We start from the raw sequence: 230,686 nt of genomic DNA on the forward strand, positions 1-230,686 counted from the left end.
GGCTGAGTAAATCTGGTCATCAATTTTCGTCCTTTTAAATTAACAAGTCTCTAAGTTTAAAGCTTTAACTTAAGTGCCTTCACAAATGTAAATAAGAGAATTGCAGTTTCGTTACTCTCTGAAACAATAAAAGTACAACCTTGTTATAAAAACTGAAAGAAAATCAAGGCAAATTCAGTGGTCCGGGGTGATTGATTTGATCCGCGTTCTTTGATTGGCCAGGCCACTCGGCATGGGGTGCTTTCACCTTATACTTTGGAGAGGGGATTATTTTGCTGTTTTTAATTTTTGGTGGGGCATGACGGTGAGGCGTAGGTTTTTTTGGGATGCTATCGCCGGTCTGTTCAGTCCATAATTGAATCATTTTTCGAGCTTGCATTAGCTGTGTTTTGTATTCGGGGTTCGAAGCGAGGTTATTTAGCTGATTAGGATCTTGACTGAGTTTAAAGAGTTCTTCCTCGGGGCAGGGATTAGCAAAAACCTGCTGCTGTTGAGCCTGAGTTTTACCAGCAGCATGGGCTTGCCAAAGTTCTAAACCCGCAGGGAATTTGGTGTCGGACTCGTAAGCTAAATTCATTTGATTTGGGTAGTTATTTTTGATATAGACAAAATCCCCAATGCGAACCATGCGTTCGTGGTTTTTATAAACGTGCCAATTATGTTCAGCAAAAATGACTTGGCGAACTTTTGTCTCTGGATTTTTTAGGATGGGTAGAAAGCTTTTGCCTTGTATGCTTTCGGGGATTTCGACCCCAGCTAATTCCAAGCAGGTAGCACTGAGATCGATTGAACTTATTAAGCTTTTGCTGACAGCGGATTTTTTGATTACTTTTGGGAAATGGATAAGCCAAGGCGTTTTAATTCCGCTATCATAGAGGCGAGATTTGTCGCGAGGGAAAGGGCGGCCATTATCGGAAGCTACAATGATCATCGTATTGTCGAGTACTCCTTGTGTTTTAAGTTCTTCCACAACTAAGCCAATGAAATGATCGAAACGACTGACTTCGTGATAGTATTGTGCTAGATCCTTACGGGTCTCAGGGCCATCATACATGTAAGGGGGGACAATGACTTCGTTTTCTTGATAAGTGGGAGCATGGTCACTGATCTGCCAATCGCGGTGAGCATCGCTTGCAGCGTACCAAAAGAAAAAGGGCTTGTCTTTGGGACGATCTTTGAGGTTTTGAACCCAATCGGCTTCATTGCCAGGCCCACCACCTTTAGTGATCTTATCAAAAGCGCGGTCTTTTTTACCAAACATATGATTCTTGCCCGAAAGTAGGGTGTAGTAACCCGCTTGGCGCAATAATTCGGGGAAGCGAATTTGGGCATTAGGTAGCTTCATATGAAGTTCTGGGGCACCAGTATTGTGGGGGTAGCGCCCGGTAATGATACTGCATCGACTGGGGCTACAACTACTGGTAGTTAAGTAGGCATTGTCAAAACGCATGCCTTTCGCTGCGAGCGCATCGACGGCTGGAGTTTTGATACTAGGGTGACCATAAGCCCCGAAGTCACTTTGGGAGATATCATCAGCAATAAAAAAGATAAAGTTGGGTTTGTCTTGTGCATGGGCAAAGAAGATAAAGCTAAAGAATAGGGTCAATCTAAGAGAAATCATAGGAGTAGTCCATAGTGTTTTTATACCATAATACACCGCGCAGAATAGGGCTATGCCAAGCTAGCTTTATAATTTCTCTAATAATTTGATTGATTTGATCAATGATTTTTATTCGGAGCGATTAAATTCGATATGCGTGAACTTATTGAGCACGGGGATACGAATTTTGAGCTGGCCATCTTTGACTTCTTGAACAGCTGTTTTGATGACTCTTTTATCAATATCGGAACCATCTTTTTTACTGATGTCTTTGGTGGTAATTGTGGCAATAAATTTTTCGCCATCCTTAAAGCCTTCTCCGCGGAAGTCCATGTTGGAACTCCCCGTATTACTATGGATTCCAGTTTGGATTGTGGCAGGAATAGTCAAATCATTCCAGAGTTTCCCAGTGGCACCAGATGCATAGAGTAGCACGGAGAAAGATTTTTTACTGCGGTTGTAGCTAGATATTCTGTAGCGTTCATTACCCGTGAAAGCAGGGCCAAGAAGGGTGATGTGATTTTGATGTTCATGCGCCATGGCATGGCGAATGACTTCATCTTTTCCAGAACTCAATTGGCTATACCATTTCCAAATGTAGTAGTGTAGGTGATTGGGATCACTAGGATTAATGTAATCATCGACAGTAAAAATATTGTTCTTAGCATCGATGATTTTGAATTTATCCTCGGGGCCAGCAAGAATGACTTTTTTAGTGATAATGTCACTGCCACCATCATTTGCGAGCACAACTAAGCCGGGGTTTAATAATTTGACACGACCACTGAAATCACGTCGCTTAGTTAAGCCCATGGACCAACCGCTGGAGTTGTCTGACCAAGGTAGGTTGACTGTGTTGAGCCCACGCTCGAGGCATTTACCTAAAATAGTAAGAGTTTTTTCATAGGCATCCACTTCATTTTTAAGGCCATCGCCATTGACGTCAAAGGCGTTGTCACCATCATCCCAAACAACCCAGGACTCAGAGGAAAGTACTTGTTTATCTTTATAGCCCGCAGCATCAAGTTTGTGGCGTACTAAATCGAAGTTTCCCCAAGTTGAGTCAAGATATTTTCCATCCATTTTACCATAACCATCAGAGTGATCTGTTACATTGAGATTGAGGGCGTCGACGAGTGACATGAGTTCTTCATTGGCAATGAGCTGATCGTAATAATCGTTGACAGCAGCGCCACCTTTGCCTTTTAAACCATTCAGTGGAGGGCAAGGTTCGCAGGGGGAACATCCACTTGTGGAAATCAGAACTTCTTCACTTGGTTCAGCTTGGTAAACGGCACGAATAGCTTTGGCACCATCGATGAAAATATCATTCATCAGGTAATCCATATCGCCCTCATTAATCATGTGCTCCAAGTTGGCTTCGTGAGAAAGTTGATAGGCGTGAACACGTCCCTTGAAATGAGTTGCAAGACGAGTGACAAACTCTTTGTAGAGTCCTGGCTTTGATCTTTGGCTACCCGCTTCGCCATTCACAGAGGCCCAAGCCGGCGTATGCCAGTGGACGAATTCGACCTTCAAACCCTTGGCAATACAAGCATCTACAGCTTGCTCAATAGTCACGAGATAGGAAGAGAGGTGATTCTTGTAATCGGTATTTTTGACATCGGGTTCTGCCGCATGCCAATTGATCCAAAATTGAGCGTAGCTACTATTTTGTGCAATGACGGGGCGCTGAGAATCTGCAGCATTATACTTGGGGAAGCCTCCAAAAGGTTGCCAACGGACACCGACGTGAATATGATCAGTGGTCCAAGTGTAATTTTCTTGTGTTTTTGTTTCTTTGTAAGTGCTTGCTTTTTCTGTAGGATTTTCAGAGCTTTCGGGACTAAGACTCTGGCAGCCCGTATTCAAAAAAATCATTGTGCTGAGGAAAGTGAGGGAAGAGAACCATTTATTCATATGTAGCCTTTATCAAAATTGTGATTAATCTTATAAGGTCTAAACAGTGATAATTTTTTTTTGTTACAAAGCAGCAATTTAAATTAGCTGTATTTACAGATGCAATGACTTAGGAGTGGATGATGATATGTGCCATAATTATAGAATGGTCATAATCATTTGCTAAACTATCTTTCGTACCTTTGGCAGGTCTGCGGGTGCATTCAAGAATATGAATAATTACATCACGGCTTATTTCACAGAAAGAGCCTTTTTGGAATAATTGCCTTTTTTGTAATCCGTCATTTGTCCCATGCGAGGATAACTGAGCATGAAGCGTTTGTCATCGACTAAGTTGAAGAGGTAATGAGTCGTGCCTTTGGGAAGGCTTGCAATCACTTTGCCATTTTTAACTTGAGCATCAATGCGGTACCATTCCTCGTATTTATCACCGCCATTATCGGTGTAAAGCAGGTAAGCTTTAGTGACTTTATTGCCATTTTCTTTAAACTCGACCCAAGCCTCAGAACCATTGAGCCCGTTCTGGGTGATCGAGCAAACTTGATCTTTACCAGGGATTTTACGCATGGTATGGGGATTGAGAAAAGGAAAACTCGCATCCATTGCTTCGAGTTTAGACTGCAATTTCTTGTTCATTTCGATGACTTTTTCAGGCATGAAATTGGCGAGATTTTTACTTTCTTCTATGTCGACACGTTTGCCATTATCATAGAGCTGATAAAGCTCAAAAGGTGGCATCTCTGGTTTGTAATTGCGAATGAATTTATAGTCGCCAATGCGTAGCGTCGAGTGCATAGAATAGGAATTGGGGAAGTGATGCATGATAGAATTGCGCACTTCGCCATTAGCCTTTTTAACGAGCTGTGGATTAGAAGCATCTTTTGCTAAAAGTTTAGAAATATCTAAGCCATCGAGCTTTAGTTTATCAGGTGTTTCGGCTCCAGACCAAGACATGATAGTAGGGAAAAAATCCAGTCCATTAATCATAACATCGGATTCTTGTCCCGCCTTGATACCTGGGCCGGTAATGATGAGAGGGACGCGAATGCCACCTTCTTTGGCATTGATTTTGCCCTTGTCGAGAGGGAAGTTATCGGTAATGATTTCTCCTGGAACTTTTTCCATGCCACCATTATCAGAAGTGAAAATAATATAAGTGTTTTCAATAAGCTTGTGACCAGGCCAGCGTGGATCGTCAGTCTCTTTTAGGTAAGTGAACATTTGTCCCATGTAATAATCGAGCATTTCGACCATGGCGGCATAGTAGGGGTTCTGCTGACCAGGTAAATCCCAGCCTTTTGGATCTTTTGGGAAATCAATGCCAAGCTTAGTGCAGTACTTTTCCAAGAGCTCACGACTACGGCTGACAATCGGGGTGTGAACGAGCCAAGTAGCGTAGTAGAGGAAAAAGGGTTGGTTCTTATTTTCGCGAATAAAGTCGAGGGCATCTTCGCTATTTTGGTGATAGGGAAAGCCATTTTTATCGAGGCGGTAGGGGTCGTTTTCTGCGCTAGTCGCAAAGCCTTCGAGGCGGTTTTTCATATTTTTAGAAACACCCAAATTACTGCGAGTAAAATCAAAGCCATGATCATTAGCTTGTGGGTAAGCATGATGGCTAATCGCAACGTGCCATTTGCCCACATGACCAGAGACATAGCCCTGGGGTTTGAGAAGTTCGGGAATGGTGATTTCGCTGACGGGAAGTCGTCCACGATACCAAGGAGAAATGACCGACCATTGCTTTTCATTGTGGGGGATGGGGGGCGCACCACCAACTACATGAGTTCTTTGCAGGCGTGCGGGGTGCTTACCAGCGAGGATCGCTCCACGCGTGGGAGCACAGGTGGGCGCAGGTGAATAGGCTTGCCAAAACTTGACGCCCTCCTTGGCGAGGCGGTCAATATTGGGCGTCTCATAGGGGGTGGGTTCATCGATATCATAACATTTGACGTCTTGCCAACCCAAATCATCAGTCAGGATAAGAATGATGTTAGGCTTGGGGCGCTCATTTGCGAAGAGCGCAAAAGGCAAAAGGAGAAAAAATAAGTATTTCATAAGGTTTCCAGAGTTTATTTGTCTAATATTAACAAATACAGACAAGTAAACGCAACAGATCGTTACAATTTTTCAGTGAAATAGTCGGGATTGATTTGATGAGTACATCGTGGAACGATGCGACTTTTATTAGGCCCACATGTTAATGTGGGTATGATGTAAATCAAAATATTCTTTGTGCCTTAAGGTACAATACCTAAAGGCATTGTGGCATGTCTCATTATACAATACCGAGGGTTGATGAGACTGTGTGAAAAAGATCTGCCTTTGTATCAAACTAGAATAATTAGTGAGTTTGTATAACTATTTCGTCTGAGGAGTAATTTCATCACTTTCATACTCAAATAAGGACTGATTAACAAGTGATTGTGAATATATTTTAGAAAAACCCCCTGTATATCCTTGAGTAAGGACATTAATTCTGAAAACTTCATAATATTAAGAACTCGGTTCAAATTATAAACAAGTTGTGCCAATGAAGTCTCGGCCTGTACAGATTCTTTTCCAGTTAGATTATACCCACCAGTAAGAATATGTTCTTTAATTGTTCCAAATGGGTGCTCAACAATTGCAGCTCGTCGTTTCATTACCCCTGGTTTGGCTTTCATCCTTTTTCGAACATTTTCTAAAACGTATTCGTGTTCCCACCGTTGAATACTTCGGCTTTTTGATGTTGTACATTTTGCTTTTAGGGAGCAGTTGATACAAGCTTCGGGCGTTTTATAGATCCAAAATTGTTTGCTTCCTCGTTTCTTGTTTTGAAATTTGGCAAGGCTTTTTCCCGCAGGACAAATGTAGCTGTCATTATGCTTATCGTAAATAAAGTCGTCTTTCCCATATAAGCCTCGACCTTCCATAGGATCTCCCTGTTCAGGAACATAACAGGTATAGCCATTATCTTCACAAGCTTTGATATCTTCATTGCTGAAATAACCTTTATCTGCCAAGACATTGCTTCCTTTTCCTTCTTCAATAACATCACTTGTTGCTTTTAAAGTTGAATAAAGTGAACCAAGATCATTAACCTGCGATGTTACTTCAGCTGCGACAATCAAGTAGTTTTTATCATCCACAGCGTGTTGAACATTATAACCGACTGTACTTTTTCGTCCTTTTTTAATCGGGCGACTTTCAGGGTCATTAAAACTAATGCTCTCTTTGCCCGTCGCTTCTAGTTGGTTTTTGATTTTTGTTAATTCTTGAGATAGTTTCTGATTTATTACCAGTGAATTTTTTAGTTTTTGTTGTTTATCTTCCTTTTTTGGAGATGGATACTTATCCAGCTCCTCTAAATCCTTTAGATATTTTTCTGCCTCTTGTTCGTACTTATTAAGAGCCGAGTTCAGTTTATTTTTTGTCCAGCTTTTACTTATATTATTTACGGCTTTGATACTCGTGCCATCAACGGCTATAAAATCACCAGAAATCAACTTAAGTTTACTACACAAAAGAGTGAATTGGGCACTGACCTTTTTAAAGGCCTTACGATTACTCAGTCTAAAATCACATATAGTTTTAAAATCAGGCTTCAGTTTACCCATGAGCCAAATCACCTCAAGGTTCACTTTACAAGACCTTTCGAGTTTACGTCCACTGCGAATTCCATAAGAATAGCCATAGATAAACAGTTTCAATAAATCGGCTGGATCATAAGCAGGTCGACCTCGTCCATCGATTCTTTCTTTGGGATAAATAAAACCACATTCTCTCAAGTCTAAACCATTAACAAACTCATCTATAAAGCGAACTTTATTGTTTTCGTCTACATAATCATCAAGACAGTCCGGCAATAATAAAACCTGATCGCGTGACACTCTTTTTATAAAGCTCATAAATTCCTCACAGCAGTTACTGAAAATTCTATATGCTATAATATATAAGCTTATTAAAATAAGTGTATGTGGATAATGTTTTTCACACAGTCTCTGACACCCTCGGCTAATAGAGTTTTATGGTTTTACCATAAATTTTTAAAGTATTATGAGATAAGCTCTAACTAAGCTTTTACTGCCATTGCTTCATGTATTCGACGATGTCGGCAACGTCTTGTTCTTTGAGGCCGAGTTGTTCAGCAGAGAGCATGAGCGAGCGTTTCATGGGGATGATTTTTTGGACTTTAGATTTTGGGATTATTTGACGTAAGCCACCAGTAGAAACGACGATGAGGGGATCGCCTTTACTCTCGAGCATACCTTGAACAATAGTGCCATCTTTAAGAACAATTTCATGACCTTTGAAACCGTGAGCTAAGCCCTGAGAAGGGTTTATGATAGCGTGAATAACGGCATCCTTGGATTGTTTTTGTGCCCAGCCTTCTAAACGAGGACCATAGTGAGGGCCTGCACCATTGATACTGTGGCACATAGTACAGATCATGATTTTTCCCTTGCCATGCTCGGCATTACCCTGCAGCTTGGAAATGGCAGGAACTTTTAGCGTGCTTGCTTTTTCTTCAGCCGCAACAGTGATGCCCTGCACTTTAATCGCTTCAGGATCATAGATATTTTTGATTTCTGCAGCAATATCGAGATCGGCCCAATCAGAAGTGGCACGTTTAAAGATCCAGTCACTCGCTTCTTTACTGACAGCTTTTTGAGTTTTGGCGATTTGTACTAAAGCGAGGGCGGATTTTTTATCTTTGATGAAAGCGAGTGACTCAATGGCAAAGAGTCGCTGCTCTTTCGAAAGTGAATCACTAGAGGCACGTAGACGCAGGGCTTCAATGGCATCGGATGGACCCAAGCGCCAAGTCACTCTCGCAAAAGCATCTGACCAAACTAGAGGACCGTTATTAGCTAAGTTATTCTTTAGGACCTGCCAGATTTCGTTTTCTTTATTTTCAGCACCGAGGCCAATAGCTTCGATGTAATTTTTGTCATAGCCCTTGATAGCTTGGACAAGCTCAATAAAGAGGAGCGCGCTTTCTTTTGCTGAATAATGACGCAAAGATAGAGCGACATCACGGCGTATGGCAATGCTAGAATCTTTGGCAAGCTTTTTGGCGTAGGGGAGCATATCCGCATTGGCACGACGTAGTGCACGATAAGCGACTAAGCGGTGATCCGCCTGTGGACTATCTAAAAGTTGCAGGCATTTAACCATGCCTTTCTTACCTGCATGAGGAAGGAGCCAGATAGCGCGAGCCGCAACAAATTTATTGGGGTGATCAAGAAGTTTGATGAGCTGGCCTGAGGCTTTACCACCCGATTTTTTGAGTGCTTCAAAACCTAGGTGACGAACATTTGGTGAAGGGTTTTTAAGGGCATCAATTTGACCTTTAATGGTAGTAAGATCAATCTTTGGAACTACAGATTTAAAGTTCTTTGGAGCAATTCTGTAAATAGTTCCTGAGCAAGAATCATCGATTGAGTTGTGGCCACCAGTTCCCGGATCATACCAATCGGCTACATAGAGAGCGCCATCGGGGCCCACGCAAACATCGGAGGGACGGAAATAGAGTCGTTTCTCTGTTTCGGCAGTTGATTCTTTGAGGCTAGCGGGCTTGTTGGTAGATACAAAATTAAAACGTTTGAGATCAAAAGCAGCGCCTTTTTCCTTAGGGAAATAACCCAAAACAGTGTTGCGAGAAGTCGCTGAGGAAAGATACATACCTTCCCATTTTTTACCGAGGGCCCCATTTTCATAGAAGGCTACGCCAGAGGGACCACCTGAGCCATAGACATCTCCCGCATCAAAAGTTCCTGGATTATCTTGTCTCCAGTGAGCTTTGGGGACTGACTGACCCGCACGGCGTTCTGGCTGCCATTTGTACTGCCCATCGAGAGAGTAGTAACCCGCCGAGCCATATTCCAGCACATATGAATTACGGCAGCTCGAGTAATCATCATTATCACTTTGGAACATATCGCCAAAAGAAGTGAGCGTCTGTTCGTAGGAATTACGGTAGCCATGACCAACAATTTCCACATTGCTACCATCGGGATCCATGCGGACGGTAAAACCAGAGGACCACACAAAGCCATCATCACTCTTAGCGCCTTTGAGTTCGTGTGTGGGGGTATAGAAGTATTCTTCAGGGGCGCCACCACGGTAATTGGTATTCATACGGAAAGTTTTTCCAGATTTATCCGTGAAGATTGCGCCGCAGTTCCCGCTATTGAAGTAAAATTTTCCATCGGGTCCAGCCGTGAGCGAGTGAAGTGAGTGGTCGTGTTGACGCCCGTTAAAACCTGTGAGCAAGGCTTGTTTCTTATCAACTTTGGGATCGAACTTTAGGTTGCGGTCAACATCGGTGTAGATAATCAGTTCTGGGGGTTGGGAGACAATGATTTTATTATCAAAAACCGCAATGCCAAGCGGGGCGGCTAAGTTCGGATCTTGGTCAAAAATTTGTGATTTATCAGCTTTACCATCACCATTTGTATCTGTGAGTACAACAATGCGGTCACCAGCTTTGCGTCGCTGTTCACGCTGCTTACGGTAGTTTACCGCCTCCGTCACCCAGATTCGCCCCTTGTGGTCGATATCCATATTAGTAGGATTATAGAGTTGAGGAGTCGTTGCCCAAATGGTGGTCTCAAGATTTTCATCTGGCACAGAAAAATACTTGAGGTCAACATTTTCCGGAGCCGTGGGTGGCCATGGAGGAGTGGGTGGGCCAGGTCTTTTAGCAAGCGGCTTTTTAGGCGCCGTTTTTTTAGCTGTTGTGGCTTTAGAGGCAGCGGGCTTAGTGGGGGGTGTTTTAATTACTGTTTTTTTTTTCGGTGCCGGTTTTTTCTTAGTTTGGCGTTTTCTCTGAATAGCTCGACCATCTTCGCCTAAATCAGGGACTTTACCCGCAGGCTGAGTAAGTAAATCTGCAGTGGGAAGTTCAATTTGAGTTGGTTCATCGGGGCGATTGAGATTGGCATTGAGCATGGCTTTTGTCACTTTCTGTGAGGGGACGCCACTTGCAGGAACTTCTACTTTTGCGACCCACGCAATCGTATTGAGGACGAGTTTTCTATAATCATCAATGGCCCAGTTATTGTGGTAGTGACCACCTACGAAACCAGCGCCTCGAGCACTGCCGTCTTTAGGATTGCGACAATAAATGATTGGCTGCTCAGTACCTAGCTTATCGTGGGCTTGTTTATTCCAGAATTTTGAACTTCCGTAGCGAACCATGTTTTGTTTAGTGGGGACTGCAGAGGCAATATTTGAACATTCATCACAATCGTGTTTCATATTCATGTTCCAATAGAGTTCGTCGAAAACTTTCAGTGGTTCATCAAGCCCTCTTGATGCAGGGTGATTTTTATTGATTTTTAAGTCGGCAATCCAGGAAGGGTTGACAGAGAAGGCATCGTCATAATAACCACCGATCCAATTCTTGTAGTACTTTTCCCCCACTTCTTTTGTGGGGTGAACGCCATAGTGCATGAACATGATGCCCATGCCCTTTTTAACATTTTCGTCAAGAACGGCATATTTTTCTCCAAAGTTACCTCCGCCATCGGCATAGATCACACAGGCGTCCACACCTTCAAAAATGCTTTCGTCTTGTGGCCAACCAAACCATTGAACTTGAGCATCGATGTTGAGGCCACTTTTATTGAGGGCATCAGCAAGCAGCATTGAGCCGGCTTTGAATTCGTGAATCCCATGGCGGTGCTTGGTATCACCTGCAATGAAGAGGATCTTGGTTTTTTCAGATGCGAGTAAACTGAGTGTGGGTAAAAGGAAGATTGCGGATAAAGCAATTAATAATTTATTTCTCATATAGTTTCCTATGCTTGATTTTTTATATCTCTGTAAGAGCTAAACAAGGACAAATCTTGAACGTATCTAGAGATGGATAATTATTTGCGTTTTTCTTTGATAGTTAATAAATATTGTGATTGAAGCTTCTTAATTTGACCGCGAGAAAATTGATTATGATGGATCGTAAGATTTTTCAAATTGGGTAAGTTTTTGAGGTCAGAAACTTTGTTAACAGGGGTCCAACTAATATCCAATTCTTCGATGAGGCGATTTTTTATAGGCATCAAACTGCGGATATTGGTATTAGAGATATTGAGCTTACGCAATGATTTATGGGCGCTATTCAGTGAATGCAATGTACCGATTTCTGTGGAGCTGACATCCAAGGCCGTGATATCTTGATTTCTAACGGCACTAAAGTCACTGATATTAGTTTTGGATAAATCAGTGCTGAGACAGGGGAAATTTTGAAAGGAAATAGCGCTACTTAGATTGGCGTTATTAGAGAGGTCCAAATGTTTACTTATGGGATCAAAATTAAAGTTGATTTTATCCGTTTGGTTCATAATTAGAGTTGCTTGGAGGGCAAATTGTAAGCGTGTCTCTAGATCCATTTCGGTATTGGCCTTATGGCGAATAAAGCGAATGTTGAGTTGTGTGAACTTCATCTCTTTTGTGATGCGAATTAATTCAATGAGGTCCTGGATTTTTAATTTTTGAGTATCATCGGCTTTGATTTGAGCAAACCTTTCGCAGAGGGAGAGGAATTTTTGATTTGGGGTATGACTGACCGCCTTTAGTGCTTGAAGAAATTCTTCTTTAATAAAATGCAGTTCGGCTTTGAGTTGCCAGGCTTCGGTTAGTTCAGGATTGAGGTCAACGGCACTATCGGAAAAATTGATGGCATCATCTAATTCAAAGGAGGAATAAGCCATTTGGGCTCTTTCCAAGAATCGCGGTGCGGAATCGCGCCCCATTTTGCGATGAAATTCATTTTCTAAGCTGACATTCTTGGCTAATTGCAGGGCGTTTTCTTTTTCAAGATTGACTTTTTCCAGGTAAATATAGGTAAAAATAATTATGAGAAGTGCGGTGAAACCAGAGAAGGCACTGATCATTTTATTGCGATAGATCCATAATTTCATTAGTTTAATGAAACTGGCATTTTCTGCGTCAGTCGCAAAACCTTGTCGATAGTTGAGCACCTCGTTCTGAAGTTCGATAACTGCAGCATAGCGATCTTCAACTTTGACTTGCATTGCTTTTTGGCAAATGGCTTCTAGAGCTTTTGGAACGGAGGCTTCGATTTTACTCGGCAGTAGATAATCGCCTTCACAAGTTCGCTTCATGACTTCTTTAACATCATGCCCTTTGAAAGGTTTTTCATAACATAAGATATTGTAGAGAATCGCCCCCAAAGAAAAAATATCGGTGCCGACATTTTTTTTAGCTTTTTTGAAGGAGGCTTGCTCCGGTGCCATATAACCTGGCGTACCTTTAATCATGCCATCAATTGTGACGGACTCTTTGTCAAAGGGGTTAAAGGTGTAGAATTGTAGCATATTTTCATCGCAATTTTCCGCGAGAATATTAGCCAAGCCCCAATCACAGACAACTAAGTCACCATACTCACCTATTTGAATATTATCGGGCTTGAGATCCAAATGCAAAACACTCTTGGAGTGGGCATAGGCAATGGCATCACAGACTTTTAAAAAATAATCGAGATTTCGCTTGAGACTATTCATATAGGAAATATCACTCTTACGATCATCTTCCAATACTTTATGAAGCGAACGTCCAGAAATTAATTTCATGGTGAACCAAGGATTTTTATCTTCTAGTCCTAGGTCATAAACGGGGACAATATTTGGGTGCTGCAGTGATGAAGTGAGTTGGGCTTCTTGCAAAAAGCGTTCCTGCCGAAAAGGGCTCGAATTATCTTTGAGCTTGGCCATAGCGACTTCTCTACCAGTGAAGTTATCGTGGCAGCAGTAGAGAACTTTTGCACCACCTTCATTGAGAAAGTCGAGCTCGGTATAACGTTCCTCAGATTCTTCAATATTATTGATAATAGGCGTTTCTGAAAAGTTTGAAATTTCGTCACAGAAATGAGCAAATTTCTTGCTATAATTTTCTTCTTTGCGCTCTTGAGCCATAAATAAATTTAGCCACCCAATTCAAAATTTAGGCGCGTGATCTCTTTGAGAAGCACACTGCGAATACGTGATTTATAAACGCGAACGACATTGGTGCTTATACCAAATTTTTCCGAGAGGACTTTGTTATCATCTTCCTCTAGTGAGGCTTCAAATACTTGCACTGCCTTGGGAGAAAAGTCATCTTTTATACTATCCCAAGCCTTGTTGGAGAGAAAGCTCTTCCATTCGACTTCGGCAATTTTGTCAATTTCGGGCTGAGTGATGAGTTTGATAGATTCAGCGACTTCATCGTAGTTTACATTTTGTTGTTTATTGCGATTGGCCTTGGATTGAAAATAATTATAGACCGTGTTGCGAATAATAACGCAGAGCCAAGTTCGGAAACGGCATTTTTCCTGTTCATATTTAAAGCTAGAGAGTGATTTCCACAGCTTCACCAATACATCTTGGAGCAAGTCTTCACAGGTGCTGGGGTCGACGCCCATATTGCGAATAACTAAGTAAATATAACCTTCATATGAGCTGACAAATTCGTCCCAATACTCATCGCCTTCAGAGAGCTGAAGTTTTTGCAAAAGGGTGTGACGAGTATTATTGGATTCTTTCATGTTGAGATCTTTATATGAAGGATTAACAAAGCTTTTGAAACCTAATCTTTTTAGCCATGAATTTCCAGTTTTGCGACAAGTAGTGTTCATAAATGTAAGACATTAGTTGAATTATATTTTGACATTAGCCTGTCGTCTTGTCGAGGGGCGTGATTTATAAGTGTTGAGAATTTTATGGAGTGCCTCACCCCAGGCTTTGTAGCCATTACTATTTAAATGCAGCCCGTCTCTGTTATAAAGTGCCTTGTTAATTTCACCGTTTTTAGCTAAAAAAATCTTACTTATATCATGATGAAAAATCATTTTATTATCGGCAATGCTAGGAATGAATTTGTTTAGTTCCTTTACTCTCTGATTTTCCGGTTCACGTCGTGGGAAGACTGAAAACAGGATGACTTTTGCATTGGGAAGTCGAGTACGGATTTCTTTAAGGACTGCTTTTATCCCACTAATAACATCTGCTGAGGAGTCAGGCGTATAGCCTTTTTTGGGATTGTGTAAATGATTGGTTCCAATCATTAAAGTAATGAGTTTAGGGTCTATGTTGTCCAAGGCACCATGTTGAATTCGCCAAAGTACGTTCTGGGTGCGGTCACCAGCAAAACCCAAGTTGAGCATATTGAATCCCGCAAAAGTTTGTTCGTAATTCTTTTCCGATTCCCAGTTGTGGGTGATGGAATCACCAATCATCACAAAATCAATTTGGCGACTTTTGGCTTCTGCCAGTTTCGCAATGTGGCGCTTTGGCATGAATTTTTTAAGTTTTGATGGGACTGGCGTGAGAGTGGAGAGTTGGGTAGACTGATTTGTGTTTTTGAGTATAAAATCAGCAACGCGCTCAGGATCGGGGTGATCGAAATGGTGGCCTTTGGCACGAGCTGCCTTTTGGACTTCAATCAGCTCGATTGATCCACCTAGTTTGCGGTAGCGTTCGGCGAGTATAAAGGTGTTTTCATCGGCGGGAACGACTTGATCATTGAGGCTGATGAGGTGTAAAAGGGGAATGTCTTCTTTTGCGATGGGCGCAAGTACGTCGATGGGGTTTTGCTTGTATTCCATGGCTTCTTGTTCGCTTATTTGATATTGCTTTAATACATTTTGCCAAGCTTTTTTATTACCCACGCCATTAGCTTTGCCTCCTGGCCAGCTCTTAAAATCACAAACGGGAACTTCCGCATAAATTGCATTGATTTTACCGGGATTTTGTGAGGCCCAGCGGTAAGCAAAGAGACCACCACGACTGACGGCTTCTAAGGTGACTTTTTTAGATAAGCCTTTTTCTTTGGTTATGTGCTGATAGAAAGCATCCCAATGCTTGAGTGCTTTAGGACTGCCAAGCATGTCGTCAGTATTGATGTAGGCAATATGGAAGCCTTTTTTTAATAAAATCAGATCAACTTCCGGGTGATAAGTGGGAAAGCGTGCACGCCAAACCCAAGGCTTGTTCGGAGCAACTTGATGGGGCTTGATGATAAAAGCATCTCGTCCATCGACTGTGAACTTAATTTGTTGAAAGTCCTGCCAGGGATTTTTTTTACTTTTTGCCTGAAGCGCAAAAAAAGATAAGAGGATTAGAAGAGTAAAACGGAGTGATTTTTTCATAGTGTTGAGATTTACTTGATATTAAAATTGATCGGGAGCCCATTCAGGAATCCCTTTTTCTTTGAGCTGCTTATTGTATAGAATATGGAGATGGTGTTCTTCGGGTTTTAACCTGGGTAAGCCTTCGTTGATAAGCAAGGGCTCAGTTGAATCCCACCATTGATTAAATTGGGCGTTCATTTGTTCAGCAATTTCGGGGAATTGTTCAATGACGTTTTTAGTCTCTCCAGGATCGTTAGAGATATCACTTAACCAGGGGCCATCCCCATCCATAATATTAACCAAACGCCAGCGCGAATTGCGAACAGCCATGCCATAGTATTTGGCGAGCTCACGAGTTTTCTTGCCTCTTCCGCCTCCGCCCCAGCGACCACGGTGAAAAAATAAAGTTCTGTCATCCCACTTTGCTTTTGGGTTTTCCAACAATGGAAGCAAAGAGCGTCCTTTAGGCATTAATTCACTTTTGGGGATTTGAGTTCCTGCCAGTTCACAAAAAGTGCGATATAAATCGATGTGTGCACATAGCGCTTTGATATCTACACCTTCTCCGAGCACGCCCTTCCAGTACCAAAACGATGGCACATGTGATCCGCCTTCCCAAGCGCTATCTTTGTGACCTTTCATACCCGCATTCCAGGCCTCAATTCTTCCTTTCGTTCCTTTTTTCCCGATTGATTTCATTGCCATGCCATTATCGGTCATGAAAATGATAAGTGTATTTTCTAAGGCCTGCCATTCTTTAAGTTTTGTCATCATTAAACCGAAATTATCGTCGATGTTTTCGATCATGCCATAACGTGCCGCAGTGGGCTGATTATAACCTTCATCTAAGAAACGCTTTTTGTATTTTTCAGGTGCAATGAGTGGGCCATGGGGGGCGTTGAGAGAAATGTAGGCAAAGAATTTTTGTTTGCTTTGATGCTGTTTCTTAATCCAGCTCAGAGCGGCATTAAAAAATACGTCAGTACAAAAACCCTTGGTTTGGACAATGGTATCATTATGCAGTAAAACATTATCAAAATATTTGTCCTTGGCATTGGGCTTAAAGTCACCAAAACTGTACTGACCGATGCCACCAGCTCCATGCATCAGAACTTCGTCGAAGCCGCGATTTTGAGGGCGATATTCTTCGCCGTCACCCAAATGCCACTTGCCAAAGAGCCCTGTTTTGTAACCGGCTTTTTGCAGTGCTTGTGGAAAAGTGATTACGGTGGGAGCTAAACGGTCGCGTTGCATGAGTGTATGACTTATTCCAACTTCAAAGGGGGGGCGCCCACTCATGATGGCAGCTCTTGTGGGTGTGCATGTTGCACTAACCTGAAAATCACTAAAGCGTGTCGACTTTTGATACATTTGATCAATATGCGGAGTTCGCAAAATGGGGTTGCCCATGCAAGATAAGTCACCCATGCCCTGATCGTCGGTTAAAACAAAAATGATATTCGGTTTAGAATCCTTTAGATCTGTCTGTGTAGCAAATAAACCTTGGCAGCATGTAATAAATACGAGAATTCCTTTACAATAAAATTTTCTTTTCATAAAATCATTTCCTATTCAGCATGAAGCTTTTAATTTTGAAAATCTTTTTTGGATATATTTAATTTTTCGCCAGCTTTCAGTTTAAATGACCTTGTGACTTTCCCATAGCGAATACGAAATTGATTTCCTTTAAGAGAGTGTACTGTACAATTGAGTAAGTCGCCATTTTTCCAACTTATATCAACTTCAAATCCACCTCTTGCCCGAAGACCACTAACTTTGCCGTCTGACCATTCTTTGGGCAATGCAGGGAGCAAGTTAATTATTGGCTCAGCATCGACTGATGGACTTTCAGGGTGACTCTGCATGAGCATTTCGGCGATGCCGGCTGTGAGGCCGAAGTTGGCTTCAATTTGGAAGAGCTTTTTACCCTTGCCATTTTTTAGGGGACGAAAGAGGCTCATCATATTATCAAAGCAGTTATCATTGAGCATTTGCTGAACAAAAGCATGAGACATTTTACTGTCATGTAACCGTGCCCATAGGCTGATTTTCCAAGCATTGGCCCAACCCGTACTTTGACCTACGCCACGGCGTTCGAGGAGTTTGCGAGAAGCTTCCGCCATTTCGGGAGTACCCTCTGGTGTAATCTCATAGTAAGGATAAAGACCATAAAGAGGAGAGACATGTCGGTGGGTGGGTTCACGCTCTACATAGGGCTTGAGCCATTCTTGCAAGACGCCATCGGGAGCAATTTGATTGGGAGCGAGGCGAGGGCGTTTAGTAGCAAGTTCTTTTTGGAGTTCGGCATCAATACCGAGGATCTTTGCAGCGCGTATGGTATTGCCAAAGAGTTCGCGCAGTTGCTGCATATCAATTGTTGGGCCGGCACAAATTCCAGATCCCCCCTTTTTGTCCCCTGGGAGTTTAAAGCCATTTTCAGGTGAGGCCGAGGGACCAGTTACGAGCCATTTATTTTCGGGTTCTTCCCAGAGGTTATGGAGATAGAATTCAATCGAGCTTTTCATGATGGGGTAGACGGATTTTAAAAACTCACGATCTAGGGTGTAGGCATACTGCTCCCAGAGGTGTTCACAAAGCCAAGCAGGACCACCGATATCCATACCCGCTGGCGCTGTGTACCCCCAAATATTGGTGAGGCGGTGAGCAATCCAGCCGGGTGAATCGTAGTAAGCCTTAGCAGTTTTTGAACCGGGTTCAACGAGAGATTCAATGAAATTATTCATTGGTTCCTGCATTTCGACCATGTTACAACTTAATGCCGGCCAGTAATTCATTTGTGTATTGATATTGAAGTGATAGTCGCCGTTCCACATGGTGTGAACCTCTTCGGCCCAAATTCCCTGGAGGTTGGCAGGGAGGCCACCCGGACGTGAAGAACTGATGAGGAAGTAACGTCCCACATTAAAAAATAGGGCAGCTAGGGCAGGGTCAGCTTTTCCTTTGCGGTAAGCGGCCAAGCGTTGATCCGTAGGGAGCGCACTATTATGACTCTCTGCGAGATTGAGTTTGACGCGCTTATAGTATTTTTCATGATCAGCTTTTTGCGCTTGGCGCAATTGAGTAAATGATTGTTTTTCGGCCTTGTCGAGGTCTTCACTTGTGGCTTTGAAAGGGTCAGAGAGTTGGCGACCCGCAATGCCTTGATAATCCGTAGCAGCGGCTAAGAGCAGCATCACCTCTTCTTGTGATTCAACAATGAGTTTATTGCCTTCTGCTTTGATTTTTGCGTTGGGAGCAATGATGCGTAGACGGGCAACATAAGTAAGACCATCTTTGCCAAAACCATCGTTGAGGGCACCCGTCATGAGTAATTCACGATTGTTGACCACGCTGGTTTTAAAGCGTTCGGGGCGGTTCATGGAAATGGAGAATGAAATAGGACCGGAAAAACGGGAAACAAAAACTTCATCGGGAGCGGAAACAAAATGCTCACGAGTGAACTGTTGTTTACCACGTTGGTAATTGACTTTAGCTAGAGCCGAATTTAAATCGAGCTCACGCTTATACTGACTAACTTTTGCCTTGTTGCCAATGAATTTAAGATGGACATTGCCTAATACTTGGTAGCGTCCAAAAGCACTGATTTTATTAGAATATTTAGGTGCATTATTGACCTTAAAAGCCTGCTTCATGAGCTTATTGGCCTCAGTGAATTTTTCTTCACCAAGAAGCTGACGGATTTTTGATAGGTGTTTGTAGCCTCCGGGAATATTGTTTTCAACTTTTGAGCCGGACCAAACTGATTCCTCGTTAATGACAATGCGTTCTTCGTCAGCGTCGCCAAAGACCATGGCGCCAAGGCGCCCATTGCCCAAGGGCAGGGATTGCTCAAAGCCTCTAGCCGCCTGTTTATACCAAAGTTTACCAGAACTGTCCTGCGCAATGATAGGGAGTGTTAAAGAGAGAAAAATGAAGTAATGGATACTTATTTTTAAGAGTTTCACGGACTTGTTCCTTTTGATAAATAATGATAATTTGAGATAGAGCTATCGTTCTTCCACTTCTAATCAGCGGAAGGAGATCGTTTAAAGAGGATGATGTTGCTATACGAAGGACTTAGTCTAAGTCCCACATGTCTTCGGAGCCTGCAGCAGCAGTCGAGGTGCTGGCTTCATGTAAGTTGCGCACACTTCCATCTGCAGTAGCTAATACTAGAAAACTTGTTTTCTGATGGTAAGAGTGAAAATCTCCGACACCAGAATAATCATAACGGGCACCTGCTTTCCAGCCCTGAGCCCAGGCACCCGCATGCTCATAAACCATAATGGTATTAGAGTGGTTGGCGACTTCGCTTTGTCTTACGGAAACTTTACGCCCCATCAGAGTGTTGTTGACGCTGTAGGTTCTTATTGGTCGTCCATTTGAATCGAAATAATCAATTCCAGACGAAGGGCAGTAATAAATTTGGGATCCATTGGCGGGATCTTCGATTCTATTTGCCTCTGCAACTGCCGTAGTGATGTTGCGGCCATCGTATCTGCCTTCTCCCAAAAGGTCATCCCATGTGGTATTGTTGCTAGTACGACTGTCTCCATGGGGATAATAATCATTATTGTCATCTGGGTACATGAGAATAGCCGTCGAGATATTTTTGAGGTTATTGACACAGACTGATCTCTGGGCATTTCCACGTGCTTTAGAAAGCGAGGGCAAAAGTAGAGAGGCCAAGATGCCGATGATGGCAACAACGACTAAAACTTCTATGAGGGTAAAGTTCTTTAATTTAATTGCGCTTTTGTAAGCTGATTTGAGTGTAACTGATTTAGGATCTTGTCTCATTTTTCACCTGCTTGTCTTTAGAAATAAAGTCTCTTATAAAGAGTCAAACAAGGTGAAAAGTTCAGCGCATCTAAGAAAATGAAAAAAAGTTAAATATTATTCATAGCTTACGCGGGAATGAATAATATTTAACTTTTTATGGAAGTCTAAAACGCCTTCTCTTGGAAGGGTTTTATTTTTTGGGAGCTTTGCGTTTCACTGCACGGATGCGTTTGCCATTTTCATCAAATTTTTGGCGTGCCATCGGTTTTTGTTTATAGAGCTCAGAAGTCGGGAGCGCAATATGCTTAATGTTTTTCTTCTTATCTAGATTTTTGTTTAAATCAGCTTCGGATACTGTACCTGCGGGGACGCCTCCTTTGGGAACTTCCATGCGAGTAGTCCAAACAATGGCATTGAGGACTAGTTGACGGAATTCATCGATGGCCCAATTACGGTGATAGTGACCACCAACGAAACCAATTCCACGGCCACCTTCTTCGGGTTTTGCATCGCGGCACCACATCAGAGCCTGTTCTTTACCAAAGCACTTTTCACCATGCATGTTCCACATATTGATATAGCGAACGATACGCTCGGGACTTGGAGTGGCGACAGCCACGGGACGGCAAGAAGCACATTCATCTTTTGTCGGCCAAACCATGTTAAAGTAAAATTCATCATAGGCAGTGAAAGGCGTAATGCCTCGCGAAATGTCTTCACTTGTTAGGGCTTTGACATCGGCAATCCAGTGAGGGTTCACTGAAATATGGTCATCCATGTAGGCACCAATCCAGTTTTTAAAGTATTTTTCGCCGATCTGTTTACTAGGGTGAACACCGTAATGCATGAACATAATGCCCATGCCATCTTTTTTAACTTTCTTGTCGAGGAATTCGTATTTATCACCAAAACGACCCCCTGCATCAGCGTAAATGACACAGGCATCGACGCCATCAAAAATACTCTCATCTTCGGGCCAACCATAATAATGGACTTTGGCTTCGATTGGCAAACCCGAATTATTGAGTTTATCAGCTAGGATCATGCAACCGGCGCGAAATTCGTGATCGCCACTGCCATGACTAGGCTTGCCCGCAAGGAAAAGGATTTTTTTGTTCTCAGCTTGTAGAAAGCTAGTAAAAATGAATAGGGTGATGAGGAATTTGAACGCGTGCTTTTTCAATGGTAATCTCCGTGATACTGGTTGTTTTAAACTTAATTCGCATTTTTTGTAAAATCTTACATCGATTTTAGCAAAAAAATGCAATTAAATAAAGTCTCAGTCGGATTTTATTAGAAAGCTTTTATCAAGATGAGCAACTGTAGTGCGAGACTCCGCCAGCGTGAAAAAACTCTTTGGGCCTTAAGCGGTAATACTTATCTTCGATCTCTTTAGATTGTTCTTCATAAGGATCGTTGAGTACGTTTTGAAGCTCTTTTACCAATGTGTAATCACCCTGCATAGCTTGTTCGTAAGCGGGAACGATTAACCATTCACGCCAGGTATATTTGGGATTAGTTTCTAGCATTTCCTTGGAGATTTCACTTAAGTCCCCGCTGCGACTTAGGAGCTCGCGCCACTTATCTAACCAGTTTTGCCACTTAGCATCGACTTCAGCTGAGCTCACTTCATAAAAGCTCTTTTTGAGAGTAGAAATATTATCGGGAATATGAGATAACTCACGGAAGAAAATGGTGTAATCCACTTTGGATTCAGTCATGAGCTGCATTAGCTCTTGAAAGAGTTCTAGATTAAATTCACTGAGGCCAAGTTTCTGCGCCCACATCTGCTCCACTTGTACTTTCATTTCAGAGGCGAAATGATGGCGAACTTGATCCAGTTTCTCCAAGGCCTGCTGATCATCTGCCAGAAGAAGTCGAATTGCAGTCCAAAACATATGAAAGTTAGTTTCTGCAGCGACGGGCTGATTGAAGAATTCAAAGTGATTTCCGCCACCCGTCCAAGGCTGGAATTCGGGATCAAAAACTTCACTAAAACCAAAGGGACCGTAATCAAGTGTATAGCCCCCTGCGGGGCAGTTGTCGCTATTAAAATTACCCTGACAAAAACCAACTCGAATCCAGTCGGCAATTAAGCGCGTTAGACGAGATTTAAATAGCTTTGCCAATTCAATGACTTGATCTGTGAAAGGAAGATTTTTATCAATTTCGTCTAAGTATTCTCTCTCAATCAAATGCTCAACGATCATACGCAGTTCTTCAAGAGCTTGGGGATGAGCATTGCTGCGGGCTCGACGGGCAAATAATTCTATCTGACCAACTCGTAAAAAGGATGGAGCGACTCGAGTGGAGATGGCTGCTGGATTATCGACGTAGGTATCCGGATTTAAGGAATTGGAATCTCCAGAATACCAAGGGCGACTGACAGTTTCAGATTTTGATACATAGAGGGTGAGTGATCGCGAAGTCGGAATTCCTAAGGCATGCATGAATTCTTGAGCAAGAAATTCTCGTACACTTGAACGAAGCACGGCACGACCATCTCCACCTCGACAATAAGGAGTGGGACCGCCACCCTTGAGTTGCATTTCCCAACGCTTGCCCTTCGTCACGACTTCAATGATAGAAATGGCGCGGCCATCGCCATAGCCATTTCCCGTTCTAAAAGGACATTGATGAGTGTATTCATTACCATAAATTGATAGGGCATAACCTGTGGCCCAACCATAAGGACGCATGGCTTCTGGTGTAGAGGAGCTATCCCCAGAGAAGAGCTTGATGAAATCTGCATCGTGTGCCAGTTCATCACTTAAAGCAAGTTCTTGAAAAAGACTAGGACTGTGACTGATATATTCAGGGTCAGGTATGGGTGTCGGTTTTACTGGCACAAAATGCCCAGAGAACACTTCTCTAGAATGGTGGTCAATACCATCGCTGCTAGCCTTAGGGTCAGCGTTTAATTTATCCATCAAAGAGTAGTCTGCTAAACGTGCAAACTCATCGAAGCTGTTTATGTAATTGTCGGTCGAAGGTTGAGATGGATTTGGCATGCTAGTGAAACCTTTGCTTACTATTGAATTAATTGTGTTTTAAATATCTGCTAAACACAGGAAATTCAAATTATAATGGCAGTTTATAAGCAGGGTGTGTTATGCAGCGTTCCTTCAGAACGCGTGTGCTTATTAACATATTCCCTAGGGTTGAAGAGACTGTGTGAAAAATAAAGAAATATCTATATTGTCAGGGCTCACCTGTGAGTCCGCTAGAATGTAGCCTGCCCCGTGAGGGGCATGGAAATGGGGTTGGAATTAAGCCAGGGCCCAAACTTGGGTCCGACACACTATGCCGGACTCACATCCGCGAGCCCTCCATTCATTTTATTATCACCTACGTGTGGCTGCACCATACGCTATTGTCTATCGGTGCGCTGCACCTAAAAGAGTATTTTTCACACAGTCTCTAAATCGTGGACTACAGACTTTTTCTCATGTTTGAATGCTCTAGCTGTTATGAAGGCAAGGGAACCTCTACTTATATTATTAGTCCAGTGACGTATCAGTACTTTTGTACTGATCTTATCTCTGGGACCTGTAACAATTGCCGAATTCTTACTGTCTTATATCCACAGTAAATACTAAAATTTTGTTGCGATTCGCAAGCCACCTTGTTTATACAATCAAATTCAATTAAATAGGACCTTTAAATGAAATACTTAATTTTCTTCTTATCATTCATAACGGCACAAACTTTGACTGCCGCGGATAAGCCAAATATTCTCTTTATCTTCACAGATGATTGGGGCTGGGAAGATCTCAGTTGTCATGGTCATCCCTACGTTAAAACACCCCATATTGACCGCCTCGCAGCTGAAGGCACCGATTTTTATCGCTTCACTGTCGCAAGTGGTGTTTGCTCACCAAGTCGCACGGCAGTCGTCACGGGTCATTTCCCCGCACGCTATAGTATTGATGGCCACTTTGCATGGGTTCCTAGCAATGCTAAACGTGGTATGCCTGACTGGCTTTCTCCCAAAGCTCCCATGTTGCAACGCATGCTACAAAAAGCCGGCTATCGAACGGCGCATTTCGGCAAATGGCACTTAGCTAATAATATGATCCCCGATTCTCCACTTCCCTCCGAGTATGGCTACGATGAGTACGGCGCTTTCAACTGTGCTGGTGAACAAATGCCCTATCATGAAGATGCGATGCACACGATCAAGTTCATCGAAAAATCGGTAGCAGAAAACAAGCCTTTCTTTGTCAATCTTTGGATTCACGAACCTCACACTCCCTTTCATACTCAGCCTAAATATGAATGGCGCTTTCAAGATTTATCTGAAAAAGATCGCATCTATGCTTCAGTTCTTTCTCATGCCGATGACCGCATTGGAGAAATCCTCGATGCCCTCGATCGCTTGAAAATCACTGATAATACTCTCGTCATCTTCAGTTCTGATAATGGTCCTGCTCGTGCTAAAAATGATAGTCAGCACAAACTCATGTACGACACTGCCACTGGCGCAGGATGGGACGTGGGGGCTGCCATGGGTATCACGGGTGGTCGTAAGGGCTGGAAAGCTTGCGTTTACGAAGGTGGCATTGGTGTGCCCTTTATTGCTCGCTGGCCCAAAAATATTGCCGCGGGAAAAATCAATAAAGTCTCACCTATTTCCGCCGTTGATTTACTCCCTACTTTTTGTGAACTTGCCGGTGCAGAACTTCCAAAGGGCTACACGCCTGATGGTGTTTCACAAGTCCAGGCACTCATGGGCAACAATAAAGAAACTACTCGCACTAAGCCCCTCTTTTGGAAAATGCCGAACAAAGTTCCTGCGGATAAAGTCGGTGGTTTTCACTGGGTCACTTACGCGGTCATGGATAAAGATTTTAAACTGCTCGCAAATCACGACCTGAAATACTTTGAGCTTTATAACATCGTCAATGATCCCATGGAAAAACAGGATCTTAAAGAAACGAAAACTGAAGTGGCGCAAAAACTACTTAAACAAATTCAAGCTTGGCAAGCAACGCTACCAACAGAACCACAGGGCGATGTTTTCTCTTCATTGAGAAATCAAAAGTAATCACCCTTCGTTTCAAAGAAAAACCTTTAGTCATCCTAAAGGTTTTTCTCTATCAGCCCTCTAGTTTTTAGACAGAGTCTTTTGGGGCTAAAGAGCTTTTAAACAAAGGGCAAGTGAAAAAATTAAAACTTTATTTAGCTCAATTTGATACGCTCGTGTTTTTTCTTTGTTAGTTTTAGTAACAATCCAATAAAAACATTGTCTAAATATTTTATAAGCATGATCATAGACAGGGGCACTTTGAATAAATGATTAAATTTTACTGTCAGCATTGTGAACAAAAATTAAGTGCCACTGAGGAAATTTTTGGTACTAACATTCATTGCCCGGCCTGTAATAATTTAATTTTAGTTCCCGAAGGTCCTAAAGCCCTTTTAAATGAAGATGTGGCCTTAAATCTTCTCAATGAAACTGAAGAAAAAAGTGAATCCAAGGTAAATAAAACCCTGCCTAAATCACAAGAACTTGAAAATGAGACTCCACGAGAAGACCTTGCCAGGATAAGAAAAAAGACTAACAAGTCATTCGCTGCAAAAAACAGCTCTCGTAGCCCGAGAGCAAAATCGCGAGTTTCGCAAACTAAACAAAAAAAGCGACTCTCCCCCATCATCAGCTGCTTGGCTCTTGGGGGATTGATTCTTGGTGGCTTCTTTTTTAAAGATTCCATTTTCAAAAACCCCTCAAAAGATGCGCTAACGAATGCTGAAAATGATCTACAAGTCCTAGCGAACAAATTCAACTCCACACATTTTTCAAAAGATGAACTCTTAGCGCAAAAAGATATCATCATGAAAATCAAACCCTTCATGGAGGCCTACTGCTTTGAGTGCCACAATGAAGAAAAACAAAAGGGTGAAATACGTCTCGATAATATCGATTTCAAAATGACCCAACACGATTCTATTTACATGTGGCAGGATATCCTCGATGTCCTCAATGTCGGCGAAATGCCTCCCAAAAAGAGTACTCAACCTCATACAAATGAGCTCTCCAATAGCATATCTTTAATTACCGAGCAACTTCTCTTGGCTCGTAAAAGACTCTCTTCGACAGGTGGAGTCATTGCCATGCGTCACCTCAACAAAAGAGAGTATTATGGCAGTGTCGAAGATTTAATCGGATTCAAATTATTAGATCATTACTTAGATGATGACCTTAGTCCACGTTTCGATACCAATGGCTCCGACCAATTTTTTTCCTCGCGGAACTACGAAACTTATATGAACGTGGGGAAAAGCATCATGAAAGAGGCTTTGAAAGTTTATGCGAGTAGTAACAAAGCTACAAAATCTAGATTTCAACCAGCTAAGCGCGCCTACGATCGCCAGAAAAAATCTTTGCAGAAACTAGAAAAGACCATGGCACTCATTGAGTCTGGGGCTTCCATAGAAAAAATAGGTCTTGGTGATGCGGGCCAAGTCAAGTTATTTACAAAACGTTATAAAAATGCTGTTGCAGGACCGACAAAATACCTTGCTCTAGATCAACATAAAACTGGTGTCACGAGTGAATTTACCCCTCGTTTTGGACGCTCTTTCCCCCTCAAGCCTGGGGCAAAATATATTTATCGCATTCACGCGAGTAGCAAAAACGACGCCTCCTTAAAAGTGTATGCCAAAGATAAAATGATTGGCACTTTAGATCTGAAAGCCTCAACTAAACCGCAAACATATGAATTCTCATTTAGTACGGATATACTCGATCCAAGGCCTCGTGTGGGATTTGATATGGGCCATTTCAAAGGGATTTATGTTGAATACGAAGAAATTGAAGGCCCTTTTGAAAGCCAAACTTCTTTTGCCGAAAACTTACTTCGTCCCCTAGTCAAAAAGAAAACAATCAATGACTTTGAGCTACGCCAAACCTTAACTAGCTTTGCCCAACGCGCCTTCCGCTACCAAGAGTATGATGAGGAGTTTATCAATGCTCTTGTTGCCATCTATCAATCTGGAATTGTTGCAAAAAAAAGTCAAATAGACGCCCTCGCCACACCACTTGCGATGATTCTTTCATCACCTTCTTTTCTCTACATCAAAGAATCGGGCTCAAGTCAAAGAACTGAACTTAAGCAAAATGAATTTGCCATCCGCATGGCCTACTTTTTATGGGGTGCACCTCCTGACGAAGAACTCTACCAACTCGCCCACAGCAACAAACTCTACAATGCCAACATTTTGAAAGCTCAATTTAATCGCATGATTCAATCGCCAAAAGCTCACGGTTTCTTGGAAAGTTTTATCAATCAATGGATAGGTATGAGCCGTTACGATGAAGTCGATTTACCCAATAAACTTCTTGGTGATTTTCAAAAATCTGCACGGCGTGAGCTCGGTGAATTCTTTAAAGTTCTCGTGCAAGAAAACTTGCCCTTAGACAACTTGATTGATTCTGATTTTATCGTCGTTAATAAAACCTTGGCCGATTACTACAAGATCAAAGGAGATATATCCGACTTTCAAAAAGTTGCGCTCCCCGCAAATAACCCTCGCGGAGGCCTTCTAGGTCAAGCTGCCTTCCATATTATGGGAAGTGCGGCGGAACGTACATCCCCCTCCATCCGTGGCACTCTGATTCGCGAAACCTTACTCCACAATCCACCGCCACCGCCACCGGCAAATGTCCCCGAAATTGATAATACTCGAAAAGGCGATTTCACTGTTCGAGACTTAGTCAAACACCATCAATCCCTTGCTCAATGTGCTTCCTGTCATGCAAAAATTGACCCCGTGGGCCTCGCTTTGGAGAACTTTGATTATTTGGGAAAATGGCGAGATCATGAAATCATTGGGCAAGAAAAAAGAGGCCGTAAGAAAAGCAAAGGCAAAAAATTAGCCATTGATGCTAGCGGCTACATTTCCAAAAATGAACAATTCCAAGACTTAAATGGCTTCAAAAACGCACTCATGAATAATAAAAATAAACTCGCCGAGTCACTTTACTCCGCCATGCTTGCCTATGGAATTGGCCGTGAAATCGAGTTCATTGATGAAGATGAAATCGATAAAAACCTCAACTCCCTTAGCGCGACTAACTACCCCGCACGCGACATGATTTTTCAGCTCATTAATTCACAGACTTTTAGGACTAAATAGGAGAAATATAAATGAATCAGATCACACAATTTTCTAGACGTTCTTTTCTTCAGTCCGCAACGGCCTTGCTCGCGCTACCCCAGCTCGAGACCTTTGCTAACAAGAGTTCTTCCAAAGAAATCAAACGCATGATCTTTCTGGGTCAGGGCTATGGCTTTGTGGGCAAATCCTTTTTCCCTAGTACAGCAGGAAAATTTTCCGAAATTGGTCTAACTGAAGGTATGGCACCCCTAAAAAAACATCAAAATGATATCTCCATCTTAGGGAACCTAGAAAACATAGGGGCGACTAATCCCCATCAAGGAAGTCTCACTTTTTTGACTGGTGCATCCTATGCCAACCCCAGAGGCTTTAAAAACACCGTTTCCTGCGATCAGATAGCTGCGAGTCAGCTCTGTCAGGACACGCGTTATAGCAGCCTAACTTTGTCCACCAAAGAACGCGCCAGCGGACATGGTTCTGGTGTGCGTTCCATGGCTTGGAACTTCCATGGCAAACCCATCAGTGGACTCGAAAGCTCGCTGGAATTATACAATAAACTCTTTTCTGCTAACGAAACTAAAGAGCAAATTTTAGCACGCATCAAAGAAGAGCGCAGTATTCTTGATGCCATGAAAGTCAATATCACTTCAATGAATCGCAATTTAGCAAAAAATGATCAAGAAAAACTCGATGAATACTTCCAATCCATCCGCCATATCGAACTCGGATTAAAAAAACAGATTGAATGGTCCAGTGTCCCCAAACCCAAAGCTAATTTCAAGCACCCCAAAGAACTGGATGGTGAAGCGGAAGTCAAACTGATGTTTGATATGATCTGTCTGGCTCTACAAAGCGACCAAACTCGCGTTATCACATACATGATGCCCTCGCAGTCAGTACTTAGCAGCATGGGCCTCAGCGTTCCCGTCCATAGTTTATCTCACTACAATATCTCGCCTGAAAGAGAAGTTTGGGCAAAACAAAGAGATCACAAATGCATGGAGTTGCTCGGCTATTTCATCGACAAACTCAAAAGCACCAAAGATAAAAACGGCCTCAATCTCTACGACACGAGTGTGCTTGCTTACGGATCTAATATTCGCAATACTCATACAATCAAAGATTTTCCCGTCATTCTTTCTGGTGGAGGCATTAAAAAATTACGCCTTGGCGAAAGTTTAAAACTCCCCAAAGCCACCCCTCTACAAAACGTCTGGCTGACTTTACTTCAAGAAACGGGACTCCCCGTCAAGAGCTTTAGTTCCAGCACAGGAACTGTTAAAGAGATTCTTTCATAAAGAGGGAATAAGTTAAGGACTTTTTTCTATCCCATAGATGCGCAGAGTATTTCATCTTGTTTAATTCCCTAAATAACCCGAGTTCACAGATCTGATTTAAGGAAAAACACCAGATGTTTACTTCTGCAAATATAAACAGAAAACTATTGACCCGAAAGCCTTCCAAAGTATTCACTTTGATTGAACTTCTCGTTGTCATTGCCATAATTGGCATCCTCGCTTCTTTGCTCCTTCCCAGCTTATCTAAGGCCAGAAAGAAAGCAGTTCAAACCTCATGTCTAAATAACCTCAAGCAAAATGGCATTGGTATAAGTTTATACTCCGAAGATAACGATGGGCATTCACCTGCGACAATAATTGCCGGCAAACGATGGTCATCCTATCTTTTTGAGGATAATTACCTTCCAACACCTACAGCTGGTAATTCTAGCTTTTTCTTATGTCCATCAGCTACTCCAGATACATGGCAAAGTACGAATGGCAATGCCTACACTTACGGCATGAAAGATTGGCAAAACAGAACCGCAGGTTCTAGTGTAAGTGGGCTCGTCGTAGATCAAGGTTGGACGGGTGCTGAAAGAACATGGATTCTCAATGAAATAGTAGATCCCGTAAATTTTCAATTTGTTTCAGATAGTTATCACACGACTCAACAAAAACAATTTTATGCCACCATTCCCTTTTCAACTACTTTAGTTATTCCCACTTGGTATCATACGCAAAATAAAGTGAATGGCCTATTTGTCGATGGCCACGCAGCAGCTTCCACTCGAGCACAAATCATAAATAATTATAATTTCCACGAAGACTCAGTTCTCGTCGGTCCTTAAATCTCTCACTAACATACATATATGAAATTCACTTATACCGTTTCTAGCCTTTTACTCCTCCTGATTTTATCTGCTCAAACTTTTGCTAATTCCGCAGAATCTATCGTTCGCCTCTGGCCCATCGAAAAAGTTGGTGGTGAAGAAAATCGTCTCAAGTTAGAGTTTCGCGATCGCCGGGGAAATCCGCAACTCTGTGGAGTTAAAGACCCCTACCTCACTGTTTATCCAACTAAAAAAACAGACAAGCCAGCAGTAGCACTCATCTACAACCCTGGTGGAGCTTACAAAATCCTAGGTATTCCCACAAAAGAACATATTCAAAAATGGAATGACCTGGGCATCACTGTATTTGTTCATCGCTACTCCATTCCCGATCAGCCTGATAAGGCTTTCCAAGATCTTCAAAGAGCGGTTCGCCTCGTGCGCTTCAATGCCAAAAAGTGGAATATTGACCCCAATAAGATCGGAGTGCTTGGGAATTCCGCTGGTGGCCACCTCTCCGCTCGACTCAGTCAAAATTACGATCAGAAAAGTTATGAAGATATCGATGAAGCCGACCAGCTTTCCTGCGAGCCCAATTTCCTTATCCTCCAGTGTGCCGCCTATTTTCACGGTCGCCCCTTCGGCAAAGAAATGGATACAAAAACCTTTCCCTTTAAAAATAAAATTACACCCACTTTCCTCACTTATTCCAAAGACGATAAATTCTATGCTGGTGGTGCGGATTACGCTGAGCGTCTATCTGCAGCTGGTACATCTGTGCATATGAAAACCTTCGAAAAAGGTGGTCATGGCATGAAAAATTGCGATTGGATCACTCAAGCACAAAAATGGCTTAAAGATCAAAAAATCATTGAGGGGAAATAATTAAGTATTTTCTTCCTGTGCGACTTCATTCTTAATTATTCATGCTGAGGTCGCTATAACCCCAAGACTTTAGCATTCCTTATCTCCGTTTAGATAAGGAACATATAAAGCTTAATTAAAACTTCATCTGAATAAGCTGATTTAAGTTCCCTTAAACTCGGCTTAAAGCACCTTTATAGCCAGCGAACTCATCGGTCGGGACACCAAGTTTTTGAAGAACTGTAACAAAGAGATGAGCTAAAGGCTCTTCTTCAACAGAAACCTCAGATTTAAATGCTGCATCAGAAGTCTGCCCTGCACCAGCCTGATTATCTTCATTCCCCTTACCAAATTTTAGGTAACGTCCATTCTTAAAACCAAGCTTTGCGCCCCCCGCAGAAATAATCGGGTAATTGCGGGAGAGGTGGAAACTACTAGATGCGGAACCATGCATAGCAAGAGTATTGTCCAGCATATTTCCCTCACCATTAACTTCGGGCGTATCTTTTAATTTTTGCACAAAGCGACCAAACTCTTCCTGTTGGAAGCGATTATAAAGGCCTAAATTTTTCCAACCACCTGGTTTTTTCACATCATGCGTCAATGAGTGAGCATTTTTAAAACCCACTGCCTGAGCTAATAAGTCATGAGGTCCTTCACCGTTTTCACGGCCCATTTGATAAGTAATGACTCGCGTCGAATCATTTAAGAAGGCCAAGTACATGAGCTCATACATAGTTTGCAAATAAAGACGCGGCCCCTTAACGGGATCAATATCTAAATTTAAATGACTCCCGTCTACTTTTGGCATCGGTTTATCAATCCACTTCTGCGCTTTCAAAAGTTTGACTTCAGTGTCGCGCACAGCATCCAAATACTGATCGAGAGTCTGACGATCATGTTTAGAAAGTTTTTTCTCCATGGACTTAGTACTCGCGATCAAGTAGTCTAAAGAACTTTTACTACGCGCCAGTTTATCACGAGCTTCTTTGCCCTGAGTAATAAATAGTGAATCAAAAATCTGCTTGGGTTTATTCATCGCCGGAATAGCTCGTCCCTGCTGATTATAGGATTGAGTATGACTGCCACGTGGTGCACCCGTGCCGCCATTAGTCGACAATACTAAAGAGGAATGGCGTGTTTGTTCACCAATAAAGTTGGCATAGACCTGATCGACAGAAATTGAATTTTTATAAGGCCCAAAGCCACCAACTGGAGCGCCAGTTAAATACTGATCGGCGTTTGAGTGACCATGAACATTTCGGGCTGCAGGATGTGACAAGCCTGAATAAATAGTTATATCCTGTCGAAGCGGTTCTAAAACATCTAAAACTTTACTCAATCGAAAATCTTTTTCTCCACCTTGCGGAAACCAACTCCAGTCTTCCCAGGCAGGATCGGTTTTTAAGGGCAAGCCCACACCATCTGGATGGTACACACTCAAAAAGCGCTTGGGAGCACTGATATTTGTCTTCGCTGCAAAAGTCTCGAACCAAGGAAGCGACAGAGCTATACCTGCCCCTTGTAAAAACGTTCTACGATTCAATCCATGAAATTTTTTATCCATTTTCAACTCCAATTCAATTCTTATAAAATAGTTTACTGTTGGCGATTATATAAATCATATCTCGCAGGCCATCACCTTGTTGACGAAGATTACGGCTAATTTTTTCAAGTTCTGTTTTGTCACTAAAGCTTAAGGGGCGCCCCAAAGCATAAGAAGCCATTTTGTGCACCATGGCCTTCGTAAATTGATCCTGGCGATCCGATAACAAATAAGCCTTGAGTCCCTTAATGCCGTCAAGTTTTTGTTTATTAAAGAGGTATGCACTGGCATCGACAGCTTTGTTCTGCTCCTTGTAAACAGTGCGAAATTGACCTAGGGCATCATAGTTTTCAAGGGCTATACCCCAAGGGTCGATTTTGGCGTGACAAGAACGGCAAGCATCATTATTACGATGATCCTCCATGCGCTCTTTTAAGGTCATTTGCAAAATCTTAGGATCCGTAAGATCCACTTCCGGTACATTTGGTGGAGCTGGTGGCGGCGGATCATGCAAAACATTTTCCAAAAGCCAGATGCCGCGCTTCAGTGGGTTGGAGTCTTTACCATTGCCATTCATCGTCAATAGTCCCGAAGCCGTCAACAGGCCTCCTCGTAAGGGATTATTAGCCAATGAAACTCGGCGAAAATGCTCACCATAGACATTTTGAATTCCATAGTGCTTAGCTAAACGTTCATTGAGCATGAGGTAATCAGAATGTAAAAAATCCATGATGCTGGAATTCGTCTGAAGTACTTCTTTGAAAAACTCAATCACTTCACTGCTCATGTCTTCTTTTAAATCATCCTTATAAGATGGATAGACTTTTTTATCAATGACAAGGTTATTTAAACCCTCTAAGCCCAACCATTCCTCAGTAAAAGTATTGACAAAGCGCTCTGCTCGAGGATCTTTGAGCATACGTTCAATTTGAGTATTAAGGTTTTTATTCTCTTTAAGTTTCCCGGATTTCCCTAGTTCAATTAACTCTTTATCCGGTAGACTTAACCAAAGGAAATGAGCTAAACGATGCGCAAGAGCGATACCATCTAACTCCCCATCATTTTCCCCAGCTAATTGGCTTTGGCTAATGTACAAAAATTCAGGTGAAGCCAAAACTGTTGCTAATACTTCTAGAACCGCGTCTTCAAAATCACCCGATTGAGGGCGGAAAGTCTTGAACAGTCCCATTAAATCCGATAGTTCATCGTCATTAAGGCTGCGAACCCAGGCTTTTTCGGCAAAGTTCTTAATCACTTCGCTAGCGTAAATTAGTTCCTCTCCCTTATGATCACTAGCAATAAAAATATCCTGATGCGATTGTGGTGGCCATTGTTCGTAAACGGGTGCTTGTATCTCGATATAATCGATGTAGAGCTGCGCAGGACTATTGCCCATATGTTTCAGTGTCAAAACTTCCGAGGGCGTTGGTGTCTCTCCCAGTTTTGCCGTTCTCAAAAAGGGATTTCTGGGCATTTCACTTAAAGCAATATCATACTCAATAAACTTGGGTTTATCCTTGGATCCATGGACGAGCAAATTGTCTTTAGTCGCACGCTTAAGGAAGCTGGCATTATTACTGGTCTGGCCACCAAACAAAAGCTGTAAACTGGAGTACTGATTTTCTTTAATCTCACTGCGACCAACACTAACTTTCACCCGCATATTTCCTTTATCCGGTAAAAAATTGCCAATATCCAACTTCATTTCGTGCCCCCAGGGAATGATCGCACGAATATCTGTTGGCTTTAGCTCTGGCTTCGTTTCACTAGGACGCAATAACCATCTGGCTTTGGTGTAACCATAACGATAAGCCCAGCCTTTGCCTGTTTCTGTATCTAAGACATGCACGCCCCTTGCATCATTGACTTTATTTTTACTAAGGTCAATTCCCACAACTTCCTCTTTTAATAAATCTTCTGCAGCCTTGACTTTGCCTTCTTTCTTCAGCTTATCAGCTTGCTTGTTGATCTGCTTTTTGGCCGAGCCCATCATATTCTTTTTACTTAAGGCCATCAACTCAGGCATGCTTATGTAATAGCTTACTGCTTCTGGACGATCACCTTTTACAGTCACTTTCTTCAAAGCACGAAGTCCCAGCTCATGATAAGTTTGAAACTGCATTGCCGTCATTTTTAAATGTTCAGAGCTATTGGAAAAACCATCTTCGGAAAGTGTTTCTGGTGGTAAATCATCGGCAAAATCAAAGTCCACACCAAATAAATCCTGCAAAGCATAATTGTATTCCACTTTCGTCATACGGCGAAAGGAGCTGTGATCTTGCCCCGATTTTTTAAGTTGCGAAGCCTTATTCATCTCCTCGCCAAGCCAATCAACGATGAGGCTTCTTTTTTTTCCATCTAAATGATAATCAGGCTCATCTTCCGGGGGCATTTCTTCGTTAGTTAAAACATCGAAAACTTCTAGCCATTCATTGATGTGCTTTCCCTTCAGTAAATCTGGGTCCAAAGTATCAACTCTAAAGCGACCTTTAGACTTTTTGGGACCATGGCAATCCAAGCAGTTTTCTTGAAGAATGGGATAAACACTCTTTTTATACCCTTTTGTATCAGCCGAGATTGTTTTATTTTGATAATTGATTTTCTTAACATCGCTCTCAAGTAGCTTGGAATGCTTTCTACCTTGTGCCCTCAATTCTTGAAGATTAACAAGCAGATCGCTTGCCTGTGTGGCAAAACTCAACGTTACGAATATTAAACAAATCTGTATTTTATTAAAAATCATTTTCTACCTAATTGTTGATCTACTTGATAGTTAACATATAAAAATCTTGAACGCATCATGCTAAGCAAAAAAAACTAAGGAATTCCTAAAAAACACAAAAATATGCTTAAATAGCACAACAGACTATATTACAAAACCTAGTAAAGATCTTCATCTTTTTCAATAAAAAAAGTGCTCACCATAAAAGCTTATAAAATCAGCTCACGAACTCATCACCACCTTCATTTAACAAGAAAACACCACAAGTTTTTTCATTTCCTTAGATGCACTCCGTAAATTGATTTGTTTATCTCTAAAAAGAATCGCTTTCAATAGCCTTAGTTGAATTGAAGAATTTGAGGAGAATACAGATGAAAAAAGATCTTAAGATTTTAGCATTTAGGAAGGGATTCACTTTAATTGAAGTCCTTGTCGTCGTAGCCATCATTGGCATATTAGCAAGCTTACTTTTACCTGTATTAAGTAGTGCTAGAGCAAAGTCAAAACAAGCTGTTTGTATGAGTCAATTAAAACAACTGGGAATTGCTCTCTATAATTATCTTGATGATAATGATGCTTACTTCCCTTATACACGGAAGGTTAGCAACAATGATATTGTAACTTGGGATGACCTGATCTCAGGTTATGATGGCCGTGATCCAATGACTTTTAGTGAAATGAAGTTAGCCGTTATCACCGCCGATCAAGATAGTGAATTATATCGCTGCCCTGCCGATGATATCGCAGGGCATAATGGCAATATAAAACGCTCATATGCTATCTCCATGCTGAGAAATAATGATAATATCAGACCTGGTATTTCCGGTGGTCAAAACCAAGCCTACGAGGTCTCCCGTCAAATCACTGCGATAAGTGCGCCCTCAGAAACTATCCTTCTTAGTGAAAATTTTAATAAAATTAATCGCATTGGATCACACTACGGCTCAATAGATGGCGCTGGTCATTATGGTATAGCATCAAATAATACTGCCAATAGTCCCATACCCCATTTACAGAAATTTAACTATTTGTTTACTGATGGCCATGTGGCTATTTTAACGTATTATAACACCCTTCTTGGTGAATCTCCTATCACTTCTGATGCACGCAACACCATGTGGGATGCAGGTAGATAAAGCTCGCGTTCAATCCCTTGACATACTCACATTTCACCGCCCATTTACTGTAAAAAAACCTCCTGTAATTATTCATAATGGATACTAATGAAATACTTCACCTTAATTTTCATCTTTCTTTTTAGCCTCAATATTTTTGCGACTGATAAACCTAATTTTCTTTTCATTCTCGTGGATGACCTCGGTCGACAAGACTTAAATTGCTATGGCAGTGAATTTCACGAGACGCCTCATATCAATAAGTTGGCAAAAGAAGGTGTACTATTTAGCGATGCCTATGCCGCTAGTCCCGTTTGCTCCCCCACTCGTGCCAGTATTCAAACGGGAAAATATCCTTCTCGCATCAATTTCACTCGTGCCACACCGACTCATAACTTGCCCTACGAAGAAACGACTCTGGCCGAAGCATTGAAAGAAGCCGGCTACAAAACGGCCCATATGGGTAAATGGCACCTGCGCCTCTACAAAGAAAAAGGCGATACACACCTCCCTCAGGAACATGGTTTTGATATCAATATTGCGGGTCATTCTGCAGGCCAGCCCGCTTCCTTTTTCTACCCCTATAAAGCCAAAGCTACAAAGTACGAAAAAAATAATGTCCCCCACATGGAAGATGGCAAAGAAGGTGATTACCTCACCGATGTGCTAACGACAAAAGCCATTGATTTCATGAATGATCACAAAGATCAGCCCTTTTATCTCAACCTCTGTTACTACACCGTTCATACTCCCGTAACAGGCAAAAAAGACAAAATTAAAAAGTACGAGAACAAACTTAAAGCTATGGGAACACAGCAATCTGCTGGTGCCGTCCAGGACTATGCGACCTTCGCAAGAAAAAAACAAGATAACGCCGAATACGCCGCCATGGTGGAAAGCATGGACGAAAACATTGGCCGCCTCAATGATTTCCTTAAAGAATCTGGACTCGATCAAAATACTGTAGTGATTTTTACTTCCGATAATGGCGGACTTTCCACTCACAAAAGTAATAAAGGCGGAGTCACTTCCAGCTTCCCCTTCCGCGGTGGCAAAGCCTGGGTTTACGAAGGAGGTATTCGCGAGCCCCTTATCATCAAATGGCCTGGAATTACAAAGGCAAGAAGCGAAATCACCACTCCCGTTATTAGTACGGATTTTTATCCCACCATGCTCGAAATGGCTGGCCTCCCACTCAGACCTAAGCAACACTTGGATGGTTTAAGCCTGGTATCACTTCTCAAGGGCCAAAGCAAAAGCCTCGATCGCGAAGATCTGCACTTCCATTTTCCCCACGATCATACCGTCAATGGCATGGGGGCTTCTGCAGCCATTCGCTCAGGCAATTACAAACTCGTCGAACGCTTTGCCGATGGCAAACTCGAGCTCTTTAATTTAAAAAATGACCCTGCTGAGAGCAAAGACTTATCATCTCAACTCCCTGAAATCACTAAAGAACTTCACAAAAAAATGAGGCTATGGCGCCAAGAAACAAATTCCATGATGCCGAAAGCGAAAAAGAAATAAGCTTGAGTTTTACTCCCACACGGTAAACCGTGAACTACATGCCTTTCTTCCTAATAGAGGCTTTAGACTGTTCTCTCACACGGTAAACGGAACTACATGCCTTTGTTCGTAGTACAGGCTTTAGAGGCTGTGTGAAAAACAAACACAACTTTAATACTAATATATACATGGTATTTTATATTAGTATTAATTAGGAGAACAAAATGAACTTGATACAAGGTGATGATCGGAGAGAAAGTATTTTCTTTCCTCAATGCCTAGATGATTACATTGACTCGGATAGTGAAGTACGGATAATTGATCATTTTGTTGACTCTCTCAATTTAAGGGAGTGTGGTTTTAAATTTCCCAAAGAAGATCCGCAGGGACGTGGTCGCGCGGCTTATAATCCTGCGGATTTACTGAAACTTTTTATTTACGGATATTTCAATGGTGTTCGTTCAGGGCGCAAACTGGAAAAAAACTGTCACATTAATCTCGAATTGATATGGCTGTTAAAGCGCTTGAAACCTGATTTTAAAACTATTTGCGACTTTCGCAAAAACAATCGAAAAGCTTTTAAACAAGCAACAGCTCAATTCACATTATTATGCCGTGAATTAAAGCTCATTGCAGGGGAAACAATTGCTGTCGACGGAACAATAATAAAAGCCTCAAATAATATTTCTAAAAGCTGGAGCTCAAATAAGCTTGAGAAGAACTTGAAGGAAAATGAAGATCTAGTCGAACGCTACCTTAAAGAACTTGAGAAGTTGGATGATGATCCCGCACCAGATAAAAACCAACGTAAGGAAGATATAGAGCACAAGTTGGAATATAGACAGCGGGAAAAAGAAAGACTCAGTGCACTTAAAAAGTCTTTGGATGAATCCCCTAATAATCATCTTTCTTTAACTGACACAGATAGTAAATCAATCCATAAAAGAGGCAGGTCCTCTGTAGGATATAATGTTCAAACGTCTGTTGATAGTCTTCATAAGCTCATAGTATGCTGTGAAGTCACGGACAAAGTCAATGATTTAGGACTTCTTGCTCCAATGGCTAAAAAAACAAAAAAATTACTGAACCTAAAAGAACCATGTAATCTTCCTGCGGATTCTGGTTACTATGTCTTAGATGATCTGAAGGATTGCGAAGATATGGGGATGATCCCCTACTTACCGACAGTTAATAAGTCATCAAATGTACAACAAGGAATGTATGGGAAAGAAGCCTTTATTTATGATCCTCAAAAAGATACTTATCTGTGCCCCAATAAAAGTACTTTAAAGAAAATTAGAACTACATCCCAAAGAGGCCGATTATTTAATCAATATGCTAACAAAAGTGCATGTGAAACCTGTTCGATAAAGCACCGTTGTACGAAAGCAAAAAAAACGCATTTTATCACGTTGGGAGCATGAGCAATATCAAGAACGAGCAACACAAAGGATTCTCGAAAACAAAGAGATGATGGCAACACGTAAAGGAACTGTTGAGCACCCATATGGGACAATTAAAACTCAGTTTCTTACCAATGGTTTTTTAGTTCGCGGTAAGGAAATGGTCCAGGCTGAATGCTCGCTTGCACATTTGGCCTATAATTTGAAACGAGTTCTAAACATTATGAAATTTGATGACTTGATGAAAATCCTTGACGAAAAGATGAGTACATATTGCAAATTAATGGCCTTATCAAAGTATAATAAATACATTACCTTCGCTTTGGAGATTATTTTTGATAAATGTACAACACAATTCATGTGCTCTACAAAATTTAGCCGGGATGAAGTACGGCGCTTGTTTTTCACACAGCCTCTTTATCGTGTGAGGGGCCAAGCTAAAGCTTAAATCTATGACTTTAAATACTATTTCTCGCGAAGGCGCCAAGTCGCGAAGTTAACGGTAAAAATTATTAAGGGTGTTTTATATGGGTTTAGAGCACTTGTTACTTTATTAAGTCCTAGAGCTATTGAGGAGGATAAAAAACTTATATATCTTAGCGCCTTGGCGAGAGCCTGCTTTTCTAGCTCGGCCCCGAAGTGATTGATGAAAAATTAATGAATTTCCCCAGGTAATATTTCTCGCGAAGGCGCCAAGCCGCGAAGTTAGAGGTGATATAATTAATGGGGTTTGATATGGATTTAGAACTGTTAGGTAAAGAACTTGTTGATTCGGCTTATAAAGTTCACACAGAGTTGGGGCCAGGTCTATTAGAATCAGTTTATGAAGTGAGTTTAAGTTACGAATTGGCTAGGCGTGGTTTCAAGGTGCAGAGGCAAGTACCCATGAAAATCAAATACGAAGATATATATTTTGATGAGGGCTTCAGAGCAGATATTATTATCAATGATTTAGTGATTATTGAACTAAAATCAGTTGAGAAGCTTCATCCAGTACATAAAAAACAACTCTTAACATATTTAAAGTTGACTGGCAGGAATTTAGGTTTTTTGATCAATTTTGGGGAGGTTCTTATTAAAAATGGAATTATTCGAATTGTAAATAATTACCAAGAATAATACGGGGACTAGAATTCCCATACATATCCTGATCTGAGACTAGTGAATTTGGGGTGATAATATTTCTCGCGAAGGCGCCAAGTCGCGAAGTTAACGGTGAAATTATTAATTGAGTTTGATATGGGTTTAGAGTACTTGTTGTTTTATTGAGTCCTAGAGGTATTTAGGAAGATAAAAAACTTAGATATCTTAGCGCCTTGGCGAGAACCTATTCTTTTTACCAGCACCAACGAAGTGATTAAAAAAAGAACAGCTCTTAGTGATTAGGATGGGAGTTTGAACTATTTTACAGGGAGAGCTTTAGTGGAGTAATTGCCGCGTTTGAAGTCTCCCACTTGGCCCATGCGTGGATAGGAAACTAGGAAGTTTTTATCATCAACTAAATTGAAGATATAATGCGTACTTCCTTCTGGCAGTTCGGCAAAGACTTTACCATCGCCGACAGTTGCATCCATACGATTCCATTCCTCAGAACCTTGGCCACCATTAGTCGTATACATTAGATAAGCTTTATCTATTTTGTTGCCCCTAGTTTTATATTCCACCCAAACCTTGCGACCTTTACGTCCTTCAGATTTCACAATTGGAGTGTTTTTGATGCCTGGTAAAGGATTTTTAAAGTAGGGGTTTTTGTAGGGGTAATCAGCATCCATTTCATCGAGTCTTTCCTGAAGAAGACGATTCATTTCTTGTGCTCTTTCGGGGAATCGAGTCGCTAAATTTTTACTTTCTTCTATATCAACTCGTTCACCCTTTTTATCATAGAGTTGGTAGAGTTCGAGAGGCGGCTTGTTGGGTTGATAATTGCGAATGATTTTCCAGCCATCAAGACGAAAAGTTGAGTGCATGGAGGCACTATTTGGGAAGTGATGCATAACGGAATTGCGGACTTCGCCATTAGCGTCTGTGACTAAAGCAGGCTCGGTAGGATCTTTTGTGAGCAGGGTAGAAAGATCAATGCCATCGAAGTGTAAATTTGCGGGCTTCGCAGTTTCCGTCCAACTGAGAATAGTAGGAAAAAGGTCCATGCCATTGGCGATAACGTCGGTTTGAACATCGGCAGGGATCTTTGGGCCGCTGATAAGCAATGGTACACGGGTTCCACCTTCTTGAGCATTGATCTTGCCTTTGTCGAGAGGATAGTTGTCGGTAATCACTTCACCTGGGTGACCTTCCATGCCGCCATTATCAGAAGTGAAAATGATGTAGGTGTTTTCAATGAGTTTGTGGCCGGGCCAGCGAGGATCATCGGTTTCTTTTAGGTAAGTAAAGATTTGTCCGACATAATAATCGAGCATTTCAATCATTGCCGCGTAATAGGGGTTTTGCTGACCAGGTAGATCCCAACCCTTGGGGTCTTTTGGAAATTCGATACCGAGTTTTTTGCAGTACTTTTCCAAAAGAGGAAGGCTACGTGTATGAATGGGAGTGTGAACGAGCCAAGTAGCGTAATAGAGGAAAAAGGGCTTGTCTTTATTATCTTTTATAAAGTTGAGGGCATCGACATTATTTTGATGGAAGGGAAAGTTATTTTCGTCGAGGCGGAAGGGGTCATCTTTTGCGTGAGTCGCAAAACCTTCGAGTCGATTTTTTCTGCCTCCAGTGGCACCACGTGAACTGCGAGTGAAATCAAAGCCGTGATCTTTGGGTTGGGGGTAGGCGTGGTGATCAATGGCAATATGCCACTTACCTACATGACCCGTGTAATAACCATTAGTCTTGAGTACTTCGGGGATGATAGTATTTGAAATAGGGAGACGGCCACGGTACCAAGGAGCAATCATGGACCAAGCTTTTTCATGATTGGGAATGGGGGGAGCGCCACCGACAACATGGGGGCGTTTGAGACGGGCGGGGTGTTGTCCCGCTAGAATGGCGCCGCGGCTTGGTGCACAAGTTGGGGCAGGGGAATAAGCTTGCCAAAACATGACCCCCTCAGTGGCGAGTCGGTCAAGGTTGGGAGTTTCGTAGGGTGAGGGTTCGTCGATGTCGTAACATTTTACATCTTGCCAACCCAAATCATCTGTAAGGATGAGGAGGACATTGGGTTTGGGACGTTCGTTTGCAAATAGTGAGCAAGTTAAAATTAAACTTGTGAGTAAAAATGCTTTCATAAATAGCTTCCAAATTGTTTTACTTAACTAACAACTGGAAATCTTTTTTGAAACAAAATTATGAAAATATGAAGCAATTTGTATGTGCAGTAGCTACACTTTTTATAAAGGTAGCCTGTGTAGTTCAACACTTATTCTAGTAAAGGCTCTTGATGAACATGTAAGCTGAACCATCGTGAGGATTTAAACTATTTTCAGGCCAAGGAATCATATCACCCCTTTTAATATATAGCTTATCCATAATCACTGAGATTTTATTTTGTTCTTTATCAAGAATTTTAGATCCGCGATTATCCCAAGAAACCCAGGTGTTGGCTAAGCAAGGGGCCTTATCAAGAAAAGGATCAAAAAGCAAGGATCTATTCAGTTATTAACGTTTTTTAAATTTCCATATATTCATTATTTTTTATTGAGTTCTTCGAGTGTCCAAGGAGTTTTACGTTTGGCATGCTTTTTTCTGACATTACGGATCTCACGATCCGTAATCAGTTCTGCAGAATTACCCCATGAGTTACGTATGTAAGTCAAGACTTGTGCGAGGTACTGATCTTTGTGAGACGCGAGGGATTCCATTGCACCTGGGTAGGTTTTACCATCCACGGGACCAGCTAAGCCATGCAGAGCAATTTTGATGAGTGTATCTTTTTTACCGAGAACGCGTGCCGAAGCTTTAAGTGGAGGGGCAAGAGTCGTTTGTGTGCCGGCCATTGGTGTTCCTTCTCCATTGGCGCCGTGACATGCAAAACAGAGGGATTTGTAATGTTTTTCGCCTTGCGTCATGATCTTTTTAAAGACGGGGCCTTTGCCTTTGAGTGCATCCATTTTTTCACGGTGCTTGCGATAGGCTTCTTTCTCTCTATCCCATTGTGCAAAGTGATGCTTAAGCTCAATGTCTTCTTTATGACTTAGCATCATTTTCTGTAATTCAGGATTTAAATGATGTTGAGCATATTTTTTGGTACTTAAGAATGCTTGTGATAAAACTGTACTAGACTTTGAGCTTTTAAAAAGGTCTTTGTAGACAGCTAAAATTTGGGGATTCCCAGCTTTTAATAAAGGATCAGCCGTACGCAATACATGAGTCACATAACGCTCATCATTAGATTTTAACTGCTGTAAAATAAAGGGAGTATCCAGTGCTTGGAGTCCATCGAGGGTCCATAGGAGCTCGATTTTTTCTTGAGTATTTTGCGAAGCTTGTAAAGCTGATTTCAGTTGTGGAACAATGGCTTTGTCATTCCTAAGGATTAATACTTTCCTTGCGGTACTTCTCATCCATCCATTTTTATGAGCAAGGATTTTAATAATTTCATTGGAACTCTTGCTTAGCATTTCCGGACGAGCATTTTTTACTGAATAGTTCTCGGGAATGAGGCGGTAAATACGCCCGCGTTGTATGGTTTTTGCTAAACCATATTGGTCGATAATTCCCCGTAAATAGGATCCCTTTTTAGTCCAGTTACCTTCTTGGATAATGCCGCGATACATATCGACGATATAGAGTGCACCGTCAGGTCCGGTTTTTAAATTGACGGGGCGAAAATTGGGATCAGTCGAACGAATGAATTCTGAGTTTGGAGCGACATTACGCATCTGTTTAAAGCCGAGAGAAGTATCGACTTTCGCCATGCGAATAAGGCGGCCTACGGGCTCCGCCACAAGGTAGTTACCATAAAATTCGGGCATGAGTTCACCTCTATAAACGGTGTGGCCACAGGCGGCGGTCATATGATTTAAGGTGTCATTATCACGTAGTCTGCGTCTGCCACCTTGGGTATCGGGAATATTATCGATGGGCCAGACAGTATTGAAATCTTTTTCGAGCTCATCCGGGAATTTTGATGCGCCATAGATGATGGGGTACTGGAAGAATTCAAAACTTTTTTCTGCTCCAGAAAAACCCACAGCAAAATTGCCGTCGTCATCGTGGTGCAGTCCCCATTGGCCATTGAGGTAGCCATAATTCGATTTTTCGACTTTGCCATCGATCATTCTAAAGCGCTCACCTGCTTTGGTCATGTATATCCAGTTATCAACATTCCAAATAAGACCACTGGGTTGGTGCTCCAGGTTACCGCCTCTTGGGCCACCTTTAAACCAAAGCTTCTTTTCGTCTGCAGTTCCATCGCCATTAGTGTCGCGGTAGGAGTAGATATCTAAAGTATTCGTTTCGCAAACGAGGATGCGATCGTCGAGCGGGAGGATCATTCGCGGCAACATGAGGCCGTCGATAAATACTGACGATTTATCCATAGTTCCATCACCATCTGTATCGGTAAGTTTCATGACGCGGCTCGTTTTTTCAAACTGGCCCGTAGCATCGGCATCCTGCATATATGTTTTCATCTCAATGACATACATATCCCCATTAGCGTCCCAGACACAATCGACGGGTTCGCTAATCATTGGTTCAGAGGCCACTACTTGGAGCTTATAACCTTTGGGGACTTGAATCGTTTTGATGGCTTCTTCAGGTGAGAGGGGTTTAACCTGATCATAAAGAGCATTGCCATCTTGGGCGAAAAGAGGGGAGCATAGGAAGCTAAGAGTAAGAAGTTTTTTGAGCATGAATTAACCGAATTTAAAATTTTGAGATCTATTTACTATTATACTATAAACCGATAAAATGACATATATGTTACAATTTATGATATTTTATTTACATCATAGCGATGATATGATTTACTTAGTGGTATCCCATTTACTTCCAAGTACCTTGGACTCATTGGCAATTGAGCCATCATTCTTCACAAGAGATTTATATGTTAAAAAAAATGCCGCCTCTACAAATAGAGTGACGGCATTAGTAAAGACTAAAAAATGGACTACTGAGTCATGACTCGGACTTTACTTATTTTGCCAAATAGGGCTGCTCCTTTAGAGGCTTGTTCTGAGATCTCACCCTTGGGGTCACAGTGAATAATGCGATGACCATAAGTACCTTTCAGGTAATCGAAGCTATTGGCATCATCTTCATAGAGTGCATAAGTCGCGGCTTTTTTACCGTAGAGGCGAAGTTCTAAATCATGGCCGAAAGCTTCGCGACTATTGTTAATATTATCACTGAGCATGGGGATGATGGAACCCTCTTTCACAAAGAGTGGGATGCGGTTTTTGAGTTCTTCTGCAGTAACTTTGATCGTTTTATTATTGCCCATGAATTTTCCCGTGTAGAAACAATACCAGTTACCAGCGGGTAAACGCACACTACGCACTGAATGTTGCTCTTCATAAAAAGGCGCGACCATGATTGAAGGACCACACATGTATTGATCGTTTTTCTCGATGATTTGCCCCATTGCGTAGGGGTTGGTTTCGCTATCGAGTTTGCCCGCAATGACTTTACTCTTTGCTTCACCAAAGCCATTCTCAAGAATCATGGCTCTAAAGGGTGGAATACCCTTTAAATGATAATCGGCGAAGGAAGTATAGAGATAGGGTAGGAGGCGCATACGTAAGTTGATGACATCTCGCACGGGTTCAGTTACGTCTTTGTGAGTCCAGGGCTTAGCTCCCGTTGCCCAGGCATTGAGCATGGCCATGGGGGAGAAGCAAACCGTTTGAATGCGATTGAGCCATTCTCTACCATTGCGAGCTCCGCGAGCTTCAGGTGACCATAGGATGCCTCCGAGACTTGCCGCAGAGATTCCCGTGATGTATTCAGCGTGATTGTAGGAATCTGAGTAGAGCACATAGGGAAGGGCCGAAGCGGCACCATTACTGGAGCGGACGAGGCCGTATGTACGGGTATTATGTTTTTTAAAGAGGTCAGTATAAAACATTTTTTGCATGAGCATGCCGTAAGTTTGACGCATGGACTCTGCGGACACTCCCGACGGGAAGGTGGCATGATCGGGCCATAGCCAATGATCGTAACCATCGACTTCATCAATTTTGTAGCCACTGACGCCAATGCTGACGTGGTCGCGATAATGCTGTTCTGTAATAAGCTCGCGAGCTTCTTTTTGATTATAATCAGGAACAATACCTAACCACACTAAATGAGAGCCGGCATGAGGGTACATATCTTTGTATATTTTTGCATCTTTTGACATGTAAGGATTTTCCCAAAGGTTGAGGCGAACCCCTTTGCTGAGCATGTCTTGGGTGAACTTTTTGGGATCGGGGAAACGTTCAGTTTGCCATTCAAAAGTACAGGGGTAGGACTTGGTCATCCAGCCTGGCTCAAGGCCGAGTACATCGAGGGGGATATTATGCTTTTCAAAATCAGCCACTTCCTGACGGCATTCTTCTTCATTGAAGGCAGCAGGAACGCGATGCCAAAAGCCCAGGCCCCAGAGTGGTGGTAAAGTCCCGCCACCGCAGTAGAGATTATAACGTTGGACAACTTCAAGCATGGTTTTGCCCGAAAAAATTAAGACTTCTAAACCTTCGGCATCAACGAGGGCTTCAACCGCATCGGCGGAAGGAAGTGCTTGCCAAGGACCAGGCTGTTTATCTTTTTGACTCGGGGGAGGATTGCGATCAACTTCTGGCGGATTAGTCAAGGCATCCTTGCGATTGCCTAATTGATTATAAACCTTGAGGTAACGCGCGGTATTAAAGAAAACGCCATAACCTTTGCTAGAGATGTAAAAAGGAACCGGAGCATGAGTTCTTCCGCCACCGAGTTTCCAGTGATCGACTTTGAGTTCAAGAACTTTCTTGGATGATTTAATATTTTTCATCTGCAGACCAAAGCCATAGATTTTTTCATCTGCGGAGCAAGGAATGCGCACCATGATTTTGCCATCAGCGCTTTTCAAAGTTTTGATTGCGGACTCCGCAAAAGGGAACTTGCTTTGACCGATTTGATTAATGGCTTTGATACGTGGTTTTTCAGCTGCTAAATCAGTGTAGCGAAGTTCCGCATCGGCATTTCCGAGCTCAAGCTTCCAGGTACCGGCAGCAGGTTGTTGCCATTTTGAGGCACTACTGAGGTCGCTTTTATCACCATTTAGAGCCATGAGTGATAGGCCAAAGCCAGTGAGCAAAGTGAATAATTTCATAAAGATTCCTGTTGTTTTGAAATATAAGTACCTAAATCAACAGGATCTTTCACGAAAGTGATACAAAAAAATGAATTTTTTAAGCTTTTTAACGAAGATAAGGGGCTGATGATTTCAGAATGATCTTTAAGGAGATTTTTTTCTCGGCATCATCCTCAAGGATTAAGAGCAGAAGTTTCTTAATATTATTCATTGGATCCCGATATTAGCTATGCTTATAAATGAGTCTAAGAATTATTTAGTCGCTTTAGGGTCGCTGTAAACGATATAGTTATTTTGGTCGATAAGCATAAAGCGATAGGCCTCTACAGAAGTAGGAATTTTAGCCTTGATGGAAGTCGCATCGGGAGTCAATTCGAGTGCAATTTTGATTCCAATTTTAGGCACATTTTCCGATACTGGCTTAGAGTTACCTCTATGTTTAACTTTTGCAGAACCAATCTTGGGAAGGTAAATGATATAAGCTTCTTGCAGTTTAGTACCAGAAGCTTTTATGCTAAGAGAAGCACTACCTGCGGCTGAATTAAAGGTTTCATTTTCAATGACCACGGGCTGAGTTTCTTTTTGAGAATACTTTGGGTTCAGATAAGGTCCCTTTGCATTATTTTCTGCGAGTTGACGATCTAGTTTTTTAGATAGCTTTTCAACTATGGAAGCGTATTCTGGATCATCAGCCAAGTTAATATTTTCTTCAATATCTGCGTAATCGCCATTTTTATACAGTCGATAAAGAGCGTAGTCATTAGTTTGGTATTGCTTGTAAAGTTTAAAATCACCTTCGCGGATGGCTGATTTCATACTCTCTCCATTATGTGGAAAATGCCAGAAAAGGTTTTCTCGCTCAATGCCATCTTGATCGAGAATTTTTTCGCTTTCACCCATTAAAACGGGAGTAAGATCAAGACCACTTAATTCATTTTTATCTTTAGTGGAGATTTCTGATTTTGTAAGAGTTAGAATAGAGGGGAAGAAATCCAATTGATTTACTAAATCATTGACGACACGGTTGCCTTTAATGCCTGGGCCAGAAATTAAAGTAGTGACGCGAATACCACCTTCTTCGGTATATTTCTTGCCGTTTTTTAGGGGGAAGTTATCAGAAATAATTTCTTTAGCTTTCTTTTCAGCACCACCATTATCAGAAGAAAGAAAAATATAGGTGGTCTCGACGAGCTTTTTTCCTGGGTGACGAGGATCATCGGTTTGTTCAAGGAACTTGACAACACGGCCCAGACTCCAGTCTACTGTGGTAACCATAGCACCAAAGTAGGGATTGTTTTGCCCTGGAATTTTCATATCGCCCTTTTTAGGAGGGAAGGGCTGTCCCATTTTATCACAGTAGTACTCGAGTAGTTCACCATTGCGAGTTAAAACGGGCCAGTGACACATCCAGTGACAGAGGTTCAAAAAGAAGGGGTCTTGCTTATTATCATCCATGAATTTTATGGCTGATTCAGTTACTTGGTCGTAGGGGTAAGAGATGCCCTTTGGTTTCTTGGTACTGAAAGGAGGATACTTTGTTTTGCTGAGGGGGTATTTTTTATCCTTTGCAGTAGCAAAATCCTTGGTGCGATCGTCCATGCCACGGTGAATTCCACGGTCTTGATCTACGAAATCAAAACCATAACTAGCCGATGTTAAACCCGTGTGCCACTTACCAGAGTGACCCGTACGGTAACCATTAGCTTTGAGGACATCGGCAATCGTCAGTAACTTGATATCTAAATGCGAATCCAGGTAGGGTGAGCTTAATTTAGTATTCTTATCGGGTATAAGGACTTTACCTAAGTCGACATGGGTCATGCCGTTTTTGGCGGGATGGAGTCCAGTGATAATGGCGGCGCGAGAAGCGGAGCAAGTGGGAGCAGGGGAATAAGCTTGAGGAAAATTAATCCCAGCTTCGGCTAGTTTGACAATGTTGGGAGTATCGTAGGGGCAGGGTTCGCCGATGTCATTGAGTTGAACATCTTGCCAGCCGAGGTCATCGACATAGAATATAATGATATTCGGTTTTTCGATAGCGTAACTATTAGCGGAGAATAATAGAGCAAGGCTAGCGGTCTGGATGAATTTTTTAATCATAATGGGGAAGCCCTTCAATCTTAAGTTGAATTAAAAATGTTTATAATATCAATTAACAATTTTTTTCTTTCGAGCGAAACAATTATAGATTTTATATAGCAAGAAATGTATATAATTTATTAAGCCTCCCTTAACAAAATCATTCATGTTTTGAGCCTAAATAAAGAGCTCGCACTTGTTATCAGTGTGTTTTCTAACTTTTTCTAAAAGGCTTTAATTCCCGCTGTTATTTTCAATGCAAATGACTTCTTTCATGGTGTGTGTATAAAGTCGTCCCTTGGAGTGTGAAAAAGTACTTAAAGTCCAAGTTTTGTTGGCTTCACCTAAATCATTAACCGCAACTAAAGCTTCGCCATTATTAAAACCTTTTGTGGTGTCAATCACATAAACAGTACCAGTAACCACAGGGATGATGAGGTGTTTGCCCACTAAAATTGGACTCGCTGAGCATAGATGACCAAAACCTGCTCCATCGTGACCTTTAGCGCCGATTTTTAAACCCTTTTGATTAACAGGAACATTTTTCACTTTTTTAATAGAGTTAATGAAGACATTTTCCTGAGCACTTTTGGGACTTGCGATGAGCTGAGCTGGAAGTTCTAAATACTCCATCGAGCCAGTTTCTAGGTTTACTTTGCCTAAGTAAGGAGCGCTAAAAGATAAGAAGTAATAATCATTTCCCACCAGAATTTCGGTGTTGTAAGTAAGTTTTCTTGGGCCTTTTGACGATATACTTTCTTTCGTGCTTTCCTTTCCTTTACGATGAACGGTAACATCATCAATGATACTCACTTTACGCAAGATCTCACCAGAATCTGTGCTAAGCACCTGACAATCAGTACCGATAATGAGTGGGATAAAGTCTTTATTCCAATGAACGTTCGCCATGGTGAAAAGCCCTTTTATTGGCTTGGACCAAATTTCTTCTCCTTCCTTGCCCTCGTCTAAGCTCATTAGTGTGATTCCAGCTGGGTTTTCAACAGGAGCATGGGGGCCACCGCGTTGTTGGACGAGTGCTTGGGTACCATCTTTAAGGGTGTTTAATACGGGGTTGCAGTGAACCACGGTACCAGTTTTTTCGCGCCATAAGACTTTGCCGGTATTTTTATCAATGCCATGAACATAAGTCCAGAAGCCCTTGTCTTTAGCCGCTTCAGCTTTTTTCTTATTGTCTTTTCGTGGAATACTGGTGAACTCTTCTTTTTTATCTGCCATTTCAACATAGAGAATCGTATCACCTACAAAAAAGGGTTCTGCTTGACGGTTTTTGTGCATGTAACGAGGTTTGAAATCGCGCACCCACTGCTCATTACCATCCATGTCATAGCAGGCCATACGTCCACAGCGGTTAAAAAACCAAACTTTTTCACCATCACATAAGGGCGCAAAAACGGTTGCATCTGAAAAGCCATTGGCGATATCAATGATTACGGAACCAGGTAGATCCTTGGTCCAAAGAACTTCGCCAGTTTCCGCATCCATGCAGTAAGCAATGATATCAGTAACTGAAGTTTTTTCTTCTATGGAATTAATGGGCTTGTGAACAGTGGTGAAGACCTTATTGCCCCATACGGTAACAGCAGCTTGGCCAGCCTCGGGCATTGGCGTGCGCCACTTAATATTTTCATTGCGCACAACACTCCATTTTTTGGGAGCGTTTCCCTCAACTTGGTAATTCGCATTAGGGCCAGACGCTTGAGGCCAATTTTGTCCAAAAGTACTTAAACTCAAACCAGCAAGAAGAAACAGCTTAGTGAAACTCGTGATTTTATTCCCATGACTAAATAATGATTTTCTATATGGTACTCGGTATAACACTTGAATCTTGCACTTACTAAAAAAATAATCGCGAATAAAAGTGATTAAGTTGGAAAAATGCTGCTAAATGATTACTTAGACCCAGTAGGTGCCCAAACGGGGCGATAGAAAGTCTATCTTTAAGACCTCAGTTGCATGCGCATGAAAAGCTCGGCGCATTTACTGAAAGTGGGGCGGTCTTCGGCTTTGTAAGCAAGTAAGGATTTAAGGAAAGCAGGAAGCTTATAGCTATCGAAATTTGCGATAAATTTATTGCGTTCAAAATTAATTTGATGGGGATCTTTTTCTGAGAAGGGGTTTTCACCGAGTAAAAAAGTGGCGGCAAGAATCCCCAGTGAATAAACGGCAGAGGCTTCATTATGGGTTTTATTAAAAATCACTTCAGGGGCTAAATAACAAATGGGGATGTAATTATAGCGCGGGTTTAAAGCATGAAGTTTTTCGCGTAGTGCATAATCACATACATAAACTTCACCATCTTTACTGAGCATAATATCTGCCGGTTGAAAAGAGCCAAACAAGCCATGTTCTGCCATGTTTTCCGCAAGCTTACAAATGTGACTTAGTGTGTGAGATGTACGACCTTTTGCTAGGGAACCAAAGGCATCTAAATAAAAATTCATGCGATAAGGAGCATTCGCTCTAGAAAAATAATAAGTAGCGTCATCAAGTGCCACATGTAGTGGAGCTAAGTAATTAGCTACGGTGAATTTTTGGAATTCATCGGCCATTCCCTGTAGGTCTGTAAGGCTAGCATCGGACTGAAGTTTTTCATAGACCGCTACATCACCATAAAAATCATTCTCTTTATCGTAGGCTCTAAAAATGTGAATAAAAAGACTCTCAAAAACCTGCTTATCATAAATGAACAAATTGGTCTCTATGGGTATCCTAAACTTGACTTTACAAGTGGGGCATTGGACCTTTTCGAATAATTCTGTCGACTGGAAATCGGCTGTAGCACCACAGGTCGAGCAGGTGATACTCGTTTGGAATTTTGTTTTCTCCATATACTCGATACGCTGAAGATTATCGTAAGTTTCCTGGGGCGCTAAATTAGATGCTTGAGGTTCAGCCACCTCACTAAGTTCAATTTCGATTTTATCGACTTTTGTTTTGAGGATACTTTTAGGTAGGGTTACGGTGTCGTCGTCAGGCATAATAAGTTAAGTGAAGAAATTAATATTAACAAAATATTAACATTTGTACTTGTGGGTGTCTAGTCCATGACGGTGATAAAATACATGTTTTATTGTAAATTTTAGTTTAATCAAGTTAGTTTTAAACTTGATTAAACATACTTTTTGAGTTATAAGGCGTAGCTCACTCTCTGTCAATACAGACGTGTATATTTAATTACTATTGAGAAAATAAAGAGTGGTCAAAATCACTTCTAAACAAGAGATGTGGAGTATTTAGGGTGGAGATATTCAGGTTATATTATTGGCTGTCTTCCTCGAGGTGACTGATCACAATATTATCTAAAAAGAGCTCGCCAGTTTTTTTACCGCCTAGCATGAGTCCTAACCAGCTAAGGGTATTGATAGGATTAGATTTTATTTCTATCTTTTGCGGATCGTGATCTTTTTGGCGTACTTTAAGAAGAATCGCTTTTTTACTTTGATTGACGGGGATAGTAAGTTCTAAATGGAGCCATTGATCTGGCCTTATATTAAGAGTTTGCTTAGCACAAGTAATAGTACTTGAGGTGATCGCTAAAGACAAAAGCTGAGTTTGTGGTGTCGTGGTATAATCGCGTGCATGAATACTGAGTGCATTGCCATTGGAACTAGGAATAAGTAAGGCACAGTTGAGAATAATGGAACCATTTTTAATTGTTGCGGGACCGCGAAACCATTGATTAAGAGAGGGCATGAATGCGTGTTGAACTGAAGCGGAGTTTTTTACTTTTAAGGATTTTCCTCCAGAGGCTTTTTGGTCGTACCATTCCTGAATACCAGCGACTCCTTTGGGGTCATCGATCTTGAAAGATTTTTCGATTGCGGAAGAGATGCCATTTTCAAAATTATCGGCAAGAAAAATACGCTTGCTTGGTGCTGGACTTATGGCTGCGGAATAAAGGTCGGCAAAATTGAGTTCTGTACTTTCATTCACTTGTGCTAAACCCGCAACTTGGTGCTCCAAATAGCGACTACTAGACATCAGACCTCGAGAGTCTTTGGCAGTAAAAAGGAAAGCTTGTGTTCCAGGGGGGAGCTCTGCTTGAAGTTCATTCTTAATAATTTTTGCGGGAGTAGCAAACCATTTCTTCTCGGGCCAAGTTTTATTGGGATCCAGTGTGTAGAGCAATTCGACCGAGGCAATTTTTGCGGGAGCCGCAAATTTAACTGAGGCTTGATTCGCGTCAGCTTGTGGCTTTTCAAAAGTAATGAGTCCCGGCTTGTTTTTGATGACGGAATCAGCAAAAGCATAACACTCGGGCAAATTCCACACGGGACCATGTCCATGTCCCATCTCTAATTCAAAACGCAGTTGGCCTTTGACCGCATTTGCCGATGCTTGGAAAGCGGGCATATCAAAGTGAAAGTCATTCGTTCCATTCACCCAAAGGGTGGGGTAGTTTACATTTTTGAAATAGGCTGAGCCATCGTAGTATTGATTAACAACGTCGGAATGCTTACCATCATTAATGGCGCGTCCTTGATGCCCCGATGATGAAGGCAGGAAACCACATCCATAACCGGGAATGGCAAATTTAAAGCGCGTGTCCACTCCCATGACTGAAGAAGTTAGATTACCGCCCCAACTGATTCCTGTGAGACCCGTTTGCTCTGGATTAACTTCAGGGAAAGAGCGGATAAGAGAATGGCCGATCATGATTTGTGCCATGGCGTGGTAGTACCATTGTTCTTTGAGTTCTTTATCAAAATCGTGAAAGACACCCACGCGTGAAGGGCCTGGATTAGGAGTCGATTGGCGACCTTTTTTGTCAGGACGATTAAGCGGTATATGTCCTTCTAGATCCATTGAAATAGCGGCGTAGCCGGCATCATTCCACTTTTGAACCCAAGTAGGGAAAGCAGTTCCGCCACCACCGTGAACACAAACTACCGCGGGCCATCCACCTTCGGGAATGGGGCCATTAGGAGCTGAGTAATAGGCAAAGACATCAACGGGCTTTTGCTTATAGGGGATGCTTTGATAAATAATTGACTTCATGCCTTTGGCGGCGGCTAAATCAGTTTCACTCCATTGAGGCTTTGAAAAAAGTTTTTTCATATCCCAAGGGACATCCTGGGCCAGAAGACAAAAATTGAGGGTCAAATATAAGAAAAAGTAAAGAGATTGTTTTGCCGAAATCATAAATTATCCTGTTGAAATACGCTTGTATAAGTAAACAAAATAAAATGGCATGTGCTACATAATTACAAGTGATAATGAGCTTATTATTGCACGATAAATTACTTAAGGATGAATTTGACTCTATGCATCGTTCCTGTAGAACATGCATGAAGCTGACAAAGCAAATTCTTATGCTTCAAGAGGCTGTGTAAATAACAGACATATAGCTCACTTAGGGCTGAAAGTCCGACAGATTGTAGCATGCTACCGTGAGGAGCATGTGCCATGTTCCTAGCAATCAAAAAGGGCCCGATTTTGGGTCCGACACTTTATGCCGGACTCACTAGTGAGCCCTTATTAAGGTTTTTACTAATACCCTGTGGCTCACGCCACAGACTAATCCATGTCGGTGCTTTGCACCTGAAAAAGTATTTTTCACGCAAGCTTTGAAACCATATGCTAAGTGCCTGTGGCACTGTACTCTTTCTATACCACAATATAGCGATACATCCTTACGTGCGTACCGTGTATTATTTACTCATTTTTAAGAGTGGGGGACCCTGGAGGTAATTGAGCGAAACTAAAAATTCATCCACGCGAAGCATGGTCTCTACAAGATCATTGCGGTTAACCCAAATATTAAAGAAGCCATGTTCTTTGTTTTGGTAAATATGTAAATCACATCGTCTGCCTAGTTGAGTCATGATCTGCTCATAACGCTTGGCAGTGGAGACCGGAATGTAAATGTCTTTAGTTCCCAAAATGACAATGCTTGGGGGAGCGTTTTTATCTATATTATCGATGGGAGAAAAGTCTTTCCAGTACTTTTTGACAAGGTCATGAGCAAAGCCTTTCGGACCATTATCAAAGACGGGATTGTAAAGAACAAGTGCATTGGGGATACAGCTGATTTCTTTGTTGTCATCAGCTTCTTCAAAACCTTTGCTAAAAGCAGTTGCCGAAGCAATGTGGCCACCTGCAGAACCTCCACCAGCCGCCAACATATTTGGATCAATACCTAAGTTTGAGGCATTTTCACGTAACCAGCGCATGGCGGACTTTCCATCTTTCACACATTCTTGTGGGCCGGTTTTGTAGGTGTTTATACACCGATACTCTGCCGAAAAGGTGACCATGCCGCGCATGGCTAAATAACGGCATTGGGGATAGAACTGATCGGGAGTTCCACCATACCAACCGCCACCATGAAAAAAGAGAATGGCGGGGCTTTGATTCTCGGGCTTGTGATCTTTTGGAAAAAAGGCATGGATTTTCAGTTGAGTTGCCTGGCCGAGCTTGTTGACTAATTTGTAGTAAAAAGTTTTGTCGGGCTTGAGGCTGAAATCAGCTTGGCCAATTTCATTGGCAGTCCATAGCTTATTATCTAATGGCGGATCATTTTTAGTATCTGCCAACAAAGCATAAGCTAAGAATACTTGGAGGATAAGCCCAGCTTTGATGATGGTATATTTCATATGTTTTCCAAGAATTAGCAAGGCTGGACTAGGCAATGATATCGTGAATCACTTTACGAGGTTCGACGCCAGTGAGTCGCATGTCTAAGCCCTGGTGTTTAATCGAGAATTTTTCGTGATCAATACCAAGTAGGTGTAAAACAGTCGCATTGAAATCATTGATATGAACGGGGTTCTCCACGATGTTGTAAGCGTATTCATCGGTTTTACCATATTCAAAACCTTGCTTGACGCCACCGCCAGCCATCCAGTAAGTAAAGCAACGGCCATGGTGATCTCGACCATGATTATTTTTGCTGAGTTTACCCTGAGAGTAAATCGTACGTCCAAATTCACCGCCCCAGACAACAAGGGTGTCTTCTAATAGTCCGCGACTCTCAAGGTCTTTGAGGAGCCCCATGGATGGTTGGTCAATGAGATTACATTGGCCTTTGAATGATTTTGGTAAATTGCCATGGTGATCCCAGTTTCTGTGGAAGAGTTGAATGAAGCGCACGCCATTCTCACTGAGTTTTCTCGCTTTGATACAGTTATTGGCAAAACTACCTGGCTTCATCACATCGGGACCATAAAGATCGAGTGTCGCTTTTGATTCTTTAGATAAATCTAAAGTGTCAGGCACTTCGGTTTGCATGCGATAAGCCATTTCGTATTGGGCAATACGTGCATCAATTTCAGGGTCGCGAATTTTATCATGATGGTTTTTATTAAAGTTCTTGAGGACATTGAGGAGGTCGCGTCTTGAACCACGTGAAACACCTTGGGGATTATCGAGGTATAAGACCGCTTCTTTACCACTACGGAATTTGACGCCGGCGTGTTTTGATGGAAGTACACCACTGCCCCAGAGTCGAGAATAGAGTGCTTGTGGATTACCGATGCCCTTCGAAATCATAGTGATGTAAGAAGGTAAATTATTGTTTTCGCTACCGATACCATAACTCAACCATGCACCTAAACTGGGGTGACCTACAATTTGACTACCTGTGTTAATATAAGTAATCGCTGGGTCGTGATTTACCGCTTCGGTATTCATTGATTTTACAATGGTGAGTTTATCGACCATTTTAGCGGTATGAGGAAGGTGTTCACAAACCCAAGTACCCATTTGGCCATGACGCTTAAATTCGTGCATGGGAGCCACGACGGGGAATGATTTCTGACCACTCGTCATGCCCGTGATACGCTGGCCATTGCGAACTGAATCGGGGAGTTCAGTGCCGTGGAGTTTTCTCATTTCTGGGTGGAAATCAAAGGAGTCCATATGTGAAGGGCCACCCGACATGAAGAGGTAAATGACTCTTTTTGCCTTGGCGGGGACTTTGGTTCTGAAATCGTGAGTGATGCCACCGGAACTTGCAAATACATTGTTTTGTAAACCACCTAGAGCCATGGCTCCAAGACCAATGCCACTTTTGAGGGCCTGACGTCTATCCATGCGTATATCCATGATAATTACTCCTTGTTAAGGTTTTCGTCTAAATTTAAAACTAGTTGCGCAATGAGCGTCCAGCTCGCGTGTTCACTTAAATCGAGTTGCTCGTTGCGTTTTGTATCGCCCATGTTCAATAGCGATTCAGCAGCTTTAGGATTTTTGCTAAAATCATCAAAACGGCGCTTATAAAATTCTTCGAGAAGTTTGATCTGCTCTTTGTCCAAGGGACGTGCGAGAGCGGTTTCAGCAGCGTAATTCACTTTGTCGGCGAACTTGGGCCCACCTTCTTGTATGATCTTTTCCGCAAAGAAGCGTGCGGCTTCCACAAAGATGGGGTCATTGAGTGTGACCAAGGCCTGTAGAGGTGTGTTGGTTCGCGAACGTTCGATGGTGCATTTCTCACGACTTGGGGCATCAAAAGTCGTCATATTTGGAATGGGTGCAGAACGCTTGTAATAAGTGTAAATACTCTTGCGGTAATTTTTCTCACCCTCATCCTGGACGAAACGTACATTACCCAATAGAGAAACTTCATTCCAAAGTCCTTCTGGCTGATAAGGCTTCACGGATTCTCCGCCAATTTGCGGACTTAGCAAACCCGCCATTTGTAAAGCTGAGTCACGGATATGTTCACCTGCGAGACGGAAGCGGGGTCCACGAGCGTACAGTTTATTATCTTTATCAAGTTCTAAGAGTTCTGCTGAGATGGCGGAATCCTGACGATAAGTTTTTGACATGACGATTTGTTTGAGGGTTCTTTTTACGTCCCAGCCATTATCGCGGAAATCGCTTGCTAACCAATCTAATAAGTCTGGGTGAGTGGGCCAGGAGCCCTGATTACCAAAGTCAGAGGGAGTGACCACTAAACCTTTGCCAAAAAGCATCATCCAGTAGCGGTTGACCGTAACTCGTGCGGTTAAAGGATTTTCAGGATCCATGATCCATTGAGCAAAGGCTAAACGGTTTTTCTCTGAATCAGCTTTTAAAGGAGGAAGAACTTTTGGAACATTAGGAAAGATTTCTTTATCCTTCTTAGGGGAATCATAGGCACCACGATCTAAGATATAAGTTTTTCTCGCTTGGGCTTTAGGCTGGTCTTGCATGATCATGACATTGAGATTCTTAAAGTCATTAAGTGGCTTTATGTAGCCATGTCTAGCCGCTAAAACAGGAGTGAAATTGAGTTTCTTCTCTGTATAGAAAGCCTTCTTTAAATTCATTTCAAAATTCTCATTGGCATTCTTGCTAAATGCGAGGTCCGCATAAGTCAGTTGACTCACTGCGCTAATTTCATTTTCTTGAAGAACGCGATCATAGATCTGCAGTAGGGTAATGGGATTATTAGTATTTTTACCTGCGTCTCGTCTACCGATATTAAAGGTTTGATTATTAACGAACTTGGTCGGGAACTTATCGTGAATCACTTTCTGCGGGAGCAATTTTCCATTGAGGTACATTTTGACCCCAGCAGCTTTTTGACTACCATCGTATGTGACGCTGATATGTTGCCATTTGTTATGCTCTAGTTCTTTTTCAGCATCGACAAAAATGTGTTCTCTGTTGTGATGTCTAATATAGCTAAAGCCGAGCTTGTGGTCTTTGACATAGATTTCCACGCCTTGGGCGTTGTGCTGTTGCGCCTGGCCTACAATGGTATGCTTCTCTTTTTGTGGGGCATATTTCAAATAGAAAGATAATGTGACAGCACTATCTGAATCGAAGAGTTTGGGAATGCTGTTGTAGATGCCATGTCGAATGACCACTGCTTTAGTCTTAGCTACTGGTTTCTTAGTTTTCTCATCGATCTTTTCATCAGGGCCATTCACTACTTGAATGTGTAAGTTTTTGGGAGTTTGTAAGTAGTCATCTTGGGCAAAATCGTAGGCTTCTTCTTTAGATCTAAGTGGGAAGAAATGTTTGAGGCCATTGGGAATAGCTTGTAGTTTTGCCGATTTTTGTACCTGCCATTGTTTGAAGGCCGCCGCATGTTGTTGATGGAATTTTTGAATGTTTGCATCGGCACTAGCAAGCTGAGCTTGGAGTTGTCCGATCATTTTCTTTTGATAGGGATTATTATCAATTTTAATTGTCGGTGCGGCATTACCATTACGGCTTTGCATGCCCGCATCAGCAGCCACATTAAAGAAGGCATACATCTCAAAAAACTCTTCTTGAGAAATGGGATCGTACTTGTGGTCGTGACATTGTGCACACTCAGTTGTTAAGCCGAGCCAGACTTTAGACACCGTGCTCAGGCGGTCAACAGTGTACTCCACACGGTATTCTTCTGGGAAGGCGCCGCCCTCGTCAGTTGTACCATTATTTCTTAAGAAAGCAGTTGCGACTTTTTGATCTAAAGTGGCGTTAGGGATTTGATCACCCGCAATCTGTTCGATGGAGAATTGATCAAAAGCTTTATTATTATTATAGGCATCAATTACCCAATCTCGCCATGGCCACATAGTACGAGGACCATCGGCATGGTATACAGAGGAATCACCATAGCGTGCCATGTCGAGCCAAGGTAGAGCCATACGTTCGCCGTATGCGGGCTTCGCAAGAATCCGATCCACAAGTTTTTCGTAGGCATCATCAGATTTATCATTGATAAATTGATCGATTTCTTTTTGGCTTGGTGGGAGGCCATTGAGGTCATAGGAGAGGCGACGTATGAGTTTGCGCTTAGGTGCCTCAGGACTGGGCTTTAAACCTTTCTCATTAAGTTTCGCCACAATAAAATTATCGATGGGGTTATTGGTCTGGGACTTTTTGACTTTAGGGACCATTGGCTTTCTGATGGGTTCAAAAGCCCAGTGCTTAGACCAAGTGGCGCCTTCTTCGATCCAACGTTTGAAAAGGGCAATCTCATCTTTTGTGAGGGCCGCTTTATGAGACTTGGGTGGAGGCATAATGTCGTCACTATCATCGGTGCTAATGCGGTAGTAGAGTTCGCTTTCTTCAGGATTGCCAGGGATAATCGATGCGATGCCATCGAGGACGCGAAAAGCTCCTTCGGGGCCGTCGGGAATATCGAGGCGTAAGTCGCCTTTGCGTTCCTCTTCATCAGGACCATGACAATGGAAGCAACGATCTGATAAAATGGGTCTAATATCTTTATTGAAATTAACTTTTTTTACGGTTGCTTTCGATTCTGATTTCTCGCTCATCAGCTCGCAGCTTGTTCCTGCTACAAGAAAGCTAATAAGTAAGGCTAGCTTTGTTTTTAACATGAGAATTCACCTTTTTTAATAAATTATATAAAGCGCCATAAAGCCCAAAGGAATTCTGGATGAGTAAAACTCATCAAATAATTGCTTTATGGAGTAAGCTTTGAGTTCTTACTCTGATTATACTCCAAAATGATTGTGGCGTTACAAGATTTGAGCGAAGTCTTTAAAAGACTTGCTTATTCTTTGACTCCGCCAGAAAGCAAGTAAGCAATTAGGTCGCGAACTTCATCAGCATTCATTGAGTTCATCAACATGGGGGGCATCTGTGATACAGGATAGTCTTCGATGGTTTCCACATCATCAAAAGGAATTTGACGAGGCTTAACTTCTTTGTTGCTCTTAGTTGTGGGATAGACATCGTAGTATGCTTCACGGGGCATCACTAAGCCATTGATTTGAGTTTTATCTTTGAGGGTAATGATTTTTGAGCTGTATTGATCGGAGACATTTTTACTTGGCTCAATAATTGATTCGAGTAAATAACGATCATCAAATTTAGTTCTCACCATGCTCAAATCGGGACCGATATCTCCGCCTAAACCATCAAATCGGTGGCAGCTAGCACAGGCAGCGGCATGGAAGAGATTGCGGCCATTTTTCAAATCAGCTTTTTTGAGTGCCCCACGATGGGTATAACGACTCGCTTCTTTTACAGTCCACATTCTTCCAGGCCCTTTCGGAGCCGTAATTTTGAACTTTGGTTTATTGCCGAATTCTTCGCCAGTAATATCTTTTAAAGCCATGCGATCTTCACTGTTCAATTGAGCCAGAACTTGACCACGAATGTTAATTAAGAATTTTGCGTAGCTATTGCCACCTGGATGCTTCGCTGCAGAATTCAAAAAGGAGATATATGTTCGGCGTTGTTCTAGAGTCCAGCCCGTCTTGAGGTTGCGCAAGATGAAAGCATAGCCAAGTTTTTGGACTGGAGGATAATCGTTAATCAATTTGTTGATTGTTCGGGCATAGCCTTTATTTCTGCTAATGATATCATTCTGCCATTGTGGTAGTTTGGTCGGTGAATCCTGTTCAATAAGTGCCATGCCTTTTGTGATGATTCCAGGGGCTTTTAAATAGACTAAGACACGGAGGAGTTCGGTGTTTAGATCATCATTTTGAGCAGGGAGTTTGGGATCCAATTGAGCAATAACTAGCTTACGATCTTTAGCATTGGGTTCACCCATGCGGATAAAAGTGAGTGCATAAGCACGCAATAAACCGAGTTTTTCTTGAGTTTTTAGCTTATCAAAATCTAGTTTTAGTAGGCTAGAAATTATTTTTTCTTGATGATCTTTTGTTCCCATACGAGCTAGTGCCACAGCGCCGGTGATTGTCGCTTGGGGATTCTTGCTTTCAAAAACTTTATGGGCCCATTGCTCAGTAGGCTGAGATTCGATAGCTACCCTTGCTGCATGTCGCAACCAACGGTCAGAACTCGATAAATGTGGCCAGGCATCAGCGACGGCCTTAGCATTAACCACGCCATGATAAGCTTCGAGCTGACGGCGGATTTTGTGCATTTTTGGGAGTGTGAAATCGCTAGGAGAGATCGCTTCAGTAGATTCAGAACCTTCGTAGCTGAGACGATATAATCTAGAGTCTGTACCGCGACCGCCAGTTAAGAAATACATAGAGCCATCTTTAGCAATGAGTCCATCAGTTAGCGGCATCGGTTCACCATAAGCAAAACTTTCTTTTTCGGCTTTGTAACCAGCGCCATCAGCATTGATGTGTAAGGCGTGAATTGTTCCGTAAGTCCAGTCAAAAGCGTAAACAGCTTTTTGGTATTTAGCAGGAAATTTGGCTCCTAAACCAGAGACCATGCCTGTGGGAGAACCAGGGCCGATATCTAAGACAGAAGGTAAGCTATCTTCGTAATAGGCAGGCCATTTACCTGAGCCAGATCTCCAGCCATAATCAGCACCACTAGCGACAAAGTTAATACGTGTGGGACGATACCAAGGTGTGCCCATGTCCCATTCCATGTCAGCATCATAAGTGAAGAGGTCGCCAAAGACATTGTAGGCCACGTCAAATTGATTACGGAAACCGATGGCAAAAATTTCATTCTTCTTGGTGTCGGGATTATAGCGAGTCACATGTCCACCTGGAGCATAGACGCCTCGAGCATGGTTATTGCCATCCCACTCACGCTCGAGCAAGAGGTCTTCATCCCATGATTGAACTCGTGAGAAAGAGACAATATCTTTTTTTGGTTTTGGCGTGTGATTACCACCGACTAAGTAAAAATCCTTATTATCTTGTGCGAGAACAACACTATGGCTACCATGCTCTGATCCATTATAAGCTGTGGGGAAGAGTTCACTTGCGTCAAGAGCGCCATCGCCAGTGCTATCAGTCAAACGCATGAGACCGCCATTTTTGAAGTAGTAATAAAGGGATCCATCATGCCATGTCATGCCGCGAGTTCCCTTGAGTTCTATAGGCATTTTTTCAATGGCAATTTGTTCGCTATCGAGATTGAGTTGAAGGCGATAAAGTCCTTCCATTTTTTGTCCAGAGACAAATAAACGACCTTGATCATCTTCTGCGATGGCAACTTGAGAGCCATATTCTTTGGGGAATTTATAGATTTCTTGAAGTTTAAAACCGTCTAAGGCCGAAGTATTACTAGTCTTTCCTCCACTCTCTTTTAAACCGAAATCACCCCAAGGGGCAATACCTAAACCGCCGACAGAAAAGAGTTTATCTGACCAGTTTGCCGAGATTGATGCTTGAGTATTCCATTTATTTTGAAGTTTTTCACTAGCATTCCAGCTCGTATCACTAATGATTTCCTCCGTGCTACCATCTTCCATTTTAAGAATGATTTTAAAGATAAGTGCAGCTAAGCCACCAGCATTTTTGGCTTCGATAGCGATTAGGTTATTTCCCTGTTTAATCTTTTTTGACAAATCTTCAGACATAAAAGCTTTTTCCCAAGCCTTGCTATCTGAGAGCTGTTCACCATTGAGCCAAAGTTTCATTTCATTATCGCAAGTACTGAAAATATGAGCACTGGCAATTTTGCCTTTGGACGAGAAAGTTTTGGTTAAATAGAGGGGCTCATCATCAGTTTTATCTTTCTTCCAGATCCATTGAGCTTCTTTGTTTGCTTTGAAATTTGGGGTGTCATTTGTTTTGGAGAATGAGTAAACTTTTTTATCTTGATCGCGCTCTTTCTCAGCAAGAGTATTTTTAAGTAATTCTTCTGCCTCTTGACCAGAAACTTTGCGTAATTCAATATCTTTAAACTCAGCGGTCATTGGGGCGCCACCGTGAAGCTGCAGGCCTAGTATACCACTGCGAGCCGCATTTGGGTGATTATCAGTTACATCGACTGTCGTAATTCCATTGACCTGATGGATCATGCGATTGCCAACCGCAACAACGCGGATTTCGTTCCATTGATTAGCATCCCATTTGATTGATTTATCGCCAAATTCTTTGATCACGGTCTTTTTGCCGTCTTTATCGACTGCAACTTCTTGGAAGCGCTGAGCGACAATTCCACGACCTTCACCTTGGTGATACATCATACCTAAGAGATGGTTGGCATGGATAATGTCAGCTTGATAACCATTGACGGTGAAACGCGTGGGGTTAGCTAACTTACTTCTGTATTGCAAGCCAGAATTATTGCCGCGAACACGTGCTTTGAGAGTGATTTCAAAATCGGCAACTTCATCATCCCAAACTAAAAAGTTCCCACCAGTAGGATGTTCTTTAGTGGATTGACCAAAAATCACTCCATCTTTAACTGACCAATAAGATAAATCGCCTTTCCAACCATCGAGAGTTTTGCCATTAAATAGGCTTTGTGCTTTTTCGGCGAGTGCACTTTGTTGGGTGAGCACGAGTGCTAGGCAGAGGCTTAGGAGTTTAAAGGTCATAAGTTATCCTGGTTTAAAATTCTAGTTTTATAATGTATAAATATAAGTTTTTTGAGTGAAAGTCTTGTGTGGCTCTTTTTAAAAATATAACATTTTCGTCATACTCTTTTTAGTGCCGTAATTAATTAAACCCCGCAAAAAATGAGATGCTACAAAATTAAGTGAACTTATGTGATTTTTTTTAAGCTATCTTTTTAGTATGATGAATCATATAAGATAATCGATACAGTCCTCCTCCTACAAAACTTAGATGCGAGAGGACAAATTTGAGAATTTGGGATAAAGCTAAGCTATCGAACGGCCTTAAGGAAATGATTACTTAATCAATTAGTTTGATCACTTTGATCATGCCGAGGCCTTCAGCTGTGCTGAAATCAATTTTCTTCTTTGTTTTTTGATTGATGAGCGCGAGACTGAATTTAGAGATGCGTGACCACTGCACTGTTTTCGGCTTTTTGTCATGACTCTTAAAATCACTAGTTTTGATGATAATGTCTTTACTGGCGCCGGCAGGCACAGGAACGCTATAATGAAAACGACCAATATCGCGGTGAGCACCTAGGAAGCGACTATCAATACCGATTTGTAGGTAGTAGTCGTCTTGTTTGGGGTCGATAGTAATACTTAATTTTTTATGATCGAATTTGAAACTTGGATCCTGAAATTTGTAGGTGTTGAGATTGCCATGACGCCAAGTCCAGCCTTGTATTCCGTGACTGAAATCTTCAAAAATCAATTGATCTTTTGCAAGGGTTTTCAGGTCTTCTATTTTAAAACCTTTTGGGACGTAAGAATGCTCTTCGGAGAAAATGCTATAGGTCGAGGTGTTGCCATTCAAAGTCTCTTCTTCTTTATCCAGTTTGTAGCGACATAGAGCAAAAGTGTAGATGGGGATTTTATTGTCATGCGTAATCTTAGCTTGCCAGCTGTCTCCCTGACGTTCTGCCTGAGCACGATTCCAAAAACGTGTGATTGAATTGGGATTATGAGAATAGTAAATTTCGACTTCTAATAAATCGTCTTTACGATTATCTGGAGTGACAGTGAAAGTCGCCTCATTGGCAGTTAAGTCAAAGCTAGATAAAGCAGTTGCGGGCATGCGTTCATCCTCGCCTTTTAAGTAGAGATTGAACCATTTGTTGAGTGTGATCCATTGCTCGGCACCGGGGCCATGGTTTTCGTGCATATTCATACTGACTCGCCAATTACTGTGCTTGAGTAAATCCATAGTCTGATAGACGCGGTCAAAGACGGCGTGAAAATCGTTACTGGAGTTAATGAACATGACGGGAATTTTGACATGCGGCCAATAGGCAGAGGGATCAATGGTGTTAACATACATCTCAAGATGCCCAGGCTTGGCGTAATGAGCCGCAAGGCCAGTTCCGGAAAGTCCGGGGAAATCCTCATGCAGAAAACCAGTGCCACCAACAAAAGGCGCGACCGCTTTAAGGCGTGGATCCATAGCAGTCATGGAAGTAATGGTTCCGCCCATTGAGAAGCCTGAGAAACCAAGTTTATTGGCATCGACTTCCGCTTGCTGTTCAAGAAAAGTGAGGGCTCTTTTGGCGGCCACAACGAGCAGAAACCAATTGTTATTACGGGGACTATCAATAGGATCAATTGAAAATTCATCGGCTTCAAGTCCGCGTTTCCAGCCTTTGCGCAAAGCCTTAGAATAAAAGCGTGGGCCTTGGCTTGGGTCGACTTTGCCCCAATCAGTGTTTTCGTCGATATCCTGTTCCATGGGGCGCCCGAGCCAGTTGATATCGACGCTCGCAAAACCACACTTGGCAAAGTAAATGCCGCGAGTTTTATCGGCGCGTTGACCTCCACCATGACTCCATACGAAAGCAGGATTTTTCTGACCGTTTTTTGGGAAGCAGTAGTAGGCAGCAATACGGGCGTCTTGCCCTTTGAAAGTACCGACTTTGAAAGTGATATAGCGTGCGACCACACCATCCTCTTGCCACTCTTTGATAATTTTCGTTTCTAGTGCTTCTTTGCGAGGGTCGTAATCTTTCCATAAATCAAGAACATTATTGGGGACTTCGCCAGCTTGATAAGGGGTGAAAGTATCTTGAGCTAGCGCACTTAGGCAAAAGCTTATTGTCATCAAAGTGAAGAGAAATGTTTTCATTGCGGTCCTTAGGTGATTTTGTATAAATTAATGAAACAGCATAAAACTTTGTTTGTTACAAAACAAACTTTAATCAAGTGACAAATCTTTATTTTAATTGAGACTAGTCAATTGCATCATTCGTCAATGCACAAGAGTAGAATGGACTTTGAGATAAAAATTACTTTGTGATCGCGGGTAGTTTTTTACCATGCTTTTTTAGTAAAGGAGCTATTTGATCGACCATGATTCTTGCGCCCTCCGCATTGGGGTGAACTTTATCAGGGAAACACTCAGGGCGATTTTTTAGGGGCGTGTAGAGGTCAATGACTGGGAGTCCCATTTCTTTTGCGACAGCCTCAACAAGTGGATTGATTTCCTTTTGAACAATTTGGTTACTAATGCCCCAGCGCTCTGGAAAAACAGGTACAGCTTTACATAGCCAAATCGCTGGTTGGCTCTCTAGCTTTTGGAAAGATTGAATGAGTTTTTTATAATCAGAGGCGTAATCTTTTTTATGTTGCCAGTTTTGAGGTTTTGTATCATTAGTGCCAAGCTTAATGATGACGACATCGGGCTGAAAGGCGAGAGCTGCTTTGTATTGGGGAGAGTTGACATAGGGGGCGTTGCCTTTAGTCAGTAAAGTACGACCACTAATACCGAAGTTTTTAACTTCCCATTGCTCGCCGAGTTTCTTTCCAAGTTGAGCCGGGTAGCTATTGTTCACACGATCTTTAATTGCTGCACCAAAAGTAATGCTATCGCCAACACAGGCGACTTTGATTTTATCTTGTGCCGAGAGGCTTATAAAAAAGCATAGGGCAATGAGTATTTGTATGAATTTCATTGGGTTCCTTAGTTAGCAGTAAAATAGAGGGCGCGGAATGCGGAACCTCCAGGTTTGATACGACCTTTCTTATTTGGGAGGGTTTCTAATTCGAGGGTGTGCTCACCATCGCTTAGTTCATTAAAGAACATGAGGGTCATGGGGTAATTGAAGCCACTATGCTTATGCAGGGTATCGATAATTTTTGTTTCTTTACCATCGATGGTGCATTTGATGATGCCGGCATCGGGTCCGCTGAGCATATAGGCTCCAATCGCTGTTCCTGTAAATTGGATTTTGAGTTTGGCCCCAGCAGTTTTGGTGTAGATCATCGGGCTTTTTTGGAAGCGAGTTCTGACATTGCCTTTATTTTCTTGTTTCCAATTAGGAGCCCCCTTTTTCCAGTGTTGATCGATTTCAATATCTTCATAAACAAGGAAACGTCCCTTGGAATAAGATTTGGGATCAAGCAATTCTTTTTGCTGATGGGCAGTGATTTTTGCGTCTTTCGCAAGAGGCTTAGACCACTGTTTTTCTAAGGCCTGTTGAATCATGCTAGCCGCCATGGTGTTGCCATATTTATTGGGATGAACGCCACCAAATTTTTTCCAAGTCATTTTCTTAGCGTTGATTAAGTCGGCGAGCTCTTGAGCAAGGTTGTTGACGGAAATGCTGTAGTGCTTCGCTACTTTGTTATGCGCAGAAGTGGAGGGGTTCATTTCGCCTTTTTGAGCTAGCTGTAAAATATTTTGATTGACGAAAAAAGTCATGATGATATCGACATTTAGATTGTGACGACGAGCTTGGGCAACGATGCCCTCCATGCCGCGTATTGCGTCATTGTAGTTGTAGACACCATCTTGGTCATCATTAACGGCAAACTCCACAAATAGCATATCGAGAGGGCCTTGGCTGAGGATGTCTCTTTGTAAACGAAAAGCCCCCGTATCGGAGCAAGTCGAGCTAATGCCTGCATCGGTGAACTTGAATTTGGTTTCAGGAAAACGCTCTTGGAGGTAAGTCATCATCATGGGGCGATAGCCATTCATCTCAGTAATTGAGCCGCCGAGGAAGGCAACGTGGCCCTTTTTATTTCTTTCAAAAGTGATGCGAGAGTTTTGGAAATTGCTGCGACTAATGAAGTTTTTGTCGCCGACGATATCCTCTGCGGCAATGGAAGTCTTCTTTTCGGTGTGTTTGATCATGAAGTCGACGATGGCTTTGGGGTCCTTGAGAGAATGAGGATGGTGACCGACATCTTTTTTGTGAATGACTTCAAAAATACCGCCGAGCTGTTTGTAGCGTTGTTGGGCGATAGCGGTGTTTTCTGATACGGGAACGACTTTGTCGACATCACCCACGACGTGAAGGATGGGGATTTTTGCCTTTGCTAAAGCCTGTAAATTATCAATGGGGTTGGACTTGTAAGCCAAAGCTTGTTCTTCGGAAAAACCATAAGCTTTTAAGCAAGCTTTCCATGCGCCAGGACTCCCAGGACCAGAGCCTTTGCCACCGGGCCAACTCTTAAAATCCATCACCGGAGCATCGCCATATATAGCCGCGACTTTGTCGGGATTTTTAGCGGCCCAATTATAGATGATGAGACCGCCACGTGACATGCCCTCTAAAATGGCGCGATCCGCAAAGAGGTGTTCAAAGCGGAGGTAATTATAAAAGTCGTCCCATTTTTTCAGGGCTTTCGGACTGCCAAACCAATTGCTAACATCGCAATAGACGACATGATAACCCCGTTGAAGCATGGCTAGATCAAATTGAGGCTCATGTCCCCAAAAGCGAGCCCGCCAAACCCAGGGCTTTCCATCGGCGATTTTTTTTGGTACGACGATTTTAGTGCCTTGGTGACTATACATTGTGTAGCCATGCCAATCAGAAGCTTTACCTGGAAAGCTTTGTGTATTGGCACTTAGAGTAAATGAGCTTAGAAATAAGAGTATGGCGCTAAAAATTGTTATTCGATATGCTTGCATTTGTTTCCCTGAAATTGTTAAGTTTTAGATCTAACCAGTTCAAAATAAATTTGTTTCAAATTTTGTGTTCAAATGTTTTATTATTTTAGTGTAAGCTGTCTTTTTTAAGCTTTTCCTTAGATAAGGTATGCACAGATAGCTATTTGTTAACAGCTAGAGGTATATTAATTCGAAATATCTATGAGTAAGTGTAACGATCTTGCTTCTTTTTGGTTTACTGTGAGTAATGATATTTTAGTATAGGCGTAGCATTAATGATCCAAATCAAACCTTTAATTTCTTTCACTTTCAAGAGTCGACTTTTCTTGGGGCTCACTGCAGCTCAAGCAGATGATACAAAGAAGTCCAAAATAGAACAACTAGTGTCGGGGAGTGAGTTCACTTATGGCTATCCCCATTGTGAAAGTCACTAGCTTTGAGTGCAAAAGTTTGTCATTGAGATGCCCCTTTGAGATTAAGTTCAGTGACGTACTTATCTATGCCGATGATTAATGTGTTTGGCTTTTCACAAGGCAGGTCAATGAGCAATTTTGCATCAGCAGTGAGAGGCTGATATTCATCAAGCATAAAGAGGGGTTTGCGGCAGCGATGAAAGTTGCCATCTTGGGTCCAAGTCTTCCAGCCATTTGCAAAGCTTTCTAGCACTGCTGGTCGTTTTAGAGAACTCATAATTCCCGCTTTTTTGAGTGTATCAGGATTAATCATCTGAAGTACAGAAGCTAGGTGAAAATGATCCGTGGTGAAAGGGCTGCCACTATAGCTGACACCACTGATTTCTTTATCGAGCGGATAGGTGACATCCCCATAGGCCCACAAAGGTTTATCTAAAGCGCCCAAAGGAAGTGGAGCTGTCCACGTTCCGTTCTTCTCGCTTGCTTTTGCCTGGCGCCAAAATTTATCGGCAGCTTTTCCTTGGCCATTAGTGGTGTAATAGATATCAACTGCAAGGATCTTTTTTGTATAAAATCAGGCACTTAGGGTTTTGTGATATTCTTTATTCCCTCCAGCGCTATTTCTGCGAACTGATAGTGCCCATCGCCTTGATTAGCTAGCAGTGTGAGGCGATAAAAGGTATAGGCTTGGGTGTTCTCAAAGCTGTAGCTTCTTTTGAAGAGCCGCTTGGGAAATGGAGATTCATTTTTGCGGTGGTCCAGAAGAGTCCATTCCGCACCATCCATGGAGCCTTGCCATTTCCATTCTGTAGGGTCGCGCTTCGGCATGTCATTTGCGGAGGTGAAGGAGTAGGAACTGACCACACGCGGCGTAGGTAATTGCACTTGCCATTGTAAGGGGCGACCATGATGAACGTAACACCATTTTGTTTTTAGATCGCCATCTACGGACTTATCGATATGTGCCTCTGAGAGGTTTTTCCAAGGCAAATGACCGCTGGGGCAAGTTAAGATGGCTTGAGCGGGCTCGCGAGTTTGAGCAGTAAGAGTCTCCTGTGGCCAACGCTTACTTAGCGCTTTTATCCATTGTCGAGCCATAAGTTCATGGCCTTGGGGTAAGGGGTGAATTCCATCCCACATCCAGTAATCTGGAGACGATGATTTAGCTGCCGAATCGAAAAGGTCTTGGGTCTTGATGTGAACGGCATCAAATTCCTTTGCTAGTTTGGCGACAATGGTGCGCAATTGATCAGTTGCCGAGCGACGTGCTTTCCAGACCTGCTCGTTCTTCAGGCCACCCGATTGCAAAATGAAAGGATCGAGGAGTACGATTTTTAGTTTCGGATTAGCTTTGCGACTGGCGCTAAGAATTGCACGGTAGTCATTTTCAAATGCTTGTGGTTTAACCTTTTTTCCTACATCATTGGTTCCGATCAGGATGGTCAAAAGATCCGGACGCATATCGATCGCATCCTTTTGCCAACGGGCTTTAAGCTGTGCAACTGTATTGCCACTGATTCCGCGATTATAAAAATCCAATTGCGCGTGGGGCTGATCCATGCCCAAGCGCCCAGCAATCATAAAGACAAAACTATGTCCAAGGTAGTGATTGCGATCGCGCTCATTACGGCCACGGTTCATATCCGTAATAGAGTCGCCGATGAATAGCAAGCGGCTACCTTTTTTAAAAGCGGGAAGAGCGTGATTATTTGTATTAAGCTTCTCGGAAGTGTTTTTAGGTGCTGGTCCCTTTAGGGTTTTGATCAAATAACGCGTTGCTTCATATTGTCGATAACCATTGAATTCTGCATAGCGGACTTCGCAAAATAAATCCAATTCACGGCATCGTTTCTGGAGCTGAAAGGCAAATTGCGGGCTATGAGCACCAAGGTCATTTTTAAGGTTATTATCGTAATAGATGGCGACGGGAGGGTCGTCTGCACTCACATGGGCATAAGGCGAATATTTTTTAATCCAAGGAAGAAGTTTAGGGCGCGATTGTAAAAAGTCCTGATTGCTAACATTGAAGGCATGGCCCCCGTAGGTGATGCGGCTTAGCCAGTCCTTCATATGCTGTGGGTCCAGTGATGTTTGCGGAACTCGCACAGATGCACAAAAAAGGCGGGTCGATTGACGCGCAATAGGATCAAGGCTGGCTGGGTCGGCCATGTCATCGTGATAAGCTAACCAAAGAGAAGAACATCCGCCGGCCGAGGCTCCCGTTGCTCCGATGCGGGTGGTATCGATGTGCCATTCTGAGGCTTTGCTACGGACAAACTGTAGAGCACGTGCAGCATCGTTTAAAGGAGCTTTGACTGGTGGTACAATTCCCGCTTCCTTCGCCTGACTAACATAACGGTAGTTAATTGCGACTACTGAAAGACCTGCCTCTAGCAAGGCCTTTACATCCACGCACCCCCGGATGATTTCCTTACTACCCGTCTGCCAAGAGCCTCCATGGATATAGAAGACTAAGGGTGCGGGATGAGCGTTTGATGCCTGTGGCGCCATCCAGAAATCGAGTACCTGTCGTTGATGTGTCCCGTAAGCGACATTTGTCTGTGTTGGCTTGGGTACCGAGTCGGGGTAGCTTGATGGAGCTGCGTGAACGAGTGTATTCATGAGGCAGACGATCGCAATAATTATGCCTGTTTTCATCTTTTTATATCCCTTTTTCATTATGGTTTTTTTAAATCGGCCGCCATTACCACATCTTTCATGCGTGATTTGGGTGATACCTTCAGTTCAACGAGCTTGCCGTTTTCAACACGGCCCTGAATAGTGGTCTTATAAGGTGCGTGAAGTTTAAACTCCGCATTCCAATCCTTCGGCCAAGCTGGACTTATAAATACTTTTTTACCCTCTGTCTGAAGGATCATTGACTGGAATGCCTTGAGTAGAACTCCACCGTGAGTCTGGTCAGGGATCCAGTCCATATTGGGTCCCCAAAATGCAGGGAAACGAGAACCATCGTGTTTGACAGAAGCTCGGTTAACGAGGAACTCCTGGGCCTGAGCCGTCAGCCCGAGGTAGGTCATGAAAATATCGTCCTGGCGCCACCCTTGATAGCCTTTCGGTCGACGGTGTGTTAAGGCCTCAATGGCGAGTTGCGCATTCGGGTTTTCAAAGGAACTCAGTCGGAATGGGTAGACGCAGTAGAGCTCTGGGACCTCGCTATTTCGGTAATTTGCGAAAGAAGCGGCGGGCGCGAACATTTTCACACCATTAAGCATACGTGTAGGTATTGGCGGGAGTTGTCTTTTTAGCTGGGTCCAGTAGGTACGTTGTTTTAGGGAAGTTAATTTTTCTGGTAGAGCCAGTAGTTCCTCGGTCACCGCATGTAGCCCAGCGACTTCTGGCATGGGATTAGTACACTCCCACCAAGTCTCAAGTGCCTGGGAGGGATGCATGATTAGTTTTCCGTCCGCTCCCGTTTTGTATTGCAGGTCGAAAAAGGTCAAAACCTCATGGGCAAAGGGAATGATCGTTTCTTGCAAAAATTTTTCGTCGAGTGTGTGTTTGTAACGATCGAGCATCATGTAGCTCAGTTCGAGTCCAGAGACCCATTCCCATTTGTGCCAGGGGCTTTCCTGCAGCTTGTCTGTTCTCTCGTGAAAAGGCCTTGATCCGTAATCACTGACGCGATGATTTCCATAAAAATGCATGGTTTCCGGAACATAGAGTCCCTTGTGTCCTGTATGCTTTAGTGTGCGATGTTTATGATATTCAAGGAGCTCCTTGCAGTACATGTTGTACAGCGAATCGGTCATCTCAAAATCACCGGAAGTGCACATGCTCATGTAGGGCATGCGGGTGTTCTGCCACCAGTAGCCAGGTCCCCATTGACGATAATCTGGATTTCCCGAATCTGCGCGTGGATTTGTTGGGTGTCCCACCGTAAAGATTGATCCGTTAAATTTGATGGGGTAAGCCCCTCGCGCGGCACAGGCATTGATGTAGCGTTGCAATGCATAGGCGCGACTCACAATATAGGCATCCGTTAGCGAGCGTTTAGGATTTTCTTCAGCAATTTTTCTTCCATTGTGGTAGAGGGCAATCCTTCCCGTCTGGGAATCTATCACGACAGCAATGTGGTTCCATTCATTGGGGGTGAGGCAGTCCTTTACCATTAAGATTTTTTTACCTACGATGAGGCGCAAGCTATTACCTGGGTGTGTATCCAGTAGAAAACCCTCATTACTACCCACTAAAATTTTATTTAAAATACGAACGCTGCCCGCATGAGCGTCGGGCCGAATCCAGGTCTCTATCGTTAGAGCTGGGGAGTTGGTCCATTGATCCGAGTTGGGAAGTTCCGTATGTAAGTTCGGCGTCGCAGAAAAAAGAAGTTCTTTTGGATCAATACCACTAAGTGACTCTTGATCTTGAGCGAGTTTGTGGATAAGATCTTCATCCAACGCCACTTTCAGCAAGGAAGAACGCCCCATTTTACCTTTAAATCGACTGTTGCCATTGGAATCGACACCGAAGCTAAAATTGAGCTTATTTGGGGGGATAAGGTTTTGGCTAAGCTCATTTTTTGAGCTTTTTGTGGCGTGAATCCAACTGCGTTGCCAGAAGGATTTCCACCAGGCTTCATGGGCGAAACGGCGAACTTCAAATTCAATGGCCTCGACTTTAGAAATAGTTTGATCCATCTTTGCCAGCCATTGGTTTTCAGTAGCGGGGTGTTGAGCTACCACATAGAGATCAAAGCGGTGCTTGTTGGATCTTGGTGAGCGCAAATGAGTGCGATCCACACGTTTTGCACCCTTGGCTTTAATAAGCGCCCCAAAGGTACGATGGAGCAATGGATCGATTCGTTTGAACGTGCTTAGGCCTTGAGTCTCAGCCAATTGCTTTGGTTTTTTAGAATAAAGGTTGCGATGATACCAGGCCAAATGATCGGTCTGATTCTCAAGTACGGTGTCCGCATCCTCAGCCTTGCGCCAGAGTTCCACCGAGGCCGTCGCGGTACTTGATTCGGAGCCATTGATTTCAGCATGAATGACTGGGTGATTGGCATCGACCCAGAGGCGAATATCTGTCTCGCCGCAGCGAGCCTCTAGAGTGCCGTCCACTAAACTAAGTGTTTGCAGGAAATCATCAGTAGAAGGCGCGGGGTTTAGCCTAATTCTCACTCGACCTATTTTCAGTAAAGTTCCGTCTCCACCCCACGAATCGGTTCGGGAGATATAGAAGATCAGGTCACCGTTGGGCTCAATCCAGGCATTGATGCCGGTGGAACCATTGCCTAGTGGCATGGAACCATTCTGATCCTTACCTGGGCTATTCCAAATCACATTATAGCGCTCGGGCGAAAACGTGGAATCCGCCGCATGCGCGATGGGTAATAAAAGTACTAGGCTGATGACTACCAATAAAGCGCTTTTTGTTTTACTTATCATAAGGGATTCCGTTTTATATTTAAAATTATTCTACAAGAAAAGGGCCTACCCACATGTATTCATGGGTCATTTCATTCACTTTTTGGATGGTGAAAGTGGCTTACTAGTGATCAGACCGATGCCTCGCCCTTTATTACCGACGGCATTATAAAATAGGTAGTAGGTTTCGTTTTTTGGATTCCAGACGAGTGATATTTTATGGGCATGATTGCGGTCAAGTCCGGAGGGATGGCCACCCGCTTTGTAGAGTGGTTCAGGGTCGGCAACCCAATGATGGAGATCACGGGAAAAGGCGACCATGATGTGAGCGTGACCACGACCGACACCAAAGTAGAACATGACCCAGTGGTCACCATCTCGAAAGACTTTTCCATCGGCACAGAATTTTTCATCGAAGCCTTTCGGTCGTACGCGAAGGACGGGGTTATTTGGGTAGCGCTTCCAATTTAGGAGGTCAGTAGATTTGGCCAAACCAATTTGTTCGATCCATTGGGGCATTTTTTTGGCATTGTAGAAATTATAAAAGAGACCCTCGTGCTCCACCAGCCAAGGCATATAGATACAGTCCTTTTCCCAGTCGCCGACATCCGGTTCATGAATTGAGAGAATGTATTGATTCTTTGCCCGCTGCCAGCTTATCCCATCTTTACTGGATGCGACGCCTTCATAGCCTGGGTCAATTTCATAGCCACCTTGCTTAGCGTAGGCGCCATAAAGTGACCAATATTTTCCATCTTTCTTTTTAAGTGTGCGTCTAGCGTTAATCCCATAGTCCTCATACAGGTAGGCACCAAGAACGCGACCTCCATAATCAAACTCGCCCTTTTTACCGTAGCCCATAGCAAGACGCATCTGGGTCCAGTTTAGTAGATCATCGCTCTCGGCAATAAAAGATTGATAACCTTTGCCATCGAAGCCAATGAAACTCATATACCATTTGGGATCATCCGGGAGTTGAAAAACAGTGGGTACATCGGTTTTGTTGACCTTTTTAAAGCCCTTGATATTGGGTTCGGGAGGGATCACATGATGTGGATGATAATGCCACCCTCTGTAAGGAGCGGACCATTTTTTGACGGTTTCTAGGCTAATTTCCTGACTTCCGTCAATTCGTTGTGCTGATGCTATGTTGGTGAAACATAAGCTTATGAAGATCGAGCACAGTAATTGAATTCGTGACTTTGAGGTTTTCATCTAGTACTTACCTAATTTTATAATATTCATGAAAAAGATATTGAGTGAAGAATAAGTCTTTACCACTCATTATATGAAAGTTATTTTAATCTTAAACAGGGATATATTTTCGCTGCGACATGAAAATGACAAAAACTTGATATGTTTATCATGATTTAACAAGAGACGAGTCTTTTTAAAGGGGGGACTATGTATCTCTTTGGTCATGTGGTAAGCGTAGGCTTTATACTACAAACTTCGGAAGTAATTGTCAAAGTATGTGATGTAACAGCTTCCGTGTGGGATGCGACAAGATAAAGCTGAATCCGTGAACCACATTATTGACTTCTCGTGATCTTTCACCTTCATTGACGTACAAATTTTCAAAGGACTACGGGTGTTCCTGCAAAAAGCTATATAAAATATCTACGAAATTTAAGTAAAGCCAGCTCACGGATCCAGGATTAAGTAAAGTCAGATTAATTAATATCTTGGCTATGTAACATTTTAAGGTGAAGGGTGTTTATTGTGAGTAATACCATAATTTATATCAGGATGATTAATAATGTTCCAAAGGAAATTCCTAGCTCGTCACGTTTTAAATAGTCTACTATTGTTTTGTGCAATTTTTGCGACTGCCGCAGAGGTAAACACCTGCAATATCGAAGCCTTGCAGGTGGGGAGTGAGTTCACTTATGGCCATCATCACTTAAAATGGCTTGCGGATAGTAATGGCAATGGCTTGATGGATCGCAATGAAGTTGAGCTTAAGAAAAAAGACCAATGGCAAGCAATAAATGATGCTGAATTTAAGCAGATTATTATTCGTCGTCGCGATCAGCTCTATATGAAAAATGCCTATGTTTACAAAAAAACGCCGACCCGTGATTTAGAACTCTATGTGGATTTCCCTAAAGACTGGAAAGTAAATGATAAACGTCCAGCAATAGTATGGTTTTTTGGTGGTGCTTGGAACACGGGGACGCCCTTTGCTTTTAAACCCCAATCCGATTATTTTGCTCGTCGAGGTTTGGTGAGTATTTGTGTGGATTATCGCATCCGCACGGTGGATGGAATTCATACAGATGGTTTCATTTCGGGTTTAGATGCCAAAACAGCGATTCGCTGGGTTCGCAAAAATGCTTCGTCTCTGGGGATCGATCCCACAAGAATTATGGCTGGCGGAGGCTCGGCAGGTGGCCACCTCGCCATTGCAACGCAGATTCCAAGTCTTAATGATCCGGCAGACGACTTAAGTATTTCCAGTAAAGTGAGTGCTTTACTTTTACATAACCCTTACGTGGTTCACATCAATCCCAAGAGTTGGATTTTTCAAATTGATTTCAAAACTTTGCCACCCGTTTGGGTCGGTTATGGCCTAAAGGATAAAGCCGCCTACAATGATGATCCTTCGACGAAAAGAACCGAGCGCAATGGCCAGAGTTTTGTCAAAGAATTAGGCCAAGCGGGAATTCCCTTGCGCACTTATATCAAGGCAGATGGCGGTCACGGCTTTTGTTCGAGCCCACTGCATTTAGAAACTAGTACTCTTGATATGGATGATTTTCTACAAGAATGTGGTCTCATAGAAAAGGCAAGTATCCTAGGGACGGGTATGAAAACTTCAGGTGCTTGGGCAAATCAGCATCGACGTGATATTTTGCAGGGCAAAGCAAGCCTGAGTCAGCCCGAAGTTCTCGAATTTGTCACTGAATGATCAAGGTCTTTTGATGCGTATTAACTCAAGCGAATTTTATTTGAAAGTGAGTTCCTCAAAGGGGATAGTATGTTGAATGAGGGGCTTGCCATTGATATCAAAACTTCCGACTCGCAAAGATTTTTTACTCCAATCAATTTCCACCATGCCGGCGTTTCTTTCCCAGGAAGGCTTGCCAATGCGGAATGAATTAGGAGCCACAGCCCAGTTTTTGGAGGTGTTGGTGATACCGCTACTCGTCATATCGTAGAAGGGGTAGCCGCCAATATCTTTTTTCGAGAGCTCAGAGAAGTGAACATCACCGGAAATCGCGACGGTATTTTGGCAATTATATTTTTTAAGTAAGTCAAAAAATCTTTTTTGTTCGTGGGGGACATTTCCCCAGTTCTCCATACCTTTCTCATATGAGAGCATTTGAATACTGCTGGCAATAATGCGTACGTCGGCGGGAACTTGGAGTTCTTGTTCAAGCCATTTCCATTGAGCATCACCCAAAAGCGTTTTACTCGTATCTTTAGTGGGTTCATACCAACCAACGGTGCCTTCTTTCTTGGGGCCTTTTGCGCGTGGGAGCATATCGCGAAAATAACGCGTGTCGAGGACGATGATTTGGCAACGTTGGCCTAGTTTGCCAAAGGTATAAGAAGTGTAGATACCGGGGCGTTGACGTCGAGGTGAATCGGCGGGGTCTTTAAAGAAATCGAGAAAGAGTTGTTGCGATTCTTTGCGTTTCGGGTAGGTGTTGCCACCATCATTTACGCCAAAATCATGATCATCCCAGGTGGCAATGATTTGAGTATTATCGCGCATGTGACGAAAACTTTTTATATCTTCTAGGGCTTGATATTTCTTCTTAAAAACAAGCATATCTTCGGTATCGCCATAAATGTTGTCGCCGAGGAAAACGAAGACATCTGCTTGTTTATCGACCACTGTGTTAAAAAGGGCATGACTCTGACCTTTTGATCTTTTATAAGCTCTAGGGTTGCTACAAGAACCGAAAGCAATTTTTGTTATGACCTTGTCTTCATGGAACTCTGATGTGGCCTCACTTTTAGAAGCTTGGCTTGAGCTACATGAAAAGAAAATTAGGCAAGATAATAATATACTGAATGGTTTGTAGTTCTTCATTTTGTTTCCTTGTGCTGCTGATGAATCATTTTTATGCAATAAATATGGGACTTGAGTATATTTAACCCGCTTAATGAGGCTTTGATACCTTAGACTTGAGAACGCAGCAATTATTGAGCGGTTTTTTTTGCTAAGTCATCTAAGTACTTGAGCAGGCTTGCCATTTCGTGAATGGTAAAAGCATTCATGAGTCCCGCGGGCATGAGTGATGTCGGCAATTTTTGGCGGCTGGCAATATCACTTTTCTTGAAACTATGTTCTTTACTAGCGATATCGCGCATAGAAACGCTGTCGCCACTTTCATCAGTGACAAAACCCATAAGACTCTGACCATTCTTTAGCGTGATCATTTGTGTACTGAATCCCTGAGAAATTGATTTGTTGGGCAAGAGAATGGACTCGGCTAAATCATGTGGTCTTAAAATGCTAGCTATATTACCGAGATAAGGTCCTTTGGGCGCTTCGTCTTGGCTTACTGTATGGCAAGCATTACAACTAGCGCGAGTGAAGATTGCTTCTCCCAGAGCGCTATCAGCTTTTTTATAGGCGAGAACTTGAATAATGGCTTCTTCGCTTTTGAGGCTAGCAATTTTTGCTGTCTTATCTGTACCAGGCATTTGGATGCGCAAACTGCGAATAGCGGCCTTAGCCCAAGCTTGGACGCCTTGATTGGGATGTTGACTGACGAGGCGGATACGATTGTTGAGGTAGGGGTTACTAGAACGATGCGCCGCCTGAATGAGATTGGCTTTTTGATTATCATCTTGCCAAGCTTTATCAATAGCCAAGCGACTCTTGTTTTGAGCTTCTTTACCAATGCCTTTGGCGTTCGCTAAGTGAAGTAAGGCTTGAGCTGCCCATTGCGCCTCGAGGCTATTGGGCTTGCTTTGCAGGCTATGAATAAATGGATCAACATAATTCTCTAATTTTGGAGAGTTGAATAGTTTTTTGCGCATATCGCCACGGACTTTTACCGCCTTATTATCTTTGATCAAAGAACTTAAAGCGATCATGAGTGAGGGGTAAACTTTAGGATGGTCAATTTTTATGAGTAATTGAACTGCTTGCGCCAGGCTCGTCGCGTTTGAATTTTTATCCTGAGCCGCTGCAATAATCAGTGGGATAGCATCCACGGGGATATTTTCTTTGTCAGCAAGTTGGCTTAAAACTGTCGGTAAAAGGCTCGTATCATTCGCTGCTAATTTGATGATTTGTGTAAGACCACGATCATTTTGTATTCTATTTTTTCCGAGTGCACTGACAATAGATGCATTGAGAGCTTTTGGGGTGTGATCGTCTTCTAAAAATTGATTGAGAGTTTCTAAGATGGCCTCAGAAGCTTGCCAAGTTGCTAGTTGGTAATAAGGACCACGAGTGTCGGGGCGAGTCGACCAACTATCCCCTTGCCATTGGGCTTCACAGTGGTAGAGACGAGCCAGGATCGAGATGATAGCCTTTTGAGTGTCAAGATTCTTTTCTTTGCTTACATGGGTGATGAGTTTATTGACAAGCTTGGGGTCATGCATGCGCATCAGGGCATAAGCGGCTCCTTTTCTAGTCGAGGGGGATCCCAGATTAAAGAGGGCAGCTTTGTGGGCATTTAATTTGGCTAAGGCTTGAAATGCGGTATGAAAAATGAGCTTATCATCACTAGAAAGGTGATTGGCAATGGCGAAGCTAAGATCTTGTTTCTCTTGACGTGTGGAGGCAATTATGGCTTCAAGGATGACTTTTGGCTGAGTGGAATGGAGAGCTTTTTTGAGGAACTCAGATGGGACGGGGCTCGCTTCTTGTGAATTTCTTTTGTCAATGGCCATGTCACCGCAAGCACGAATAAGGTAAGCCAGTATGGTAGAGTCATTTTGTAGTGCCGGTACAAGAGTTTTTAAAACGCGATCACTATATTGACTATCGACTCCGTATTGACTGATGGTGTAAAGGGCAAGGACACGACGCTCCAAAGAGGTATTTTTATCTTGAGCTACTTTTAGGAGTTTGGTGTTGCGATCTTCGCTAAAGGCTCGTCTTAGGATCATTCTTTGGGCATTGAGACGTCGAATATGGCTAGGTGATTTTGCGATGACCGCAATGAGTTCATCATCACTTAATTGAGCAAAATTTTCTAAGGGCGTAGCTGAGAAATGACTCGGTGAGATTTTGGCAATGTAACCTTGATTGACATCTTTCCAGAAGTAACTAGCCGGTCCCTTCCACGAAGCCTGATAGATATTGCTTAGTCCATCAACATCGGCATCAGTTGGACGAGTCATTTTGATGAAGATATCGGGCTTATTTGCCTCTTTTAAAGTGGCACCTTCGGAACTAAGGATATGACGATAAGAACCTTGGCGGCCCCAATCACAGGTATAAGGGCGTTGATTCCAGACTGCGGGTATTCCCGGTTCGCCGAGGTAGAAAGCACCAACACCAGAGCCACCACCATAATCTGCGAGAGGCGCAATGATTTCATCCTTAAAATTCATATACAGACGTGGGTAACCATGATCTTCTAAACCACTGTGCTGATGCAGGCGAACGTCCCAACCACCACCATCGTTGGTATTATCTCTAGAAATCATGTCGAGTGTGGGTGTGATCGCGAGGCCGTAAATATTTCTAGTTCCCGAAGAAAAGAGCTCCATTCCTGAACCATCGGGACGGAAGCGCACCACACCACCGCCACGGAGCTGCAGTTCACGCCCATCTGTTCCAGTCGCTTTCATAAAGCCAAAATCACCCACGGCAATGTAGAGCCAGCCATCGATGCCCATTTCTAAGCCATTGGTGGTGTGATCTGCTGAACGGTCCTTGAAATCGAAGGCAATATTTGAGATGAGCCTCTTTGAAGAATCGGCAACGCCGTCGCCATCTTGATCGTGAAAAACGGTGATGTGTGGTGGGTGTAAAACATAGAGTCGATCATGATCCCAAACGATACCACGAGGAGAGTCAATATCTCGAACAAATTCGCTAACTTCATCGGCGCGACCGTCGCCATCGACGTCACGTAAGCGGAGGATGCGTCCACGCCCAGCTTGACGTCCGCCCGAGGCGTTGCCATCGGAAGAAACATAAAGGTCACCACTGGGGGAAGCTGCAACATAAGTGGGGTAGTTGGCCATTTGCCAGGGGGCGAAAATTGATTTGCTAAAGCCTTCTGGTACAGTGATATCTTTGAGTAATTCAGCTTCTTCTTGAGCAGATAAGCGATGTGGGTGGGGCTTGTAATTCCCTTCCTTTTTAAAAAGATTGAGCTCTACAGGAGCCGAGGTAATTTTGGAGCGTTCATGAAGCTTCAATTTTTTGTTTTGGGCATCAAATAGGCTGAGTTCCCAAAAGCTAGGCCACATCCCTTTTTCTTGCCCGAGAAAAACGACGCGTAAGAATTTAATATTCTGAGCCGTGAACTGATCTTTGCGAGTGCCCGCTTGGGTATTTTTTGAAGCATCAAAACTCGTGGTCCAATTCTTGCCATCGGCGGAAGTCTCGATGCGGTACTTAGTCCACTGAGTGCGCATTTCCCAGTCAATTTGAGCGGCAGAGATGGTGAGAGCTTTTTCGAATTGTACTTGCAACCAAGCTGGAGGTGTTCCCGAGTTTGCGCACCAACGCGTTTTATCATTCCCATCAATGGCATTCCAAGTATAATTTTTGTTGGACGTTTGAGTTGAGCTCGCACTAAGTTTAACAAAGGTCGCATCTGCTGGCGCAACTTTGATCTTTTTGCTGGGAGTCTTACTCGCATCAGCAGGGAGAATCGTGACTAGATTGCTTCCAGTATAGGGCTGGAGGTAGTTTTTATCATCTAGTTTGTCACAGGCCCAAAGAGCACCGCGGCTGACGAGCTCGAGGTATTCATTGCTGGCGACCACTTCGTTATAGTGTCCCAGAGAAGTTGAAAACGAACGTGCCCCATATTTTGTATTGACCCAAGCCACTGTAGCCGTGTCGACGATATCTTTGCCATGTTTTTTATATTTTTGCGTACCTTTGAGTAAGGGCTCAGCCGTATAGATTTCTGTGTTATTATAGAGCTCCTCTTTGCCTGTGACCCAATTATTAAAGTTCTGAGTAATGGGGTGATTTTTGTTGGTGACTTCCACCGCGACGGGGAGGTGAGGTCCATGACGGGTTGATTTGAGGCCAATTTGTTTACACCACTCGGTATTTTTACTGCCACGGAATGAGTGCATTGCACAATGCAGGTAAACCGCTGGGATAGTTTGGTGAACTTTGAGGATATTATCGACGACGGAATTATCCTTATTGGCCGCGGCACATTCATCGTGAATGATTAAGTCGTAACCCTTGGCCCAATTGGGATCGTCGTAGAGTGGCAGGGGTGGGTTTGGCGATTTACTTAAGCTGACATAAGCATCGACGCGAATATTGGCGCGTTTTTGTATACCTTCAGAAAGGATTTTATGTTGAGCTTCATAATCGTGGCAACATCCTCCGGCAATGAGTAATGCTTTGAGTGGTTTAGTTGTGGGGTCTAAATTTTTGGCGAGCCCAGTACTTTGGCTATGCACGCTAAAGTACGAAAGTAATAGAAGGAGGAGTAGGGTTCTTTTTATTTTTATCGATAATTGCATGGTTTTAGAGTCTTAAATACGTTTTTATTTATTTTCGAGAGTGAGTTGAGTTCCGGTGTAGTCGTAAAAGCGAATCTCGCGGATACTGGGCCACATGTTATTTTCTTGGCCGAGGACATTGATCCGCATGTAACGCATGTACTGAGCCTTGAACTTATCACGACGTGTACCTGCTTGGGTGTTTTTCGACGCATCAAAAACTTGGTTCCATTTTTTGCCATCACGTGAGGTCTCAATAGTGTACTGGGTCCATTGATTTTTAATCTCCCAATCAATCTCCATCCCACTCAGAGAAGTCATTCTAAGGAATTGGATTTGAAACCAGCTAGGTTTTGTTGCGGAGTTCGCACACCAGCGCGTTTCGGGATTTCCATCGATTGCTAATGCAGGCTTGTTATTATCTTGGGTGCTTTGTGCAGAAGTTCTTAGAAAAGTCGTAAAAGGCATTTCGATGACGGTATTGGTCCCCTCGTAGGCTTGATGATAAGCGGGTTCATCTAATTTGCCGCAAGCCCAGAGAGAACCACGAGTGACGAGCTTGAGGTAGCGTGGATCTTCGACATTATGGGTGAAGTGTCCCATGGAAGTGGAGAATGATGGGGCGCCATGTTTGGTGTTGACCCAAGCGACAATGGCTTTGTCAGTAATGTCTTTGCCATTTCTTTTATATTTTTGTGTGCCCATGGCGAGGGGAGTGGCACCGTAGATTTCGGCGTTATTATAGAGTTCTTCTTTATCGGTAATCCAATTATCCATATTGGCGACAATGGGGTGCTTGGGTTCGACGAGTTCAACTGCAATGGGAACATGAGGACCGTGCTTAGTTGATGATAAACCGATGTGCTCGTGCCATTGATTATCGCCAGCACGAAATGAGTGTATCGCGCAATGAAGGTGCACCGCGGGTACGGTTTCGTGGACTTTGAGGATGTTCTTCAGAATCTCTTCATCCTTTGTCATGGCGGCACATTCATCGTGAATGATCAGGTCATAGCCTTTGGCCCAATCGGGATTTTTGAAAATGGGTAGTTCGGTATCGTGATCCTGATCGCGGGTCCAGGCCACATCGACGCGAATATTCGCGCGTTCTTGAATACCTTTGGATAAGATTTTTGTTTGTGCCGCGTAATCATGGCAACAACCACCTGCAATGAGCAGGGCTTTGAGTGGTCTGGTTTCCTCTGGCGCGGGACTCGCTAGATTTTCTTGCTTGTCCTTTTTAAGAAATTCTTCTTCATCTAGAGTGTTGACAACGCCGTCGTTAATGCGACTGCCGCAACAATCTTGATAGGCAAATAAAGTTTGTGAAGAGAGGTTTAGTAAGACAAATAGAGTCATTTGTCTGATAAGTTGTGTTATTTTGAACTGTGACATTTGGATCCTTTAGAAAGTTTAATGAAAACTATTAGTTTAAACTCCCTAAAATAGATCTTGTAACATGAAGCTCAAAAAAAGCTTATTCTATTATATAAAATAGGCAATAAGTACAAAAAATTAGCAAGATTTCATGAGATGAATCTGTGAACGGAAGTGTTGCCTGTTTTTCTCCGCTATCTGTCATTAATTAAATGTTTTTTAGATATGAATATTTTTTTTGTTTCGCCAATTCAAAAAATGTGTTTCTTAATAAAAAGATCATATAGTATTGCAGAGGAGATGAATATGAAAAAATTCACATTGATAGAAATTTTAGTTGTCGTAGCTATTATCGGAATACTGGCTTCCTTACTTTTGCCAAGTCTTGGTAAAGCGAGAGAAAAAGCTATTTCTGTGGATTGTCAGAATAGACAGAGACAAATTCATATTGCGGAAACAATGTGGGGAGATGATAACGATCAACTTATGATGTATGTCACTGGTAATGGTGACGACCTTGGTACTTGGCCGGGACAACTTTCGACATACTTGGCTTATCCAAGTGGTTTTCATGGTCCAAGTATTTCTCAAGATGTAAAAGATACAAGTGCCAACACGTTCAGATGCCCAAAGGCTGACTTGAGTGCAGCAAGTTCTTGGTTATGGACACATTATGGCTACAGTCTTTATGCGGGTGCCCATAATCGTGAAGGAGATCGTTATGCCCCTGTAAAGCGCACGAATGTCTCTGACCCAAACGGAGCCGTAATGTTTATAGACTCAGTTAGTTTTTATACGAGGAGTGATCAATACTTTAGAGATATGGATAGCAATAATTTACATAATGGTACGGACAGAAACCTTATTTACGTTGATGGACATATACGAGCCAATGTCACAATTCAACAACAGATTGTCGACCCAAGTAAGCCTACTTACTTTTATTCCTGGGCGTTCGAAAGTGGCGAGTAAGCGCTAATTAAGTAATCACATATTCCAAAATTACTAGAGCTTGCCTTTTGAATAAGTTTTAATACGCTTTCTCAATCATTTAAAGCAACTGTAAACACTTGATGAGTATGTATAAAATTGCATTTTTACTGGCATTAATAAATCGGACAGTTAACCTTTATAGCATAAAAAGAATTTTATGAGGACTCTATGAGTCAAGAGTATCACACAAGGCAGACACTTCTGTATAAACTGATTGATTCTAATGATGAAAAGTCATGGGATGATTTTGTTAAATATTATGAAGGCTACATTTATGTGGTGATTCGCAGTCTTGGAGTGAAGCAAGATGTGGCGGAGGATTTACTACAGGATGTGTTAGTTAAAGTCTGGAAATCATTGCCAAATTATGAGTATCGTGAAGGCGTGTGTACTTTTCGAACTTGGCTGTGTTTGGTGATTAAGAGTACGGTTTATAATTTCTTTCGAAAAAAGTCGACTCGCAATGATAATAAGAATGTGGATTATGACGCAACGCTGCATTCTTTAGATAATATAACTGAACCTGAAATCAATAAAATTGCCGAGCTCGAGTGGAAAAGTTATATATCGAATATGGCTTGGGAAAACGTTAAAGATGAGTTTTCGGAACAATCGAGAAAAATCTTTGAAGCCTCAGTTCACGAAGAGAGTAACCAAGCTCTTGCGGATAAATTTGATGTGAGCACCGGAGCCGTACGAGTTTATAAATCTAGAGTTAAAAAAGTACTTCTTAGAGAAATATCTCGACTCAATTCTGAGTTGGGTGGTTAGGTCAGGACGGACGTATGTCGAGAATAGAAGAGGGCTTCGATAAAAAATTTGCAGATTTCTTTGATGAACTCGACGAACTCGATGAAATGCCCCTTCTGGATACAATTGCTTCTATCAAGACTCGCTATTGTGATTTTGAGTACGTCGATGAAGGTGGCATAAAAGTCATTAAAACTTGCCGTGACCTTAAGACGGGACGGGTCGTTGCGATGGCGAGTTTAAAAAAGGATGCCAGCGATCAGGAAAAAGAAGCTTTTCTCAAAGAAGCTCGATTAACGGCGGCGCTACAACACCCTAATATTATTCCTTTACACGACTTAGGCCTTAAAGGACGTCACCCTTGGTTTACGATGAAGTTTATTTCTGGTTCTTCCTTGGAGAAAATTTTGGGAGAAATTCAAAAAGGGAACTCCATCTATCAAAGTGATTTGAGTGACCGCTTGGATGTATTTATTAAAGTTTGTGACGCGATTGCATATGCTCACTCGAGAGGTGTACTGCATTTAGATATAAAGCCAGATAATATTCAAATTAGTGAATATGGCGACGTCCTTGTCTGTGATTGGGGCTTAGCTCGAGTCATGGCAGCGGAATGTGATGAAGAATTATTGGAGTGTTTTACTTTTAACCCGAAAGATACCAATCTCACTTTAGACGGAGTCGTCAAAGGAACGCCGGGTTACATGGCTCCAGAACAGACGAGCTTGGTAAAAGTGAAGAAAGGAGTTCATACCGATATTTTTTCGCTAGGTTGCGTTTTGTACAAAATCTTATGCTTTAGAAAACCTTTTGTCGGTGATGATATACTTAGGCTCATGGAGAAAACGGCTACATGTGACTTTCGTAAACCTACGGAAATTGAGCCCTCCATTCCTTTGTCCTTAGAGGCGGTTTGTTTAAAAGCGATGTCACTTGACCCCAAGGATCGCTACGAGAGCGTAGTAAAACTACAAAAGGAAATTTTAAATTACCGCAAGGGCTTTGCCACCAACGCTGAAAATGCCACTTTACTAAAAATAATGGGATTGTGGATCAAGCGCCACCGAGCCATTAGTATTGCGACAATAATGCTTGTGTTCATTAGTTTATTTGCCGCTTCATTTGCCATTAATAATCTTAAGCTCGAAAAAATTAATGCTTTGCAGCTAGCAGAGAAAATGAGTATAGAAAAAGAATTTCATATAAAAATTAATAAAGAGGCTGCACCACGTTTTTATGAGCGAGCACAAATTGCTTTCAACTCCTATAATTTTGATGATGCAGTGAACTTTTCGGACAGTGCCGTAGAACTTGATCCTACACTGAAGGAAGCGTGGCGCTTAAAGGGTATACTCCACCTGATTTATCAGCAATTTGGAGCCGCTATTCAAGCTTTGGAAGAAAACGGCGATTCACCAAAACAAAAGAAAATAGCCGAAGATTTTTATAAGATCAAAAGTGATGATGACATACCATTGTCTTTACCGCAATTCTTGGAACTATTTAATCGCGGGATAAAAGACAAGCAATATGCCATAGTAGGTGGTTTAATTCATTACAAAGCCTATGCCGACATTACGCTTAAGGAAAGAATTGATTTTTGCAAGGGGGTCATTGTAGCCCATAATAACTACGTACGACTTATAAATCATAAAGATAAGCAATTAAATTTCTCCTATGATAAAAGTACTAGGGATTTAAATGTGTCTAATAACCCTTGGGTTCAAACAGCTTTGATTTTACAAAACTTTCCAGCGAGATCAGCAAATTTATCTCATACTGGGATTAGCAATTTTATATGTTTTAGAAATCAGCCGCTAAGGTCACTGGATGTCAGTAATACAGAAATCATTGAGCTTAACACTTTAGAAAATTATGATTTGCTTAGGTTAAATCTCGCACATACTTCAGTGTCAAACTTGACCAGGCTTAGAGATATGTCTTTAAGAGTACTCGACATTAGTCATTCATCGGTGAGGAGCAAAGGCGTTTTGAAAGACCTTAAGAGTCTGGAGAGACTCACGATTCACAAGGGTCAATTCGATGTGGAAGAGCTTAGAAAGTATCTCCCCGACACTAAAATAATCGTAGTTCCTTAGCTAAAACTTGATCACTAAAACCTAAAATTGTCACTAGCCACTTTGGCGTCTGTTATTTAAGTAAATGACGCAAAGAGGACAAATGATCAAACTTTTTTTATACACACTCAGTTTTAGCCTAAGTTTATATGTGCAGGCAAATAGCCAGCCTAACCTAATTGTTATTATGGCCGATGATTTAGGTTATGGTGATGTGGGTTTCAATGGGAGTGAAGAGATTCCAACTCCAGGTATTGATTCCATCGCAAAAAATGGTGTGAAATTTACAAGTGGCTACACATCTTACTCAGTCTGCGGTCCCAGTCGAGCCGGTTTTATGACGGGTAGGTATCAGCAACGCTTCGGTTTTGAGCGTAATCCACAATGGAATTTGACTGATCCAAAGTCTGCTTTACCCAAAAGTGAAATGACGATTGCGGAATCTTTAAGCCAAGTGGGATATCATTGCGGGATTATCGGTAAATGGCATTTGGGTGCCGAGCCGAGCTTACGCCCCAATAAACGTGGTTTTCATGAGTTTTTTGGACATTTAGGTGGTGGACATGCTTATTTTCCAGAGAAACTACGCATAGTCAAAACAGAGGATGTTAAAAATGAAAATGATTCATATGTCAGTTATATAACTCGCAATGATACACCAGTAAAAACCACAAAGTATTTAACCGATGAATTTAGTGATGAAGCCCTAAGTTTTGTGGAGAGAAATCAAGAGAAGCCCTTTTTTCTTTTCCTTTCTTATAATGCGCCACATACACCTTTGCAGGCTACGCAAAAATACCTCGATCGCTTTGCTCATGTGAAAGATGAGAATCGTAGGACTTATTGCGCCATGGTGAGTGCGATGGATGATGGTATTTTGCGTTTGATGCAAAAACTCGAAGAACTCAACTTAGATGATAATACCATCGTTTTCTTTTTGTCGGATAACGGTGGTCCTGAGAGCAAGAATTCTTCAAATAACGCAGCGTTAAGAGGGGCAAAAGGAGACGTCTTTGAAGGTGGTTTTCGAGTTCCTTTTGCAATGAAGTTTCCCAAACAAATTAAGGCAGGTCAAGTTTATGATCACCCAGTGAGTGCGCTAGATATTTTTGCGACTATCGCAGACTTAAGTCAATCTCCTTTAAATCAGGATAAGCCCTTAGACGGAGTTAATCTTATACCCTATTTGACTGGCGAGAAAAAAGGTATTCCACATCAACAAATTTACTTACGCAAATTCGACGGTAATCGCTATGCCATTAGACAGGGGACATATAAATTGATTATACCCTGGCGTGGTGCACCTCCCCAGTTGTATAATTTAGAGAATGATATTGGAGAAAAAGATAACATAGCCTCAAAATACCCCGAGCGAGTTAGGGAACTCAATGACTTGCGCAAACAATGGGATAGCGAATTAATTGACCCCATTTTCTTAGGTTTAATTCATACGGAAGCCTGGAAAAACAGAAAGAAAAAAAAGAAATGAATAAGAGTCTTCAAATGATTTACCCTAAGCTCATAAGTTTAGTGGTCTGCCTTTATGGAAGTGTTGCTTTTACCGCTACTTCACAGCCTTTGCACCCAGAGAATGACTCAGCACCAGTAATTTTTGATGCTTCTAAAATGGACTTATCCTCTAAGTTGGGCTCATCAAAATTGACCTTCCCCCAGCATAATGGAGTATGGAGCGTTGAAAATCAAAATAAGAAAGTTTTAAAACTCAATTTGCAGGTGAAAGGAGCGAAAGGCTTAGATTTTCGATCCAAAGTTTGGCTAGCTTTAGACCTATATAATAAGGGATCCGAATCACTTGTGATCAAGGGTCGAGCCTATGAGTCATGGAAAGAAACCACGGGTGGAGTGTCTGTCGAAGCGGGAGAGCGAGCCACGCTTTACATTCATTTGCCGAGGGAAGTGGAAGATGTCGAAAATAAATCCTATCTCTATGGAAATATAAAGGGTTTTCCCAATGGAACATACGGGAGTAAATGGAGGCAGATAAATTTGGAAAGCGTGCGCAAGCTAGATTTAGATATCTACTCCCCATCAGGGCAAGTTAAGCTTGAACTCAGTAAGTTGAGGGGGATGGCCGATTATGTGGCGATTAAGGATTATAAATTCTCTCCTCTGCAGAGACCCTATGTGGACGTGTTTGGTCAGAATACTTTGGAAAATTGGAGTAATAAAGTAAAAAGTAGTGATGAATTAAAAGTACATTTAAGGAATGAATTACAGGAAATCAAAAATCATCCAAGAGCCCTAAACCTCAGTGAGTATGGTGGTGATGTTTCCGCGCCTAAACAAGCTGCGACGGGGCATTTTTATACCAAAAAAATAGATGGAAAATGGTGGTTTGTTGATCCTCAGGGCTACTTGTTTTGGTCTTTCGGCTTAACGTCGATTGGCTATGGAGGTGATACTTCGGAGCCAGAGATCAATAAACTCCAAGCGAGTTCCTCTGAGGTAGGAGAGCTCATTAAAGGGAGAAAAGCTGGGACTTGGAATCCCTCTCAAAGTAATTTACAGAAAAAGTATGGCATGAATTGGCGTGAACTTTATCCAAAAATGATAAATCAACGCCTGCGCTCTTGGGGTTTTAACACTCTAGGGAACTGGACGAAAAAAGAATTCTACGAACTCAAAAAAATGCCTTACACTCAAGCCGTGCATTTTTGGCGTCCCGAAATAAAAGAGGGAGAACAACTCAAATCATTGCCGGATGCTTTCCACCCTCATTTTGAACAGAGCTTGGCGAAGTCTTTACAACGCTACTCCACACAAGCGAATGACCCTTGGTGCATAGGCTTCTTCATTGATAATGAGCTCGATTTTGGTCAGAAATCAATACAAACGGCAGAGATCATTTTTAGAGGGAAAAAACAATCGCACACACGTCGAATCATGTTAAAACACTTGGAAAATAAGTATGGAGATATTTTTAGCTTAAATCGTGCTTGGGCAAGAGGTTTTAGTTCTTGGGATGCCATTGGCGATGCCTTGCCAGTGAATAATAATAACTGTAAAAAAGACTTATTAGAAGTTAGTGCCCGATACTTAGATCACTATTTTGCGGTATGCGCAAAAATGATGAAACAGTATGCTCCCAAGAAGCTTTACCTCGGTAGTCGTATTCACTTTAAAGAGAATACTTATGCTTTGATTGCTTCGTCACGTCACTGCGATGTCGTGAGTGTGAATTACTATGATTTTAGTCCGCTAACAATTACATGGCCTAAAGAAATTAATAAACCCATGATTATTGGGGAGTATCATTTCGGAACCATTAATGAGAAAGGTGTATGGGGTGGTGGATTATGTACTTCAGTTGATGTGAAACATGCGGCAGCCCAATTTAAAGCCTATACTGAACATGCTTACAAAGATCCTCGTTACGTGGGAGCGCATTACTTTCAACTTCAAGACCAAGCAGTTACGGGACGCCCAGATGGAGAGAATTATCGTATTGGTTTTGTCGATATCACTGACCAACCCTACGAAGAAATGCGTCAGCGAGCTCGTGAAGTGGGCGCATCGATGTATTCAGAGCGCCTAGGGGATAAACTTGAGAAAGTGAATTTTGCGCATAGCGCAAAATAGGAAATATTAATAGTTAAAAGGAGCCTTTTGCAAAAGTCATAAAACAAGCTGAATAAAAGTAGAAACATGTTATCTCAATAGTTACCAAAACAAAAAGAGAAAAAACATGAATCTACCCGGCTTATGGGATACCATAGAAAAGTATTTATTTCCAGGCTTAGAAGAACTTTTAGGCGGAGAATTAACTAAGAAAGAGAAAGAGTTTGTTCGCATCTGCACAATAACTGAGCTTGATCAGTTCAGCCATGAATTTGAATGGTGTGGATTTGGGCGACCTCCGAAAGATCATTTTAATATAGTGAAAGCTTACATAGCCAAATCCGTTTATAACTTCGATACAACAAGATCTTTTATAGACTTTCTCAAATCAAGTACAAAGATACGTCGTTTATGTGGTTGGGAATTTGCAAAACAGCTTCCTCATGAAAGTACTTTTTCTAGAGTATTTGCAGAAATCACCGCCTCTCAGCTCTGCCAAAGAATCCATGAATTCTTAGTGGTAAAACATTGTGGAGACACCTTAGTACCGCACATTAGTAGAGATTCTTCAGCAATTGAAGCTAGAGAAAAAGTCATGTCTGAACCAGGGGCTGAGCCTAAAGCCCCTAAGAAACGAGGGCGGCCTAAAAAAGGTGAGATCCGAATTAAAGAAAAAACCGTAGTGGAAAAGCAGGTCGACCGGTCACTTGAAGAAAACTTAAAAGAGCTCCCAACGCACTGTAATAAAGGGACAAAGAAAAACAGTAATGGTTATAAAGTTTCATGGAAAGGCTACAAGCTTCACTTAGATTGTATTGATGGAGATATACCAGTCGCAGGCCTATTGAGTTCAGCGTCTTTACACGACAGCCAAGCGGCAATCCCTTTAGCACAGATTAGCGCACAACGCATAACTAATTTATATGATTTAATGGATGCAGCCTATGATTCACCTTCTATCCATAAATTCAGCCATCTTTTAGGACATAAATCTATTATTGATCACAATCCTAGAAAAACTGGGGAGAAAAAGATTTTTGACCCGCCTGAAAAAGAACGGTACAAACAGCGGTCATCTGTTGAAAGAGTCTTTTCGAACTTAAAAGACAACTATGGTGGTAGGATGATCAGAGTACGAGGACATGCAAAAGTCATGACTCATCTAATGTTTGGCATTATTGCAATAACAGCAAACCAACTCTTCAAGACTATTTAGCAACTAACATAAAACTATACGTCATGATCAACTTGCGTCCATTTTTGGCTTGTTTATACTCACATGTATCCAATTTCGAGATACATGTGAGCGAGATCTTAAGATTTATCCTGGATGAACTTTTTAATCACTCTAATTCAGGACTTTTGCAAAAGGATCAAAAGGTGTAATTATTTGAAACTTAAACGGTATTCATGTTAATACTCTTTGGTTGAGTTTATCACAGTATAGATTTTATTTCTTATTTCCTCACTCCACCTAAAATCAGCTATCTCTATAAGTCTCTGGTTCATTACTTTCTGAAATTGTTTAAAATATTTACTATATTAAGTCAGTCTAACTCCTGAAAAACAGCCAAAAACTTATAATACGCATTCCCTCCCCATCAAAATCATCTGTTCCTTATTCTCGTTTAATTTTTTGACAAAACGTAAACTATATTTACAATATCTGCCAATTTTGGCAGATATTTATTTTTTATGGTTTAAACTAATTAAACTAATTAAACTAATTAAACTAATTAAACTAATAAAATGAGATCATTATGATACTAAGATTTGGTGGAGAAAATATTTACAGCTACAAAGAAGGCTTTGATATAAACTTCAGATTAAACGGCAATTGTCCTGAAAACATATCTAAAGGAATGGATGTCAGTTCGGTGATGTGCCTTAAAGGTGGGAATGCGTCAGGTAAAACTAATTGTTTAAAAGCTCTAACTTTTTTATTTAGTTTTATAACCGACTCTTTTTCTAATAAACCAGAATCAAAATTAGGTTTTGAGAGTTACTTTTATAATACAAATCCAACATACCTTTTTATTGAATTACGCATCAATAACAATGACTACTTATATGAAGTAGAACTCACAAAAGACAAAGTGATTTTTGAAAAATTATTTCTACTCAATAAAAAAGGTGATATTTCTGGCCTCCCTTTAATTGAGCGTGAAGGTAATGTTATTATGCAAGTGAACGGTGCATTTACAGACTTAGAAAAAATCCCTTCATTAAGAAATAATGCTTCCATTATTAGTACAGCACACCAACACTCTATGGAATGTGTGGAAAAACTTCATAGATTCTGTAATTACAGCATATCAAATGTAACTTCTTCAGGTTTCAATCACAATTTCTTATCTAAAAAAGACGCATCTAAATTTTACTATGACATGCCTGAGTTTTTAGATTTTGTTGTACACCAACTGAAAAATTTTGATACTGGAATAGATGACATAAAAATAGAAAAAAAAGAATCTGTTAATGGCGAAGTTTCATACGAACCTTTATTTATTCACAATCTTGATGATGGTTCTGTAAAAGGCACCACATTTTCACAGGAGTCTAGTGGAACACAAATGCTTTATACTCATCTAGGGATGTATAAAATAGCTATAACAGATTTTACACTTATGATGATGGATGAACTCGATCTCCATCTTCACCCCATGATTATTCCAGTAATTATTCGACTGTTTACAGAAGATGAGCACAAGGAAGGAACTCCACAATTAATTTTCACTTGTCAAAATAGTGAAATCTTAAATGAACTTGGTAAGTACAGAGTTTCTGTAATAGATAAAGTAGCCAAAGAAAGCTGCACTAGAAGGCTAGATGAGCTTCCTAGCGACATGTTAAGGAATGGTCGTCCCATTCGTCCTCATTATGAAAAAGGTCAACTTGGCGGAGTTCCTGAAATTGGGTAGAAGAGAACTTAGAAATAAATCGAAAGATAAAAAGAATGCTGATCATCAAGAGAAAGATAGACAGTACAACAGCTCTGTAAACAACCTCTACCCAAAATTCTCACTTGAATTTAATACTGCATCGGGAAGAAAGATATCAGATATAAAAGATAAAAAAGATCGTGTTCTCGTCTTAGATAAATTCGTGTACTTAAACACTTTAACCTGGAAAGACATAAAAAAATTACCCAGAGAACAAGGATTTGAGAAGATTCCATTCAGTCAATTAAAAAAAGCTGGTAATAAACCTCATAGGTTTAAAGATGAAACTGACGTAGTTGTTTTTAGAATGCCTTCAGCAAAAGGTCGATTAATAGGTTTCATTGATAGTGAGGTGTTTTACCTTGTTTGGGTTGACACTAAATTTGATATGTATAATCACTAAATCCTTAGCCACTCGAATGAGTGGCTTTTACTTTTACGAAATTAATGGGGAAATAGCGGGAGGGGAATAGAGGGACAGGTGTTTTTAAACGTCCGTGGGCTTCACACCCCATGCTATTTAAAGTGCAATGGCCTTGCCATAAGGTTTTTGTAATCGCGCAACGATGTGTATTAATTCGGGCAACATGTGAGAGAAAAATGTCGTGAAGAAGCACAAAAAAGCCCCAAAGCTGGTGAGCTTTGGGGCAAGAGAAAAATGATTTAAATATTGCGATCACCCACAATAGTGGGCATGATGTGACCGAGAGGGACGCTGTCCCCTCGAACTCCCCTGCAAGGAAATGCCTTTCCTTGACCAGGCGATCAGGGCTTAACCCGCTTTATGGGTAATTATATCAAATATTATTAGTTTGATTCTTCTTTTTGTGTTGATTAAACTCTGGCCAACTGAGTTTACCATCTTTATTGGTATCGGCCTCAGGATGTTTTTGGAAGTAAGTGTCCTTCCATTTTTCACCATCGTTTTTTTCAGCTTTATCATTTGCTGGAGCGGGCTTTTTTGCAGCATTTTTATGCGTTTTGTACTCCGGCCAACTGAGTTCACCATCTTTGTTGGTATCTGCTTCGGGATGTTTTTCAAAGTATGTATCTTTCCACTTGTCGGCGCCAGTTTTTTCATTGGCAAAAACAGTGCTAGAGAAGCCGAAGATGAGGCAGGTGATTATAAGTATTTTTTTCATATCTGATCCCTTATTATTTATTATTCTTTTTGTGTTGATGAAATTCTGGCCAGCTCAGTTCACCATCCTTGTTGGAGTCCGCCCCAGGGTGTTTTTTGAAATAAGTATCTTTCCACTTTTCACCAGAGGATTTTTCTGAGCTTGTATTAGTTGGAACATTATTTGCGGGGGTATGTGCCTTGGATAGTTGAAGCTTGATTTGCTCTTGCATCTGGCTCTTTACAGAGGCATACTCGGGGTTTGATGCGAGGTTTTTCCACTCATGGGGATCACGGCGGTGATCATAGAGTTCCTCTACACCATTAGCGTAACGTATGTAACGAAAGTTTTTTGCGCGAACCGCAATATTTTGACGTTCAGGAAGTTTGGATGTGTAGCTATCTAGCATGGTCATGGCCACGTCAGGACCTTCCCATTTACTCGAATTAGGATTTGCTAAGAAAGTTTTGAGGCTGTGGCCATCAAGAGGGGCGCCATTTGGGTTTTGTCGAGTATCACCAGTCAGTTGACAAAAATCTTTAATACTTGGAAAAACATCAACTAAGCTGATGGGATGGTTCACTATTTTTCCGGCATTATGTTGGTAATCGGGGTGCTTAATCATAAAGGGAACACGAGTGCTATCTTCCCATAAAGTGTATTTCCAGACATTATTTTTTTCTCCAATGTGATAGCCGTGATCACTAAATAGGATGACGATGGTGTTGTCTCTAAATTTACTCTTGTTGAGTGCTTCCATTGTCTGGCCAAGCATATCATCGGCAAACGCAACTGAAGCTAAATAAGCTTGGGTATAGCGCTTCATGGAATCTTCTTCTGTTTGTAGCGCTTCATATATTTTAATGCCCCTTGAACTATTGCCACTTTTTGCATGATAGTTCGTGTCTTCTAAATCCTGGTCTTTTCTAGTCGGCAGTTTGATTTGATCGAGGGGGAACATGTCAAAGTATTTATCGGGAACAACTAGGGGTGTGTGTGGGCGGATATAACCGAGAGCCATGAAAAAGGCTTGATCCTGTCCTTCTTGTTCCATAGATTTGATTTTGTTCTTAAACCATTGCAGAGTCTTTTCATCGTTGAGAAGGTCACGATCATCATCTGAATTGTATTTAAAGGCGCTTTCTTGTCCCCATTTGGCATTGACCCAGCCCGCATGTCCAGGAGCATCTGCTGAGGCAGGTACATTGGGCACATCTGAGAGGGGCGCATAAGTCGAATCAAGAGCACCAAAAGGCATGAGCGCCTTCGGATTGGATGGGTGCAGAGTCGTTTTTTTACCATTGTAGGCCAAGGGTCCATAGTCGACTTCGACACCGACTTCATCCCAAACACCCCTTACCTTGCCATGGAAGATTTTTCCTGCTGAATAGGTTTTATAATTATTCTCCTGCATGTACTGCGGCAGAGTTTTAGAGTTTTTAATAACGCTATTGGCGAAGGCGTTTTTAAAGCCGTAATTACGTGAGCTATAGGGGTGAACACCCGTCATAAAACTTGCACGTGAAGGTGAGCAAACGGGTGCATTGCTATGAGCATTATTAAAAACAACACTCGATTTAGCAAGAGCTTTGAAATGAGGAGTTTTACTTTGCTGATTCCCGCCCATGGGACTGATGAAGTCGTTTAAATCATCGAAGACAATCATTAAAACATTGGGTTTTTCTGTTTGCGCCAAGCTGACTAAACTAAAGAGGCAGGTGAGAAGTAAACTAACTTTCATTCAATAATCCTTTTGGGGTTTTAATAGTAAACCGAATACGGAAGGGGGAAGTGACAAATATTATTCCATTTTCTAAATGAGAGCTCTTTAGTCATCACTTTTATTAGACTTCATTATCCATAGATAAAGAGATAAATTTATGACTTAAACTGGATTAATGGAAAGGTGGTCATATACATTAAAGGCAAGTTCGTCTTCTCAAATGTTTTTAAGATGTTTAATTCTATCGTCGTTAATCAATAGGTTCTTTATGCCACGTAATAAGCAAGAAAGCTTGTCTCAGTCAGTGTCGGAAATTGACACGCGCTTAGGGGATTTGTATGAGGAATTAAATCATCAAGAAGAATACATTGAGCCCGATGAACGTTATCAAGTTGAAGAAATGATAGCGCAGGGTGGCCTTAAAAATATTCATAAGGCATTTGATTGTAAGGCCTCGCGTTACGTTGCGATGGCCTTCCCTAAAGATGAATCCAAAGAGAGTGAAGAGGCCTTCCGCCGCGAAGCCCAGATTAGTGCTTTACTTGAACATTCTAACATCATTCCTGTCTATGACATGGGGTGGTTGAAGCAAGCTTTTTTCACGATGAAATTGGTACAAGGCGAGTCCCTTAATCAAGCTATTTATCATCAAGCCTTGAATAAATTACTGCAGATCTTTATGAAGATCTGCGATGCGATTTCCTACGCTCATTCACGGGGAGTTGTCCATCTCGATTTGAAGCCAGATAATGTATGCATCGATTCATTTGGGGAGGTGTTTGTCTATGATTGGGGCATGGCCTTGCGCCTCTATATTCCAGAAGAAGATATGAATTTTTTAAGCCCCGATATTCAAGGAGTTTCAAATGAATGCAAGGGGACACCCGCCTTTATGGCTCCCGAGCAGTTGGACCCCAATAATAAAGTCGTTGATGAACGAACTGATATCTTTTCCTTAGGGGGATTGCTTTACAGTATTCTCACTAAAGAAGTTCCCTTTGATGTTAAGTCATTTAATTCAAAAAGAGAGCTGATTCCGCCAAGTAAACGCAGCCCCGCTCTGCATATTGATAAAGGTCTTGCTTCAGTATGTATGAAGGCGATGAATGAAGATCCTGATCAACGTTACCAAAGTGTGGATGAACTGAGACATGAAATTGATCTTTATCTCGATGGCTTTGCGCCCAGTGCAGAAAATGCGTCTTTCCTAAAAACTTTAAGGCTATTGATTCGACGCCATAAAAAGATTTGCGTGATTGTGATTGTGGCTTTTACAATTATTACGACTTTGACCGTGGGTTTTATTGCTCGTTTAAAAATAAGTGAGCAGCAAATTTTAGAGGCTCTAAATGTAGCGACTGAAGAACAGGCCCGAGCCGAAAAGGAGCGTTCCCGTGCTGAGAACAATCAAAATAAAGCAGAGGAGGCCTTGCGTGAATCACAAGCCAACTTCGCCAAGTATCTCGGGGAAAAAAAAGAACGTGAGCACTTAAAAGATTTATCGATTTCCAATATAAATTCGGTCTTTACAGAGAAGTGGACTTATACCCGAACCATGAACCAACTCAACCTCGCATTAGCGGCGTCACCGGGGGATGTAAAGGTGCTCTCCAATAAAATTATTTTATTGCTTTTCTACGAAAAAAATGAAGAGGCGTACCAACTCTATTTGAAGCATAATTTAGTTAAACAAAGCTACATTAAAAAAATCCTAGATGAATACATAAAATACCGTCGAGACGATACTCAATACTATCGTCAGGGTTATTTGCATGACGATGATTTTATAAAGTTTATTGCCACAATTGGGAATTCTGAGTCGGCATGGATGGCCCGACGTATCGTGCATCATCGACTCAGTAGACCTCAGCCGAGTAAACGCCGACTTGCTCTTGTACGTGAGATTTTAAAACAAACTAACCTGAAGCAGGAAAAATGGAATATTCAGTTCAGTACAGAGGAAGGCTCGGTATTCACCGAATTCGATTTAAGTGGACACAAAGAATTATCCAATCTTATTGCACTATCGGGTTTAAAAATAGGCACCTTAAATTTAAGTCATTGCGGCCAGATTAGGTTAGAAGACTTAAACTCATCTTACATACGAAAAATTATCATCAATGCTTGCGATATCAGTTCAATTGAAACGATTCAACACATTCCTGGCTTGGAAGAAGTTGTCCTTCAAAAAAGTCAGATTTCAACAGAAGAAAAAAATGCACTAAGCAAGAATTATCTTCAGATAAAGTTCACTTACGTGGATTAATGAGCCGTTTTTTCTAGCCGTTTGATTTCTTTTTGAAGAATAGCGGTGACACGACGTTTGTAGACTGATACGGTGTTGAGAGGGATCTCTAAAGCCTCGGCAATCTCGCTGCGAGATTTGCCATCTAAAGTCATTTCAAAAATGTCTTTTTGTGTTTGACTTATATCATCTTGAACATTTTTCCAAGCTAAATTTGTCACGTAAATGGCCCATTCTTTTTCAGCCATTTTTTCGATCTCAGGTTCTGTTACGGTATTGAGATAATTAGCTTGGTCATCGTAATACTTGTCGTGCTTGGCTTGTTCGCGCTTGCGTTTATCAATATGATTGAGACCAGAGTTACGTGTGATCACTGCGAGCCAACGGCGAAATTGTCCGGCATTGCCTCCATGCTCAAATGAACTCACTTTTGACCAAATTTTCACAAAAGCAGTTTGCATGATATCATAGCAATCATCATCACAGAAATTCATCTTTTTGGCGATGGTAAAAATATAGCCTTCGTATAAATCAATAAATTCATTCCAAGATTCGTCGTTGCGATCTTCTTGCAATTTTTGAATGAGGCTGATTCGTGTTAGATTTTTTTCCATGCGTGTAAGGTACAGTATATTTTATTAATAATTAAGGGCGCGTGATTTAATTTTATTTATTTTCCTTAAATTTGAAAGGCGAAAGTCATATTTATCCTGTCACTAAACTATCTAGAGTAGGTTATTTTCTGAAAAACATCTACTTAGGTTACTTATGATTCGTCTCTGCTGCTTTTTAATTACTCTTTTGTCTGCGCCGCTTTTTTCAAAGCAGCGCCCCAATGTACTCTTTATCATCTGCGATGATTTAAATGATTACGTATCGGCTTACGATAGTCATCCTCAAGTGAAAACACCAAATTTAAAAAAATTTGCACAAAGTGCCGTGACCTTTAAGCATGCCTACTCCAATAACCCCGTCTGTGCACCTTCTCGTGCGAGTTTATTCACAGGGGTTTACCCACATGATTCCGGCAATTTATTTTGGCAGAAGTGGTATGAGCAAAAGACTCTAAAGCATTGTAAAACAATGATGGAACTCTTTGTCGAAAATGCTTACAATGTCATGGGTACGGGTAAGCTCTTACATCACGAACGTCCAGCATTGTACAGTGAATTTAAAAACAAAGCTAACTACGGTCCCTACTGGCTAAAAGATGGCAAAACAGTCGCCCACCCAGATGTTCCTGAGCCCTTTGCCGATATTGGAGCCATAGATGGTTCTTTTGGTTCAATAGAGAGTGCTATTCCAAAAGAAAGTAAAACTGAGCGATGGTTTTCGGGGGACTGGAAATCCATAAAAAAACCTTTTAATTTTGAGGGGCCCGATCGAGATTTGACTCCAGATGAGCTCAATGCAAAATGGGTCGCGGAGCGTTTGAAAGCATTAGATAAAAGTGGTAGTGAACAAGCCTTTTTTATGGCGGTTGGTTTTGTTAGACCTCACACTCCCTTACACGTGCCACAAAAATATTTTGACATGTTCCCCATTGATCAAATTCAGCTTCCAGAAATTTTAGAGAACGATGCCAAGGATACTCATTATACAGATGTATTTGATAGTGATCAAAAAGGCCTCAAGTATTTTGATTTACTGAAAAAATCATACCCCAATTGGCAGGAGGGCTTGAAGGCCTTTACGCAAGCCTATTTGGCTAGTATTGCGGCAGTGGATGAAAATATAGGTCAGGTGCTGAACGCCCTTGATCAAAGTCGTTTTAAAGATAATACCATTGTCATTTTCACATCTGATCATGGTTGGAATATGGGAGAAAAAGATTATCTCTTCAAAAATTCTCCTTGGGAGGAGAGTGGCCGAGTTCCTTTCATTGTGCGAGCTCCGCAAATAGCAAAAGCGGGAAGCCAAGCTCAGCATCCGGTTTCATTAATAGATATTTATCCGACTCTTGTGGATCTTTGTGGTCTAGAAGGCGACAATCGCAAAAATGAAAGTGGTGTAAAATTAGGTGGCTTCAGTATTCGTCCCTTTTTAGAAAACCCTCAAAGCATGGAATGGCAAGGCCCCAAGGGCGCTCTGACCATGATTTATGCGGGTCCTCATACGGGAATGGATCCCGATTTACAGCATTGGACGTGGAGAACAAAAGACTTTCGTTACATTCGCTATAATAATGGTCAAGAAGAACTCTACGATCATACAAAAGATCCCCGAGAACTCACGAATCTTGCGAAAAACCCTGAATATGCTCAAATCAAAGCAGAGCTAAAAGAGGATCTCATCAGCTTTGGTCAGTTTGATTTTAGTAAGCCGATCAGTAGTCCTAAGAAAAAAACTGTAGTAGTAAAAAAGAACTCAGCTAGGGAGAAAAAGGATGGTGAGTATTGGAAAAAGAACTACTTCAAGAACAATCCCAGTGCCGATGCCAACAAAGACGGTAAACTCAGCTGGAAAGAACTCAATGACCACAAAAAAGCGAAGTAAGGCTTTTCCATGAATTATCGTGAAACGATTTAACAGTCAATAGCCTCACATGAAAACGTGGGGGTGAATGATCTCCCTAAAATAATTGTGCCTCTAGGTACAATACCTAAAGGCATTGCAAATTAATCTTGTACATTAGCTTGGGATTGACATCCCAGGCTAATTGAAGTCTAATGGCTTTACCATATCCAATGTGGAATGATCTATTTTTTGATGCGGTAATCTTTAGCAGCTTGGTAGTTGGGATTGAGTTCAGGCTTGGGACTTTGACTCTCTTTTCGCCACTCTTGGAGTTTCTTAAGCATGCGGGCAGCACGTTCGGGTTGTTCTTTGACGAGGTTATCCAACTCGCCGATATCATCTTTTAAATTGTAGAGCTCGAGTTCCCCCGTTTCATAATATTCTATGAGTTTGTAATCACCCATGCGAACGGCCCCTGCGGGTCCCATGGAATTAATATGATGATAATGAGGGTAGTGGATAAATAGGGCTTCGCGATTCAAGTCGGAAGCTTTACCGGTCATCAGAGCAGCGAGTGATAAGCCATCGAGATGTTGTCGCGGTTTAGCGGGAAGTTTCAGCATATCGAGCAGGGTAGGATAAATATCAGTTGTACAGACGGGTGCCTGCAGTTCTTTATTGCCATTTTTTCCTGGCCATTTGATGATGAAAGGAATGCGAATTCCACCTTCATAGACCCAAGCTTTCCCCGCTTTTAAGGGGAGTTGTGAAGTAGGGGCATTAGGTCCAGTCCCAGTGGAGAGTCCACCATTATCAGAGCAAAAAACAATGATGGTTTCGTCTTCAATGTTGAGTTCTTTGAGAGTGGTAAGCACACGTCCAATATTTTCATCCATGGCTTCTACCATAGCGGCATATCGGGGATTGTTTTGTTGAGCGCGCGCCATGCTTTTGAGTACTGGCGTGCCAGTGACTTTGAGATCTAAGCCGATTTTTTTAGATTTTTGTTCGTATTTCTTTTGGAGATCTTTTCTGGGGATAATGGGGGTGTGAACTGTGTAGTACCAAAAGTTGAGAAAGAATGGCGTATCTTTGTTTTCTTTGATGTATTGAATGGCCTTGTCAGTGAGCTTATCAGTCAAATAATCGCCTTCTTTACCATCTTCCATATCGGGTACGTTTGTGGAGGGGTGTTGTTTACTTTTATAGGGGAAATAAAAATCACCTGGCTGACCCATGCGATGGCCCGCAATATTAAGGTCAAAGCCATGTTTTTCGGGGAAATGATTGCGTGAAGTGTCGTAGTGGGATTGTAAGTGCCATTTGCCAATATGAGCCGTCTTATACCCCGCTTCTTTTAGAGCTTCGGCTAAAGTGATGTCCTCTAAAGGCATATTGCCTTTGACTGGGACGGGGGTGAGTTTATGTGCGGGACCTTTTGGTCCACTTGAACCACTATGATTACTGAGTCCCACTCGGCTGGGATATTTACCTAGTAGGATACTTGCGCGCGTCGGTGAGCAGACGGGATTGGCAGCGTAGGCCTCGCTAAAGCGAAAGCCTTCTTTTGCTAATTGATCGAGGTTCGGAGTCTCATAAAATTTACTTCCGTAGCAGGCGATGTCATTCCAGCCTAAATCGTCGATGAGAAAGAGGATGATATTGGGCCTTTTCGTCTTCTTTACATCACGATGCTTTGATGTAGTTGGCAAGTTATTCTCAATGAATTTGGCCACGCGCGTCGCAAGTCTAGCGGAACCTTCGGAGGTAAAATGAACGTCGGCAGTTTTTTTGAATTTCTCTGGGAGAAGTTTACTTATGGTGAAGAGGTCATTGACAATAATATCATTTTGTACCATGATTTTACGAGCTTTCGCATTGTAAGAAATATTATCTTTTTGATTGCGTCCGGCTTCCCCCTCGGGAACAAAAGTTGTGCTGCCCCAAATGAGAGTCGCATTTGTTTTTTTGAGACGTTTTATAATGAGCTCTAGATTTTGCTTATATTGCTTAATGGGAACCGAAATAGTGCCATTAATTTTATCGCGATTACCGTAAACTTTTGCATCGGGATGGCGGTAGCAGAGGTCGTGGAGGCCAAAGTTAAAATGAATCACATCCCACTCGGTATTGCCCAACCACTTATCTAAACTTTTAACACCTTTGTTAGTATCGCCACAGTTAGTTTTCGGGCGGAAGACATTGGCCTTACCAGACAAATTTTTGACGACTCCTTTGTGGTAGCCAATAGAAATAGAATCTCCAATGAGCAATACATTCGGCAAGGATTCTGTGATCTTAACTTGTGAATCAAGATTTTTTTTGTCTGTGGCAGGAGTATAAAAAGGATCTTCCGCAAAGAGAGAAAAAGAAATGAGCAATATTAAAAGGCGAAGCATGAATGATACCTAGTTGATTATTATATTATATAAACTAACAATCGCATTTGCTATTTGTAACAAAAGAAAAAACTATTTTCGTTTTTTCCCTTTCCAATGACGCATTGTATTTGTCGTTCCCACTTTGCCATTTTGTGTTATTCCAGAACTTACCAAAGGCATAAAAGGGTCGGGTTTTTCAACTAAAGCCCAAGCAATGCCGCGAAAGAGGATGAGGCGAAATTCTGGGTCGTAATAAGAGAAAGTATTGTGACCTGCGGAAGTCGCAAAAACTCGTCCTTCACCAATTTCATAAGTCCAAAAAACGGGCTGAGGTTTTTTAGTGAGCTGAGACTTCTGGATGGGCTTTTTACTATTGCCCTGAGGACCTGTTCTGACGGCACCAAGGATACGGCTGTCCTTCTCTTGGTGGAGGTTCCAGTAAAATTCATCGTGTAGAGTGAGGTTTGTTGGAAAATTTTTAAATATGGGGTGATGATTATCAATAGAAATATCCGTAAAAATAGCGCCCCATTTTGATCGCCCTTCATTCCATGCACAACCAAAACATTTTGAGAGTTTAGCCCCTTGTTCAGCTGGACGAATTATTAGGCTCTCATGAAGAGCAACAATGGCGCCACCTTGCTCAATATAATTTTGTAGTTTGATTATTTTTTGATCATCTAAGGCCTCGAAATGCAAGTACATGACAATGAGATCAGCACTGGATAATTGCGCATCTGTCGGAAATTGATAGGCCTCGTCAAGGGTGACTTTAGGTACAGACTTAAGGAGTTTAGTCATTAAATCTTTAACTTTAACATAGTCGTGTGCACCAGGGATATGGTGCTTATCATAGCCGTATAGCCATAAAATATTAATTTCTCGCGAGGGTTCAGTTTTTTCTATGGGCCCAATAAGTTTAGATAAATAAGTCTGACTGATAGGCGCTTTGGGTTTTTGCCAGAGGTGCTGAGCCTCAAGGTAAAAACTGAGGCTCAGAAAAACTAAGAGAAGCTTCATTTTAGCCAAATGAGTTCTTTGAATTGGGGCTTGGCTCCCTGCCAGGTTTTTCCAATAATACGAACTTTACCCGTTTTTGGACGTAGTGCTTCGGCTGCCACCAAACGAAATTCTTTGCTACCATCCCAAGTAGTCATGACTTCGTCATTAGCATCTTTAAAATCGCTAGGACGGAAGATGACTTCATTATTTTGACCACCCTTGATTTGCACTTCTTTAACATACTGATCAACGCCAATAATTAGAGCATTATCTTGTTCCGCAAAGACAGTAAGCTTCATGGTGGCATCGGCAGTGGGGGGCTGATATGCGGGATGGTATAGCTTATGAGTTTTACGACCCCATTTCTGAGTCTTGTAGGTAAACCATTCTTTTTCCCAATCGCTCTTAAAATCTTCAAAAAGCAAAGTTTTCTTTATACTAGTTTGGAGTTCTTCGGCCTTTAGTTCTTTGGCATCAATCAAATCAATGAGCGAGGAATTAATAAAACTATTAGCTTTGTAAGTGCCATAATAATAACCGGCTCCCGTGACTTCTTTGTCCATTTTGTAAATCACATTCGCATAAACCCAAAGTGGCTTATCTGTTGAGTAAAGATCGAGTACAGCAGCATATTTACCCTTGTGGATCTTTGGCTTACTAAAATGCCAAAATTGATTGATTTTTCTATTGCGGTCACTTCCGCTCAAACCTTGCTGAGTATAATAAACTTCAACGGATTCAATGGGCATGGAATCGTCAACATCGACGACGACAATGGGTTTTTTATGATTGTTTTTAAGCAGGATCTGAGTTCTTGGTGCCTTGGGCCAAGTGAAAGAATTTTTTAAGTATTGATCCATCCAAAGTTGAGTCGCGACTTCGGCTTTGGGTATATCCTGATGGTTATTGTGAGGTGCCGCCACAATGCGCCATTTGTCAGTTTTTATTTCTTTAATGGATTGGGGTAAGTCATCTATAGCTCCGTGAAAATCGTTGGCGGGACTGAGAAAGACAATGGGGCAAGTGATGTTTTCAAGGTTTCTTGCATCTCCAACCCCATTGTAGTGCTCGGCGTGTTTTTTAGCACGATCACTTATGCCTCCACAAGAGGGTGCCGCCGCTTTTACGCGCTTATCAGCCGCAGCCGTTAAGACAGTTAGTTTTCCGCCCATAGAATGGCCGTAAACGCCAAGCTTATCCGGGTTAACTTCTGGCTGCTGCTCTAGGAAAGTTAAGGCACGACGAGTTCCCATTGTGATGGGAAACCATGAACTATTGCGTGCTGATTTTACCGAGTCAATGCTCCATTTTGAAACAGGTAAATCCCCGAAGGCGTGAATACCACTACGAGAGGGAGCGTGATAGGCATCTAAGGCCCCCCAGTCAGTGGTGATCTTGTATTGTGGATCAGATTGATCACCTTTCCAAAAAGCTTTTACTTGATCTGGACCAACAAGGTAGCCTGGTGCATTCAGACGTCCTGCCCATGCAACTGATATGGTGGCGTAACCACGTTTGGCATTGGTGAGAATAGCTTGATACTGAGCATACTGACCACCACCGTGAATCTGGACTAAGCCAGGAAGATTCTTGGCTCCCTTTGGATAGCCATAAACCGCTGCCATCATGGATTTTTGACCTTTGAAAATACCTACTCTAAAACGAATGACTTTGATGATGACATCATCCTGCTCAGTTTCGTGGAGGACTTCTACGTCAAGGGCTTCCTTGCGAGGATCAAACCCCTGCCACATTTCTTCAAAGTTTTTTGGGACTTTGTCAGCCTGATAGGTGGAAAGTGTGTCCTTGAGGGTCTCTGCACTTAAACTAGAAGTAATTAAGAATAAGGAGAGTGAATACTTGAGGAGTTGTTGCTTGAACATAGCTGGCCTTTGAGATGTTTGAGTAAGTTGTCTTACCTAACATCGTTAGTACTGCTTATGTTACAGCTTAGGACATATTAAATTCAATAATTGTGAAAATTATCGAGCTGAATCCCATTTAGTACTCGATGTGTCTGCATTTGTGGCAATAGAGCCATCAGTACGACTCATGGATTGGAAGTAATTCATTTTCTCCACATGGCCATCTGTCATGGCAAAATTAAATTTCATGTCACTGTGATAGGGTTCATTTAACTCAAAGACCTCAGGGTTGATTCCTCCCCATTCCCAGGAGTTCCCTAGACGTAGTCTAACTAAATTATCTGCACCAACAACTGGCTTCGAGTCAAGAGGAGCGAAATTTTCGGTGTAGGCAATTACTTCGTTACTACTATTTAGATTTTCAATTTTTGTAGAAGCAGGGGGGATGTCACCAGCTCCTCTGATCCAAAACCCAGCTATGCCTCGGTGAGCTCCGAGCTGAAATGCTGGATTAATGGGACCTCCATAAATTAGGGATGATTGCCCATAAGTTCTGATAATCATAAGAGGATCAACGCGGTCGTCAAGTGGGCAACGATATATAGCGCCATGATCAGCACCTCCCGACACCTCTGTCTGCAGGGCACCCCATTTGCCAAGAGCTCCACCCATCATACTTTCCTCTAAGCCTCGGCCATCATATTTTCCTAATTGGTCATCCCAACTAATAACACCATTTGAGTCTGAAGCAGGGAAATAGCCCTCATGATCATCTGTATACATAAAATTGGCAATAGTGATTTGTTTTTGATTACTGGTGCAAACCACAATACGGCCCTTTTCTCTAGCTTTACCCAATGTGGGTAAAAGTAAGGATGCTAAGATGCCAATAATGGCAACGACGACAAGTAACTCAATAAGTGTGAATGAGAATTTTTTTTGCTGATCTTTAAGAGGTAAATCCTGAACGTAAGACACAAACGAACTCCTGTTTTATAGGTATAAAGATATCTAACTTCAAAAAAATGAGCCTGTTACAAAGTTTATTTTTTCTTACATTGACTAGACGACTTAGTTCTTACTTTAGATAGGGGTTTACATAAATAGCAGATTTTTTTGTGTTAGCCTGGGAAAAGTATTAAATTCTTGGGAAGTAGGTAAAAGACTAAATTTTGGAGCCTAATATGCTTTTAAAGAAATTATTTATTTTCACCTTACTGAGTTCATCAATACTTGTGTCGGCGGAGAAACTCCCAGACAAAATTTCATTTAATGAACATATTCGACCAATCTTTTCCAGTACCTGCTTTAACTGTCATGGACCCGATGAGCACGAAGCTAAAGCTCATTTGCAGTTGCACAGTTTTGAAGTAGCAACACAGGAACGACATTACACTTCTCGCTCAGGGAAAAAACGTAGTGTAGAACCAGCCATTATTCCCGGCAAGCCGGATGAATCTATTGTTTGGGAGCGGATCATATCCGACGACGAAGATGAAGTTATGCCACCTGCGGACTTTCACCACAGCTTAACCGAGCGAGATAAAGCACTCGTTAAAAAATGGATCGAGCAGGGCGCTGAGTATCAGGATCACTGGGCCTATGAAGCCTTACCTAAAGTTGAGGATAAAATCAATCCCAAAATGATTGACGAACTCATTATCGCGAAACTCAAGTCAAAAGGCTTTGAGAAGCGTAACGAGATGGACCGTAAGAATGTTTTACTGCGTCGCCTCAGCTTAGATATACGTGGAATGCTTCCTAGTAATGAGGAACGTATTAATTTTGAGAAGGATCAATCAGCAGATGCCTGGGAGAAACTCGTAGATAAATTGATGGCATCACCAGCCTATGGTGAGCGCTTAGCTATTCATTGGTTTGATTTGGTACGTTACTCAAATTCAGCTGGTTTTCACGGTGACCAGGAGTACAAAACGGCGCCCTATCGCGATTATGTGATTAAGGCGCTCAATGAGAATATCCCTTATGATCAATTCACACGTGAACAACTGGCAGGTGATTTGCTTCCCAATCCTACTCAAGAGCAAGTCATTGCAACGGCTTACAATCGTTTAAATAAAGCTACGAAAGAAGGGGGAGCCCAAGCGGGTGAATATTTGGCTAAATATGCGGCTGACCGAGTGAGTAATCTTTCTGCAGTTTGGTTGGGTTCTACCTTAGAATGTGCGGAGTGTCACAATCATAAATACGACCCTTTTTCAGCAAAAGATTTTTATACTATGGCGGCCTTCTTCGCAGATATTAAGCAGGATGGTGTGTACAGAGGGGGGAATAATAGTACTTTTGAACCACAGATACGGATTTTTCCTAATGCTGAAAAAGAAGAGAAATTTAATGCCTTATATATGCAGCTTAAAAAAACCAAAAAGAATTCTCAAGCGTACAAGGACCTTAATAAACAAATTTCTCGACTAAGAAATGAGGCGCAACTTTGTCTTGTTACCGAAGCACAAAAACCACGTGTGACGCGCATTTTTCCACGTGGAAATTGGATGGATGAAAGTGGAGAAGTTGTTCAGCCAGCAGTTCCCCATTTTCTCAAGCAAATCAATAAAAAAGAACGTGCCAATCGTTTGGATTTAGCCAACTGGCTCTGTTCAGAAAATAATCCCATGGCAGCGCGCGCTTTTGTGAATCGTGTATGGGAGCTTTATTTCGGGCGGGGTATTTCGGGTAATACCGATGACTTAGGCTCACAGGGTGAGTTTCCTGATAATCCTGAGCTACTCGATTATTTAGCGGGACATTTTGCAAAGGATTGGGATATCAAAAAACTCATCAAAGCTATTGTCATGAGCGAGACCTATCGCTTGTCAACTGAACGAAGTGATCAAATGAAAAGCGAAGATCCCTACAACCGTTTCTTGGCCCGCCAGTGTATCCTGCGTTTAGATGCGGAATTTATACGTGATTCGAGCTTGCAGCTCAGTGGTTTACTCAATGATAAGATGGGTGGTCGTAATGTCATGCCCTATCAGCCTCAAGGTTATTATGACTCCATGAACTTCAATCCTTTTAAATATAAATCAGAAAGAAATGATGAGCAGTACCGTAAAGCCGTATATATGCACTTCCAGAGAACATTCCTACACCCCTTCTTGGTGAACTTTGATGTCCCTAATCGCGAGATTGCCCTATGTTCTCGAACACCATCAAATACGCCCTTACAGGCACTTACGCTTCTCAATGATCCGACTTTTGTGGAGGCCGCAAAAATCCTAGCTCAGAGATTGATCAAAGAAGGGGGGCAAAGTCCCGAAGCAAAACTCAAATGGCTTTACCTCAATGCGCTAAGTCGACAGGCTGAGCAGCAAGAAATCGAAACCTTAAAAGCTTTTTATGAAGAGCAAGTCAAATTTTATCAATCGAATCCTGAACAGGCTCAAGGTCTACTTAAAGTCGGGAATAAAAAAGTCGACCCACACTTAAACGCAGCGGAGTTAGCAGCCTGGACTCAAGTAGCTCGCGGAATGATGAATACACACGAATTTATTGTAAGGAGATAATCATGGATAGAAGACGATTTTTAAGATTTAGTAGCTTGGCAGGAGCGAGCATGATCAGTTCTCCATTGGCGGCTGCTACTGCTCCAAATCCTGATTTTTTACTTAAGAACTCTAAAGCGAAACGCGTGATATTCCTAACTATGTCGGGTGGTATGTCTCAATTTGAAAGCTTTGACAATAAACCGCTTCTCAAGAAATTTGATGGCAAGGCAATGCCGATGGATTATTTGAAGGGACAGCAATTAGCTCAGCTTCAAACTCAAAAAGAAATCCTTTGTTATGGTCCTCAGTTTAAATTCAAAAAATATGGGCAATCTGGCCTAGAAATGACCGAGCTCTTTCCTCACTTGGGTTCAGTCGCAGATGAATTGGCTATTGTGAAATCGGCATACACCGAGCAGATTAATCACGACCCAGCGATAAGCATGTTGAATGCCGGGACTTTCCTCAATGGGCGCCCGAGTATGGGAGCTTGGGTGAATTATGCTTTGGGAAGTGAAACTAAAGATTTGCCGGGTTTTGTGGTTCTCGAATCTGTTAAAGGTCGCAATCCGCAACCCCTTTATGCCCGTTTGTGGAATAATGGTTTTTTGGATAGCGTTTATCAGGGCGTGAAGTTCAATTCCAAGGGTGATACCGTGCATTATGTTAATAACCCCAATGGGGTCGACCGCATTCGACAGGGGCAGCTTATCAAAACAATTAATCGCCTCAATAAATTTTCTGCGAGACATATGGATGATGATGAAATTTCAACGCGCATACAGCAATATGAAATGGCCTACAGGATGCAGAGCAGTATCCCACATCTCATGGATATGAGTAATGAGCCCTCTCATATTTTGGATATGTATGGCTGTAAACCTGGCGACGGATCCTACGCCTCAAATTGCCTTATGGCACGAAAGCTAGCAGAGCGTGGCGTACGTTTTATTCAGCTTTATCACCGCGGTTGGGATCATCACAATGGTATTCGCAAATACATGCCAATTTGTGCCGAAGCCGTGGATCAGGGAACCGCTGCACTTATCAAAGATTTGAAAGATCGCGACATGCTCAAAGATACGCTGATTGTCTTTGCAGGTGAATTTGGTCGCACGCCTATGTCTCAAACAAATAAAGGTGATGCAGGGCGCGATCACCACATGAACTCCATGTCCTACTTCATGTGTGGCGGTGGCGTCAAGGGAGGTGTTTCTATCGGTGAAACTGATGAATTGGGTTACAAACCCGTTGAAGATGCACATCATATCCGTGATATGCATGCGACCATGTTGCATCTCCTGGGCATAAATCACAAGAAGCTCACGGTACGTTTCCAAGGCTTAGATAATCGTCTGACGGGAGTTGAAGAAGCCCATCTCATTAAGAAAATTTTGGCTTAAATTTATCAGGCTCGAGTAGAATGCTTTTTTAGGTAAGTGTTAATTAAGCTTAATTCCACTTCCATACCCAATTTGAAAAGACAGAGGAAATGAAAAAGTGAAGAGGTATTTCAATGCGGTATTTTTTCAATTTGGATCTCCTTAAACGTATTGTTTAATAAGTAATTATACTAGTTAGTAAAATCTTGTACGTAAAAAGCGATGATTTTTAGTTTTGAATAAAAAATTATTTTAACTTTTTGTCGCTTGAGTAAGAATTATGAGATTTGTACTCCCGTTAATTCCCTATTTTCACTTCAATGTTTTCCTTTAAATGAGCGAATTCACGCAATGGAGGTGGAAGGATATTGTAATTGGCGCGTACTTTTGAAGTTATTTTTTTATGGAGTTCTTTGGCGATTTCGGGGTGAGATTGAATTAGGTTTTTACTTTCACTACGGTCGGTTTTGAGATCAAATAGCTCAGCCTCATAATCACCAAAAAAGAGGTGGTATTTCATGTCTTTTTTATCGAGAATTACGGTGCTAGCACGTTGTCCCCAACTAAGTCGATCTTCCGGGAAGTACCAATAAAAATCTCTTTTAGGCACTTTTTCTCCATCAATTAAGTGTGGAAGAAGTGAGACACCTTCGCCATCGTAATGGTCTTTTACATTGACCTCTGCAAGTTGGAGAACAGTGCTGAATATGTCTAAAGCCCAAATTCTTTCACCACTTACACCGGGTTTGATTTTTGCCGGCCAGCTAAAAATTGCAGGTACGCGAACACCGCCTTCGTAGAGGGAGTTTTTGTAGCCGCGGAAGGGCTCAACATTAGTAACGGCCACGGGCCCGTTATCTGAGTAAAAGATGATAAAGGTATTGTCGTAAATTTTTTGATCTTTGAGTTCTTTTATGATTTTGCCAACGCTATCGTCAATACTTTCTATCATCGCAGCATACACAGCTGATTGAGGTGAAAGGTGGTATTTTGCCTTGCTTATGGGATCGCGATTAAACTCTTTTTTGAACTTCATTTCCTTCATGATTTTTTCATACTTAGCAATTTTGTCCTGCTTAGCTTCAAAGGGGGAGTGAACGCCGTAGTGCCAGAGATTGAGGAAAAAGGGTTTTGCCGTGTCGCGTTTGCGGATGAGTTTTACCGCTTCATCAGTGAGGCGGTCAGCAAGGTATTCACCTTCGACACCACCGGTTCTTAAATCAGGAACGTTAAGTCCAGGATGGTTGGCATACTTGGCAGATGGGTGACGGTAAGGATAAAAATGACTGCCTGGATCCCAGGATTCCTCGCCAGCCATACCAACATTGAAACCAAGATCCATGTGAGTCGTTTTGTATTGCTTTTTCCCAACGTGCCATTTGCCTAAATGCCAGGTTTGGTAGCCATTGTCAGAAAGTATTTTCGGGAAGATGAGAACCTTTGATTCAAAGCGGTGAGAAGCATTCCAAATGCCCAGTTCCATATTGTGACGACCAGTTAAAACAGCCGCACGGGAAGGGGAACATACGGCGGCAGTCACATAAGCGCTTGTGAATTTTTTTCCGTCTTTTGCCAAGCTGTCGATTGCTGGAGTTTGGTAAAGTGGACTGCCGTAACAGCCTAGGTCGCGGTATCCTAGGTCATCGATAAAGAAGAAAATGATGTTGGGTCTTTCTTGAGCAAAAAGTGAAAATTGCAGGAGGAGCAGTATTATGATTGTTTTCATTAAAAAGTATGCCTGTTATGGAGATGAATATTATAGGTGATAGATCATAACAATTTCCTGAATCCGTGATCAGGTTTTGAGATTCATGAGATAATGGTTTGGTCGAGTAATTCTTAGATCGTTTTTATCCCAGATTGTGAGATGTCCTTATTTCTTAAGCCTATCGCTCGTGATCAGGTGTCTAAGGATAGTAAATATAGCAATTTCTAAGGCAATTCACCCAACTTGGACAGAGTAAAGCACAAAACTCAATAAAAGAGCTTTGCAATAAACTTCTTATTAGTGGATTAAAGGCTAAATGATATTTTTTGATACAGCTTAAACCAAGGGCTATGTCGACCAAACTTGAGAGTTTCATCTCCTGCGTGCTTTACGTGTTTACAAGCGGTTAAAATCAAGTCACGTATCACGCACCGTAGGCGGCGTCGTTGGGCTTTGATTTTAATTGGAGCCAAAGATTTATTATGGATAAGGTGATTACCAATGACTCTGAGCACATTAAAAGCGAGCATAGCGCAGTGCAAAAAGAATTGATTCGCTTTAAATTTCCCTGAGGGTAAACGCTCTACATTCATATCGCTCTTCAATTCGCTATGGAACTGCTCACTGGTTCCATGATCGTGATAAAGTTCGATCACATCCTCGGCTTCTAAAGGTAAATTCGTCCAATAGGTCTCCACTTCGATTTCTGGCATCAAAAGTCGATTGCCATCTTGATCTTCGAGTCGTTCCGTAACTTTAAAAATAACAGGAACCACTTTATGTTCTTCATTGTTTCCAGGATGTTTGTGATGGAGTTCACCGACAAAGACACTCTTACCATCTCGAGATTTAAGCTGTCGCCCTAAACGCCGTGCGTTGGATAGCCACTGTTCTTTAGATTCCTTTCTAAGGTTCCGTTTAATCAGAAAATATTGATCATCAGGAAGGTGTCCGAAATTAACCTCAGCATCGTGAGCGGAATCTAAACGAAGTAGTACGGGGTGCTTAAGCTTTAATTTTTTGATCATAGTAAAGCTGTCATCTAAGAACTCTGGCATCCCTTTTTGTGCATGCTGTGAACCTGGACGCAGCTCATTATTTAGCATAAAGCCCTCAGTTCCAAGGTAGGCAAACATGGGAGAAAATCCGTCATGATTTTTATATGTCCAACTCACATTTTCTTTATGGCTACCGGAGTTATCCATGGGTGATACATCCATATCGAGTGGAATAAAATTCATCCCCCCTTTTGATATATTACCTATACACTGTTTTTTGAGCAGGTTTGTATTCGCTGATTTTAAATGCACTTCATGCTCAGAAGACATGATTTCTAGTCGTTGACGCAAACGTTCCTCGGATGGAACTTTGTTTAATCCAAGTGATTTCATAAAGACTTCGTTTTCACGAAACTGACTAATATCTGTGAAGCGTTCACGCCCCTGAATCAGTAACCCCACCTGTGATTTGAAAATATCTAGATCTTGAAAGATATGATTGGCCTTGTGATCTGTATTGAACTCATCGTCAATTTCACTTTGTTGAAGGACTTGGCCACCTAAAAATATTCCGCCAATACTGTGAAGGGAATCATTGCCTGTGTCGAGTTTAAATGCTTTATTCATGAGAAAACCTGTTGGGTGATTTTGGTGTCGTAACTTAAATTACTATAAACCAACAGGTTTTCTTGTTTTTAAGCTGTTTTTTAAGATCAGCTCACGGATTCAGGAATTTAATTTTCAATTTGATACAAAGCATGGGATATTATTCAATATGCCATGTGGGATTTATGTACGTTGATTGATATGCGCTAGTTAAAGCAAATCCTCTGCAATTTTACAAGTTAGGGCAACAGAGCTGATTTTTCCGCCATATTGGGGGATATACACCTTGACTTCATTTTTACTTTTAATGATGTTTGGTGGAATAATAAATTCTTCGTAGCCAAAGAAATTACCACTCTTATTAGTTCTTTTTAAAGAACTTGTGTATAATTCGCCATTAAAAGTTAATGATAAGTTTTTTTGAAAACCATCTTTGCGACCAAAGCATACTCTAAGTTTCGCAGCTTGAATATCCTCTGCTGGACAGGAGATCTTGAAAGCAGAGTTTTGACCAGTGTCTTGAAGTACCTTATCGCCAAAAAAAGTTTGTTCCTTTTGACTTGATATGAATTTCGAGTCTCTGTCCAAAGTGATTTTTATTATACTGGTTTCTTCAACTGAGAGTGGGATCTTAGATAGATCTTTGAGTATGTGAGTATCGTATTTAATTTCATCTTTACTGAGCCACATTCTTTTTTGTTCTATTTTAATTATTTCAGCAGTTTCAGTGGGCAAATTTAATCTTAGTTTTACGCGTTGTGGATTCATGTTATTGACGGCGATATAAATTACTTGTCCATCTTTTACTGCATGCATAAAAATATTATGGTTTGTGGAATTTAAGGAGATAAGATCACCTTTGTAATTTTTCCAGAAATCTAAAAAGAGCGCCTGCTTTGTGGGACTCAGTGTTTTGTCCTCATTAATATCATAAATCGTGTCTTGAGCACCTTTTTCCCACCAATTGACGGGTATGAGAAAGGGGATGACCATTTTAAATTCATGGGCTCGATTCATATAACGAATCATAAGAGAGTTGTAGTTTTTGAGCTTTATCCAATGATCGATATCGTTTTGTGCCCTCATGAGGGTTCCCGTTTCAGAAATGATAAGGGGTTTCAAATTATCAGTTAGTAACATGTGATTGCGCAAAAGATCCAAATCGGCTTCTAATCTTCCTGCAAGGTAGCCCCCATAATTGTTGACACGGTTTGGATCGTTGATGATAAGTTCTTTAACTTCATAAAAATGATGCGAGTAGAAGTCCAGGTAGTCTTTAGTTAAATCCATAAAGCGCAATTGTTCTTCGGCTAGTTTAAATCCATCTTTACCTCCAGCTTCTAAATGCATCCATGCACTAGCAGGGCCACCAACTTTGATGTTTGGGAGTCGTTTTTTAATTGCTCTTGACGTTTTATTGTGAAAGTCTGCTAGTAGTTTCCAGCTATCATAGCCTTTTTCCCAATGATAAAGCCATTCACTTTTGATCGTTGATTCATTCTTGACTTCCCAATAATTTGCTATTAAGCCATTTTTACGTTTTGTTGCCTCAATATATTCAGCGGCGAGAGCTGCTGCAGAATCGAAAAGCTCAACTGCCGGGGTGCCTTTTTCATTTTTGCTTTTAATATTTTGGGGTTCCATCCAGCTAGGCCAATTATTAAGACACTGTACAAATTCAAAGTTTTTTGGGTAATTTTCATTTAAAAAACTAATTTTATTTTCATCTGGAAAATAATTTTTTTCAAAAAATGATGGGTCACTCCATCCAGGACGACTGGGATCTTCAACTAATTTTGGTGTGTTTTTGATGCCAAAACCTTTTTCAAGAAGTGGCGCAAGCTTAGTCATTTGTCTACCGGGTAAAAAACCACTTTTTTTGAGTTCGCCCAAGGCCTGAAGATGTATTTTTGGACCATCTATATTGGAATATATTCGCTTGAATTTATCTTGTTCAAGTTTGGTGATACCTTCAATGTTTCTATTAATATGAGGATAGACCGTGGCCTTAATATCTAATATGGGGGAGTTTGCACCAAGAATAGACCAGGCGCGGTCGTCGAAATTAGGAGAGATACCATTTTTACTGTAAAAAATTATTGAATCAATGGATCCTGAGCCATGAATTTCCAGAACATATTTTTCATTATATAAGATCTTGAGATCTTTAATTCTAGAGGAATGATATTTTTTATTAGATATTTTATGCTTAAGTTCAAGCTTTTTTGGACCTTTGACTCTGACTTTGAGCTTGTTTAGATCAACTCCCTTGATATTGCACTCATCAAATAAATTTAGGTTGTTAGTTATCGAGGTGGGCAGAGGGATTTGTATTGAATTTGATAATTGAATAGGCTTATCAAGAAAAATTATTGATCGTAAAAGCTTCTCACCCGTGTTGATATGGTTGAACCATTTTACTTCATATTTTTCTGAAGCGCTAAGTCTAAAAAGTGCTTCGAGAGCGTCTTTTTGAATTTGAACTTCAGTTGGTAAAGTAATAGCTTTCTGAAGTGTTTGAACTTCTGCAGATTTGTTTTTTTGAGTGTAATTGGTTGTATTATTTTTTTCTTTAGCTTTATCTGGTGACCAACTTATTAGTAAAATGAATAAGCAACAAACGGCTAAAGTATTTGTTAATCTGCTAATGTATTTTTTTAAAAGCAAAGTTATTTGTGTTTGACTTTAATATTATCAAACTGATATGAATATCCAGTTTTTGCTTGCCCTGGCCATACTGAACTGGCCATGTAGATATGCTTAAATTGCTTATTTATGGTATGCGTTCCTTGGTAGATTGGCTTTGAGCTACCTTTGTCTACTAGACTTATTTGGCATACTCCTTTTGAGCGGTTTAAAACCAGTTCAAGCGTCATCCAGGTATTTGCCTGGTAAGCACAAATTTCGGAAGCTTTTAGTTTGCCACTTTCTAAATTAGTTGCACGTAATTTAAGTTTTCCTGAAGTAGTCTCTAATCTAAAAAGTTCTTTGTTAACATCCCAGTCAGTTATTGTCAGGAGTTTTCCTGCCGGAGTGGCGGAGGTATTGACTCTAAGATCAGTAGTTAGTTTGAATGAATCTTTATTTTTAGGAGTTTTTAAAAGAATTCTGATCTTAGCGGAGTCATTTTTGCCTTCACTGAATACTTGAAGGATGTGATTATCTTTAGTATCAGCTACTATTTTGAATTTTCCTTTTACTCCAGGAACTTCAGTGCTGTTCAAGGGAGCCTTATCAAAATCTAATTCAACTGAATTTGCAAATGCCGACGTGTTAAAAAGTAATGATGTGAACAATAATAATGTGAGTCTCATATTATAACTTTTTTTTGTAATTATGGTTTTGGTATTGCCTGCCATGCAGTACCTCGGAAATCATACCCATCTGGGTTTCGACTTGATGAATTATCAAGTCTAATCATGGTGCTGTAATAATTGACTGTAGCTGCATGTCCATCGGCATATAGGTAGTTCGATTTTACTCCATGGGGAAGTACACCATTAGTCAACAAGCTTCTTGGATTGCCAATACTGGAATTATGGTTGCCTAGAACGTTATTATCTTTCATATTTTCTCGCATTACTATCGTATCTGCACTTCCGAAAATATGATCATTGTAATTTGCGGATACAGGTGTTGTGTAATTCCCACCTGTATGATATCCAGAAATGCCTAAAATGTTTCCACCCGTTATAGCATTCAGCGAATAAGTCCTAGGCACTGTTATGGTGGTAGTCCGCTCAAGTGCATCACTTGCACATGTGTACAAGCTAGTAGCTAATCCTGCATGGGGTGCATAGGTAGGCCAAATGCTTCCATTTTGAGCTGTAGTTAGGTCCATTTCTCTACCATCATAACCCATTCCTAGCATGTCATCAAAAGAAACGCTTCCATAACTTGGGTCACCAACCATAGAAACTGAGTTGTTTAAAGATGAATATGGATAATATGAGTCGTTATCACCTTGGTACATGGTTATTGCGATAGCAATTTGTTTTTGATTGTTAGTACAAGCTGATTGCTTGGCACTTTCTCTTGCTTTTTTAAGTGAAGGAAGAAGGAGACTTGCTAATATTCCAATGATTGCAATTACTACCAATAATTCAATTAATGAAAATCTTTTAGTTGAACTAGGTGTTCTTATTTTTAGACTAATCGGCATAAACATAAAATAACAATCCTAAATTGTTTAATCATAATATATTATACAGATTATATCTATCCAAATTTTCATTGGTTTTTCAGCTAATTTTTATTTTATATAAAAAAGTCTCACTTGAATTCAACTCATAAGTGCAACACCCACTTTTTTTGTTAAATCAATTCCAGTTAGTTTCTGAAATACTTCATAAGGTGTTTTAAACTTCAAGCATTTTCGAGGTCTATTATTAAGCTTGTGAACAGCAATTTCAACCTCTGAAACATTAACTTTATCAAGAGGCATATTCTTAGGGAAATATTGACGTAGCAAACCATTGGCATTTTCATTCTGCCCTCGCTCCCATGAATGATATGGTTTAGCAAAATAGCTTTTACATTCCAAGATTTCAGAAATACTTTCATGTTTAGCAAATTCTTTCCCATTATCAAATGTTAGGGTATGAACTTGTTCTTTAATGGGTTTTAACAAATTAATGATGGCTTCACTAACTAAAGAAGCCTTTTTTTGAGAAACAGGCAGTGCTAATCGTACTTTTGATTTACGGTCATCCATTGTTACTATTGCGCCTTTATGAGCTTTCCCTATGATTGTATCAAGCTCCCAATCACCAACTCGTTCTCTTTTATTAGCCGCTTCAGGGCGCTGATCTATATCAACTCTGTTGGGAATGCCATTCCTACTGTGTTGGTTACCATATCGCTTACGGTAAGGTTTACCTTGATGTCGAAGCAATTTATACAATTCGCCTCCAGACTGCTTGTCTTTGAGAATGTATTGGTAAATGGTTTCATGATGAAGAGACACTGCCTTATCATCTTTTAATCGACCTACTATTTGTTCAGGGCTCCAATCCATTTCAAGATGTTCATTGATATAAGTCTTAATCTCAACGTTTAACTTAACTGCTTTCGCTTTCTCTTTTTGTCGCCTTTGAGCTAGTTCATTAGCCTGTTTATTACGATATCCACGTTGGCCTATATTACGATTAATCTCACGTGATAACGTACTTGTTGAACGACTGAGCTTTTTTGCTATTTTATTGAGTGATTCGCCTGCCTTTCGCTCTAACTCAAGGTAATGTCTTTCTTCAAGACTCAGGTGTTTATAGGACATGATAGTCTCCTCTGTGTTTAGTTTGGTCACTAATACAGATTACATCTGAGTCTTGTTTTACTCGATATCTTACATACTAGTGACTAACAGAGGTGTTGCACTTACTACTCGAATTCAGCTCATTTGATTTTTTGAGCGGGGAAGGCGTAGACGGGCCAGCCGCTTTTTTCGCTAAGATTTGGGATGGCAATATCACTCCAGCCCATGCGAACGAACTTTGGTGCGGAAATCGCAGGGGAAGAAACTTCCACAGTTTTGCCTTTGATCACGGCTTTGGCAGCTACGAAATTTTTGCCATCAGCAGAGAGCTCAAAGTGTGAAAGGTCTTTGCCGTCGAAAGTGGTGAGTGAGCTTTTGAGATTCTTGAAGTTAACAATGACTTTTCCCTTTGCGGACTTCGCAGAGGCGAATTCGGGTGCGGAGGCATTATTGGACTTGCCATAATTTTTATTGAGTGCGAGGGCCGCAAGTCTTTCACCAACGGGACGTTTATGTTGCGGGTGAATATCTTTGATATTGATATTGGTGTCATGAATGGGAACGATGCCAATTCCGGGGACTTCTTTTGCCGCACGGTACTGAGCCTTCCAGATGGTATCGCTAAGGGTGTGATCTTTGGGGTTTTGACCACGAGTGTAATCGAATGGCGCAATTTGTACCTGGTAGAGTGGGATATCTTTAACTCTGAAGGCTTTTGACCAACCATAGGAAAGAGCTTTGAGTTTTTCAAAATACTTTTGATCACCACGGTTAGATTCACCTTGATACCAGATCGAGCCTTTGATGGCATAGGGTGTGAGGGGAGCGATCATGGCATTATAAATAAAATTCTCAGCCCAGCCATTTAGACGATCTTCAATGTAGGGAAGTTTGATGCCCTTTTTTTCAGCAACTAGAGCTTGTTTTAAGGAGTCATTCATTTTTTGCAGTCGAGTCATTCGCTGAGCTGGATTACTTACATAAGGATGTTTGCGCAAGGGAAGGTTTTGGCTTTTGTAACCCTCTTCTGAAATGAAGCAGTCAATGCGCATGCCACCCCAGTTGGAGTCCAGAATGGCTACGGGAACTTTGAGTTCGGTGTGGAGTTTAGCGGCAAAGTAAAAGCCAACCGCAGAAACCATGTGGGACTGATTAATGAATTCTGCAGGGAGTTTCCAGCGACCTAGGGTATCATCCAATGGAATACCTGATTGCAGGTGATGCTCGACATGGAAAAAACGAATCTGCTTATTATCAGCAAAAGTTTTGGCGTATTCAAATTCCTGTTTATTGCTTTGAGCAAAAGTCCATTCCATGTTAGATTGCCCTGAAGCGAGCCAGACCTCCCCGACGAGGATGTCATCTAACTTAAGAGAGTTTTTCCCACTAATAGTCATGGGACGACCGACAGAAGAAGCTTTTAGAGGATCCAATTCGATCATCCATTTACCCTTTTGGTTCGGCAGGGCAGTTTTAGTTTGGCCCGCAAATTGTACTGTTACCTTTTCGCCTTGATCGGCCCAACCCCAAACAGGAACTTTGGCGTCGCGCTGGAGTATCATGCTACTATCAATTATCTTTGGCAGAACGACGTCAGCAAATAATTGACTAGATAGTAGGAGCATGCTCAAACTGATGAGTTTATTGTAAATGGTCATGTGAATTCCTTTAGAGTTTGGTTATTATTTGTAAATAAGGATACGTGCCTTGATACAAGTTTTTGACTAGAGATAATTTTATTTGATAAGCTTAACTGTTAGAGCAAGGGCTTGTTACAAGAATTGATAATATTCGTTTATTGTCGCCGCTATTTTACTGCGGGCTCATTGAGTAATCTACTTAGAGTAGGTTCCATGGCTTTAGCCCATACTTGGTAACCCTTGGTGTTGGGGTGAAGTAAGTCGGGCATGAGAGTTCTTGAAAGTTTTCCTTGTTCATCGAGAAAAGCGTCATTGATGTCGAGGTGAAAGACCGTCTTTTCATCGGCGAGAGAGGGGAGCATTTTGTTGACTCGTTGGTTTTCTTGGCGTAGGGGATCTGAGTTGTCAGCTCCGCGCGGAAAGATGGATAAGACAAGGATTTTACTACCCGGAAGTTTCTTTTTCAGCGTTTCGACAATTTGTTCAATACCCTTAAAAGTATTTTCGGCCTTACCTTTGCGGACGTGGGTATTGTTGGTGCCGATCATGAGCACCGTTACTTTTGGAGTCTGACCATCTATTTGACCGTTCTGAAGCCTCCATAAAACATGACCAGTCGTATTACCCCCAAAGCCCAGGTTCATGGCATTGCGGTGCTTGTAGTATTTATCCCATACAGGCATGCCCCACTGACCTTCGCGATCGTAAAAGTGAGTGATGGAATCTCCAATAAAGATGAGCTCGTGATTGGAAGTGGCGGCTTCTTTCACTTTAGCTTTGTGACGATCGCCATTTTGTGGTGTCGGCAGGATGGCAGAAACAGGATTAGGATCTCGAGCTTTGTCCCCGAGCGCCTTACTTATATAACTCTCCATTGCATTGCCCCAAGAAATGTAACCTTGGTCACTAAGATGTACGCCATCTTTGTAGTAGAGTGCCATATTCAACTGACCATCTTTATTGAGGAAGCGCTGATAAATATTTAGGTAAAAGATCGATTCATTATCGGCGAACTCGGCGAGGGATTGATTGACATTACGATTCTTTTGATCGAGTTCTTGAACACCACGAGGAAGAATTGAAGTTAAGAGGATTTTGGATTGCGGGAAGCGCAAACGAAGTTCGGAAAGGGTTTTTTGAATCCCCGCCAAGGTATCTTTTGGGCTGAAATTATTGGCATTGTTGGTTCCAATTAAAAGGCTGATGATTTTAGGCTTGAGTCCCTGGAGCTCACTATGCTCTAAACGCCACAAAACATTTTGTGTCTTATCCCCACCAAAGCCGAGGTTTAAAACTTTACGGTCACCAAAAAAGTAGCCGTAACTCGGACTGCGTTCCCAGTAATGAGTTATGGAATCACCGATCAGCAATACATCCACATCAGCTTTGGCAATTTCGCGGCTCTTTTCTTGCTGACGTTCAGCCCACCACTGATGCGGCTGGGGGACAGGCACAGTCGTCTGTGGAGCAGCAATTGCGAAGTTCGCAACAAATAGCAAGTGAATCAAGCAAGTAAATTTATTGATGAGTCTCATTTTAAATAGAGATGATTTGTTTTTTATTTTTACTAGCTTTAATGGGCTGTGAAGCTTTGTCTAGAATTTTGAAATCGCTGAATTCAGCGCTGGAAGCATTTTCATCTTTTGAAGAAGTAGAGAACATGCCAATGTAGAGTTTGGAAGGTAAAACAACTGTTGCCTTATATTGCTCAGTCCAAGAATTATTATCCGCTGAATAAGATGCAGTAAAATCATTTCCTGAACGAGTGATTTTTAACCAGATTGGAAGGTGATTAGTTCCATTTTCGTGATTTCCTATACCTACCTGACCTTTACTGTGCCTAAGGAAAGCACAAGTTCTAAATAGGGTGTGTGCAAATGAAAACATGGGAGAGTTGTCTTCTAGACTTTCTCGAAACATTAAGCCATAGAAATCAAAATGGACACGACTTTCACCTATGATGGCATTGATCCTTACAACGATGCTTCCATCTCCTTCGAATTCTCTGAAGACGAAATTGAAACTATCTTTGGTTTTGCCGATCCCATCAGCGCCTGAACCACTGATAATTAACTTCCCACCCCTCATTTGAATCGTACCGGGAACGGGGGCAGCACCGATATTTTTGGATTGCCAAGGGGCGGGAAGTTGAGCGTCTGAAGATGTGCTTGAAGTGGGATTATTAATTGGAGTTGCTTTGATTTTGTTGGTAGAAGGTTTTTTGCTAGGACCAGCTTTAATTTCTTTAGCTTTTTTGAGGCCATCAACTTTTTCCTCAAGCTCAATGGAGACTTCGATCTGATCGTTGAATTGCTTTTCATAATCTGCAGAACTGAGTTCCAAGCCACCACCATTCATAAGAATAGTCTGAGGATATTGACCGCCGATCCACTGAATATTGCGCATTTGACGTCCTTTGCCGTGTTTAGAGTTGGCACGGAAGCTTTGTGTGTGGCCATTGGAATTGACTCTTAGCGTACTGTTAAAGGTAAGATGATCGAGTGTTTGCCAGTCTTTAGGTGCGCCATTATGAGTGTTTTTCAGAGGCTTTAAATCAGCAATATCAATTTCCACTCTTTGCCAATCATTAGATTTTTTTAGAGCTTTGACGACATAGAACAGACCTGCGGCGTATTCGCGGCCATATTTGGAGTAGGAATTGAATTCGAGTTCAAGTATGAGGTTTTCGGCATCGGGATCAAGAACATCTACAGAAAGTTTTGCTCCGATGGGACCACGCCACTTGGGGTCGCGAATCTTACGGGTATGAATGGCGGTCTGGGAGTAAGCATACCAATCTGGCAAATCGGCTTTTAGTATATCTTTTTCAATGATACGAGTGAATTGATCGCTCACGACCGGGTCGGCTTTTTGAACTTCTGGAATTTCAAACTTTTGGATATTAGTACTCAAAATGAAGGTATCTGCGGGCTTCGCATTCCAGCGTGGTCCCTGAAGTTTTAAGTGTTTCGGATGTTTGTAGAAGACATTGGCCATGGCAAAAAAGCCAAGATCCTTAGAAAGAATGGGAGCAGAAGCGATGTACTTATTACCGACTTTTTTTGCCTTGGCGGTGCGATTAAAACGGAACTGCCCATTGGGATCTTGAGAATAAAAAATTTGAACGTGATCTATTTCCTGTGAACCGTCGGGAATGAGGGTGATAATGGGACCATTTTTGTCGCCCTTTAAATCAACTTTGATTTCCGGAGTTTTAGGAAGTTGATAAGTTCCCTTTAGGTATTGCTCGAACATGAGTAAGTCCACATAGGAAGATTCGTGCGCGTGGCGATGGTTTAAATGAGAACTAATGGAGTAACGTACCGAGTTTGAGGAGGGAATGTTTTGCCAGTTAAAAGCCATGTTTGACATCATCCCATTAAAATCGTTTTGCGGGCCATTGTACATAATTGGAGCGCTGATGTAGGGGAGCATTTGTGCGTCATCAATGTATTTCGCGTAGAGAGCCGTGATGGGCTGAGGGCGAGCCGAATTACCTTTGCGTTTCTTGAGCTCAGCAGGAGCCGCACCAGTCCCACCACAGGAAGGGACGGCGACTTTGACTCTCTTGTCAGTACCCGCAAGCATGACGGACAATTTTCCGCCCATGGAGTGACCATGCACACCGATTTTATTTGCATCAACAAAATTGAGTTTTTGTAATAAGGTGATGGCGCGTTTATTGGCCATATTGATTAGAAACCAGTTGTTGTTACGCGGGGATTCAAAGTCATCGTAACTCACGGGGCCGGGGGCGGTTTTAGCGTACCAAGCATTATTCTTTTGGGTGGCATCTAATGGTGCCCAATCAGTTCCGATTTTACCTTCTCCGGGCTTACCTTTTTCTTGATGCTCCATGAGGCGACCACCCCAGTTTGTTGCGAGAACCGCATAACCATTTTGGGCAATGCCTTGAGCATAATCACCCATGGCGCGCTGGCCACCACCATGAATCTGAACGATGCCAGGAAGTTTGCCATTATTTTTTATGGGATAAGCCAGGTAGCCACCCATGCGAACTTTTTTACCTTTGAAAGTGCCGACCACATAGGAAATCATTTGCACCGTAACGCCATTCTTTTCATACTCATGAAGAACTTGAGTTTCCAGGGGATCTTTTTCACTGTCAAAAGTGGCCCATAGTGAAGGTATATCTGCGGGTAGAGTTTGAGGTGATAGAGGCGGCAGGCTGTCATTTGATTTGTCACTAGCATTTGCGGATAGCGCAAAAAGTAAGGCGAGAGAAGTAAAGGTTTTGAGCATGATTAATCCAGGAATTAGAATTTTTTAAATGAATCTATAATATCTAGCAGGAGTGCTTTATGATTTGATACAGCTAATAAGCTTTTTATAAGTTTTTAGTCACCTGCAGCCGTGGTCCACATGCCAGCGGGATCGGTGGGGTTACCATTGCCGACGACGACGCCAGAGTAAGGATGATGAGCTTCAACATGACCATCGGCTAAAAGGAAGTTTACTTTTTCCTTGTTGTGAAGATCTAGAGTCGTGTTGGTGGCATTTGGATTAGCCCAAAAGCCATTGCCATTAGGACCAGCTTGAAGCTCTGGGTGGAAAACCATTCCACCTGAACCTTGAGTGAGAGTGGAATCATTTCCAGTTAAATCAATTTCAGTAAGGGCAATAGTACCACTAACATCAGCGATAGTATTAATTTTGCGGTTTAATGCTTCGTTTGCATTTACTAAGTATGTTGAAAAGCGATCTTTGAGTCCCCAAGCAATCCATCCGTTATTTTCAGCTGGCATGACATAGCTATTGCGAGGGCGGTCTGGAATGTTTTGGTTATATTGCTCTTTGGCACTGGGGCAAAGTAAAACATCTAAGGCTTGAGCGGCAGTCCAAGTAGTAGCAACTAGAGTCGCATGGTCAATATTATCTCCGCTTAAATAAGTACGGAGTTGATCATCCCAACCATAAGCTCCTGGGTAATAAGCGTAAGGGATAGATCCGTCATTATCGTCGTAGTATAGAGCTAAGGCAGTCCCAATATTTTTTTGGTTATTAAGACAGGAAACTTGTCTAGCCGAGCCACGAGCCGATTTGAGTGAAGGTAGTAGGAGTGATGCTAAGATACCGATAATGGCGACAACCACGAGTAATTCGATGAGAGTGAAGCATTTTGTCTGTCTTGAACAAATCATATTAAACCCCTTAATTTTAGTTCGTTTTTTAAATAAGTTGAAAAGCAGAGCTGATTAGGCTTTGGGTTTCATGTCTTTAAGCATTAAAACGACAGGGCTTTAGGTGATCTCAACGACTTTTATGATTTATTTTAAATTTTTAGAAAAAAAAACGGAGTCACTTGGACTCCGTTTTTAATTAATTGAAAAGTGCTTACTTAATTTTTAATGAAACACTCTGCTTAGTATCGAACTTTCTACCAGTGAGACTGACTTTCCAAAGGTTCTTACCCGCTTTTGCGATACCCGCAATTTTACAGTTTTCTGCGGAACCCGCAGTGAGCTCTTTCTCTGAGTAGAAAATTAGGTCACCGTTTTGAGCACCAGCATTAGTAAGCTTGATGTTTACCATGCTCTTAGTCGTGAAGATTTCTTTCACTTCTGTAGCACCGATTGACAAGTGAAGGTTAGAACCTACGAGCTGAGGAGCGCCACCTTTTATAGGAGTGAAACGTAGAAGCTCAGAAGCATTCTTGGCGAGAGCCTTAGCCGTGTAGCTGTCTTTAGTGTATCCGGTAACTTCGTTTTTCCAGAAGTCGTAGATCGCACAGTTTGTATCAGCTGGGAGGCCAGCTTCAACAAAATCTATACTAATGTCGTGAGACTTCTCTTTGTCAGAGTTATATAAATTGTAGACCGCGAAATTTCCATAAGTACGTTGAGCGTTAAAACCAAAGACTGAGTTTTCAGCTGATTTACCAAGAGTAAGAAGGCGTGAGTTTTCAGCACTACCAGGACGCATGATTTCGTAGTTGCGCCACACAGCTTTTACATCGTCTTTATTTACTGGTTCAGAAATCATTGCTGTACCACCAGTTAAAGCGACAGTGTTGTGCCAAGTTTTCCACATGTCTTCACCTTGTGGAGTGTAACCCACGCGGCGAGAAGGAAGTTTCACGTCGAGGTAAGAAACGTCGGCATCATTATTCCACCAAACGCGGTTAAAAATCTGGAAACGGAGTACGGATTCGAGGCAGTGCGAGAAGTGAGCTGGGTGTGAGTCTGGTCCGACGCGAGCCGCATTCACAAAGCCAATAACGCCACGAGTTGGTTGTCCTAAGCATGAGAGGATGTACATATCTTCACCAGCGGCATCGCGGTAAAGCGTGTAGAGATTACGGAAAGCCTGAAGACGAGTGATTTTAGGATCAACGAATTGATTGCCAATACCATTGAAGTCGATTTTGATATAGCCGTAACCATTGTCACGAGCCGTTTCGATCACTTGACGAAGGAATTTTTTAGATTTTGGGTGAGAAGGATTGATCCAGTTGGCACCATCCGGGTGAAAGGGGTTGGGGTTCATGAAGCTGGAAATACCTTTAGCATTTGTTTGAATAGCTTCAGGATTAGCCTTCTTCCAAGGGTGCTCGGGATTAACCATAAGTGGAGCGAACCAGACGCCAGGAATCATACCAGCTTCGCGAACTTTCTTTGCAACGCGAGACATGTTGGATGGGAATTTGGCATTGCCATTCCAGTTACCGTCCATGATTTGATAGCCATCGTCAATTTGAACAATACCCTTACCAAAAGTGTTGGGGTTAGAGTCGAGGGTTTCGAGCACATCCATAACGTGAGCTTCGTCAATTTTAGTGGTGCGGTCATACCAGCTACACCAACCGTAAACGGGGCCTTTATTGCTGAGAGCTTTGTGTGTGTGAGCTACCCATTTAGTCCAAACATCTGTGTTTGTTTTTGCATCTTCAAAGATGAAGAGCATTTCTTCTGAGCGTCGGCTCTCACCTGGTTCAACAAGAACGCGATCCATTTCGGCATAGGCTTTAACTTCTTTGCCACGAATCTCAACTCTACAGTGAGCTTCTGCAGGACCAGCAGGACCCATGAGGAAACTCTTGTCGTTTTCAGTGTTGACAAAAAGAGCGACTTCTTTTGCAGAGCCATTCATTTCCGCAAGAGTTTTTGCGTGATCGTGCTGCATGAGTGGAGTGATGAGCCATTTTGCGGGATCCGCAATTTCGAACTGACCTGTGCCACCCATAGTGTCGAAAAGGTCGATTGTTGCTAGCTTTGCATTCTTGTCACTATGATTGTGAAAAATGCCTTGAACAGTAAAGGCTTTGAGGTCTTTGAGCTGCTTGATTTTCAAAGTGAATTTGTAGTCAGCGCCATCAGCTCCGTAAGTGGCTTCTGATTGAATAGCATCGCCGAAAGGAGTGCTAACTGTAGAGACAGAAACTTTGCCATTGAGCGGTAGGCTTTTTGTGCCGACGCGATGGTTTTTACCATCCACATTATATACGGCAGATGCACTGGCAGTGAAGTTGGCAGAGAAATCGCTTTTAACTGTATAAGTATCGGCTTTCGGTGTGAAAGTCGCTTCTGCCGCGGTGGCAGAGAGCATGGAAGCAATGAATAGAGAGCTAAAAAGCTTAAATCTATTTCTTTTAATCATAGGGGGTCTCCAGTTGTTATGATTATTTTAATCTATGTGATTGTTTGGGGATTGTGTCTGTGATCATTAATACGAAGGTCGTTTATTAAATCTCAACGAGTTTTGTTATTTTCTTAAGCAATAGTTTTGGGATGGTGCTACAATTAGGTTTAAAAATATGAGATTATTTTGAAAAATGAGCATCGGCCCAGTTGGCGTGATCACCACCTTTATTAGCATTAGCCTGCTCTACAATGAGGCTAAGTTTTTGATGGCCACTAACGTTGATTTGTAAGTTTTTGACTTCTTGATTAGCGCTCGAAATATTTCCACTATTAAAAACTTCTTTATCATCGACGAGGATTTTCATGCGAAGTTCGCCGCGTTGAGCATCATCCGCACCTGGGGTGACATTGAAATAGTGGCAGTTTTTGGGGATAAGAAAAGTGAGTTTGGAGTCGGCGTGTAAACCTAAGCCACGTTGATACTTCTTGCCGAGCATGGAAATAGCTGTACCCGATACAGATTTATCTTTCATAACACGCCAAAAAGAATATGATTCGATAGCCATTTCGGGACTTAGGTAGACTTTATCCTGATTCATTATGGGAGCTTTAGCGGGTTTAGGAGTCGTTTCAATCCATTCAAAATTGGCGAAAATGACTTTTGTAATGTCGGCACCTGGTTTCGGCGCAATTTGGATTTTTGTAGTCTCAGACCAAGCCTTTAATGGCGACTTGAGACTAGTACTGATGACTTGATCGGGACTGATGATCATTTCTTGCCATTCATCCGAAGCGGTGATCTCTAAATTGAATAGGTGATCTCGATTAACTCTCAAAATTAGGCTTTGAGGTTGAGTACAGTAAAATTTGAATTTCAAATGAGCCCCTTTAGGCGCGCGCCATTTGGGGTCACTAAATTGTTCATTGGTGGTGCCACGATGTTTATTAAAGGGGCGGAAACCCATGATGCCGCCGACGCCTTCGACTGGAGCCGTGTCGGACCAGATTTGTGCCGATAAATCATTAGAAGGCTCATCGGTGGCAATGGCCTTGCCGAGTTTAGCGGGGATCGCAGCTTCAAAGTCACCTGATACAACGATATTATTTTTGTAATGAATATTAGCAAAGGCAAAAACATAATCATCGATATTCATTACGGGTAGACTAGCTGACCAAGTATCTCCTTGGCGACTAGCGGTGGTATCTCGCCAAGCGCGCGTGTAGCTCACAGGGTTCTTTAGGGAATAATAAATTTTGACCGATTCAACCTCTTCTGTAGAAGAGGGGGTGATGGTGTAATGTGGGACACCTTCAGCATTTAAACCTAGTGTTGAAACAGGGCGCTGGGGCCAAAAGTGATCTTTGCCGAGTACGTGTTTTTCCAGCCAGACTTTTGCATCGTCTCCCAGCTTTTCAGTGTTGTGATGACCACGAGCCTGCAGGGCATAATCCCAGGGACTTGTTTTAGGAAGGCCTTTAAAAATATGTTCACTGCGTTCATGGCCACCGTGATGATCGTTGGTGCCATTGAGCCATAGACATGCTGCATCGATATACGGTGCGTGAGCCTGCGGTGCGATAGTGCTGAGATAGAGCTTTTCGCCTGGGGTTTGCTTTGGCGCTTTGTAGGGGTTGTTGTAGAGCCAAACACTTTTGGTTCGGTAGTATTCCAGGTAGCCAATACCGAAATAAGCCACAATGGCTTTCACTCTTTCGTCCATACCTAGGTTCCACATGATCGTGCCACCATAGGAGTAGCCTTTCGCCCCGACGCGTGATTTATCGACTTCTTTTTGAGCAAGTAGGTAGCTCAGAGCTCTACGTTGAAGTGCGTACCAAAGATAGTCGTCAGTTTGTTTGGGATCAGTGATATAAGAGCCATCGGGAAGTTTGCTCTTGATGCGGTAACCCACTTTGGCATCGATATTGCCATAGCGTAATTTTTCTGGGTATTTGGTGTAATGAGGACGATTACCTGATTTGCCACAGTAATCGTGGGCTAAAACGGCCCATCCATCATTGACATAAGACATGCTGATATTGGGGCGACCCATCCAACCGTGGACATCCATGAGGGCAGGTGCTTGTTTGGCGCCATTTTTTACAGCGTATTTACAGTAGATGCGAACTTCTTCGCCGAGAACATAGGCGGAGATATATGCTTCTTTAAAGTAAATTCCATCGCGAACTTCTTCCAAAATAATTTCTTCTTTGAAGTTCCCTTTATCGGGATCGAAGTCGGCCCAGAGTTGATGAGGGTTTTGGAATTCCCGGGCGTGAGTGAAAGTTGTTATTGCGCTGAGGGCAAAAAATACGAGTAAAATAGATTTCATAAATACGCTTTAATTTTTTATGGTTAATTTAGAGCATGAGATAGGAGTCTAAGCATTTTTTTTGAGCACTTGATACATTTTTTTCGTACTAATCTGGTGAATAGCTTCGATTTCTTGCTGAATCTGATTTTTTCTTATTTAGAAAAATTTAACTCAATTGTTTTTGGCAGAGTCTCTAAAGCTTCTTGAGGAAACTGAACTTGAGTTAAAATAATGCGCCTAAGTTCCGGTAGTTTTAAAAGAGGACTTAGGTCTTTTACTTTTGTGTGACGAATATCTAAAGTTTCTATTTGTGAGCCTGCTAAGTAGTGCAGATCTTCGAAGTCAGTATCACTTATATCAAGATGTTGAATAGGTATATATTGGAGAAGTGGGATTTGCCCAAACTGATCGTAGATGCCCAGGTTAAGAAAGTTTTTACCTTTAATACGTAGAGACTGTGCTTCACGATTATAATCAAAAACCATATTTTCCCAATGATCATTCCAAAGCTTCAGTGCTTCTTCAATGACTTGTTCGTAATTATCGAAATTATCACGTGTTTTTATATCGTATGCAATGGCGCGGTAGGCTGTGGCGACGGAAGAGTATCCAAATTCGCGAAGCCCTTTTATAACGGATATAAATACTGGGAGTGGTACGTTTTTGTGACCTTTGGAGTATTGGAAATCTGCAGCGTATTTAAGGGCGCCTTCGATGATTTTAAGTTCAGTTTGAGAGCCCATGAATTTTGGTACTTGTTCATAACGTTGTAAAATAAATAAAGTAAGCGCCATACGCATCTGAGAAGAGCTGTCGTTTGGGTTTTGCTCTAATTTATATTCCAAGCCTTTTAGGGCATTGAGCAACATAGTTTCGGGATTTTCAGTAAAGTTCTTACTATTATAAATTTGGTAATTCCATAGTAGAACATCGGCAAAATTATTTTTAACTTCAGCTCCTTGTGCCTTTTCTTTTAGGTAGAGATCTAGAGCTTGTTTTCGTTTGAGAGCACTTTCTTCAGCTTGGATTCGGGCTTCTTGTTCTGATTTCCAACTTTGTTGTAAGCTGGCGATGAAGCCCATGGTAGAAGCGACGATAAGAAAGACAAAGAAGCAGGCTTGCAGACAAATCATTTTGTTGCGGCGATAAAAAAATAGAGCTTCTTTAATCACGCTGGGATCTTCTGCTTTAGTAACATAGCCTTGTAAATATTTTGAGAGGTCATTTTGTAGTGCCAAAACCGATTGGTACCTTTCTTTGGGGTCGACTCGCAGTCCTTTCATGATGATCGAAGAAAGCCCATCGGAGATGTCGGCCAGTTCATTGGCAGCTTGGATTTTGCCCACAGCGGTATGTTCCAAGGCTTGTGTGCAGCCCTCAGTATTAATGGTGGGAGTAAGGGTGACGAGGTGGTAGAGAATGGCGGATAAACCATAAACATCTGTTAGAGGTGTAGGCGCTTGACCAGCAACTTGCTCAGGCGCCATGTAGCCTGGAGTTCCCATAATGAGAGGAGATTCATCTTCAACTAGGTCGAGTTCTAACATATCTCGATTTAGGTTAAGAGATTTACGCCCACCGATAATTTTTGCTAAGCCCCAATCGCAAACGACGACCTCACCATATTGACCAATCTGGATATTGGCTGGTTTGAGGTCGAGGTGGAGGATGTTGATTGAATGAGCGTAGGAAATGGCGTCACATATTTTAATAAAAAAATCGAGGAGTTTGGTGAGTGGAAAGCGCTCAATATATTCGGCATCTTTATTAGCTAGGCATTTTAAGATTTGTTCTAAACTATGACCATTTTTGAGGTCCATAGTAAAAAAGGGTAAGTGATCTTTGTTGACGCCAACTTCGTGGATTTTTATGATGTTGGGGTGATCCAATTGAGCCGTAAGCCAACTTTCGTGGATAAATGAATTATGGTCACTTGAGCCAGACTTTGAACGAGGAATTGCCATGGCCAAATAGCGACGAGCACGGGTATCGTAGACACGAATGATTTTCTTTGCCCCGCCATGTCCAATTTCATCTTCGATTTCATAACGATCTTTCTGAGAACTCAGGTAATCTAAAGAAGATGGTTCGGCCACATCCGATTCATCTGAGAACACGTCATCGTAAAGGTCACTTAAAGCAATTTTTTCATCACTGATCTGTTCTTCTAAGATATTGCTCATGGAGTATTTGATGGACAATTAAAATTCAAGTTCGCGAACGAGTTGCTTGAGACGGCGTGAAAATTTTTCTTTAACGCGATTTTTTAAGGTATAGACTGAGCCAGTCGTGATGTTCATTTGTGCAGCAATTTCTTCCGTAGGAAGCTGCTTTAGACTGAGCTTAAAGACTTCGATAGCAGTTTCGGATAATTGGGACTCCAAGCTATCTAGAGTGATCTCTACCATGTACGAACGCCATTCGCGGTCAATGATTTTTTCAAAATCACTTTCACTTATGTTTTCCAATAGCTCAAGAACTTCGCTAGCATTTTCTTGTCGTTTATTATAGCGTTGCTCTTTTTTTAGCGAGTCTGTGGCAGAATTGCGAATAACGCGAGTTAACCAAGAGCGGAATTTCCCTTTTTCTTTAGCATAAAGGCTTAATTTGGACCATAAATTGAGAAGGATTTCTTGTGCTAAATCATCGATTAGATTTTGTGGTACTTGCATTTGATTAAGCATGTAGAAAATAAATTTTTTGTACGAGCTGACGAACTCTTCCCAAGTATCGTTATCTGGGGAGTTTTGTGCCCTTTGAATTAAGGTGTATCTCGTATTCCACTTACTCACGCGAAGTCCTTGTCTACTACAATTAATTTCTTCTAGATGCTTAGGTAATGTCTCATTGTAAAACTAGGCAATAAAAAATGCTAGTTTCTGACTAGTAAATAATATGAAAATATTAAGCAAAGCGATTATCTATGTGATACAGGAGGAAGAAAACTTTTAATTAGCTACTTCTTATCATCGTCTATCTAAATGCCTAGTTTTTGGAACTTGTCCGTGTATAGAAATTTAAAGGGGACATCAGCGTGGCATTGAAAAACCCTTGAATTAATCTCCGGCTGTTACACTCCAGATGCCATCCCAGGCACTGCTGGGGCCAGAGGCTCCTACAACCCGGGTAGAGAGTGGGTAAAGCGACTCAACATGTCCATCAGCAAAAAGATAGTTGACATTTGATCTGTTGTGGAGGTTTAGAGTTGTGTTTGAAGAGCCATCGTTAGATGAACCATTAGCACCATCATTAGTTTGAAAGTCTGCCCTGTGTGTAAAGAAACCGCTACCTTGACGAGAGGCTCCGCTACTTGTGTCGACTTCGGTTAAAGCCATTGTGCCTACAGGATCTGGTAAATCAGAAATTTTTCGATAGGGTGAGCCTGATATGATGCGGTAGCCGTAGTGAGGAACATTGTTTGCAGTCATTGTGACATCTGCGGCATTTCCAGCTGGCATGGCATAAGTACCTGTATAGATCGTACCTATAATTTCGGGTTGTCTGGAGCTTGGGCAACGCATGGAGTCGATTTTTTCACTACTATCCCAAAAGCCACTTGCCTCTTTTCCTGATATGTAATTCCTAATGAGACTGTCCCAACCATCTGTGGAGCCATTAATATTGGCATAAGGAATCTTTTCATCATTGTCACCATGGTACATGAGAATGCCAATGCCGAGTTGTTTCATATTATTTTTGCAGGAGGCTTGTTTTGCTGATCCGCGTGCCGTTTTGAGCGAGGGCAATAATAGTGATGCTAATATTCCAATAATGGCTACGACGACGAGTAGCTCTATTAAAGTGAATATTTTTTTTTTCATGTGTGCCATCTTTGTTTTGATTCATTAATATATATAATTAATCAACAAGCTTAATGAAAATATTGATACAAAAATTTTATAAAAAAATGCACAAATTGTTATAAATATCACATCATTATAAGAATTTAAGGGACAATGATGACTTCTATGCCTTTGGTGGCCTCGTTGAGTTGGCGTTTATTGTATTGGCCTTGATGAACAGTGAGTTTTTTAAGCTGAGACATTTCTTTAATAAAGTCTAAATCTCTGACATTCGTATGACTTATGTTGAGGACTTCTAGTTCGGATCCATGAAGTCTAGAGATATTGGGGACCGATGTGTGTGAGATATCGAGTTCACGTAATTGATCCAGACTTAAACTATGCAACTCGAGTACATTAGTGTGACTCACTTTAAGTATTTCGGTTGGTTGGCTTCGGAAGCAAATAAAGTTTGAGATTGCAGTGTGTGAAAGGTCAATACTTTTACATGGGAAATTTTGTATAGCTAAAGCGGTGTCTAAGTGTGGGTTATTGGAGATATCTAGATGTTTGGTTTTTTTATTAAAATCAAAGTGGAGAGATTCTATTTTATTATGGATTTTCATAACGCCAACACAGAAAGCAATGCGTTCATCTATATCGATCTCTGAGAAGGCTTTACTGTGCAGTAATCCGGCGACTTGAGGTTTGAGTTTGTATTTGATACATTCCTCAAAAAGCATCAAGTAATTATCATTGGTTAATTTTACAGAATCTTGAGGCTTGATTTCTGAATATTTTTGGCAGATTTTGATCAGGTCGGGGTTAGCAGTGGCGTGAGAAAAAGCTTTCAATGCGGCATTAAATTCTTGAGAGTTAAAGTGGATTTCCGCTTTGATATGCCAGGCCTCTTTTAGGGAGGGGTCGAGTTCTACGGCACTACTAGAGAAGTTCATGGCATCTTTGAAATTGAAAGTTTGTAATGCAAACTTGGCTCGCTCAAGAAAGCGAGGTGCTGCATCCTTATTGATTTTCACTGCGTACTCTTTTTCAATGCGTAGTTTTTCGGCTAATTGAAGGGCATTGAGTTCTGCGAGTTTGAGATTGTTCATGCCGGCAAAGATGGCGGCGAAGCTTACAATTAAAGCAAAACTGGAGGCAATTGCGAGGGCTTTGTGGCGTTTGAACCAAAGTTTAAAAATTTTAAATAGGGAGGCATTTTCTGCGGAAGTCGCAAAACCATCACGGTAATTGAGAATTTCTTTTTGCAGCTTGGTTACTGATTGGTACCTATCCTCGGGTTTGGATGACATGGCTTTGAGGCAAACCGCTTCTAATGGAGCTGGGATCTCTAAATCAGTTCTTCTAGCGGAAGGTTTAGGGAAGTTACATTCAGCCGTGTTTTTAATAAGGTGCTCAAGGTCATTGCCAGTGAAGGGTTTTTTATCTGTGAGCAGGGTGTAGAGAATGCACCCCATAGAAAAAATGTCGGTATGTACACCTTTTTTTTCTTTGACGATACTGGTTTGTTCGGGGGCCATATATCCAGGAGTCCCTTTGATATTTCCATCGATTGTCATCGTATCAAGGTCATGAGAATTAAACGAGTAACATTCCAAGAGCTCTTCATCGCAATCGGAGGCCATGATTTGCCCAAGGCCCCAGTCGACGACAACGACATCGCCATAATCGCTGATACGTATATTATCGGGTTTGAGATCGAGGTGAATGACGCCGCGAGAATGTGCATAAGCAATGGCATCACAAATTTTTAAAAAGATGTCGAGCTTTTCAATGAGAGGCGGATTTTTCTGGAGTAATTCATCCAAAGATTGGCCAGAAATAAATTTCATTGTAAACCATGGGGATTCATCTTTGATTCCAATGTCGTACACGGGGACAATATTGGGGTGCTGTAGTGAAGCACTGAGGCGAGCTTCGCGAAAAAAGGATTCTTTACGAGCGTCACTGAGTTCATCTTTGAGTGAAGCCATGGCAACTTCACGTCCAGTTTTGCGATCTTGGCAACGGTAGATTTTCTTAAGTCCACCCTCGGTATAAAATTCGAAATCGTGATAACGTTCTTTTGAAGAAGAAATGATGTCGCTTAATGGAGTCGCATCAAGTTCACTAACTTCATCAAAAAGAGAAGCGAAGTTTTTGTTGAATGCATCTTCAGGGCGCGGCATGATTAGCCACCAAGTTCTAAGTTGAGACGAGCAATTTCTTTGATCATGACTTTACGGATGCGTGATTTATGAACTCGCACACTGCTTTCTGGGATATCGTGTTTCTCCGCAATATCCTCGTTACTCATTTCGTTCATTGAATCTTCAAAAGTTTGTCTGGCCATATCGGAAAAGCTATTTTTTACATTATTCCAAGCCATGTTGGAGATATAACTCTTCCATTCGAGTTCGGCGATTTTATCGATCTCGGGCTCATTAATCATGTCCAGTGATGAGAGGACATTATCATAGCTCACGTTTTGTTGACTTTGGCGATTAGCTTTTGATTTGAAGTGATTGTATGTAGTGTTGCGAATGAGGACGCAGAGCCAAGTACGGAAACGACATTTTTCATTTTGGTATTCAAATTTGGGGAGGGCCTTCCAAACTTTGATAAGTACATCTTGAAGTAGGTCTTCACTGGTATTCATATCGACGCCAAAGCTACGAATAACTACGTAGATGTAACCCTCGTAGTATTTGACGAATTCATCCCAAGAATTTTCGTCTTCGGCCTTTTGCAATTTCTGCAAAAGTGTTTCTCTAGTATTGTATTTTTCGCTCATGAATTATCTCGTTTTTAGAAATTACGGAGTGAAGTAATAATTTGCAATGGGAATTATCGAGATGATTGACTTAATCTTGAAGCTTAAAGCGGAAATGATGGATTAAAGGATTGGGAAGGGGCATGCTGAAACTGTATTCCCAAGATTTACTTTTGTTATTGTAATCGCTTTGGTAAAAATCTGATTGCGAGCATTTCTCCCACCCTTTCGCTGTTTTGATTTCTAAAATACCTTTGCTTTTTGAGCTGATACCTGTGAATGTTACTGGCTGGAAAGCCAAGCCTTTTTCCAGACTGAACTCAGCACTATTGTTCTCGACTGCAATGACTAGGGGGCGTTTACGGATAATTGTTCCCTTCTTCATTTTAAGAGTTTGTTTATTTTGCTCGGCTTCACGTGAAATCATGGGCCAGTCATTTTCGAATTTTTTTAAGGCAAATTGGAGGCCTTGATTCGTGCCGTAATAATCTTTGAAGAACTGAGGGATGATAACCATTTCAAAGCATGCCTTGATGGTGTCGCCGGCTTTTAGTTCTTTAAGTTCAGGATTGAGGGTGATGTCGGCAATGGAAACTTGTCGACGTCCAAGATCGACACTGCGTTCACGAGCCCAAGCGGAAATTTTTTTGCCTTGTGATTGAGCTTCCCAGGAACGAATAATAATTCCGCGACTAGCGCCAGCACCACTCTTTTGCGGAGTTGCTTTATACATGGCAACCCAAGGATGTTTTTGATCAAGTTTGATGGCCGCACTTTTGTACTGATTTCCACCAGGAGAAGCCGTCCATTTTTTGATTAGAGTGGGACCATGTCCTACCGCAAATTCTTTTTCATTCGTGTAGTTGTATCTATCGGCACCTACTTGAAAGAGCACGAGGCGGTCAAACTTGATGTCTTTGAGGACTTTATATTCAACATTATAAATCCCACGGACAATATCATCGGTTCTTGAAAGTGATGCCGTATAAGAGAGCGTCGCGGCTCCACCTAGTAATTCGCTGGAATAATTGACTTCCGTGAGGAGAGGGCAATTGCGCAGATGACTCGTTTTAACTTTAACATGAGGGATTTGCTTGCTTTGACCACTTTGGTAAACTGAGAAAAATTCTCCTCCGCCCACATTATTGGTCCAACTCCACTTAGCATTACTTCCCATAGATTTAACCATGAGGGGACGGACATCAGTGATGGAAGTGGCCAAACCATGTTCTGGATCATAACAGATTGATTCTCCCCAAGCCCCCAAGGCGGACTGTTCCCAAAGGTGATTGCGATGACCTTTGTAACCTGTGAGAGAAAGTTGATTATGTGAGGCGGCAGGGAGTCCTTTCCATAAGGCATTGACACTGAGGTATTGGAATTTACGTGTTTGACCCGTAGGGATATTGAGAACAGTGAACCCACGATACCAAGTCCCTTGGAATTTATGAGCTTTGTCGCGGTGCCAATTTTTTGAAAGTTGAATGTGCTTTCCAGAAGGCAATTGATTTTCTAATAAGACAGCCGAGATGCCTGTAATGGGGCCTGTATCAGGTTTTTTTTGAAAGACGAGGCGGATTTGCTTATCTTGATCAGACTTGTTGCTGATTTTGAAATTAATAAGTTCTTCGCGCGCATTTTTAGCTTCAATACTTTTACCCACATTAATATGTTCGATATCCATGACATAGGCATCGAGTTCTTGATCGTAGTTTATGGGCACGGTTTGCTGCTTTGGTTTTTCTTGCAGAGCAGTGATGCCGATTTGCGAACTCTGCTGATGAATAAAAGCTTTCGAACTGGGAGTGATTTTAAACGCTAGCGAACCATTGCCTTGAATGATACTGAGTTGTTTTTCCTTTAGTCGAAACTTGCCCTTTTGTACACTGATGATAAAGCTTTGTTGCTGCTGATTAGAGATTTTTATTTCTTTATCAGATAGGTTTGTGATCTTATCAAAAGCTTTTAGGTCGAGCTCCCACTCAATTTTATCACAGTCTTTGAAGTCACTGAAAAAGTTGAGGCTACTCGGCCAAGCTGAGATTTGTAGGTAATCATTAGAGGCGACAGGAATTCCATTCCATTTAAGCTCTCTTAGAGTTCTGCGCTGAAAAAAACGGCCGCTCTCAATTAGATCACAGTTGTGCATATTCTCATTATCGATAAATCCTGTGAGTAAGTGATTTTGATTCTTGAATGTTTTGGTGATTTTAAAGTCTATGCTTGAACCCTGAGTATTATTGGCTTGCAGTGAACCATCACGCCAAGCTAAGTTGCCAATACCCAGATTTTCCGTAGAGAATTCAGCTAAAAAGTAATTGCTTTCCATGACGAACGCAGGCTTATTTTGACTGAGTTTTCCTTGCCAATAAGTTATACTCGAGTCTTTGTGATCGGAGTAAGCAAGTTGTGCAGGACTTGGTGCTTGTTTCTGAGGGGGAATAATTTGTACAGAACTGACTTTGTTATCACTGCAGGATAAAAAGCTAAAAAAGAAAAGGAGAAAGGTGAACCTAAGAGTCATGGTATTCCTAAAAAGAGATTAGTATCAACACTATTATAAACAATAAATTAACATAAGTGCTACAGGGAAATAGATGTTTCTGAGGATATTTTATCTATCTCAATATTTGCTAATAGATGTATACCCATATTGTCATTTAGCAAGAACCTAAATAGACAAATTAAGCTGCTCGGTTGCAGATCAATTTAATTCCTGATTTCAAAGGAAGGTGTAGATGGTCTACAGCTTAATTATCGCGTCAGTGATGAAAGCACAGGGGATGACTTATACTGAATTTGAGTATAAAGAGATTATAAGCTTTTGAGTAAGGATCTATCTATGCTAAGCGCATATTTTGTCTATGAAGACGCGCAAAGTATTCTTTACACTGAGTGAAGTTAGGGCGGTTTGCCGGGTCTTGATCGAGCATGAGTCTGAGGAAGGCAGGTAATTTCTTATCCTTAAATTCATCGAGGAAAGTGAGGCGCTCATTGGGGATGTCATCCATCTTTGTTTCAATGAAGGGGTATTTCCCAGTAATGAAAGCAATTGCTAGAATTCCTAGGGAATAAACTGCGGAAGCTCGTGTATGAACTTTATGGTAGACAGCTTCGGGAGCGAGGAAATATGCGGGTATGCCACGACTGATTTTCATGCGACTTAAAATGTCTTCACGCAGGCCATAATCACAGAGTACGCTATTACCATTGAGTTGCAGCATCACATCCGAAGCTAAAAAAGCTCCATAGCACTTATGATCTGACAAGTGTGCCGCAATAGAAGAAATTTGGCTCAGTGTAAGGGCTACTTGATCCTTGGGAAGGGCCCCGAATTTATCTAAATAGAGATTCATGCGATAAGGCGCATTATCTCTTTGGAAATAATAGGCCGTTTCATCTTCTGTGTAATGGATGGGAGTCAGGTAGTGCTCAACTTCCAGCAAGGAATATTTCGTGAGGATATCTTTAATATCGTCAAGAGTCGATGAAGGGTTGATTTTGTCGTATACAAGTACATCGCCATAATAATCATTGGCTTTGTTTTGAGCTCGAAAAATATTGATGAAATCACTTTCATAAATATGTTTGTCGTAAATGAATTTTTCGGTTTCGATGGGAATGCGAAACTTACTTGAGCAATGCGGGCATTGAACCTTTTCAAAGAGACTTGTGGTGCGAAATAGGCTTGCACCTTCACATTGAGCGCAGATTATTTCTAACTCAAAGACCTCTTGTTCATCAGCAAATTCATCTGAATTTTCAGTGATAAGACGATCAATATTATCCTTCGTTTCTTTTCCAGGAAGATAGAAATCGTCAGGTAATTCCATTTCTAATTGTGTGTGACGCCTTTTTAAAGGAGGTAGGGACGTGTGAAGGTTAAGACGTTTGAGTAAGCCATCTTTAGTACTTTCTTGATCAGTCGTTTCATTCATAATTCCATCCTTGCCTGCATAATAGTTGAGGACGCGTCACTACAGGAATGCTCTTTAACTATAGTTAAACGTTTTTATTAATAACATCATAATATGAAATAGGTTACAAATTTTTATACGCTCTAACAAGTGAGGTTCTTTGAATTTATTTGAATTTTAATATTTGTAAGGTGTAGAGTGATAATAATCAGTGATTTATACGATTTAAAAACAAAAAAAAGCTGGCCAAATTTTAAATTTGGCCAGCCTGTCACAAAACAGAAATGAATGTTAAATCATTTCACTATAACTGAGCTATGTACTTAGTTTCTAATGGCAGAAAGTGCCGCACTTAAACGAGCTACTGGAACTCGGTAAGGAGAGCAACTTACATAATTTAGGCCTGTTCTATGGAAGAAATCGATAGAAGCCGGATCACCACCATGTTCACCACAGATTCCGATTTTAAGGTTTTCAGAAGTATCTCTTCCGCCCTTAACACCGACCTGAACTAATTGGCCAACGCCACTTTGGTCCAGAGTTTGGAAGGGGTCATCTGGATAGACTTCAAAATTACCCGTACCAGTCATTGGGTCACTAACACCATTTTTATAGGTCGGCAAGAAATGATTGGCATCATCTCTAGAAATCCCCAGAGTCGTTTGCGTTAGATCATTTGTACCGAAAGAAAAGAAGTCGGCATGTTTGGCTATTTCACCTGCTTGTAGAGCGGCACGTGGGAGTTCTATCATTGTTCCCACAGAGTAATCAACTCTAGCATTGAGTTCGGCAAAGAGTTCTTCTGCAACTTTGTCGATTAACATGCGTTGGTGAATGAGTTCATTCTCATGCATAATAATTGGCACCATGATTTCTGGCTTGCAGGGAACTAAAGCACTATTTAATTCCAAAGCAGCTTCCAAAATAGCTCTGACTTGTACTCGAGTTAGTTCAGGTTTTAGGATACCTAAACGACAACCACGAAAACCGAGCATGGGGTTGTGTTCAGCCATGTCACCTAAACTAGCTGTGAGATCGTCTTCACTAACTTTTAATGCCTTAGCCGTTTTTGCTTTATCTCCATCATTATGAGGCATGAATTCATGCATCGGTGGATCGAGTAAGCGAACAGTCGCAGGGCGGCCATCAAGTGTTTTGAAAACAGCAGTGAAATCTTCCTTGAGGAAGTGTTCAATATGACTTAAAGCAAGGTTCTTGATTTCTTCGTCTTTCGCCAGCATAACTTGGCGAAGGAGTAAAAGGCGATCGTCGCTACTGAACATGTGCTCAACGCGGGCGAGTCCAATTCCTTCTGCACCTAAACTCAAGGCAACATTAAGATCTCGAGCTGTATCGGCATTAGTACGGATCTGCAAAGTTCTGTACTTATCAGCCCAAGCCATAATTTGCTGATAATGACGGCAAACTTCAGATTGATTTGGATCAATACATTTGTCAATAAAAGCCTGACTAATTTCAGAAGGAGAGGTTTCGATTTTACAGAAGAAAACTTCGCCAGTGCTACCATCAATAGAGATGTTGTCACCTTCTTTAATAGTTTCACCTTTATAGGTAATCGTTTTCAACTCTTCGTCAACGACTAAGCCAGTTAAACCACAAACACAGGGCTTACCAAATTGTCTGGCAACTACTGCCGCGTGAGAAGTGGCACCACCTCGAACGGTGAGTACACCCTCAGCAGCCATCATACCACCAAAGTCAGAAGGAGAAGTATCAGTACGAACGAGTACGCAAGGGAAACCTTGCTTTTTGTACCATTCGGCTTTGGTAGCACTAAGAGCAACTATGCCTGACGCCGCACCAGGACCCGCATTTAAGCCAGCACCCATGAGCTTGTCTTTTGCTTTGACTTTGTCATCGGCGTTAAATATAGGAGAGAGCATTTGTTCAATAGAAGCAGGTTCGATGCGACCAAGAGCTGTTTTCTCATCGACTAAACCTTCTTTCACCATATCGACTGCAATTTTTACTTGTGCAAAACCACTGCGTTTACCATCACGAGTTTGTAAGATGTAGAGTTTTTCTTCTTCAACCGTGAATTCCACATCTTGCATGTCAGTATAATGTTTTTCTAAAGTCTCAAAAACCTGCGTTAGCTCGATATAAGTTTCAGGCATGAGCTCTTCCATAGACTGGCCTTGTAAATCCTTAGCTTTTGCGCTTTCCGCAGAGATAGGTAATGGAGTGCGAACACCAGCAACCACATCTTCACCTTGTGCATTGATTAGGTATTCACCAAAGTATTTCTTTTCACCAGTAGAAGGATTACGAGTGAAGGCAACTCCAGTTGCAGAAGTCTCACCTTTATTACCAAATGCCATAGCTTGAACATTTACGGCTGTACCCCAATCAGAAGGAATGTTTTGAATCTTTCTGTAGAGAACGGCACGATCTGTATTCCAAGAATCAAAAACGGCTTCAATAGCAGCGTAAAGTTGATCTTGTGGTTTTTGCGGGAAGGCTTCACCACTAAGTTTTGCATAGAGCTCTTTGAGTTCAAGGCAGATTTCTTTGAGTTGATCAACACTGAGCTCAGTATCTTGCTCAATACCAGCTTTAGCCTTATTGGCTTCAATGATATGTTCAAAATCTTCACCGTTTAAGCCTTTAACAACATCGGCATACATCACAATAAAGCGACGGTAAGAGTCGTAAGCCATGCGAGCATTATTTGTTTTTGCAGCTAAACCCTGAACAGCAAGATCAGTTAAACCTAAGTTGAGGACAGTGTCCATCATACCAGGCATACTTACTCTAGCGCCAGAACGGACAGAGACGAGTAGAGGATTAGCTTCAGAACCAAATTCAGTTCCCATTTGTTCTTCCATTAGGCGAACAGCTTGGTCAACTTCAGTTTTTAGATCTGTAGGGAGTACACGTCCCTGTTCGTTATAAAATGTGCACATGGTGGTTGGAATGGTAAAGCCTGGAGGTACCGGAATACCTATGGATGCCATTTCAGCAAGGTTGGCACCCTTGCCCCCCAAGAGGTTTTTCATGGATGCATTACCATCGTTGTTAATTTTTCCGAAATGGTAGACCCTGAATGGATTGATTTCAGTTTCGGCCACTGTGTTGATGTCAGTTTGGACCTGTGTTTTCATCATTTGTTCCTTGGTTGGGTGTATCGTCTGATACATTTTTCAGCGTGAGCTGAGGTTTTATAATAGGCTGGAGATCTCTTGATCACCTCTTAGCCAAAATTGCCGTAGCAAAAAGTGTATTTTAAACATGCTTATTTTGTTCCTTATGTCATAAATTTATGACACAAGACTTGTTTTGAGCATTTTGTAAAGAGCTTTTTATCACCTTAATCAAATTTTTATTGTTTTTTAGTTTATGACATAAGAAACGAGAATAAAGAAGGGGTGTTACAGTTTTTTTTGGAAAAAACTTCAAACTTTATTTTTTTCGGATAAACACCTTCTGTAAAAGGTTTCCTGAGTTAGGATTCGTGTTAAAACCAGTTATTTACAGAAAACAATGAATGATAAAAGTTAGGGCGAATTCAAAGGCAGTGCAATAACATTCTCCATGCGGGTACACATGGAGAAATTTTATTTTAATTTCATTTTATGTGGGAAAAAATAAGAATTGTGGGGAGATAGTAAAAAGGCACTTTACATTGTTTGTTTAAACATAGAAAAAATCAGAGTTTTAATGGATAATCACAATCAGGAAACATTTGTTATTCTCCTTGGTCAGGTACAACCCGACCTAAGGCGTTATATATATTCCCTTTGTCACAACATGGGTGATACGGAAGATATTTTTCAAGAGACATCTTTGGCGCTTTGGCGCAAGTTTGAGACTTATGATAAATCTCAGCCTTTCCTCAATTGGTCCTTTCGCTTTGCTTATTATGAAGTGATGAAATTTAGGGAGAAGAGTAAAAAACGTCAGCTCTTATCTGAAGAAACCTTAAAATTACTCTCCGAAGAATGCCAGAAATCTCAGGATATTAAGAAAGAGCACGAACGTTTTTTGAGTGATTGCGTGACTAAGTTGGCGAGTGATGAACAAGAATTAGTGAATATGCGTTATTCGCAAAAAATGACCGTAGTTAAAATGAATCAGCATTTTGGTGAAACAGGCAAGAAAATTTATCGTGCCCTAGAGAGGATTCGTTTTAAGCTCTATGCATGCATTGATAATAAATTGGAAAGCGAGGGCTTGAAATGAATTTGGAAACACGACTTAAACAGCTTGTTTCAGGCCTTCTGGATGACAATTTATCTAAGGAAGATGCTAAGGAATTGGATCAATTACTAAAGGACAATGAAGAAGCAAGGAAGATTTATCGTCGCATGATGGATATGGAAATGAGCCTTCATGAGAGTGCTGACTTTGAGCTTCCCTTCCAGGATTTACCTGAGCCAGAAGAAATGCCCGATAAATTTAGAAGTACTCGCTTTCAGTTACATGTCTTTCAGGCAATTGCAGCTTGCTTGGTCACAGCTTTAATTATCAGCCTCTCAGTAAAATCATCAAAAATAGAAACTCCAGCAAGAGTTCAGCTTCCTCATGTGAAAAATGAAATCGAAGCGATTTCTTTGGCAAAGATTGCTGACTTGAGTCAAGATGTGCAATGGCAAGGGACAAAGCGTAAGCTAGAAGAGATGATTTTTGAAGAAATATTAGAAATTGATTCTGGTATGGTCCTGCTTCGCTATGAAAATGGCGCTGAGATTAAGTTAGAGGGACCATGTCGATATGAATTGAAGTCATTGACTTATTCGAAGCTCGCCTATGGTTCTTTGGCCGCTAGAATTCCGCAAGCGGCACAAGGTTTTACTGTTGATTCGCCCACGGCTTCAGTGGTAGATTTGGGGACAGAATTTTCCATGTTGGTAAAAGAGGATGGTGAGACCGAAGTTTTTGTTTTTGAGGGTGAAGTTGAAACCTCATTGATTGGTGAAGATGGGAACTCCTTAAAACATGCGCGACTTTCAAAAAATGAAGGGGTCAAAATCGGCAAGGATCTCGAATTGCTTGACGAAGTGAATCACGCATCAAGTTTTATACGCATGGATGCACAGGATAATCCTCCGATAGATATTAGCCCTGCTTATGTACAAGCTGTAAGTAACGATGATCCGGTGGCTTATTGGCGTTTTGAGCAAGGCCGTGAATTTTTAAATGAAAAGAGCGAGCTCTATCCCATGAGTTTTGAAAATGGTTTGGAAGCCCTTGATGGTTTCCTGTCTTTCCAGCAAGATAATGAGCATTTTATCCAAGTTGATTCCCCGATTGAGGGGATTAATTCGAACGGCTACAGTGTGGAGTTTTGGATTAACCCTGATGAGTATAGAAGTCAGATGTCATTGCTGTCCTTTGTTCTACCCGGTAAACCAACATGGCACTTGTTGTATACATCCTTGACAGGGAAAAATGACGGTCTTCGACATTCTCCATTTAATGTACGTATGTCGAGCCGTTTTCCAGCTGCCAATGGCAGTGGGCACAACTGCTTCTCCAATCAAAAATTTGAGCTTCAAGAATGGAGTCATTATGTATTTGTCAAAGATGAAGAGAGTTTGAAGATATATATAAACGGTGACTTAGCTAACTCCGTGGCGACTAATTTGGGCTCGGATGATCAAGCCTATCAGCTTTGTTTTGGAAGAATCGATCCAGAAAGAAGTATGCGCTATTTCGTTGGCCAAATGGATGAGCTGGCGATCTATAATTATCCTTTGACAGCACAACAAATCCAATCGCATTTCCATGCGCAATCAAAAGTGCATTCGAACTAGATTCTAGTCTTATTAAAAGGCGAAGACAACTTTGATTTAGCGTAATGGTATTGAACACTAAGCTTCTGTTTGGTTTTTTTGACTAAAATAATATTTTATATCTATGCCACGGATACTTTTTTGAAAATCATTAACACTTTGTAATTGGTGGATAGATGAATTAGAAATGAAAAAAATCACAGAACAATACATCGGTTGATAGGGATTTTGATGCCCCACTGAGTTTGTGGACACGTGCTACGGATGATTAAGCTACTTGCTTTTACCCTGACTAAAAAATCCTGCTAGAGTCAAAATTCCAAAGAGACTCAACCAAATAATGTGAAAAGTCTTTGATTGTGAGACGAGGATGTTCTGCTCTAAAATATCGTGCATCGAGAGGATGAGAAAAAAGCTGTGCGTAAAAAGTGCGGCTCCATATAGCGAAGTGATGAGAACGATGACTTTGTCTTTCATCAATGCAGCAATCATTCCCAAGAATAGAGAAAGAGTTATGGTCGCCGCCATGGGTAACCAATCCGGATCATGAGGGACAAAGCCCTGAATAAAGGGGTAGAGCATGAAGGCACTCGAGGCGCCAAGGATAAAAGTCCCAGCACCATGCACAACTTTTGAAAGCCAGAGGCCGAAAATCGCTAGTAGACCTGCAATTGTACAGGGTATCCATAGAGAACTATCATTGATTTGAATTCCGATTAACCAACCCAAAAAACCTAAACTCAAAGCACAGGCAATAGCCAAAAGTGCTTTGAATAACTTTAAACCTTTAAAAATAAATAAAAGGGCAAGTAGGGGGAGGGTGTAAATGATCCAGGAATCGAGTTGATCAATGACAGTTTCCATCAGTTTATTTGTCCATTAAGCTCTCTACTTGTACGTAGAGACTTGGGAAAATAGCATCAGGGTCGAATTCATTATGTTCATCATCGACAAATTGCTGGTAAACTTCCATGGGAACAGAGAGGGTCTGTTCGGCCTTGCCAGTTTTACGAGCCATTAAAGTGAATTCCAAATGATCATTCTCTGTCGTGTTGAAATCATAATAGAGGTCTTGTAATGGCCACACGGCATCGCCATTGCGGTACATGACGAATTTGATGTACTCCATAATACGGTCATCAATATTGTTGATGTAGGCGGCAATCTTTTCAATGAATTGATTGCGATCTAAAACAAGGCGAGCTTCGGGGTCGAGTTCAGGAGGAAGCTCTGAAGCCATTTCATCGAGAACAATCTGCATTTGCTTTTCTGTTTCACGCCAATCTTCACCCTCAGCACGAGGTTTGAAAAAGATGATGAATTGACCATCTTCACTGCGGAAAGTTATGGGAGTTTGTACGTGAAATTCAATGGCACATTCATGGCAATTGACGCGGTTTAATGAACCTTCAAACAGTTCTTGGATTGCAGAGCTTTGTTCATGAATGGAATCAACGATCTCGTATTCGATGGGAGCTTCACAATTGGGACAGCTAATTTGGTTTTCCATAGAAATGGGGACTTCTTTTTAGTTTTAAAATATTGTGATTTAATATGTATAGAATCGCCAAAATTTAAAGGGGGGAGCAGGAGATTTTAATGAGTCCTTGCATGAGCTAGGAAATTATGGTATCTTAAGTAATTTTTTAATTAAAAGGAAGCGAAAATGGAAATTGAATTATTAACGGGTTTATGCATCGGCATTGGTTTGAGCGCCGCATGTGGTTTTAGAGTATTTGTTCCCATGTTGGGTGTTAGCCTTGCGTCACGTGCAGGGCATATGGAATTGGGCTCAGGTTTTGAATGGTTAGGTGGTGATCTAGCTATGATCGTTTTATTGATTGCGACTATTTGTGAAGTCGCGGCCTATTTTGTGCCATGGGTAGATAACTTACTCGACACAATTGCGGCTCCCGCAGCAGTTGTAGCAGGCACAATCCTAACTGGCGCGATGACGGGTGAAATGAGTCCAGTTCTTAAATGGTCATTGGCCTTAATTGCTGGTGGTGGCGCAGCCGCTACAGTGCAAGCTGTGACGACTGTCGTTCGCGGAACTTCCACAGTGACCACTGGTGGTATAGGAAACCCCGTGGTAGCGGCAGGTGAACTTGCCGGCGCAACTGGCGTGACACTCTTAGCCGTATTTGTTCCCATTGCCGCAGTTATCCTTGTCATGGCAGCGCTCATCTATCTCGGTTTCCGAGTGATGAAGAAAAAGCCAAAGACAGAATTAGCTCAGCAATCCCCCGCGTAGAACTTCCTACACAGATACAAAAAAAGCCTCCGAGATTGGAGGCTTTTTTATGGGCTAGAACTGAGGTCTACTCGATGATAAGTGCTATTGATACGCCTTCGCGAGCTTCGCTGAATTCTAGATCATGTGAGTCGAAACTAACTTCCTGAGAACGAGCGGCCGCTTTTAATTGGCCGGGCTCAGCTTGCAAGAGGCGCAAGTAATCACCTTCCGCTTTCACCACAATGGCTTGAACGGGAGATTTTGATTTGAGTCCATTAGCCTGCTTAATAGGAAGAATAACTTTTTTGATGTCTGCCACAAGCTCAGTTCTGAGGAGGGCATCTTCATCCATTTTTACAGCAAGCTTAAAGCGATCATTGGAACCTTCCCAAGGCTTGGCAACAGATACTTTTGCGAGCTCAGCAATTTTACAAACACCGCAAAGATCTTCGACAATGAGGTCAATGAGGTTTTTGTCTTCTTCGCTGGCTTCAACGCTGAGGGTCTCAACGGCGAGCTTCATGGAGTAATTGTTCTTAGATTTGTAAGTTCTGACTAAAGTCACGAGCTCAAGCAGTAGGGCGCCGGCTTTTTTACCAGTTTCGCAAATCGCATCGGTAGGTACGCTCGGAAGAAGTGAGATGTGAACTGACTTGTCACCTTCGCGTTCACGGAAAACATCTTGGTAGATCTCTTCACAGATGTGCGGCATGTAAGGAGCAAAGAGTTTAATAATGCCGAGTTGGATATTGTAGAGAGTCCAACGAGCAGCTTTTGCGTCTTCAGCATTTTCGTCGCCATAGAGACGGTGCTTCACCATTTCGATGTAGTTATCGCAGAAGTCAGACCAAAAGAATTGCTCTAAAGCATTACGAGCCGGGAAGAATTCGTATTTTTCGAAAGCCTTGTGGTAAGCTTTGATTACTTCGTCAAAACGAGTCAGAACCCATTTGTCCACTGCCGTTAGGGTCGGCATAGGCGCAGAAGCATCGAAGTTTTCTAGAAAACCTTCGGCAAAGCGAGTTGAGTTCCAAAGTTTTGTGAGCAGCTTGCTGGAACCTTCGATTTCATCTTCATCAAAAGCAATGTCAGTTCCAAGTGTACCAGAAGAAGCCCAGTAACGGATTTGGTCGGCACCATGATTGGCGATCATCGCAAGTGGAGAGAAGCGATCGCCATCTTTTGATTTCGAGATCTTAGATTTGCGGGCAAAGGCCTTGCCTTCGACTTTTAGAGCTTCAACCTGCTGATCTTTCTTAATGACGTGGCCAGAGATAACCGCATCTTTCCAAGGGACATCATTGAAATGGAAGTAAGACTTCACAATAGTGTAGAAAGCCCAAGTACGGATGATGTCGTGAGCCTGAGGGCGCATGGACATGGGACGGATTTGTGGGAGCTCATCTTCTTCACCCCAACGTGAATTGAGTTCAGGCGTGCTAGAGGAAGTGGCCCAAGTATCGAGTACGTCGGCTTCAGGGATCAATGTTTCAGGATCATAGCCTTTGCAATCGAGAGGCTTATCCACGAGTGGGTTGACGGGGAGCTGCTCGGGAGATGCAGGAACGACGGTGCCATCAGGGGCGTACCAAACGGGGATGGGGACACCGAAATAACGCTGACGTGAAATCGCCCAGTCCCAACCGAGGTTTTCGACCCAGTCACGGTAACGCTTGCCCATGAAAGATGGGAACCAATTGACTTTTTCCCCCTGTGCAAGGAGCTCTTCTTTGTGCTCAACAACTTTAATGAACCACTGTTTCGTGGGAAGGTATTCTACAGGAGTGCCACAGCGTTCGTGAGTATTGACAACGCGAGTTTCGGCAGCGAGGTGTTCTTGCTTGAAAATGATATTTTCTTCTTTGAGTTTCGCTATGATCGCAGTGCGCGCTTCGTCAATCGTGAGGCCTTCGAATTCACCAGCACGTTCATTCATCACTCCTTCGAGGCTAAAACAAACGTTCATGTCGAGCTCGTGTTCACGCCACCAATCGATATCGGTAACATCACCAAAAGTACAGCACATAACAATACCAGTACCTTTTTCGGGATCGGCTTTCTCGTCGGCAAGAATTTTTACTTTGTGACCAAAGAGGGGGACAATGGCATCTTGGCCAATGAGGTGTTTATATTTTTCATTCTCGGGGTGAATGAACATAGCTGCACAACCGGGAAGTAACTCGGGACGAGTTGTCGCAATCGGAATATCTTCGCCATCAGCACTCTTGAAATTGAGGTAGTTGAAAATTGTACCTTTGTTGACGTCATCAACTTCCGCTTGGGCAAAAGAAGTCTGACACTTTGTACACCAAAGCGTGGGGCTTTGATTATATTTGACTTTGTCACGCTCAAGAAGATCGAGGAATGAACGCTGAGAAATGCGCTGTGATTTTTCGCTAATAGTCGAGTACGCGCTCTCCCAAGCACAGGAAAAACCAAGGCTTTGCCAAAGTTCTTTAAATTGAGCACGGTATTTTTCGGAGACTTCTTCACAGTTTTTGACGAAGTCCGCACGTGGCATCTCTGAACCTTTGATGCCTTTTTCGCGTTCAGTGAGGATTTCGGTAGGTAAGCCATTGTCATCAAAACCAAAAGGATACATGACATTTTTTCCGAGCATGCGCTGGTAGCGCGCTACGATCTCGGCTTGTGTGTAAGAGAAGACGTGGCCGATGTGAAGTTTACCTGAAACGGTGGGTGGGGGTGTATCGATTGAAAAGGTTTCTTTATCTGATTTCTCATCAAAGGCGTAGATGCCTTCTTGATCCCAGAATTGCTGCCATTTTTTTTCACTTTCTGCAGCGCTGTAATTGTTGGACAAAGCCATGGTTATATCTCCGAATAAATTTAATCGCGCTAAAGTAATGCACTTGAACGGGATTGAAAATTATTCATTTGATTTTGTAGGTAATTCTGGCTTTTAAGTAGGTGAGTCTAAAAGAACTAGGAGTTTTCTTATGATTTATTTTACTAACTCGTGTCATTTATATCATGAGCTTACGATAATTATTAGCGACTGAAAAACTCTAGCAGAGTTTAGTTAATGATTGAAATTAAGAAGGATAGGTAAATGCGCTTCATTACTTTATTGATAACTGTTTTATTTATAGCTAATAGTTCTTTGGCTAAAGATTTAATTAAAGACCCTCAATTTAAAAAGTTTAAAGATTATTGGTGGGTTAAACCGCATAATGAATATCAGTCTTATAAGCCAGTAATTAAAAAGGGAGTTTTTGCAGTTACGACAAAGCATACATCAGAATCACATTATTACGGTCTCGTATGCCCAGTTGAAGACTTGCGTGAAGGTAAGAAGTATAAATTGACTTTCGAGATGAATTGTGAGGGTGACGGGATGGTGAACATCTGTGCACGTACCACAAAGCAAACTTCGGGTAAGAAGAATAAAGGTAAGGCAAAAACAAAGAATAAATTGGTGACCTTGGGGCTAGCCCACAAAGAGGAAGATCTCCAAAGTGGCTGGAAGAAGTATACTTGTGAGTTCACTGCGACGGAAAACCCGAACTCCGATCAAGTTCCCGCCATAAAAATCCTCATTGGTGAATTCCAGGGCACAGTAGAAATCCGCAAGATGTCCCTACAAGAGAACGCTAGTGGTGATGCTGGTGGCAAGAAGGGGAAAGTCAGCGTTAGAGATATCTAAAATTTTTTAAATATTTCCTTTTTTGAGCCCGCAAATTTGCGGGTTTTTTATTTGACTATGGGCAAGATTATTCGAGATGGATGCTCTTTGGAGAGCATAATAGTGTTATTGGCAATAGGGGAATTGTTGAAGTTCATGACGGGCTTATAAGTATTGGGATGAACTTCGTATTTGGGACTGTTACTACTGGAAATATGAACTGCGAGTTTATGTCCTTTGTTAAGGACATAAGCGGTACTCCACATATCCATAGTAAGTTTGTAGACTTTTCCTTTTTGAATTTTGGACTCTTTATCGAAACCATCGTGGAAACGCATCATGATAATTGAATCTCGCAAGATAGCTTGATAGCCATCTGGGTAGACGTCGATAAGTTTGGCCGTGAAAGTCGTGTCTTCCACATCGGTTTTGACAAAGAGTTCAGCAAAGATTTTGCCTGTGATTTCCAATGGGCTATCCAAAGTATTTGAACTGAAACGCAAAATGTCCTTGCGATCTTTGTGAACTCTTTGATCCTTAGGTCCTACACCCGTGTGAATGAAAACGTCACCCCCTTGTGAAGAAACGGGATTACGAGGATCGTACTTGAAAGTAAGAGAAGCTTTTTTTACTTGGGGTTTGGCTTGACTGAGTGAACCATCTGCATGCATGTAATACGATTCTTTGCTATGGGGAACAGGCCATACATTGGTCATTTTATACTTATTGCCGGGGGCATTAGGGTCAATGGAATCTCCCATTAGGAAATAGACCATTCTGGATTCGCCTGCGACAGCACCTTTTAAAGTTTTACTAATGTCGGGAAGTTGCCACTGCGGGGGGACGGGGCGCATGGGTGGTTTGCGACCAGTCATATTGCCGTGTCCAGAGGCATCCATTTGAATGATGATATTGCCATTTTTTCCAAAGGCTTCGAGGTAATCGAGTGCGGATTCCGCAAAAATGTCGTACCAACCGGTTTTTGCAATAAAAATAGTCTGCTTATTATTAGAGGCTTTTTTAACAGTTCTATCATAAGCTTTTTGGTCAAATAGGGTGATTGTTGGTTTTGGCCATTGTGGGATGGGAATGCTGCGTTGGCAAAGCCAGTTATACATTTCACGGCGTACACCGTTGTGGTAGGTCCAGTATTTGTAGGCATTGCCCCCGCTAACGGTTGTGTAGACGGTGCTGAGTGCGTGATGCTTGGATAAATAGGCCATGTAAGCACAGAAGCCATGACCACTTTGACCGATCACACCCACTTTGCCGTTGCTGAATTTCTGTTTCGATATCCAGTCAATAGTGTCGTAACCATCGTGGATCTCATTATCAAAGCTTCTAGCATCAAAAGTACCCTTGCCCTCGGATTCGCCATCACCTCTTGGATCTTGGCATATGAAGACGAGTTTTTGACCTGTGAAGCGATGGGCATTGTGAAAGGCGGCGCCCCAAATCCCGTAAGCTGTACGGCAGAGGACTGCTGGTGCAGGGCCTGCATTTGTGGGGATGAAAATGCCGGTAGCTAGTTTAACACCATCGCGCATGGGGATCATTTCACGCTTAAAGGTGTAATTACCCCCCAGTTGCTTGCTTATCGTCTCGATACAATATTTTTCTCTTTCTTCATAAGTTAAAATACCATCCTTATTCTGGTCCGAGTTCGGGTGCTGCTTCATGAAAATCGCCCCGCCAGGGAGAGCGTTTGGAAGTGATTCTTTTACATCCTTTGCGAAACTCGCATAAGTTAGTGTCGCTAGTAAAAACAACGTGAATATTTTAGCTGTATGAGTTGCCATTCTTGTTTATTTCCTTATTAATGCCGATGATTCTCATACTTGTTTAACTGCAATATGAGACGCGCTGTTACAGCTTTAAAGTTTTTAATGATTCTATCACTCATTCATATATGTACTGAACCGATTTGGTTTTATCGTAGTTTTCAGATTTTTAATTAGAGAGAGTACAATTAGAATCTTATTTAATATCAATATTCAATAAAACATTTGAACAGATCTCCTTTTAGGGGCTACTTTAGGTTGAATGTCATTAAACAGGAAATAGAGCTTTGCAAGAAATCACCCATCATCATATTATGATCTTTTTCTTCAGTCTCGCCTTACTTATTGGTTTGGCGCGAATCTTAGGAGAGTTTTGTAAGAAAATTGGCCAACCTTCTATTTTGGGGGAGATTGCTGCCGGGATTCTGTTAGGTCCAACTGTATTCTCTTATATTGCTCCAGACTTACAAGCAACACTTTTTCCTTCCTCGGGGCCTCTTTATGTAACTTTTGAATTTATTGGGATGCTGGCGATTACGCTATTTATGCTGATTGCCGGTATGGAAGTCGATCTTAAATGTTTGAAACGCCAAGCTAAGCCTGCAACGGTTGTGGGGATTAGCAGTATGGTATTGCCTTTTGCAGGTGGTTTCGCATTAGTTTATTTATTTCCAAAGACTTTTGATACGCAAGAAAAAACTTTTGTAACGGCATTATTTATGGCGACAGCTTTGGCCATCTCTGCCTTGCCGGTTATAACAAAAATATTAATGGACCTCAAACTCATTAAAACTGACCTCGGGGTCACTATTGTAGCTGCGGCAATTTTTAATGATTTGACCGGTTGGATGATTTTTGCGATTGTCCTAAGTTTGATGAGCGATACCTCAGGTGGCTTCCCGTGGGAAACAATTGTTGGGATAGTGGTGGCCGGAATATTTATGCTGACTATTGGTCGCAAAATTGTTTTAGCTTTAATTCCAAGAGTTCAGGCGCATGCTTCTTGGCCTGGCGGTATGATGGGCTTTGTGCTTACAGGCGCACTTCTTGCTGCAGGTGTGGCAGAATGGATAGGCGTACACGGCATTTTCGGCAGCTTTCTTTTTGGTGTAGCGCTGGGAGATAGTCCCCATTTACGTTATCAGACGGAAGAATATATGGAAAAGTTTATTTCATTTATCCTTACCCCGATTTTCTTTGCAACCATTGGCCTGAAAGTTAACTTCTTAACGCATTTTGATCTCTTTGCAGTAGTCATTTTACTCATTGTGGGTTCAATCACAAAAATCCTTGGTAGTTATATGGGTGCGAAATTTTGTGGTATGAGCCGCAGGGAATCGTGGGCTCTAGGTTGGGGTATGAATGCCCGTGGCGTTATGGAAATTATTTTGGCGATTATTGCCTTAGAAGCGGGCGTGATTAATGATACTGTTTTTGTGGCTGTAGTGATCTTGGCCTTATTTACGTCCATGACGTCGGGTGCCTTGATGAAGATCAGTTTAAAGCGCCGTTCTAAGGCTTCGGTTGCGACCAGTTTTAGTCGTGGAGTATTTGTTTCCGATCTTAAACACCCCGCACCCGCACATGTAATTAAAGATATGGTTTTGCAATTAAACTTAAAGCATGAGTCGCAAGCTGACATTATTCAAAGCACAATTAGTCGTGAGCAATTGATGTCGACTGGTTTAGAGAATGGTTTAGCTGTCCCACATTGCCGAACGGACTTGGTGAAAAAACCGATTTTATTGATTGGGATTCATGAAAATGGTGCAGATTTTGATTGTTTTGATCATGGCAAAGCTCATGTGATTGCTTTGATTATAACCCCTCTCAATGACCCTGAAAGTCAGTTGGAATTGATTAGTATTTTGGCGTCGCATTTTTCTTCCAAGGAAGAGATGGCTAAGGCAATGCAATGTAAATCCAAAGTGGATATGCAGGCCATCCTCAATGCCGCTGACGAAATGGCCGATAAACACACTTAGGTACCCAACTGTTAGATAAAAAGTGATTTTTTTTTCTCAATCACCAATAATATTTTTAATTCATGCGTTTTATCACTATAAGAACAAAAAATATAGAGTTGAACTTGAGTGAAAGAATTATTTGCCAAAGAACATTTTTATCGAGATGTAGTAATGAATGAGAGTGACTTACTAAATCAAATTAAAAATGGAGATGAAAACGCTTTATCGGAATTGATTGCTTTACATCAAGAGTCGATGATTGCTTATCTTTATTGTTTGAGTGGTGATCTTGAGTTGAGTAAGGATATCTGTCAAGAAAGTTTTCTTAAACTCATTAAACGTCCTCCTTTAATTATTCTCGGTAAGAGTTTACGCTCATGGTTATTTCGCGTATCTCGCAATAAATATATGGATCATTGTCGGCGTCAAAAAATGGCATTTTCTGACTTGAGTGAAGGTTTGGATTCCGATGAAAGATCACCTGTCGCAAATATGATTCAATTTCAACAAAAAGAAAAAATCCTTATGTGTTTAGAGGAGTTGCCTCAGACTCTAAAAGAAACTGTTGAATTACGTATCTACGAAGAAATGAACTTTCGTGAAATTGCCGAAAAGACAGGTGCTCCCTTAGGTACCGTTTTATGGCGGATGCAAAAAGCCATGAAACTCCTTAAACCAAAGTTACGTGAGGAGAGATTATGAATAAACAAGATTTTCGTTTGGATAATGCGCGCTTTTTAGAACTGAGAAATGAATTGCGAAAACCGCAAAAGCATCATCAGAAAATCATTATTCCTACTAGCGTGCTTGCATTACTTATAGCTTGTTTCGTCTTAGTATCACAATCCAATAAAACAGCATATGAGCTTGCTCCTTCAGCAGATACAGACCGAAAGTTATATAATGAATTAGCTGAATTTGAGAAAGAATTCGAACACAAGTTTAAAGAGAAGAAGCAAGAGCCTCAAGCTAGAAAAAAAAATCAACGTTGGAAAAAAAACAAGTCAATAAATTTGGCTAAAAAAATGGCAGACACTCGCCTGCGATTAAAGAAATTAAAAAATAAAATCAATAGTTAAAGGACTTAGAAATGAATAAATTATTTATCCTATTTGTATTATTTTTCTCAAGTATGGGAATGCTTTTTGGGAATGATCTGAAGCCAGATACAACTCAAACAAGACTTGTTTTTGAAGAAGAGGAAGAACATGACGAGGATGAGCATGACGACGAGGATGAGCATGAAGATGATGAAGATGAGCATGACGACGAAGATGAGCATGACGACGAAGATGAGCATGACGACGAAGAGGAATTTGATGAAGAAGAATTTCAGAAATTTTTAAAGGATCATTTTGGCTTTGCAGAGAAACTAGGCAAGCAATTGCATGAAGATGAACACGAGGAGTTCATTGAAGAAATTGAAGAGCTTTACCTGGCTTTTAAAGAAGAACGAGACGATGAGCGTGAAACCATTGAGCTCAAAATTGAGTTAATGGAAATCCAATCCTATTTAATGGGGGAGTTGATTCGTCAGTCAAATAATCAAGAAGAGAGGCAGTCACTAAGTCGTAAATTGGCGGAACACTTAAATATTCTTTTTGATTTAAAGTTAAAGTCCTACCATATGGAGATGAAAGACTTATCAGAAGAAATCAGAGAAATGCAGAAAATGATTGAGAAACGGAAACATCTCAAAGGGAAAATCATTGAAATGCAAATGTTTAAACTAACGAACGAAGACGAAGTTCTAGAGTGGTAAATTTCTTAGCCGATCACGATTTTAAAATGTGACATGACAAGGTGATAGGTGAAGCCCCATAAATTGGTTCCTTCAATATCAATACAAGGAAAGTCAAAGTTCGGATAGAGCTTTGACTTTTTCTTTTTTTGGTGAAATTGCGATTGTCGCAAGTAGGAAAGTGGCACCCAATAAAATTCGCTATGCTCACGGAGGTCTAAAGTGATTGTTGGCTTCTTCTCTAGTTCAAAGAAATAGGCTTGGACCCACATGGGCCTCCCAACTTTTCCCCCAGCAGAAAGTAAATCGAGTTCGAGAGCATCACTTGTCGACAAATGAATGGCGCATTCCTCGCGAGTTTCGCGAATAGCGGCATGCAAAGCAGATTTATCTTCGGGATCAATTTTTCCTCCAGGCAAAGAAAGATGCCCCGACCAAGGATCCTTTTCATTTTTACTTCTTTTGAGAATGAGGACTTCTTGTTGACAAAGAATTAAACTGACTGCGGCATTTGGAATCATGTTTTAGTTTAAACTTTACTAATAAATCTACAAGAGAGTCTGAAAGATAAATTTACGCGGAGTCGCAGAGCCACAGAGAATGGAGATAAAGAAACTTGATGCTAATTGGTCGATTTCTTTAAATAGAACTCAGCGTCTTAGCGCCTCTGCGTGAGATTAGAAAAGAGTTTGTACGTGCTTAGAATTATATAGGCTCTTGCTAATTTTCACTTCTTTTGAGAATGAGGACTTCTTGTTGACAAAGAATTAAACTGACTGCGGCATTTGGAATCATGTTTTAGTTTAAACTTTACTAATAAATCTACAAGAGAGTCTGAAAGATAAATTCACGCGGAGTCGCAGAGCCACAGAGAATGGAGACCAAGAAACTTGATGCTAATTGGTCGATTTCTTTAAATAGAACTCAGCGTCTTAGCGCCTCTGCGTGAGATTAGAAAAGAGTTTGTACGTGCTTAGAATTATATAGGCTCTTGATAATTTTCACTTCTTTTGAGAATGAGGACTTCTTGTTGACATAGAATTAAACTGACTGCGGTACTTGGATTCATTTTTTAGTTTAAACTTTACTAATAAATCTACAAGAAAGTCTGAAAGATAACTTCACGCAGAGCCACAGAGAATGGAGACCAAGAAACTTGATACTCAATTGTTGATCTCTTTGCATAGAACTCAGCGTCTTAGCGCCTCTGCGTGAGATTAGAAAAATGTTTGAAAGTGCTTAGAAGTATATAAGAGTAAGCTAAATTTCATTAAAAAACACTTAGAAAATTCGCGATGATCAAAGTCGATGAAATGGTGTGATTCCCCATGGAGAAGCTTAGAGTATTGTAGATAAATTGGCACTGGGGAATATGCCATAGTAATTTACCTGTAAATTTAAGGAGGAAAAACTAATGGACTTAAATACTTTAAGTGGAGAAATAATAAGTGCATCGATCTTTGTTCACAAAAATTTGGGGCCTGGCTTACTTGAATCTGTATATGAAAGTTGTCTGACTTATGAGTTGCGAGATAGAGGCTTTAAGGTCGAGACACAAATAGTAGTGCCCGTGGTTTATAGAGGTATGATTTTTGGAGATGGTTTTAGAGCCGATATGTTAGTGAATGAAGAGGTGGTGGTTGAACTTAAATCTGTAGAAAATCTAAAACCAGTTCATAAAAAACAAGTCCTAACATACCTAAAACTTATGGATAAGCGCCTTGGCTTACTTATAAATTTTGGAGAAGTATTATTGAAGGACGGTGTTTATCGTGTGGTTAATCAATATAAGGATTGATAAATGTTGGATGTGTATCACTGCAAACTTCAGTAAACACTGAGTATTTACTGAAGTTCAAGTACTCGAAATCTTAATGCTATTTAATAAAGCGTATGGACCATGGGTATTTATACAGGAGGCCTCTGTTAGCTGCATTGGCTGCTTTGACGATGCAGACGATGTCCAAAATCACAATCACAAAAAGCATAAAGTAACCGATGAGAACCAAGCATAAGATGATACTTATGAAAGAGTAGATGAGCATGGCGATTTGGAAATTAATGGCCTCTTTACCACAAGCATCTAGGAATTCGGATTCATCTTTTTTGATTACCCAAAAAATCAGTGGACCTAGAAGTCCTCCGAAAGGGACGCCCGCAAAACTTAATAAGGCTAATAGGTGGCATACCATGCCATTAGTTTTTTCTTCTTTCGCAATATCTGCGGGGTCAACAATCAGTTCATCCATCTATTATCTCCTCTTCAATAATTTCTTTCTTTTACTTGAGTCTAATTTATTTAAAGGTCAATAAATGAAACTTAAGTAAAGTTAAAGCCGAGCAAAATTTTTGATTAATGTAATGCATTAATTTTTTTGTTAAAAATTGATTTAAGTGATTTAAAAATTTGTGTGAGTTTAACAAATGGCGTAGTTTAAGTGTAGTAATATTAATTTAAAAAGAGGTAATAAGATGTCTTTTGTACAACGAGATCTCCCCTATGGTTTTGATGATTTAGCACCACACTTGGACCGTAGCGTTTTGGAGATTCATTTTACTAAACACCATGCGGGTTATGTGTCTAAACTCAATGCAGCTTTGGAGCACAGTGACTTAATTAATAAAAGTCTTTCATCGCTTGTCGCTGACCTCTCGGTAGTTCCTGAAGGACAGCGTGCGGCAGTTAAAAAACTTGCGGGCCAACACTATAACCATCAACTTTACTGGGAAAGCCTTTCTCCACGCGGTGGTGGCGAACCAGTAGGTGCTTTGGCCGATGCGATTGTTAGGGACTTTGGTTCTTACGATGAATTTCGTAAACAATTTTCTGCGGCTTCAGCCGCCCAATTTGGTAGTGGGTGGGCTTGGTTAAGTGAACGCAATGGTACATTAGAAGTCAGTTCGACGGGGAATGAAGATACTCCCCTAATGACAGGGGCTAAACCTTTGTTAACTCTGGATGTTTGGGAGCATGCGTACTACTTACAGTACCAAAACCGTCGTCCTGACTTCATTGAGGCCTTTTGGAATGTAGTTGACTGGGATGCAGTAAACTCGCGTTTTAGTTCTTAAAAGACTAAAAGGATAATGACTAAGGGAGTTCTTTCTAGAGCTCTCTTTTTTTATTTAAAGATAGTGATTTCGTCTAAGTTAGTCAATTTATCTTTTTTAACGATAGTGAGATTGGGAGCGTAGGACATACCGGAATCAAATAGATAGTTTTGTAGAGTTTCCATATAATTTGTCTGTAAATTGATCAATTGAATACGTGAATCTTCCAAGCGGTTTTGACTTCGTAGGTATTCGAGTATGGCCATTTTGCCACTTTCCCAACGGTCTTTATAAAGTTCCAATTGTTCTTCATTGAATTTAATCTCCTGAATTTGTACTTGTATGGAAGTGTTGAGTTCATTGAGTGCTCGTTCAAGACTGCGAAGGCTTTGTAAGCGATCGTTATAGAGAATCTTGTAATCGAAACCATTTTCACGGAGGTTATTCTTGGCTATTTCTAGTTGGGCAATTTCAGCACGATTTCCTAGAGTCCAATTTAAATTGACACCGACCGTCGTGTCTTCTTTACCACGTAGGTTGATGTTTTCATTAGTATCGTTTTCTAAGTTGTGACGAACGAATAAACTGACATCGACGAAGTTCTTTTCGTCTCTATCCTCGAGCTCGCGAGTGAGTTTAATTCGATTCAATTCTAGATTTAAAAAGTCTTCAGAGTTTTGTTGAGCGTACTTCATGTCTTCTACGCTATTGGGTTTGGCAAGTGAGAATTCGAAGTTGGTTTGGACTTTAAAAGCTTCTTCAGGTGCAAGTCCCATGAGTACTTGTAGGTTATCGAGTTCATTTTTTAATCTCACTCCAGCAGCAATAACTGATATCTCATCGCGAGGGACATTGATTTTTGCCGATGAAATATCCAGTGGATCTTCTCGAGCAATGGCCATCTCAAGATTCTTTTTGGAAGTTTCTAGACGACGTTTAGAAATATCGAGTGATTTCGTGGCTCTAATAAGGCGGTAAAAACTATTCATCACATCGCGAACTAAGTCGCGTTTTGTACGCTTAAGTGAGTTGAGACTAATGAGTTCATCGGTATGGGAGTTACGAATATTTTTAAGAGATGAACTTAAGCTGCCACCGCCCAGAATTTGTTTAGAGAGCGAAATCCCAAGGTCAGTATTGTCAGTGTTATTATCGCCATCTTGTGAGTGAGCACCTGTGACATTGAATTCAAAACCTGCAGGGAGTGGTTGATTAAGTCGAAAAGTTTGAGCATCCGAGCTGCCATCCGTTTTTGACGATGCAGTGGAACTTAAGGAAAGGTCATAAGCAGAGCGTGCAATAGCGGAGTTTTGGACACGGTTATTTAGACTGAGTTCGGAGTTTTTGATAATTTGTGAATTTTTGGTGGCGTATTCAATGATTTGCTCTATGGTCCAAGTCTTATCCTGAGCTTGGAGTGAGCAAGAAATAATAAAAATGAGTAATAATTTTTTCATTCGCTTCTCAAGGCCTCTACGGGGTTAAGTTCAGCTGCATTTTTTGCGGGGAAAAGACCGAAAATCAAACCGGTTGACATGGATGCAGCAAAGGAAATAAATAAAAGGGGGATTGAAAAAACAACCGGGATCTCTAGGGCAGAGCAGGTCGCAAAGACAACGAGGAAGGAGAGCAGGACACCAAAGACTCCACCAGTAGCAGAAAGGATGACGGATTCAGCTAGGAATTGCATGAGGATGTTATTTTGTGATGCACCAGTAGCTCGTCGTATACCAATTTCTCGAACTCTTTCTCGAACAGAGGCTAACATGATGTTCATGATTCCGATCCCACCTACAACCATGGAGATAGAGGAGATGATCACGGTGAGGATATCGAGGAGTTTTCCGGCTTCTTCTTTTTGTCTTAAAAGGTCAATGGGGATGACGATTTCAAAATCTTTGACGCCGCTATGTAGGCCTTGAATGACTTTGGAGATTTTAGCCCCTGATGAAATGAGCTCATCCTCATTCTTCACTTGCAGCTGAATTTCGTCGAGTTGGCTACGGAGTTTTTGTTGATTGATTCGTGTTAATGCCGTTTGAAGTGGGATTAAGATATCGGAGTTTGAGTCTTTCAGGCCAGAAGCTTCGAGCCCTTTTAAATTGATGTTTTGATTTTTGAGGACACCTACGATGGTGTAAGGAATTCCACCAAGAGTAATGCTTTTACCAATGGCAGGGTAGCCGACTTTAGAGACGACACTCGAACCAATTATGCAGACTTTAGCTGCAAAGTCTTGGTCAAATGGATCAAAGCTACGGCCCTCGCGGAGCTTTAGGTTATTTACTTTTAAGAAATCACCTGCAATGGCTCTAACTCTCGATTTTAGCGCGTGACCTTCATGAAGGACCGTCATCGGCGTTTCGCGAAGAGCGGCATGAGCTTTTAATGAAGATTGCTCTAGTAGAGTTTCGTAATCTTTTAAACTCAGTCCCTGTGAACCGCGAATACGAGCTTGATTCAATTCGACGTCTTTAAAGGGGATGTTATTAATTTTTATAAGATTAGATCCTAAAGCTCGTATTTGGTCAGCTTGTTTTTTCTTACTACCAAGAGAGAAGGATGACATGCAAATCACGGAGCTTACGCCGATGATAATCCCTAACATAGTGAGGAAGGAACGCATTTTATGGGGGAGTAAGCCTTCGCGGACGCCTGCGGCAACAAGCTGACGAAAACGGATTCCATAAGACTCTGCAGGCGCTTTGCTTTCTTTTTTGATTTTAGTTAAATCCGAGTGGCCCGTGTCGTCAATGACTTTGCCATCCTTCATAGTGATTTTACGTGTACCCGTTTCGGCGAGCTCGCGATCATGGGTGACCATGATGATGGTCTTACCTTCTTGGTTGAGTTGATAAAGAATATTCATGATTTCTTTACCAGTTTTTGAGTCCAATGCACCAGTGGGTTCATCTGCCATGAGGATGTCGGGAGTATTGACAAGTGCTCGAGCAATAGCTACACGTTGGTTTTGACCACCAGAAAGTTCTGTGGGTCTATGGCCAAGGCGTTCGCCAAGTCCCATTTTTGCCGCATAGGTCTTTGCTATCTCTAGGTTGTCTTCTTTTACCCCGCCTGCATAGGCAAGTGGTAAGGCAATGTTTTCTGTAATAGTTAGGTGAGGAAGTAAATTAAATTGCTGGAAAACAAATCCTACGGTACGATTTCTAAATGAAGAAAGTTCTTCGTCTTTCATTTGGGCGACATCGGTGCCGTTGTACTCTAAAGTCCCTCCATCGGGAGTGTCGAGCAGGCCAAGGATATGCATAAGCGTAGATTTACCGGAGCCTGAACTACCGATAATCATGACGAATTCACCAGCTTGGATGTCTATGTCAACGCCATCAAGGGCCTTTACAGTTTCTTCGCCCATGTGATAGTGACGTTGTAGATTGCGAATTTTAATCAAGTGTTCACTCATTATCTTCTCCTGGGTAGAGAAGGACTTCTTCGCCTTCACTTATGCCTTCTTCAATAATAAAATTAAAGTGATCGAAAACGCGTCCTTGGATATTTTTTTGTCCCGTACGAGTTTGAACAAATAGACCGGCGTCCGTATGGATAAGTGCTGAGCGTGGTATGCTAAGGTGAGCTTCTTTATCTGAAAGTTTAAAAGTTAGAGATGCACCCATGCCTGGGTGAAGTTTTAAGTCATTTTCTTTTAAAGCAACCTTAACGTCAAAAAGGTAGACGCGACTTTTGCCGTCAGGGCTCTTGATCCAGTTGTTGCGATCTTGACCTAAGCCCGAGATGCTGGTAACACGTCCAGTAACCTTTTGATCTGGATAAGCAATGAATTCGAGGTCCACAGGCATATTGGGTTTAATTTTATCGTAATCTGATTCGTTTACTGTACAGCTGATCTCCATTTTAGAAGGATCAATCACCTCGGCAATGATCACATTTTCACCAACGCTATTGCCGGCTTGGTAGGGGAGAAAAATACCACCTGCTCCAAAGTCGCGTTTCTTTTTGATTTTTAAGTAGCCTTCGCTGGGAGAAAGGATTTGAGTTTGTTTCGAAATCTTCTTTTTATAAGTGAGGTCGGTATTTACTGAGTTGATTTTAGCTTTGATTTCGTTTATTTGATTGTTGAGGGCTACCTCTTTTCTTTCTCTTAGTTCGATTTGTTTTTCAAGAGCAACCTTGTCGTTTTGTGTACTTTGATCAAGTACTTTTAGTTTATCCTCATCAACACCTTTCATCAGTGCCGCACTTTCAGTTTGCACTTGACGTAGATTCTCTTTGGCGAGCTTTACGTTTTTGACGTATTTATCATATGCCATAGTAGAGATGAACCCTTTATCATAAAGTTTTTTTTCTACTTGGAGAACGCGTTCTTCTTCCGCTAATTTTAGCCGTGCTAATTGTTGATTGATCTCCATAGTTTGAACTTCATGGGGATGAGGTTTGTTTTTTTCGTATTGATATATTTCTTGAGAACGTTTCAGTTTATTACGGTAAGTACGGATACTTGCATCGTAACTTTTTAGATTGAGTTCCATGGTGATTTTCTGTAATTTTAGCGCACGCTGATGATTTTCTAATTGGTCTTCAAGTCCACGGATTTCATCTAACATCCTTTTGTTGTCAATCGAAGCAATGAGTTGACCTTTTTTTACATAGGTATTATTGGGCAGGATACTCAATAAATTCCCACTACTACCCGAAGTGACAGGCTCCTTGATGGCGGGAGTAACATTGCCATTCTCAATTAGAGTTTGCTCTTGCTCAAGTATAGATGCGCTAACGTAAATCTTTGATCTTTTGCGAGGCTGGTTTATGATCAAAAAAACCGTTGTGGCTAAAGCAATGATGATAAGAATCTTTTTCATGGTATTAAGTTCAAGGGGATTTCAACCTGGGCAATTGAGCCTGGTTTAATTTTGTGTTGAGCTAAAGAGGGGAGCTTTATTTCATAAACTGCAAAAACTTTTCCACTAGGTTCCCGAGATGAGTAGGGATCTGTGCTTTGTTCGATTTCGTCTTCTTGATCAAAGTTAAAACCCGGTTTGCCAAGTTTGCCAGTGAAAGTTTTTCCTTCAATAGAAGGTATAGTTATTTTGACGGTGGAGTCTTCTTTGATCATGGGGAAAAACTTCTCAAGGACTTTAACCTTTACCGTCATGAATTCAGTCTCTGGAAGAGATAGTATGCGTTTCCATGAGCGAACTTCTGAGCCAACTTCTACTTTTTTTGTTCCATTCATCGTCCAAAGCTTTTTGTAGTGAACAGTTCCTTTGGTTTTTGCCTTAATCACTAAGCTATCGTATTCAGATTTTAAATTTTTTAAGGAAGTTTTATGATTCGCTAATAGGATTTCGGCATTGATAAGACCGTTTTTATCTTCTTCAATATCAATGGGCATGCGTTGGATGACTTTGTCAATAGAGTCTTTGGCCAGTTGGAAATCAATTTCGGCTTTTGCGAGTTCCGCAGTCGTAGCACCTTTTTCCTCTTCATCTAAAGCGATTTTAGCTTTACTCAATTTTAGGTCAGCTTCTTCGTATGCCAGTTTTGCTTTTGCCATTTCAGAGTTTGAGATTAAATGGCTTGGCTTCGCTTTTAAGCGTTCATAGAGAAATTTTTGATGATCTAATTGGAACTTGAGGGATTGCCACGAGAAGCGTTTGGTGACAAGTGTCTTACTAAGTAAAGGATTTGTAGTGATATCTTTGCTTAGTCGAGCAGATTCCAATGAGTTTTCTAAGCGTTTTTGGTCAAAGGCAAATTCATCTTTTGTTTTCTGTAGTCGTGTTTGAGCCGTTTCTAAACTTTCTTCACGATCCGCTAAAGTCGTTTCTGATTTTAGAATGGTTTCATCTAATTCAGTAGCGTCGAGTCGTGCCAAAACATCTCCAACTTCGACTCGTGATTCTTCGGGGATTAACCATGAGATAGTCGTTTTGTCAGAAAGGTAGGGGACAACCACAAGGTTTTCTTGGACAGCAGTCATTTCTCCGCTTAGAATTAGTGAATCGCCAGTGAATTCTTCGCTAATCGTGTCTTTCTTTTTAGGCCATGGTGCGGAGTTTTGGAAATGGGTGCTCACATAATCATCGGGATTAGTAAAAAAGAAAAATTCACCTTGGAATTCGCCATCAACTTGATTCATTTCGTCATTGAAAGCGATATAAGTTTTATTGTCTTTGTGGTGAATGAGCTTAGCAGGTAAAGATAAGCGGTTTTCTTCTTCGGCATCAAGACTGAGAACTCCCGTCATACCAGGACGTAACCAAGAAGGTAGTTTCTTAGATTTTATCGTAAGTTGATAAAATTTTACGCCAGTGGTTTTGACAGTTTTACCCCAACCGACTTTTGCCTGGTAGGCAATGTCTTCTGGACTTGCAGAGATTTTTGTGATAGTTACATTAAGAATTTCATTGAGACGCCCGCTAATTTGTACTGTGCCAGGACTTCCAGATTTAAAGTGTTTAATTTGATTTTCAGGGAGATATGCGGTGAAAAAAGTTGAACTTAGATCTGGGATAGAGGCAATTGTTTGTCCCCAATATATAATACTCCCCGCTTCAATCGGAGTAGAAATGTCAGCGTATTTCACATAACCATCTACTTCTGCTTTATTAACAGTATCCTCTAATCGTTCACTATATTTCTCGATGTCTCGATCTAATTTTTCTAGGTATTTTTCCTGTTTTTTAATTTTTGATTCAGCAATTTTAATAGAATCATCCAGGCTTTTACTCGAGAATTCGTATTGGAGTTCAAGGTTTTTTAGTTTTAGCTGGGATTTTTTTACTTCTCTAGGATCAGCTTTTCGCTCTGTGAGAGCAAGTAGTGCTTGTTGCTGTTTTAAAGAGTTTTCTTTTAGTTTGAATGTCAATTCAATTTGAGCGAATTCAACGGATGAAATATAGCCTTTTTCGAAACGTGTTTTGGCTTTATCTCTTTCCTCTTTAGCGGCATTGAAGTCTACTTCAGCAACGCGAAGGCTACTTTTTGCGAGTTTCACGTCTTCTTTTTTTGGGAGGTTTAGCATGGCCTCAAGGCTTACTTTCTGAGTGACAATAGCTTCTTTATGATCTTTGATTTCGTTCTTCAAGTCTTTGATTTTGTTGTTGATATCAAAGATATTATTTTTGTAAGTTATTTCAGATGAGTTTTTAATGTTAACTTTTTGATCGTAGCGATGTTTTACCTGCTCTCTATTAAAGCGGATGACGGTATCGCCAGCCTTGACGTGAGAACCATCGGGAAGAACGTAGTCAATAACAGAGCTTCCCCTGCTTGCTTTGAAACTTTGCGCGCTTTTAGCGTCAGTTTCAACTCTAAGGCTCACAGAAGGTTTGTACGATCTCATTTGAGCTTTCTCGGCAAATAGAGACAAGCTAAATAGAAGTACAATGAGTATGTTTTTTGTGGGCACTAAAAAGATCCTTGCTGAGTATTGTTACAGTGTTAAACGAGATGGATATGTAATCCTATACGAAAAAAATAATAATTTCTAACAGTTTTTTATGATTTACACAGTACAAAGTCTCTAATTATTTAGTAAAACCAATTGATCATATGATAAAATGACTAAAAATCAACTTTTTTTAGGATTTATCTTACTCTACGGGACTACACTTCAAATCTAGCTATTGTGACAATAATGAAAAAGTTTTATAATGCGCAGCTATGTATATCAAGGAGAATTAATTGAAGATAGCTCATATTATCACCCGTATGATCATTGGGGGTGCTCAAGAGAATACCCTATTGTCTTGTATGGGGCAAGTACGGGATGGCCACGAGGTGGTGTTGATCACTGGTCCCACTACTGGGCCTGAGGGGAAGCTCCTCGAAAAACATGATACAACGGGCTTGAGAATTATAGAAGTAGAAGAATTGATTCGAAGTATTAATCCACTAAAAGATTGGCGTTGTTACAATGTGTTGCGACAAATCATAAAAGATGAAAAATTTGATGTGGTTCATACTCATGCATCTAAGGCCGGCATAATCGGCAGAGCGGCGGCTTGGAAAGAAAAAGTTCCCGCAGTTATACATACGGTGCATGGCCCCCCTTTCCATCGCTATGAAAAGGCATGGAAAAATCGCATCTATATAGAGAGCGAAAAGTTTGCAGCTAAACGTTGTCATCAATTGCTATGTGTAGCAGATGCCATGACAGATCAATATGTAGAAGCTGGAGTAGCTCCGCGTGGGAAATTTAAAACTGTTCACAGTGGAATGAATTTAGAGCCTTATACAGATGAAAAAGATCCCTGCGGAGTTCGCAAAAAGGTACTTGAAGAATTGTCTTTACCAGAGGATGCCGTGCTTGTTGTAAAAGTTGCTCGTCTTTTTGAGTTGAAGGGGCATGACTTCTTGATCGATGCCGCTGAAGAAGTTTGCAAGACTCATCCAAACCTTTATTTCCTTTTAGTTGGTGATGGTTTGTTGCGAGCTGAAATTGAAGCGGATTTAAAAAAGAAAGGTTTGAGTGAGCGCTTTCGTTTTACGGGGTTAGTTCCTCCTACAGAAGTACCGCGTTATGTCTTGGCAGCAGATATTTTGTGCCACTTATCTTTACGAGAAGGTTTGCCCCGTGCAGTGGTCCAAGGCTTGGCGGCTGCGAAGCCCGCAATAGCCTTTAATCTTGATGGAGCACCAGAAGTGGTAAAAAATGATGAGACTGGTTACCTGTGCCGTGCTGAGAACTTAGAGGATGTAAAGAAGGCTTTAAATGAGCTTTGTGAATCACCTGAAAAACGTCGTAAAATGGGTGCAAGTGGTTGTGCCTTAGTGAAAAAGCTTTTTAGCACAGATCGCATGGTGGAGAGACTGGAAGAAGAGTACCAAATTCTACTTAAAAATGGCTCAAAATAAAATATTAATTTTTTTTTTGAAAGACGGTTGACTAAGTAAAGTCTCCATGTATACTCTCGTCGTCTTGAGGCGTCCCTATCGTCCAGAGGCCTAGGACTCCGGGTTTTCATCCCGGCAACAGGGGTTCGAATCCCCTTAGGGATGCCATTTTTTTTTCAAGACAAGATGCTTAAATGCGTCCCTATCGTCCAGAGGCCTAGGACTCCGGGTTTTCATCCCGGCAACAGGGGTTCGAATCCCCTTAGGGATGCCATTTTCTTCCTTTTTCGAACATCATTCATTTCAAGAAGCTTTCAACTCTGGATCAAAGCTTATACATTGTGTATATGACACAAGAATGTATGGACAAACGGCCTTATTAGTTTATTATGTTGCCTACTATTAAAAAAATGATTAAATTATTAACGGAAAATTGACGTGTTGGATTCAATTCAAAGTGCTATCGATGAGCTCAAAAAGGGCCAGATGATTGTTGTTGTCGATGATGAAAATCGAGAGAACGAAGGGGACCTTCTCATGGTGGCAGAATTTGCTGATCCAGAAGCGGTTAATTTTATGGCAATGTATGGTCGCGGACTAATTTGTGCTCCCATGAGTCAAAAACGTGCTGATGAACTGCATCTATCTTTGATGGCAGATTATAATGACTGTCCCTATGGAACGGCATTCACCGTATCAGTTGATGCAAAAAATGACACTACGACAGGTATTTCTGCTAGTGATCGTTCCATTACCCTCAAACGTTTAGCTGATCCAAAGTTCTCCACAGATGACTTTATGCGTCCGGGGCATATGTTTCCTCTTATCGCTAAATCAGGTGGCGTACTTGAGCGTGAAGGACACACAGAAGCAGCCGTCGATTTGGCTAAGCTAGCTGGTTCACAAGGGGTTGGCGTTATTTGTGAAATTTTAAATGAAGACGGCACAATGGCTCGCCTTCCAGAACTAAAAGTCTTTGCCCAAAAACACGACTTAAAGTTGATCTCCATTGAAGATCTAGTACAGTTCTTAAAAAATAATATATAAAGGAGCTCACTATGGGCCGCAAAATTGAAGGACTTCTCACAGGAGAAGGCAAAAAATTCGCTATCGTAACTGCTCGTTTCAACGAACTTATTACTTTCAAATTAGAAGAAGGTGCAATTGATTGCTTCAGACGCCATGGCGTTTCAGAAGATGATATTGATACAATTATTATCCCAGGAGCTTTTGAGATTCCCGTAGTGGCAGACAAGCTTGCGGCAACAGGTAAATATGATGCAGTGATTTGCCTAGGTGCTGTTATTCGTGGGGAAACTCCTCATTTCGACCAAGTTGTGGCAGGTGTGACTTCTGGTGTAGCTCAGATTGCCTTAAAACACTCTTTGCCGATCATCTACGGTGTTCTTACAACGGACACAGTTGAACAAGCATTGAACCGTGCTGGTGTTAAAGCTGGTAATAAAGGTTGGGATGCGGCACTTTGCGCTTTAGACACAAGTTCAGTCTTGAGCCAAATTTAAGTTTTTAGACTTTAGTAAAAAGCCCGAATCGTAATGATTCGGGCTTTTTTATTTAAACTTCTTTAGCGTTGTGAATATGAACATCTCTTTGGGGGTAGGGAATAGAGAATCCCTTTTCATCAAAGCTAGTTTTGATTTCTTCAAGTAATTCCCAGCGGACGGCCCAGTAATCTTCGCTTTTCACCCAAGGTCTTACCACAAAATTAACGGAAGAATCACCAAGTTCGGCAACGGCAATGACTGGTGCAGGATCTTTAAGGATGAGTTCTTTTGATTGAATTAAAGACTCTAAATGATTTTTAACTTCTTTTAGATTATCGTCATAACCACAGCCAATAACGAGATCAATTCTTCGAGTCGATTTAGCGGAGAAATTTGTCACATTCCCACCTATAATTGAGCTATTAGGGATAGTGATTTGCACATTATCACCCGTTTTTAAAACGGTGTTAAAGATATGGACTTCTTCAATTACACCAGTTTCTCCAGCGATATTAACAAAATCTCCAACTTTAAAGGGTTTGAAAAGTACGATCATGACTCCCGCTGCGAAATTAGAAAGTGTACCTTGTAGAGATAGACCTATAGCTAAGCCTGCTGCAGCTAAAATAGCTCCTAGTCCCATCATATTTACACCTAATTGACTAAGTGTGGCCATGATGACAATAAGCATAAGGGAGATGTTAACAAGGGTGCTTAAGAAGCTGCAGAGGACATCATCTAACTTAGCTTTTTCCATGATTTTCAAGGAAATATTAGTTAAGACTTTTGCGACTTTTTTACCGATGTAAAAAATAAGAAAGGCAAGGATTAAATTGATGATAAACTCACTAGCATTCTCTATTAAGAAGCTTTTGATTTGCTCAATTGTATCACTAAGTTTGTTTTCTTCGGGCATGTTTTAGGATCCGTATATTTTTAAGTAAGTATTCTAAATAGACGATTAAAATGAAAATCCTCAAGCTAAATATGACAATAATTTAATCGGACATTATTGATTAAATACGTATGTTTTCTATAATTAAGAGACTAAAAATTATAAATAAGGATAGAAATGAAAGTTATTAAACCCTTGATGGTACTGCTTCTAGTAAATAGCACAGTATTTGCTGATGAAGTTTTGTTGAAAGATGGCATGAAAATTGTCGGTGATATTCAACAGGTTCACAAAGATAAAATTATTATCAAAACTAAATATGCAGGTGAATTGACAGTTGAGATGATCAATGTGGATAAATTTCACACTGAAACAGAGCAGAATGTAGCGTTTGAGAAAGAACAAAAACTTGTAGGTAAGGTTACATATGAAGATGAAAAAGCTACTTTAGTTCGCAATGAAGATGAGAAAATGCCACTTAAAGGGCTTGTGAGTATTTGGGGAGTTGACAAAAATCACCCCGATTATGTGGCCCCTATTGATCCTTGGACCTATAAAGCTTATGCCGACATTACTAGTCAAGAAGGTAATACTGATAAAGATCTTTATTCTTTAGGTTTATCAGCAGAATATGATGATGCAGACCAGAAAGCTAAATTTTTCGGTACATCTAAAGAAGGTTCAACTGATGGAGTGAAAACGGACAAAGAATATAGATTAGGTGCTGATTATGAGAAATTATTTGGTGACCCAAAACATCATTCATGGTATGTTAGAGGTGGCTGGGAAAATGATGAAATCGAAGGTATAGATTACCGAGTAGGCGCTGCTGCTGGTTATGGTTATTACTGGCTGAAAAGTGATGAAACAACTCTTCGTACGCGAATTGGTTTAGGTTATTTAGTAGAAGAATATGTTGATGGATCGGACAAAAAAGATTCAGTCAGTCTGGATTTAGGCTTTAATTATAAGCAAGCCGTAGGAGATTGGGCGACTTGGGAGACCGATGTTACTTATGTCCCTGCAGTAGAAGATTTTGAAGATTATCTTCTTAGGCATGCAAGTGGAATATCGGTTCCTTTAACGGTTCAGGAAGATTGGTCTTTATTCTTAAAGCTTGGTGTTGAACATGATTATAACTCAGAACCTGCAGATGATCGTGATAATTTAGATACGACATACTTCTTAAGGTTAGCACTTAAGATTTAATGATCTAAAATTTTTTATAATGAAAAGTCCGAATCAATTACGATTCGGACTTTTTTATTTACTTGCTTATTGCTTTTGCAGCGGCCATTAGTATCCCTTTATCGAGACGTACTTTGTAATTAGGATTTACATATTGAAAACTAAGTGTGCCCTTTGAGTCAAAAAGAAAGACAGAGGGAACAGGTAGTGTTCCGCGACGACCGCTGTTAAAGGCAACGCCAAAAGCCTTAGCGGCATTGACTTGGGCATCGGAAAGAAGTGTGTAATCAATTTTGTTTTTCTCTAAACTTTTACTTAAACTTGATGCGCTATCAGGACTGATGGCAATGATTTGTATACCCATTTTTTCTAACGAGGCTTTGCTTGCGTCTAATGCTTGTAAATGGCGGTTGCAATAGGGGCACCACGAGCCTCGGTAAAAAACCACTAAAGTACTTTTTCCCTTACTCAGTTCTTCTAGATCAACACTTTTGTTGCGATAGTCTTTTAATTTTATCGAAGGTAATTGATTACCTACTAATAAAGGCGTGATTTTCTCTTCAAGAGAAGTGGATGTTGCTGAGTGTAGAGGACTTGCTATCAAAGCAATTATACTGATTAAAAATAAATAAGTTTTTTCACGTAGTCTCCTGAATTTGATTATGTCCTGAATCCGTGAGCTGATCTTAAAAAACAGCTTAAAAACAAGAAAACCTGTTGGTTTATAGTAATTTAAGTTACGACACCAAAATCACCCAACAGGTTTTCTCATGAATAAAGCATTTAAACTCGACACAGGCAATGATTCCCTTCACAGTATTGGCGGAATATTTTTAGGTGGCCAAGTCCTTCAACAAAGTGAAATTGACGATGAGTTCAATACAGATCACAAGGCCAATCATATCTTTCAAGATCTAGATATTTTCAAATCACAGGTGGGGTTACTGATTCAGGGGCGTGAACGCTTCACAGATATTAGTCAGTTTCGTGAAAACGAAGTCTTTATGAAATCACTTGGATTAAACAAAGTTCCATCCGAGGAACGTTTGCGTCAACGACTAGAAATCATGTCTTCTGAGCATGAAGTGCATTTAAAATCAGCGAATACAAACCTGCTCAAAAAACAGTGTATAGGTAATATATCAAAAGGGGGGATGAATTTTATTCCACTCGATATGGATGTATCACCCATGGATAACTCCGGTAGCCATAAAGAAAATGTGAGTTGGACATATAAAAATCATGACGGATTTTCTCCCATGTTTGCCTACCTTGGAACTGAGGGCTTTATGCTAAATAATGAGCTGCGTCCAGGTTCACAGCATGCACAAAAAGGGATGCCAGAGTTCTTAGATGACAGCTTTACTATGATCAAAAAATTAAAGCTTAAGCACCCCGTACTACTTCGTTTAGATTCCGCTCACGATGCTGAGGTTAATTTCGGACACCTTCCTGATGATCAATATTTTCTGATTAAACGGAACCTTAGAAAGGAATCTAAAGAACAGTGGCTATCCAACGCACGGCGTTTAGGGCGACAGCTTAAATCTCGAGATGGTAAGAGTGTCTTTGTCGGTGAACTCCATCACAAACATCCTGGAAACAATGAAGAACATAAAGTGGTTCCTGTTATTTTTAAAGTTACGGAACGACTCGAAGATCAAGATGGCAATCGACTTTTGATGCCAGAAATCGAAGTGGAGACCTATTGGACGAATTTACCTTTAGAAGCCGAGGATGTGATCGAACTTTATCACGATCATGGAACCAGTGAGCAGTTCCATAGCGAATTGAAGAGCGATATGAATGTAGAGCGTTTACCCTCAGGGAAATTTAAAGCGAATCAATTCTTTTTGCACTGCGCTATGCTCGCTTTTAATGTGCTCAGAGTCATTGGTAATCACCTTATCCATAATAAATCTTTGGCTCCAATTAAAATCAAAGCCCAACGACGCCGCCTACGGTGCGTGATACGTGACTTGATTTTAACCGCTTGTAAACACGTAAAGCACGCAGGAGATGAAACTCTCAAGTTTGGTCGACATAGCCCTTGGTTTAAGCTGTATCAAAAAATATCATTTAGCCTTTAATCCACTAATAAGAAGTTTATTGCAAAGCTCTTTTATTGAGTTTTGTGCTTTACTCTGTCCAAGTTGGGTGAATTGCCTTAGAAATTGCTATATTTACTATCCTTAGACACCTGATCACGAGCGATAGGCTTAAGAAATAAGGACATCTCACAATCTGGGATAAAAACGATCTAAGAATTACTCGACCAAACCATTATCTCATGAATCTCAAAACCTGATCACGGATTCAGGTATGTTCCAATAAATCCCAAATGCTCTTAAAGAAATTTTTTTGGAGTGTTTTTTTCATATGGCCTTTCCGTTATTAGAATTTAATAGAAATTCACTCAGTTTTTTAGGACTCTAATTATTGATGGATTAATTTAGTCAAAAGAGGAGATTTTTTTGAAGAAGTACATTTTAGCCATTGATCAGGGAACAAGCAGTTCGCGAGCCTTTCTATTTGATGAGAACTTACAATGCATTGCTCAAGCACAAGAGGAAGTCGCCCTTGTTTATCCTAAAAACGACTGGGTAGAACAAGATGCTGAGTTAATTTATTCTAGTGTTTGTAGGACAATAAAAAACTGTTTGAGAAATGCCCAGGTAGAGGCAAGTAAGGTAAGTGCGATTGGAATTACCAATCAACGAGAAACAACAGTGGTATGGGATAGGGAGACTTCAAAGCCCATTTACAATGCGATTTCATGGCAATCCAAACAGACTCAAAAAATATGTGATAACTTGAGCGACTTGGATGTTAAGAAAAAAACGGGGCTACTCGTCGATTGTTATTTTTCAGCACCAAAAGTACGCTGGATTTTAGATCATTGTGAAGCTCATGGGAGAGCTGAAAAAGGTGAACTGTGTTTTGGAACGATAGATACTTGGATAATTTGGAGATTGACAAGGGGGCAATCTCACGTAACAGATTTAACGAATGCCTCGCGAACTATGGCATTTGATATCCATAAGCTTAAATGGGACATGGAGATATTGGAAGCATTAAATATTCCTCTAGAAATCTTACCCGAGGTATTAGCTTCTAAAGATTGTTTTGGGTATGCGTGCACAGACGTTTTTGAGGAAGCCTCAGTTCCTATTCTTGGGGTAGCAGGTGATCAGCAAGCTGCTTTATATGGTCAAGCTTGTGATCATCCTGGTATGGTGAAAAATACCTACGGGACGGGCTGTTTCATGCTAATGAATACGGGCGCACAGGCAATAGAGTCGCAGTCGGGACTATTAACAACTTTAGCATGTTCAAGTAAACAAGAACCACAATATGCGCTAGAAGGTTCTGTGTTTATTGCGGGGGCCGCAGTGCAGTGGTTGCGAGATAATTTACAGATTATTGAGGAAGCAAAAGAGGTAGGTGATTTAGCAGAGCAAATCACCAGTAATGAAGGAGTTATTTTTGTGCCCAGTTTTAGTGGTTTGGGCACACCTTATTGGAAGTCGCATGTCAAAGGTGCTTGCTTTGGTTTGACTCGATCAAGTGATAAACGTCATTTTGCGCGCGGAGTTTTGGAAGCGGTAGCCTATCAGAGTCGAGATTTGTTGGAAGTTATGAAAAAAGATTGCGGAAGCCAAATTCATTCATTGCGGGTGGATGGAGGTGCATGCGCGAGTCAGTTTTTGATGCAGTTTCAAGCGGATTTACTGGGGATGAATTTAGAATTGCCAAAATTCACTGAGAGTTCAGTTTTGGGTGCGGCACGTTTGGCTCTGGAAAGTTTAGAAAATAAAACTTTTGATTGTGAATCAAGGGATGAAAAGGTATTTACGCCCCATGCCTGCCCCTTGCAAATGAATGATAATTATAAATTGTGGCAGAAAGCCATAAATGCGGCTATCGCATTTAGCGAGTAATTAAGTCGGATTTGTCTATTTCATTTTTTAGTTTATAGTGCGAGCCTTTTGACCAAGAGGTCTTTACATCACCAAAATGTCCCGAATTTACGATTCGGCTAACACAAGGAAATCAACATGTATACTGTATGTGCATTATATAAATTCGTGCGTCTAGAAAATTATCAAGAGATGCGTGAGCCACTCAACCAAGTTATGGAATCAAATGAAGTTCGTGGAACCCTACTTTTGGCTAATGAGGGCATAAACGGAACAATTGCGGGCCCCGCAAAAGGTATTGAAGCCGTCTTAAACTATTTGAATAAAGATTGTGGCCTCGAGCCCATCGAATATAAGAATTCTTTTAGTGAGAAAGCTCCTTTTAAGCGCACCAAAGTAAAGCTAAAAAAAGAAATCGTCACTATGGGTGTTGAGGGTATTGATCCCTTGCAATCGGTAGGGACTTATGTTAAGCCAAGTGAGTGGAATGAATTAATTTCTGATCCAGAAGTCGTTCTAGTTGATACGCGCAATGATTATGAAGTTGGTATTGGGACCTTTCAAAATGCACTTAATCCGAATACCGAGAGCTTTCGTGAGTTCCCCAAATATGTTAAAGAAAACTTAGACCCTGAGAAAAATAAGAAAGTCGCCATGTTTTGTACTGGTGGCATCCGCTGTGAAAAATCAACCGCGTACTTAAAAGAACAAGGTTTTGAAGAAGTGTATCACTTACAGGGCGGCATTCTTAAATATCTCGAAGAAGTGCCGAAAGAAGAAACTATGTGGGAAGGTGAATGCTTTGTATTTGATGACCGTGTTGCGGTTAATCACGATTTAGACAAAGGTCAATATGATATGTGTCATGCCTGTCGTTTCCCGATTACTAAAGAAGATCAAGAACATGCACTTTTTGAAATTGGGGTGAGTTGTCCTCATTGTCACGCTAAGACTTCCGAGGCGGAGAAATCTCGTTTCCGCGAACGTCAACATCAGATGCAACTTGCTGAGAAACGTGGGGAAGATCATATTGGTTCCGATGCCATTCGTTCTGCACAAGCACGACAACAAGCTAAGGCGGAAAAAAAGCGATATGACCGAGAACAAAAGTTGCGTCAAGCGCAAAAGAAGTCCTAATGAAATTTCATAATGTCGAGCTCTTAGCTCCTGCGGGTTGTTACGCTTCCTTAAATGCGGCAGTTCAAAATGGTGCAGATGCGGTATATTTTGGTTTAGCACAACTCAATATGCGAGCACGTGCAAGACGCTCCTTTCATACAGAAGATTTACCTGAGATCATTCGCATTTGTCAAGAAGCTGGAGTTAAATCCTATTTAACGCTTAATACATTGCTCTATGAGCATGATTTAAAACTCTGTCGCAAAATGTTAGAGACTGCGAAAGCTGAAGGTGTGAGTGGGGTTATTTTATCCGATATGGCAGCGGTGCAAATGGCCAATGAATTAGATATAGAAGTTCACTTATCAACGCAGTTATCTATCTCGAATTATGAATCACTTAAGTTTTACGCACCCTATTGTGATCGAGTTGTTTTAGCCCGCGAGCTAAATTTAACGATGATTTCTAGCATATATGAAAAGATTCAACGAGAAACTTTACTCGGACGCAATGGCAAAGAAATGGAAATAGAAGCTTTCGCTCATGGAGCTTTATGCATTGCGGTTTCAGGTCGTTGCGGCATGTCACTCTACACGTCAAATGCATCAGCTAATCGTGGTGCCTGTGAGCAGAATTGTCGCAAAGAATACACTGTCACGGATTCTGAGGGGAAACAACTTAAAGTTGATAATAATTTTATTATGTCGCCGAACGATATTAATACGATCGATTTTGTGGATCAGTTGCTTGAGAGTGGCGTTCGCGTCTTTAAAATTGAAGGTCGCGGTCGTTCTCCAGAGTACGTGGCGACAGTTATTAAAGCCTATCGTGCAGCAATTGACGCAGTTCAAGATGGGACTTATGGAGCAGAATTTGTCAAAAATCTGATGCCTGAATTAGAGAAAGTTTATAACCGTGGTTTTTCATCGGGCTATTACTTAGGTCGTGAACAGGGGTGGGCGGAAGCTGATGGTAATAAGTCTCCCTATCGTAAAGTTTATATAGGACCAATAAAGCATTACTTTTCAAAGGCAGGAATTGCTGAAGTGGAGAGCTGTGCAGGAAGCTTAAGAGTGGGCGACGAATATGTAGTTGTCGGTAAAACCACGGGAGCGGTTCAGGGCGTGATTAGTGAAATGCGTTCTTCGCAAAATGGTGAGATGGTGGCTACTGAAAGTGTTGTGAAAGGTGAGCTTTTTACTTTCCCTAACACAGAAAAGATTCGCCCGAGCGATAAACTTTATAAACTGGAAAAAATTGATGCCAAAGCTTAAGCATAAACGTCAAGAGTGTATTGGTTGCTGTCTCTGTGCGGAGACCGCCCCCACTTATTTTTATATGGATGATGAAGGTTTAGCTCAGTTACATGACTTTCGTCAAGAGGGTGTTTTTCAGGTAGTTGAAGCTTTTGAAATGGACAGGTCTGAGCTCGAAGAAGCTGTTCGAGGGTGTCCCGTCAATATTATTTCTCTTACCTAAATCGCAAGATTGATAAAAACTTTGTAGAGGTCGAAGCCATCACCAAATTGGTAGCCAAAGCCAACACGACCTACTTCAAGAAATTTGAACTTCCATTTTTCTTTGAGTTTAAACGATAGGCCTCCTTCATAGGTTTGTCGCACATCTACATCTTTTTCCGGATCGTCTGCTTCTAGGGAGAAATTGTCAAAGTAAACACGAGTCATAGCATAGGTGGCTAAGTTGAAGTCATAGTCAAAGAAGCTGCCTTCAAGGGGAGTTTCAAGGTCAATACCAGTTTGCCAAAAAGTAAGTGTGGACTCGGCGTTATCATCCTCCGAACGGGCTTTCGCGTAAGTAAGACGATTAACCCACCAATGCTGTAGTTGATCACCAAATTGATATTTAAATGCTGAACCAATAGCCGTTACAAGCGTATTTTCACTATTATCAAAATCATGGGCATAACCTAAGTCGAAGAAGGGTTCGACGCTAAAGCGTTCATTGACTCGGTGACGGTATTCAATACCAGGTATAAAACTACCTACATTAATTGAATCGGGAGCCTCCCCATCGGTGGCACTCCAATTGTAAATACCAATGTTTACTGGCAGTCTTAAACGCAAGCCTTCTCCATCTTCTTGAAATTTATATGCAAAAGGGAGCCGCATAAGAAAAGCTTGCTCTCCAGAGACTTCATAAACACCGCTACCTAAGTAATTGCCAAAGGCATAGTGAACTGCAGGTGGGAAGTCAGCAGAAAGTGAGTTCGAAAAAAACAGAAAAATGATTACGAGAATTTTTTTCATGTTTTCCTTTCGATTTATTCAACTTAAGTCAATCTTATGACTAAGAAAAACTATGCAAGATGAAAGCTCAGAAGTACAGGGGTATTATTTTAATAAAGTGTGTTTTTAAGCTATGATTTTATCGCAAGCTTTACCTTCTATAAACAAAGTTGAATAATTACAGAAGGCGTAAGTTTCGCTTAAAACACAGCGCTCGGGATCATTTTCATCCAAAAGGTAGATGCCACTAAGCCACTCTTTATCTTGACGAAAATCATGTATTTCTTCAATTCCTGCATAGAAACTATAGAGTTTAATGTTGTTCACCCATTGAATATCAAAAATACAGCTCTCTTCAATATAATCCTTGATTTGTTTTTTGATTTCTAGTGCTTTGAGTAACAGTGTTTGATTGGGGGCTTGCGCATCTCCTGCAATCCAGATATCCATGATTTTACTTAATTTTGAATTTTCTAAACTGTGAGTATGAAGTCGACAGTGCCAGGCATTCTTTGGTTGATTGGGGAAATAATCAGGAAAAGCTTTGCAGGGTTCATAAGTAAAATGGAAGTTTTGGATACTGTAGTGATGCATAAAAGGCTCCGATAAGTTAATTGGCATGCCTTAATTTTATGGCTCCGCATCTATTAGTTCTAAAGATAAAATAGATCTCATTCATTGATTTTATCAATAGTCTTATTTGAATAGTTTATCTTATGATCAAATGCTTAGCTTTAGTTATAGACTAAGCATTTAGTTTCACACAGGGATTAATGTCCAGATTTCTTTCTTGCTTTTTTGTCTTTTAGAGATTCGAGATAAGCAATTAAGTCACGAAGGTCATGCAGTTGTAAAGCCCGGGCAATGGGTGGCATTCCAGAACTGGGACCTTGCTTGCTTACGACATTAGTCTTCAATATTTTAACAGTTTTTGTAGCTGTTTTGATTTCATAGTGATCTACTGTCTCTTTTTGAAGTATGCCTGCGGTTGATTTGCCATCTTTAGTTGAGACGATGAAAGTACCAAAGCCCGGAGCAATTAATTTATTGGGGTGAATGAGTGATTCCATGATGGTGTGTGGATTTTGACGAGTTCCGATACCGTCAAGTGCAGGTCCTTGAACGCCTCCTTTTCTATCGATTTGATGGCATTGTAGGCATGCTCCTTGACCTTCAAATATGATTTTGCCAGCTTCAATATCTCCTCCTGTAGTGGTGAATTGATATGAATTGTCAGGCTTAGAATCAAACTGGGCGATAATGCTGCTAGCTTTAGGGGTGTTGAGTGATTTTAAAGCTAGATAGAGTTCAAGTTGAGCTTCTTTGGGTATGAGTGCATCTTTTTGGTTCCATAGCTTAATTAAGCGTATTTGTAGGCCTGTGTTGCCTTTGAGACCCTTGATGATGGCTCGTGCTTGGGGGACCTGTTTTAGATTTAAATATTTTGATTCGAGCTGTGCGTAGTTGGCTAATTTATATTCATAGGTCAGTTCGATGAGCCTTGCTTGCACGAGATCATCTTTTTCTGATAAAATCATAGCTGGGATCTCTTTAAGGTAGTTGGAGTCCTGAGCGATAAGTGTATTTAAAGATGAAATACGTATGTTTGCAGGAGCTTTTGAATTTTTGATTTGAGCTAAGAGTGTTTTGCTTGAAAGAGGTAATTTGATATCTTCAGCTAGTTTCAGTCCCATTTCCAATAGATGTCCATTAGCACTTTCTAGGAGCTGTGTCAGACCTGGACTAATGGCAGAGTTTATATCAATCACACGATTTTTAGTTGGACGGTATGTAGAGAATACTGGGTCATTTTCAGGTGGTTTAGACCACCTCTTAAGTGAGCGTAAGGCAAATTCTCGCACTTGTTTTTCAGCATGAGTATTATTAGCGATGTTGATGGTGTTTACGGCATTTTGTTTTTCTCCAATCCACATATTTGAAAGTAAAATTCGTCTTTGTAGTGGAAGTGAGTAGTTAGATATCTGGGAGCTTTCGGCAGCTATAGAAGGCATTGCAGCCATAATTTGTTTATCGTATATGGCGCGAATTGCTTCTTCTTTGACGAGCTGATTTTTATCCTGAACAAAACTTTGTAGGTGAGTAGATTCTAGTTCTCGTAAAATAAGTACAGCAATTAGTCGCAGTTCATTTTTTTCGGATTTCACCTGCTTAATAGCACCGGCTTCATCATTCAGTCTTGCTAAGGCTCGTACACCCACATGACGAATTATGTGCTCTTTTCCATTATTCATTTCTAAACATTTCCACAGAGCATTAATTGCTTGTGATGAGCCCACTTTTCCAAGCGCAATGATTGCGGTTAGCTGAACGCGAGGAGATTTATCTTGGAGTGCATTAATGAGGATATTTTCATTCTCTGAAGAAGGCTTGAAGTCACCTAAGCTGCGACAGACATGTTGGCGAATAATATAGTCGGAGTCATTAGCGAAGCTAGAAATGAATTTTGCGGTGTTCGCAATTTGATTACGTTGAAGCTGACTTAAACCCCATAGAGCATGAAGGCGTTCAACAGTACTTGTGCCTTTGGCTAGAGCGTTTTCTAAAGTAGAAACATTTTTTCTTTTAACCAGTTCGAATTGTGCATATTTACGTACGCGCATGTCGGGGTGATTGAGAAGTTTTTCTGGTTTGTCGACTTTATCGAATCCTTCTGCAAATAATTGTTGAGTTTGTTTAACCGAGGCTTTAGAACTACCCTCAGGATGTTCAATATACTGGATACTACCACGATCATTAACGGACCACCCACCACCGAAATCAGCTATATAAATTTTTCCATTGAAGCCTAAATTCACATCTGATGCCACGACTTGTGATACGGCGGGATCAGAGGATAGGGTTTTGAATGAAGCTCCGTTTTCCGCAAATTGAAAGCGCAAGATGTTTGAACGCGACGTACTAGCACGGAAGTTAGAAACGAGGAAACTATTTCTCCATTCTTCCGGGATTGCTTCGCCAGTTAAGTAGGTGATTCCAGAAGGGCCACTGCTAAAGTTGCTAATGGGTGGAAGGTACCATAGGGGTTGTTTGGCTTGTTGGGGTTTAAACATTTGATCTTCGATCCATGGGGAGCGGCCATTGAATTCAGCATGATCCAGGCGAGCGCGATATTGATGGAGGCCTTGGTGTTCCATATACCAGCCAGAATCTCCACTTTCCACTGCATAGACGGCGCGTGCACTATCGCCAATATCGCCAGTATTATCAAAAGTAAAAAGGTTGCCATGTTCATCAAAAGCTATCTCTTGCGGATTTCTGAGGCCGTAGTGAAAAACTTCTAATTGGGTGCCATCAGTATTGCAACGAAAAATAGCGCCACGACCAGGAGCAGCAAAATTAACACCTTCCTTTGAGGTGACGTTGTAGCCACGGTCGCCAATCGACCAGTACAATCGACCATCGGGCCCCATGATGACACCATGCATGTCGTGACCCATCATACTGAGACGCGGACCAAAGCCAGTTAGTAAGATCTCAGATTTGTCAGCAATTCCATCACCATTAGTGTCGGTAAATTTCCATAGGTTGGGGATGCAAGTTAAGTAGATAGATTTATCATGTTCAATCGCAGTAAAAGCAACTCCGTCTGCAGTGTTGCCCATCATTCCATCTGCAAATAGTTTGCGAGTATCAAAAACTCCATCACCATTGCTATCTGTGATCTTTGCGATCCGTTCACTATTGCGAGTAAAGTAAGCCTTTCCAGTTTTCGGATCTTGCTCTTGCATTTTGATACGTTCTTCAACAGTCTGGTTTTTGAAATCTTGTTGAGTAAATTGTTTCGCACCACGTATATCGAGGATTTGACCATGTTTTTGACGGGGGGACTCGACAATGTAAAGGCTGCCATCGTGACCAATGCCAAAGCTAGTCATGTATTCAATGCTTGGGTATTGAGCAATTTTCCCCGAGTTTGAGAATTTAGGGTTGTGAATTTTTCCAGTGAAATCTTGAACTTGAGGATTAGCGTAAAGTGGTGACAGCGCGGTGATTGAGCCAAAAACGACAAGTGCGAATGCTTTGATCATAGTTGTTATCCTTTGTGTGATTGTTGTCTAAACTACAAAGGTATACGTAAAAGCGAGTATGTTTTTTGACAATCTTTTCATTTTTCAACAAGGGGAATACAAGTATTTGTCGCTTTGATACAAATCGAAATTTATTTAAGTGAGTTTATAGACATAAAAAATGCGAGAACAAGTCTCGCATTTTTAAAGAACTGAAATGGATGTCAGGCTTTTTCGTCAATAAGTCTTTGCAGGTCATTATGATCAAAGGTGTAGCGACTTGAACAGAAGTGGCAGCTTACGGCTATTTCTTCTTTCTTATCTCTAGACTCAATGAGCTCATCCTTATTTAAAGTACGCAAAGCAGAAAAAGTCTTTTCTTTACTGCAGTTACACTGAAAAATAGGGTTTGGGCAAGAATGTATGGAATACTCTTGTTGCTCTTCACCTTCGTCAAAGAGTAATTGAATAAGTTTTTCAACATGGTTATCCAGTTCGGGGGCCGTGTCGAGTAAGGCTCTAAATTCTGGTGAGCGCATGCGTTGGCGCGCGCGATCGAGTTTTTCTAGATCACAACCAGGAAGAGCCTGAATCATGAAGCCTTGGCATAAACTTACAGGATTTTCTGGGTTAGGACGAAAATTCGTAGCGATAACGAGCTCAGTTTCAACTTGTTCAGAAGTGGAAAAGAAAAAGCCGAGATCATCACTTAGTTCTAGTAATTGTGCTTCAGTAGTTGAGGAACTGATGAGCATTTTTTCTGATGAACGAACTACGGAAATTTGACCATTTTCACCATAGGACTCACCCATACTTGTGGTGTGTACAGCTAGGTTGGTGTCACTGATTAGGCCACGTACGTCTGAGTTTGCTCCTACATCAACAACAACTTTACCTATGGGGCCATCGTACTGCCAACTTATGGTAAAGCGATGGTCATCTTGAAGTAGAGGGGATATGAGTAGTCCAGTGCCGAGGGCACGGCACAACAATAAGCCGGAAACAGGATCACAGTTATGTTTAATGATTCCTGTTTCTACAGCTTCGGAGGCATGAACGACACTGAATCGTGCGTTCAAGCCCTCAATAATGCCTCTGTAGAGGAAGTCGTTCATTTACTTGGCAGCAACCATTTCGCTAGCCGCTTCATACATTTTGTCGAAGAGGTCTGCTAAGTGAGATTCTTCGGTACATGAGAATGCTACGCGAATATTTGAAGCGCCAATAGAAATGGTGCCAATACCTTTGTTTTTGAGTAAGTATTGACGGTACTCATTGGCATCTAAACCTTGCTCAAGTTTCATAGTCATGAAATAACCTGAGTTGTAGGGGTAAGGGCTGAAATATTCTGCAAAGCGACTATCAGTAAGAACTTCTTTTACTTTTTCATAGCGCGCTTTCATGATGTCGAATTTCTCTTGCTTTTGTGATGCGTAATCGCCATTGCTGAAAGCTTTGAGGACGATGCGCTGTGAAAGATGAGAAATATTAGAAACAGTGGCACGAATAGCTCCGCCAGTTTTTTGTTCGAGAGCTTTTAAACCTTCAGACGCTAAACCTTTAGCAGCGTAAGTAATAAAGCCGCAACGGAGGCCCCATACGTAATCTTCTTTAGTTGCACCATCAACTTTTACAGCGAGGACACGCTCGTGAAGGTCAGCGAAGTAGCCAAAGAGAGATTCTTTAAGTACGTCTTCTTCAAAGAAAAGGCCAAAGTAAGCATCATCGCAAATAACTACGACGTTTGTGCCTGTGTCAGCTACAGCTTTCACGGCATCGAGAATACCATCAACATCCTGTTTAAGAACGGAGTAACCAGTGGGGTTATTAGGGAAGTTGAGGATGGTGGTGATTTGATCTTTGCCTTCAGCAGCCTTTAGAAGAGTTTCTTTGTAGCTAGCGCTGTTGAAAGTGCCATCTTCATTGAAGAGAGTGAAAAACTCCATATTAACGCCGAGTGTAGCGTTAAAGTAAAGGTTGTAGTTACCCCAGAAATGGTCAGAAAGAACAAGAGTTTCACCTGGATTCATGAAGAGTGAACCAGTGAGAGAAATACCATGAGTTAAGGCATTTGTTACAACGGGAGAAGAAACATCTTTTCCAGCCATAGAGGGGTTCTTTTCTAGTTGTAGCTCTTGCCATTTTGTACGTAGAGCTGGAAGTCCTGGTGAAGGTGCATAAGGAAGGTATTCAGCATTCTCGAGATCGTTGACTTGTTCGGTGATTGAATCAAGGCCCATGGCTTTGCCTCCTTCAGTCGCGATACCAATGGTAGCATTGTAGAGGTGAGCATCAGCTTTTGCTTCAGCACTTTGTGCTAAGATACCAGCAGATGGGAAAAAGATACGCTTACCGTAGTCGGATAACATTTCGAGTACGTGTGGGTTAGATGTAGAGATTTGCTCATTGAGTTTTTCAGCGAGATGGTTCATGCTTAAATCCTTCTTTTAGCTATGATTATAAAAATTCGCGCGCTAATCTAATACCATTTTTCAGATTTATAAGTAAAATTGAATAGCTTTTAATGCAAAGTATTCATTATTATTTTCAAAAAATTACAGCTTTGCACGTTTTTTTGTTAAATAATTGATATTCATGTGTTTGCGAGGGCTTGTATCGTTGGAGTGGAGTTTTATTTTATAAGCCCAATTGTTAATAATCTAGCAGGCTAAGCATGAGTGTAAAAACAGGAAATCATTCGGTGATAAAAGATTTTATTCGGCATCAAGTGGAAGAGATGCAGAAGCACAAATGGCTTGAATCTGAGAAAGCGGGTGCGGATTTAGGGGAAATAGCTTTTTTGGATTGGGTAGATAAATATTATGATAAGTTTTCTAAAGCATACTTTTCTGGTAAAGTGCTTTAATTATTCACTATTCTCATCGCGGTAGACAGCATCGCAATTGTCTTCAGGTTTGGGAAACCATTTCACTAAAAAATCGGAGCATTGCTGAGGCTTGACTTCTTGAATCGTACAATGATTCTTTCCCTCTAAAAAGATACATGAATGATCTTCCCTAGAAATAAGGGTAAGGCCTTTGCGATCAGGTCGAAGTTCAGTGTATTGATCTAAGAATTCCGTTTCACTTATTTCAAGGTATTTTGCGATTTCCGCAATCTCCGCATCGTTAAGTTTAACGATGCCCGGCCAACGGCAACAGTTGCCACAGCGTTGACAGTCCCAGCTTCCCATACATTCTCGTTTTTAGTAAATTGTTCTATAAAAGGCGAATCGGTTTATTTAGTGATTTTCTTTTAGCATAAAAATGCACTGACTGCAAATTCCAGCCAAAAAAAATCCCACAACTCAAAGAGTTGCGGGATTAAGAACTAGTCTTAAGGGGTGCTTAGCTGAAGAAAGATTTCATTGCTTCGCCGATATCAGATGGAGATTGAACCATCTTGATACCACAGTCCTTGAGGTACTGAACTTTTTCTGCACCAGTGCGGTCACCACCACCAACGATTGCGCCAGCGTGGCCCATGCGTTTACCGGGAGGCGCTGTCAAACCGGCGATGAAACCGACGACAGGCTTGTTGTAGTTTTCTTTGATCCAAAGAGCAGCTTGTTCTTCTGCGTCACCACCGATTTCACCGATAAGTACGATACCCTCAGTTTGTGGATCTTCAGCGAACATTTTAACAACGTCAAGGTGCTGAGTGCCGTTGATTGGGTCACCACCAATACCAACGCAAGTTGATTCGCCGAGGCCAGCTTTTGTGATTTGGTCAACAGCTTCGTAAGTAAGTGTACCAGAGCGTGAAATGATACCGATTTTACCTGGCATGTGAATGTCAGCAGGCATGATACCAATTTTGCCGATACCAGGAGTGATTACACCTGGGCAGTTAGGGCCGATGAGACGAGTCTTGCTGTCTTTCATCGCGTGCTTAACTTTCATCATATCGAGGACTGGAATACCTTCCGTAATACAAATAACGAGGTCGAGTTCTGCATCGACAGCTTCGAGGATTGCATCCGCAGCGAAGGGAGGGGGTACGAAGATAACAGAAGTGTTAACTTGCTGCTCTTTTACAGCTTCAGCAACACTGTTATAAACAGGAGTGCCGTCGAGATCTTGACCGCCTTTACCAGGAGTTACACCAGCGACAACAAAGTTGTCCATATATTCTTTCATGAGACCAGTGTGGAAAGCGCCTTGTGAGCCAGTAATACCCTGAACAACGACGCGAGTTTTTTCTGTAACTAAAATAGCCATTATATAATTTCCGCGATTATTTTTTTACTGCAGCAACAATTTTTGCAGCAGCTTCGTTGAGTGAGTCAGCAGTTTCGAAAGTCATACCAGACTCAGCGAGGAGTTTTTTACCTTCAGCAGAGTTTGTACCACTTAGGCGAATCACAATTGGTTGTTCGATATTGCCGATATTCTTAACGGCTTCGATAACACCTTCTGCAACGAGGTCACAACGAACGATACCGCCGAATACGTTGATAAGAATACCTTCAACGTTGGGGTCTTTAAGGAGGATGCGGAAAGCTTGCTCAACGCGTGCAGGAGTAGCTGTACCACCGACGTCGAGGAAGTTAGCTGGTGAACCACCAGAGATTTGGATCATGTCCATTGTTGCCATTGCAAGACCAGCACCATTTACCATACAAGCGACGTTACCGTCGAGCTTGATGTAAGCAAGGTCATGCTCAGAAGCTTCAACTTCTAGAGGCTCTTCTTCGAGTGGGTCGCGGAGTTCTACGATGTCTTTTTGACGGTAGAGAGAGTTTGAGTCGAAGTTAACTTTACCATCGATAGCGTAGATTTGGTCATCTTCAGTTACCACGAGCGGGTTGATCTCAACGATAGAGCAATCTTTTTCCATGAACATTTTGTAGAGGTTCTGAGCGATGTTAGCAACAATACGTGCTTGCTTGCCTTCGAAACCAAGTGCATCAGCTACTTTACGTCCGTGGTAAGCCCAGCAGCCAGCTGATGGGTCAACTTTGATCTTAGCGATTTTTTCAGGAGTGCTTTCAGCTACTTCTTCAATATCCATACCACCTTCAGTAGAGGCGATGATGAATGGGCATTGAGTTGCACGGTCGATAGTAAGAGCTAAGTAGTATTCTTTAGCAATATCCAAACCAGGAACAAGCATGATTTTGTTAACTTTGCAGCCTTCAGCTGTAGTTTGGTGTGTGATAAGTTGCATACCTAAAATGTTGGTAGCGTGCTCGATGGCTTTTTCTACTGTGGGGGCAAATTTAACACCGCCACCTTTACCGCGTCCACCAGCGTGAACCTGAGCTTTAACAACGCACTGACCTAATTCAGTTGCGTATTCTTCAACGCCTTCTAATGACTCGAAGACTTTTCCTTCTGTAACTGGGATTCCATATTCTCTGAATAAGTCCCTAGCTTGGTATTCGTGAATAAGCACAGTTTTTCTCCTGATTGCTTTATATTTGTAAAGTCGCAGGTGCAACATAAAGCAATGCGCTCACCTTACTAATAGGAGCGCACAAAAATTAAGTAAAATTTATGTCAGAGTTTTATTATTTTTTTAATTGAAGCTTTGGTTTTGGTTTCAAGCTTGGGTCAGTGATGAGACTCGAGCTTGAGTCGTCTGCTTCTTCTTGGGCTGGGGGAGGAGTTAAGCCGCCACCAGGAGGAGTGAGTCCACCGCCGGGAGGAGTAAGTCCACCACCGGGAGGAGTTAATCCGCCACCGGGAGGAGTGATAGGCGATTTTGATGAGTTGCCAGGGCGTGCACTGCTCATTGAAATAGCTTGGCTTCTGCCCACTGATGCCGTATCTGTAGAGACCTCTTCAGACTGTTCAATTTCTTCGGGGCTAAAAAAGTTGGAAGAATTACCAGGTTTACTTTTTGAGAAGCTGATTTTTTTCTTTTGGATTTTTGAGCCATCACCAGCATCTCGACTCGCTTCGGCTTGTTCAGTAAGACTAGGGCCTTTAGTTCCTGTACCAGCTTCTTCTTCAGGCATTTTTGTTGAGGGGGCAGGAGCGGCTTCGCCAGATATTTGATCAAGAGTGATTTTGTTACGTTTGAACTTTTTATTGATTTTGTCTTTAAAAACGACGAATGCTACGACTGCTAAGCCTAAGATAACGATGAGTGCAATTGCAATGACTTGGAAGCCAGCCATAGGACCATCTTCGTCTGAGTCTCCGCTGTCAGCTAGAGCTCTTTTTTTAGCAGCTTTAGCCGCTCGTTTAGCTGCGGCTACTTTAGCTGCTTCTGCTTCTTCCTCTTCTAGTTTTTTGAGCATTTCTGCTTGTTCTTTGAGTTTATCTTCTTCTGTGAGAAGGTCGCCTTGGAGTTCTGCAATTCGCTTAGCGTTTTCGGCTTCTGCTTTTTCTTTATCTAAACGTGCCTGTTCAAGTTTCTGAGCCTCTAGGAGCTTGGCATTATTAACGCGGTCTTCTTCAGCTTTTCTAGCGGCTTCAGCGGCATCTAGTTTTTCTTGTTCGACTTGAAGTTTTTTAGTGATGAGTTTGTTTTTGTCGTTTACTCTAGAATTGATGAGATCGCTGATGAGATGCCAAGTGCTATTGACGTAAATGAAACCATTCTTTTCATTCTGGAGGATGAGTTTGTCGGCGATCGGTTGCACGTTTTTGTTGAGTGTGACGTTGAATTGGTAGCGCTGTTTAGCGATGAGTGTATCTATGTATTTTTGACGATTAGTCTTAACTTTGTCAGGAAAGAAACTATCTCTTAGGGCGGGGTCCAGGATGTTTTTAATAGCATACTGTCCACTAAAGCCCACAAAAAGGAATTCATTACTGATTCGTTTGATTTTACCTTTGACAGCTATTTTTCTAAAAGGGTCATAAACGAATTCGACATAATCGCCTTCTTTATATATAGGGAAAGTCTCTTCGGCATTCTCTACAAGTTTCTTTTTGTCGAGAGTGGGATGCAACTTTTCAGCATTAGCACGAGCTTGCTTGTTAGCTTCTGCAGTGATGTCGGAGATTAATAGAGTTTTGTCACCGATAACAATGTCAGTATTATCAGCTAAAACGGCGTCTAAGATCTTATCACTAATAACTTTAGGGTTTTCAACATATAGCTCATTAGGAAACTTGGTTAATTGCAGAAAAATGGACTGATTGACATCGGCACTTTTTTCGGAATTAATAATGACTTCTAGTGAGAGAGCTGAATTGATGGATACAGAAATGAATAAAAGAGCTAAATAAAAACGTGTTGTCATGTAGTTCCCAGAGTATTAGAAATGTAAATAAAGTTCATAAGTATAATTTAAAATTAATCGCTTTGCCAGTCGAAAAGGCTTGGAGAGTTGTCAGTATGTGATTCCGAATTGCTTTTTTTCTTGTTTTTGACGTAATTATTCCCGTTGATATCCTCTAAATCTTGGAGGATGTTGTCGGCTCGTTTAATTACAGATTTAGGTATGCCTGCTAATTTCGCAACATATATTCCGTAACTTCTGTCGGCAGCACCTGCTTCCATGAGAAGGCATTTGCAAGTTACGGTTTGCATTAAAGTTATATTTTTCTGAGAATTGAGAAAACCAGTTTTCAAATGCCATCAAATTGTCTTGCTTCCATTCGCATTCTTTTATGGACTGCCTAGTCCGATGCATGATTGTATCCTATTTGATGCTGCAATCTTGGCAACGAACTTTCAACAAGGTCTGGCAAACCTATCATTCTGCTGGTGCTCCGCAGTCATCGCATAAGACATTTGATAAACTCTTTTCTTTTTAAATTTCTTCCTTAATTGTGATTATAAGAAATATTGGGGAGGTTGGCTGGATTGGTGGATAATCATGATGCTTTTTTTAAAGCCTGTTTGTGGAGTGGTTCATAATTATCGCCACTGACCCAAAGTCGATGCATTAAAACAGCTAGCTTCCTAGCTATGGCTACTTTTGCTTTTTTTCTCCCCGCGCCACCACCTCGTGAGGCAATTCGATGTCCGTACCTCTTCAAATCAGAATCCGGGGATCTATCGCTAAAAATATGTTGAGCACAAATAACCAGTAATGATCTCAAGTACCTATCTCCATGCTTTGTTATTCTTAGTTGTTTATCTTTTTCTCCCGATTGGTCCCGCTTTGGAGTTAGGCCTAAAAAAGCACCTATATCACGACTCTTATTAAAACGGCTTGGATCATCAATAGTTAAAACAAATGCCAAGGCAGTAACTGGTCCCACTCCAGGAATCTGCCGCAGGTGCTGAGCCTCGGGACAAGACTCTTCACTAATCAGTTCAATTCGATCATCCAACCTCTCTATTCGATCAGTCAGTTCTTGACATTCGTATAGCATCTCACCTAAAGTTGGCAATAAATCATCACTTACATATTCATACATCTTTTCACTGAAACGATTAGCTTCGCACTTAGGGAGATCACTAACTCCTAAACTCTTTAGTATACCCCTTAATGAATTCATCGTTTGGGTTCGCATCTTCACAAAATGCTCACGAGCACGCAACACTGTAAGCATTTGCTGGGAGTCCATACTTCGGTGTTGAATGCCGTACAAAAGTGATGGATCCATTCGGGCTACCCGTGCTATTTTTTCAGCGTCTTTTTCATCGCACTTATTCGTGCTGTCCCATATCATTCGGAGCTTACGAGCATTTGCTACAATTACATTGAAGCCCATACTTTTGAGTTTGCTCGATATCCATAAAGAGTTACTTCCTACTTCTAGAGCTACTCGGATTTTATGAGGGCGTTCATAATTCGAAAAATATACACTTAACGATTCCAGATTATTTTCAATTTTTGCTTGTTCGACGATTTTACCTTCAGAATTTAAAACACAAATATCGTGTTTTTGATTTCCAAGATCCATTCCAATTGTTATTTCAGGTACAGTGATAGTAGTTTTAGACATGGCAGTTCTCCGTTAATTTTGGTCGTAACTTAATTAATGTCAGGCAAGGTCTGCTAGCAAGTGGACTTTGCCGAGGGCTGCCTTCTCATACTATCTTGGATCTTGTGTAAAAAAATAATCTTGCCTTTGTTTTCATGAACAGCGACGCACCAATTCTTAACTTTTGGTAAGCTAGCGCCAAGTTTGGTTAGTTCGTGATAATGTGTGGCAAATAGAGTTAGGCAACCTGCTTCGTGTAGGTGCTCGGCAATGGCCCAAGCTAAACTGAGCCCATCGTAAGTGGAGGTTCCTCGGCCAATCTCATCTAAGATAACTAGGCTACGTGGGCCAGCGTTGTTGAGGATGTTAGCAGTTTCCACCATTTCTACCATAAAAGTACTTTGCCCTCGACTTAAATCATCGGCTGCGCCTATTCGTGTGTAAATGCTGTCAGTGATGCCAATTTCAGCACTGCTACATGGGATGAATGAGCCCATTTGAGCCATGATTGTAAGTAGGGCTACTTGGCGAATGTAGGTTGATTTACCTGCCATGTTGGGGCCAGTTACTAAGTTGATGGATGCTTGATGATCATTCATTTCAGTGTCGTTTGGAACAAATATGCCAGCATCCATTGCTGCTTCAACTACGGGGTGTCTACCATCAGAAATGTTGATTTTCTTTTCTTCACAAAGTTGAGGGCATGTGTATGAGCGTTTTAGGGCTACGTACGCCAAATTTGCTAAGCAGTCCAGTTCTGCTAAGGCAATAGCAGTGCTTTGGATGGCTTTCGTTTTTTCAGTTACTTGTAAGCGTAAATCCTGAAAGAGTTCGTATTCGAGTGCTTTAGCTTTTTCTTCTGCACCTAAAACTGAGTCTTCGATCTCTTTAAGTTCGGGAGTGATATAACGTTCGGCATTAGCTAAGGTTTGCTTACGAATATAGTCCTCAGGAGCTTGAGCTGAATTGATTTTTGAGAGTTCAATAAAATAGCCAAAGACGCGATTGTAACCAATTTTCAGTTTCTTTATCCCCGTGCGTTCTTTTTCTTGAGCTTCAAAGCGGGCGAGCCAGGCTTTGCCTTCACGACTTCCTTTGCGGAAATGATCAAGTTGCTCGTTGTAGCCGTCGCTAATGATTCCGCCATCTTTTAAAGTGACAGGAGGTTCATCTGAGAGAGCGTCAATAAGAGTGTCAGTTAATTCTGGGAAGCTATAGAGGCGGGCTTTAATATCTGATAATAAATCTGAATCCACGTAAGAAATAATGCTTTCAATATCTGGAATAGCTTTGAGTGCATAGGCAATTGTCTGTAGTTCTCGAGCATTAGCAGTTCCGAGATTAAGACGAGTTAAAATACGTTCGATATCTCGGACTGTGCGGAAACTTTCTCGTAGTTCTTCAAGGAGCATCTGGTCGGAACAGAAGGATTTTAGTGTATCTTGGCGTTGATTTATAGCTTTAATATTAGTTAGTGGACGAAGTAGCCATTCACGCAAAAGTCGACTTCCCATAGGAGTGGAGCATTCATCTAGTACAGAGATGAGTGTTGAGTTTTTTGAGTCGCGGAAAATGGGGTCTACTAATTCAAGCGTTCTCTGAGAAACGCGGTCAATAATCATACAATCAGTATTTTGGATGAGCCCAAGGCTAGTAATGTGGTTTGCAGATCGTTTAAGATTAGTTAAGACATAGTCTAAAAGAGCGCCAGCGGCAGTGATGGCCTCAGTTTGGTTGCGGCAACCAAAGCCCTCTAGTGTTTTTACGGCAAAGTGTTTCAGGAGGCTTTGTTCAGTTAAGTCGGAGTCGAATTGCCACGCGGGGATTGGGCTGATGCTGGTGTTGTCGGGTAGCGAAAAGGGGAGAGTTTGAATGTCTAGATCATCTGCAATGATGAGTTCGGACGGTGAAGCACGATGGATTTCCGCTTCGAGGCTGTGTGGATCGCAGTGCTCGATAATTCTAAAATTACCAGTAGATAGATCGAGGTAGGCAAGACCAGTTTTCTTTTTTCCTACATGCAAAGAAGCGAGGAAGTTAGCCTTTGAAGATCGTAAAACGTTATCTTCGGTGACAGTACCTGGTGTGATGACGCGTGTGACGGCGCGTTTTACAATGCCTTTAGTTGTGGCGGGATCTTCCATTTGCTCGGCTATGGCGACTTTGAGTCCATGCTCAAGTATTCTAGGTAAATAATTGTCTAAAGCATGGTAGGGTACGCCTGCCATGGGGATCGAGTTTCTGCGAGTTAGGGTGATGCCCATAATTTCAGCACCACGTTCAGCATCTTCGAAAAATATTTCGTAGAAATCACCTAAGCGGAAGAGTAGGATGGTATCATCAGTTAGCCCCTCTTTAGCGTCAAGATATTGACGCATCATGGGGGTTAACTTAACGTTTTGTGCCGAAGCTTTAGGCATTAAAGACGGCAGGTTCTTATGTCAGTTGCAATGATACCTTTGGCGCCAAGGGTCTCTAGTTGGTCCATGCTGGAGTTTATGTCTCCACTCGGGATCATGGCTTTTACACCTTTCCATTCGGGATCGTGAAGAGCTGAAATTGTAGGAGATTCTAAGCCTGGAACAATTTTGCATGCGGCTTCAACTTTTTCAGTTGGGATATCATACTCGAGCATAACATATTTACGTGCAACAATTATGCCACTTAAGCGTTTGATGAAAGCTTTGGCATCTTCATTAGCGTCTAAATTTTTGTCTGCAGAAATGAGTGTGGCTTCTGATTGAAGTATGACATCTCCAACTGTTTTGAGTCCAGCTTGTTTGATGGTTGTGCCTGTTTCTACAACGTCAGCAGCTGCGTCTGCAATGCCAAGTTGGATGGAGATTTCTACTGCACCATCAAGTTTTACGATGTCAGCGTTGATATTGTTAGCTTCTAGGTGTTTTTTGACTAAGATGGGGTATGAGCAGGCGATTTTTTTGCCTTCAAACATCTCTAGGCCAGGAAATTCATCTTGTCCCGGAATGATGTAGCGCATTTTTGATTTGCCGAAACCTAATGCTAGGCATTCGTCAATATTATCGTAATTTGTGTCTTGAACAATGTCTCTACCTGTGATGCCGAAAGTGAAAACGCCGCTTGAGACGTAAGCTGTTATATCTTTTGGTCTTAGGAAATAGAACTCTACATTATTTGTATTGTCAGTGCAGACAAGAGCTTTCGTTCCTCGTCGGATTTTATATCCAGCATTTTTGACTAAGGCAATGGCACCTTCAGAAAGTGCACCCTTGTTTGGGAGGGCTATTTTGAGCATGTTTTATCCTAAAAAATTTTGTTGAACATCATAATCCCGAAGAACATAAGTCTATTCATCAAAGTTTCTAGCAGATCTATTAAATTAGCTAAGCACTAGCTTGTGTTATTGTGGCTTTAAAATAAAAGAGCACATCTTTTTGAGATGTGCTCTTAAATCATTTTACGACTTGCTGAATATTAATCTTCGATAGAGACTTCTTCTTCAGGGGCACCGTCATTTTTGAGGATGACTTTCACTCGGTCGAGAATTGTGTTTTCGAGGCTTTCATCTGCTTTGATGGCGTCTTTTGCCTGTTCGCGACCTTGGCCAAGTTGGCGTCCTTCAAAGGAGAACCATGATCCTTTTTTATTAATTATGTCAAGTTCAACGGCGACGTCGAGGATCGATCCAGCGCGACTGATGCCTTCGTTGTACATGATATCGAATTCAGCTTTTCTGAATGGAGGTGCAATTTTGTTTTTCACGATTTTAACTTTTACGCGATTACCAAGTACGTCACCAGCGGGGTTTTGGATCGCTGCAGCACGACGGATTTCCATGCGGATAGATGCATAGAATTTAAGTGCTTTACCACCTGGAGTTACTTCGGGGTTGCCATACATGACGCCAATTTTTTCGCGGAGCTGGTTGGTAAATATGAGGCAAGTGCGAGTTTTGTTGATTGCACCTGTGAGTGAGCGTAGTGCTGATGACATGAGGCGAGCTTGTAGGCCGACGTGACTATCGCCAATTTGGCCATCAAGTTCTGCGCGAGGTGTGAGGGCCGCGACCGAGTCAATGACAAGTACGTCGATAGCGTTGCTCGAAATAAGTGTTTGGGCAATATTCAATGCATCTTCACCACAGTCAGGCTGTGAGACTAAGAGGTCTTGAGTGTTGACGCCAATCATACGAGCATACTGTGGATCGAGGGCATGTTCAGTATCGATGAATGCGCATGTCCCGCCACTTTTTTGGGCGTTTGCCACAGTGTGTAAACATACAGATGTTTTACCTGATGATTCTGGCCCGTAGATTTCTACAACTCGTCCACGTGGCATGCCGTATACGCCAAGAGCCATATCTAAAGATAGAGCGCCTGTTGAAATTACCGAGACGTCTGAGTGAGGTTTGTCGCCAAGTTTCATGATGGCGCCGTTACCGAATTCTTTGTTGATTTGACTAATCGCAAGATTTAAGTTGCGATCACGATCTGTTTTTTCTGCATCTTTCTTAGCCATGGTCTTTCTCCTCAATAAGGCTTGATTAATTACTAACTAATAAAATATAGGCATATATTTATTAGTGTCAATTATTATCTATGAATTTATTTGTTATTAATTTGAAGTCGGAGCTGATTGAGGGCATGGCTCAAGCTATGTTGCCTTATCATATCGCGATTGCCGCGAAAAATACATTTTTCTACTAAGATTTCGCTTGGTGTAAAGGTGGCAATATAGACGAGTCCCACGGGTTTGTCTTCAGATCCGCCGCCTGGGCCAGCGATGCCAGTGATAGCGACTCCACAGTCGACTTTGAACTTTTCTCGTAGACCATTAGCCATTTCGTGGGCACATTCATGGCTAACGGCTCCATGTTTATTAAGAGTGCTTTTTTTGACTTTTAGGTGTTTGTTTTTCCAATCACATGAATAGGATACAAGAGCTCCTGTTAAAACATCTGAGCTTCCGGGTATGGCTGTTAATGCTGCACTAACGAGTCCTCCTGTACATGATTCGGCTGAGGCGAAGGTCCAGTTTTTGCTGCGTGCAATATTTAAAATCTCTTCTGGTAGGCTGCCGCTTTTGAGTATTTCAATGGGAAAGCTTTCACGGCATAAGTTGTCGGCTGCTTTTGCATCAGTGTTTTGCGGAATTCGCAAAGAGAGTTTTACAATGCCGGGTTGTGCGCAGAAGCCATAGTCTATCTGCGGGAAGTTCTCCTTGAGTTCTTTGCAGCGTCGTTCAACAGATGATTCTGTTTCGCCTGCAACTATATAGTTGAGTTGGGTGAAGTTTTTCTTGCTGTTAAGTAAAGGTACTAATTCTTGTTCTAGCATGGGTTTAAATTCTGAGGGTGGCCCAGGAAGCAAGGCGATCAGTTTTGATCCATATTTAATCAATTGTCCATAGGCTAAACCGGTACTGTTGTCGAGTAGTTTGGCGGATTCGATGTGTTCAGACTGGTTTTTTAGCCACTGTTCCTGTGGTGTTCTTTGGCGTTGGGCCATAAACTCTTCGAGTTCAGATCTGATTTTATCTGAATGGTTAATTTTCAATTTGAGCGTTTCGGCAACTGCTCGCCTGGTGATGTCGTCGCTGGTAGCACCTAGGCCTCCACAAATAATTGTGAGCTCGTGGTTTTCTAGGGAGAATAATAAGGATTTCTTGATGAGTTGTGCTTCGTCGGGAATGGTGCTACTAGACTCGAGTTTCCAACCCATCTCTGTCCATTTTTGTCCGAGAGTTAAGATGTTGGAATTGAGAGTTTGGCCAGATAGTAGTTCACTACCGGTAAAAATGGCGTGGGTTTTCAAGATTGTTTCCTTATATTGTGGGGCCTTATTTAAAGGCTAAAAAAGACTTTGATCAATGATACACCCACGCTAGGCAAAGAACAATCAAAAGGAATTTCATTTAGCCTAAAAAATTACTTGAAAGAAGCCTGTAACTCCTGTACTTTGGGCGCATAATTTTTAGATTAAATCTTAAGGTAAATTAATGAAGTTCACTATTGAAAGAGATCGTTTAAACAACGCCGTTAAAAAAGCAGGTAGCGTAATTTCTTCCCGTCCAACAGTGTCTATTATGGGCCACTTTCTTTTGGATGTGCAAGCCAACCATTTAGTTATTACGGCTACAGGCCTAGATCAAATGATCACTTTAACTCTAGAAGCAAATGTAGAGCAAGAAGGTAAAGCAACTGTATCCGCAAAAATTCTCTCTCAGTTAGTGCAGCGTTTGCCGAATGGTGATGTGTCAGTGAGTTTAGATGAGCGCGGTATGGTTAATGTTGTTTGTGCTCGTAACTCTTTTAGTCTTCAGAGCCTTGATCCCTTGCAGTTCCCAATTGAGGGTCGCGAAGAGAGTCGTCGTGAATTTATGATCAGTACCTCACAGTTGTGTGGTAATATTGCTAAGTGTTCTTATGCGGTGTCAACTGAAGAAGCGAAAGCTCCCATGACAGGTCTATTGCTTACGATTACAGATGGTACTTTCACAACTGTCGCCACAGATGGTCGTCGTATGGCTTTAGTAGAGACGGTTATTGGTTCAGATAGTTCATTAGATAGTGATTCTATTTTACCTCTCAAGGCAGCTCAAGAGCTTCCAAAAGTTTTAGAAGGTAGCAGTGATGTTAAAGTTTCTTTGGGGGATACACACGCAGTGTTCAGTACTGATGATGTTGTTTTTCAGACGAAATTACTTGAAGGTAATTTCCCTAACTACCGCATGGTGATGCCTCCTGGCTTTGAGAACCATGTCACAATGCCGCGTGATGATTTTTACTCAGCACTTGACCGCGTTTCACAGATTCTCGATAAGAATCCAGCAGTGAAATTGAGTCTTACGCCTACAGAAGTTTTGATTTCTGCTATGAATAATGCGGAAGTCGCAGAAAGCCCGATCCCAGCTTCATATGAAGGTGAAAACTTAGATCTTTCTTTTAATGCATCATTCTTAATTGATCCATTAAGACATCTGGAGTGCAATAAGCTAACTTTACGTTTCAATGATCGCTTAAGTCCTACGGGTCTATATGGTGATGAGGGCTTCCTCTACGTCATTATGCCTTTGCGCCACAACTAATTCATGGGATTTATTTCCCGAATTCAGCTAAAAAATTTTCGTAACTATCCCGAGCTCGAGTTAGATCTTGAGCCCGGGATTAGTGTGTTTAGGGGGCGGAATGGCCAAGGGAAGACAGCTTTCTTAGAAGGTTTGGGTTTTTTATCATTGTTGAGGTCTATCCGTAGTTCGCATACTCGTCATCTGAAAAATTGGCAGAGTGACCATTTTGGTATTCGCGCTTGTCTTGATCGCGTCACGCGGCCTGAGTTGGATTTAAACGTGTATTATGGAGAGAAGCGTCAGCTTAGTCTAGATGGAAATAGGGTTGCGACCACCAGTGATTTTATAGGTGTGATTAAGAGTGTGGCTTTTATGCCGGAAGATATAGAAATTGTTAAAGGAAGCGCATCTTGGCGCCGACAGTATCTAGATATACTCCTGTCGCAATTATCTCCAGGGTATTTACAGTCTTTGAAACATTATCAAAAAGCTCTGAAGAGTCGAAATCAAATTTTAAAGCGCGGTGTAAATGTTGACTTAGAGCTTGATGTTTGGGATGACATTTTGATACAGCATGGTTGTGAGGTCCTTCAGGCTAGGATTGATCTTCTTCCTCGTTTATCACAGGCAGTTAGTCAATTAGTTTCTAAAATGTTGAAAGAAGATTTTGTTTTAGATCTACGCTATAATAATTCTGTTGCGAAAAATGCCGAGAGTCTCGTGAGCTCGTATCGTGAGAAATTATATGAGAATCGCGAGCGAGATAAGTTGTATAAAGTGACTCATCAGGGGCCGCACCGTGATGATTTACAGATAAATTTAAATGGTCGATCATTATCGCATTTTGGCTCAGAAGGTCAGTGTCGCTTGAGTTCGTTAATTTTGAAAGCTGCCGCGGTTGAATTGCTGTTGCCTGTTGAGAAGCCGGATTGCCTAATTTTATTGATTGATGATGTTTTGGGTGAGCTGGATGAGTTTAGTCGCCGGGCTTTTTTGAAATGTGTCAGTCGTGGAGATCAAGTTTTCATTGCTTGTACCGAGATTCCAGTAGGTTTAGAGGCCTATGATTACAAGGTCTACGAAGTGGATGAAGGTCGAGTTAGTACGGCGGTATAATTTTTAGGCACAAAAAAAGCCGCTCCTGAGAGCGGCCTTTTGAAATGCTTAAGAAAAAATTATTTCTTATTACCGAAACGGCGGTTGAAGGCATCAATACGACCTTCCACGTCGGCATTACGAGCTGTACCAGTGTAGAACGGGTGGCAGTTCGAGCAGATACCAACTTTAACTTCTTTACGAGTAGACTTGATGTTCCAAGTCGTACCGCAAGCACAGCTTACAGTTGCATCTGTATACTCGGGATGTATATCAGTTTTCATGTTTATAACCTTTAGATAGATTTAAAAGTGTAAAATTCAGACGCGTATAATAGCGCTGATTTTTTTCTTGACAAGAGGGGATAGTGAAAAAATCCGCCTCTTGCTCAAGATAGATTCTAGTCTGCCATTTCTTCGAGAGCAGCTTTGCGACTTAGGCGCATGCGGCCACGGTCGTCGATCTCGAGGATTTTAACAGAAACTTTGTCGCCTTCGTTAACTACGTCAGTTACTTTTTCAACGCGGTAGTCTGCGAGCTCAGAGATGTGAAGGAGGCCTTGGTTGCCACCGGCGATCTCAACGAAAGCACCGAACTCTTTAACAGATACAACTACACCACGGTAGATTTTACCTGCTTCTGGCTCGAAGCAATAAGATTCAACTTGTTCAATAGCTGCTTTAAGAGCTGCTTTGTCAGCAGTGAATACTTTAACTGTGCCATCGTCTTCAACGTTGATTTCAGCACCAGTTTCTTCACAGATAGCTTTAATGTGCTTGCCACCAGGTCCGATAAGAGCACCAATTTTTTCAGGATTGATTTTCATTGCGTGAACTTGTGGAGCGTGGTCAGAAATTTCTTCTTGGGCTTTAGCGAGGCAGCCGTCCATGACATCGAGGATGTCCATTCTAGCTGTTTTGTCGCGGAGCATTGCTTCGTACATCATGTCGAGGCTGATACCAGCAATTTTAAGGTCGAGTTGGAAACCAGTGATACCATCACGAGTACCAGCTACTTTAAAGTCCATGTCACCGTAGTGGTCTTCAGAACCTAAGATGTCTGTGATCATAACGTATTTATCACCTTCTTGAACGAGACCAACAGAAATGCCTGCAACGGCTTTCTTGAGTGGTACGCCAGCATCCATAAGTGCAAGTGAACCACCGCAGATTGAAGCCATTGAAGTAGAACCATTAGAACCCATAACTTCAGAGATGACACGTACAGTGTAAGGGTAATCTGCAGGCATCATTTTTGCGAGGCAGCGCTCAGCAAGATTACCGTGACCAATTTCACGGTTGCCCGCAGACATGATACGACCACATTCACCAACTGAAAAGTTAGGGAAGTTGTAGTGGAGGTAGAAAGTTTTGTCGTAACGACCGCGGATAGTTTCAGCGCTTTGAGCTGCTTTGGCATCGCCGAGAGTTACTGTAACGAGTGCTTGAGTCTCGCCGCGTGCGAAGAGTGCAGAACCATGAGTTCTTGGCATAGTGCCATGCTCAGCACTTAGTGGACGAAGATCTTCGGCACCACGACCGTCTGCACGCTTACCTTCTTCAATGATGAGGCGACGGATGTTCATTTCAATGAGGTGGCTATAAGCTTCTTTGAGTTCGCCGTGACGCTCTTCAGCAAATTGTGCTTTGAGGCCTTCTTCAACTGTTGCGTATACTGCATTGAGTGCATCGCCACGCTCAGTTCTATCGATTACGAGACATGCGTCGTCAATTTTACCTGAGATAGCAGTTGCAACAGCAGCTTTAACATCTTCAGCGATCTTATCAACTGCGTAATCTTTTTTAGCTTTACCGAATTTTTCTTGAAGTTCGAGTTGAGCTTTAGCCATGATTTCTACTTTGCTATCAGCATACTTGAGTGCTTCGAAGAGGCGCTCTTCTGAAAGCTCGTCACAGTCACCTTCAATCATGATCGTTTTACCTGGAGTACCAGAGTAGATCAATTCGAGTGAGCTATTTTCCATTTGCTCAGCAGTTGGGTTAACAACGAATTCGCCGTCAACTTGACCAACGCGCATAGCACCTAGTGGACCTTGGAAAGGAAGATCAGAAAGCATAAGAGCTGCAGATGAACCGAGCATAGCAAGTGTATCTGGGTCGTTTACTTTATCGTAAGAAAGTACGATAGCTTGAATTTGAACTTCGTTGTAAAAACCTTTAGGGAAAAGAGGGCGAAGTGGACGGTCAGTCATACGTGAAGTAAGTACTTCATGCTCAGAAGGACGGCCTTCGCGCTTCATGAAACCGCCGAGGAATTTACCTGCAGCAGAGTATTTTTCACGGTAAGCCACCATGAGTGGGAAGAAGTCGATGCCTTCGCGAGGAGCAGAAGAACATGCAGTAACGAGAACAACTGTCTCGCCTTGTGTTACAGTTACGGCAGCATTAGCTAAAAGAGCCATTTTACCAGTTTCGATTGTGATAGGGCGATTGTCGCCAAGATCAACAGTTACAGATCCAATATTAGACATGTAAATATCCTTATATAATTTATGCTCAATTGAGCGTGTTTGTTTTTTCTTAACTGGACTGTTGAACCTCTTGAAGAAGATTCCCTGTGGGAATACTCTGCAAGAGACTCAAAACATCAAGGCTTGATGTTTCTAGGGTCAGTTCCAGTTTTCGAGGCTAAAGGTAGTGCGAAAGGCGCAAAAAAAAAGGCCTGAATAATCAGGCCTTTGAGAAAAACTAGCGACGAATCTTCAATTTATCAGTAATTTCGATGTAGCCAGCGTGGTTTTCACTGTTTAGGTAACGAAGAAGTTTCTTTCTGTTGTTAACCATAGCGATTAAACCGCGGCTTGTGCTGTAATCTTTTTTATTCTGTTTCATGTGCTCAGTGAGCTCAATGATGCGACCAGTAAGGAGTGCGATTTGTACTTCAGGTGAACCTACGTCGCCTTCTTTACGCTGAAATGCAGCGATGATTTCTTGTCTTTTTTCTTTAGTCATTTTTTTATCCCTATATTATACAGGCTTTCACCCATTAGTAATAAGTTCTTGTTGTTTGTGAGGCGCATAGAATATTGCGAGCTAAATGTTTTTCAAGTCCAGTTGTCTTTTAACTATTAAGACTATCTCCCAAAGGGAAGCTTATAGAAAACGGCTGATATTTAACTTATTTATTTAAATAAGTTGCGAAATAGTCAAGCTAGGTATTAAATTACAGGGTTTTTGGGAATGTTTATTAAAGTGTCAATTTAAGGGTGATACCGTGAAAGAGTTATCAAAAGATGATCGCTTAAAAAAGAACTTGGGTTTATTTGATGTATATGCGATCTGCACAGGAGCTATGTTCTCCTCAGGTTTTTTTCTACTGCCAGGTTTAGCAGCAGCTAAAACGGGCTCTTCCGTTGCCTTAGCTTATTTAGTGGCGGGTTTTTTAATTCTGCCAGCAATGTTTAGTAAGGCAGAGCTAAGTACGGCATTGCCACGAGCGGGTGGGACCTATTATTTTTTAGATCGTAGTTTAGGCCCTATGTTTGGTACGGTAGGTGGCTTGGGTACGTATTTGTCGCTGTCCTTAAAAACAGCTTTTGCTTTGATCGGTATTGGAGCCTATGCGTCGTTCTTTGTAGCTCTTCCCATTAAACCAGTTGCCATTGCTTTGACTGTCGGCTTTGTTTTTATTAATATTACTGGAGCTAAAGAAACCGCGAGTTTACAGCGTTTTTTAGTTGTTACCTTAGTTACGATTCTTACATATTTTATAGCTCAAGGTGCTTACGAGGCTATCGCCGTGCAACCTGACGAATTAGTCGATCAACGTTACGAAGATTTCTTAACCGATGGAATGGGAGGCTTTTTTGCGACTGTAGGCTTTGTCTTTGTTTCTTATGCGGGTCTTACAAAAGTTTCTAGTGTTGCGGAAGAAGTAAAAAATCCTGAAAGAAATATTCCTTTGGGGATGATTCTCTCTTTGGTTTCAACCACTTTGTTCTATGTGCTTGGAGTCATGGTCATGGTAGCATTAATTGACCCTGCGGAGTTTCATAAAGATTTAACTCCTGTGGCAACGGCGGTGAGTAAGTTCGATACGTTCATTCCTCAAAATATTTTAGTTGGCTTTGTGGTGATAGCGGCACTATCCGCATTCTTTTCGACAGGTAATGCCGGCGTAATGGCGGCTTCGCGTTACCCCATGGCAATGGCACGAGATAAGCTGTTACCAGATGGATTAGCGAAGTTAGGAAAATTCAAAACGCCAACAATGGCGGTTGTTTTGACCGGTGTCATTATGATTTGCTTTATCCTTTTACTGGATGCTACGGGTATAGCGAAACTAGCGAGTGCTTTTCAGTTGTTGATTTTTATGTTGGTTAACTTATCCGTTATTGTTATGAGAGAAAGCCGTATCGAGTCTTATGACCCGGGATATAAATCCCCTCTTTATCCATGGATGCAAATAGGGGGTATGATTGTTTCAGTCGTCCTTATTATATATATGGGTTGGATGGCGATACTTTTTACAATTGGAATGATTGCCGTTTGTTTAACTTGGTATTTTCGCTATGCTCGTAAACGAGTGTCTCGCACTGGAGCGATATGTCATTGGTTTCAACGCTTGGGGAAAAATCAATATGATGAATTGGATCAGGAGTTTAGGGGGATACTAAAAGAAAAAGGCCTTCGTCAAGACGACCCCTTTAATGAAGTAGTGGCACGCGCGCAATTTTTGGAGATCGACAAGAGTGAAAAGTTTGAAGATCTTATCAAAGAAGCTTCAATAATGTTGGCGGAACGGTTGAAAGTTGATGCAACAAAATTAGAGGCAAGTTTCCTTGAAGGTACTCGTACAGGCAGAACTCCTGTAACAGGTGGGGTAGCATTGCCCCATATGCATTTAATGGGGATCGATAAACCAGAAATGGTGATAGCACGCTCTAAATCTGGGATGCAAGTTGATGTTTTTGATGTCATGGGCGATGAAATGGAGCAGCAAACGTTCGCTATTTTTCTCTTGGTAAGTCCAGAAGGCAATCCGGGCTTGCATTTACGAATGCTTGCGGAACTCGCAAATCGAATTGATCAAGATGAATTCCTAAGCCGTTGGAATGAAGAGCCCAACTCAGCTCACCTTAAACAGTTGTTGTTAAATGATGGGCACTACATGACTTTAACTCTAAAGACCAATAATGGCTCGCAGAAGTTTATTGGCAAAGCGATCAAAGAATTAGGCTTGCCTGAAGGTAGTCTAGTGGCGATGATTCAGCGTGGTAGTCAGCGAGTTGTACCGAGTGGTAGTACTATATTGGAGGAGGCAGATCGTCTTATTATCATAGGTGAACCCAAAATACTTACAAAACTTAGGGTACTTATTGAGTCTTAGGTGACGTAATAAAACACATATAAGCTTATTGATCAATTATAATAAAGTATTATCCTGTTTTATCATAAGCCGATTTAATGCTACTAACAAAAAAGAGACATACATGAAAAAATTTCTATTCGCCCTAATTTTTATATCCTTGAGCTCATCGTTATCAGCGAAAGACCTAGAGTGGACTATTCCCAATACATGGGAACGTTCCTCGGAGAAAAAAGCCATGAGATTAGCGACCTTATTAGTTAAAGCTGATAATTCCTTAGCTATTGCAGTGTCGCGCTTCCCAGGCGATGTGGGTGGCGAATTGGCCAACGTTAATAGATGGAGACGACAAATTGGTTTAGCTCCAGTCAACGCGGCGAATTTACAAGAAGGTTTAGAAGTGATTGAGAGCGCAGCAGGGAAAGCCAAACTTTTAGATATCTCAAATGGTGATAAGCAAATGTTGGCCGTTATGTTTCCTCACCAAGGATCGACTTATTTCTTTAAGCTTACAGGATCTAAGGATAAAGTTTCCAAGGAAAAAGAGAGTCTGATCAAACTCGTTAAAAGTTTTAAATAAATTACAGAAATTTTAAAAACGCCTCGATGTGGAGCGAGGCGTTAATTATAGAAATAATTATAACTTAAAGTTATTCCTTAATTGTACCTGTATAGAATTCTACACCTCTATAGCTGACGACGTAAGTCATGTCAGTTCTGTGTATATCAAAAGTAATTTCATCGCCATTATCAAAATCAAGATGCATTTTTGCTTCTGTTGAACTTATTTTTTCAATTTGGGCTTTGTTGATGTTAGTAAAGCCCATTTTTTCAACATGTGCGATGGGGATGTCAACTAAGGGGCTTTTACCATTGATGGGGTTTTCTCCCGACCAAAATTCTACCGAGTTGAAGATTAAAAGGTCTAGGATCATTGATATGGGGTAAATAAGTGTGATCCAGAGGCCGAGGAACCAGCCTTCGCGTCCCCAGCGATCTTCTGTTACTTCTAGGTTGAATCTAGCGACTTTTCCTGATAAGCCATTGTGGCCCATACAACCACAAAAAGTGAGTGCAGCTAGGAGTGAGTAGGTGAATTTTTTAATCATTTTACGACTCCTGCATATTGTGCTTCTTGGACATTTTGACCAATTTGGCCCTCGAAAAATTGTTTCCCCATTAAGCTTATGGTGTATTTGTCACCAGTACGAATGACATCGAAAGTAACATGGTCACCATTTGAGAAGTCAATAAAAAGCTTAGCTTCATTAGAACTGATTTTTTTGATCTGAGCGCCGTCAATATCGTTAAAACCCATTTTTTTGACTTGTTCTAAAGGGACGTCTACTAGAGGACTCTTGCCGTTGAGTGGATTGGTGCCAGACCAAAATTCAACGGAGTTGAAAATCAATAGGTCCAGTACGGCACAGATTCTATATACCCAAATTAGATGTAAGCCCAAGAACCAGCCTTCACGTCCCCAGCGGTTTTCTGTTACTTCTAAGTTAAACCTTTTTACTTTGCCGCTTAGGCCCATGGTCCCCATGCAACTCGTCAGCATCATGGATATACCAAACAAACAGAAATATTTTTTCAAAGTATAGCTCCTTTATAATTATCTAAAGATAAATTGTCAGGAGTGAAAACAGGCAGGCCAAAAGTTAATTTACAGTTAAACCAGCGCTTTTTAATCTCGCAATATTTCCAGAGAGGGTGAGCTGAAAATTTTCTTTGAGTTGATGAGTCCAATAATTAAAGTGATGATAATCAAGGCTACATTAGAAATGAGTAAGATTGACAGTTGAATTGGAGGCGAATTTTCGAATATGAATGTTCCAATTAAATGATTGATAATGTAGGCGATTAGGCAACCGACATTGGTACTGATGATCGCAAGGAAAGTAAATTCTGATAAAAGAATTAATTGCGTTTGTTTTTTACTCGCACCAAGGATTTTTAAAAGAATAGATTCCTTTTGTCGTTGATCTTGGCTAAGTTTTAAGGTAGAGATTAAGATGACAAAGCCAGTGAGAATGCTGAAGCCAGCCATAAAGCGTATGGCGATGCTCAGTTTGTCCAGTAAAGAAGTAAGAGTTTGTATGACAAGAGTTAAGTCTAGGAAAGAGATGTTAGGAAATTGGTTGTTGATCTCTGTTTGAAGTTTATTGGTGCTTTTAGGATCTTCTGATCGTGAGACAATGACTTGCATTTGAGGGGCTTCATTTAATGGCCCACTTGGAAAAACAAAGAAGAAGTTGGGTCTCATTTGCATCCACTCTACCTCGCGAACAGATGTAATAACACAAGGCAGTTCTATGCCTGACAATTCAAAATCCACGGTATCACCAATTTTCACTTTGAGTTTTTCCATCATTCCACTTTCAATAGAAACTGGGATACGTTCTTGCTCAAAATCTCCATCAAAAGACCCAATAAAATCACCTAGGATTAACTTCTCACTGTCTAGGATTTGTTCTTGATAGGTGCAGCGATAAGTTCGGCTTAGAGTCCAATGAGGAATACGTTCTTCCTTGGGTAGGGAGGAGTTGTTTTGAATGATTTTCTTAATCTCAAGTCCATTGACTTTGCGTAATCGCAAATCGATGATCGGGACCTCTTGGAGGATGGGGACTTGAGCTTTTTTGAGTAGTGCTTTTAAATCTTGGCTTTGATCATGTTGAATGTCAAAGAGGACAAAGTTTGGGTTGGTGTCCTGTGTTGTTTTACGAACTTGGTAAAGAAGGTTTTCTCTAAGTAAAAAGAGAAGAGCGATAACGAAGACGCCTGTGCCCAAAGAAATGATGAGTGTGTGAGTCTGGTTGTTTGGACGGAATAGGTTTTTTAAGCCTTGTCGAAACGTGAAAGGCATAAAGGAAATAGGTGTTTTCCTGATTATGCTAAGGAAGACTTTGGCGCAAACAGCTAGACAGAAAATAATAATGATTAAAGTGATTCCGCTATATATCCCCGTTTTCGTATTGTGAGAAGAAAGTGTGGTGAGTAATAAGGTCGAAATTATGCAGATAGGATAAAAAATAAAGTTAAACCCCCTGCTGCTATTTTGCTGGATGGTTTCAGGTCGTAAACCTTGTAGGGGGTTGAGTAAAGTTATTTTTTTGAGTGAGGGAAGAGATGAGAGGAGTGTGATGAGTGTTCCCGCAAGTAAGCCTAGAATAATACTAGAAGCATTGACTTGGCTTTGTATTTCAAAAGGGATGAAGGCTTGGATGGCTTGTGGAAGTATCAGTTGAATAGCGATACCTAGACAAACACCTAAAGAGGATCCGATAATACCTAAGAGAAAAATTTGCAGGATATAGACGGCAAATATTTGGCTCTTTTTCGCACCCATACACTTTAAAATAGCAGCACTTTTGAGTTGCTTGTTAATGTAGACATGTATGGCGCTGCCAACGCCAATAGCTCCTAAAGTGAGTGCGAGGATTGCACTAAAGTTAAGGAATGAGAAGAGGTTGGTACTCAATCGACGCACGCGTTCTTGTCGACTCATGGAGGTTTCGACGCGTATTGATTTCATTTCTGCTTGAGCTTTGATCTCTCCAATGAGTTCTTGTTGCTTAATATCTTCTGGAAAAGCGTAGTGCTCTAGGTATTGAACTCGACTTCCGAAGGAGATGAGCCCAGTGCTTTCTATATCTTGAAAAGGTATGAGAATTCGTGGGGCCAGTTCAGATAAGACACCACTTTCCCCAGGGAGTGATTCAATTTGTGCGGCAATCGTAAAGGTGCTTTGGCCGAGTTGAATTTTGTCGCCAACCTTAGCTTTGTATTGCATGAGCAGAGAGCTTTCGACTAAGCAGTGCTTACCTTGCAGTAATTCTGAGCCACCCAGTGGTGTGGTTTTGATCTCGCCATAAATTGGGTAGCCTTGGGAGATGGCTCGAACTTGTACTAAACGGGGAGCTTGTTTGGAGTTTAAGAATTTTGCCATGCCCGCAAAACGGCGTTCCGCTAAAGATGGACCCATTTTTTTTTCGATTTCGAGGAGCCATGCTTCATCCATTTTGAAGCGTGATTTTAAGCTGAGATCAGAGCCGAGTAAACTACGTGATTGTAAGTCAATGGAGCTGCGGACAGAAGACGCTAGTGAGTGAATGGATACCAGTGCGGCAATCCCTATTGAGATACAAAGTAGGTAGAGCTTTAGGTGTTTTTTTTGACTATGCCATTCGCGCTTGGCCATAATCCAAGTCCAAGGATTAAAGAGATTTGAAATGAACTGAATCATTACTCGGAAATTTGTCCGGCTTTCATTTTTAAGGTGCGATTAGCTTTGGCTGCTAAATCATTGTCATGGGTGACGATGATAAGGCTAGTAGATAATTGTTGATTGAGCTCAAATAGTAGATCTTGAATTTTGGACGCAGTATGGCTATCGAGATTTCCTGTGGGCTCGTCGGCAAATAAAATTTTTGGTTGGTTAATAAAGGCGCGTGCTATAGCGACACGCTGTTGTTCTCCACCGGATAATTGCGAGGGGAAGTGATGTTGGCGTTCTTTTAAGCCGACCTTAGAGAGTAGCTCGAGGGCGCGTTCTTTGGTTTCTTTATTGGCATTGTTTTGCAATTCTAAAGGAACCATGACGTTTTCGAGGGCAGTTAAGGTGGGCATCAGGTGGAAGGATTGAAAAATGAACGAGGTTTGTGAAAGGCGCAAAAGAGCTCGCTCATCTTCATTCATGGAGTTTATGTCTTGGTCGCAAAGAATGATTTCGCCTGAATCGGGGTTGTCCAAGCCTGCGCATAATCCCATGAGGGTTGATTTTCCACTACCAGAAGGACCAGTGATCGCAATAGATTCCGCTTTTTCTAATGAGAAACTTACAGAATCCAAGACTTTTAATTCTGTTTTATTCATGAAATAACTTTTACATAGGTTGTTGACCTTGAGTATCGTTTGCTTCATGATTATGGATCCTTTGAATTAATGATAAGCTATTATATTCGAACTTGATGGAAAAGCACAATAAAATAATGAAAAAGAGCTATCAATAAAAAATGCTAGCGCGAAGGCTAGCATTTGATTGTTTAACTGCGGTATTTTTTGGATCTTCGCCAAGCTTTTTTACGGTCTTTGGCCATTTTTTCTTTGACTTCCCCAGGCAGTGAATCGTTTTCACGAAACTTTTCTTGGAGGTGTGTGCGTTCACGGTATTCGATTTCAATTGGGATGCCTGAGAGACCAAAGGCATTACGAATAGTTTTTTCTATGAAACGTTTGTAGTGATCCTGGCAATAATTTTTCTTATTACAGAAAATGATAAAGTGCGCGGGAGGGTTCTTGACCATAGTGGCGTAATAGATTTTGAAAAAGCCTTTACCAGTTGATGGTGGGGGAGTTCGCAAAACCATATCGTGTAAAACTTGGTTGAGAAGTGCCGTAGGAATATCGATGAGTGATTGCTCAAAAATACGAAGCGTGGCAGGCAGTAGGTCACGGAAGCCATTACCGTCCACTGATGAAGTGAAGATGATAGGGCAGTAACGCATGAAGGGGAGATCGTGCTCTAAGTCATCTAAAAATTTCTGCTTAGGTGCTTCGGCTTTGACCAAATCCCATTTATTGGCAATAACGACACAAGGTTTCCCTTCTGCTTTGATAGTATTGGCGATTTTTTTATCGCCATTAGTAACGCCTTGAGACATGTCAATGACAAATAAAATAACAGTCGAACGTTTGATCGCTTCTTCTGTTCTCATCATAGAAAACTTTTCGACGAGATTATCGATCTTTCCAGCTTTCTTTACGCCAGCTGTATCGACGAGTAATCCATTGCGACTTTCGCCTTCATCGTCAAAGGCAAATGGGATGTCGACGGCATCTCTAGTTGTTCCTGCAATGTCAGAAACGATCACTCGCTCTTCGCCAAGGAGGCGGTTAGCGATAGAAGATTTACCTACATTCGGGCGACCAGCTAAAGTAATTCGCAAATCTGGACTAGTTTCATCTTCTTCTTCGCTAGGAGGGAAATAAGTGCAAATATCTTCGCGTAGCGCATCTAAGTTAGACTTATGATTACAGGAGATAGCGTGAGTTTTTTCGAAGCCTAAAGCTGAAAAAACACTAGCTTCGTCTTCTAATTCAAAATTATCACATTTGTTTACGGCAAGAATGATGGGCTTGTCGTGTTTACGTAAATAGGCGCATACTTCGCGGTCGAGTTCAGTGATTCCATCTTTCACATCAGTAAGCATAATCATGATGTCGGAGCTCTCAACCGCAACTTTTAGTTGCATACGGATTTGATCGTCCATGAATTCGACATTTTTTTCGTCGCTGAGAACGCCAAGTCCACCCGTATCAACTAATTGATAGCGGTAGCCATTCCAGCTTACGGGCTGAGCGACGCGGTCACGCGTTACACCACATTGTTCGTGAACAATAGCAATGCGCTTTCTGAGTAGTGTGTTAAAGAGGGATGATTTGCCCACGTTGGGGCGTCCCACGATAGTGACCACGGGAAGTTTACTGGCTTGAGTTTGCATTCTCATTGTAGGGCTCCTTTAAGCGAGGCAGAATTTCTCTGCGTTGTGCTTTAAACGTTTTATGCTTTCTTCTTTGCCAATGAGTGCGAGTGTGTCCATTAAATCAGCTCCGCCATTGGCAGAAGTAACGCAAAAGCGTACGGGCTGGTTGAGTTTTCCTGGGTTGAGACCGGCGTTTTCAGCAGAAGTCTTTAGGGCTTGTTCGAGTTCACTAGAATTATTGAAATCAATAGTAGCGAGAGTTTCGGCACATCCCAAAAGTGCTTCTTTCATGCCTTCTTTGCCGAGTATTTTTTTGATTAGTTTTTCATCGCTTGGCTCAACTAATTGGAAATAGTACTCCCAAGTTTCAGATTGAGTAACAAGTTTAGTTCGACTCTTCATTAGTGAGGAGACAGTTTTTAATAGTTTTTCATCGCCATTATACCAAGAGTATTCTTTAACAAAAGGGCTGACGAGTGAAAGGAATTCTTCGTCGTTTAATTCGTCTAAGTACTGGCCGTTGAGGTTGAAGAGTTTGTCCATGTCCATTTGTGCTGCAGTGCTTTTGACTTTTTCTAATTGAAAGAGTTTAATCGCATCTTCACGACTACATTTTTCTTCATCTCCAGGAGACCAACCCAATAATAAGAGGTAGTTAAATAGACATTCGGCTGTGTAGCCTTTAGTGCGGAAGTCACCGACAAAAGCATCGCCATCACGCTTAGAGTAAGGTTTGCCTTGCTTGTTGACGATCATTGGTAAGTGAGCGTATTGCGGAGTTTTTTCACCTAAGGCAGCGTAGATCAAGACATGGCGATAAGTGTTCTCTACATGGTCGTCGCCACGGATGATGTGGCTCATGTTTTGTGTGATGTCATCGCAGATATTAGCTAAGTGAAAGAGTGGAGAGCCATTGGATTTAACAATGACTAAATCTTTCATACTGTCTAAAGGTTTGCTGAGCTCGCCTTTAATGATGTCATTAAAGAAAACGCTATGGCGAGTCCAGGTGATTTTTGAGCCATCAGTAATATTAACATTTTGCTCGTCATTGATGATGGACTCATAGTTAGAGTTTAAGTCAAAAATTTCTTTGCCGTCGGCGTCGAATACTTTTAAATCTTTGTAACCAGCGTGGCAGGCTTCCATTGGGACGGCTTTGCCTTTGCGAGAAATTGTAGCAAAGCGTACCCCTCCAGCATCGACTTCAAGTGCTACGTCAGCATGAAGAGCTAACTCTTGTTGATCGATTTTGCGAATGCAGCTATAGTTCTCTAAGTCCCATGGCATGCGGAAGAGTGTCACTTCGTTTTCGCCTTTAACGAAACGGTATGCATGACCTTTATCTTGGAGTGATTTTGCAATATCGAGGTGATGCTGTTCTTGTGTGCTTTGATATAGGGGCGTTTCATCGTAATCAAGGCCGAGCCACTCCATGCATTCGAGTAGTGCGTCTACGGCTTCTTGTGTACTTCTTTCCTTGTCGGTGTCTTCAACACGCAGGAGAAATTTGCCGCCCATATTTCTTGCAAATAGGTAATTGAAAATTGCGGCACGGATGTTGCCAATGTGTACATTGCCCGTTGGTGATGGGGCAAATCGAACTCTAACTTCGCTCATTTTTAGTTCTCGTAATTCAGTTTTGAGTTGAAAATTGAAAGGGATTAAGCCCTTATTAAAATAATAATGTGCGCATACATATCACAAGAATGTTTTTTTACCACAGAAAGTAGCTTTGAAAATATTCTTAAGTTCTGCTCCCTAAGGTGATTAGTGATTTTAAAATCTACTTATCGAGAGGGAGTTTGTGAGTTAATGGGCAATAAAAAAGCCGAGATAAACTCGGCTTTTTAAAAAATATTTACACAGATTTTAGTCACAGTGTGTTAAGTCTGACATTTTCTGACTCTCACGCGATATGAAGTTGCTTAGGCGAGCCATGAACTTCTTGCTGCGATCTCTTCCGTGTTCGTTGACTCTTACAGTCCAGTCGCGAATTTTTTTGTCACATTCTTGTGTTTCATTCTCAATGTAGATTGGTGTTTTAGCAGAGATTTTTTTGTAGTTTTCGTTAGATTCTGCGATCTCAGAATTAACAAATTCATTTGTCGCGCAGCAGCTAGATAGTAAAATCACTCCAATAGTTAGTATGAATTTTTTCATTATTGTTGACTCCTCAAAAATTAATTACTAAAAGCTAGCGCTTAAGATCTTGTAATTCAAATATAAATGAAGAGTTCATGGCTTCTGAATTGGCCTTTTTCTTGAAAAAACTTTTACTAGAGGTGTTTTTGATCATTGAATGGCCTCGCCTAATTCAGATGAAGGATTTCATCATCTGAATGGCAATGTGCTTCTTCTGTGGTGCATTTAAGCCAAGTCATGAACCACTCAAAACGTTTTTGCCCAGAGCTAGCGATGTACCAATTGTCTCCAGTGTACACGGGAGAAATCATAAAAGGGAATAGTTTGTTGCCATTTTTGTCGAGACAGTTAATACTGCAGAATAGCTCGTTTTGACTTAGATTTTCAAAACTGGTTTGTTCAATAGGGAACTGTGTTTTGTTTTGGTTTGAAGTGATTATGTAGTAGTTTTCACCTTCTTTGGTGATTAAAGCAATGTCATCTGGCACTAATTTTATTTTATCCGAAGTTTTTGAGTCTTCTAGGAAAAGTCCCATCCAGTTGTCGTCCTGGAGTTCGCAGAGGTGTTTTTGGAAAATACTGTACATGACGAGGGTATTGATGCGTGTGACTGGGAATTTTAATCCTGCTACAATTAGGGCTACGCCTATGGCATAATACCAGCTCATTCCTGCAAGAGTAAGAACTAGAACACCAGCACCGATTAGTATGAACGGGGCACATGAAATCATCAACAAAAAATGCTTTGGGTATTTCTTTAATAAAAGCATAGTAATCTCCTATCTTTACCTATATTATCCTTTCCTATTCTTATTATATACCGATTTAGTGCTCGTGATCAAGGCTTGAAGTGCTTAAATTTGTGTTTTTGCTATTTTTTCTTAATAGAATTTTGAGGGATAATGAAGATTTATATTGATGCAGATGCTTGTCCGCATTTGGTAAAAAAGCACCTTTTGCGTACAGCGGATCGTAAAAAAATTCAGGTAATTCAAGTGGCGAATCAATACATTAAGCCTGTTAATTCTCAGTATGTTTCATCTATTTTAGTGGGGCAAGGTGCGGATGTGGCTGATATGAAAATCGTTGAGTTGCTCGAAGAGGGCGATTTAGTGATTACGGCAGATATCCCCTTAGCGGATCTATGCGTTAAAAAAAGTGCTTACGCCTTGAATCCACGAGGTGAACTTTATACGGAAGCTAATATAAGGCAACGTCTTTCGGTAAGGGACTTTATGGCTGACTTAAGACAGATGGGGGTTGAAACCGGTGGTCCACCACCTTTTTCTCAAAGAGATGCAGAGCTGTTTGCTAATGCATTGGATCGTTTTCTAACTAAACACGCTAAATGAAGCTCTAAGTGAGCTTAGTATAAGTTGTATTTTTTGTAAGAGAAAAAATTAAATAAAAAGAGAAGTTCTTGAAAACGAGACCTTTTTTAACTTATTTAATAAAAAACACATGACTTTAAATATATATCGCTAAGATAGGGGTTTGTTAAAATGCTCATCTATGGCAAATTTCATAGCTGATATAATTTGTATTACAAAGGAAACAATTTTTGATGAAACAAGCACCAATAAAAGTATTTTTCATGGGTTCGGGCTCAATAGGTATTCCAGCAGTGGCTGCCTTGCACGAATCTTCTGAGATTGAATTACTTGGTGTGGCTTCGCAACCTGATCGACCCGCGGGACGTAAAAAGCGGCTCACCCCCTCACCCCTAGCTGCTTGGGCTGAATCTGAGGGCTTTTCCGTACACAAGCCGGAAAAGGTAAGTTCCCAAGAATTTGTCGATTATGTTGCTTCACTAAAGCCCGATATTGTTGTAGTCATCGCATATGGTCAGCTATTACGCGAAAACTTGTTGCATTTAGCTCCCTTCGGGTGTTTGAATGTGCATGCTTCAATTTTGCCATCCTACAGAGGAGCATCACCTATATTTTCCGCCGTCTTAAACGGTGAAAAAGAAAGTGGTGTTTCAATGATGCAAATGGCAAAAGGTATGGATACGGGAGCAGTTTACCGAACTCATAAAGTGAACCTAGATAAAAATGAAACGACAGGTTCACTGGAGCAGAAGCTCGCAGAAATAGCGGCAAAACAACTTGTAAATGATATTCAGGACGTGGTTTATAATGGTTTAAAAGCCATTGAGCAAAATCATGATACAGCTACAAGTTGTTCAAAAATTGACAAAAGTTTTGGTCTCATCGATTGGGATCAGACTGTTGAGTCAAATATTAGAAAAATCTATGCCTGCCAACCTTGGCCAGGAACTTGGACTTATTACCAAGTTGGAGACAAACTGAAGCGACTTGCGATATGTGAAGCAAGTGCTTGTGAGTCTAGCTCTTCGAATCGAACTTCAGGTGAGGTCGTTTTAGAAGAATCCTGTTTAAAGGTGGCCTGTTCTTCCTCAGACTTATTACAAGTTCACCGGGTGAAACCGGAAGGGAAACGTGAGATGGATGTAAAAGATTTTTTGCTTGGAGCTGGGCTAAAAAATGGAGATAGCCTGACTTCGGGGAATAGTTAAATTTTAGGAAAAATAATGAAACAAATTTTTATTAATAAAGAACAGCTAGAAACACGCGTAGCTATGGTTGAGAATAACACTCTCACAGAATATGAAGTAGAGCGTTATGATCAAGAGCGTCTAGTTGGTTCAATTTTCAAAGGCCGTATTAAAAACTTAGAAAACTCACTACAAGCAGCGTTTGTTGATATTGGTTTTCAGAAAAACGCCTTTTTACACTATTGGGATATGATCCCAGCAGCCTACAATGATGGTCTTTTTGAGCAAGATGCTATGTCTAAAGACACTGTGGCGGCTATGGATGCTAATATTGGTGATTCGTTCCGTAGCACCATCAAGAAGTCGATGAAATCCAAAGACAATGATGAGCAAGAGCGTATGCGTCAAGAAATTGAGCGTATACCCGAGATTTTCCCTGTTGGATCAGAAGTTATTGTTCAGGTAACTAAAGGTCCAATTGGTACTAAGGGGCCTCGTGTCACTACCAATTTGAGTATTCCGGGTCGCTACTTAGTTCTGCTTCCTCATACGAGTCACATTGGGGTGTCCAAGCGCATTCAGAATCATAAAGAGCGAGATCGTCTACGCAATATTTTACGCAAGATGAGCCTTCCAGAGAGAATGGGTTGTATTTGTCGTACCTTAGGTGATGGTAAGCCAGAAGAATATTTCCATAATGATATCGAAATGTTGTTGGATATTTGGGATACAATGGAGCGTAATCGCCAGACTCAGCGTGCTCCTTATTGTCTTTATAGAGAGCCAGATCTTATGTCGCGCTCAACGCGTTATTTTTTGACTGATTCTGTGGATGAAGTTTGGATTGATAACCATGATGCGTACTCAAAATTCAGGAAGACAATTGTCAAGATTTCTGATGTTAATATAGATAAGTTAAAGCATCATAATCAGCATAAACCTTTGTTTCAGCACTTTGGAATTGCTAAGCAGATTGACTCTATTTTTGAGCGTCAAGTAAGTCTCCCATCGGGCGGTTATATCTGTATCGATGAGACTGAAGCTTTGATTGCAATTGATATTAACTCAGGTAAAGCACGTCAGGGTAAGGACCACCCAGAAACAATTTTGATGACAAACCTTGAAGCGGCTGAAGCGATTGCACGTCAGTTGCGTTTACGTGATATTGGCGGCTTAGTCGTGATTGACTTTATTGATATGCGTTCGAAAAAGGATCAAATGCAAGTTTATCGTGCTCTTAAGAAAGCTGTGCAGCACGATAAGGCAAAGACTAAGATCTCTCCTATTTCACAATTAGGCCTTTTAGAAATGACCCGTCAGCGTGAGCACCAATCACTTAAAGACTCCTTGTATACACCTTGTTCAAACTGTGAAGGTAAGGGTGTAGTTAAATCAATGGTCTCAGTGTCAGTTGAAATTCAAAGAAAGCTTCAAGCCTTGTTGAAAAGGTCGAAAGATAAGATTGAAGTTCGCGTGATTTGTCACCCTGATATTTTACATCGCTTGCGTGATGAAGATGCACGTATTTTACGAAATATGGAGAAGTCACTTGGTGGGAATTTATCTTTCCGCTCGGATGATAGTTTGCATGTAGAAGACTTTAAAGTAGTTAACCCTAACTCTATGAAGGAGTATCGTTAATCATGCCTTCGGGAAGTCATGTTCTTGATGTTAAGAAATTTGGTAACCCTGTCCTTAGGCAAGTAGCTGAGCCAATTGCTGAAATTGATGACAGTATTCGTGAGCTTGTCGAGGAAATGGTTGATACTATGTACGAAGAGAACGGCATTGGTTTAGCTGCCCCGCAGGTCGGTCGAAGCCTTCGTGTCTTCGTCATAGACACCCATTTTGAGGGAGATACATATGGTAGTGATGGAGAAAAAGCTCTTTGTCCAAAGATGCCTGTGGCTTTAATTAATCCTGAAATCCTATCTACATCAGGTGAAGATATTTCCTTTGAAGAGGGCTGTTTGTCAATACCTCAGATCAATGCTTCTGTTGTCCGTCCGAGCAACATAGTGCTTCGCGCACAGACTTTGGATGGTGAAATAATTGAAGCGGATTTTGGTGGCTTAACGGCTCGCTGTATGCAGCATGAGATCGATCATTTAGATGGAGTGCTCTTCACTGATAGGGCAGAAAAGGATGATCTTAAACTCGTAGCTAAGAAATTAGAACAGTTGCGGATGAAGACAGAGAAAGCCTTAAAGAAGCGTAAATCAAAAAAACGTAAATAAGTTTAAAGCCTCGTTGTAATGACGGGGCTTTTAAATGTTCCAATCGACAAATTGGCCATTATCTTCTTTTATGGTGAAACGTTTTTTAACTAAGACTTCACCGTCAAGCTTTGTGGTTAAGGTCCAAGTACCAACCTTGTCTTCTATCGGAGACCACAGTGTGTCTCCAAGAAAGAAATCCCAATCATTAGATCTGACGTACATTTCACCACAGAATGGAGCTGCAACTTCACCCGTTTTGTCATCGATAAAATCAGGGTGGTCAATAGTGAATTCAAGCTTTTTACCGCGAGCTTGTTTGATGTTGAGAACATAGCCAAATTCTATGTTTAATCTTGCGGGGATTTCCCAAGTGAATTTTTTTAGTTTTGGAAGTTCTTTACTGCTTTTGTCCCAGTGGCTATGAACGCCATAGCTAAGCATTTTCCAAGAGGGTTTTTTACGAGCCATAAGATATGTTAAGTGTTATTTCTGCTGTGCTTATGAACTAATGAGATCTTCGTCTTCGGAGATGTTGTGGCCCTTGATTTTGCTTAAGATAAGCATGATAGGCCCAGAGAGGACGTAAAGGTTGATGAGTGCGGCTGCAGTCATTTTTGGTCCGCTACCGTAACGAATGACTTCGGCAGTGCCCACCACTATAATAAGTAGCAAGATGATAATTTTACGTGAACGATTTATTGGTGAGACTAGCCATTTTGCCATGTGGGGGTATGGGATGGGGCTAATCATTAATAAACCGAGGAATCCCGTGTAGATAGGGAGGAAGAAAGTCATTAGCCATTCGGGTAGGTTTGCTTCAGTTGTACCCATGATGACAATGGAGCATACGGCTGAAGCTGCACCAGGCGATGGTATACCTCTAAAGTCGCTTGCTTTAGTTTCATCTTTTTTGGGATTGAATTTACTTTCCATTTCCATGGCGTTATAAAGGGCGAGTCTCAGGGCTGCACAACCCATGTACATAGCTCCGGCTAACCAGAAGAGTCTGTCTTGTCGGATAAAGCCAAGATCTTTGACTTCAGCAAAGCCAAGGAAGACTGTTACGTGAGCATATATATAGACTAGGACTGCAGGTGCGACTCCAAATGTGACCATGTCTGCTAGGGAGTCCATTTCAATACCGTGAAGTGAGGTGGCATTGAGTTTGCGAGCGCTCCAGCCATCTAAAGCATCAAATATCATTGCGCCAATGATTACCCAAGCACAGGCAGCAAAAACATAGGGCATGATCGTGGTGTTTGCGTTGTGGGAAATGATTTCGAAGTGATCGTTAGAGTTTTTTGTGAGGATCTTTTCATAAGCTTGTAAGGCTAATAAAATAGCCGTAAATCCACATAAAGAGTTGCCCAAGGTTAATAGGGTAGGGATCTTTTTGTGAAGCTGGGTGTGCTTAATGGTGTGTTCTGTACTCATGGGAATCTCGCGAAAAAAAAAGACAGGTTAAAATACCTGTCTTTTTTGAAAAGTCTTTTTAAAGTCTTAGATATTAACTTTAGTTTTTGGGAGACCTAAAACTTGATCACCTGGCTTAAGACGACCTTCTTTGATGAGTTGGTCTACGCGTTCGAAACGCTTAAGTACGTTCTTTTTACCGGCAATGTTGCCTTTTACTTTTAAACTTCTGTGAATAGACATGTGTGTGTCTCCGTATTAAAATTTTTCATATTCAGGTACATCGAAAAGATATCCAAACCTGATGGGAAATTAGATGAGTGTTGAAAGTATCGTAGCTTGGTTTTTTGTCAAACTAATTTTTTAAATTTAATTGCTGTTCTTCTAGTTTAGCTTTAATCAATTGACCAGCTTTATATGAGGACCTAACCATAGGGCCACTTGCGACGGCACTGAAACCTAGTTTTTCAGCGTATTCCTTCCACTCTTCAAATTGCTCTGGACGAACGTAGCGATCTAGTTTCCAATGTTTGCGTGAGGGGGGTAAGTATTGGCCGATAGTGAGGATGTCAACATTGGCAGCATACAGGTCGTTGATGCACTCAATGACTTCCTCGTCACTTTCGCCAAGTCCTACCATGATGCCAGATTTTGTGAGAACTTTGCCTTGGCTCCATTCTTTTGCATTTTTGAGGACTTCTAAGCTTCGGCGATATTTAGCACGTCCACGGATTGGCGGAGATAAACGCTCGCAAGTTTCTAGATTGTGATTAAAGACTGTGGGCATCGCGTCTAAAGTCATGCGAATGAGGTCTTCTTTTCCATTGAAATCTGGAGTGAGGACTTCAATGCCTGCAGTTGGGAGTTTTTCGCGAACGGCGCGAATAGTTTTTGCAAACTGATCCGAACCCTCATCTTCAAGATCATCACGAGCAACGGAAGTGATGACAACGTATTCAAGGTCCATTTTTTCTGCGGTTTCAGCAACATTGCCAGGTTCATTGGGATCTGGAGGTTCAGGTTTGTCATAACCGATTGCGCAAAAGCGGCAGGCGCGGGTGCAGTTGACGCCAAGGAGCATGAATGTTGCGGTTCTTTCGTGCCAGCATTCAGCGAGATTGGGGCATTTAGCTTCTTCGCATACGGTATTTAATTTGCGATCTCGCAGTTCGTTACTTAGCTCGTCGCGATTGCCACCCCGATTAACTTTTACGCGAATCCATTCTGGTAAGCGTTTCTGATTTTTATCAGCCATGATTTAATTCCTGAATTAATTTCACGTACTATGAATCAGGTTTTAGAATTTTCACATTTTTAACGCCTTTTTTATAAGAGGAAATTTTGAGCTCAAAAAGTGACTTTCTTTGTAAAAAGCTTGATTATTTCTTATCATATCGCTTTTCTAGTTCTCTGAGAATCTTGCCAAGTTTTTTTTGCCAACGTATCTTATGAACAATAAATTTAATAGAGAGAGAAAAATGTCTGATTTATGGAATAACATAAATCCTAGCAAAGCAGACCATGTATTGGGAGTGGTAGGCGGTACCCTGGATGAAATTATGTCGACAAGCAAGCATCGCTTAGTCGTAACCCCTATGCATGAAAAAATTATTAATGCGATTATAGAATTTTGTAGAAGTAAACATTTACGTCCTTTGATTCTCGTTACAGACTCAGTGGCGACAAGTTCTTGGGAGCGCGTCTTTCGCAAACGTCTTAAAGAAGGTGTGGATGAAAGAACAATTTTTGGTGAGCCATGTGAATTGGGTTTTCCACTCATGCCCTTAATTCCCTATAATTATTTTGGTTCATGTTTTAAGATTACATCGAGTCAACAGGTTGAATCACGTCGCTTACACTTAAGAGAGATTTCGTCAATCAGTGCGTACGCAGGGGATGAACTGAGTTCTGGTGATATTGATGCATCTTTAGAAATGGATAAAGTCCTTCGCAATCTAGAGCGCGTCAATTTTGATGAATATATTACTGGCTTGAGTCCCCTGATGGAAGGTGACGTACAGATTATTGAAGAAGAGCTCGGGCAAGCCTTAGATATTTTGTCAGAACAAAAGTTTGATTTAGTTATTGCCGATGGTGCGGCTCGTTTGGGTGGGGCTTGGATGACTTTACTCAGAGAAATGGATGAGAAAATGCCTTGCCCATTTATAGGCTTTAGTACATTTAAGCCTGAAGAGGCTTTTGGAACAAAGTTAGCTCATCAACAGAGACAAAATTTCTTTGGAACGCGATTTACCGAATTGAGTTTGACCAGCCTGTCCGTTGATGGCGCTTGTCGCCCATGGCGCGAATTAATTAGTTTTGTTGAACCTGATCGTCAGTCAGCAAAAGCGATTGAGGAAGTGATTGATAATTTACATGACCTAATTCAAGATATCAATTATGGTCATAGAACCAAATTGACCTTGAATCAGTATATAAAATCAGAGCTTGGACACTTAGCGAAGGATATGTTAGGTAACTGGGCACGTCGTCAAGAATGGACGAGTTCAGTATTGTATTACGGTAGAGAACATGACCTCATTGATGGGGCGGACTGGGAGGTTTATTTAAAGAAGGTTCCCACCGAACAACCGCAAGGGAATTTATTAGTTTACCGCGAATACGTTTTTAATGTTTTACTTGAATCCGAAGATGAGCATGATCATAAGTATGCCGAGCAATTTATTTCACGAGTTAAAAAAGTAGGTTACTTACTAACGGAACACGAAATTAGACCTTATTCATCTTTGAGTAATAATCTCTTAGGGCGAACTAGCGCTAAAGAAGATCGTTTGCTGAGTTTGATGGAAAAAGAATGGGAAGCCACTGGAGATAAATTCAGAGGGCTCGTCATTGCCGACTTTACCGATAGTTCACAAGATGCTTTAGATGCAGGTTTACCTAATGCAGATTCTTGTGGCTTGATGAGTGTTTTTTGGAAGTGCCAAGAAAATTTAGTTACAGTTCAGATGAATCCCGTCGTGGTTTGGGAAAATATGCTTTATTGCAATCCTCGCTTTGCTAGTCGAATGGAGAAGAGTATAGGGCATTATATCGACCTTTATGGTAAGCACCTTCAAATGACGAGAAATGATGATGGTGTTTATTGTTACTTTAAGATAAAGGGAGAGGGCTTCACTCAAGCGTTTTGGACTTGGTTAGTTAACAGTCTTTTGGCTGATGGAACGACTTTGTGTATTTTGGCAAATCGAGAGGTCTTGCTAGATGAATGGAATGGACTCGGTGTTAACACAGTTTTCAATCTAACGGTAACAAACTCGGAGATCTTACGAGCTCGTTTGGGGCATAGATTAGGCGATACAGAAGACATGGGACTGCCAGCAGCTCATTTGTGGGATATAATTGCCGTCATGCCTGATGTTCAGGGTGGTCTTAGTCCTTACTTTATTTATGAGGGTTTACGTGAATCTCGTTGGGCAATTTGTGATGATGGTAAATTTGAGCTGGGTTTAGGGGCTATTTCGCCTGACCTAGGTGGAAGTGAACATAAATCCATGGATGTTTTTGAGAAGGTTAATACCCAGCAAGACTTACTTATTCCCAACCGGAAAGAAGTCTCTAATAGCTGGATCAAAATGGGAGATGGAGAAAAACATTTTCTCGCCTTAGAAGTTCACTTTGAGAATGATTTACATTTAAGCAAAAAAATTAGTCGCGAAGTATTGGTCAAGAAAAATGAATATAAGTATGAAACTGGAGATTTTGAAAAAGTTCTAGAATCAATTTATTTAGCTTTAGCACATAGTCTGTGTGAAAAGAAAGATAAAAAATACGATAAAGATATAGTTGACTTTAAGATTCTAAAGAGAAATAATTTAGCACATCGCTTGTTAGTTACTGGTGAATTAGCTGAAGATTTTATCACTATGGTAGAGGAGTTATTTGCACCCTTTAAAATGCAATTTTATCTATTGACGATGATACTCTATTATGATCATCGAGAAAAGTCTTTATTCAAAAAAGCACAAGTTGGTGAAGCCTATGAATCGGCATTTGCGATTCCAGAACTCTTTAAAACAAAAGATGACTTGCTCATTATTAATAAGTATTGGCAGGAATTTGTAGGTAAAACAAAAGTTTACAGTATGCGTATTCCGCAAACGAAAGCTGTTATTCAAAAGCTCAAGGACAGTAAGTTTAATTTACGTCCGCAATGCTTTAGAACTGAAGTTAGAATGGAAGCTAAAAAGTAATTTAGTGACTAACTTTAAAAGCAATCATACCTAAGCCGAGACTCTGGAAAATAATGTTTGGTAGCCATACCAATATTTCGGGGTGCATGGCTGTTTGTTTATCGAAGGCACCAGTAATTAGAATGGTTGCGTAGTAAGTCATCATAACCATTAAGCTAATGAAGAGACCAACACTTGTTTCTGAGCGACTTGAGCGTAGTCCAAATGGGAGTGCCATAAGTAAAAAGGCTAAGGGTGAAAAGGACAGGGCTAAGTTTTTATTTAAATTGTAGAGCAGGTCAGTGTGCTCACGGCGGACTGTTTTAGTCTGCTCTTTATTTTTTAAAACGGCTAAACGAGCAATCATCTCTTTAATATTAAGGTATTTAGCTCGTTTTCGTAAGTTACCACTGTTGAGTTCGTCATTGGTGTAAAATGTATATGTAGTATTGGCATTGGGTAAGCGAGTGACCTTTACTCCACTCAAATCTTTTTGCTTTTTGTCTTTAGTTTTGGTGAACTCCCAGTTGTTATCGAGAATGATCACATCAATAAATTCAATGGTAAAGGAGTTTTCGTCGGTATCAATAATGCGCCCCTCTTGTGCTAAAAGCTGATTAGAGACTACTCCATTGGCATGGTCGACTTCAATAACACGTAAATCTTTGAGTAGGCCATCTTCTTGTTTTTCTCCAATATCTACAGACAATTTCCCTAAATCAATGGTAGTTCCACCACGTAAAAAAGTATTTGGATTTGATAGTAATTCACCTTTCATCATGGATTTTCGATTAGCCTCAAGATGAGGGACGGCAAACATATTTAAATAAAACAAGCAAGCGGATGATGCCAAAGCGAGTAAAATAGCGGGGTTGACAATTTGCCAAAGACTGATGCCCGATGCCCGCATG

Annotated in this window: 161 protein-coding genes and 2 tRNA genes (2 of these 163 only partly in view); 55 read left to right on the forward strand and 108 right to left on the reverse strand. The window is 41.4% G+C overall.

What is annotated here, in order from left to right; all coding sequences use genetic code 11:
- The 14 genes from PQO01_RS03180 to PQO01_RS03245 form a co-directional block, all read right to left on the reverse strand.
- Positions 1 to 20 carry the start of a sulfatase family protein gene (locus PQO01_RS03180; RefSeq protein ID WP_274312597.1) on the reverse strand. The gene continues 1,477 nt to the left of window position 1, outside the view, so only the first 20 of its 1,497 coding nucleotides appear in the window; it begins with the start codon at positions 18 to 20; the stop codon falls past the left edge of the window.
- Positions 21 to 163: 143 nt separating this feature from the next.
- Entirely contained in the window at positions 164 to 1,621 is a 1,458-nt protein-coding gene (locus PQO01_RS03185; protein WP_274312598.1) for a sulfatase family protein, read from the reverse strand.
- A gap of 108 nt (positions 1,622 to 1,729) precedes the next feature.
- Positions 1,730 to 3,520 (reverse strand): hypothetical protein, encoded by a 1,791-nt coding sequence (locus tag PQO01_RS03190; protein ID WP_274312599.1) that lies wholly within the window; start codon positions 3,518 to 3,520, stop codon positions 1,730 to 1,732.
- A 231-nt stretch (positions 3,521 to 3,751) separates the two neighbouring features.
- The gene (locus tag PQO01_RS03195) at positions 3,752 to 5,575 is read right to left on the reverse strand and encodes a sulfatase (RefSeq protein ID WP_274312600.1); all 1,824 of its coding nucleotides are present in this window, start codon (positions 5,573 to 5,575) and stop codon (positions 3,752 to 3,754) included.
- A 272-nt stretch (positions 5,576 to 5,847) separates the two neighbouring features.
- Positions 5,848 to 7,407: an IS1182 family transposase gene (locus PQO01_RS03200; RefSeq protein ID WP_274312601.1), complete on the reverse strand. Its 1,560-nt coding sequence runs from the start codon at positions 7,405 to 7,407 to the stop codon at positions 5,848 to 5,850.
- Positions 7,408 to 7,579: 172 nt separating this feature from the next.
- Positions 7,580 to 11,296 (reverse strand): PVC-type heme-binding CxxCH protein, encoded by a 3,717-nt coding sequence (locus tag PQO01_RS03205; RefSeq protein WP_274312602.1) that lies wholly within the window; start codon positions 11,294 to 11,296, stop codon positions 7,580 to 7,582.
- A gap of 80 nt (positions 11,297 to 11,376) precedes the next feature.
- Entirely contained in the window at positions 11,377 to 13,437 is a 2,061-nt protein-coding gene (locus tag PQO01_RS03210; RefSeq protein ID WP_274312603.1) for a protein kinase domain-containing protein, read from the reverse strand.
- 8 nt (positions 13,438 to 13,445) lie between these two features.
- On the reverse strand, positions 13,446 to 14,048 hold the full coding sequence (locus tag PQO01_RS03215; RefSeq protein ID WP_274312604.1) for an RNA polymerase sigma factor: 603 nt from the start codon (positions 14,046 to 14,048) through the stop codon (positions 13,446 to 13,448).
- A 111-nt stretch (positions 14,049 to 14,159) separates the two neighbouring features.
- The gene (locus PQO01_RS03220) at positions 14,160 to 15,650 is read right to left on the reverse strand and encodes a GDSL-type esterase/lipase family protein (RefSeq protein WP_274312605.1); all 1,491 of its coding nucleotides are present in this window, start codon (positions 15,648 to 15,650) and stop codon (positions 14,160 to 14,162) included.
- A 21-nt stretch (positions 15,651 to 15,671) separates the two neighbouring features.
- Positions 15,672 to 17,189 carry an arylsulfatase gene (locus tag PQO01_RS03225; RefSeq protein WP_274312606.1) on the reverse strand — a complete coding sequence of 506 codons (1,518 nt, stop codon included), beginning with the start codon at positions 17,187 to 17,189 and terminating at the stop codon, positions 15,672 to 15,674.
- A gap of 29 nt (positions 17,190 to 17,218) precedes the next feature.
- A complete protein-coding gene (locus PQO01_RS03230; protein ID WP_274312607.1) occupies positions 17,219 to 19,597 on the reverse strand; it encodes a glycoside hydrolase family 95 protein in 2,379 nt (792 codons plus the stop codon).
- Positions 19,598 to 19,709: 112 nt separating this feature from the next.
- Positions 19,710 to 20,432, reverse strand: a complete 723-nt coding sequence (locus tag PQO01_RS03235) for a type II secretion system protein (RefSeq protein WP_274312608.1) — start codon at positions 20,430 to 20,432, stop codon at positions 19,710 to 19,712.
- 172 nt (positions 20,433 to 20,604) lie between these two features.
- The gene (locus PQO01_RS03240) at positions 20,605 to 21,597 is read right to left on the reverse strand and encodes a ThuA domain-containing protein (protein ID WP_274312609.1); all 993 of its coding nucleotides are present in this window, start codon (positions 21,595 to 21,597) and stop codon (positions 20,605 to 20,607) included.
- Positions 21,598 to 21,721: 124 nt separating this feature from the next.
- The gene (locus tag PQO01_RS03245; RefSeq protein WP_274312610.1) at positions 21,722 to 23,425 is read right to left on the reverse strand and encodes a protein adenylyltransferase SelO; all 1,704 of its coding nucleotides are present in this window, start codon (positions 23,423 to 23,425) and stop codon (positions 21,722 to 21,724) included.
- 653 nt (positions 23,426 to 24,078) lie between these two features.
- Between PQO01_RS03245 and PQO01_RS03250 the strand changes: the two genes are divergently transcribed.
- The 5 genes from PQO01_RS03250 (at position 24,079) to PQO01_RS03270 (ending at position 31,530) form a co-directional block, all read left to right on the forward strand.
- On the forward strand, positions 24,079 to 25,461 hold the full coding sequence (locus tag PQO01_RS03250) for a sulfatase family protein (protein WP_274312611.1): 1,383 nt from the start codon (positions 24,079 to 24,081) through the stop codon (positions 25,459 to 25,461).
- 248 nt (positions 25,462 to 25,709) lie between these two features.
- Positions 25,710 to 28,553 carry a DUF1592 domain-containing protein gene (locus PQO01_RS03255; protein WP_274312612.1) on the forward strand — a complete coding sequence of 948 codons (2,844 nt, stop codon included), beginning with the start codon at positions 25,710 to 25,712 and terminating at the stop codon, positions 28,551 to 28,553.
- 11 nt (positions 28,554 to 28,564) lie between these two features.
- Complete coding sequence (locus tag PQO01_RS03260; RefSeq protein ID WP_274312613.1) at positions 28,565 to 29,833, forward strand: DUF1552 domain-containing protein; 1,269 nt, start codon at positions 28,565 to 28,567, stop codon at positions 29,831 to 29,833.
- A 113-nt stretch (positions 29,834 to 29,946) separates the two neighbouring features.
- A complete protein-coding gene (locus PQO01_RS03265) occupies positions 29,947 to 30,663 on the forward strand; it encodes a type II secretion system protein (RefSeq protein ID WP_274312614.1) in 717 nt (238 codons plus the stop codon).
- Positions 30,664 to 30,684: 21 nt separating this feature from the next.
- Complete coding sequence (locus tag PQO01_RS03270) at positions 30,685 to 31,530, forward strand: alpha/beta hydrolase (protein WP_274312615.1); 846 nt, start codon at positions 30,685 to 30,687, stop codon at positions 31,528 to 31,530.
- Positions 31,531 to 31,681: 151 nt separating this feature from the next.
- On the opposite strand, the gene PQO01_RS03275 is transcribed toward PQO01_RS03270, so the two are convergent.
- Together PQO01_RS03275 and PQO01_RS03280 are read right to left on the reverse strand one after the other, a co-directional pair.
- The gene (locus tag PQO01_RS03275; protein WP_274312616.1) at positions 31,682 to 33,076 is read right to left on the reverse strand and encodes a DUF1552 domain-containing protein; all 1,395 of its coding nucleotides are present in this window, start codon (positions 33,074 to 33,076) and stop codon (positions 31,682 to 31,684) included.
- A 13-nt stretch (positions 33,077 to 33,089) separates the two neighbouring features.
- Complete coding sequence (locus PQO01_RS03280) at positions 33,090 to 35,798, reverse strand: DUF1592 domain-containing protein (protein ID WP_274312617.1); 2,709 nt, start codon at positions 35,796 to 35,798, stop codon at positions 33,090 to 33,092.
- A 350-nt stretch (positions 35,799 to 36,148) separates the two neighbouring features.
- On the opposite strand from PQO01_RS03280, the gene PQO01_RS03285 reads away from it, so the two are divergent.
- The 5 genes from PQO01_RS03285 (at position 36,149) to PQO01_RS03305 (ending at position 40,920) form a co-directional block, all read left to right on the forward strand.
- A complete protein-coding gene (locus PQO01_RS03285; protein ID WP_274312618.1) occupies positions 36,149 to 36,913 on the forward strand; it encodes a prepilin-type N-terminal cleavage/methylation domain-containing protein in 765 nt (254 codons plus the stop codon).
- An 87-nt stretch (positions 36,914 to 37,000) separates the two neighbouring features.
- Positions 37,001 to 38,419: a sulfatase gene (locus tag PQO01_RS03290; RefSeq protein WP_274312619.1), complete on the forward strand. Its 1,419-nt coding sequence runs from the start codon at positions 37,001 to 37,003 to the stop codon at positions 38,417 to 38,419.
- Positions 38,420 to 38,622: 203 nt separating this feature from the next.
- Entirely contained in the window at positions 38,623 to 39,822 is a 1,200-nt protein-coding gene (locus tag PQO01_RS03295) for an IS1182 family transposase (RefSeq protein ID WP_274312620.1), read from the forward strand.
- The gene (locus tag PQO01_RS03300; RefSeq protein ID WP_274314057.1) at positions 39,800 to 40,249 is read left to right on the forward strand and encodes a transposase; all 450 of its coding nucleotides are present in this window, start codon (positions 39,800 to 39,802) and stop codon (positions 40,247 to 40,249) included. Before PQO01_RS03295 ends, PQO01_RS03300 begins: the two co-directional genes overlap by 23 nt.
- 275 nt (positions 40,250 to 40,524) lie before the next feature.
- Positions 40,525 to 40,920 (forward strand): GxxExxY protein, encoded by a 396-nt coding sequence (locus tag PQO01_RS03305; RefSeq protein WP_274312621.1) that lies wholly within the window; start codon positions 40,525 to 40,527, stop codon positions 40,918 to 40,920.
- 281 nt (positions 40,921 to 41,201) lie between these two features.
- Here the strand turns inward: PQO01_RS03305 and PQO01_RS03310 are convergent, their stop codons facing one another.
- The 15 genes from PQO01_RS03310 to PQO01_RS03380 all read right to left on the reverse strand — a co-directional run bounded on the left by PQO01_RS03310 (position 41,202) and on the right by PQO01_RS03380 (position 70,212).
- Positions 41,202 to 43,034 carry a sulfatase gene (locus tag PQO01_RS03310; RefSeq protein WP_274312622.1) on the reverse strand — a complete coding sequence of 611 codons (1,833 nt, stop codon included), beginning with the start codon at positions 43,032 to 43,034 and terminating at the stop codon, positions 41,202 to 41,204.
- Between the two features lie 136 nt (positions 43,035 to 43,170).
- Complete coding sequence (locus tag PQO01_RS03315; RefSeq protein WP_274312623.1) at positions 43,171 to 43,389, reverse strand: hypothetical protein; 219 nt, start codon at positions 43,387 to 43,389, stop codon at positions 43,171 to 43,173.
- Positions 43,390 to 43,433: 44 nt separating this feature from the next.
- Entirely contained in the window at positions 43,434 to 45,602 is a 2,169-nt protein-coding gene (locus tag PQO01_RS03320; RefSeq protein WP_274312624.1) for a DUF7133 domain-containing protein, read from the reverse strand.
- Positions 45,603 to 45,859: 257 nt separating this feature from the next.
- On the reverse strand, positions 45,860 to 48,043 hold the full coding sequence (locus PQO01_RS03325; protein WP_274312625.1) for a glycoside hydrolase family 31 protein: 2,184 nt from the start codon (positions 48,041 to 48,043) through the stop codon (positions 45,860 to 45,862).
- 234 nt (positions 48,044 to 48,277) lie between these two features.
- Complete coding sequence (locus tag PQO01_RS03330) at positions 48,278 to 50,125, reverse strand: sulfatase-like hydrolase/transferase (protein ID WP_274312626.1); 1,848 nt, start codon at positions 50,123 to 50,125, stop codon at positions 48,278 to 48,280.
- Positions 50,126 to 50,338: 213 nt separating this feature from the next.
- Positions 50,339 to 51,943, reverse strand: coding sequence for an outer membrane protein assembly factor BamB family protein (locus PQO01_RS03335; RefSeq protein WP_274312627.1), 1,605 nt, complete (start codon positions 51,941 to 51,943; stop codon positions 50,339 to 50,341).
- 119 nt (positions 51,944 to 52,062) lie between these two features.
- On the reverse strand, positions 52,063 to 53,103 hold the full coding sequence (locus tag PQO01_RS03340; protein ID WP_274312628.1) for a protein kinase domain-containing protein: 1,041 nt from the start codon (positions 53,101 to 53,103) through the stop codon (positions 52,063 to 52,065).
- Between the two features lie 280 nt (positions 53,104 to 53,383).
- On the reverse strand, positions 53,384 to 55,183 hold the full coding sequence (locus tag PQO01_RS03345) for an alpha/beta hydrolase family protein (protein WP_274312629.1): 1,800 nt from the start codon (positions 55,181 to 55,183) through the stop codon (positions 53,384 to 53,386).
- Positions 55,184 to 55,776: 593 nt separating this feature from the next.
- A complete protein-coding gene (locus PQO01_RS03350) occupies positions 55,777 to 56,721 on the reverse strand; it encodes an alpha/beta hydrolase (protein WP_274312630.1) in 945 nt (314 codons plus the stop codon).
- 28 nt (positions 56,722 to 56,749) lie between these two features.
- Positions 56,750 to 58,171 (reverse strand): DUF1501 domain-containing protein, encoded by a 1,422-nt coding sequence (locus PQO01_RS03355; protein WP_274312631.1) that lies wholly within the window; start codon positions 58,169 to 58,171, stop codon positions 56,750 to 56,752.
- A 5-nt stretch (positions 58,172 to 58,176) separates the two neighbouring features.
- The gene (locus PQO01_RS03360) at positions 58,177 to 61,386 is read right to left on the reverse strand and encodes a DUF1553 domain-containing protein (RefSeq protein WP_274312632.1); all 3,210 of its coding nucleotides are present in this window, start codon (positions 61,384 to 61,386) and stop codon (positions 58,177 to 58,179) included.
- Positions 61,387 to 61,562: 176 nt separating this feature from the next.
- Entirely contained in the window at positions 61,563 to 65,279 is a 3,717-nt protein-coding gene (locus PQO01_RS03365) for a 3-keto-alpha-glucoside-1,2-lyase-like domain-containing protein (RefSeq protein ID WP_274312633.1), read from the reverse strand.
- Between the two features lie 319 nt (positions 65,280 to 65,598).
- Positions 65,599 to 67,419, reverse strand: coding sequence for an alpha/beta hydrolase family protein (locus tag PQO01_RS03370; protein ID WP_274312634.1), 1,821 nt, complete (start codon positions 67,417 to 67,419; stop codon positions 65,599 to 65,601).
- A gap of 160 nt (positions 67,420 to 67,579) precedes the next feature.
- Positions 67,580 to 68,245: a GDSL-type esterase/lipase family protein gene (locus tag PQO01_RS03375; RefSeq protein WP_274312635.1), complete on the reverse strand. Its 666-nt coding sequence runs from the start codon at positions 68,243 to 68,245 to the stop codon at positions 67,580 to 67,582.
- An 8-nt stretch (positions 68,246 to 68,253) separates the two neighbouring features.
- A complete protein-coding gene (locus tag PQO01_RS03380; RefSeq protein WP_274312636.1) occupies positions 68,254 to 70,212 on the reverse strand; it encodes a GDSL-type esterase/lipase family protein in 1,959 nt (652 codons plus the stop codon).
- Positions 70,213 to 70,466: 254 nt separating this feature from the next.
- Here PQO01_RS03380 and PQO01_RS03385 point away from each other — a divergent pair, with 254 nt between their 5' ends.
- A complete protein-coding gene (locus tag PQO01_RS03385) occupies positions 70,467 to 70,625 on the forward strand; it encodes a hypothetical protein (RefSeq protein ID WP_274312637.1) in 159 nt (52 codons plus the stop codon).
- A 19-nt stretch (positions 70,626 to 70,644) separates the two neighbouring features.
- Here PQO01_RS03385 and PQO01_RS03390 read toward each other — a convergent pair whose 3' ends face one another.
- From PQO01_RS03390 to PQO01_RS03405, 4 genes are all read right to left on the reverse strand, one after another.
- The gene (locus PQO01_RS03390) at positions 70,645 to 71,049 is read right to left on the reverse strand and encodes a hypothetical protein (RefSeq protein ID WP_274312638.1); all 405 of its coding nucleotides are present in this window, start codon (positions 71,047 to 71,049) and stop codon (positions 70,645 to 70,647) included.
- Positions 71,050 to 71,186: 137 nt separating this feature from the next.
- Positions 71,187 to 73,262 carry a GDSL-type esterase/lipase family protein gene (locus PQO01_RS03395; RefSeq protein WP_274312639.1) on the reverse strand — a complete coding sequence of 692 codons (2,076 nt, stop codon included), beginning with the start codon at positions 73,260 to 73,262 and terminating at the stop codon, positions 71,187 to 71,189.
- A 20-nt stretch (positions 73,263 to 73,282) separates the two neighbouring features.
- Complete coding sequence (locus PQO01_RS03400) at positions 73,283 to 76,012, reverse strand: DUF5703 domain-containing protein (RefSeq protein ID WP_274312640.1); 2,730 nt, start codon at positions 76,010 to 76,012, stop codon at positions 73,283 to 73,285.
- 75 nt (positions 76,013 to 76,087) lie between these two features.
- A complete protein-coding gene (locus PQO01_RS03405) occupies positions 76,088 to 77,206 on the reverse strand; it encodes a glycoside hydrolase family protein (RefSeq protein ID WP_274312641.1) in 1,119 nt (372 codons plus the stop codon).
- Between the two features lie 544 nt (positions 77,207 to 77,750).
- Between PQO01_RS03405 and PQO01_RS03410 the strand changes: the two genes are divergently transcribed.
- A complete protein-coding gene (locus PQO01_RS03410; RefSeq protein ID WP_274312642.1) occupies positions 77,751 to 78,902 on the forward strand; it encodes an alpha/beta hydrolase in 1,152 nt (383 codons plus the stop codon).
- A 36-nt stretch (positions 78,903 to 78,938) separates the two neighbouring features.
- Here PQO01_RS03410 and PQO01_RS03415 read toward each other — a convergent pair whose 3' ends face one another.
- The 3 genes from PQO01_RS03415 to PQO01_RS03425 all read right to left on the reverse strand — a co-directional run bounded on the left by PQO01_RS03415 (position 78,939) and on the right by PQO01_RS03425 (position 86,002).
- Entirely contained in the window at positions 78,939 to 80,033 is a 1,095-nt protein-coding gene (locus PQO01_RS03415) for an alkaline phosphatase D family protein (RefSeq protein ID WP_274312643.1), read from the reverse strand.
- Between the two features lie 110 nt (positions 80,034 to 80,143).
- Complete coding sequence (locus PQO01_RS03420) at positions 80,144 to 84,628, reverse strand: DUF7133 domain-containing protein (RefSeq protein ID WP_274312644.1); 4,485 nt, start codon at positions 84,626 to 84,628, stop codon at positions 80,144 to 80,146.
- 24 nt (positions 84,629 to 84,652) lie between these two features.
- Positions 84,653 to 86,002 (reverse strand): discoidin domain-containing protein, encoded by a 1,350-nt coding sequence (locus tag PQO01_RS03425; RefSeq protein WP_274312645.1) that lies wholly within the window; start codon positions 86,000 to 86,002, stop codon positions 84,653 to 84,655.
- Positions 86,003 to 86,290: 288 nt separating this feature from the next.
- On the opposite strand from PQO01_RS03425, the gene PQO01_RS03430 reads away from it, so the two are divergent.
- The 8 genes from PQO01_RS03430 (at position 86,291) to PQO01_RS03465 (ending at position 96,729) form a co-directional block, all read left to right on the forward strand.
- Entirely contained in the window at positions 86,291 to 86,956 is a 666-nt protein-coding gene (locus PQO01_RS03430; RefSeq protein ID WP_274312646.1) for a type II secretion system protein, read from the forward strand.
- 189 nt (positions 86,957 to 87,145) lie between these two features.
- Positions 87,146 to 87,748 carry an RNA polymerase sigma factor gene (locus PQO01_RS03435; protein ID WP_274312647.1) on the forward strand — a complete coding sequence of 201 codons (603 nt, stop codon included), beginning with the start codon at positions 87,146 to 87,148 and terminating at the stop codon, positions 87,746 to 87,748.
- Between the two features lie 14 nt (positions 87,749 to 87,762).
- Complete coding sequence (locus PQO01_RS03440; protein WP_274312648.1) at positions 87,763 to 89,826, forward strand: protein kinase domain-containing protein; 2,064 nt, start codon at positions 87,763 to 87,765, stop codon at positions 89,824 to 89,826.
- 82 nt (positions 89,827 to 89,908) lie between these two features.
- Positions 89,909 to 91,294, forward strand: coding sequence for a sulfatase-like hydrolase/transferase (locus PQO01_RS03445; protein ID WP_274312649.1), 1,386 nt, complete (start codon positions 89,909 to 89,911; stop codon positions 91,292 to 91,294).
- Positions 91,291 to 93,405, forward strand: coding sequence for a hypothetical protein (locus PQO01_RS03450; RefSeq protein WP_274312650.1), 2,115 nt, complete (start codon positions 91,291 to 91,293; stop codon positions 93,403 to 93,405). Before PQO01_RS03445 ends, PQO01_RS03450 begins: the two co-directional genes overlap by 4 nt.
- A 106-nt stretch (positions 93,406 to 93,511) precedes the next feature.
- Positions 93,512 to 94,600, forward strand: coding sequence for a transposase (locus PQO01_RS03455; protein WP_274312032.1), 1,089 nt, complete (start codon positions 93,512 to 93,514; stop codon positions 94,598 to 94,600).
- A gap of 544 nt (positions 94,601 to 95,144) precedes the next feature.
- The gene (locus PQO01_RS03460; RefSeq protein WP_274312651.1) at positions 95,145 to 96,305 is read left to right on the forward strand and encodes an AAA family ATPase; all 1,161 of its coding nucleotides are present in this window, start codon (positions 95,145 to 95,147) and stop codon (positions 96,303 to 96,305) included.
- Entirely contained in the window at positions 96,298 to 96,729 is a 432-nt protein-coding gene (locus PQO01_RS03465) for a hypothetical protein (protein ID WP_274312652.1), read from the forward strand. The genes PQO01_RS03460 and PQO01_RS03465 overlap by 8 nt, the downstream gene beginning before the upstream one ends.
- 394 nt (positions 96,730 to 97,123) lie before the next feature.
- Here the strand turns inward: PQO01_RS03465 and PQO01_RS03470 are convergent, their stop codons facing one another.
- Together PQO01_RS03470 and PQO01_RS03475 are read right to left on the reverse strand one after the other, a co-directional pair.
- Entirely contained in the window at positions 97,124 to 97,468 is a 345-nt protein-coding gene (locus tag PQO01_RS03470) for an EF-hand domain-containing protein (RefSeq protein WP_274312653.1), read from the reverse strand.
- 13 nt (positions 97,469 to 97,481) lie between these two features.
- Complete coding sequence (locus PQO01_RS03475; RefSeq protein WP_274312654.1) at positions 97,482 to 99,188, reverse strand: sulfatase; 1,707 nt, start codon at positions 99,186 to 99,188, stop codon at positions 97,482 to 97,484.
- A 250-nt stretch (positions 99,189 to 99,438) separates the two neighbouring features.
- Between PQO01_RS03475 and PQO01_RS03480 the strand changes: the two genes are divergently transcribed.
- Positions 99,439 to 101,436, forward strand: a complete 1,998-nt coding sequence (locus tag PQO01_RS03480; protein ID WP_274312655.1) for a protein kinase domain-containing protein — start codon at positions 99,439 to 99,441, stop codon at positions 101,434 to 101,436.
- Here PQO01_RS03480 and PQO01_RS03485 read toward each other — a convergent pair.
- Positions 101,433 to 102,029 carry an RNA polymerase sigma factor gene (locus tag PQO01_RS03485; RefSeq protein WP_274312656.1) on the reverse strand — a complete coding sequence of 199 codons (597 nt, stop codon included), beginning with the start codon at positions 102,027 to 102,029 and terminating at the stop codon, positions 101,433 to 101,435. The two genes, PQO01_RS03480 and PQO01_RS03485, sit on opposite strands and share 4 nt — an antisense overlap.
- A 154-nt stretch (positions 102,030 to 102,183) precedes the next feature.
- Between PQO01_RS03485 and PQO01_RS03490 the strand changes: the two genes are divergently transcribed.
- Positions 102,184 to 103,911: a sulfatase gene (locus PQO01_RS03490; RefSeq protein ID WP_274312657.1), complete on the forward strand. Its 1,728-nt coding sequence runs from the start codon at positions 102,184 to 102,186 to the stop codon at positions 103,909 to 103,911.
- A 203-nt stretch (positions 103,912 to 104,114) separates the two neighbouring features.
- Here the strand turns inward: PQO01_RS03490 and PQO01_RS03495 are convergent, their stop codons facing one another.
- The 4 genes from PQO01_RS03495 to PQO01_RS03510 form a co-directional block, all read right to left on the reverse strand.
- Positions 104,115 to 106,271: a sulfatase-like hydrolase/transferase gene (locus tag PQO01_RS03495; protein WP_274312658.1), complete on the reverse strand. Its 2,157-nt coding sequence runs from the start codon at positions 106,269 to 106,271 to the stop codon at positions 104,115 to 104,117.
- A 72-nt stretch (positions 106,272 to 106,343) separates the two neighbouring features.
- Positions 106,344 to 107,273 (reverse strand): ThuA domain-containing protein, encoded by a 930-nt coding sequence (locus PQO01_RS03500; RefSeq protein WP_274312659.1) that lies wholly within the window; start codon positions 107,271 to 107,273, stop codon positions 106,344 to 106,346.
- Positions 107,270 to 109,138: a dienelactone hydrolase family protein gene (locus tag PQO01_RS03505; protein ID WP_274312660.1), complete on the reverse strand. Its 1,869-nt coding sequence runs from the start codon at positions 109,136 to 109,138 to the stop codon at positions 107,270 to 107,272. The genes PQO01_RS03500 and PQO01_RS03505 overlap by 4 nt, the downstream gene beginning before the upstream one ends.
- 99 nt (positions 109,139 to 109,237) lie before the next feature.
- On the reverse strand, positions 109,238 to 110,098 hold the full coding sequence (locus tag PQO01_RS03510) for a type II secretion system protein (RefSeq protein ID WP_274312661.1): 861 nt from the start codon (positions 110,096 to 110,098) through the stop codon (positions 109,238 to 109,240).
- Positions 110,099 to 110,304: 206 nt separating this feature from the next.
- Between PQO01_RS03510 and PQO01_RS03515 the strand changes: the two genes are divergently transcribed.
- Both PQO01_RS03515 and PQO01_RS03520 read left to right on the forward strand, forming a co-directional pair.
- Complete coding sequence (locus PQO01_RS03515; protein WP_274312662.1) at positions 110,305 to 112,647, forward strand: PSD1 and planctomycete cytochrome C domain-containing protein; 2,343 nt, start codon at positions 110,305 to 110,307, stop codon at positions 112,645 to 112,647.
- Between the two features lie 2 nt (positions 112,648 to 112,649).
- Entirely contained in the window at positions 112,650 to 114,032 is a 1,383-nt protein-coding gene (locus PQO01_RS03520) for a DUF1501 domain-containing protein (protein WP_274312663.1), read from the forward strand.
- Positions 114,033 to 114,309: 277 nt separating this feature from the next.
- Here PQO01_RS03520 and PQO01_RS03525 read toward each other — a convergent pair whose 3' ends face one another.
- The 20 genes from PQO01_RS03525 to ppdK all read right to left on the reverse strand — a co-directional run bounded on the left by PQO01_RS03525 (position 114,310) and on the right by ppdK (position 147,733).
- The gene (locus tag PQO01_RS03525; RefSeq protein ID WP_274312664.1) at positions 114,310 to 115,737 is read right to left on the reverse strand and encodes a sulfatase; all 1,428 of its coding nucleotides are present in this window, start codon (positions 115,735 to 115,737) and stop codon (positions 114,310 to 114,312) included.
- Positions 115,738 to 116,024: 287 nt separating this feature from the next.
- Complete coding sequence (locus PQO01_RS03530; RefSeq protein ID WP_274311999.1) at positions 116,025 to 117,344, reverse strand: IS1380 family transposase; 1,320 nt, start codon at positions 117,342 to 117,344, stop codon at positions 116,025 to 116,027.
- 189 nt (positions 117,345 to 117,533) lie between these two features.
- Positions 117,534 to 119,990 (reverse strand): hypothetical protein, encoded by a 2,457-nt coding sequence (locus tag PQO01_RS03535; protein WP_274312665.1) that lies wholly within the window; start codon positions 119,988 to 119,990, stop codon positions 117,534 to 117,536.
- Between the two features lie 2 nt (positions 119,991 to 119,992).
- Positions 119,993 to 120,637 carry a hypothetical protein gene (locus PQO01_RS03540; RefSeq protein ID WP_274312666.1) on the reverse strand — a complete coding sequence of 215 codons (645 nt, stop codon included), beginning with the start codon at positions 120,635 to 120,637 and terminating at the stop codon, positions 119,993 to 119,995.
- A gap of 20 nt (positions 120,638 to 120,657) precedes the next feature.
- Entirely contained in the window at positions 120,658 to 121,491 is an 834-nt protein-coding gene (locus tag PQO01_RS03545) for a DUF1559 family PulG-like putative transporter (protein WP_274312667.1), read from the reverse strand.
- 114 nt (positions 121,492 to 121,605) lie between these two features.
- Positions 121,606 to 122,598, reverse strand: a complete 993-nt coding sequence (locus PQO01_RS03550) for an IS30 family transposase (protein WP_274312668.1) — start codon at positions 122,596 to 122,598, stop codon at positions 121,606 to 121,608.
- Between the two features lie 119 nt (positions 122,599 to 122,717).
- Complete coding sequence (locus PQO01_RS03555) at positions 122,718 to 124,235, reverse strand: sialate O-acetylesterase (protein ID WP_274312669.1); 1,518 nt, start codon at positions 124,233 to 124,235, stop codon at positions 122,718 to 122,720.
- Between the two features lie 149 nt (positions 124,236 to 124,384).
- Positions 124,385 to 125,752, reverse strand: coding sequence for a GDSL-type esterase/lipase family protein (locus PQO01_RS03560; RefSeq protein WP_274312670.1), 1,368 nt, complete (start codon positions 125,750 to 125,752; stop codon positions 124,385 to 124,387).
- 1 nt (position 125,753) lies between these two features.
- Entirely contained in the window at positions 125,754 to 128,480 is a 2,727-nt protein-coding gene (locus tag PQO01_RS03565; RefSeq protein WP_274312671.1) for a dienelactone hydrolase family protein, read from the reverse strand.
- 95 nt (positions 128,481 to 128,575) lie between these two features.
- The gene (locus PQO01_RS03570; protein WP_274312672.1) at positions 128,576 to 129,379 is read right to left on the reverse strand and encodes a type II secretion system protein; all 804 of its coding nucleotides are present in this window, start codon (positions 129,377 to 129,379) and stop codon (positions 128,576 to 128,578) included.
- A 193-nt stretch (positions 129,380 to 129,572) separates the two neighbouring features.
- Positions 129,573 to 131,834: a glycoside hydrolase family 36 protein gene (locus tag PQO01_RS03575; protein ID WP_274312673.1), complete on the reverse strand. Its 2,262-nt coding sequence runs from the start codon at positions 131,832 to 131,834 to the stop codon at positions 129,573 to 129,575.
- 163 nt (positions 131,835 to 131,997) lie between these two features.
- Entirely contained in the window at positions 131,998 to 134,151 is a 2,154-nt protein-coding gene (locus PQO01_RS03580; protein WP_274312674.1) for an NPCBM/NEW2 domain-containing protein, read from the reverse strand.
- A gap of 134 nt (positions 134,152 to 134,285) precedes the next feature.
- On the reverse strand, positions 134,286 to 136,316 hold the full coding sequence (locus PQO01_RS03585) for a serine/threonine protein kinase (RefSeq protein ID WP_274312675.1): 2,031 nt from the start codon (positions 136,314 to 136,316) through the stop codon (positions 134,286 to 134,288).
- An 18-nt stretch (positions 136,317 to 136,334) separates the two neighbouring features.
- Positions 136,335 to 136,925 (reverse strand): RNA polymerase sigma factor, encoded by a 591-nt coding sequence (locus PQO01_RS03590; RefSeq protein ID WP_274312676.1) that lies wholly within the window; start codon positions 136,923 to 136,925, stop codon positions 136,335 to 136,337.
- Between the two features lie 264 nt (positions 136,926 to 137,189).
- The gene (locus tag PQO01_RS03595) at positions 137,190 to 137,954 is read right to left on the reverse strand and encodes a DUF1559 family PulG-like putative transporter (RefSeq protein ID WP_274312677.1); all 765 of its coding nucleotides are present in this window, start codon (positions 137,952 to 137,954) and stop codon (positions 137,190 to 137,192) included.
- 125 nt (positions 137,955 to 138,079) lie between these two features.
- The gene (locus PQO01_RS03600) at positions 138,080 to 140,104 is read right to left on the reverse strand and encodes a protein kinase domain-containing protein (protein WP_274312678.1); all 2,025 of its coding nucleotides are present in this window, start codon (positions 140,102 to 140,104) and stop codon (positions 138,080 to 138,082) included.
- A 2-nt stretch (positions 140,105 to 140,106) separates the two neighbouring features.
- A complete protein-coding gene (locus PQO01_RS03605; RefSeq protein WP_274312679.1) occupies positions 140,107 to 140,709 on the reverse strand; it encodes an RNA polymerase sigma factor in 603 nt (200 codons plus the stop codon).
- A 70-nt stretch (positions 140,710 to 140,779) separates the two neighbouring features.
- Positions 140,780 to 143,212 (reverse strand): hypothetical protein, encoded by a 2,433-nt coding sequence (locus PQO01_RS03610; protein ID WP_274312680.1) that lies wholly within the window; start codon positions 143,210 to 143,212, stop codon positions 140,780 to 140,782.
- Between the two features lie 316 nt (positions 143,213 to 143,528).
- Positions 143,529 to 144,626: a protein kinase domain-containing protein gene (locus PQO01_RS03615; protein WP_274312681.1), complete on the reverse strand. Its 1,098-nt coding sequence runs from the start codon at positions 144,624 to 144,626 to the stop codon at positions 143,529 to 143,531.
- A gap of 302 nt (positions 144,627 to 144,928) precedes the next feature.
- Positions 144,929 to 147,733, reverse strand: a complete 2,805-nt coding sequence (ppdK, locus tag PQO01_RS03620; RefSeq protein ID WP_274312682.1) for a pyruvate, phosphate dikinase — start codon at positions 147,731 to 147,733, stop codon at positions 144,929 to 144,931.
- Positions 147,734 to 148,286: 553 nt separating this feature from the next.
- Here ppdK and PQO01_RS03625 point away from each other — a divergent pair.
- Positions 148,287 to 148,808 (forward strand): sigma-70 family RNA polymerase sigma factor, encoded by a 522-nt coding sequence (locus PQO01_RS03625; protein ID WP_274312683.1) that lies wholly within the window; start codon positions 148,287 to 148,289, stop codon positions 148,806 to 148,808.
- Complete coding sequence (locus PQO01_RS03630) at positions 148,805 to 150,382, forward strand: LamG-like jellyroll fold domain-containing protein (RefSeq protein WP_274312684.1); 1,578 nt, start codon at positions 148,805 to 148,807, stop codon at positions 150,380 to 150,382. The genes PQO01_RS03625 and PQO01_RS03630 overlap by 4 nt, the downstream gene beginning before the upstream one ends.
- A 252-nt stretch (positions 150,383 to 150,634) precedes the next feature.
- On the opposite strand, the gene PQO01_RS03635 is transcribed toward PQO01_RS03630, so the two are convergent.
- On the reverse strand, positions 150,635 to 151,225 hold the full coding sequence (locus PQO01_RS03635; protein WP_274312685.1) for a hypothetical protein: 591 nt from the start codon (positions 151,223 to 151,225) through the stop codon (positions 150,635 to 150,637).
- Positions 151,226 to 151,229: 4 nt separating this feature from the next.
- Positions 151,230 to 151,871: a CpXC domain-containing protein gene (locus tag PQO01_RS03640; RefSeq protein ID WP_274312686.1), complete on the reverse strand. Its 642-nt coding sequence runs from the start codon at positions 151,869 to 151,871 to the stop codon at positions 151,230 to 151,232.
- A gap of 162 nt (positions 151,872 to 152,033) precedes the next feature.
- Between PQO01_RS03640 and PQO01_RS03645 the strand changes: the two genes are divergently transcribed.
- On the forward strand, positions 152,034 to 152,615 hold the full coding sequence (locus tag PQO01_RS03645; RefSeq protein WP_420792909.1) for a DUF4126 domain-containing protein: 582 nt from the start codon (positions 152,034 to 152,036) through the stop codon (positions 152,613 to 152,615).
- 67 nt (positions 152,616 to 152,682) lie between these two features.
- Here PQO01_RS03645 and PQO01_RS03650 read toward each other — a convergent pair whose 3' ends face one another.
- A complete protein-coding gene (locus tag PQO01_RS03650; protein ID WP_274312688.1) occupies positions 152,683 to 155,424 on the reverse strand; it encodes a valine--tRNA ligase in 2,742 nt (913 codons plus the stop codon).
- A gap of 243 nt (positions 155,425 to 155,667) precedes the next feature.
- On the opposite strand from PQO01_RS03650, the gene PQO01_RS03655 reads away from it, so the two are divergent.
- Entirely contained in the window at positions 155,668 to 156,261 is a 594-nt protein-coding gene (locus PQO01_RS03655; RefSeq protein WP_274312689.1) for a hypothetical protein, read from the forward strand.
- Between the two features lie 47 nt (positions 156,262 to 156,308).
- Here PQO01_RS03655 and PQO01_RS03660 read toward each other — a convergent pair whose 3' ends face one another.
- Complete coding sequence (locus PQO01_RS03660) at positions 156,309 to 158,039, reverse strand: CocE/NonD family hydrolase (RefSeq protein WP_274312690.1); 1,731 nt, start codon at positions 158,037 to 158,039, stop codon at positions 156,309 to 156,311.
- 269 nt (positions 158,040 to 158,308) lie between these two features.
- On the opposite strand from PQO01_RS03660, the gene PQO01_RS03665 reads away from it, so the two are divergent.
- The 4 genes from PQO01_RS03665 to PQO01_RS03680 all read left to right on the forward strand — a co-directional run bounded on the left by PQO01_RS03665 (position 158,309) and on the right by PQO01_RS03680 (position 161,750).
- Positions 158,309 to 160,006: a cation:proton antiporter domain-containing protein gene (locus PQO01_RS03665; protein ID WP_274312691.1), complete on the forward strand. Its 1,698-nt coding sequence runs from the start codon at positions 158,309 to 158,311 to the stop codon at positions 160,004 to 160,006.
- Positions 160,007 to 160,114: 108 nt separating this feature from the next.
- On the forward strand, positions 160,115 to 160,690 hold the full coding sequence (locus PQO01_RS03670) for an RNA polymerase sigma factor (RefSeq protein ID WP_274312692.1): 576 nt from the start codon (positions 160,115 to 160,117) through the stop codon (positions 160,688 to 160,690).
- On the forward strand, positions 160,687 to 161,067 hold the full coding sequence (locus tag PQO01_RS03675; protein WP_274312693.1) for a hypothetical protein: 381 nt from the start codon (positions 160,687 to 160,689) through the stop codon (positions 161,065 to 161,067). The genes PQO01_RS03670 and PQO01_RS03675 overlap by 4 nt, the downstream gene beginning before the upstream one ends.
- A gap of 11 nt (positions 161,068 to 161,078) precedes the next feature.
- On the forward strand, positions 161,079 to 161,750 hold the full coding sequence (locus PQO01_RS03680; protein ID WP_274312694.1) for a hypothetical protein: 672 nt from the start codon (positions 161,079 to 161,081) through the stop codon (positions 161,748 to 161,750).
- Between the two features lie 5 nt (positions 161,751 to 161,755).
- Here the strand turns inward: PQO01_RS03680 and PQO01_RS03685 are convergent, their stop codons facing one another.
- Complete coding sequence (locus tag PQO01_RS03685; RefSeq protein WP_274312695.1) at positions 161,756 to 162,250, reverse strand: NUDIX hydrolase; 495 nt, start codon at positions 162,248 to 162,250, stop codon at positions 161,756 to 161,758.
- An 893-nt stretch (positions 162,251 to 163,143) separates the two neighbouring features.
- On the opposite strand from PQO01_RS03685, the gene PQO01_RS03690 reads away from it, so the two are divergent.
- On the forward strand, positions 163,144 to 163,527 hold the full coding sequence (locus PQO01_RS03690; protein ID WP_274312696.1) for a GxxExxY protein: 384 nt from the start codon (positions 163,144 to 163,146) through the stop codon (positions 163,525 to 163,527).
- A 79-nt stretch (positions 163,528 to 163,606) separates the two neighbouring features.
- On the opposite strand, the gene PQO01_RS03695 is transcribed toward PQO01_RS03690, so the two are convergent.
- Positions 163,607 to 163,978 (reverse strand): DUF4870 domain-containing protein, encoded by a 372-nt coding sequence (locus PQO01_RS03695; protein ID WP_274312697.1) that lies wholly within the window; start codon positions 163,976 to 163,978, stop codon positions 163,607 to 163,609.
- A gap of 223 nt (positions 163,979 to 164,201) precedes the next feature.
- Here PQO01_RS03695 and PQO01_RS03700 point away from each other — a divergent pair, with 223 nt between their 5' ends.
- Entirely contained in the window at positions 164,202 to 164,801 is a 600-nt protein-coding gene (locus tag PQO01_RS03700; RefSeq protein ID WP_274312698.1) for a superoxide dismutase, read from the forward strand.
- Between the two features lie 50 nt (positions 164,802 to 164,851).
- On the opposite strand, the gene PQO01_RS03705 is transcribed toward PQO01_RS03700, so the two are convergent.
- Genes PQO01_RS03705 through PQO01_RS03720 form a run of 4 tightly spaced genes read right to left on the reverse strand, consistent with a single transcriptional unit; the run spans position 164,852 to position 172,167 of the window.
- Positions 164,852 to 166,237 (reverse strand): TolC family protein, encoded by a 1,386-nt coding sequence (locus PQO01_RS03705; protein ID WP_274312699.1) that lies wholly within the window; start codon positions 166,235 to 166,237, stop codon positions 164,852 to 164,854.
- On the reverse strand, positions 166,234 to 168,201 hold the full coding sequence (locus tag PQO01_RS03710; protein WP_274312700.1) for an ATP-binding cassette domain-containing protein: 1,968 nt from the start codon (positions 168,199 to 168,201) through the stop codon (positions 166,234 to 166,236). The genes PQO01_RS03705 and PQO01_RS03710 overlap by 4 nt, the downstream gene beginning before the upstream one ends.
- Entirely contained in the window at positions 168,194 to 169,615 is a 1,422-nt protein-coding gene (locus PQO01_RS03715) for an HlyD family secretion protein (protein ID WP_274312701.1), read from the reverse strand. The genes PQO01_RS03710 and PQO01_RS03715 overlap by 8 nt, the downstream gene beginning before the upstream one ends.
- On the reverse strand, positions 169,612 to 172,167 hold the full coding sequence (locus tag PQO01_RS03720; RefSeq protein WP_274312702.1) for an HlyD family secretion protein: 2,556 nt from the start codon (positions 172,165 to 172,167) through the stop codon (positions 169,612 to 169,614). The genes PQO01_RS03715 and PQO01_RS03720 overlap by 4 nt, the downstream gene beginning before the upstream one ends.
- A gap of 275 nt (positions 172,168 to 172,442) precedes the next feature.
- Between PQO01_RS03720 and PQO01_RS03725 the strand changes: the two genes are divergently transcribed.
- From PQO01_RS03725 to ribH, 5 genes are all read left to right on the forward strand, one after another.
- Positions 172,443 to 173,615, forward strand: a complete 1,173-nt coding sequence (locus PQO01_RS03725; RefSeq protein WP_274312703.1) for a glycosyltransferase family 4 protein — start codon at positions 172,443 to 172,445, stop codon at positions 173,613 to 173,615.
- A 71-nt stretch (positions 173,616 to 173,686) separates the two neighbouring features.
- Positions 173,687 to 173,762, forward strand: a tRNA-Glu gene (locus PQO01_RS03730).
- Between the two features lie 30 nt (positions 173,763 to 173,792).
- Positions 173,793 to 173,868, forward strand: a tRNA-Glu gene (locus PQO01_RS03735).
- A gap of 164 nt (positions 173,869 to 174,032) precedes the next feature.
- Positions 174,033 to 174,641 (forward strand): 3,4-dihydroxy-2-butanone-4-phosphate synthase, encoded by a 609-nt coding sequence (gene ribB / locus PQO01_RS03740; protein ID WP_274312704.1) that lies wholly within the window; start codon positions 174,033 to 174,035, stop codon positions 174,639 to 174,641.
- A gap of 11 nt (positions 174,642 to 174,652) precedes the next feature.
- Positions 174,653 to 175,117 (forward strand): 6,7-dimethyl-8-ribityllumazine synthase, encoded by a 465-nt coding sequence (gene ribH / locus PQO01_RS03745; RefSeq protein WP_274312705.1) that lies wholly within the window; start codon positions 174,653 to 174,655, stop codon positions 175,115 to 175,117.
- 52 nt (positions 175,118 to 175,169) lie between these two features.
- Here ribH and PQO01_RS03750 read toward each other — a convergent pair whose 3' ends face one another.
- Positions 175,170 to 176,015, reverse strand: coding sequence for a mechanosensitive ion channel family protein (locus PQO01_RS03750; RefSeq protein WP_274312706.1), 846 nt, complete (start codon positions 176,013 to 176,015; stop codon positions 175,170 to 175,172).
- Positions 176,016 to 176,171: 156 nt separating this feature from the next.
- Between PQO01_RS03750 and PQO01_RS03755 the strand changes: the two genes are divergently transcribed.
- Entirely contained in the window at positions 176,172 to 177,203 is a 1,032-nt protein-coding gene (locus tag PQO01_RS03755) for a DUF481 domain-containing protein (protein WP_274312707.1), read from the forward strand.
- 58 nt (positions 177,204 to 177,261) lie between these two features.
- Here the strand turns inward: PQO01_RS03755 and PQO01_RS03760 are convergent, their stop codons facing one another.
- Entirely contained in the window at positions 177,262 to 177,786 is a 525-nt protein-coding gene (locus tag PQO01_RS03760; protein WP_274312708.1) for a peroxiredoxin family protein, read from the reverse strand.
- Between the two features lie 166 nt (positions 177,787 to 177,952).
- On the opposite strand from PQO01_RS03760, the gene PQO01_RS03765 reads away from it, so the two are divergent.
- The 5 genes from PQO01_RS03765 to PQO01_RS03785 all read left to right on the forward strand — a co-directional run bounded on the left by PQO01_RS03765 (position 177,953) and on the right by PQO01_RS03785 (position 183,700).
- Positions 177,953 to 179,272, forward strand: a complete 1,320-nt coding sequence (locus PQO01_RS03765) for an IS1380 family transposase (protein ID WP_274311999.1) — start codon at positions 177,953 to 177,955, stop codon at positions 179,270 to 179,272.
- Positions 179,273 to 179,656: 384 nt separating this feature from the next.
- Positions 179,657 to 181,123 carry a glycerol kinase GlpK gene (gene glpK / locus PQO01_RS03770; RefSeq protein ID WP_274312709.1) on the forward strand — a complete coding sequence of 489 codons (1,467 nt, stop codon included), beginning with the start codon at positions 179,657 to 179,659 and terminating at the stop codon, positions 181,121 to 181,123.
- 117 nt (positions 181,124 to 181,240) lie between these two features.
- On the forward strand, positions 181,241 to 182,239 hold the full coding sequence (gene trhO / locus PQO01_RS03775) for an oxygen-dependent tRNA uridine(34) hydroxylase TrhO (RefSeq protein ID WP_274312710.1): 999 nt from the start codon (positions 181,241 to 181,243) through the stop codon (positions 182,237 to 182,239).
- On the forward strand, positions 182,239 to 183,495 hold the full coding sequence (locus PQO01_RS03780) for a peptidase U32 family protein (protein ID WP_274312711.1): 1,257 nt from the start codon (positions 182,239 to 182,241) through the stop codon (positions 183,493 to 183,495). Before trhO ends, PQO01_RS03780 begins: the two co-directional genes overlap by 1 nt.
- Positions 183,482 to 183,700 (forward strand): ferredoxin, encoded by a 219-nt coding sequence (locus PQO01_RS03785; protein ID WP_274312712.1) that lies wholly within the window; start codon positions 183,482 to 183,484, stop codon positions 183,698 to 183,700. Before PQO01_RS03780 ends, PQO01_RS03785 begins: the two co-directional genes overlap by 14 nt.
- Here PQO01_RS03785 and PQO01_RS03790 read toward each other — a convergent pair.
- The 5 genes from PQO01_RS03790 to PQO01_RS03810 all read right to left on the reverse strand — a co-directional run bounded on the left by PQO01_RS03790 (position 183,697) and on the right by PQO01_RS03810 (position 190,927).
- Positions 183,697 to 184,488 carry a hypothetical protein gene (locus PQO01_RS03790; protein WP_274312713.1) on the reverse strand — a complete coding sequence of 264 codons (792 nt, stop codon included), beginning with the start codon at positions 184,486 to 184,488 and terminating at the stop codon, positions 183,697 to 183,699. The genes PQO01_RS03785 and PQO01_RS03790 overlap by 4 nt on opposite strands.
- 105 nt (positions 184,489 to 184,593) lie before the next feature.
- Positions 184,594 to 185,061: a hypothetical protein gene (locus PQO01_RS03795; RefSeq protein WP_274312714.1), complete on the reverse strand. Its 468-nt coding sequence runs from the start codon at positions 185,059 to 185,061 to the stop codon at positions 184,594 to 184,596.
- A 176-nt stretch (positions 185,062 to 185,237) separates the two neighbouring features.
- On the reverse strand, positions 185,238 to 188,516 hold the full coding sequence (locus PQO01_RS03800) for a DUF7133 domain-containing protein (protein ID WP_274312715.1): 3,279 nt from the start codon (positions 188,514 to 188,516) through the stop codon (positions 185,238 to 185,240).
- A gap of 203 nt (positions 188,517 to 188,719) precedes the next feature.
- Positions 188,720 to 189,610 (reverse strand): Hsp33 family molecular chaperone HslO, encoded by an 891-nt coding sequence (locus PQO01_RS03805; RefSeq protein ID WP_274312716.1) that lies wholly within the window; start codon positions 189,608 to 189,610, stop codon positions 188,720 to 188,722.
- Positions 189,611 to 190,927, reverse strand: coding sequence for an aminotransferase class I/II-fold pyridoxal phosphate-dependent enzyme (locus tag PQO01_RS03810; protein ID WP_274312717.1), 1,317 nt, complete (start codon positions 190,925 to 190,927; stop codon positions 189,611 to 189,613).
- Positions 190,928 to 191,169: 242 nt separating this feature from the next.
- On the opposite strand from PQO01_RS03810, the gene PQO01_RS03815 reads away from it, so the two are divergent.
- Positions 191,170 to 191,361 carry a hypothetical protein gene (locus PQO01_RS03815; protein ID WP_274312718.1) on the forward strand — a complete coding sequence of 64 codons (192 nt, stop codon included), beginning with the start codon at positions 191,170 to 191,172 and terminating at the stop codon, positions 191,359 to 191,361.
- On the opposite strand, the gene PQO01_RS03820 is transcribed toward PQO01_RS03815, so the two are convergent.
- From PQO01_RS03820 to PQO01_RS03865, 10 genes are all read right to left on the reverse strand, one after another.
- Positions 191,362 to 191,688, reverse strand: a complete 327-nt coding sequence (locus tag PQO01_RS03820) for a YkgJ family cysteine cluster protein (RefSeq protein WP_274312719.1) — start codon at positions 191,686 to 191,688, stop codon at positions 191,362 to 191,364.
- A gap of 154 nt (positions 191,689 to 191,842) precedes the next feature.
- Positions 191,843 to 192,715, reverse strand: a complete 873-nt coding sequence (gene sucD, locus PQO01_RS03825) for a succinate--CoA ligase subunit alpha (protein WP_274312720.1) — start codon at positions 192,713 to 192,715, stop codon at positions 191,843 to 191,845.
- 16 nt (positions 192,716 to 192,731) lie between these two features.
- Positions 192,732 to 193,940, reverse strand: a complete 1,209-nt coding sequence (gene sucC, locus PQO01_RS03830; protein ID WP_274312721.1) for an ADP-forming succinate--CoA ligase subunit beta — start codon at positions 193,938 to 193,940, stop codon at positions 192,732 to 192,734.
- Positions 193,941 to 194,007: 67 nt separating this feature from the next.
- Positions 194,008 to 195,693, reverse strand: coding sequence for a hypothetical protein (locus PQO01_RS03835; protein WP_274312722.1), 1,686 nt, complete (start codon positions 195,691 to 195,693; stop codon positions 194,008 to 194,010).
- A gap of 53 nt (positions 195,694 to 195,746) precedes the next feature.
- Positions 195,747 to 196,025: a MutS-related protein gene (locus PQO01_RS03840; RefSeq protein WP_274312723.1), complete on the reverse strand. Its 279-nt coding sequence runs from the start codon at positions 196,023 to 196,025 to the stop codon at positions 195,747 to 195,749.
- 245 nt (positions 196,026 to 196,270) lie between these two features.
- Positions 196,271 to 197,350 (reverse strand): IS110 family RNA-guided transposase, encoded by a 1,080-nt coding sequence (locus tag PQO01_RS03845; RefSeq protein WP_274312724.1) that lies wholly within the window; start codon positions 197,348 to 197,350, stop codon positions 196,271 to 196,273.
- A 53-nt stretch (positions 197,351 to 197,403) separates the two neighbouring features.
- A complete protein-coding gene (mutS, locus tag PQO01_RS03850; protein WP_274312725.1) occupies positions 197,404 to 199,710 on the reverse strand; it encodes a DNA mismatch repair protein MutS in 2,307 nt (768 codons plus the stop codon).
- A gap of 38 nt (positions 199,711 to 199,748) precedes the next feature.
- Positions 199,749 to 200,603: an ATP phosphoribosyltransferase gene (hisG, locus tag PQO01_RS03855; RefSeq protein WP_274312726.1), complete on the reverse strand. Its 855-nt coding sequence runs from the start codon at positions 200,601 to 200,603 to the stop codon at positions 199,749 to 199,751.
- 179 nt (positions 200,604 to 200,782) lie between these two features.
- Entirely contained in the window at positions 200,783 to 201,826 is a 1,044-nt protein-coding gene (recA, locus tag PQO01_RS03860) for a recombinase RecA (RefSeq protein ID WP_274312727.1), read from the reverse strand.
- 86 nt (positions 201,827 to 201,912) lie between these two features.
- On the reverse strand, positions 201,913 to 203,121 hold the full coding sequence (locus PQO01_RS03865) for a nicotinamide-nucleotide amidohydrolase family protein (protein WP_274312728.1): 1,209 nt from the start codon (positions 203,119 to 203,121) through the stop codon (positions 201,913 to 201,915).
- 184 nt (positions 203,122 to 203,305) lie between these two features.
- Here PQO01_RS03865 and dnaN point away from each other — a divergent pair, with 184 nt between their 5' ends.
- Together dnaN and recF are read left to right on the forward strand one after the other, a co-directional pair.
- Positions 203,306 to 204,394, forward strand: coding sequence for a DNA polymerase III subunit beta (gene dnaN / locus PQO01_RS03870; protein WP_274312729.1), 1,089 nt, complete (start codon positions 203,306 to 203,308; stop codon positions 204,392 to 204,394).
- A 3-nt stretch (positions 204,395 to 204,397) separates the two neighbouring features.
- Entirely contained in the window at positions 204,398 to 205,492 is a 1,095-nt protein-coding gene (recF, locus tag PQO01_RS03875) for a DNA replication/repair protein RecF (protein WP_274312730.1), read from the forward strand.
- 59 nt (positions 205,493 to 205,551) lie between these two features.
- Here the strand turns inward: recF and rpmE are convergent, their stop codons facing one another.
- From rpmE to rpsO, 3 genes are all read right to left on the reverse strand, one after another.
- Complete coding sequence (rpmE, locus tag PQO01_RS03880; protein ID WP_274312731.1) at positions 205,552 to 205,755, reverse strand: 50S ribosomal protein L31; 204 nt, start codon at positions 205,753 to 205,755, stop codon at positions 205,552 to 205,554.
- Between the two features lie 116 nt (positions 205,756 to 205,871).
- Positions 205,872 to 207,962: a polyribonucleotide nucleotidyltransferase gene (locus PQO01_RS03885; protein ID WP_274312732.1), complete on the reverse strand. Its 2,091-nt coding sequence runs from the start codon at positions 207,960 to 207,962 to the stop codon at positions 205,872 to 205,874.
- A 217-nt stretch (positions 207,963 to 208,179) separates the two neighbouring features.
- Positions 208,180 to 208,443 carry a 30S ribosomal protein S15 gene (gene rpsO, locus PQO01_RS03890; protein ID WP_274312733.1) on the reverse strand — a complete coding sequence of 88 codons (264 nt, stop codon included), beginning with the start codon at positions 208,441 to 208,443 and terminating at the stop codon, positions 208,180 to 208,182.
- A 262-nt stretch (positions 208,444 to 208,705) separates the two neighbouring features.
- Here rpsO and PQO01_RS03895 point away from each other — a divergent pair, with 262 nt between their 5' ends.
- Positions 208,706 to 210,820: an amino acid permease gene (locus PQO01_RS03895; RefSeq protein WP_274312734.1), complete on the forward strand. Its 2,115-nt coding sequence runs from the start codon at positions 208,706 to 208,708 to the stop codon at positions 210,818 to 210,820.
- A gap of 103 nt (positions 210,821 to 210,923) precedes the next feature.
- Complete coding sequence (locus tag PQO01_RS03900) at positions 210,924 to 211,379, forward strand: hypothetical protein (protein WP_274312735.1); 456 nt, start codon at positions 210,924 to 210,926, stop codon at positions 211,377 to 211,379.
- Positions 211,380 to 211,449: 70 nt separating this feature from the next.
- Here PQO01_RS03900 and PQO01_RS03905 read toward each other — a convergent pair whose 3' ends face one another.
- The 8 genes from PQO01_RS03905 to PQO01_RS03940 form a co-directional block, all read right to left on the reverse strand.
- Positions 211,450 to 211,908, reverse strand: a complete 459-nt coding sequence (locus PQO01_RS03905; protein ID WP_274312736.1) for a DUF3332 family protein — start codon at positions 211,906 to 211,908, stop codon at positions 211,450 to 211,452.
- Positions 211,905 to 212,396 carry a DUF3332 family protein gene (locus PQO01_RS03910; RefSeq protein ID WP_274312737.1) on the reverse strand — a complete coding sequence of 164 codons (492 nt, stop codon included), beginning with the start codon at positions 212,394 to 212,396 and terminating at the stop codon, positions 211,905 to 211,907. Before PQO01_RS03910 ends, PQO01_RS03905 begins: the two co-directional genes overlap by 4 nt.
- A gap of 90 nt (positions 212,397 to 212,486) precedes the next feature.
- A complete protein-coding gene (locus PQO01_RS03915; RefSeq protein ID WP_274312738.1) occupies positions 212,487 to 215,048 on the reverse strand; it encodes an ABC transporter permease in 2,562 nt (853 codons plus the stop codon).
- Positions 215,048 to 215,725, reverse strand: a complete 678-nt coding sequence (locus tag PQO01_RS03920; protein WP_274312739.1) for an ABC transporter ATP-binding protein — start codon at positions 215,723 to 215,725, stop codon at positions 215,048 to 215,050. The genes PQO01_RS03915 and PQO01_RS03920 overlap by 1 nt, the downstream gene beginning before the upstream one ends.
- A 122-nt stretch (positions 215,726 to 215,847) precedes the next feature.
- Positions 215,848 to 217,311, reverse strand: a complete 1,464-nt coding sequence (gene der / locus PQO01_RS03925) for a ribosome biogenesis GTPase Der (RefSeq protein ID WP_274312740.1) — start codon at positions 217,309 to 217,311, stop codon at positions 215,848 to 215,850.
- A 12-nt stretch (positions 217,312 to 217,323) separates the two neighbouring features.
- Entirely contained in the window at positions 217,324 to 218,907 is a 1,584-nt protein-coding gene (locus PQO01_RS03930) for a glutamate--tRNA ligase (protein WP_274312741.1), read from the reverse strand.
- A 252-nt stretch (positions 218,908 to 219,159) separates the two neighbouring features.
- On the reverse strand, positions 219,160 to 219,450 hold the full coding sequence (locus tag PQO01_RS03935) for a hypothetical protein (RefSeq protein ID WP_274312742.1): 291 nt from the start codon (positions 219,448 to 219,450) through the stop codon (positions 219,160 to 219,162).
- Positions 219,451 to 219,599: 149 nt separating this feature from the next.
- Positions 219,600 to 220,202: a hypothetical protein gene (locus PQO01_RS03940; protein ID WP_274312743.1), complete on the reverse strand. Its 603-nt coding sequence runs from the start codon at positions 220,200 to 220,202 to the stop codon at positions 219,600 to 219,602.
- A 132-nt stretch (positions 220,203 to 220,334) separates the two neighbouring features.
- Here PQO01_RS03940 and PQO01_RS03945 point away from each other — a divergent pair, with 132 nt between their 5' ends.
- From PQO01_RS03945 to def, 4 genes are all read left to right on the forward strand, one after another.
- Positions 220,335 to 220,784 (forward strand): YaiI/YqxD family protein, encoded by a 450-nt coding sequence (locus PQO01_RS03945; protein ID WP_274312744.1) that lies wholly within the window; start codon positions 220,335 to 220,337, stop codon positions 220,782 to 220,784.
- Between the two features lie 212 nt (positions 220,785 to 220,996).
- Positions 220,997 to 221,971, forward strand: coding sequence for a methionyl-tRNA formyltransferase (fmt, locus tag PQO01_RS03950; RefSeq protein ID WP_274312745.1), 975 nt, complete (start codon positions 220,997 to 220,999; stop codon positions 221,969 to 221,971).
- Between the two features lie 15 nt (positions 221,972 to 221,986).
- Entirely contained in the window at positions 221,987 to 223,591 is a 1,605-nt protein-coding gene (locus tag PQO01_RS03955; RefSeq protein WP_274312746.1) for an Rne/Rng family ribonuclease, read from the forward strand.
- Between the two features lie 2 nt (positions 223,592 to 223,593).
- Positions 223,594 to 224,187: a peptide deformylase gene (gene def / locus PQO01_RS03960; protein ID WP_274312747.1), complete on the forward strand. Its 594-nt coding sequence runs from the start codon at positions 223,594 to 223,596 to the stop codon at positions 224,185 to 224,187.
- 30 nt (positions 224,188 to 224,217) lie between these two features.
- Here the strand turns inward: def and PQO01_RS03965 are convergent, their stop codons facing one another.
- The 4 genes from PQO01_RS03965 to lipA form a co-directional block, all read right to left on the reverse strand.
- Positions 224,218 to 224,637: a DUF3859 domain-containing protein gene (locus PQO01_RS03965; protein WP_274312748.1), complete on the reverse strand. Its 420-nt coding sequence runs from the start codon at positions 224,635 to 224,637 to the stop codon at positions 224,218 to 224,220.
- 30 nt (positions 224,638 to 224,667) lie between these two features.
- A complete protein-coding gene (locus PQO01_RS03970; protein ID WP_274312749.1) occupies positions 224,668 to 225,603 on the reverse strand; it encodes a CDP-alcohol phosphatidyltransferase family protein in 936 nt (311 codons plus the stop codon).
- A gap of 66 nt (positions 225,604 to 225,669) precedes the next feature.
- A complete protein-coding gene (locus tag PQO01_RS03975) occupies positions 225,670 to 225,825 on the reverse strand; it encodes a small basic protein (RefSeq protein WP_274312750.1) in 156 nt (51 codons plus the stop codon).
- A 112-nt stretch (positions 225,826 to 225,937) separates the two neighbouring features.
- The gene (lipA, locus tag PQO01_RS03980) at positions 225,938 to 226,837 is read right to left on the reverse strand and encodes a lipoyl synthase (RefSeq protein ID WP_274312751.1); all 900 of its coding nucleotides are present in this window, start codon (positions 226,835 to 226,837) and stop codon (positions 225,938 to 225,940) included.
- Positions 226,838 to 227,060: 223 nt separating this feature from the next.
- On the opposite strand from lipA, the gene PQO01_RS03985 reads away from it, so the two are divergent.
- Entirely contained in the window at positions 227,061 to 229,796 is a 2,736-nt protein-coding gene (locus tag PQO01_RS03985) for a hypothetical protein (RefSeq protein ID WP_274312752.1), read from the forward strand.
- Position 229,797: 1 nt separating this feature from the next.
- Here PQO01_RS03985 and PQO01_RS03990 read toward each other — a convergent pair whose 3' ends face one another.
- A protein-coding gene (locus tag PQO01_RS03990) for an LptF/LptG family permease (RefSeq protein WP_274312753.1) crosses the window boundary here: on the reverse strand, positions 229,798 to 230,686 show its 3' portion. It continues 260 nt past the right edge of the window; the window shows 889 of its 1,149 coding nt (coding positions 261-1,149); its start codon lies off the right edge, out of view — the gene reads right to left on this strand; the stop codon is at positions 229,798 to 229,800.

This window comes from Lentisphaera marina (assembly GCF_028745505.1).
GTDB lineage: Bacteria > Verrucomicrobiota > Lentisphaeria > Lentisphaerales > Lentisphaeraceae > Lentisphaera > Lentisphaera marina.

Bases quoted from the DNA above. Each gene is read 5' to 3' on its own strand.
- PQO01_RS03690 (WP_274312696.1), top strand. From the start codon at position 163,144: ATGGACTTAAATACTTTAAGTGGAGAAATAATAAGTGCATCGATCTTT.
- PQO01_RS03935 (WP_274312742.1), bottom strand. From the start codon at position 219,450: ATGAAAAAATTCATACTAACTATTGGAGTGATTTTACTATCTAGCTGC.
- PQO01_RS03615 (WP_274312681.1), bottom strand. From the start codon at position 144,626: ATGAATGAAACGACTGATCAAGAAAGTACTAAAGATGGCTTACTCAAA.
- recF (WP_274312730.1), top strand. From the start codon at position 204,398: ATGGGATTTATTTCCCGAATTCAGCTAAAAAATTTTCGTAACTATCCC.
- PQO01_RS03780 (WP_274312711.1), top strand. From the start codon at position 182,239: ATGAAATTTCATAATGTCGAGCTCTTAGCTCCTGCGGGTTGTTACGCT.
- PQO01_RS03965 (WP_274312748.1), bottom strand. From the start codon at position 224,637: ATGGCTCGTAAAAAACCCTCTTGGAAAATGCTTAGCTATGGCGTTCAT.
- PQO01_RS03235 (WP_274312608.1), bottom strand. From the start codon at position 20,432: ATGAGACAAGATCCTAAATCAGTTACACTCAAATCAGCTTACAAAAGC.
- PQO01_RS03540 (WP_274312666.1), bottom strand. From the start codon at position 120,637: ATGAGACTCACATTATTATTGTTCACATCATTACTTTTTAACACGTCG.
- PQO01_RS03555 (WP_274312669.1), bottom strand. From the start codon at position 124,235: ATGACCATTTACAATAAACTCATCAGTTTGAGCATGCTCCTACTATCT.
- PQO01_RS03520 (WP_274312663.1), top strand. From the start codon at position 112,650: ATGGATAGAAGACGATTTTTAAGATTTAGTAGCTTGGCAGGAGCGAGC.
- PQO01_RS03450 (WP_274312650.1), top strand. From the start codon at position 91,291: ATGAATAAGAGTCTTCAAATGATTTACCCTAAGCTCATAAGTTTAGTG.
- PQO01_RS03930 (WP_274312741.1), bottom strand. From the start codon at position 218,907: ATGAGCGAAGTTAGAGTTCGATTTGCCCCATCACCAACGGGCAATGTA.
- PQO01_RS03380 (WP_274312636.1), bottom strand. From the start codon at position 70,212: ATGCAAGCATATCGAATAACAATTTTTAGCGCCATACTCTTATTTCTA.
- PQO01_RS03265 (WP_274312614.1), top strand. From the start codon at position 29,947: ATGTTTACTTCTGCAAATATAAACAGAAAACTATTGACCCGAAAGCCT.
- PQO01_RS03250 (WP_274312611.1), top strand. From the start codon at position 24,079: ATGAAATACTTAATTTTCTTCTTATCATTCATAACGGCACAAACTTTG.
- PQO01_RS03755 (WP_274312707.1), top strand. From the start codon at position 176,172: ATGAAAGTTATTAAACCCTTGATGGTACTGCTTCTAGTAAATAGCACA.
- PQO01_RS03245 (WP_274312610.1), bottom strand. From the start codon at position 23,425: ATGCCAAATCCATCTCAACCTTCGACCGACAATTACATAAACAGCTTC.
- PQO01_RS03580 (WP_274312674.1), bottom strand. From the start codon at position 134,151: ATGAAATCTATTTTACTCGTATTTTTTGCCCTCAGCGCAATAACAACT.
- PQO01_RS03440 (WP_274312648.1), top strand. From the start codon at position 87,763: ATGTCGAGAATAGAAGAGGGCTTCGATAAAAAATTTGCAGATTTCTTT.
- PQO01_RS03350 (WP_274312630.1), bottom strand. From the start codon at position 56,721: ATGAAATATACCATCATCAAAGCTGGGCTTATCCTCCAAGTATTCTTA.
- PQO01_RS03395 (WP_274312639.1), bottom strand. From the start codon at position 73,262: ATGAAAACAGGCATAATTATTGCGATCGTCTGCCTCATGAATACACTC.
- PQO01_RS03195 (WP_274312600.1), bottom strand. From the start codon at position 5,575: ATGAAATACTTATTTTTTCTCCTTTTGCCTTTTGCGCTCTTCGCAAAT.
- PQO01_RS03285 (WP_274312618.1), top strand. From the start codon at position 36,149: ATGAAAAAAGATCTTAAGATTTTAGCATTTAGGAAGGGATTCACTTTA.
- PQO01_RS03340 (WP_274312628.1), bottom strand. From the start codon at position 53,103: ATGCCTGACGACGACACCGTAACCCTACCTAAAAGTATCCTCAAAACA.
- PQO01_RS03205 (WP_274312602.1), bottom strand. From the start codon at position 11,296: ATGAGAAATAAATTATTAATTGCTTTATCCGCAATCTTCCTTTTACCC.
- PQO01_RS03490 (WP_274312657.1), top strand. From the start codon at position 102,184: ATGATTCGTCTCTGCTGCTTTTTAATTACTCTTTTGTCTGCGCCGCTT.
- PQO01_RS03415 (WP_274312643.1), bottom strand. From the start codon at position 80,033: ATGAAGAACTACAAACCATTCAGTATATTATTATCTTGCCTAATTTTC.
- PQO01_RS03900 (WP_274312735.1), top strand. From the start codon at position 210,924: ATGAAAAAATTTCTATTCGCCCTAATTTTTATATCCTTGAGCTCATCG.
- sucC (WP_274312721.1), bottom strand. From the start codon at position 193,940: ATGTTGCACCTGCGACTTTACAAATATAAAGCAATCAGGAGAAAAACT.
- PQO01_RS03845 (WP_274312724.1), bottom strand. From the start codon at position 197,350: ATGTCTAAAACTACTATCACTGTACCTGAAATAACAATTGGAATGGAT.
- PQO01_RS03325 (WP_274312625.1), bottom strand. From the start codon at position 48,043: ATGAAATTATTCACTTTGCTCACTGGCTTTGGCCTATCACTCATGGCT.
- PQO01_RS03305 (WP_274312621.1), top strand. From the start codon at position 40,525: ATGGGGTTTGATATGGATTTAGAACTGTTAGGTAAAGAACTTGTTGAT.
- PQO01_RS03375 (WP_274312635.1), bottom strand. From the start codon at position 68,245: ATGAAATTCATACAAATACTCATTGCCCTATGCTTTTTTATAAGCCTC.
- recA (WP_274312727.1), bottom strand. From the start codon at position 201,826: ATGGCTAAGAAAGATGCAGAAAAAACAGATCGTGATCGCAACTTAAAT.
- PQO01_RS03500 (WP_274312659.1), bottom strand. From the start codon at position 107,273: ATGAAGCTTCTCTTAGTTTTTCTGAGCCTCAGTTTTTACCTTGAGGCT.
- PQO01_RS03630 (WP_274312684.1), top strand. From the start codon at position 148,805: ATGAATTTGGAAACACGACTTAAACAGCTTGTTTCAGGCCTTCTGGAT.
- PQO01_RS03525 (WP_274312664.1), bottom strand. From the start codon at position 115,737: ATGAAAACAATCATAATACTGCTCCTCCTGCAATTTTCACTTTTTGCT.
- PQO01_RS03685 (WP_274312695.1), bottom strand. From the start codon at position 162,250: ATGATTCCAAATGCCGCAGTCAGTTTAATTCTTTGTCAACAAGAAGTC.
- PQO01_RS03190 (WP_274312599.1), bottom strand. From the start codon at position 3,520: ATGAATAAATGGTTCTCTTCCCTCACTTTCCTCAGCACAATGATTTTT.
- PQO01_RS03360 (WP_274312632.1), bottom strand. From the start codon at position 61,386: ATGTTAAAAACAAAGCTAGCCTTACTTATTAGCTTTCTTGTAGCAGGA.
- PQO01_RS03260 (WP_274312613.1), top strand. From the start codon at position 28,565: ATGAATCAGATCACACAATTTTCTAGACGTTCTTTTCTTCAGTCCGCA.
- PQO01_RS03405 (WP_274312641.1), bottom strand. From the start codon at position 77,206: ATGAAAACCTCAAAGTCACGAATTCAATTACTGTGCTCGATCTTCATA.
- PQO01_RS03515 (WP_274312662.1), top strand. From the start codon at position 110,305: ATGCTTTTAAAGAAATTATTTATTTTCACCTTACTGAGTTCATCAATA.
- fmt (WP_274312745.1), top strand. From the start codon at position 220,997: ATGAAACAAGCACCAATAAAAGTATTTTTCATGGGTTCGGGCTCAATA.
- PQO01_RS03460 (WP_274312651.1), top strand. From the start codon at position 95,145: ATGATACTAAGATTTGGTGGAGAAAATATTTACAGCTACAAAGAAGGC.
- PQO01_RS03420 (WP_274312644.1), bottom strand. From the start codon at position 84,628: ATGCAATTATCGATAAAAATAAAAAGAACCCTACTCCTCCTTCTATTA.
- PQO01_RS03705 (WP_274312699.1), bottom strand. From the start codon at position 166,237: ATGAAAAAATTATTACTCATTTTTATTATTTCTTGCTCACTCCAAGCT.
- PQO01_RS03920 (WP_274312739.1), bottom strand. From the start codon at position 215,725: ATGAAGCAAACGATACTCAAGGTCAACAACCTATGTAAAAGTTATTTC.
- PQO01_RS03595 (WP_274312677.1), bottom strand. From the start codon at position 137,954: ATGAAAAAAAAAATATTCACTTTAATAGAGCTACTCGTCGTCGTAGCC.
- PQO01_RS03695 (WP_274312697.1), bottom strand. From the start codon at position 163,978: ATGGATGAACTGATTGTTGACCCCGCAGATATTGCGAAAGAAGAAAAA.
- PQO01_RS03280 (WP_274312617.1), bottom strand. From the start codon at position 35,798: ATGATTTTTAATAAAATACAGATTTGTTTAATATTCGTAACGTTGAGT.
- PQO01_RS03200 (WP_274312601.1), bottom strand. From the start codon at position 7,407: ATGAGCTTTATAAAAAGAGTGTCACGCGATCAGGTTTTATTATTGCCG.
- PQO01_RS03680 (WP_274312694.1), top strand. From the start codon at position 161,079: ATGAATAAATTATTTATCCTATTTGTATTATTTTTCTCAAGTATGGGA.
- PQO01_RS03355 (WP_274312631.1), bottom strand. From the start codon at position 58,171: ATGGATATACGCATGGATAGACGTCAGGCCCTCAAAAGTGGCATTGGT.
- PQO01_RS03215 (WP_274312604.1), bottom strand. From the start codon at position 14,048: ATGAAAGAATCCAATAATACTCGTCACACCCTTTTGCAAAAACTTCAG.
- PQO01_RS03640 (WP_274312686.1), bottom strand. From the start codon at position 151,871: ATGGAAAACCAAATTAGCTGTCCCAATTGTGAAGCTCCCATCGAATAC.
- PQO01_RS03885 (WP_274312732.1), bottom strand. From the start codon at position 207,962: ATGTCTAATATTGGATCTGTAACTGTTGATCTTGGCGACAATCGCCCT.
- PQO01_RS03575 (WP_274312673.1), bottom strand. From the start codon at position 131,834: ATGATTAAAAGAAATAGATTTAAGCTTTTTAGCTCTCTATTCATTGCT.
- PQO01_RS03765 (WP_274311999.1), top strand. From the start codon at position 177,953: ATGAATAAAGCATTTAAACTCGACACAGGCAATGATTCCCTTCACAGT.
- PQO01_RS03835 (WP_274312722.1), bottom strand. From the start codon at position 195,693: ATGACAACACGTTTTTATTTAGCTCTTTTATTCATTTCTGTATCCATC.
- PQO01_RS03295 (WP_274312620.1), top strand. From the start codon at position 38,623: ATGAACTTGATACAAGGTGATGATCGGAGAGAAAGTATTTTCTTTCCT.
- PQO01_RS03585 (WP_274312675.1), bottom strand. From the start codon at position 136,316: ATGAGCAATATCTTAGAAGAACAGATCAGTGATGAAAAAATTGCTTTA.
- PQO01_RS03710 (WP_274312700.1), bottom strand. From the start codon at position 168,201: ATGAGTGAACACTTGATTAAAATTCGCAATCTACAACGTCACTATCAC.
- PQO01_RS03550 (WP_274312668.1), bottom strand. From the start codon at position 122,598: ATGTCCTATAAACACCTGAGTCTTGAAGAAAGACATTACCTTGAGTTA.
- PQO01_RS03790 (WP_274312713.1), bottom strand. From the start codon at position 184,488: ATGAAAAAAATTCTCGTAATCATTTTTCTGTTTTTTTCGAACTCACTT.
- PQO01_RS03785 (WP_274312712.1), top strand. From the start codon at position 183,482: ATGCCAAAGCTTAAGCATAAACGTCAAGAGTGTATTGGTTGCTGTCTC.
- PQO01_RS03600 (WP_274312678.1), bottom strand. From the start codon at position 140,104: ATGCCGCGCCCTGAAGATGCATTCAACAAAAACTTCGCTTCTCTTTTT.
- PQO01_RS03220 (WP_274312605.1), bottom strand. From the start codon at position 15,650: ATGAAAAAATCACTCCGTTTTACTCTTCTAATCCTCTTATCTTTTTTT.
- PQO01_RS03365 (WP_274312633.1), bottom strand. From the start codon at position 65,279: ATGACCTTTAAACTCCTAAGCCTCTGCCTAGCACTCGTGCTCACCCAA.
- PQO01_RS03660 (WP_274312690.1), bottom strand. From the start codon at position 158,039: ATGGCAACTCATACAGCTAAAATATTCACGTTGTTTTTACTAGCGACA.
- PQO01_RS03225 (WP_274312606.1), bottom strand. From the start codon at position 17,189: ATGAAAAGAAAATTTTATTGTAAAGGAATTCTCGTATTTATTACATGC.
- PQO01_RS03455 (WP_274312032.1), top strand. From the start codon at position 93,512: ATGAATCTACCCGGCTTATGGGATACCATAGAAAAGTATTTATTTCCA.
- PQO01_RS03530 (WP_274311999.1), bottom strand. From the start codon at position 117,344: ATGAATAAAGCATTTAAACTCGACACAGGCAATGATTCCCTTCACAGT.
- rpmE (WP_274312731.1), bottom strand. From the start codon at position 205,755: ATGAAAACTGATATACATCCCGAGTATACAGATGCAACTGTAAGCTGT.
- PQO01_RS03970 (WP_274312749.1), bottom strand. From the start codon at position 225,603: ATGAGTACAGAACACACCATTAAGCACACCCAGCTTCACAAAAAGATC.
- PQO01_RS03570 (WP_274312672.1), bottom strand. From the start codon at position 129,379: ATGATTTGTTCAAGACAGACAAAATGCTTCACTCTCATCGAATTACTC.
- mutS (WP_274312725.1), bottom strand. From the start codon at position 199,710: ATGATGCGTCAATATCTTGACGCTAAAGAGGGGCTAACTGATGATACC.
- PQO01_RS03565 (WP_274312671.1), bottom strand. From the start codon at position 128,480: ATGCTCAAAACCTTTACTTCTCTCGCCTTACTTTTTGCGCTATCCGCA.
- PQO01_RS03545 (WP_274312667.1), bottom strand. From the start codon at position 121,491: ATGTTTATGCCGATTAGTCTAAAAATAAGAACACCTAGTTCAACTAAA.
- PQO01_RS03270 (WP_274312615.1), top strand. From the start codon at position 30,685: ATGAAATTCACTTATACCGTTTCTAGCCTTTTACTCCTCCTGATTTTA.
- PQO01_RS03310 (WP_274312622.1), bottom strand. From the start codon at position 43,034: ATGAAAGCATTTTTACTCACAAGTTTAATTTTAACTTGCTCACTATTT.
- PQO01_RS03655 (WP_274312689.1), top strand. From the start codon at position 155,668: ATGCGCTTCATTACTTTATTGATAACTGTTTTATTTATAGCTAATAGT.
- PQO01_RS03975 (WP_274312750.1), bottom strand. From the start codon at position 225,825: ATGTCTATTCACAGAAGTTTAAAAGTAAAAGGCAACATTGCCGGTAAA.
- PQO01_RS03945 (WP_274312744.1), top strand. From the start codon at position 220,335: ATGAAGATTTATATTGATGCAGATGCTTGTCCGCATTTGGTAAAAAAG.
- PQO01_RS03605 (WP_274312679.1), bottom strand. From the start codon at position 140,709: ATGAGCGAAAAATACAATACTAGAGAAACACTTTTGCAGAAATTGCAA.
- PQO01_RS03470 (WP_274312653.1), bottom strand. From the start codon at position 97,468: ATGAAAAAAATACTTATAATCACCTGCCTCATCTTCGGCTTCTCTAGC.
- PQO01_RS03985 (WP_274312752.1), top strand. From the start codon at position 227,061: ATGTCTGATTTATGGAATAACATAAATCCTAGCAAAGCAGACCATGTA.
- PQO01_RS03675 (WP_274312693.1), top strand. From the start codon at position 160,687: ATGAATAAACAAGATTTTCGTTTGGATAATGCGCGCTTTTTAGAACTG.
- PQO01_RS03795 (WP_274312714.1), bottom strand. From the start codon at position 185,061: ATGCATCACTACAGTATCCAAAACTTCCATTTTACTTATGAACCCTGC.
- PQO01_RS03625 (WP_274312683.1), top strand. From the start codon at position 148,287: ATGGATAATCACAATCAGGAAACATTTGTTATTCTCCTTGGTCAGGTA.
- PQO01_RS03610 (WP_274312680.1), bottom strand. From the start codon at position 143,212: ATGACTCTTAGGTTCACCTTTCTCCTTTTCTTTTTTAGCTTTTTATCC.
- PQO01_RS03715 (WP_274312701.1), bottom strand. From the start codon at position 169,615: ATGAAAAAGATTCTTATCATCATTGCTTTAGCCACAACGGTTTTTTTG.
- PQO01_RS03800 (WP_274312715.1), bottom strand. From the start codon at position 188,516: ATGATCAAAGCATTCGCACTTGTCGTTTTTGGCTCAATCACCGCGCTG.
- hisG (WP_274312726.1), bottom strand. From the start codon at position 200,603: ATGCTCAAAATAGCCCTCCCAAACAAGGGTGCACTTTCTGAAGGTGCC.
- lipA (WP_274312751.1), bottom strand. From the start codon at position 226,837: ATGGCTGATAAAAATCAGAAACGCTTACCAGAATGGATTCGCGTAAAA.
- PQO01_RS03505 (WP_274312660.1), bottom strand. From the start codon at position 109,138: ATGTTCAAGCAACAACTCCTCAAGTATTCACTCTCCTTATTCTTAATT.
- PQO01_RS03905 (WP_274312736.1), bottom strand. From the start codon at position 211,908: ATGATTAAAAAATTCACCTACTCACTCCTAGCTGCACTCACTTTTTGT.
- PQO01_RS03700 (WP_274312698.1), top strand. From the start codon at position 164,202: ATGTCTTTTGTACAACGAGATCTCCCCTATGGTTTTGATGATTTAGCA.
- PQO01_RS03425 (WP_274312645.1), bottom strand. From the start codon at position 86,002: ATGTCACAGTTCAAAATAACACAACTTATCAGACAAATGACTCTATTT.
- PQO01_RS03400 (WP_274312640.1), bottom strand. From the start codon at position 76,012: ATGATAAGTAAAACAAAAAGCGCTTTATTGGTAGTCATCAGCCTAGTA.
- PQO01_RS03290 (WP_274312619.1), top strand. From the start codon at position 37,001: ATGAAATACTTCACCTTAATTTTCATCTTTCTTTTTAGCCTCAATATT.
- PQO01_RS03480 (WP_274312655.1), top strand. From the start codon at position 99,439: ATGCCACGTAATAAGCAAGAAAGCTTGTCTCAGTCAGTGTCGGAAATT.
- def (WP_274312747.1), top strand. From the start codon at position 223,594: ATGCCTTCGGGAAGTCATGTTCTTGATGTTAAGAAATTTGGTAACCCT.
- PQO01_RS03430 (WP_274312646.1), top strand. From the start codon at position 86,291: ATGAAAAAATTCACATTGATAGAAATTTTAGTTGTCGTAGCTATTATC.
- PQO01_RS03560 (WP_274312670.1), bottom strand. From the start codon at position 125,752: ATGAGACTCATCAATAAATTTACTTGCTTGATTCACTTGCTATTTGTT.
- ppdK (WP_274312682.1), bottom strand. From the start codon at position 147,733: ATGATGAAAACACAGGTCCAAACTGACATCAACACAGTGGCCGAAACT.
- PQO01_RS03345 (WP_274312629.1), bottom strand. From the start codon at position 55,183: ATGAAAAAACTTTTTTCAAAGCCTCAATGGAGTGAAACTGATTTAGCC.
- PQO01_RS03815 (WP_274312718.1), top strand. From the start codon at position 191,170: ATGAGTGTAAAAACAGGAAATCATTCGGTGATAAAAGATTTTATTCGG.
- PQO01_RS03275 (WP_274312616.1), bottom strand. From the start codon at position 33,076: ATGGATAAAAAATTTCATGGATTGAATCGTAGAACGTTTTTACAAGGG.
- PQO01_RS03370 (WP_274312634.1), bottom strand. From the start codon at position 67,419: ATGAAAACATTTCTCTTCACTTTGATGACAATAAGCTTTTGCCTAAGT.
- PQO01_RS03320 (WP_274312624.1), bottom strand. From the start codon at position 45,602: ATGCTCAAAAAACTTCTTACTCTTAGCTTCCTATGCTCCCCTCTTTTC.
- PQO01_RS03915 (WP_274312738.1), bottom strand. From the start codon at position 215,048: ATGATTCAGTTCATTTCAAATCTCTTTAATCCTTGGACTTGGATTATG.
- PQO01_RS03810 (WP_274312717.1), bottom strand. From the start codon at position 190,927: ATGAACCATCTCGCTGAAAAACTCAATGAGCAAATCTCTACATCTAAC.
- PQO01_RS03955 (WP_274312746.1), top strand. From the start codon at position 221,987: ATGAAACAAATTTTTATTAATAAAGAACAGCTAGAAACACGCGTAGCT.
- PQO01_RS03445 (WP_274312649.1), top strand. From the start codon at position 89,909: ATGATCAAACTTTTTTTATACACACTCAGTTTTAGCCTAAGTTTATAT.
- PQO01_RS03475 (WP_274312654.1), bottom strand. From the start codon at position 99,188: ATGAAAGTTAGTTTACTTCTCACCTGCCTCTTTAGTTTAGTCAGCTTG.
- PQO01_RS03650 (WP_274312688.1), bottom strand. From the start codon at position 155,424: ATGGCTTTGTCCAACAATTACAGCGCTGCAGAAAGTGAAAAAAAATGG.
- PQO01_RS03750 (WP_274312706.1), bottom strand. From the start codon at position 176,015: ATGCCCGAAGAAAACAAACTTAGTGATACAATTGAGCAAATCAAAAGC.
- PQO01_RS03185 (WP_274312598.1), bottom strand. From the start codon at position 1,621: ATGATTTCTCTTAGATTGACCCTATTCTTTAGCTTTATCTTCTTTGCC.
- dnaN (WP_274312729.1), top strand. From the start codon at position 203,306: ATGAAGTTCACTATTGAAAGAGATCGTTTAAACAACGCCGTTAAAAAA.
- PQO01_RS03255 (WP_274312612.1), top strand. From the start codon at position 25,710: ATGATTAAATTTTACTGTCAGCATTGTGAACAAAAATTAAGTGCCACT.
- PQO01_RS03495 (WP_274312658.1), bottom strand. From the start codon at position 106,271: ATGCTTCGCCTTTTAATATTGCTCATTTCTTTTTCTCTCTTTGCGGAA.
- PQO01_RS03805 (WP_274312716.1), bottom strand. From the start codon at position 189,610: ATGAACGACTTCCTCTACAGAGGCATTATTGAGGGCTTGAACGCACGA.
- PQO01_RS03820 (WP_274312719.1), bottom strand. From the start codon at position 191,688: ATGGGAAGCTGGGACTGTCAACGCTGTGGCAACTGTTGCCGTTGGCCG.
- PQO01_RS03485 (WP_274312656.1), bottom strand. From the start codon at position 102,029: ATGGAAAAAAATCTAACACGAATCAGCCTCATTCAAAAATTGCAAGAA.
- PQO01_RS03635 (WP_274312685.1), bottom strand. From the start codon at position 151,225: ATGGAAACTGTCATTGATCAACTCGATTCCTGGATCATTTACACCCTC.
- trhO (WP_274312710.1), top strand. From the start codon at position 181,241: ATGTATACTGTATGTGCATTATATAAATTCGTGCGTCTAGAAAATTAT.
- ribH (WP_274312705.1), top strand. From the start codon at position 174,653: ATGGGCCGCAAAATTGAAGGACTTCTCACAGGAGAAGGCAAAAAATTC.
- sucD (WP_274312720.1), bottom strand. From the start codon at position 192,715: ATGGCTATTTTAGTTACAGAAAAAACTCGCGTCGTTGTTCAGGGTATT.
- PQO01_RS03940 (WP_274312743.1), bottom strand. From the start codon at position 220,202: ATGCTTTTATTAAAGAAATACCCAAAGCATTTTTTGTTGATGATTTCA.
- PQO01_RS03410 (WP_274312642.1), top strand. From the start codon at position 77,751: ATGTTCCAAAGGAAATTCCTAGCTCGTCACGTTTTAAATAGTCTACTA.
- PQO01_RS03385 (WP_274312637.1), top strand. From the start codon at position 70,467: ATGATCCAAATCAAACCTTTAATTTCTTTCACTTTCAAGAGTCGACTT.
- rpsO (WP_274312733.1), bottom strand. From the start codon at position 208,443: ATGACTAAAGAAAAAAGACAAGAAATCATCGCTGCATTTCAGCGTAAA.
- PQO01_RS03210 (WP_274312603.1), bottom strand. From the start codon at position 13,437: ATGGCTCAAGAGCGCAAAGAAGAAAATTATAGCAAGAAATTTGCTCAT.
- der (WP_274312740.1), bottom strand. From the start codon at position 217,311: ATGAGAATGCAAACTCAAGCCAGTAAACTTCCCGTGGTCACTATCGTG.
- PQO01_RS03330 (WP_274312626.1), bottom strand. From the start codon at position 50,125: ATGATTAAAAAATTCATCCAGACCGCTAGCCTTGCTCTATTATTCTCC.
- PQO01_RS03435 (WP_274312647.1), top strand. From the start codon at position 87,146: ATGAGTCAAGAGTATCACACAAGGCAGACACTTCTGTATAAACTGATT.